Origin of the sequence: Prevotellamassilia timonensis (genome assembly GCF_021531665.1) — a bacterium.
Taxonomy (GTDB): Bacteria; Bacteroidota; Bacteroidia; order Bacteroidales; family Bacteroidaceae; genus Alloprevotella.
This window is the reverse complement of the sequence record NZ_JADYUH010000002.1, coordinates 1-168,486: the sequence shown is the minus strand read 5'-3', so window position 1 is coordinate 168,486 and position 168,486 is coordinate 1. Positions and strand designations below refer to the sequence as shown.

The window sequence follows — 168,486 nt, the reverse complement described above, 5'->3', positions numbered from 1 at the left end:
AAAGTGTTCCCGAAAGTTAAAAATGTTAATGTCGAATCGCTGAAAAATGGCTCAAAATTGTTGGATTTTTGGAGCGCGGAGCCTACCCCAACCCCTCCCTAAAGGGAAGGGCTTTTCTAACTTCAACATGAGGGTTTGTGCAACGTTCTATGAAGAGATCAATTTATAGTTCTGAGAAGAGTTCAATGTATAGTTCTGTGCAGGGTTTGTGTAGGGTTTAAAGCACAAACCCTACATTTCGCAACACGCTAAATATCAGCATCGTTACGAGCAAAATGTAGGGTTTTGTGTAGAGTTGTATAGTTTTTTTGTTTCCCTTTTATTTACGTATAGTGCAGGGCAAACATGAATATACATTTATTGCTGTCCGCCTACACTTTTTGAAATTTCAAAACAGTCTTGACGGACAGCAATAAAAATCAAAGTTGAATGACCATTCCTTCCGAAGCGAGTTCCGTGTGAGGGAAAACTTCTGACGCTTCGTTCAGCAAGAGCGTTTCGTCTTCATAGCGTGAGGAGTAATGTCCGATGACGAGTCTGCCCACTGCTGCGTTCTTGGCGAGGGTGGCAGCCTGCTCAGCAGTGCTGTGACAGGTCTGGGCGGCGCGCGGTCCATCCGCCTTGCTGAAAGTGGCTTCGTGATAGAGCACGTCCACGCCACTGAGGAGCGGCGCGTTCAAAGGGCAGAAGGACGTGTCGGAACAGTAGGCATAACTTCTACCCCTCTCCGCCGGATAGGTCAGTCTTTCGTGCGGATAGAACTCTCCCTCTTCCGTGGTCCATCCTTCGCCTTGTTTGATGCGATTGATTTCATAGACAGGAATGTGGAGGAAGTCTATCATGTCGCGTCGGATGTGAGGAAGCGGTGCTTTCTCTCGAAAGAGGAAGCCGCAAGAAGCCATGCGGTGTGAAAGCGGGATGGTGTGGACTTCCACCGAGCGATCTTCAAAAATCAGGTGCAAAGCGTTGTCTTTCGGTAGCGTGTGGAACTCGACGGAGAAGGGAACGGAATGACAGAAGAAGTCAATCCAGGGTTTCATCAGTTCCTCGAAAGGGGCGTGAGCGTAGATGTGCAGTGGTTGGGTTCTGCCCAGGAGCGAAAGCGTGGAAATCAGTGGCACCAATCCCAAAACGTGGTCGCCGTGCAGATGAGACAGAAAGATGTGAGAAAGTTTGCTGAACTTCAAATGATTCCTTCTCATCGAAAGTTGCGTGCCTTCTCCACAATCAATCATGAAAAGTTTCTCGCGCAGGTTAATCACCTGTGCGCTGGGATTGTGGCGCAGCGTTGGAAGCGCGCTTCCACAACCAAGAATGTGGACTTCAAACTTTTCCATAAGGCAAAAATAGGGGAAATATGGAAGAATTGACTAATTTTGCTTTACGTTTTTACAGAATCCTTGCAAAGAAGGCGGCAAAGGACGAAAAACGGGGCTTTGTTTCCCTTTCTTTCACCACAAAAATCCTTCCTGCTTCTTTTGCGAATTTGAAATATCTTAGACATATATGAACACTCGTGAAGAACAAATGAAGGCTTTCGGTCGTTTGCTGGACGTGCTGGACGAACTACGCGTCAAGTGTCCCTGGGACCGGAAGCAAACCAACGAAAGCCTGCGTCCCAACACCATTGAAGAAGTCTATGAACTCTGCGACGCTCTCATCCAACAGAACGACCACGAAATTTGCAAAGAACTGGGCGACGTTTTGCTGCACATTTGTTTCTATGCCAAAATCGGCTCCGAGAAGGAAGCGTTTGACATTGCGGACGTTTGTAATCGCCTCTGCGAGAAACTGATTTTCCGTCATCCCCATGTTTTCCCGCCTTCCAACGGCGAGAAATCAGAGGTGACCACTTCCGCACAAGTCAGTGACCAATGGGAGCAACTCAAACAAAAAGAAAAGGACGGAAACAAAACCGTGCTTTCCGGCGTGCCGGCTGCCCTGCCCTCACTCATCAAAGCCTATCGCATTCAGGACAAAGCGCGCCATGTGGGTTTTGACTGGGAAGAGCGCAGTCAGGTTTGGGAAAAGGTGAAAGAAGAAATCAGCGAGTTTGAAGCAGAGGTCGAACACATGGACGCAGACAAGGCGGAGGCAGAATTTGGAGACGTCATGTTCAGCCTCATCAACGCTGCCCGCCTCTATCACATCAATCCCGACAACGCCCTTGAAAGAACCAACCGAAAGTTCATCAACCGCTTCAACTACCTGGAAAGCAAAACTTTGAAGAAAGGCAGACAACTCACGGACATGACCCTGGCAGAGATGGATGCCATTTGGGAGGAAGCGAAAACCAAAGAGAAGTGACCATGGCGAGTTACGTTTTCTTTCGTCCACCCCACGCACGCTTCATCACTCGGCTGAAACAAAATCTGACGCCGCGCACCTTTGAAGTTCCCTCTCAGTTGCCCTTGACAGGAGGCTATGTCATTTGCCCTTTTCAACCCTCTCGCGAGACCCCGCTGGTTTGGTTGGAACCGGACGAAATCAACCGAATCGAAGTGAAAGAGGCGAACGCGCTCTCCTCGTTTTTCCTGCCCGAAGACAGTGAGGAGGAGAAACGAGCCTACGAGCACGCCTTTCACCTCGTCAGCCAAAGTCTGCAATCAGGCGAGACACGGAAAATCGTGCTGGCTCGTCGCCACGAATTCTGTTTTGCGCCGAAGAAGGCGCATTCCCCGCTGCATCTCTTTGTGAAAGCCTGCCAAGAAAATCCTTCCGTCTTTGTCGCACTGTGGGACACGCCGCAAACAGGCACGTGGCTCGTGGCTTCGCCGGAGCCTTTGCTGGAAAAGGTGAATGAACAGTGGCATTCCGTGGCGTTGGCTGGGACGCGAACCAACCAAGGGACAGACCTCACCTCTTGGGACCACAAGAACCTGGATGAACAAGCCGTGGTTTCTGACTTCATCCGCTCCTGCCTCTCACAAACGGCGGAGAAAATTGAAACATCTCCTGTGCACAGCCAAGGCTACCGCCACTTGCAACACCTCGCCACGGACTTCCGCTTTTCTCTTCCTTCTCCCGAATCTGTGACCCGGACGCTGTCGCTCCTTCACCCGACACCGGCGGTTTGCGGACTGCCGCGTGACAACGCCTTAGCCACCATCCGTCTTGCCGAGCCGGATGCAAGGAGTTTCTATGCCGGCTTCAGCGGTCCGCTTTTTCTTCACGGTGAAACGAGGCTTTATGTCTCACTGCGTTGCATGGAACTCATCGGCGACAGAGCGTCTCTCTATGCCGGCGGCGGCATCATGCCGGAAAGCACCGTTGAAACGGAATGGGAAGAGACCCGACGCAAGATGGCAACCATGCGAAGCCTTTTTTCAAAACCTTGACTCACACATAAGGGGTGTTCTAAGTAATATGAAAATAATAAGTTGCGTCAGATTTGAATGACATTTTCGAGGGCAGATTTTCACCCGAAGAAGGAGCATAGCCGTAGCTATGTGACTGATGAGGGAGGAAATATGGAACGAAAAGATTTTCAAAGATGATGCAGGTTATTTTTTAAGGATTACTAAAAATTAGGTTGAAAACGTAAGCACTTTCTTTTGAACGTTCCTTATCCCGTAATTTATAGAACACCCCATAATCCTGACTCCCTTGCCCTACTCAAACACTCCACAAGTCAATCAGTTGACCTCCTTGCTCCTCACCCGGGGTTCATGCGACGTGGTCGTTTGCCCCGGCTCGCGCAACGGCATCATTGTTCACAACCTCCACCTTTTGGCAGAGAACCATCCACAGCGTGTGCGACTCCATCCCGTGACCGATGAGCGCAGCGCGGGATTCGTGGCGTTGGGACTGGCACTTGCCAATGGCGACGCAGCCCTCACTGCGGTTTGCGTCACCTCGGGCTCTGCCGTGCTGGCTTGTCTGCCGGCTGTGGCGGAGGCTTATTTCCGCCACATTCCTCTGCTGGTCATTTCTGCAGACCGCCCGGTGTGGCAAATCGGACAAACCGACGGGCAAACGCTGGTGCAGAACGGAGCGTTCCACTCCTACTGTCCGACGCAGCAGCTGCTGTGTCTGCCCGCCGGAACGCCCTACGATGAAAAGACGCGCCTTCAGAACAACCGCGCCATCAACGAGGCGTTCTGTCAACTGAGCCAACACGGGGGAGGTCCGGCTCACCTCAACGTGCCCATTGACGAGCCGCTTTTTCAGTTCACCGTGGACGAATTGCCACGAGAAAGAACGTTCCGTCGTCTGAGAACCTATTCTTCCATTCCTCTTCCTCACGAACTGTTGGACGCCATTCGTCAAGCACGGCTTCCCGCATTGTGCATGGGGCAATATGAGCAGGGAGATTTGACGGCTGAGGTGGACACGCTGGAGCGCGAGCACCGCTTGCTCGTCCTTCCCGAGATTCTCTCCGGGGCTCGCCCGAGTTTCCGAATGAACGTCTTTGACGGTTTGGGAACTGACGAGAAGGAACTGATTCCCGATTTGGTCATTCAGGTGGGCGGGAACTTCGTGCACAAGCGTTTCAAGAGATTGCTGCGTGAGACGGATTGCCGTGTGATTCGCATCGGTTTGGAACCCGAAAACACCGACACGTTCTGCCACCTTGACACCTTCATTGAATCTCCTGCCCTTCCGGTGCTCTCACAGCTCAACCGCCTGTTGCCCGCTCAAAACCCGAAGGTGCTGAGCGCGTCACGGGAGCTGGACAAACGCCAAAGTGCACTTGCCCAATCAGACGCGGAAAGAACTCCCTTAGAGCGCGTGCTTCTTTCCCTGCGCGATGCCCTTTCTTCACGAACCGATTTCACGCTTCATCTGGCAAACAGTTCTGCCGTCCGTGCTGCCTCGCGAGTTTTTGAAGCCGGCAGTTTCCCCATCTTTTGCAACCGCGGCGTGAACGGAATTGAGGGCAGCCTTTCGACAGCCGTGGGCTGCGCCATGAAAGGCGACGGACTTCACGTGGTGGTCATCGGCGATTTGAGTTTCTTCTACGATGCCAACGCTCTTTGGAACACGCATCTCCCATCGAACCTTCGCATTCTCCTCTTCAACGATGCCGGCGGCAGCATCTTCAACGGACTCCCCGGACTGGCTGACTCCCCTGCCCGCGATGCCTTTGTGGCTGCTCGCAGCAAAGGTTTCTCCGCCCGTGGAATCGCCCAAAGTTTCGGCGTGAGCCACCAGGAGTTGTTGCCCCCGAACTGCAAGGAATCCGTGTTCAAACAGTGGCTGGCGGAAAGCCCCGTCGCCCGTCTGCTGGAAGTCAAGGCTTACGCCGAGACATAGGAAACCACACCTTATTATATATATACCAGCCGCTGACCTCTCCGAAACCATACCTCTTTATTTATAGACAATCATTCAAAAACCATCCTTATTTCTCATGAGAACTTGGACAAAAATAAAAGACTACGAAGAAATCTGCTTTGACCTTTACAACGGCATTGCACGCATCACCATCAATCGCCCGCGCTTTCGCAACGCCTTCACTCCGCTCACCGTCTCTGAAATGTCCGATGCCTTCCGCTACTGCGCGACTCACCGCGAGGTGGGCGTGGTTTTGCTGACCGGCGCCGGGGACAAGGCGTTTTGCGCCGGAGGCGACATGCACGTCAAAGGTCGCGGCGGCTACGTGGACGACGCCGGCGTGCCCAAACTGAACGTTTTGGAAGTGCAGAAACAAATACGAACGCTGCCGAAGCCGGTCATTGCCATGGTGAACGGCTACGCCATCGGTGGCGGTCACGTGCTTCACCTTGTCTGCGACCTGACCATCGCTTCCGAGAATGCCATCTTCGGTCAGACGGGACCGAAAGTGGGTTCCTTTGATGCTGGTTTCGGCGCGTCCTATCTGGCTCGCATCGTGGGGCAGAAAAAAGCGCGCGAGATTTGGTTCCTCTGTCGGCAGTATGATGCAGCGGAGGCGGAGCGCATGGGAATGGTGAACAAAGTCGTGCCCTTTGACCGTCTGGAAGACGAGGCGGTGGAATGGGCAGAAAGAATGATGGAACTCTCTCCCCTCGCCCTCCGAATGATTAAAGCGGGTCTCAACGCGGAACTGGACGGACAGGCTGGCATTCAGCAACTTGCAGGCGACGCAACGATGCTCTACTACATGTTGGACGAAGCCCAAGAAGGTGGCCGCGCTTTCTTGGAGAAACGTAAGCCGAAATTCTCACGCAATTTCTGATGACTCTTTTCCCACGCCATGGACGCTCCCTTCACCGTTCTCCCCACCCTGCCGCCGTTCCGCCTCCGCGTCGTGCCCACCACGCTGACTTTCAAAAAGCCGGCAGGCACCTCCCGAGGGGTCTATCTCACCCGACGGCTCTGGCGCGTGGTTCTTTCCTCCGCCTCCCCCACCCTCCACTTCACGGGGTTGGGCGAGTGTGCTCCGCTCCACGACCTCAGTGCGGACTATGATGAAACCTACGAACAGCGCCTTCGCTCCGTCTGCCAAGACCTGGAACGAAGCGGACAGTCCGCAGACTTGTCCGCACTTCGTGATTGCCCTTCCATGAAGATGGGATTGGAGACAGCGTTTTTCTCCGCGGCAGCCTCACTGCGCGGAGACCATCTGCACCTTTTCCCGTCCACTTTCACCTCCGGAGAGAACAGCATTCCCATCAACGGACTTGTTTGGATGGGGTCGCAGGAAGAGATGCTGCAAAGAATGGAAGAAAAGCTGGAACAAGGATTTCACTGTGTGAAGCTGAAAATCGGGGCATTGGATTTTGACAGTGAACTCTCACTCATTCGCACGCTGCGAGCACGCTTCAGCGCCTCGGACGTGGAATTGAGGCTGGACGCCAACGGGGGCTTCTCCGTGACGGAGGCTTTGCAGCGTTTGCACCAACTTGAACCGTTTCGGATTCACAGCATCGAACAGCCCATTCGTCAAGGGCAATGGAAAGCCTTGGCGGAACTCTGCCAAAAAACTCCGATTCCCATCGCGCTTGACGAAGAACTCATCGGAGTTCATCTGCCGGAAGAGAAAAAAGCCCTGCTTGACACCGTGCGCCCTCAGTTTCTCGTCCTCAAGCCGACGCTACACGGCGGCTTCACCGGCGCGGAAGAGTGGATTTCGCTGGCACGCGAGAGAGAGGTGGGCTATTGGGTGACCAGCGCCTTGGAGTCCAACATCGGGCTCAACGCGATTGCCCAGTGGACTGCAGCGCTTCACGAACATTTCCATCCTGACCACCCCGCCCTTTCCTTTCCCCAGGGACTGGGCACGGGCAGTCTTTTCGTCACCAACTTCAGCGGCGCACCGCTTTCTTTGGAGGGAGAGCGCATGTGGTGCGGAACTCCTGACCAAAGAGAATTCAACCGCGAAGCAGCCCACTTCCGCCACACGTTTTTGAATGCAGAACCCTCCTTGAGCGTGCAGACTTCGGGAAGCACCGGACAGCCGCAACGCCTCAGCGTCGAAAAAAAACGGATGGTTCGCAGCGCGGAGGCTACGCTTCGTTTCCTCCGAATTCCGAACGGTTCGACCGCCCTGCTCTGCCTGCCGCTGAAATTCATTGCGGGACAAATGATGGTGGTTCGTTCGCTCGTGGGTTCGCTTTCGCTTCGTGCGGTTTGCCCCTCGTCTCGTCCGCTTGCGACACTCCACGACGCTCCCTTCTTCGCAGCCATGACACCGATGCAAGTCTTTGAGAGTCTTCGCTCGCCCCATGACCGCCGCCTGCTTCGTCGCATTCGCCGTCTTCTCATCGGCGGCGGTTCCATTTCGCCCACTTTGGAGGAGGAACTGCGCGACTTCCCTAATGAGGTGTGGAGCAGCTACGGCATGACGGAGACTCTTTCGCACATCGCCCTCCGCCGTCTCAACGGTCCACAGGCTTTGGAGACCTATCGTCCTCTCCCCGGCGTTCGTCTCTCTCTTTCTTCGGAAGGAACGCTGATCATCGACGCCCCGGGCATCACCGACGGCGCGCTCACGACCAACGACTTGGCGGAAATATCGGGCGACGGAAGTTTTCGCATCCTCGGTCGCCGCGACAACGTCATTTGTTCGGGCGGGCTGAAACTTCGCATCGAGGAACTGGAAACCCGACTCGCTTCTCTGCCGGTTCGTTTTTTCATCACCTCCCTTCCCGACGAACGTCTCGGCGAAGCGGTGACATTGCTCTTTGAGCCGCGCGAGGGCATGGAAACAGCCACTTTGGACACGCTTTGTCGCCATCTGCTGCCCCCTCACGCCGTCCCGCGCCGCTTTGTCGCCGTCCCGCGTCTTCCTTTCACCGACACCGGAAAACCGGCGCGCGCCGAGGCAAAACGGCTGGCTCTGAAACTCAGTCCCAAAGCCGATTCTTGAACTTCACGCTTAGATATCCATGACTCCCATTGAACTTCTCTCTCCCGCACGCACTGCTGACATCGGCATCGAAGCCGTGCGCCACGGTGTCGACGCCGTCTATATCGGCGGACCGGGCTTCGGGGCACGCGCCGCAGCCGGCAACAGCGTGGCTGACATTGAACGTCTCTGTCGCTTCGCCCACCCCTTCGGCGCGAAGGTCTATGTCACCCTCAACACAATTCTCTTCGACGACGAGTTGAAGCGTGCCGAGGCGCTGGTCAAGGATATTTATGAAGCAGGCGCCGATGCGCTCATCGTGCAGGACTTCGCCTATCTGACCATGTCGCTTCCCCCAATTGCGCTTCATGCCTCCACGCAAACCGACATCACCACGCCGGAGAAGGCGGCTTTGTTGGAGGCTGCCGGTTTCACCCGTCTGGTGGTGGCGAGAGAACTTTCGTTGAAGGAGATTGGCGAGATTTCGAAAACGGTGAGCGTGCCGCTCGAAGCGTTTGTTCATGGCGCTTTGTGTGTCAGCTACAGCGGTCGCTGCTATGCCTCTCAGCATTGTTTCCAACGCTCGGCGAACCGCGGCTGTTGTGCCCAGTTTTGTCGGCTGGCTTTTGATTTGACCGATGGAAACGGGCGGTTGTTGGCGCAAAACAAACATCTGCTTTCGCTGCGCGACATGAATCGTTCCAACTCGCTGGAGGAGATGATGGATGCAGGCGTCACCTCTTTCAAGATTGAGGGACGCTTGAAGGACGTGAACTATGTGAAAAACGTGACGGCTTTCTATCGGCAACGCATCGACGAGATTCTCTCACGTCGTTCACAAGACTTCTGCCGCGCCTCGGCGGGCAGGGTGACCTGCGACTTCACACCGGACGTAGCGCGAAGTTTCAACCGTGGCTTCACAGACTATTTTCTCCACGGCAGCCCTCACCGCTCCATCGCGAGTTTCCACACGCCGAAAGCCATCGGTCCTGCGGTGGCAAAGGTCAAAAACGTGGCTGCACGCAGCCTCACAGTGTCGCCCCTGCCCAATACGCCGCCTTTGCAAGCGGGCGACGGGCTATGCTTCCTGGCTCCCGACGGCACTTTCCGAGGTTTTCGTCTGAACCGCGTGGAAAACGGAACGACGTTGTTTCCGGCGTCGATGCCTTCCCTGCAACCCGGGACGATGCTCCACAGAAGTCTTGACCACGCCATGGAACTGACGCTTGCCCGCCCGACGGCGGAGCGTCGTTTGGCACTGGACATGACGTTGCAAGCCACGAGCGACGGCTTCTCGCTCAGCCTCGCGGACGAATTGGGCAGAAGCGTGACGTGCTCCTTCACTCACTCGCACCAGGAAGCGCGCACCTCGCAGTCGGAAGCCGTGCGACGAACGCTCTCCCGTCTGGGCGACACGATTTACGAAGCTCGCACCATCCGTCTCCTTCCGGACGGCACGCATTTCATTCCCGCCTCTGTCCTGACCTCGTGGCGCCGCGAGGCGATTCGCAGCCTTGAGGAAGCAACGGCACGAAGTCATCGGGCAGAACCCGCAGGTTCACCCAACCACGAACTTCTGAAACAGCGAATGCCAGCCGCTCTCCCCTTCTCCGCCAACATTTCCAACGCCTTCTCCCGCGAGTTTCACCTCGCCCACGGTGCCTCATCGGTGGAACCGGCTTTGGAACTGCAACGACCGGAGAAGGACCCATTGGTGCTGATGACCTGCCGCCACTGCATTCGTCGCGAGTTGGGGCTCTGTCTGCTTCGCGACGGTGAAAAGGCACGCGAAGCGAAAGAACCGCTCAGCCTTTCTCTTCCCGATGGTCGCCGCTTTCCGCTTCGTTTCCTTTGCAAAAGTTGTGAAATGCAGGTGCTGGCGCCACAATGAGTCTCAAATTCAGACTCAAGATAAAGGCGAAACGGCGACAAATCCCTAATTTTGCCTCATCTTCTCACCTCCCCATCCGACTCCCTCGCCCATGAAGTTTCGCACGCCCCTCCTTAGTCTTTTTCTTCTCCTGCTTCCGATTTGGTGGCTGTCGAGTTGCTACTATTCCACGCCGCGCCCTTCGGACCGATGGTCACCCACGGCGGAGGGACAGGTGGATTCGTTGGACTTCTATGCCCGCCACCACTACTGGATTGGCTTCAATTTTGAACTGACGGATTCTTTGTCCATTTCACTCCTTCCGCCGCAGCAAGGGAGGGAAGACTATGTGATGCTCCCGACCGACTCCATCGTCTTGAAAGCCGGTCAAAAAGTGGTGGTCGCTCAGGTGATGTTTGACAACAGCCACGAGAACAGCGATTCGGTTTGGGTCAAGATTGCACGTGACCAACTTGCGCAAGGCTGGGTCAGCGAAGAAATGCTCGTGAGCCACGCCGTGCCCGACGACCCCATTTCCCAATTCATTCACAATTTTTCCGACAGCCGCACGCTTTTTGTGCTGACCGCCGCAGGGCTCTGTATCCTTTTCATATTGATTCAAACCGTTCGCCACGGACACATCCGTATTGTTCACTTCCGCGACATCCCGAGCTTCTATCCCACCCTGCTCTGCCTCTGCGTTTCGGGCGCAGCAACCATCTACGGCAGCATGCAACGCTTCGTTCCCGAGACTTGGGTGGAGTTTTACTATCATCCCACACTAAACCCATTCAACCCTGACATCCCGCTCATCCTTGCACTCTTCATCTGCTCCGTGTGGACGATGCTGATTGTCGGGATTGCCGTGATTGATGAAATCCGACGTCTCCCCGACCTCGGCGACAACCTCACCTACCTCGCGACACTCGGCGGAGTTTGCATGGTGCTCTATCTGGTTTTCACCATGACCGTCCCACTGATCTTCGGCTATGTCTTGCTGGTGGTTTACTGGTTCTTTGCTATTCGTCGCTACATACTCCACGGTCCGTCACACCTCTTCTGCGGTGTCTGCCACGAATCCATTCCCCACAAAGGACGCTGTCCGCACTGCGGCGCGTGGAACGAATGAGCGCGGCGTGAGAACAGGCTTCCACAAAAACCGAAATGGCCATCGCATTCATTCCCAACTGTTTCAAAGTTTCCATAAAAGTATTACTCAAATCGCTTCCCTCCCCATGACACTTCTTCATTCTCTGCTTCTATCCCTGCTACCCCTCCTCGCACCGGCTGTTTCAGACAGCATTCCTGCAGAGGTGGTCGAGGAGGAAATGGTGTTGAAAAACGGACAGATTGAACTGCCCGGAACGTTCACCCTGCCCGCCCGGTGCAAAGACAAAGTGCCGGCAGTGGTTCTCGTGGCGGGAAGCGGACCGAACGACCGCGACGAGACACTCGGACCGAACAAACCCTTCCGCGACCTGGCTTGGCTGTTGGCAAAAGAAGGCATCGCCTCACTACGCTACGACAAGCGCACGAAAGTCTATGGTGCACGCTCGCAAGAGGTGAGCGGCGGAACGATGGACTTTGACTCCGAAGTGACCGACGATGCACTCGCCGCCGTGAAGTGGCTTGCCACCCAGAAACACGTAAAAGCCGATGAGATTTACGTCATCGGACACAGCCTCGGCGGCATGCTGGCGCCGCGCATCACGAAAAAAGCACAAGGAGGCGTGAAAGGTTTTGTCGCGCTCGCCGCCCCGGCACGAAACCTCTGGGAAAGCGCACTAGAACAACTGGAATATGTCACACAAGTGCAAGGCGCTACACCGGAAATCGCCAAAAAGCAATCCGCCATCCTCCTGGCGCAGATGAAACGAAGCGTCCCTAGGGACTATGAGGTGCAAGCCGCCAACTACAATCAAATCGAGGAAGCACAAACGCTGAAGAACGCTCGCATGATGTTCCTCTTTGGCGGGAACGACTATCAAGTGACCTTCAAAGACTTCAGTCTCTGGCAAGCAGCGTTCTTCATGCGTCCCGAAGTGAAAGTCTGCCTTTTGCCGGAACTCGACCACCTCATGCGATCGCTACCACGAAAAGCCGTGCCGCAAGACTACCTCCGCAAAGGCGAAATCGACAAAAGAGTGATTGAACTCATCAAAAACTTCATCCTCGAAAAGAACTGAAACCACCAATCTCCAAAAAATCAAACACAAAAGCCATGGTCAAACACATCGTCATGTTCCAATTCAAAGCCGACGTGCCGGCTGAAACCAGAAACGAAGCGGCTCGCCAATTCAAAGCGGGCATCGAGGCGCTCCCCGCCATCATTCCCACCATCCGAGCCATCAAAGTCGGGCTGAACATCAATCCTTCGGAGAAATGGGACATCTGCCTCGAATCATCCTTCGACAGTCTGGAGGATGTCAAAACCTACGGCGCACACCCCGCCCACAAAGCCGTCGCCGTGGAACTCATGCAACACGTCGCAGCCCGTGCCTGCACCGACTTTGAAATCTGAGGCAACGAACACAGCGCGACTCAGGACTGAGCCCCCCCGCGCCAGCACGAATTGAAAATGAAAGGCGGTGTGTCATAATAGCCAATCTGCTGCGTTGCTATCGGATTCGGGCTTGGTCATGTACTTCAGTACACTCCCTGCGTCCTCATCCTCAGCGCCTTGCATCTTAGCCATTCTGACGCACCTTTGAGGGTGTATCCAAAATGCGCATTTTGACATACCGTCCCCGCAGAAAAGGCGTTTCAAACCGCCGCACAGAAGGAAGAAAAGAAGCAATTTCCACAAAAAAGGGTAATTTTACCCGTTTTTGTGGAAGTTTTTTTCTTTCGGCTCGGAGAAACAAAAAAATAAGAGCACCTTTGCATCCACAAAAAAGGGTAATTTTACCCGTTTTTGTGGAAGTTTGCACAAAAAAGCGAAGAACCATGGAAATCAAAAGAGACAATTATCTCAACAAACTCAGACGCTCGCGCCACAACGGCATGATAAAAATCGTCACAGGCTTGAGAAGAAGTGGAAAATCCTATCTGCTCTTCAAATTGTTTTATGATGCTCTTCTCCGAGACGGAGTTGCCCCACACTGCATACAGCGAATTGCGATGGACGATGTGAGAAATGAACATCTCCTAAACCCGGTTGAACTCGTTGAAACAGTGGAGAAGAACCTGATTCCCGATCGCATGAACTACATTCTGCTGGACGAAGTTCAAATGGTCAGAAATTTCACCGGAGCTTTGAATACACTGCTGAGAATGGAGAATGTGGACATCTACGTGACCGGAAGCAATTCCAAATTCCTATCCAGCGATGTCGCCACAGAGTTCCGAGGGAGAGGAGATGAAATCCATCTCTACTCGCTCTCTTTTGCAGAGTTTTCTTCTTTTTCCGGCAACGACCTCCACAAAAACTGGAAAGACTATGTTCTTTTTGGCGGTTTGCCACAGGTGGTGCTGCAGAACGAAGAGGAGGCGAAAGTCCGCTATCTGCAAAACCTCTATCGCTCCGTCTATATAAAAGATTTGAAGGAGAGGCACAAAATCAACAAAGAGTCGCAATTTGAGGACATCGTCAAAATCATGGCTTCAAACATCGGAAGCCCGTGTAATCCCACTAAGTTGTCTAACACATTCCAGTCAGTCACAAAAGAAAGCTTGCACTCTTCCACGATTCACACCTTCTTGAACTATCTGGAAGATGCTTTTCTCATTGAAAAGGTCACAAGATATGATGTCAAGGGGAAGAAACATGTGGGAGCGTTGTCAAAATACTATTTTTCGGACATAGGGCTACGCAATGCCATCTTGAACTTCCGCCAACAAGAGGAAAGCCACATCATGGAAAACATCATTTTCAATGAACTCAAATCCAGAGGCTTCAACGTGAACGTCGGCATAGTGGAAGTTCGAGAAAGGCAGGGAGATTCACTGCTCAAAAAACAGTTTGAGGTGGACTTTGTGGCGAACAAAGATTCAAGACGATTTTACATTCAATCCGCCTTGGAGATTCCCGACCAAAGGAAGATGCAACAAGAGAGCGCCTCACTCAGAAACATCCAAGACGCGTTCAAAAAAATCATCATTGTCAGAAACGATTTCCGACCTTGGTACAACGAAGACGGAATCCTCATCCTCAGTCTCTATGATTTTCTGCTGAACCCAGCAAGCCTCGACCTCTGAGAACGAGAAGCAATGCAGCAGCACGCAATGCTTCAACATAAACGCGGCGCTTTACGATGACTGCACGAGAAAAAGAATTTCCACAAAAAAGGGTAATTTTACCCGTTTTTGCGGAAGTTTTTTCTTTCAGCTCGGAGAAACCCCAAAATAAGACCACCTTTGCATCCACAAAAAAGGGTAATTTTACCCGTTTTTGTGGAAGTTTGCTTATTCTTACGATACTGCAGGTTTTCTCTTCGCCAACAACAGACTACACTGAAGAAAGGCCAAGTTCACGCAAGTGCCGAACCGAAACTTCCATGGGCTACACCGAGTTTACTTTGCGCGACACCGAACCTTCCATGCGCCGATTTACAAAAACTGGAACAAGCACGAACGAAAATGGAGTCTTCGCCATTGCTTCACTGTGACGTTTTCCCCCTATTTTGGGACATAAAAGTGCTCCGTGAAGGCTGGTGTTCGATTTTACACTTTTGGAAATGGCGACAGGGGATTATATATATGTGTAGAGAAAAGGAGAAGCCTCGGCTTCTCCTTTTTGGGGGTGTAAAATCTAAAGAATTAGGGTTTTCCAGTGGCTTGCACTAAGTTTTGAACAGTTTCCTGTTCAAACTACGCGTTTCAGAGGCGAAAAAGCCGGGCGGAAAGTGTTCCGAAAGTTTAAGATGTAAAATCCACTTCGGCGAAAAACGTGCACTTTTTTGTACGTTTTTCTCACAGCGCGGCGCAGACATTTCGCTCGATGCGACCCTCGACATCCTCGGAAGGAGCGGGGACAAAGGTCTCGCCCGTGATGTGTTCGTAGAGTTCAATGTAGCGGTCGGAGATGCTCTTCACGACTTCCGGAGTCATCTCGGGGATGGGCTGGTCGGCGGCACCGTGCACCTGGAAGCCGTTGGCGAGCAACCACTCGCGGACAAATTCCTTTGAGAGCTGCTTTTGGGGCTCGCCGTTCTTGAGTCGTTCTTCGTAGCCTTCTGCATAGAAATAGCGGGAGGAGTCGGGTGTGTGGATTTCGTCCATCAGATAAATCTCGCCGTTTCGTTTGCCGAACTCATATTTTGTATCGACCAGAATGAGTCCTCTTTTCGCTGCGATTTCTGTGCCGCGGCGGAAGAGCGCGAGAGCGTATTTTTCCAAAAGTGCGTATTCCTCGGGAGTCGCGAGCCCTCTTTGGAGGATTTCTTCTTTTGAGATGTCTTCGTCGTGTGCTCCGATTTCAGCCTTGGTGGTCGGCGTGATGATGGGTTCGGGGAACGCCTGATTCTCTTTCATTCCCTCGGGAAGCGTCACTCCGCAGATCTGACGAACGCCCTTTTGATAGGCTCTCCAAGCGCTGCCGCAGAGATAGCCGCGGACAATCATTTCCACGGGGAAACCTTCGCAGAGCAAACCGACAGTGACCATGGGGTCGGGCGAAGACTGCTTCCAGTTCGGACAGATGTCCGCGGTAGCATCAAGAAATTTTGAAGCAATTTGATTGAGCACCTGACCCTTGAAGGGGATGCCCTCGGGAAGAATCACGTCAAAGGCGGAGATGCGGTCGGTCGCCACCATGACGAGACGGTCGCCAAGATGATAGACGTCGCGAACCTTACCGTGATAGACACTCTGCTGACCGGGAAAATGGAAGTCGGTTTGTGTTAAAGCTGACATAGTCTTGAGTTGAATGATGGGTTTATGAAAATGATGGGATTGCTGATTCAGTGGTGCTTCTCGTTTCAGACCTCGGCTTCGGAAGCTTCGGGCTTTTGTTCGGAAATTTTCTCGGATTTTCCTCTGCGCTTCGGGGCGGCGTCGGTCGTCACATCGTGGGCATCGCGTTGGCGGGCAGTATCTTGTTCGTAAGCTTTGACGATGCGCGTGACAAGGCGGTGACGAATGATGTCTTTTTCGTTCATGAAGATGAACGCGATGTCGGGAACGTCCTTGAGGATGCGGCACGCCTCGACAAGACCACTTTTTTGCGAAAGGGGGAGGTCAATTTGCGTGCAATCTCCCGTGACAATCATTTTGGTGTTTCGTCCCATTCGGGTGAGAAACATTTTGATTTGAGCGGTGGTGGTGTTCTGCGCCTCGTCAAGGATGACAACCGCCTCGTTGAGCGTTCTTCCGCGCATGAAAGCCAGCGGTGCGATTTGAATGACGTCAGACTCCATGTAGTCTTGCAGTTTCGTCGCTGGAATCATTTCTTGGAGGGCGTCATAGAGCGGTTGAAGATAGGGGTCAATCTTGTCCTTCATGTCGCCTGGCAAAAATCCGAGTTTCTCACCGGCTTCAACGGCAGGGCGGCAGAGAATGATTCGTTTGATTTCCTTGTTTTTCAAGGCGCGGACGGCGAGCGCAATGGCTGTGTAGGTTTTTCCCGAACCGGCGGGACCGACGGCGAAAAGGAGGTCTGCGGATGAGTATGCCTCCACCAGTCGGCGTTGATTGGCGCTGCGGGGCGTGATGGGTTTACCGCCTGCGCTGTAGAGAATAATGTCTTCTGCGTTTTCTTGGCGTGTGGAAGTTTTGCGAACGATGTGAACGACGTCTTCTTCGTTCAGACGATTGAATTGGGCGCAGTGTCGGTCGAGCGCGGGGAACATCTCTTCGAACTCGCTCATCTCTTCCTCGCTGCCGATGACTTTGATGACTGTGTCGCGCGCCATGATTCGCAACTTAGGGAAGAGCGCACGCAGCAATTTGATGTTGGCGTTGTTCACGCCGTAGAAGAGGACGGGATCGGAGAGCTCGATGACAAAGTGCTTTTCTATCATTCTTCGTTTGACGGTCTGAGAAATGGATGCGGGCGGGGCATGCCGCTCAATTTTTTTGCAAAATTAGTGTAAGGGAAGAAAAGAGGAAAAAGAAAAGCGGGAAAAACCCGCTTTCCAAGGCTTGAGAGCCTCAACTTTTTGTCAGATGGCGCAAAATGTGCTTCAAAAACCGCCGAGTGACTGCAAAATGTCTTCCACAATCTGAGGAACGGTCAAATGGTTGGCAGCGAAGAAGTCGGCAGGAGCATAGCGGTCCACAAATTCTTTCCGGGCACCGAAGCAGAGGGTCTTGACCGAGGTCGGACCAAAATGGCGGGCGACTTTCTCGCCATAGCCGCCCTCCAAAGCGCCGTCCTCCAAAGTGACCACAAGACGGTGGTCGGAGACAAGGCTGTCAAGCAGGGACTCGTCAAGTCCGGAGATGAAACGCGGATTGATGAGCGTGGCTTCAATGCCTCTGTCTTTCAACGCACTGCTCACCTGCTCGCCCAAAGCAAAGAAATTGCCTAACCCCAAAATCGCCACGTCCTTGCCACGGCTGACAAGCTCTGATTTGTTCAACTCGGAGAAATCCGTTGGAACGGGACGAGTGGCGGAACGAGGCTCACCGACGGGGACACGAATGGCTACGGGGTGACGGTCGTAGGCGAGGCTCCAGTCAAGCATGGCGAGATATTCTTCCCGATTGGTCGGTGCAAGGAACACGAGATTCGGAATGCCGGAGAGCAAGGGGATGTCAAAATGGCAAAGATGCGTCACGTCGGTCATGGAAGTCAGCGACCCCCACAGCACAAGAAGGGTGGCGGGATTGTCGTTGATGCACAAATCCTGAGAAACCTGGTCGTAGGCACGCTGAAGGAAGGAACTGCACACGCCAAAGACGGGTTTTCCGCCTGCCTTCGCCATGCCCGACGCCAAAGCCACGGCGTGTTCCTCGGCTATGCCGACATCGACAAACTGCTTGCCTGCCTCCTGCCGACGAGAGGGCGTCCACCCCCAAATTCCGGGAGTGCCGGCGGTGATGGCGCAAACGGTTTTGTCGTCTTTCATGCGCTGCAAGAGGTGGGCGGCAGTGAGGGAATTATAGTCTTCCCCGATGTTTTTCTGCTTCAACGCGCCGGTGGAAATCTCAAAGGGCATGGTCCAGTGCCAAGTTTCTTTGTCCTCCTCAGCCGGCGCATATCCCTTGCCCTTCAAGGTGTTGATGTGAACGACCACGGGGTGGTTCGTGTCCTTCACTTTGCGAAAAGCTTCTATCAGGGAGGAGAGGTCGTTCCCTTTGTCCACATAGACATAGTCAAGCCCCATGGCGCGAAAAAGATTGTTCTCACAGCAGCCGTGGCTGCGGCGAAGTTCGGCGAGGTTTTCGTAGAGTCCGCCGTGGTTCTCGGCAATGGACATTTGATTGTCGTTCACAACGATGATGAAGTTGGAGTTCAACTCCGCCGCCCAGTCGAGACCTTCCAACGCCTCACCGCCACTCAGCGAGCCGTCACCAATCACGGCTATCACATTTCCGGTTTCACCGCGAAGGTCACGCCCCTTTGCCAAACCGCCGGCAAGACTGACGGACGTGGAGGTGTGACCGATGACAAAAAAGTCGTGTTCGCTCTCCGAGGGTTCGGAGTAGCCGGAGACGTCATCATAATGTGACTCCGAAAGGAACGCTGCCACGCGACCGGTGAGCATTTTGTGGGGATAACTCTGGTGGGAGACGTCGAAAACTATCTTGTCGCGGGGAGAGTCGAAGACATAGTGAAGCGCAATGGTCGCTTCAACCATTCCGAGGTTTGGTCCGCAGTGTCCGCCGTGGCGGCTGAGTTTCTCAATGAGCAGGGTGCGGATGTCTTCAGCGAGAGTGTTCATCTCGGCGAGCGAGAGTTTCTTGACATCGGCAGGAGATTGGATGTGTTCTAACAACATGTTTTCTTTGCTTTGGGTTTAAGGTTTTCTGACTTTGTTTCAGGTTCTTCTCAAAATGTGACTGCACGGAAAAAGAATACGAGGGACGCAACCAGGACATCATATTATAGCCCTATAAAAATGCGGGCGGCGGCTTGAGTGCAAGAGTCACGGCGATTTGATGATGCAAAAATAAACGTAAAAGTTCAGAGCACGGCAACCTGCTTTGTGGTTCTGCTTACCATTTCTTTGGAAAAACCAAAAAACGTCGAGAAAAAAGTCAAGAAAGGAGAGTGGGCGCAGAGGGGCAGATGGTTGAGAAGTTTTTTGTAATTTTGCAGAGGAATTGACCCCCAGAGTCCCATGAAGAAGAAAAAGAAGACAAACCCCATACATTTTCTCGGCGCATTTTCAGTCATCGTCGCTACGCTCGCCATCGTGAAATGCGCAAATCCAACTCTCTCTGTTCCCGAACTGCTCACGGTGGAAGAACCCGCACCCACGGTCAGCACACCCACCGACAGCATCACTTTGCAAAGTCAAACGGTGGACAGCCTTTTTCTCCGTCCCCGCACACCACTCCGACTCCTGAAAGCAGACGGCAATCCCGTGAAAAACCGCGTGACAAGCGTGCACCGTTTTGAAACGTCCTTCCCGGACCTCAACGATGTGCAACTGACCACCGCACAACGCATCGGAGTTCCGCAAATCGCAGACAGGAACGAAGCGAACCAAAGAAAAGACGCGCTGGTCTTCATCGCAGATAATCCTTACTACTCTGTACAAAAGCTGAGCCATTCCATCCCCTACCTCGTGCCGCGCGCCGCCCTCCTTCTCGAGGAAATCGGAAGAGCCTTCAACGACTCCCTGGTCACCAAGGGTTTCGAACCGCACAAACTGCTCGTCACCTCAGTTTTGAGAACAAAGGAAGACGTCAAGAAACTGAGAAACGTGAATAGAAACGCGTCAGAAAACAGCTGCCATCAATACGGAACGACTTTTGACATTTCATACAATCGCTTCCTGCAAATCAACGAAGACGGCAGCGATGAAATTCGGTGGGTCACTGCGTTCAAATCTATTCTCGCAGAAGTCTTGGAAGACCAAAGAATGATGGGGACATGCTATGTGAAATATGAAGTACACCAATCGTGCTTCCACATCACGGCTCGCTGAACGAAGCGGAGACCAAGAGCGGAGGCTGCAAACGTGGGAATCATCGTTTGCAGCCTCCGTTTTCTCAATTCCTCGCCCCGTTTTCCTTCACCCTCACATCGTCGCCACGAAAAAACACTTTCGCACGACTCAAACTTCCAGGTTTCCTGCACAGAATCCGCTCCCTGGCGAAAAGTAGCAATTTTACTCCGACAAACTTGGCGTAAAGTTGCAAAAAACAAGAAAGAAGTAACTTGCTATTTCTCCAGGAACTAACAACACCCTCACAATGACATCCGGTGCACACCGCAAGTTTCCACGAAGAAACGGTTGGCAGTGTGCACCGGATGCTTTATGTTCAGAAATACTCACTCGAACAGATTCTCGGATTTGACGGGAGACTCTTTGGCTGCAGGAACGGACTCGCCGCTCGCACCGCCCGCCTCAGAGCCTGCTTCATGACTGTCCATCAAGTCCTCTCCTTCCAAATCGACCTCGGTGGAGTCACCGGCGAGCGAGTCGGTCTCCTCAGCCGGCGGATTGTAGGTCTCAGTGTAGGAACTGATGTCGATGTCTTCGGGCGGCATGCCGTATTTGTGAAGATATTTCTTTCTCAAGTCTTGATTGTCCATGACGCTTCGCATGAAACGAGCGACGATGGGAAGCGCCGTACGACTTCCCTGTCCCAATGCGCCGGTGCGGAAGTGAATGCTGCGATACTCTCCGCCAACCCAGGCACCCCCCACCAGCGAGGGGGTGACACCGACGAACCAGGCATCGGAATGGTTGTTTGAGGTGCCGGTCTTGCCGCCCATGTCAAGAGCGCGGGCATAGGGACCGAGATACATTCCTGCCCCAAGCGTCTGAGACGTGCCGCCTGCGTCATACACTCCCGCTTCAAGCAGTTTCTGCATATAGAACGCGGCGGTTTGGGGAAGAGCACGCTTCTCAACTGGCTTGGCTTCATAGACCACATTGCCTTCCGCATCAAGAATCTTCGTGACCAAAACAGGCTCAACATGAACACCGCCATTCGCCACGCAGGCATAGGCGTTGACCAACTCAAGCAAATTGACATCGCTGGAGCCGAGCGGAAGCGAGGGAGTTTCTTCCAAAGGCGACTGAATGCCCATGTCGTGGGCGGTTTGAACCACGTTCTCAATGCCGACTTCTTGTCCGAGCTTCACGGCAATCGTGTTAATGCTTCGGGCAAAAGCGGAGCGAAGCGGAATCTCAGCGTTGCTGAAACGACCATCCGAGTTGTGCGGCTGCCAAATCGTCGTTTCGTTCTTCTTCTTGTCGAAGACTTCCATGCGAATATATTCGTCTTTCCGACGGTCTGACGGAGTGAGCCCCTGCTTCATCGCCGTGGCATAGACAAACAACTTGAACGTGGACCCCGGCTGACGCATGGCACGCACTTTGTCATATTTCCAAGACTTGAAGTCAATGTCGCCAACGTAGGCTTTCACTTCTCCGGTCTCGGGCTCCATGGCGACGAAGCCTGTGTGCATGAAGCGAACCATGTAGCGAATGCTGTCGTAAGTGGACATGAACTCTTTTCGCGGACCGTTATAGTCAAAGAGCGTGACGCTGTGTTTGCGATTCATGTAGAACTCAACAGAATCGGGATTGTTTGGGAAGCGTGCAGTCCACATTTTGTAGGCATCACTCTTTCGGGCGATTTCTTCAATGAAACCGGGGATGAGGTTGCCATGTTCGTCTCGCCAGGGATCCCCGACGCCTTTCCAGTGGCGGTCAAAGTTTCTCTGGATGATTTTCATCTGCTCACGAACCGCATTTTCAGCATAGTCCTGCATGCGGGAGTCAAGCGAGGTAATGATTTTCAAGCCATCGGAATAGACATCCAAGTCAGGACATTTCTCACGAATTTCATCGCGAACGGCATCGCGGAAGTAGAGAGCCTCGCCATCGTAGGCGCTTTCCACGTTGAAGTTCAGGCGGATGGGCTTGTCAAGGAGTTTTTCCAACGTCGCTTTGTCGCGGATGCAGACTTGAGAGAAATGTTCCGCCAACAGATTGCGATGCTCATACATGTTGTTCAAGACGACATTTCGCCGCTTGAGGGAGTTCTTGGGATTGATTTTGGGATTATAGGCGGACGTCGCCTTCAAGAGTCCGACAAGAACAGCTGCCTCCTCGGGTTTCAAATCGGACGGGGTCGTGTTGAAGTAGGTCTTCGCGGCAGTTTTGATGCCGAAAGCGTTAGACCCAAAATCGACGGTGTTGGCATACATCTCCAGAATTTCTTCCTTCTCACAAAGCATCTCAAGCTCGGTAGCAATAATCATCTCCTTGCTCTTCATGATGAGAATGCTGACACCGGGAATCTTTCCAAGAAGTCCGGTGGAGTACTGTGTGCGAACGCGGAACATGTTCTTCACCAACTGTTGCGTGATGGTGGAGGCACCGCGCGCCTTGCCGTGCGCCGCGTCCTTGACAGCGGCAAAGATGCCCTGCACGTCAATGCCGTGGTGCTGGTAGAAGCGTTCGTCTTCTGTAGAAATCAAGGCTTGGAAGAATACGGGCGAGATGGAGTCGTAGGGTACCGGCGAGCGATTCTCGTTGAAGAATTTGCCCAACACTTTCCCGTCAGCACTGTAGATCTCAGAAGCTGCCGCTGTTTTGGGATGAATGATGTCTTGAATGGAAGGAGACTTCCCGAAAAGCCAAAAAAGGTTGAAGATGACGGCGAAAGCGTAGAACACCCAAAAAGCGATGAATGACAAAAAACCGGCCATCAGCTTTCGCCACCAGGGACGGCCGACAAATTGATTTTTATACCAGTTCCAAGACCTGGAACAAGCGCCGCGTAAAAACCGGAAAACGCGCAATGGCACGGACTTTTTCGTTTTGTTTTCCATAAACAAAAGATTTTGATGCACTCCAAATGCGAAAGAAACGGAGTTGAAAATTGTCTTTCAAGCGCACCTTGAGGACAAGCAACGGCTCAAAAAGACGCCACAAAGATACGGTCTCGAAACGAGTCCGCAAAATCCTACTCGTTCCTTTCACAAGGATAGTGTTTGAAAAGGAAGTCGGCTACTTCTTCGGGGGAAAGATGGATGACCTCAGGGTCTTTTTTGAACCAGGTCATTTGCTTCTTGGCATAGACTCGGGTGTTGCGCTTTATCTTTTCAAGAGCGAAATCCAAGGTCCAGTCGCCATCGAGATGGCGGAAGAGTTCTTTGTAGCCAACGGTGTTAAGGGAATTGCAATCTCGGAAAGGCATGACGCGGCGCGCCTCCTCAAGCATGCCAGACTCAATCATGGCATCAACGCGCCTGCCAATACGCTCAAAAAGCTCGGCGCGCTCGCGTTGCAAACAAATTTTTACAACGCGGAAAGGGCGGTTGCGACGCTGCCCGGTTCGAAACGCTGAGAAGGGCTTCCCCGTCATGTAGCAGATTTCCAAAGCGTGAACCACGCGCTTACCGTTGCGCAGGTCGCACTCGGCATAGTATTGCGGGTCAAGCAACCTCAGTTCTTCCAACAAGGGGGCAAGGCCTTCGGTCTCAAAACGCCGGCGCAGCAAACTGCGTGTATCTTCATCCACCGTGGGAATGTCATCAATGCCGTGACAGACGGCGTCAATGTACATCATCGAACCGCCACTGAGCACGCAGAAGTCATGGTCGCGGAAGACGCGCTCAAGCAGCGCAATGGCTTCTTCTTCGTAGCGCGCAGCGCTGTAGTAGTCCTCCAAACCGAGAATGCCGACGAAGTGGTGTGGAACGAGTGCGCGTTCTTCTTCGGTGGGCGCCGCGGTGCCAATGGGAATGTCGCGATAGATCTGACGGGAGTCGGCGTTGAGAATGGGACAGGCGTAGTGACGCGCCACTTGCAGTGCGCAAGCGGTTTTACCGACCGCGGTGGGTCCGATGAGAACAAAAAGGGTTTTGGGGGAAGACACGAGAGGGAAATGAATTCGCGAAAAAAAATCTGGTGTTTGAAGGGATTTTCCACTAATTATGGAAGAATGAGCGTTCAAAAGAAAATGCTTTCGTTTTGGTCACAGAGTCTTTATGAGTAATCTGCTTCTCAGCGCGCCCTTTGGCAAGCCTCGTCAGTCACATAGCCCGCTATGCTCCTTCATCAAGGGTCAAAGTTCATCTTCCAAAACAAAAACACCCTAATTTATATGACACCTCTGAACGCTGAAAGTGACTCTCCAAGGAGAGCCGCAGCCTGCCCGTACGAGAAACCCGAAAGGTTGTAGCTCAGCAGAAAACATCGCGGGCGTACAGCCTTCCGGGCTTTTTCACAAGTGGCTCACGCCAAGGGCGTGTTCTCAGCCGCTCATTGTTCAGCCTTTTCAAGCCGACTCTTATATGGGGTGTTCTATAAATTACGGGATAAGGAATGTTCAAAAGAAAGTGCTTACGTTTTGGTCGGTTTCTTAGCGCGCCCTTTTGTAAGTTTCGTCAGTCGCATAGCCCGCTATGCTCCTTCCTCAACTGACAAAAGTTCATCTCTAAGAAATCAAAAATCAACTCAACCTAATTTTTAGAACACCCCATATATAAGTGCTGAGGGCTGTCTAATTTATCAATAGGGTTCTCCGTCACTGATTTCGAAACCTTCCAAATCGATTTCGTCATCGTTGAATCCGCCTTCAAAGCCAAGGTCGTCGTCATCGACACTTGCGCCAACTGCGCCTTTGGTCGCAGCGTTCAGTGCGCTCAAGTCCATGTCAAGGTCGTTGATTTGGCGGGGAGCTTCGCCCTTTGAGCGGGTCACCTCAGGCTTTGTCAGACTGACGCCGGGAATCACTTCCACCACGTCAAGATAGAAGCAACGGTCGGAGAACGGGTCAAAGACAAATTCCAACTTTTGGTCTTCATCTTCAATGAACTCCGAAAGTTTGGTCTGCGCCATGACAAAGATGTCTTCGTCAGAGTCTCCGGTGCCCATGTCCTCGCGGGTGATTTGCTCTCCCCTCTCCCACTCCTCGTTGCAAACATAGAAGGAGGTCATTTGGTCGTCGGGAAATTTGCAGGAAGCAAGGATGATGGCGTTGAGGTCAAGAAAGGTCGCGTCGCTGTCAATCTTGACTTCGCGAACGAAACCGTCCACTTCATCGGAAATAAACTTTATTCTTAAAATCATAAGTTCGGGTTTGTGTGAAGCAGTGTGCGTTTTTTATCTCGTGGGAATGATGCCTCGGGAAGAAGCGGTGACGAAGTCGAGCAAATACTGCACCTCCGGGATGGCGGGCACAGTGTTTCTGATTTCTTCGATGCGCTCCTGAAGAAGTTTTCCGTTCTGATAGAGGATTCGATAGGCGTTATGGATGGCTTCGACGACTTCGGGTTTGAAGCCACGACGACGCAGACCGATGTTGTTCAGTCCGCAGTAGGCAACGGGCTCGCGAGCAGCAATGCTGAAGGGCGGAATGTCCTGGCTTGTGCGGGTGCCGCCGCCAACCATGACGTAACTACCAATGTGGCAGAACTGATGAACCAAGACGTTGGCGCTGAGAATAGCAAAGTCATCGATGACCACCTCTCCGGCAATTTTCGTGGAGTTACCAATGATACATCCGTTTCCGAGGAGAACGTCGTGTGCGACGTGCATTCCCTCCATGAGAAGATTGTGGCTGCCGACAACGGTTTTGCCTTTTGCCGCAGTACCTCTATTGATGGTGACGTTTTCTCGAATGGTGTTGTGGTCGCCGATTTCGGCGGTGGTTTCCTCTCCCTTGAACTTCAGGTCTTGCGGTATGGCTCCGATGACTGCGCCCGGGAAAACGGTGTTGTGACTTCCCATGCGTGTGCCGGAAAGCAAGGTTACGCTGTTCATGAGCGTGTTGTGGTCGCCGATTTCTACGTTTTTATCGATGTAGCAGAAAGGACCGATCTCACATCCTTCACCGATGACGGCTTCGGGATGAACAAAAGCTAAGGGACTAATCATGATGAGTTTCTCACTTGTTTTTGACGATTTGTGCGGTAAATTCACATTCCATGACGACGGTCTCGCCGACGAAGACGAAGCCGTGCATCGTGGAGATGCCGTGACGAATGGGCGCCACGAGCTCGACGCGGAAAATCAAAGTGTCGCCGGGCACGACTTTTTGTCTGAACTTCACCTCGTTCAAACGGAGGAAGTAGGTGCTCCACTTCTCAGGCTCTTCCACGGAGTTCAAGACGAGGAGTCCGCCTGCCTGAGCTGCCGCTTCAACTTGCAAAACGCCGGGCATGACAGGTTCCTGCGGGAAGTGTCCTTGGAAGAAGGCTTCGTTGGAGGTGACGTTTTTGACTGCCACAATGTAGTTGGCACCCATTTCAACGACCTTATCGACGAGTTGCATGGGATAGCGGTGCGGAAGCAGTTCGCGAATGCGATTGACATCCATGAGGGGCGTCTGATTGGGGTCGTAGTTCGGCGCTTGAATTTCGTGTTTGCGAATTTCGCGACGCATTTGGCGTGCGAATTTGTTGTTGATGGTGTGTCCGGGGCGAGTGGCGATGATTCTTCCTTTGATGGGTCGTCCGATGAGCGCCATGTCTCCGATGATGTCGAGGAGTTTGTGGCGTGCCGGTTCGTTCTGCCAGACGAGAGGACGCACGTTGAGATAGCCGAGTTTCTTCGCGTCACGGTGTTCGACGTTCAAATGGTCCGCGAGTTTGTCTAAAGCGTCCTGCGAAATTTGCTTTTCGTAGATAACAATGGCATTGTCCAAGTCGCCGCCTTTGATCAAGCCTGCTTTCAGCAGCGGTTCGATTTCGCGAACAAAGACAAAGGTGCGTGCCGACGCAATTTCGGTCGGGAAGTTCTCCATGCTGTCAAGTGTTGCGAACTGACTGTTGATGAACTGCGAGTCAAAGGAAATCATCGCCGTGATGGAGAACTGGTCGTCCGGAAGAATGATGATGGAAGAACCGGTTTCTTCGTCGCGGAACTCAATTTTCTTCTTGATGACATAGAAGTCTTTGGGCGCGTTCTGCACCACCGTTCCGATGCGCTTGATGTTTTCGACATACTGAATGGAGCTTCCGTCAAGAATGGGGAACTCCGGTCCGTTGACTTGAATCAGGCAGTTGTCGATTCCGAGTGCATAGAGCGCAGCCATGGCATGCTCAATCGTGCTGCAACGTGCTTCGCCTTTAGCAACGACAGTGCCGCGGGAGGTGTCAACCACGTTCTCGGCAATCGCCTCAATGATGGGTTCGCCGGGCAGGTCAATGCGCTGAATTTTATAACCGTGATTTTCGGGGGCAGGATTGAAGGTGACGGTCAGACTGAGACCTGTGTGAAGTCCTTTTCCGTAGAGGGAAAAACTTCCTGCCAAAGTTTGCTGTTTGAACATATTCTCTTTTGCTGTGCGTTTCAACCACCCAGAACGGTGGTTTGAACAACTTTCTTTACTTCTCTTTTGGGGAGGCTTACGCCTATAGGGGGAGGCGGGGCGGGGCGAAGGCTCTCGCTACTTATACCTTATTATATGTGGTGTCAGCGCAGAGGCTCTCGCTACTTATATTTGTATGAGTGTCGGCGAGAAGACATCTTCCGCGACTTCCGTGCCGCATCAACCTTTTTTCAGTTCTTCGAGTTCTTTCTTCAGGCGACTCAGTTCAGAATACATCTCCGGAAGTTTTTTGAAGATGACGCTGGAGCGCATGAAATTCTTGGCATCAATGGCGGGTGAGCCTTGAATTGTGACGTTACCCTTGGGAATGCTGCCCGCGATGCCGGCTTGTGCGCCGCAGAGGACTTTGTCGCCAAGGACGGAGTGACCGACGATACCGACCTGACCGCCAAACATGCACCACTGCCCGATCTTCGCGGAACCTGCCACTCCGACCTGTGCGGACATGACGGTGTGGGAACCGATGTCGCAGTTGTGTGCGATTTGCACGAGGTTGTCCAGTTTCACACCGCGGCGAACATAGGTTGAGCCCATCGTCGAACGGTCCACGCAGGAGTTTGCGCCGATTTCAACGTCATCCTCAATGCAGACATTGCCAATCTGCGGAATCTTCTCATAGCCCTCGGCGGCAGGCGCGAAGCCAAAACCGTCGGAACCAATGACACAGCCGGAATGCAGGATGACGCGATTGCCGACCTTGCAGTCGTGATAGACCGACACATTGGGATAGAGCACGCAGTCCTCCCCGACACTGGCGTTCTGCTCAACGACGACGCCGGCGTAGAGTTGAGAACCTTTGCCCACAGAAGCGCCCTCGCCGACATAGACGTGAGGACCCAAATAGACATCCTCGCCGACGGTGGCGCTTTCGGCAACCACGGCAGTCGGATGAATGCCGGAACGTTTCGCCACGGTCGATTGATAGAGCGTCAGAAGTTTGGCGATGGCTTCATAGGCGTTCGGGACACGAATCAGAGTGGCTGAAACGGGTTGTTCAGCCACAAAGTCATTGTTCACAAGAACGATGCTTGAGCGCGTCTCGTAGAGATAGTGGGCATACTTAGGATTAGCAAGGAAAGAAATGGCGCCCTCAATGCCCTCCTCAATTTTTGCGAAGGTCATGACGGACGCGTTTTCGTCTCCCTCAATGGTTCCACCAAGATAGGTGGCTATTTGTTTTGCACTAAAGTTCATGAATTTGTCATTATTTTATTGGCAAATATCGTAAAAATAATTGAAACTCGCCCAAACTGCCCACTATTTTCCTCTTGAAAGCGGTCTGACAGCATCAAAACTGCATTTTTTTGTCTGAAGATGGCGCGACGTAATGGATAAAGGCGTGTTTTATCACCTTACAATATGGCAGCAAAGCCACTCATTCTTCGTCTTCGTTCGTAGAAGGCGAGGCTTCGTTCTTGCCCATCGATTTGTCATCCCCGCCCGTCGATTTGTCATCCCCGCCCGCCGATTCCTCACTTACGGCTCGACGAACAGTAAACTTACCACTCGGCGAACGGGAGTGACGAGGAGGCGAACGGGAGTGAAGAGGAGGCGAACTGGAATGACGGGTCGGTGAAGCCTCCGTGACACTGCACTATACGTAAATAAAAGGGGAAACAAAAAAACTCTGCAAACTATACACAAACCCTACATTTTGCACTTTATTCCTTTGGTTCTCCGCGCGTTACGAAGTGTATAGTTTGTGCTCCAAACTATACACAAACTATACATTAACTATACATTGAAGCGTTCAAAACCCTACACAAAACGGCACGCAAACCCTACACAAAACAGAGCGCAAACCCTACACGTACGGGAACACAAACCCTACACGAACGGCAACACAAACCCTACATTGCAACATCGCGCAGTTTTACTTAGGAGCGCACCTAAGTGAAATTTGAGGAAGGGAAAGAAAAACTAGGGGAAGGGAAAGAAAAACTAGGGGAAGGCTAAGAAAAACTAGGGGAAGGCTAAGAAAAACTAGGGGAAGGCAAAGAAAAATTTGAGGAAGGGAAAGGAAAATTTGAGGAAGGGAAAGGAAAATTTGGGGAAGGGAAAGAAAAAGTTGAGGAAGGGAAAGAAAAATTTGAGGAAGGGAAAGAAAAATTTGAGGAAGGCAAAGTTTAACCAGGTGCGCTCCTAGTTTTTCTTAGGTGCGCTCCTAGTTTTAACCGGGTGCGCTCCTAGTTTTAACCGGGTGCGCTCCTAATTTTTCTTAGGTGCGCTCCTAGTTTTAACTGGGTGCGCTCCTAGTTTTTCCTGGGAGCGCTCCTAAGTAAAACTGCGTGCCGTTGCAATGTAGGGTTGCAGTGTAGGGTTTTGTGAATAGTGTTTGTGTAGGGTTTGAAACGTCTCAATGTATAGTTCAATGTAGGGTTTGTGTAGGGTTTGCACCGCAAACTATACATTTCGTAACGCGCGGGAATTCAGAGGGATGCAGAGTTAAATGTAGGGTTTGTGTATAGTTTGCATAGTTTTTTCTTGCCCTTGTAATATGATATGTTTTGTACGGTCATTCGCAGCAACGGCGCCCAAAGTGAAAGGAGGGACACCATTCTTGGCGAACGGCGTCCCTCCTTACGATTTGGGTTCACAGTATCAATACTCCGGATTGCGGATGTACCAGTTTTCGGGATTAAGCAGTTTGTTGTAGAGCGCACCGTCCATCACGCGGGGTTCTGCGTAGGGAGCGAGCGGTTCGTTGCGACGTGCAATCTTCCAGGCGAGCCAGTTGGTTCCATAGTCAGCGGGGAGGAAGGAGTCGTTGTTCTTGTGGAGCGCGAGACGGATGAGGTCAAACATACGCGTTCCTTCAAATGCCATTTCCAATGCCAACTCGTCAGCAATCATGGTCTCCACGGCGTTGATTTCCATGGGATCAGGAAGAGTGGGTTCAGGAGTGATGTCGGTGTAGTCGGAAAGGTCAGGAATCACGGTTCCGGAACCGCCTTCGCCACCTTCGCCACCTTCGCTGCCTTCGCCGCCTTCACCTTCCTTGATGACAATCTGGCGAGCACGCTTCACGGCGGCACTTGCGGAGAGTCCCTCTGTTCTGACGAGTTCGTCAGCCACGCGGTTCACAACGGCTTCGTCGTAGGAGTAGAGGCTATCTTCTACGGTGGAGAGACCACAACCGGCTTCATGGATACCATTGTTAGTCCAGTAGTCACCGGTGGAGGCTGCATAACCGAAGTCAAGGTAAGTGGCATACATCGGGTCTTTCTCCATGCGGCGCAGTTCGTCAACGCCGATGTAGTTGATGGCATTGTTCTGTTCGCAAGAATCAAGGCTGTAGATATACTTGAAAGTTTTGTTCTCGGTGTCGATAGAGTTCACGTCCACCTCAGCGAGCAAGCCTTTGGGGAATTTCTTCTTTGCCAAACCATTGCGGAGCACGGCAAACGCGAGGCGAGGATAGCCGGCACGGTTGATGGCTTCAGCATAGCGAAGATAGACCTGACGAAGACGATAGACAGATTTGTAGAACTTGAACTTTCCTTTCGGCGCGTCCTTCATGATGAAGCGTTCGTTGCCGGTTCCATTGGTCACACGATAGGTGGGGGCGGTGGCATAGATGCGGGCATCGCCTGCTCCTTCGTAGTATTCCCACTCGAGGTCATTGCCGGTGTCAGAGTACTTATCTACGTGGGCGTAGTTCTGAGCAGCAGAGAGTTGGAGATAGGCTTCGGAGGGTTCCACCTGGCGAGAGCGCAGGTTTCCATAGAGACCGACACTGACTTGTCCGCCGCTGATGGTGGAGGTCATGTCGAAACCGTAGATCTGAGCAGCCTGGGAAAGAATCTTGTGACCGGACTGACCGTTGGCAGAAGAGGGAATCACCGTGATGTTCTCGTTTGCCTGAAGAGAAGAGGTGTTGGCAAAGAGGTTCATCCAACTGTCTGCATTGCCGGTGTAACTGTAGATGTCTGTGCCTTGTTCTTCATGCTTGGTGATGGAAGCACGGGTGGAGGTCACGACATGACCTTTGTCCTGAGCACGTTCCTTGAGGAAGTGGTAGTAGTAGGAGGCAGCTTTCACGTAGTCAGAAGAAGATTCACCCGCCACGCCACGACCGCGGAGGAGGTAGAGGTCACCGAGGATGAGGTCGCTGTAGAAGAGGAGATAGGAAGTATTGACGGTGAAACCGGTTTTGGTGTCAAGCTGACCGTAGGCAGGATAGCCGCCGTATTTCGTGTCATGCTCGATGCGGTTAGCCGCTTCGAGGTCCTTTTTCAGAAGATCTACGAGATTGTCAGCAGTTGCCCATGCTTCGGGATTGGTTTCCCAGCCGGTGTTACTGTCGTTGACAGGCTTGGAGATGAAGGGAACACGACCGTAAGTCTGAACGAGCTGCATATAGACCCAAGCACGGATGTTGACAACCTGCGCAAATTCCTTCTTCATGTATTGCATGTCGTTCTTCTGAGCGAGCGTATCGACACGGCTCAAGTAGAAGTTGCACTGGTTGATGACTTTGTAGTACGCCGCACGATTCAAGAGTCCGTTCTCTCCGTTAGGCTGACGGTTGTAGTTGATGATGTCGGAGATGGTGTCGCTACTATAGGTTGAAACGGTAGCCAAGTCGCTTCTCAAGTCGTTGAGGAGTTGGTTCTGCTCGACCATGTCCTGCACATTAGCGATGATGCCAAAGTAGAAATTGACAGTGTCTCGACCGCTAAACCCTTCGTTGTAGCGGTTCATATCAGGCGTCAACATATCTTCACAGGACGTTGTGGTCACACTCAGTCCCAAGAGGAAGATGAAGATACTTAAAATCGATTTGTGTTTCATTGTCTTAAGTTTAAGATTGTAAGAAGGATGGGGAGAAAAGATGGAGTTTCGTTTCTCCCCTCCTTTTTGTTACAAGTTGATGGTTACACCGAGATTGAAGTTGCGGCTTTGGGGAAGGAAGCCGGCGTCAATTCCCTGATAGAGCACACTGTTGCCTGCGGAGAACTCAGGATCGTTGCCTGTGTACTTTGACACGGTGAAGATGTTGTTGGCTTCACCCCAAACGGCGAGACCCTGCATCCAAGAGACGTTCATCGGAATGCGATAGGTCAAACGAACCTTCTTGAGTTTCAAATAGGAACCGTCCTCAATCCAACGATCGGAGAAGCGTTCGTTGTTCACCCACTGCTCGCTGTTCACGTCCATGACACGAGGCATATCGGTGATTTGACCCTCATAGCGCCAACGATTGACGGCAGCGGTGGTCTGGTTCCAATGGTTGTTGAGAGACTCGAGCTGAGAGCGCTGATAGTTATAGACGTCATTGCCCAAAGAATACTTGAAGACAACGTCCAACTTCAGGTGCTTCCACTGGAGGGAGGTGGAGATGTTACCGAAGATGTCGGGGTTGGGGTCGCCAATGACAACCATGTCGGCTTCATTAATCCAACCGTCACCGTTCTGGTCCACGAAGCAAACGTCACCGGCTTTGAAGTTGCGATAGGGTTCCTGAGAGATGCCGGTGGGATAGCGGAGGTAGCCATACTTGCCTGCTTGGCTGGCTTCAAGATCGGAGGCGAAGACGCCGGAGGTCTGGTAGCCGTAGAAGACGCCTGCGGCATGACCGACAGCGGTGAGGATGTTGGCTCCGTAGATGTTCGTCACATAACCACGGATGCTCTGTTCCTGGTCTTTGTTTCCGTTTGCATCGAGACTCCACGTCTTGAGGTTGTTGAGTTCGGTGGCAGGAAGTTCGGTGATTTCGTTCTTGTAGTGACCGATGGAGAATCCAACTTGCCAGCGCCAGTCTTTGTGCTGAACAATCATTCCATCGACATTGAAGTTCACTCCGTTGTTCTTCAGCGTACCGTCATTTGCCCACATGTAGGAAAGACCGGTGATGTCGCTGACGGACTTGCGGGTCAAGAGGTTGGAAGTCTTGGCGTTGAAATATTCAATTCCAACATTCAAGCGGTTCTTCAACATGCTGGTCTGCAAACCAACGTTGAAGCGGCGAGTGGTTTCCCACTGGAGTTTGGGGTTCTGGATGTTTGACAGGATGAGACCGGTTGCCTTGTCCATGAACTTGATGTTCTCGAAGTAGGTGCGGGTCGCATAATAGTCAATGTTGTCATTACCGGAGATGTCAAAGCCGGCACTGAGTTTCAAGTAGTCAATGCCATTCACCTTGAACCACTTCTCAGAGGACATCACCCAAGCAGCCTGTACAGAGGGGAAGAGACCCCAAGCCACACCGCACATCTTCAAACCGTCTTCGGCATCCTTACCGAAGCGAGAAGATGCTTCCATGCTGGCAGTGGCAGAGAGGAAGTACTTGTTGCGATAGTTGTACTCTGCGTTGGCATAGTAAGCGAGGTTAATCCAGTTGTCGTTGCGACCACCGTTGGTCAGATAGTCCAAAGTCATGGAGACGTTGGGCATCTTGTCCTGCTCGTTGTTGTAACCCTTCACATAGCTGTTGCTGTAGGAGTAGGAAGAGAAGCGGAAACCGCCGAGTACGTGAACGGAGTGAGCACCGAAGATGCGATTCCAATCCACGCTGAAGTCATTGAACAAGGTGGTTTCTTTGCAGAACTGGGTTCCGACAACGCTGGAAACATAGCCTAAACCTTCAACCTCCTTGGAGGGAGTACCGTTGTAAGGCAGATAGTAACGTTCGTTGCTGCGGTTGAGGATGTAGCTGAAGCGGTCTTTCAAGGTCAGATACTTATTTATCTGATACTTGGGAGCAATGTTCAAATTGAACTGTGTCTGCTCCTGGTAGTTCTTGTTGTCACCCTGACCGTTTCCAAGAATCCACATGGGATTGGCAAGGGCATCGTAGCCGTAACCACGAGCAAAGGAGAAGGGATTGTCGCCATCATCATACTTACCGGCGAAGACTTTGTTGGTCGGCTGATAGGTGATGTTACCGTTGTTGTTCACCTTCACGAATGCAAACTTGCTCAAGAACGGAGTCTGAATCAGACCCAACACGTTGGGAGAGGAAATGTTGCTGTTGTCGTAGTTCTCAGCCCATCCGTTGTCACGAAGGTTATAAGCGTTGCGAGCATAGGAAAGGTCAATGCCTGAGGTGAAGTTCTTGAAGAGGATGACGTCCGTGTTGAAGCGAATGTTCAAACGGTTGAAGTCATTCTGGTGGGCAGTTGCATCAGCCTGAGTGTAACCCAGAGAGAGGTTATACATGGCAACATCGTCACCACCCTCGACGCTCACCTTGTAGTTCTGAGTGAAGACATCGTGATACAAGTCTTTCTGCCAGTCAGTGTTGTTGTGATAGATGGCATACTTGTAGTAGTTGGGGTCGGAGTTCAAGAACTCAATCTGGGAACTTCCGAGGTAGCTGCGGTCAGGAATCGTACCAATCAGTTCAGAGATGTAGTTGCGATACTGCTCACCATCCATGACCTTCATGGTTTCGGGGGACTGTTCAAAGCCACCGTAGGCACGAATCTTGATTCGAGTCACCATGCTCTTGCCGCGACGGGTGTTGATGAGCATGACGCCGTTGGCACCTTTTGCACCGTAGAGAGCGGTACCGTTCTTGAGGACTTCAACGCTTTCAATGTCTTCGGGGTCGATGATGTTGAAGACATTGTTCAGGAAGCCTTGGTGAAGCGTGGTGCGGTCATACTGCATGTCCATGATGACACCATCGATGACGACCAGCGGCATGGCATTTGAGTTCAGGGAGTTCAAACCATTCATGAACATGGCAGCACCCTGTGCCGGCATTCCGCCACGGTTGAGCGTGCGGACTGCCCCACCCAATCCTTTCTCGATTTCTTCTTCGATGGTCAGACCGCTGGGGTCACGAACCACCATGGACTGACTGTTGGTCATGGAAGTTCCGTCATAGAAGAAGTCGGAATTCATGCCGGAAACGAGATAGACGTTTTGGTCGTCGTTGCTCTTGATAGCCAGCTGAGTGGGATTATAGTCTTGGAGTGCGACAAAGAGCACATCTACGAACTTCGGAACACGAATCGTATATTTACCATTGTCGTCAGTCAAAGCAGAGTACATTTTGTTGTTCAAAGCTTGGACTTTCACACCTGCCAAAGGTTTCTTGGTGGCACCGTCATAGACAAAGCCGGAAACCTCTTTCATTTCATATTTGGGAGCAGCAGCTTTCTTTGCCGGAGCTGTCTTGGCAGCCGGTTCCTCCGTCACAGCATCTTGAGCGTACAAGACACAAGATCCGGAAAGCATAAAGAGGCATACACCTGCACGAAGTGCTCCCTGCATCAAGCGAATTTTCTTATTGTTGTTCATTACTTCTCAATTTTAAGGTTACATGATGCGTTACTCGTGAACAGGCTCAATAATTACTTTAGCCACACTCAAACCGTAATCGACATTTTTGACGGGACGATAGGAAGTCAAGGAAGGAATGGCAAGCACCAAGTGGGGGAAGCTGTCCAAACCGTAGGGAAGGTTGGCATAGCACTTGGGAATCTCAATGGATTCGAAGAGCACAATGGTCTGCACCTCTTCGTCACTCACTTCAATCTTAGTGACCTTCTTTCCAATGGTTTTTCCTTCGTCGTCAATCAAACTTGCATCAAATTTGATGTTCTGCTCGACTTTTTCTGTCTGCTCACCGGTTTCTTTGTCGGTGGTGTACCACTTCTGGTCGTAGGAAACTCGGTTGGGAAGGATTTGAATGCTGATTTTATACTTGCCGCTCAACAAATTGCGAAGAGGGATGTAGGCATTCATGGCACCACTGGCTTTGGCTTGGAAGAAACGATAGCGTTTGTATTCCAAATCGGAGAGGTCGATGGACTCATCCCAGTTTGTTCCCTTGACGAGATAAACGACCGAACCCTTCGTGCCGTTCTGCAGAGAGGTGCTGGGAGAAACGTAGTAGTCGCTGGAGAGATCCAACTCTTGACGAGTCTGATAAGAGTAGGACGGATCCATATTGTACTCCGTAATCGGGAAGATAATACCGTTGGAAGCCTTCTGAGGTTCAACTGTTCCAAAGAGAGGGTGCGGAGAGAAAGCCTGAAGGTTGATGAACTGCGTGCCGTTCGTAGAAGTCAAGGTATCTGCAGCCATGGCTTTTGCCACCAATCCATCAAAATCGCTGCGGTTCAAACCGGGAGCAAAACGATAGGGGGCAAAATACATGTTCAGAAGGAGACGACGGGTCACCGTGTAGTCCACGATGGAGTCACGAACAGTCGGATAGTTCAAGGCGGGCTCATTCAACGAACGCTTCATGTTGAAGAACTTACCGTTGGAACCTGTGTAGTTGTAAGAGTAGGAAGAACCGTAGTTGTAATATTTGCTCAACTTCTCAAAGCCTTGGTTCCAGGCTGCATCGGTGGGGATGACAGCCACATACATGCTGTCTTCATTCTTGACCTGAGCGCCGGAATAGTCAATGAGTTCGTTGGTCGTATAGTAAACAGAATCCAAATAGACCATGTTACCGTCATTGTCGAGACCACCTTCCACACTCATACCGGGACTGAAGGTCTTCACCTCTGCTTCGTTCAGTTTCTTGTAGAGAGTACTGAAGAGCGTGGGGTTAGCCTGAATGTAGTCGTAGATGTTGTAGGCAAAGGGAGACTCGCCTTGCAGACAGTGGATGGTTCCGTTAGAGGAAGGCAGCGCTGCGAACTCAGAGGACAACTTCACGCCGTTGAATTCTCCGGCGGAAGCGTCGTAAGCACTGAGTTTGCTGTTCATCATGCGGATGTCCTGCTGATCTGCGGAGGATTCGAAGTTGAAACGAGCGATGTGGTTCTGGGGGAACTGCACGCCTAAGTTATATTCCAACTTGGCTGCCTCTTCGGGGTCCTGAGTCTCTTGAATCTCAGCGATTCTTCTCATGTAAGACTCCTTGTCAAAGGTTCCGTTCAGAGGAGCCCAAACTGTGAAACTCTGAGAAGAGTTCAGAAGTTCAGCGTAGGTGATGGAAGCAGACTTGTCTCCTTCCTTGCGATACACTTTGATGTTCTTCAGAATCTCGGCAAAATCGGAAAGTTCCGGCTCTGCTTCAATGCGCTGCCAGATAGTGCCTGTGGCAGCGGGGTCAGAAACCCGGATGTCGAAATGGTCGTCAGTACAGGATGCCATGCCGAAGAGCATGGAAATACCAAGACTGCCAACTACTCCTTTTAATATAGAAATACGTTTCATAAGAGGATAGTATCAGATTAAATTACCAGATGTCTTCAGGAGTAGTTCCATTGACAATACTAATAGGAACAATCTCAAAATAGTCAAGCATGAACTGCGTCTTGGCATTTTCAATTGCCAACTTGAAGCGCAGATAATAGGACTTGTCCTTTTTCATGTTTGCTGTGGTGATGATACGACGCAAAGCGGGAGTGCCGGGAGAAGCATTGCGGCACGTCTCCATGGTCTCGGTACCGTTCACCATCATGTATTGCGGAGCTTTCATGTAACCCACGTTCTTCAAGTTACGGTCGGCTTCACGCATCAACTCGGGGTCATTGTTCAAGTCTTCATCTGCCACCCAAGGCTGACCGGGAATCATGGAAACGCTTTCACGCTGGTCAATCGGAAGACCGACAGGCTGAGTGTTGGTAGGACTGTCACCAAAGTAGATTTGGAACATACCACGCAAAGTGTTCAAAGAAGCACCCATGCGGATTTCGTAGGTACCGTCCTGCGGAACGGGGGGCAGTTTGAGAACGAAGTCATAGCGTCCGGTCACAAGGATTTCATCACCCTTGTAGTCTTTCCAAGCACCGGAAGCAGAAGCATAACCATTCTGGAGATAGAGGATGGTCGTGCCGGTGGTTTCACCGCTGATGTTGCTGAAATAGCCCTTCGGGAAGTAGAAGAGACCGGCACCGCGCAAGTCGTTGGACTGAATTTCAGGCAACATGGTCACAATGTCCATGCGCATGCGTTCTGAAGCGAGTCCGGCGCGAGTGTCATCGGAATAGATGAGCATGTGGTCAATGGGGAAGTAGAAACCATTGGCTGCGTTGTTATCATTCACACCGTTGTCGATTTGAATCTGAATGTTCAAACCGTTCTGACCGGGTTTGTTGAGATACTTGGTGTTCACCGGTGTGCTGGGATCTTCCACATAGGTTCCTCCTACGATGGCGTTGTCATAGACGCTGATGCGATTGATGTAGTATTCTTCAGTAGGAAGCTGAGTAATCTTCATCAGACCGGCAGGACTGCCCATGGTGGTGTAGTAGTCCCAAACATTGACAGAGTAGCCGAATGTGTTCGGTTTCTTCATATCGTTACCGTAGAGATAACCATACTCGTCAAAGTGTCTCACGAGTTCATCAATGGCCAAACCAGAGTTGAGCAAGTGATAAGCCATAAACTGATAAACTGCATTTTTCGGATTCTTCAAGTCGTCAGCTGCCTGATTTCCGAAGATGGCGGTACACTTCTGAACGATGACAGCCTTGATGGCATCCCAGTTGGTGATGGTTCCATCTTCTGCCACATTAGGAAGTTCAACGCCCCAATCGTTATAGAACACTTCGTCTGGTTCAACGAAAGCAGTGAAGGCAACGTTACGAGTAGCCTGATAGTCGTAGTTATTGTTCGTCGTGCTTTCATAAACTTTAGAACCGGCATAAGAAGAATGCTCTTCTTCATAGGCGATTTCCTCCGTGCGATGGAGTGCGAGTTCATCGTAAAGACCGGTTTCACTGAGCAACTTGCCAAAAATATGCATGTTGTCAGCAATGGAAATAAGTTCAGAAACAGACTTTGTGGAAGGAAGAATCACCTTGCTCACTACGTGCAACATACCATTCGTGCACTCATAGTCAGTTTCAACCACACGAGAGCCGCTTGTGGCATCACCGTTGATGAAGTAATCATGAGTCTCTGCATCCTGCATACATTTCAGACGGCGATTGTTGAGATTGGAAAGAGCGAAAGTCTGATTGGAAGTCGGGAATTCGACACTTTCATAAGCACTGGCGTCACCATTGTCAATGATACAGTTCAAAACGATGAGCTGTTTCTGCTCGTAAGAAAGAGATTCTATGTTACCAGTTTCGTCACCGGTGAGTTCAATGACACATTGCTTCACTGCCTCATCGTTGGGTGCAAAGACAGTGTAGTTACCGCGAGCGGAGAGCACACTGGTCATAGAGGAGGAATTGGACTTGTTGCCAAGTTTAACCTCATCCAAGAGTTTTCTGATGGAAGAGAGTTCATCTGACTTCTCATCAATCTTGTCAATAAGAGTAGGCTCAGTCTTTGTGGCATAAGCCTCTGTGCTGATGTCCTCCTTACAACCGGAGAGGAGAAGGGATGACATCAGCATGAATGCCAAACCAAAGATGGAAACTCCTAAGTTAAATTTAAACTGATTCTTTTTCATAGTATGGCATTATTTTTTGCTGTAACGTTCCCAAACGGGGTTTTGTTTAAGACTGGTGTTGACCTTCAACTCTTCGCTGTAGATGGGAACATACATGGCGTAGATGTCATAAAGGCGATTCACCACCTCTGTCTTCAGCGTGATAAACGTAGTCAAGACGGTCTTCGGGTCGTTGGTGTATTCCACCTGACGCACGATGTCAAACCAGCGTTTGCCTTCGCCGATGAATTCACGCTGACGCTCGCGATAGAGCAGAGTCAAAAGTTCAGACTGAGTTTTTGTGAAAGCACCACCGGACACGCCGTAGTCATCATTCACACGGTCGCAACGCAACTCATCGTCAATGGACTCATCTGTGTTGGAGGTCGGAACCAAAGCGGGGTTGCAACGTTTGAAAATCTGGTTCACAAGTCTGAAACCTTCCTGCAGATCCTCAGAAGAAACCTGAGAAGTGCGAGCGATGGCTTCTGCTTTAATCAACATGACGTCAGACAGACGATATACAGGCCAGTGTGCATCGTTTGCATCGGAAGTGCGCTGAGAAGTGTAGTTGGTGCTGTTTTCCTCACCTGTCAAGTCGGTGATATCAGTGAAGGTGATGTTCTTAGCCACGAATTTGGTGAGCGGTTTGGAAACATCAGAGGACTTGTAGTTGCAGGTTTCCCACAGACGCATATCGGTCTTACCGAATCCAACCGTAGGATTGACCGTGGTGGCAGAAGCAATGATGGCATTGTTCATTGCCATGGTCTGCAGTTTCCAAGCACCATCGGCATAGCGACTGATGTAATTGTTTACCGTGCTGTTCAACGTGGTTGTACCATCGTAGTTCAATTCCAGGATGCTTTCACGAGACAGCTGGTCACCGAAGATATTGTTGTAAGGTTCATCCCTGAATGGAGCACGTTCGTCTGAAACGAAGTACAAAGGATAAGGTTGATTCTTTTCTTCTTCAGTAACATTGTTCTTCTCGCTGAGTTCTTTGCGATACTCGTCGTCAATCAATTTAATCACAGTACTTGCATGTTCTGAAGCCTTGGCGAAGCAATACTTTGCCAACTCATTGCAATAAGCCTGGTCAATGGGCACATTATCCTTCGTCACGTAAGAACCATTGGAAGCAGTTCCCTCGTCAGCGCGAGAAGATGCAGCACCGGATTCGCCATTACCGTTATCTTCGCCGCTACCTTCGCCACTGCCTTCGCCACTGCCTTCACCGCTGCCTTCGCCTTCACCGGTACCGGGATTCACAGATGGTGAACCGGCGAGCACATCGGTCATGTTGACCTTTCCGTGGTTGGGTTTGTTCATAAAGTTTGTCAAGAGACAACCGCGCCACAGATACATGTCAGCCAACAAAGCATAGACACCTTGTTTTGTGAAACGAGACTTGTTCAGATAGTCACTACCCAGGTTGCTGGCTGCATACTTCACATTGGCTTCGAGTGAGTCAATCAACTCGCCGAGAATAGCCACACCGGGTTGAGCCTCGGGCATGTCATGGCGTGCTTGAGCATCGGTACGCACAGAGGCTGTCACAAAAGGAACATCACGATAGGCGCGAACCAGATAGAAATAGTAGAGAGCACGCAAGGCGAGCACTTCAGCACGAGTGGTCTGCCAATCACGACGGGTGAAGCTCGGATCGACTTCATTGCCAGGAACCGTCATCTTGTCGCCTTGTTCAAGGACGAGATTACAATAGTTGATGCCGGTGTAGAATCCCGACCAGTCAAACATGTTGACACTGGGTTGCAGGACTCCGGTTTGGAGATACATGATGTTGGTGTTGGAAACGCTGTTCAGCGTGAGATTGTCAGAACGGAGTTCTCCCCAAAGGAGGATTCTTTCCGTTTGTCCGCCAGCAGCCAACTGTTGGTACGCACCGGCGCGCACATTCTCCAAGTCACCTTTCTCCTGCCAGAAGTTCTCTTCAGGCAACTGGTCTGTCGGAAGAATCGTCAAGAAATCCTCGCAAGAAGACAAACCGCCAGAAGTCAGAAGCATGCTTCCAACAAGAAGAAGTTTTGTATATAATTTCTTACTTTTCATGATGAGTATTGTTTTGGATGTACAAGAAAACATATTAGGAAAAGTTTCCTGAAGTATGTGTGCTTGTTAGAAACCTAAGTTGATACCAAACGTAAATGAACGAGAGCGGGGTGTCTGAGAATAGTCCACGCAGGGATTCATGCCTGACTGAGACTTTTCAGGATCTGTTCCGGAATACTTAGACCAGAAGATGAGGTTGTTGCCGGACGCATAGAAGCGAAGTGAGCGAAGACCAATCTTCTTCAGTTTCTCTGCTTTCACGCTGTAAGAAAGCTGGAAGTACTGGAAGCGGAGGAAGTCACCGGGTTCCACGTAGCGGTCACTAATCAAAGAGTTATAGGTTGCCGTCACGTTGGAGCTCATGGCTCTCGGAATCTGAGTGACCTGACCGTTCTTTCTCCAGCGGTGAGAAACGGCTGCACTCTGGTTCTTGTTGCTTACCATGCTTTCTGCGTTCAGACGAGCCATGTTGATAATCTTGTTACCAATGCGGAAGTTGAAACTGGTCTTCAACTGCCACTGACCGTAAACGAAGTCCACACCGAAACCACCATTAATCTTAGGATTGGAGGAACCGAGATAAACAATATCAAGTTCGTCGATGTTACCGTCATGGTTGATATCATCGTAGATGGCATCACCACCTTGGAACTGGTAGTTCTTACCGCCGTAGTTGAAGTACATAGGCAGCGGGTTACCGTTCTTGTCATACACTACATTACCCTGTGCGTCGAAGACGATAGGAGCAAGTTTTGCCTTGGCGGGGTCATAGTACTGTCCATAAAGAGGATCGTCAGGACGGTTATAAAGACCTGCGGCATTGGGATTACCTTCAGCATCCCAGTAAGTGTTCTTGTCTTCGTTAAGGAAGTAACCGTTGTGGTCGTAGTCAAAAGCGTAAACGCCCAAATAACGGAAACCGTAGATACCACCGAGGGCATTACCAATCTGCACGCGCTTCATGATGGCACCGTTGGCATAGGTGTAGTCTTCGTTGTTGGCTGCGAGCACGGAAGCATCCATATTAGTAATGGTGTTGATGTTCTGTGCGACGTTACCACGAAGAACCATGTGGAACTTACCGAACTTCAAGATAGGACGGGTGTTAGCATAGAGTTCCCAACCCTTGTTCTCCATGTCGCCGACGTTAGCCCAAGCCAACGTGGAGAAACCTGTGGTGGAAGGAATGCGGACGCCGGAGTTCAACAAGTCAGAAGTTTTACGGTTATAAACGTTCAAGTTGAACTGGAGCAAGTCTTCAAAGAGGTTCAAGTTCACACCGATGTTCCAGGACTTGAGTTTTTCCCAACGAATCTCTGTCAGTTTGAGGTTGGTCGGAATCATAACCTGCTGACCAGCGTACTTGGTTCCGTTCGTATTATATTTATTGTACATCAAACCTTCGCTGCCGGGAGCGTTACCGTTTATACCCCAACCGGGTGCGAACGACAACATGCTGACAACCTTCTTGAGGGGCTTGAAGAATTTTTCATCACTGATGTTCCAACGACCGGAGATACCGGGGAAGAAGCCCCATTTCTTACCGGAACCGAAGCGGGTGCTACCGTCGGCACGGAGTGTGAAGTCAAAGATGTACTTAGAACTAAATGCGTAGTGGATAGACATCGTTCCACTCATGGTGTGACCTTTTCCGGTGCCGGTCCAAGTGTTCTCGAGGTAACCGGGAACGGTGGGGTCAGTGATGCCACCGGTGATACCGGAGGAACCGAGATACTGGTTCGTGCTGCTGCTGGTACCCATATCAAAGCGGGCGAGCACTTGCACGTCATGGTTCTCATTGGCAATGTGCGGATGGAAGGTCAATTGATGACGAGTGTTGAACGAAAGGTTCTTGGTTTCATAGCTGGAAGTCTTGTAGGTTCCATTGTTCCACTGGAGAGAGGTCAGGGAACCGGGGAAGAAGGCTTCTTCGGTGTTGGTGTAGGCATTCATATAGACTTCACCACGATAGTTCAAAGAAGTCTCGTCGCTGTTCTTGCCCAAGAACTTATATTCCAACTGGAAACCGGGCTGAATCGTGTAGGAAGACTGATGGTTCCAAGATTCATTTGCAATGGCGACGGGGTTACCGTTGTTCACCATGTCGCTGAGGAAGTAGGAAGAAAGACCGCTGTTGGGATCAATCTTACCTCTGGAACCTGCTGCGGGAGGCATGATGTAGTATTCGCCGGTATCGTAGTACATTCCGTTCTGGTAGTCATACTCTTGACGGGTGACTGCCATGTTCGGCATGGCGTTGTAGGCACGACCGAGGATGTCTGAATAATAGTTCTTGTTGTTCTTCGTGTAAGTCAAAGCGAAGTCAGAGGAGAACTTGATGCGGTCAGACACGTAGTAGTCCAAAGCCAAGCGGGTGGTCAAACGGTCGAGAGACTGTTTGATGATGGTACCGGTTTCGTGGTCATACGTACCGGAGATGCGGAACTGCGCTTTTTCACCACCACCGGAAACGGAGAGACCGTAGTTGTGGGTTTGTCCGAACTGAGTGACTTCCTTTACCCAGTCAGTGTTTTTGTTGTAGTTTCCGAAGTAAGCTTTGTAGTCGTCAAGATACATGATTTCAACGATGCTTGATTCTTCTTCGGAAAGGATGCGCGGGTTGTGATAGGCTTCCTTGAGCATCATGGTGTAGCCGTCACCGTTGAGCATCTTCATGCCTTCGGGCTGCCAGGCGCCTGAGAAGCGGTAACTGAAGTTTACAGAAGTTTTACCGCGTGCACCACGACGAGTGGTGATTTCAATCACACCGTTAGAACCGCGGGAACCCCAGATGGCAGTAGCGGCGGCATCTTTCAGGACTTTGATGCTTTGGATGTCTTCGGGTGCAACCTGGAGGAGTGTGGCGAACTGTTCTTCGTTCTCCATGTTTTCCAAGTCGAGGTCATCGCTGCTGTAGTCTTCGAGGATGTTTCCGTTGACCACGATCAAAGGTTCTTGGCTACCGTTGATGGAAGCCACACCACGAAGGCGCATGCTGGAACCGGAACCGAGGTTACCGGAGTTGGCAACGATGTCCAGACCTGCGATTTGTCCTTGAAGTGCATCGGCTGCAGTTTCAAAGGAGAGACCTTCCATTTGGTCCATGTCAAGCGTCTGCTGAGCGGTGGAGATTTCTCTTTCAGGAATGACGAGACCGTTGGAGCGTGTCTTTCTCGTCACCGTCACCTCTGCGTCCTTAAAGGTATTCTTGTCAATCAACTCGACATTGAAGCGAGTTTGAGCGCCAATGGGGATAATCTTGGTTTGATAACCAATATAAGAAACTCGCAGTTTATTGGCAGGGTTCTTGATAACCATTGAGAAGTTACCGTTGGCGTCAGTCTGTGCAGCGGTAATGTTACGGTTATTTTTATCCTGCTCAACTACGTACGCCATCACAATCGGTCCGTCGACTTTACTCCACACGCGACCGGAGATGCGCTTTTGTGCATAAGAGAGCGAGCAGCAAAAGCACAGCGCAAGCGTTAAAAGGAACTTAAATTTATTCATAGCAATAGATTTATTTCTTGATTCGGAACTTGTTCACGAATGCACGTGCTTTGGCGGGGCTGCTATAGGCGCTGCGGAGACCGCTTCTCAAAGAAGAGTCAAAGAGCATGTAGTCGTTGCCCAAAGAATGAAGCACTACGTACGATTGTGAGTTATAGGAATAAGATTTGGTGGCGACATCAGGAAGTTCATAGTCGCGCGCAATCAAGTTATAAGGTTCTTCAACCTTGTGAAGTTGCTTCGTGTTGTCGCGAACATAAATCTGACCGGGACTTTGGAAGACGTTCACAGGAATATAACTTCCTGCTTCCTCGTCAATACAAGCGGAGAGGCAGTAGTTGCCGGTGCTGTTGAGGTCGTCTTTGTCACCTACGGTGCAGTTGTCAACGAAGAGAGACTGGTCACAGAAGTGATATTTCAAGAAGTTCATGTAGAGAGTGACTTGAGCCTGAGCGATTGCCTTCGCGTCACCAACCACTTCACCGTGTTCGTCGGTGTGTTGATCCACATATTCTTGAATTTCTGCCAAAGTCTTCAGACCGTTCTGTTTTGCGCGTTCAATAGCATCGTTGTTCGGAATATAAATGGAGTAACGATAGTTGTTGAAGAAACGAACGAGTCTTTGAGCGTTGTGCGTCGGACGATCCGTACGTGAAGAGAAGATAATGTATTTCTTTGCCTCGTTGGTCCAGTCGGCATCCTTCATGGAAGCGGGGCGGAAGAGTTTTTCGTAGAGGGTTTCATAGTTGGAAGCTTCCTGGCAGAGTTCGAAGAATGCTGTGAACTCGGGGTGTGCTTCCATCACACCGTAAGAGGTGTTCAGCGCGGGCTGGATGGGACGGTCGATGAAGTAAGTCTTACCGTTACCATAAGTTTCGGCGGTGGCTTTCATGTCGTTGTAAGACTTCACTTCAGCCACAAAGTCATTGTTGGGGGTTGCATCGGAGTTGAGTTCGATTTGCATACCGCCTTCCAACTTCATGCCGACGGGACCGGATGCGGGACGAGAGACGATGTGAACGGGGGCACCGCTTCGGGAAACGTAATAGTTTCTGGAGCCTTGCACACCGGCGAGGTCATCGTTGTCGTGCACGATGATGTGTTGGTCAATCAACTCGGTCAGCATGGTTGCCTTGGTGAGACCGTAGCTTGTGGAGACGTCTCCGTTGGCATCGCTTTGATAAGCGTTGCCTGCCTGATTGTCTTTAGAAGGAACCATGGGCTGGCTGGGAGTCCAGAAATAGCCTTTTGACTTCACGGCGAGACATTTGCCGTTCGTGTTGGTGATTTGGGCTGGTTCAAAAGTCCAGAAGCGATAGTTCAAGGAGTTCTGAGTCGCATAGGACATGGTTTCCACGTAACCGTAGTCTTTCAAACCTGCATCAAGAGGAACGAAGAAGGAGAAGCTGGATTGCATGGAGAGGAAGTAGGTGCTGTAGAACTTACGCAGCGGAGCGCTACCCGTATTGGTGGATGTGAACTTGTCGTCTGCGTGGAGCACGGTGTTGACCACTTGTGCGCCTTCATTGAAGAGCACCGGAGCCATCACGGAGGAGTAAGCTGCAGGGCCGATTACGTTTTTCATCACATAGACGATACCGTTGTTTGCCAAGAGCACTTTCTTGACGGCAGCTTTAAAGTCTTCGGGGCTGCTGATGCCGATGCTGGAGGAGAACATCGGGTCTTGCGCGTCGTTCATGATTGTGGCATACTTGCTCGGCACAGATTCGTTGAAAGATTCTTTCATCAAGTTGTTAATCAAAGGCTGGATGATGTTCAAAGGAATCTGATACAGGTTGTCAAGCAGGTGCGCCTCGTCGTTCGGGGAGTTAGGATTGTAGCGCTGAATGAGCATGGCGCCACCGCCGCGGAGGAAGTATTCCTTCATGGCGTCGTCACAGGGAACGAACATGGTAGCCATGTCTTGCTCCTTAGTGGAGTTGGAGACGGTGTAACTGTTCCATCCCGGGTCATAGTTCAAGGAAGGATAGTCACCGAGAGCTTCTCCATCGGGGTCGCTGCTCACTTGTCCTCTCTGAGAACGCTGAGAGATATAAATCTTCTGGAACACGGAGTCCACGGGGAGTCCTGTGTTCGGTTCGCGGAAGTTGAGGGAGAGGGAAGCATCATACATCGGCATACTGAAACGTTCGAGCATGGCGCTGAAAAGTTTTGTGTCGCCGTTGGTGCGAATGACTTCAGCCATGTTGGGAGGCGTGACGAGCACGGAATCAAGCACGTGATAGTAACCGTTCATACAGGTCACGTCGGGTTTGATTATCTCGCTGCCATAGACAAAGCTGCGGTCGATGTTGTCTGAAGTTTTCCACTCTTTGGAAGTTCCGTCAAAGCCGAGGATGAAGGAAACGTCTTCAGCGGTGATTTTCTTTTCGCGAAGTTGTCCGTCAAGGAAGTGAGTCATCATGGGCTGCGTGTTGTCGAGCGCCATGTAGATTCCCTGGCGGGTAGTAGAATTGCGGTAGCGATCCCAGAAGCGTTTGTCGGCATTAGTGATGGTACCGTCTTCTGCAAGCTGTCCTCGGTTCAAGTTTTCGGGAAGGGTTGCTTTCGGAAAATAGGGAACGGTGTCCACAGCCGTCAGTGAAGAGAGCTGACGAAGACAAAGGTTCTTGATAGGACCTTGAATCGTCGTCATCATTTCAAGCACGTAGGCATTGTTGAGCATGGAACCCTTCAAAAGGAGTTTCTTCTGACTTTGAGAAAGCTCCTTATAAGATGTGTACTTGCTGCCATCGGGCTTGAGCCACACACCGGATGCAAAAAAGCGAGCATAAGCATCGTCATCCGCTACGAACAAAGTGTTACTACCTGTTCTCGCCAAGACTTCCTTATACACGCCGTTTTCTACATCATCAATCAACCCAATTACAGTTGAAAATTTGGGGTCTTTCTTCAGTTCGTCATAAATACTCTGTCCCAAGAAAGACGGACTGGTCTCGTCCAAATCAAAATCATCGGAGCATGAGTACGTTACGCCGCATGTCGAAAGCAAGCACATTGCTCCAAGCAACGTCTTTCCCATTCTGCAAAAACGGTTTTTCATACGCATAAAAGTATTAGATATTTTATTCAATTTGTATTCAACGAATTGTGAAAAGAATTTTCGTTTAAGGGCACTACATGATAAGTACTGCTTGCAAATTTAATCGTTTTTTAATTGGACAGAATAGCAGAACAAGGAGTTCTTTCCAAAAATTAAGTATTATTAAGACTCGCTCCAAAGACGCCAGTCAAACGCAAGAAAGGTTTTACTTACGCTTTGTATCATTCAACGTACCGAACTTTAACTTATTGCCAAAAAAACAAACAAAAAAATAGGGAGAAGACAGATTTCAACTATGAACACGACAAAACTAAACCATAGGAGGTTCGCAAACACAAAAACACAAGGGGACGAAACAAGAATACAAGGGGATGTAACAAAAATACAAGAGGACGAAACGAAAACACAAGAGGGAACAACGCCCAAAGAAGAGACAACAATCAAAAAGGAAAACTGAATCAAACCTACGAATGATGCAGAAAACCATAGTCCTGCTCCGTCAAACTTAACGCTTGCCTCCGCAAAACTTGATGACTGCCTCCGCCTGACCTAACGCGTGCATCCGCAAAACTTGATGTCTGTCTCCGCATGACCTAACGCGTGCATCCGCAAAACTTGATGACTGCCACCGCCTGACCTAACGTCTGTCTCCACCAAACTTGATGACTGTCTCCGCCTGCCCGGAATCAAAGTTTAGAAAACATAAATCTCACTCGCCCCACCCCAACCCAACTGCGCTCTCCCCAAAGAGGGGTTATGGTTCAACCTAAGCTGTTTTCAGACTCTACACTATACATATATACAAGGGAACAAAAAAACATGTAAACTCTACACAAAACCCTACATTTAACCATACATTCCGCTGATTATCCGCGCATTACGGTGTGTAGGATTTACGTTTCAAACCCTACACAAAGCCTACATAAACAATACACAAATCCTACATGGCGGCGGGAAAAAATTCACCGCCCGCCCGGGAGTAAAAAGGGGAAAATGCAGGGTTTGAAATACGACCGGACCTATTCACTGCACAAACCCAACGATGAAATCTGAGTGATGATTGAACCTTCCCATCTATAGACTTTTCTCTCCCATCCAAAGACTTCCTCCTCTTCCCAAAAACCGGTCAGCGTGTAGAGTTTGTCGTGTGAACGCCACTCTGAAGACTGAGCCTCGGTTGCAAACGACCGGTCATTCCCATCCGAGGCATCCACAGAATCGTCGCCGCAAACACATTTTCTTCCAAGCCAGCCGCCACCACCGTCCCCTCCGCGCTCATGAAAAGGCAACAATTTTGAGCCATTTTTCAGCGATTGGACATTAACATTTTTAACTTCCGGGAACACTTTCCGCCTCCCAATTTTGCCTACTCGGCGCGCAGTTTTGCTTTGCCTTCCTCAAATTTTAATTAGGGGAAGGCAAAGAAAAATTAGAGGAAGGCAAATTTTAACCGGATGCGCTTCTAAATCCCCTATTTTAAAGGGAAAGTGACGAAAAAAGGGGGGAGCCGAGGCTCCTCCCATATCTCTGTACAAATATAATACTTTTCGTCGCCAAAAGCAAGAAGTGTTAAAACCGAAAAAGCGCCTTAGGTGTGGAAAAACTTCTCCCGAACGAACAGCCTAATCCGTGGGCTGACACCGCGTGAGAAGAGCGAGAAACGTCAAAACTCGGTTGATCTTTTCCAAAAGGATTCCGGACAGTCTGGCTTTCAGAACTCAGTCATGCGCCCGGAAAGCCATACATTCCACTTCAATCAGCCACTCGGGACGGCAGACGCGCGCTTCGGTGACAAGGAATGGAAGACCGGGGAAGCGAAGACGAAGATATTGCTGCACTTGAGGATAGTCAGCGACGTCGCGAAGATAGACAATCAAATACTTCACATCCTTCAGCGTGGCACCCGTGGAATCCAGAAGTTTCTCAATGTTGAGGAAAAGACGTCCGGTCTGGGTGACCACATCGCCGCGATGCACACACTGACCGACCTTGTCAATGCTCGCAGTGCCGGAAACAAGGAAAAGACTGCCGGAGGGAAGCTCAAGACACGTGCCGCGCTCGAATGCAACACCATACTCATGCGTGGGGTTCAGGAAGTCAAGCGCATGCATATATTTCACCTGCTCTCGCTTCAGCCCTTTCACCGAAAAGAAATCTGCGGCGACAAGGGTGCCGGAATTTTCAGTGGCACCGCCGATGCCGGTGGAAGCAATGAAGTGGGTGGCAGGGGTCAAGCCTTGCTGCGCGAAAACTTCGTTGCGAGCCGTCACAACGCCGGCATAGTTTCGGTCCACATCGCGCACATAAATCCAAGTGCGATGGCAGTGGTCTCTGAGATTCATGCCCGAAGCCTCGAGCGTGTCAATGGCTGCGCGAAACGCCTGCTTCATTTGCAGTTGCGCAGAGGCGTCCTCACTGGATGCAGCGGTCGGGCGCACGCTTTGAACAAGATAGGTCAAGCCCTCTGCTTCAATCTTCACACTTTGTCCCTCGGGCTGTGCGAGGACTTCGCGACTCTCGGCGGGTTCGGGCAACAACCAGAGCAGAAGAGCGATTTTGACACCGGGATGGAGAGGCGGCTGTTCCACCATGCTCGCCACTCCGCTCTGATTCAACAGTTCAAAGAGCCGATGGGAATCCAACGCCGCCTTTTGGTTGGAAGCGTCAGACAAATAGAACCGAGCCTGAAGCAGTCTTTTGAGCGTGCTGGCGTCCTCCTTCATCAAATTCTCAAACTGAAGAAGAAGGTCGTCGCACTGAGAGAGAAAACTGCCCTGCTTGCGGGGCAAGAATATGTGAAAGCAATGAGTCTTTTTCATTGATTCGACAAACGTTTTGCGAGTGCTAAATATTTAAGGGGATGTTCTATAAATTACGGGATAAGGAATGTTCAAAAGAAAGTGCTTACGTTTTCAACCTATTTTTTAGAACACCCCCCTTAGAGGTGTGGTCTGACCGGCAATTCCTTGTCGGGTCTTTCTGTCGTTCATCAGGGCGACAAGACGGTGGAGGAACTCATCGTTTTTGATACCCCAGACGGGAGCGAGGAGTTGTCCCGGCGGTGCCTGCGAAACGAAACGCTCAATGGCAATCTGGGGCGAGAGGTTTTCAAGGAAACGAACGACGCCTTCGGCGTAGGTCTCGGGAGTCAGCAACGGGAACTGCTCGGGAAATTCAGCGTAGTCTGAAGCAAAAACGGAGCCTTTGAGAATCTGAAGTTGATGAAGTTTGACCACATCCACTCCCCAATCATTCATGGTCCGAGCTGTGAAGGCATAGGCGTCAGCCGGCTCGCCGGGAAGTCCAAAAATGAGGTGAGCACAGACCGGAATGCCAAGCCTTTTCAAGCACTCGACGCTGTTTCTTGCAGACTCCACGTTGTGTCCACGCCCCGCTCTGCCCAGAACCTGGTCGTAAACTGATTCCACGCCAAGTTCGACAAGCAAGAAGGTTTCCTCCGCCAGCCGAGTCAGTGCGTCGAGCCACTCTTCACCAAGACAGTCGGGGCGCGTGGCTACGACCACGCCTTGCACACCGGGGACCTGAAGTGCTTCCCGAAAACGCGGGAGAATCTCGCCAACCGCTCCGTGGGTATTACTTCCGTTCTGAAAATAAGCCACATAGGTCACGCTCGCGCCCTTGTTTCGTCGGGCGAAGAAGCGTTTCCCTTCCTCCAGCCGTTCCGCCACAGAGGCATGGGCGGAAGAAAAACGGGGGACGAAACTGCTTCGGTTGCAATAGGCACAGCCACTTCTGCTGATGCTGCCGTCTCGCACCGGACAAGAAAGACCGAGATCCAGCGGAATCTTCTGAACCTTCCCGACAAAATGACGGGAAAGGAAGGAGGCATAGGAGGTGTACGGAAGCATCGTTCTGAACGTAAAAGCGCTGCAAAAGTAATCAAACTTTTTGGAACTTTCGTCCTCCGTGAGCCAACGCACACAAAATCAAGTTGAAACCTTGAAGAGATGAAAAAGAGAAAAAGAAGCCCGGCAAAGGAAAAACGGGGCATGAGTTGATGAGGTGTTTGGGAGGACACAACGAAAGAAAATGAGAAATATTTTTGCAAGTGAAATGTTTTTTCTACTTTTGCCTCGTCAAGGAGAAGTTTTCTCCAATTCTCATCTTGATGACAAAAGGCAAAAGCAACCCGAACGCAGCCGCCGACTGCTTCATTTTCTAACTTAAACCCTCAAAACCAGACGCCTATCGACAGACATTACTCCCTTCATTAACCACAAATCAAGAGTAATGGAAACATTGAATTTGCGCACCGATGAAGAATTGGTCGCTTTATTTATGTCTGGAAACAATGAAGCCTTTGACGAATTGCTTCAACGTTATCAAGAGAAACTCTACAACTACATCCTCTATATTGTTCGTAACAACGACGTGGCTGACGACATCTTTCAAGAGACTTTCGTCAAGGTCATCGTTTCCTTGAGACAGGGACGCTACAAAGAGACGGGACGTTTCTACGCCTGGCTCACACGCATCGCTCACAACATGCTGATTGACCAGTTCCGCTTTGAGAAAAACGAAAACCTCATCTACGAAGAAGACGCAGAACACGCCTGGCAAGAAACCTCCATCCTGCTCGACACGCACAGAGAGAGCGAAATCGTCAACGAGCAAGTGCTCAACGACGTGCGCCGAATCATGGACCATTTGCCGGACAATCAGAGAGAGGTGGTCTATATGAGATACTATCAGGAACTGAGTTTCAAAGAGATATCCGACATCACGGGCGTCAGCATCAACACCGCGCTCGGCAGAATGCGCTACGCCATTCTCAACATGCGCCGACTGGCAAAAGAACATCGGATTTCACTCGATTTCGAGTGAAGCGCACGCTCGTCACACAAAACAGCGGGACGAAAAGAAAATTTGGGACGCCAATACACTAAACCGCACATAGCGACGTTTATATAAGTGTAATCACTTCAACGTTGCCTATGAATCATTCTACTCCCAAGAACTTTCAACCCCGCAAAGAAAGTCTGAACTTCTTGAAAATCTTCGCGCGGCTCTACTCCCCCGCCGAAAACAATGAGTTTGAAGCGAGAAAACTGGCGAGAGCGTTGGCACTGGCTCCGGAAGCAAGATGCTGAACTCCTCTCCTCTAAAAATCTCCACTCGCCTTACAACGCTTCACACTGAACGCCCAAAACCACAAACGAGATTCCGCCCGCCACGTCCCGGCTTCGGAATCTCGTTTGTGGTTTTCTTTCTTCTGAACACTCCTTGTTCCGTAATTTATAGAACAAGCCCCTAAGTAATATGAAAATAGGGGTGTTCTAAAAATTAGGTTGAGTTGATTTTTGATTTCTTAGAGATGAACTTTTGTCAGTTAAGGAAGGAGCATAGCGGGCTATGTGACTGACGAAACTTACAAAAGGGCGCGCTAAGAAACAAAAAGCAACCAAAACGTAAGCACTTTCTTTTGAACGTTCCTTATCCCCTAATTTATAGAACACCCCAATAATAAGTTGCGTCAGATTTGAATGACATTTTCGAGGTCAGATTTTCACCCGAAGAAGGAGCATAGTCGTAGCTATGTGACTGACGAGGGAAGAAATATGGACCGAAAAGATTTTCAAAGATGATGCAGGTTATTTTTTGAGGATTACTAAAACAAGAAAAGAAACGGAAGAGGCAAAAAAATGCTTCAAAAAACCGTAACTTTGCACTGGGTTGTGCGATGCTCCGCATCGAAACTCCATTCGCACACCCCCTAAAACCTCCTCACAACCAAAGAATCATGAAAAAAATCTTGCTTCTCGGCTCCGGCGAACTTGGAAAAGAATTCACCATCGCCGCCCAACGCTTAGGCCAACAAGTCATTGCTTGCGACTCCTACAACAACGCGCCTGCCATGCAGGTCGCTGATGAACGCGAAGTCTTCTCCATGCTTGACGGAGAAGCCCTTGATGAAGCCGTGAAGAAACATCAGCCGGACATCATCGTGCCTGAAATCGAAGCCATCAGAACCGAACGACTCTATGACTACGAAAAACAGGGGATTCAGGTGACTCCTTCCGCAAGAGCCGTCAATTTCACGATGAACAGAAAAGCCATCAGAGACCTGGCTGCCAAAGACTTAGGACTGAAAACCGCAAAATATTTCTATGCCAAAAGTTTTGAAGAGTTGGAAGCACATTCTCGCGAAATTGGCTTCCCCTGCGTCGTGAAACCACTCATGTCTTCCTCGGGAAAAGGACAAAGTCTGGTGAAAAGTCCGGAAGACCTTCCGCACGCTTGGGAATATGCGATGGGAGGAAGCCGCGGCGACATCGCGGAAGTCATCATTGAGGAGTTCATTCGCTTTGACAGCGAAATCACCCTCCTGACCGTGACGCAGAAAAATGGACCCACGCTTTTCTGTTCGCCGATTGGTCACGTGCAAAAAGGCGGAGACTATCGCGAAAGTTTTCAGCCCGCACACATTTCCGAGGAGCATCTCGCTGAAGCTCAGCGCATGGCGGCTGCGGTGACCGAAGCACTGACCGGCGCGGGACTTTGGGGCGTTGAATTTTTCCTAAGCCACGAAAATGGTGTCTATTTCTCCGAACTTTCTCCCCGCCCCCACGACACAGGCATGGTCACGCTGGCGGGAACTCAAAACTTCAACGAGTTTGAACTCCACCTGCGCGCCGTACTCGGAATGCCGATTCCTTGCATCAAACAGTTGAGAATCGGTGCCAGCGCAGTCATTCTCTCGCCCATCGCCTCCAACGAAGTGCCTCGTTATAAAGGAATTGAACAAACCTGCGAGGAAGATGCCGACATCCGAATCTTCGGTAAACCGACCACACGTTTGAACCGAAGAATGGGCGTGGTCGTTTGCAACGCACCCCTCGGCGACGATTTGGAAGCCGTGCGCGAAAAAGCAAAACGCCTCGCCGACTGCGTGGAAGTCTATTGAGGCACGAAAAAATCACGCGCCGCAAGAACAAAACAGGCTTCCCGGGAAACAAAGGGAAACAAACCGATGACAAAGGGAAACAAGCCGACGACAAAGGTAAACAAGCCGACGACAAAGGGAAACAAGCCGACGACAAAGGCAAAGTGAGGCAGAATTTTCCAGAACAGAATCTTTTATTGTCAAGGTGTTTTACCAAACTGAGGGCCTTCGCCCCTAAATTTTAAAGACTTAAGCCTTGAGAATAAAAAATATTGTGCGCCATGACTGGCGCACAATATTTTTTCGGGGAATCGGGCGAGTATGAATCAGCCACAAAGAGGAAATCACGCCAGATTTTTAGCCAAGAACTCCTCCATGGCGCGATAGAAGTCAAAACGATTTTCCTGGTTGGCGAAACCGTGCCCTTCGTTTTCCTTGACCATATACTCCACCTCCACTCCTCGTTTTCTCAAAGCCTCCACCATTTGGTCACTTTCCGCTTTCGCCACGCGTGGGTCGTTCGCTCCTTGCGCGATGAAAAGCGGAACTTTGATTTGGTCGGCATGAAGTGCCGGTGAGGTGGCAGCAAGTTGCTCCTTGTCCTTCTCGGGATCGCCGATTTGTTCGTGCATCATCTCCAAAAGCGGACGCCAGTAAGGCGGAATGGTCTGAAGGAAAGTGAAGAGGTTGGACACACCCACGTAATCCACCCCGCAACAGTAAAGGTCCGGCGTCAGCGTCAGCCCGGCTAGTACGGCATAGCCACCATAACTTCCACCGTAGATGGCGATTCGTTTGGCGTCGGCAATTCCCTTTTCAATCAAGAAGTTCACTCCGTCTGTGATGTCGTCCTGCATGGCAAGCCCCCACTGCTTGTAGGAAGCCTCCAGGAAGCGGCGCCCATAGCCGGTCGAGCCACGGAAGTTCATTTGAAAGACAGCGTAGCCTCGGTTGCAGAGGAATTGAACCTCCGAAGAAAAGCCCCAAGTGTCTCGCGCCCAAGGTCCGCCGTGGGGATTCACAACGACCGGAAGAGCGCGGGCAGTCTCCGGCGTCAAGTGGTGGGGCAGGGAAAGATATGCCTCAATTTTCAGTCCGTCGCGAGTGGTGTAGGAAACGGGGAACATTTCGTTCATGTCCTCCTCGAGAATCCATGGCGCAAGGTCAGCAATGTGCGTCAATTCGTCAGTATCAGCGCGATAGTAGTAGTAGGCTCCGCGTGTTCTGTCACTGCCGGCATAAATGAGATAAGTTTTTTCCTCTTTGTCCGTGTCAGCGATGCCGTAGCGTCGGTCAGGGAAATGATTTTTGATTTTCTCGCGGAAGGCTCGCTCCTCTTCGTCAAAGAAGTGTCGGACAGGCTCTTTGTGTCCCGTGCAATAGACGCCGAGGAGTTTTTTCCTTTTTCGAGAATAGGAGATGCTTGCCACGTCATAGTTTTCATCTTCATAGAGCAACTCCAGTTCTTCGCAGTTTGCCGGATTCATTCGAACGAGTGCCATTTTGTCTCGATGGAGGTTCGTCGCGGCAAAGACTTCCTTGTCGTCGGGAGTGAATTCCATGAAACTGACGACCTCTTTGAAGTTCGTGGTCAAGACCTCGCGGAACGCTTCTTCCTCGCTGTCGCGATAGAGGATTTGCGTATTCACTCCATCAACGATGGCGGTGGCGACGCGCAAGCGTCCCTGATGGTCAGTCATCCAACCTTGAATGTTTCCCGGGTTTTCCGCCAGCATCGTCAATTCTCCGGTCTCCGTGTTCAAGCGATAGGGGTCAAAAACCTCCGGGTTGCGGCGATTCAGGCCGATGAGAACAAAACCGGGTTGCTCTTCGAGGTCATCAATCAAGACGGTGCGAACTCCCTCAAAATCAGTGTAGGAACGGAGGTCTGTTCCGTCGGGACGGATTCCGAAGAGACGAAAGTTTTCATCTCCTCCGACGTCTTTCATGAAAAGGATGCGGTCGTTTTCTGCCCACATGTAGCCACTGACGCTACGTTCCGTTTCGCTGGTGAGACGCACTGAGGCGTCGTCCTTTTCTCCGACTCGCCTGACGAAAACGTTCATTCGGTTTTCGTAGGGAGCCATGTAGGAAATCAAAGTGCCGTCGGGCGAAAGTTGGTAGGCGGTTCTTTCCGAGTTACGAAAGAAATCTTCTAATTCTATTTTCTTCATTTCTTGATAAGCGTTTATAAGAAGTTAGGCTTCAGCCTTCTGTGTATTTCTCTTTGTGCGTTTGTCTTTTTCCAGCCAATGTTTTCTCTCCGCTTCACTCATGCGTTCGATTGCATAGCGCAGCGAGGTGCGATTCATCCTTGCGGAATGTTTTTCCAAGAACTCTCGGAGCACGGGCAGAGATTTCTTTCCGACTTCCCGAAGCATCCAGCCGACGGCTTTGTGCATCAGGTCGTGCGGATGTTCCAGAAGAGTTTCTGCCAGTCTCAGCGTGTCGTTGAATTCGCCTTCACGAATGATTTTCCAAGTTGAGACGATGGCGATGCGTTGTTCCCAAAGATTTTCGCTCCCAGCCAGTTTGTCGAGCACGCTTCTCTCCGGACGCAGCCCGCCCGGCGCAGGTGTCAGAAGCCACTGTCCCAGGATTTTAGGGGCTGACAGGTCCACCAAATCCCAGTTGTTGGCGGCGCGAGTGTGTGCAAGATAGAAACGGACGATTTTTTCACGTCGTCGTGCTGTTTCTTCGGCGTCTCTTTTCGGCGAGGGCAGTGCGGCTTTCATTTCTTCGACCAAAAGGAGCAAGCCACAGAGTCGTGCTTCGTGCCAAGCCGAGTCAAGCAACTTCTCAATTTCCTCAAACGACACTTTGAGGCGTGCTTCGCGAACGACAAGACGCACCTGCGGCACGCGAAGTCCGAGAAACTCGTCGCCTTCGCCGTAGTCGCCGACGCCGGTCTTGAAGAAGCGCATCAAAACGCGTCGCTGCCGCTCGTCGCTCAGCGATTCCAAAGTCTCCAGAATGTCGCACGCAGTGAAAGAAAAATCGGATTTACTCATATATTATTAAGGAAAAACGCCTTAGAAGCAAAACAGTTTAATACTTACGAACTGCAAATATACTGCAAGTTAAGCGTATCGGAGAAAATTTCGTACTTTTGCGGAATCAAAATTAGGAAACTATGCTTTTAAAGATTTACAAGAGAGTCAAAAGGTTTTCCAGATTAGTGGACGAGTTCGCTAAGCGGGAGGCTGAATTAGAACAAGGAATAAAAAGGGAGGAGCCGCAGGCGCAGCCCCAAGAAGTGTATGAAGATGAAAAAGACTACATCAGAGTGGCGCTGAGAAAACTCAGTTGCACGTGGGAGGAGAAAGAAGAGGAAGACGGCTTCGTCATCTTCGTCATTCATTTCCAGAACCTTCTCTTCATGATTCACTATTGCAAAGAGCATCGCATCCTGCGCTTCACTCTCCCCCACTTCTATAAAGTGGAGGCGGAATATATTGACATTCTCCGCACAAGTTGCAACGAGAGCAACATTATGTACTCCACGCTGACCGTCACCTACTCTTTCTCGGAAGACGAGACGACTCTCCGAGTGTCGCTCGGCGCCAATCTGCTCTTCGATGTGCTCAACGAGAGTTTTGACATGACCCTCGACCAACTCTTCTGCATGGTCTTCGCACAGAAGCAGCGCTTCATCATTGAGTTTGAACGCTACAAACAATACATCCAAGGCAAGGAAGTTCTTGATTTGGAGTATCAATACCACACCGACAGACGCATCAGCGTGGTGTTGGCAGAGCAGGAACTTTTTCACTGCCAAAAAGAGTTGAAACTCAAGCGTGAGGAATACGGATGTACTCCCATCACGCTGAAAGAATGGATGCGCCAACTTGAACTCTTGCGAGGCGCGAAACTCCTGAGACTCACACGCATTGACGAGAACAACGAACTGAGCGTCGTGGCTGAGAAGGACAAGCCCATTCGAAACTACCCGTTCCTTGAAAACATGCGCGAAGCAGAAGAGGGAAAGCGAGTGAGCCTCATCTTGGAATATGTTCCTCCCTTCCTCAAAGACAAAGACCCCATCACCAAGCGCGAGATGTTCATCAATTTGCGCTGTGAGAAAAAAACGGTAGAGGCGAACTACGTGAGAGTGACCTATTCGCTCGAAGAGGACACGCCGGACCACACCGACAGCATTTCAGCACTTGAAGAAAAAGAAATGATTGTTGGTCAGAGCATGCTCATGTGTCTGGAAACCAGAAACAGCGCCTGTGCAAGGGCTGAGTTCAAGTATATGTACGGAGAAGCCTGTGACAAAGTCCAAGCCAACCGAATCAACGAATTGACGGACTCGGAAAAAGTTCTCATTGAGATTGAAAACCCCGACGAGGCATACCACATGTACTGGGGCTTGCGCTTCATCCGCGAAGAGAGATATTTTGACGCCATCCGCCAACTCGAGTTGCTCTGGAACCTCATCAACCAAGAATTGCAGCGCGACAGAGAAAACAACGCGTTCAGAACCTATGAAAAGACCGCCTACTACCTCGGACTCTGCTACCAGAAACTGAGAATCTACAAAAAGGCATACTACTATCTGTCAGTCAATGCCACCTCCTCAAACTACACCTATGTGCGCGCCTTCGTGGACTGTTTGGTGCAGGCAAAAGACTATCGAGCCAACAGGTTCGTGCAGCACTACATAAAACAAATGCAGGAAGCCATCCAAAAAGCCGAATGGAACGACATCGAAGTGCCGGAGAGTTCCACGGAATTTCTCAATCACCTGAGAAAACTGGACGTCAGACTTGAGATTGACTTTGGAGACATCCTCACCGCTGAAAGCACGCTCAAAGAGATGTTGCAGGAAGAAGACATGGCTGATTTTGCAAAACAAGAACTTGAATTCTTGAAAACGCTCCGCCTGGACACAAAAACCGAAAGCCCGAAAACGAACAAGAAGGGCTCAAAATCAAACTAATCGCCTCCGCGCGCTCTTTCCAAACAAACACACTTTTATCCTCAAACCTCATGCCACTCATCGCTCCCTCCCTTCTCTCCGCCGACTTCGGCAATCTGCAACGCGACCTCAACATGATGAACGAAAGCGACTGCGACTGGTTTCATCTGGACGTCATGGACGGCGTCTTCGTTCCCAACATCTCTTTCGGCTTTCCCGTCATGCAGGCAATGGCTCAGCACGCCCGCAAACCGCTGGACGTGCATCTGATGATTGTGCAGCCGGAGAAATTCATTGCAGAAGTCAAGGCGCTCGGCGCGAAAGTCATGAATGTCCACTATGAAGCCTGCACCCATCTCCACCGTGTCATCCAACAAATCAAGGCAGAAGGAATGATGGCGGGCGTGACGCTGAATCCCCACACACCGGTTTCCTCTCTGGAGGAAATCATTGGTGATTTGGACCTGGTGATGCTGATGTCCGTGAATCCGGGCTTCGGAGGACAGAAATTCATTGAAAGCAGCGTGGACAAGACTCGCCGACTTCGCGAACTGATTGACCGAAAAAACGCCACCGCTCTGATTGAAATCGATGGAGGCGTGAACCGCGAGACTGCCCCCCGACTCGTCGAAGCAGGGGCTGACGTGCTCGTCGCCGGCTCTGCCGTCTTCAAAGCCGCAGACCCGGTGGAAGAAGTGAGAATTTTGAAACAGGTCGGCGCAGTGAAGTGACAGTTTTTCAAAGTCTTAGTCCACTCCAACAAAACAACTCTTGACATCATCCCGCCGTCTCCGACGGCACACAGAAAAAAGCCCAAGCGGCAGCATCGCCCCACCCTCTCCCATGAAAGACCTACTCAACCATCGTGAACTTTTTCAACTCATGCAGATTCTGCGCGAGAGTCAACGCATCGTGGTCACCGCTCATCGCGGACCGGACGGTGATGCCGTCGGGTCATCGCTCGCGTGGGCTGCCTATTTGAAAGGACTTGGCAAAAAAGTGGATGTCATTCTGCCCACGCCCTTCCCCGATTTTCTGCGTTGGATGCCGGGGGCACACATCATTCGTTTCCATCTGAACCACGAAGCCGAAGCCGCAGCCACGCTGAAGGAGGCAAACCTCATCTGCTGTCTGGATTTCAACACCCTTTCCCGCCTTCAAGAAATGGAAGGTGCCATGAAGCAAACCAAGGCTCGGAGAATCATCATCGACCATCACCCCGACCCGGACCAAGACGGCGTGGAAATGGTTGTCTCATTTCCCAAAATGTCTTCAACCTGTGAGATTGTCTTCCGACTCATCCACCAACTCGGAGGATTCGAAGGAATGACCGCGGCAGCCGCCACCTGCCTCTACACAGGCATGATGACCGACACGGGCGGCTTCACCTACAATTCTGCCGACCCGGAAATCTATGAGATAATAGCCCTCCTCCTGACCAAGGGAATTGACAAAGACAAAATCTATCGCAACGTCTTCCACGTCTTCTCCACCGACCGAATCCGTCTGACCGGATACGTGCTCTATGAAAAATTGCAGTTCTTCGCCAAAAACAAAGCAGCCGTCTTCACACTGACGCGCGAAGAAATGAAACGCTTCCACTTCATCCGTGGTGACGCGGAAGGATTGGTGAACATGCCGCTGCAGGTGAAAGGCATGAAACTCAGCATTTCCCTGCGGGAAGACACGGAACGTGACGTGGTGAGGGTGTCGCTCCGCTCGGTCGATGATTTCCCCTGCAACCGCATGGCGGAAGAGTTCTTCAACGGCGGAGGTCACCTCAACGCTTCGGGCGGCGAACTGCCCTTCCCGCTCGAGGAAGCGGAAAAGACGGCACAACGCGCCATTGAAGCCTATCAGCACCTCCTCTGAGCGCAAACCTTTCGCTGCAAACGTCTGCCACCCTCCGCAGAACCCCAATGAAGACAGCGAAACCGCGGGGAGTGCTTCCCACAGCAAGGAAAAGAGGCAGCGAAACGGAACTTTTCCACACCCAACGCCCCTTTTTCGGTTTTAACAGTTCTTGCTTTTGGCGACGAAATGCATTATATTTGTATAGAGATATGGGAGAAGCCTCGGCTTCTCCCTTTTTTCGTCACTTTCCCTTTAAAAACGGGCTTCTGGGAGCGCTCCCAGTTAAAATTTGCCTTCTTCTAATTTTAATTTGCCTTCTTCTAATTTTAATTAGGTGCGCTCCTAAGTAAAACTATGCGCCGAGTAGGCAAAATTGGGAGCCGGAAAATGTTCCCGAAGGTTAAAGATGTTAATGTCTAATCGCCGAAAAATGGCTCAAAAGCGCTGTTTTTTCCATAGCGCGGAGGAGGCGGCGAAAACGGAGAACCGATTGGTGAACGCTTGCTCGGCACAGGTTTCATTCCGAGGGCTTCCTGAATTTGTGAAACAAGGAACGTTCACCATTCTCAAAACACGCTCTGAAATCTGACAGCCCCGCATGTCCGGCAATCCGCTAAGTAATATGAAAATAATAAGTTGCGTCAGATTTGAATTAGATTTTCGAGGTCAGATTTTCACCCGAAGAAGGAGCATAGCCGTAGCTATGTGACTGATGAGGGAGGAAATATGGACCGAAAAGGTTTTCAAAGATGATGCAGGTTATTTTTTGAGGATTACTTAAACTGCCCCCTCATCCCCGCCCACTGAGCGGTAGCGCTCGGAAACCTCCACGAGCACAGAGAAAGCCGCGTCCAAAGCCCCCAAAGACACAGAAAAAGGAGCATTTCTCAGAAAAGCACGACGAGGAATAAGCCACATGAACAGAAATTCTTAACTTTGCGGGAGAGATGCGGCAACGCCACACAACGTTTCCACATCCCTGTCGTCTCCGCGCTCCGCAGCGACGCCTCCGAGCCAAGAAGCGTGTTCTCCGCGCCACACAGCGACGCCTCCGAGCCCCGCAGCAACCTTTCCGCGCTCCGCAACAAATTTTCCGCGCACAATAATCTCTCGATCTCAAATCGCAATCGAAAATACCCCCTAAATCTCATCCGCCATGATTAACGAAAATGACAAAGCCTTGCTCGCCGCAAAGGGCATAACAGAAGAGAAACTTCACCAACAACTTGAATGTTTCCAAAAAGGCTTCCCCTTCCTCCGACTCCACGCAGCCGCAGGAATCGGAAAAGGCATCCTCCAACCCTCGGAAACTGACGCCGAAGCCTATCTCAAAGCCTGGGACGCCTACACCGACGACGCCTCCCACCGCATCGTGAAGTTCGTCCCCGCATCGGGCGCAGCAAGCCGCATGTTCAAAAACATGTTCGCCTTTGCCGATGCCGACTATGACGCGCCGCAAACGGACTTTGAAAAGACTTTCTTCGAGAAAATCCACAGCGCCGCGTTCTTCCAAGACCTCAACGATGCCTGCCTCCGACTTCACGGAAAAGACATCGACGCTCTGCTCGCAGAAGGAGCATACAAACCCATCGTGAAAGCCATGCTCGGCAGCGAGGGACTCAACTACGGCGCACTGCCGAAAGGACTCCTCAAATTCCACAACTATCCCGAAGGAGCGCGCACACCGGTGGAGGAACACCTCGTGGAAGGCGCGCTCTACGCACGACAAAAAGATGGCTCCGTGCACATCCACTTTACGGTCTCACCGGAACACCGCGCACTCTTCGAGAAACTCGTTGCGGAGGTGGCACCAGCCTATGAAAAACATTTCGGCGTGACCTACGACGTCTCCTTCTCCGAACAAAAACCGTCCACAGACACCGTGGCTGCCAACCCCGACAACACGCCCTTCCGAAAAGAAGATGGCTCGCTCCTCTTCCGACCCGGCGGACACGGCGCACTGATTGAAAACCTCAACGACATCAAAGCGGACGTCGTCTTTGTGAAGAACATCGACAATGTCGTGCCCGACAAACTCAAAGAGGACACGGTGAAAAACAAACGACTGCTCGCGGGAGTCTTGGTCAGCGTCCAAAAGAAAGTCTTTGCCTATCTCAAAAAACTGGACAGCGGACGCTACACGATGGACGAACTCCGCGAAATGTTGCAATTCGTTCAGAAAGAACTCTGCACAAAGAACCCGGAAACCAAAATGCTTGAGGACACGGAACTCGCCATCTATCTGGAACAGAAACTGAACCGACCCATCCGTGTCTGTGGCATGGTGCGCAACGTCGGAGAGCCCGGCGGAGGACCTTTCTTGGCATACAATCCCGACGGAACATACTCTCCGCAGATTCTCGAGAGTTCGCAAATTGACATGAACGACGCTGAGAAAAAAGCCATGTTTGAACAAGGAACTCACTTCAATCCCGTCGATTTGGTTTGCGCCATCAAGGACTTCCGCGGAAAAGATTTCGAACTTCCCGCCTTTGTGGACCCGCAAACAGGCTTCATCTCACACAAAAGCAAAGACGGAAAAGAACTCAAGGCACTTGAACTGCCCGGACTCTGGAACGGAGCGATGAGCAACTGGAACACCGTCTTCGTCGAAGTGCCCCTCTCCACTTTCAACCCGGTCAAGACGGTCAACGACCTCTACCGCCCACAACATCAGTGAAAACAGCCGGGGGTGTCCGCTCAAATAAAGAGACGGACACTCCCGCTTCACAAAAAGGAACGCTCACCCCAAAAAAGCACGAAAGAAACGCTCCGCAATCATACTTCACCACACAACCCCAAACCCGAACAGACTCACATGCCCGTCAATCTCTTCACACTTTTCATGGCGTTCTTGAAAGCAGGCGGCTTGACCATCGGCAATGGCTACGCCATCGTTGAACCGCTCCGCCACGCGCTGGTTTCGGAAAACAAGTGGCTGACAGAGGAGAACTTCTCAGCCGACCTCGCCATCGTGCAGGCAATGCCGGGCATCTTCTCCCTCAACCTCGCCATCTGTCTCGGAAAACGAATCTACGGACGACGCGGAATGGCAGCAGCACTGACCGGCACGCTCCTGCCCGCGTTTGTCATCCTCATCGTCCTCGCCACCTGCTTCGAATCCGTCCGCCACTTCCCCGCCGTGGAGACCTTTCTCAAAGGAGCACGTCCCGCCATCGTCGCAGCAGTACTTCTCCCTTGTCTGAAAATGTGGCGACACTCGGGCATCGTGCTGAGCACAGTCTGGATTCCCGTGGGAGCAGCACTCGCCATCGTGTTGCTGGGCGTCTCTCCAACCTACATCATCATCGCACTGACCGCACTCGGACTGCTCTACGGCTTTCTCGTGCGCGCTGACTCCTGACACTCTTTCACTCCGAACTCATGTTGATTTATCTTTTCCTTCTCCTCAGTTTCACGCAAGTGACCCTCTTCGGTCTGGGAGGCGACCCCGCCGCACAGGCTCTGCTGGAACACGAAACGCTGACCCTCCACAAATGGCTGACGCCCGACCAGTTGACCGACCTCATGACCATGTCGCGCTGCCTGCCCGGAGGCTCCATCTTCAACACTGCCGTCCTGACAGGCTACACTGCCACGGTCGGTGCCTTTGGAAACTGGGGCGGCGTCGCAGGCTCACTGGTCAGTTCTCTGGGACTGATCTGGCCCGCTGTGCTATGGGCAGAATGTGCCGAACGACTGAGAAAAAACGAAAAGATACAACTACACATCGACTGCATCCTCGTGCTGCTCCGTCCACTCGTCCCCGGACTCATCGCAGCGGCAGCCCTCTTGCTGATGAACACCGAAAACTTTGGCTCACCCACAGAATCGCCCTGGCAACTCGGCGTCAGCATCTTCCTCTTCCTTGCCGCACTCATCGGCATGGGCATCTACAAAATCCACGCCGGCGTCATGATTCTCCTCTGCGGCATCGCCGGATGGATTCTCTTCTGAAACCTTTCTCCCAAAGTTTCTTCCAAAAACATTCTTTTTTTTACAGAACACTCATAAAACCTCGCTCATGAGTTTCAACCTTCCAAAAACCGACAAAAAACGCGTCGTCATCGTGGGCGGCGGCTTCGGAGGACTCAAACTTGCCAATAAACTCAAGAACAGTCAGTTCCAAGTCGTGCTCATCGACCGAAACAACTATCACCAGTTCCCACCTCTCATCTATCAAATCGCCTCGGCAGGCATTGAACCGAGTTCAATCTCTTTCCCCTTCCGAAAGATTTTCCAACGCAGGAAAAACTTCTTCTATCGCATGGCAGAGGTGCGCTCCATCTTCCCGGAACACAAAATCATCCAAACGTCCATCGGTAAGGTGCGCTATGACTATCTCGTCCTCGCAGCAGGCGCCACAACCAACTTCTTCGGCAACGCAAACGTCGAAGAAGAAGCCATGCCAATGAAAAACGTCAGCGAAGCCATGGGACTCCGCAACGCACTGCTCGACAACTTTGAAAGAGCACTGACCTGTGCAACTGAAACGGAACGACAAGAACTTCTGAACATCGTCATCGTCGGCGGCGGTGCAACGGGAGTAGAGATTGCGGGAGCACTCTCGGAAATGAAAAACTTCGTCCTGCCTAAGGACTATCCCGACCTGCCCAACTCACTGATGCACATCTATCTCATCGAAGCCGGACCGCGCCTCCTGCCCGCCATGAGTCAAGAATCGTCAGAAAAAGTGGAGCAGTATCTCCGAACCATGGGCGTCAACGTCTTACTGAACAAAATGGTGACGGACTACAAAGACCACCGCGTCTTGCTCAAAGACGGAAGCAGCCTCGCCACACGAACCTTCATCTGGGTCAGCGGCGTGAAAGCACAACCGGTCGGAAACCTTGACCCCTCACACCTCGGACGCGGCGCGAGAATCGTGGTCGATGCCTTCAACCGAGTGCCCGGACTCGAAGGAGTCTTCAGCATCGGAGACCAATGCATCATGCCCGACGGAGACGACAACTGGAAAGGAGGACACCCGCAGTTGGCACAAGTCGCCATCCAACAAGGAAAACTCCTCGCCAAAAACCTCAAACGACTCGAGGAAGGAAAGGAAATGAAGCCCTTCCGCTACGTGAACCTCGGAACAATGGCTACCGTCGGACGCAACCGAGCCGTGGCGGAATTCAGCAAAATGAAATTCGGAGGCTTCATCGCCTGGCTGCTCTGGCTCGTCGTGCACCTCCGTTCCATTCTCGGCGTGAGAAACAAAATCATCGTTTTGTTCAACTGGCTCTGGAACTACATGTCCTACTCGCAATCTTTGCGCATGATTATCTACGCCAAAAAGGCGAAGGAGGTGAAAGAACGCGAGAAACGACTCGCCTCCACACACTGGGGAACTGACCTGCTGAGCGAAGGCTCCGAAGACCTCAGAGACAGAACCAAAGAAAACAAAACGGACGAAAAAAAGCCACAATGAACTGAGAAACGCTCCATTGGCTTCTGCACAAAGTGCGCCACCAACCTCTAAGTAATATGAAAATAATAAGTTGCGTCAGATTTGAATTAGATTTTCGAGGTCAGATTTTCACCCGAAGAAGGAGCATAGCCGTAGCTATGTGACTGATGAGGGAGGAAATATGAACCGAAAAGATTTTCAAAGATGATGCAGGTTATTTTTTGAGGATTACTAAAACTCAAAAGCAGGAACTGCAAGCCGACCCTTTCGACTTGCAGTTCCTGCTTTTGAATTTGCCATTTTCCGTCTGCGCCACGGACGAAGTTTTAGGAAGAACGTGCCGGGGCATCGGAGGGAAGGGCTGAGTTTTCGGAAGAAACCGTCTCGCCTTCCGCCAACTCACTACGAGCCTGCTGCTCCAACAGCGCGACTAAACTCTCTCCCTCATATCTTTCAAAACAAACAATTGCCGTTTTCGAGGTCTTGAAACCGACCTTATCCACTTCCTTCAAATCAGTCACCTCGCCACTCTCGACGAGACGCCGCAACTCCGCGACACGGTGGCGGGAAATGTACTCGTGTATGTCGTTGTAGCCCTGCGAACGGAGACTTTGCAAAACTACGTGGCGGTTGAAACCCACAAGACGACAGAGTCGTTCGCGATTGAACATCGTGTCAATGAATGGCTTTTCGTGAAGCATGATGTACTCCAACATATTGAAACGCTTAAGGTTCGCTTCGTTGAAGTCGTTGATTTCAGACTGCGTGATTTCTTCCGGAGTCGGCATTTTCTCCACTTCGCGAATGGCGGGATAAGCCATTCCCTCCACGGACGGGCGAAGAATGCGGAAGAAAAGAAAGAGATTCACAAGCGTGAAAAGAAGAACATAGACGTTGAGCAGAACGAGACTGAACCTCACGGCGATGAAAACAAAAAAGATGCTGACCGCGCCCAACGCAGAACCGTAAGCAATCAAATCAGACGGAAGTTGCATGCGACGAACCAGACGGTGAGGCAGGCGGAAGATGTTGAGAATGTAGTAGCCGGAAAGCAACAGCGCCACGATGCGCAAAAGGATGTCGCCGGAAAGAAAATACTGAATGAAATCATCAAACTCATAGACGCCGGCAAGGTTGCTGCCGACCGCCGCGCCCATGCCATAGATAAAAATAACGCACAAAGCGGGAATCGCATATCCCCACATTCTTCCCCATTGCAAATAACCCGGCATGCACAGACCAAGAGGATAAACGCTCAGAAGAAAAGAACAAATCATCAAATAAATCAGCATCACAGGGTGCAGAATCCCGAGAGGAGGCACCACGCCGCCGCAAGCAAAAAAGGAAAGCCCGCCACAGTAGAGCAAGCAAATGAGCAACATAATCCACGCTTGAGACAAAAACTGCACACTGCGACGAGAAAAGAAAAAGAGCACAAGACTCATCATCAGATGGGTCGCCGCTGCAAATTCTATATTGACCAAAGTGAGGGTGTTCATGGAAAATATCAACGAATGAAAGAAAAGCGCGCTACAAAAAAACGCGCAAAACGAAAGAAGTTTTGAAAACTCGCCACAAAAATACGATTTTATTTTCACGAGTCACACACAGGACGGCATGGACTTCTCTGGCCGACTTCCCAAATTTCACCAAAATTTAGCGCTTTTGGATGAAAAATCAATGAAAACGCGGCACAATGTGCAGAAGCCGTGTTGGTCATCTCTACTGATTTATTTATTTTTGCAGTCACTTACGTAAGACTATTTTCCTCTCATGTCAAAAGAACAGGTTTTTAGAATTGACATTGACAGCATTTTAAACACCAAGGCGGGAAAAAAGGCTCGCTACGTGCCCCGTTTTGTCAGAAACTGGCTGAAGCGCATCGCCCACCAGGATGAAATCAACGAGCATTTGGCTGCAACGAGCGACATTAAGGGCGTGCCTTGGTTGGATGCCACCGTGAAATATTTGGACATGCAAATTGAGGTGCACGGACTCGAGAACCTTCCCGACGACAGCGACGGCAGCCGATTCACCTTCGTCAGCAACCACCCACTCGGCGGTCCTGACGGCATCGCCCTCGGCCACATCTTGGGAAATCACTACGACGGTCGCATTCGCTATCTTGTCAACGACCTCCTGATGAATCTCCCCGGGCTCGCACCGCTCTGCATCCCTATCAACAAAACGGGAAAACAAAGTCGCGACCTCCCACGGCTGGTCGAAGCAGTCTTCCAAAGCGACAACCACGTCATCATGTTTCCCGCCGGACTCTGCTCACGAAAGATTCAAGGAGTGATTCAAGACTTGCCGTGGAACAAAACGTTCATCCAAAAGAGCATTGAAACACAAAGAACCGTCGTCCCCATCTTCTTCAGCGGACAAAACTCTGAACGCTTCTATCGCATCGCCTCCTGGTGCAAACGACTCGGACTGAAAGTCAATCTCGCCATGCTCTTCCTCTCCGACGAAATGTTCTTGAACAAACACAAAAAGTTTGACGTCTATATCGGACAGCCCATTCCTCACACCGTCTTCGACGCCACAAGACGCCCCGCAGACTGGGCAGACTTCGTCAGAAGCAAGGTCTATGAACTGCCTCCGAAAAACCAAAACTGAACAGGCTGAAGAAACGCTTTCGTCTCCCCCTTCCATTTCAACACCATGACACCAATCATACCTCCCGTAGAGAAAAATTTGCTCAAAGCAGAACTCACTCCGGAACGCCGACTCCGAGGAACCAACAAAGCCGGAAATGAAATCTACATCGTCACCTTCCAACAAGCACCGAACGTGATGAGAGAAATCGGGCGTCTCCGAGAAATTGCCTTCCGCGCCGCCGGAGGAGGAACGGGAAAAGAACTGGACTGGGACGAATTTGACACGTGCGAACATCCCTACTACCAACTCATCGTTTGGGACCCGGAAGAGGAGATGATTTTAGGAGGATACCGATTCCTCCCCGGTCACGAGATTCAATTTGATGACAACGGGCAGCCGAAATTGGCGACCTCACACATGTTCCACTTCTCCGAAAAATTCATCCAAGACTATCTCCCCCAAACCGTGGAACTGGGGCGCTCCTTCGTCACCTTGGAATATCAGAGCACGCGTTCCATGAGCAAAGGACTCTTTGCCCTCGACAATCTCTGGGACGGACTCGGTGCGCTCACGGTGCTCATGCCGGACTTGAAATATTTCTTCGGCAAAATGACCATGTATCCCTCTTTCAACCCAAAAGCCAGGGACATGATTCTCTTCTTCCTGAACAAACACTTCCCGGACAACGAAAAACTTGTCACGCCCGACACACCCATTCAAACAGGCACGGACAAAGCGGAACTGGAAGCGCTCTTCACCGAAGAAAACTTCAAAGCAGACTATCGAATCCTCAACACCGAGGTGCGAAAACTGGGCTTCAACATTCCGCCCTTGGTCAATGCCTACATGGGACTCAGCCCCACGATGCGAGTCTTCGGAACCGCCGTCAACCACGAGTTCGGTGAGGTCGAAGAAACAGGAATCCTCATCGCCACAGACGAAATCCTCGAAGAAAAAAGGATGAGACACATCGACACCTTCGCCCACGAACACCCCGAAAGCATGAACCTCTTCCAAGAAATCTTCAAGAAGGAATAAGAAATCCTCAAGAAGAAAACACAGAAGGCTCAAACAGCGAACAAAAACGAAAAACCAGAACAAAAAGCCCGCCCGACGAACGGCTGAAAATCCAAAAAAAACAAACAGATTTGGTTTATCGCCTATTTTACAGTAACTTCGCACCCTCTTACGTAAGACTATGAGACAACTCAAGATAAACAAAAGCATCACAAACCGCTCCAGTGCCGCCCTTGATAAATATCTCGTGGAAATCGGCAGGGAGGAACTCATCTCCACCGATGAGGAAGTGGAACTCGCTCAGCGCATTCACAAAGGCGACCAAGAAGCCCTCGACCGCCTCACCCGCGCCAACCTCCGCTTTGTCGTCAGCGTTGCCAAGCAGTATCAAAACCAAGGACTTGCCCTCAACGACCTCATTGACGAAGGCAACCTCGGCCTCATCAAAGCCGCACAAAAATTTGACGAAACACGCGGCTTCAAATTCATCTCCTACGCCGTTTGGTGGATACGCCAGAGCATCCTGCAGGCAATCTCCGAACAGAGTCGCATCGTGCGCATGCCGCTCAACCAAGTCGGATTCCAAAGCAAACTGACCAAAGCCATCGTCAACTTTGAGCAAGAGTATGAACGCCGACCCTCCGTTGGAGAACTCGCTGAGATTCTGGACACGGACATCGCCAAAGTGCAAGAAGCACTGGGCACCAACGGAAAGAAGGTGAGCGTCGATGCACCGTTCCAAGACGACGACTCCAACTGCCTCATTGACATCATGACGGACGACAACGCGCCGGGAACGGACAACCAAATGGAGAAAGAGTCGCTCGCCTCTGATCTGGATGCAGCGCTCAGCACACTCTCCGAACGTGAACGCCAGGTGCTCAAAATGCTCTTCGGAATCGGACGAAACGAAATGACCGCCGAAGAAGTCGCCGGAATGCTCAACCTCACCAGAGAGCGCGTCAGACAAATCAAAGAAAGAGCGCTCCGAAGACTCCGCGAAGCCGACAACATCAACATCCTGATGAAATATCTCGGCTGAAAACTCGCACCTTCACAAACAAAACGGGAAAGCAAACAAACTGCACGCTCCAAGTGACAGTCGCCGGCTTATCCCTCAGAACTGAAAGAAAAAACATTTGAAATGACGTGTGACCATAGATTTGAAAAAACATCTTGGTCACACGTCATCGCTTTATTTGAAACAACCACATAAACCTCTCAACTCATGGAAAAAATAATCGGTCTCATCGACGCACCTTTCACACCCTTTGACGAAAACGGAGAAATCAACCTCGCCCCGATTCCACGCTACGCGGACATGCTTCAACGCAACGGGCTCAAAGGCGTCTTCATCAACGGCTCTTCCGGCGAAGGCTACATGCTCACCGAAGAAGAAAGAATGAAACTTGCCGAAGCCTGGGTCGCCGCAGCACCCAAAGACTTCAAAGTCATCGTCCACGTCGGAAGCACCTGCATCAAAAGTAGCCGCCGACTCGCAGCCCACGCACAAGAAATCGGAGCCTGGGGAACAGGAGCCATGGCTACACCCTTCCCGCGCATCGGAAGAATCGAAGAACTCGTCGCCTACTGCGAAGAAATCGCAGGCGGAGCACCGAACCTTCCCTTCTATTTCTACCACATCCCTGCCTTCAACAACGCCTACCTCTCCATGCTCGACCTGCTCAAAGCGGTCGATGGCAGAATCCCGAACTTCGCCGGCATCAAATATACCTTTGAAAGCCTTTACGAATACAACCGCTGCCTGCGCTACAAAGACGGAAAGTATGACATGCTTCACGGACAAGACGAGACGATTCTGCCCTGTCTTGCCATGGGCGGAGCAAAAGGCGGCATCGGCGGAACAACCAACTACAACGGGAAAGTGCTCACCGGCATCATCGATGCCTGGAACGCCGGAGACCTTGACAAAGCGCGTGAACTGCAAAACTTTGCGCAGGATGTGATTGACGTCATCTGCCACTTCCGCGGCAACATCGTCGGCGGAAAACGCATCATGAAACTCATCGGGCTGGACCTCGGAAAGAACCGCGTGCCGTTCCAAAACATGACCGACGAAGAGGAAGCACAAATGAAGAAAGAACTGGAAGCCATCTCCTTCTTTGAACGTTGCAACGAAATCTGAACAGACTTCCGCCTCTCTTCACACACTCCTTCCGCGAAAGCATGAAAGAAGGAAACTCCTCCCGATCCTTATTCCGTGATTTATAGAACACCCTCTAATACCATGAACCACACTCCGAAGCGCCTCTCCGGCACACCGAAGTCGCTCCGACTCATCCTTTCTCTCTTCTTCCTGACCCTGCTCTCGGGAAAAGTCGCTTTCTCTCAGGAACTTGCGAGTGCACACCCGAACGCTTTCAACACGCTCAGACTGAGCAAACTGCCTGCCCTCCCGGTGGGCGGTGCACAAGGCGTCTCCGCGCCATTTGCGGGTGCAGTCGGCAGCGAAGCCTGGGTGGCAGGCGGTTGCAACTTCCCCGGCGTGCCCGCTGCTGAGGGAGGAGCGAAGGTGTTCTATCGCGACATCTTCTCGCTGAATCCCCATGACGCGAAAGCGGGATGGAAGAAAATTGGTGAACTACCTGCCGCCGTGGCTTACGGTGCCGGCGTCAGCGTGCCCGAAGGTCTCGTCTGCATCGGCGGCACCGACGGAACGCACGCGCTTCGCCACGTCTTTCTCCTCAAGAAAGGTGCCGACGGCACGGTGATTACAGAGACATTGCCCTCCCTCCCCGTGGGACTGGACAATCTCTGCGCTGCCTACGGCGACGGGAAAATCTATGTCGCAGGCGGCAAGGACGAAAACGGCAACCCTTCCTCCGCCGCCTTCTGTCTCCCCTACCCCGGCGGCAAGTCTTGGGAGCGGCTGCCTGACCTCCCCGGTCGCGGACGCCTGCAACCCGTGGCTGCCGTCCAGAGTGACGGACGCACCCACTGCTTCTACGTCTTCGGCGGCTTTGCTCCCGCCACAGAGAAAGAGAAAGGGATGGTTCACACCACAGGGCTGGCATATAACCCTTTGAAAAAGATCTGGGAACGCACCCTCTTGCAGCAAGCCCACGGCAGCCAAGAGCCCTTCGCGCTGGTCGGCGCGACGGCACTCACCTCCGGCTGCGCCCACATTGTCTGCCTCGGCGGGGTGAACCGCGAGATTTTCGAACGCGCCATCAACCGCCCCTTCCTGCTCGACTCCCTCCGCGCCATCTCAGCCCCCTCAGAAGAAACGCTTGCCCTCATCCGCACGCTGGAAAAAGAAGGGGAAGACTATCTGAAACAACCTTCCGAGGCTTACCGCTTCTCCCAAAATCTTCTTTTCTTCCACACCGTCACCTCCACCTGGCTTTCCGTCGGTCCCTTCCCCGCCTTGGCAAAAGCAGGTGCGGGCTTGGTGAACGTCGGCGGACTTTGGATGATGATTGACGGCGAGAGCAAACCGGGCGTGCGAAGTGCCGACGTCTCCGCCTTGAAGGTTGATTTCAAGCCCTCCTTCGGACTATGGAACTGGTTGGTTTTGGTGGGTTACCTCCTCTTAATGATAGCATTAGGCTATTACTTCATGAAGCGCGAATCGGGTGCCGACGACTTCTTCAAAGGCGGCGGGCGCATCCCCTGGTGGGCTGCAGGCATCAGCATCTATGCCACCATGCTGAGTGCCATCACCTACATGGCTTATCCCGCCAAGGCATACGCAACGGACTGGACCTACTATCCGATGCTCGTAACCATTCTCCTCGTGTCCTTCCCCGTCATTCGCTACTATCTTCCCTTTTTCCGTCGCCTCAATGTCACCAGTGCCTACGAATATCTGGAGCGACGCTTCAACGCCACCTCCCGACTGATGGCATCTGCGCTTTTCATCGTCTTCATGGTTGCCCGCATGGCACTCGTGCTCTATCTTCCCTCGCTCGCTCTCACGGCTGTGACGGGCATCGACCTTTACGTCTGCATCGTTCTGATGGCTCTCGTGACGATTGTCTATTGCACGATGGGCGGCGTTGAAGCGGTGGTTTGGGGCGACGTCATCCAAGGCTTCATCCTTGTCGGCGGTGCAATTTTCGCCGTGGCTTGGCTGGTGTTCGGCACGGAAGGTGGTGTCAGCGGCTTCTTGACCATCGGCAGCGAGGCAGACAAGTTCCGACTCTTTGACTGGAGCATGGACTTCCGCTCGGCGACCTGGTGGGTCATCATCCTGGGAGGACTGGCGAACAACCTCATCTCCTACACCTCCGATCAAACTGTGATTCAACGCTATCTGACGACAAAGGACGAACGCAGCGCACGCCAGAGCATTCTGATGAACGGTGTGATGAGCGTCGGCGTCTCCATCGTCTTCTTCGCCATCGGCGCAGGACTCTACACGTTCTTCAAAACGCACCCCGCAGAGTTGGATTTGACGATGTCGAAGGCGGACACGATTTTCCCCTTCTTCATGATGTCACAACTGCCGCAGGGACTCGCGGGACTCCTCATCGCCGCCATCTTTGCTGCCACGATGAGCACGATTTCTTCCAACATCAACTCTGTCGCCACGGCTTTCAGCGTGGATTTCTACCGTCGCTTCCGTCCACAGACCGACAGCCACGCGATGGTTCGGGTGGCTCGCACGGCGTGCATCGTCTCCGGCATCATCGGCATGGGCGTAGCGTTGCTCATGGCGACCTGGGACATTCTCTCGCTGCTCGACTTCTTCCAAGAAATCTTGGGACTGCTCTCCAGCGGCTTGGGCGGACTCTTCCTCATGGGCATCTTCTTCCCGCGCATCGGCGGACGTGCCGCACTCATCGGCTTCCTCACGGGCGTCGTCGCCGTCTTCCTCTTGAAAAACTTCACGCCGACGAGTTTCCTGCTCTACGGCTTCATCGGCATGACCGTCTCCGTCGCCACGGGCTGGTTGCTCTCTTTCATCTTCCGTGAACAAAAAGACCTCACGGGGCTGACGTGGAAGACACTTTCAAAATGAACAAAACACCACAACTAAGAACCTCTTTCCTATATTTTTCACTATGACAGATTTTTCAAAACTCGCTTTGCAGTATAAATCAGAACTGCTCGACAAAGTCGTGCCTTTCTGGCTCGAAAAGTCACAAGACAAAGAATTTGGCGGATATTTCACCTGCCTGAACCGCGACGGCTCGGTCTTCGACACCGACAAATTCATCTGGCTCCAAGGACGCGAAGTCTGGATGTTTGCCACATTATATAATAAGGTGGAAAAACGCCCCGAATGGCTGGAATGCGCCATCCAAGGAGCGGAATTCCTCAAAAAACACGGTCATGACGGCAACCTGAACTGGTACTTCTCACTCGACCGTGAGGGGAATCCGCTGGTGGAGCCCTACAACATTTTCTCCTACACCTTCGCCGTCATCGCCTTCGGTCAACTGAGCATCGCCACGGGCAATCAGGAGTATGCCGACATTGCCAAGAAGACCTTTGACATCGTGCTTTCCAAAGTGGACAACCCGAAGGGGAAATGGAACAAGGCGGCAGCGGGCGCACGCTCCTTGAAGTCTTTTGCCCTACCCATGATTCTCTGCAACGTGGCACTGGAAATCGAACCGCTGCTCTCTCCCGACTTCCTTGAAAAGACGATTGAGACTTGCATCCACGAGGTCATGGACGTGTTCTACCGCCCCGAACTCGGCCTCATCGTCGAACATCTCGGCACGGACGGCGAACTCGTGGACTGCTTCGAAGGAAGACAACTGAATCCGGGGCATGCCATCGAAGCCATGTGGTTCATCATGGACCTCGGCAAACGCCTGGGGCGTCAGGACCTCATCGAACGCGCCGTCGATATTGCACTGAAAGAAGTGAACTACGGGTGGGACAAGACCTACGGTGGCATTTTCTACTTCATGGACCGCCTCGGGCATCCCTGCCAGCAACTCGAATGGGACCAGAAACTCTGGTGGGTGCACATCGAAACACTCATCACGATGATCAAGGGCTATCAACTCACCGGCAACCGCGAATGCCTCGCATGGTTTGAGAAGGTGCACGACTACGTTTGGTCGCATTTCACCGACGCCGACTACCCCGAATGGTACGGCTACTTGAACCGTCAGGGCGAAGTATTGCTTCCGCTCAAGGGTGGTAAATGGAAGGGCTGCTTCCACGTGCCCCGCGGACTCTTCCAGTGCTGGAAGGTGCTGGAGGAATTGGCTGCAAAGTGATTCAAGCATCACACATAGCTACAATGCTTCAGATGGTTCACATCTTAAATGCCATAAAGGGGTGTTCTATAAATTACGGGATAAGGAACGTTCAAACCTAATTTTTAGAACACCCCTAAGGTATGGAAAACAATATAGTAATTGAAGTTTCGCAAGTGTTCACTTGAACGCGCTTGCGCTTATTCTCTGATTCAACTTGCGAAACTTGAATACTTGAACTCCGAATTTGTGCAGTCAATGCCTGCACAAATTGAGACGACATCAATTACATCAAGCACAGGGAAAAATATAAGAGGCTGTTTCAAATCATAAATTTTGACACACCTCCCTCATTGTATTGGGGTTTGTAGCAAAACTTGTGCCAAAATGCCCTCAAAAAGGAGCACAGGAAAAAATGTGAAATAGGCTTCGCGCGCGAGGCGCGCGTTTTCGCCTTTCAAACCTATACGTTTTTCAAGGGTACATGCATTTCCTTCAAATCCTACGCAGTTCGAGTTTAAAGTTTGATTATCAGAGTTGTTAAGTGTGTAGGGTTTGGTGTGCAAATCCTACACAAAACCCTTCACTGTGTAGGGTTTCGCGGTGGTGTGTGTAGGGTTGTGGTGAAGCAAAAAATATAAATGTAGAGTTGGGCGGAAATATGCAGAAACGCGGTTTTCATCCTACATTTTTGCTCTTCGAGAGACCCTGTGTCGCTGAGAAAAAATCTTGACTACTCGACACGCAGTTTTACTTAGGTGCGCTCCTAGTTTTTCCTGGGTGCGCTCCTAGTTTTACTTAGGTGCGCTCCTAGTTTTTCTTAGGTGCGCTCCCAGTTTTTCCTTAGGTGCGCTCCTAGTTTTTCTTAGGTGCGCTCCCAGAAAAAATGTTTCTCCATTAATGCCCATTAATTGTCTCATTAATTGTACCATTAATTCTGTTCAATTCGTGTTCAATTCGTGAACAATTCGTGTTCCAAAACAAATTAATGGCTTTTAATGAATCAATTCATGAACATTAATGTTTCAAAAGGATGCGTGGTCAATTCATGAACATTAATGTTTCAGGGTTTCAAAAAGGGGGCGCTCCTGATGCGTGTTCCGGAGAAGACGCACAGAAGGGTTCACCCTGCTCGAGATACAAAATTTCGTCAAAACCGAACATTTTGCTAACTTTGCGGAAATTTTACTAACACAAACAAGAAGAAACATGGACTTATTCATCAAAAAGACTGCCGCCGAACTGCTGCATGAAGCCGAAAACGAAGGCGGGAAAGGACTGAAACGCGTGCTCGGCGCCTGGGGTCTCATCGCACTGGGCGTGGGAGTCATCATCGGCGCCGGCTTGTTTTCCGTCACCGGAATCGTAGCGGGCGAGCACACCGGACCGGCGATTGTCATCAGCTTCGCCATCGCCGCCGTGGCATGCGCGCTGGCTGGTCTTTGCTACGCAGAATTTGCCTCCATGCTCCCCATCTCCGGCTCTGCCTATACCTATTCCTACTTCACCATGGGCGAACTCGTGGCTTGGATCATCGGGTGGGACTTAGTCTTGGAATATGCCGTGGCAGCCGTCGCGGTGAGTGTTTCCTGGAGCCGCTACTTCTGCGTCATGATGGAGGGACTGGGCTATCCGCTTCCCACGGAACTGACAGCCTGCGCGGCGGACGGCGGCATCATCAACCTGCCCGCCATGCTCTTGGTCATCGTCCTGTCGCTCATCCTGATGCGAGGCACACGCGGAAGCTCCTTCTTCAACGACGTCATGGTCTTGCTGAAGATTCTGGTGGTCGTCTCCTTTATTGTGATTGGCTTTCAATATATTAGAACCGAAAACCTCACGCCCTTCATTCCCGAAAACACCGGTACTTTTGGCGACTACGGCTGGTCGGGCATTCTTCGCGGCGCAGCCATCGTCTTCTTTGCCTACATCGGCTTCGATGCAGTGAGCACGGCGGCGCAAGAAACGAAGAACCCGAAACGAAACATGCCCATCGGCATTCTCGGCTCTCTCTTGATTTGCACCGTGCTCTACATGCTCTTCGCCTTCGTCATGACAGGCGTCACGGACTATCATGCCTACATCGGCGCCGACAGCATTGCACCTGCCGCCACCGCCGTGGCAAACATGGGACCGGTCGGAGCGGACGGCATGGTCACACCGGCTTACCCCTGGCTCAACCGAGGCATCATCATCGCCATCCTCCTGGGCTATGCAAGCGTCGTACTGGTCATGCTGCTCGGACAAAGCCGTGTCTTTTTCAGCATGAGCCGAGACGGGCTCCTTCCACCGCTCTTCTCACATCTACATAAGAAATACCATACGCCCGCTCGCAGCAACCTGCTCTTCATGGTCATCATCAGCGTCATGAGTGCCACCGTGCCTCCCGGAATCGCAGGCGAAATGACAAGCATCGGCACACTCTTCGCTTTCGCACTGGTTTGCCTCGGCGTCATTGTCGTGCGACGCACACAACCCAACGCGCCGCGCAGTTTCAAAACGCCGCTTGTGCCCTACATCCCGGCAGCCGGCGTGGTCTGCTGCGTGGGCATGATGCTCTTCCTTCCTGCCGACACCTGGATTCGACTCGTCATGTGGATGCTGATAGGCATTGACATCTACTCCTTCTACGGCATTCGCCACAGCGTGGTGGGCGGCGGCAGCGTGCGACGCCACGGGCAGACCGTTTTGAGTGCGATTGGCGTCTTCATCGCCTTCCTCTGCGTGCTGACAGGACTTTGGCACCAACAAACCGTGGGCTGGGACGCTGACCGTACCATGCTCTTCATTGCCGTCATCTTTGGCGTCGGACACATCTTCTTCTATCTTGTGAGAGGCTTCTCTTCTTTTGAGAACCACCACAAGGAATAAACATCTCACAAAAGAACGACAAAAACGAAGAATAAACACATGATTCTCACCACACTTGCCTACGCTTCACGCATCGAAGCGCTACATCCGCTTTTCCCACAGTTGTTTGACTATCTTCGCCACCACGACCTGCGCGAAGTTGCCGCCGGACGCATCACACTGGACGGCGAGAAACTGTTCATCAACATTGACGAACCGCAACTCCGAAGCCGAGAGGAGCAAAAGTTGGAGGTGCACCGCCGATACATTGACGTGCACATTCCGCTCAGCGCACCGGAGACCGTGGGCTGGACGCCGCTGGAAGAACTCAAAACGAAAAGCGAACAACCCTTTGACGAAGAACACGACTTCGCACTCTATGCGGAACCTGCAAAAACCTACTTCACCGCACTGCCCGGCGACATCTACCTCATGCTCCCGGAGGACGCCCACGCTCCCATCATCGGCACAGGAAAAATGAAGAAGGCGATTTGCAAACTTCGGATAGACTAACAAGCTTCTACCTCCCCTTAATGCTTCTGCCCCTATAGGGCGACTCTTTTTTTATTCCTACACGTGCCCCGGGGTGTCGTTCGCTGCGCTCACTTGCCCCGGGCTATGCGCTCGTTGGACTTTCAGCCCGTTCGCGGAAAAATGAAGCAGACGGCATGCACCTCTACCGAGAAAAGGGTTATGTCTTTCCCTCAAAGCACCCAAAACATTTTCCACACCCAAGGCGGTTTTTCGGTTTTAACACTTCTTGCTTTTGGCGATGAAAAGTATTATATTTGTATAGAGATATGGGAGGAGCCTCGGCTCCTCCCTTTTTTCGTCACTTCCCCTTTAAAATCGGGGATTTTAGGAGCGCATCCAGTAAAAATTTGCCTTCCCCTAATTTTTCTTTGCCTTCCGCAAATTTTAATTAGGGGAAGGCAAAGAAAAACTACGCGCCGAGTAGGCAGAATTGGAAGGCGGAAAGTGTTCTCGAAGGTTAAAAATGTTAATGTCGAATCGGCGAAAAAACGCTCAAAATTGTTGGATTTTCATGAGCGCGGAGCGCAGGAGTGACGAGTCGCGTCACCTCCTATTGCCATTTCCTGTTTTACGTTTCTTACGTTCGTAACGTATGTAACGTTCATTACGGACGTTACGTTCGTTACAAACGTTACGTACGATTCGCTCCATTCGTGTTCTAAATTCCATTCGCTCCATTCGTGTTCTAAATCCCGTTCGCGAGATTCGTGTTCAAAACAGAATGTAGGGTTTTGTGTAGAGTTGTATAGTTTTTTTGTTCCCCTTTTATTTACGTATAGTGCAGGGTTGAGACGAACCTTTCACAGTTGTTTCTTACACCCTCCGACACCGCTCGTCACCACCAACCCGAAGCGCAAAGGAAACAGTTCCTGAACAGATTCTTTTTGATTGGAACTTACCTTTACCACTTTGAATTTTTCACTTCTTCCGGTGCAACAAATAGTCTACGCATTCGCGGAAGACAGAGGCACCGGCGAGGCGCATGAGGAGGCAGTAGGTCAGGACTGCTATCAAGACCTTGCCACACAATATTACCCATACATTTTCCGACCAAGACATGCCCCACCACGCGGCTACCACCATGACCAGAGCGGCGGCAGCAAAGGGGAAGACGTCAAGCAGAGTCTGCTTCAGCGTCAAACCGACCAGATGATGCGCCAAGGCGTGCCAGACAAACAACCAGAGGATTTGCAGTGACGCCACGGCAGCAAGAAGCGTGGCAAGTCCTTCGCCGCGCAGACCAACCAAGAGTCCGAGTTGGCACACCATGAAGCCGGCAGAGGCACGGAGATAGAGGTCGGAACGCTCGCCGACGATGAGTAGATTCGAGAACATCTGTCCCACGGGAATGAATGCGCCCGCCACACACAACGTTTGCAGCAAGGGGACACACGGCATCCACTTCTCACCAATCGTCAGCGAAATGAACTCGGGCGCAATCACCGCCAGCCCCAACATGGCGGGGAAAGAGCAGAACGCGGTGAAACGCAGAAGTTTGCGAAACACCCTGACTCGCCGTTCTTCGCCGCCCTCGGTGCGCGCCAAAACGGGCTGTCCCACATTACCGACCATGCCGGACAGGGTGGAATAGCCCATCGTGTTCCACTTGTTGGCTTGGGAATAGAGCCCGACCTGTGTGGGCGGGAAGAAATGTCCCATGAGCACCTGAATCAGTTGGTTGTTGCAGGTGGTCAAGACATTGGTGGCAAGCAGACGACTGCTGAATCCGAACATTTTCCACGCCGGGCGCAGGTCAAAGTGGAGGGAAGGACGCCAACGGGCGTGAAGCGTGACTTGCAGCGTATAGGTCAACTTATAAGTCAAATCCATCGCCACCAAACTCCAGCATCCCCACCCCGCCACGGCAGCAGCAATGCCCGCCACGCCGGAGAGGATGGACGCCACGACCTGCGACGACGTCTTTTGACGAATCATGAGATTGCGAAGCAAATATGCCGTCGGCACGACATTAAAGGCGGCGATGAAGAAATTCAGGAACATCACCCGTGCCAGGAGCGTGAGTTGCGGAGCGTCGTTGAAGTCTGCAATCAGCGGAGCAGCGAAGAAAAGGATGAAATAGCAGCAGGCAGAGACACCGATGTTGAACCAGAAGACAGAATTATAGTCTTCCTCCGTGGCGGTCTCCTTCACACAGAGCGCGGAGGTGAAACCGCTCTCCTGCAGGTTCGTGGCGAGCAGCGAGAAGGCGGTGAGCATCGCCACCAAACCGTAATCCTCAACGGAGAGGATGCGTGCCAGGACGATGCCGATGAGCAACATCACCAGTTGTTGTGCGCCGTTGCTCATGGCAGCCCACCAAAGCCCGTTGGCTGTTTTTTCTTTCAGATTGTCCATGTGATTCCGGAACTATTAGATTACCTCCCCCAGGAATGCCATGCTCATTCCACCGCGTGCCCCCTTCGAAGCGTGATGAGTTCAATGGCGGGCCAGGCACCGAGTCGATACTTCACACTGCCGCCGACTCCGGTGGAGACGTAGAGCATTCCGTTTCGTGAAACATATTTCCCACCCCATTCGGGCATTATCCAAGCGGCAGGCGAGAAGTTCCCGAGGCGAACATGCAGCGCGTGGGTGTGGCCGGCAAGGGTGAACAACACACGGGGGTCGGAGGTCACCTCCCGGCGCCAGTGCCACGGGTCGTGGGTCAGGAGCAACACGTGGTGGGATTCGGGAACGCCTCGGAGTGCTTTTTTCAAAGAACCTGCGGGCGGGACATATTCTCCCTCACGCCGCGGGCGTGGTTTTGCCACATTGTCCGTGCCTGCCAAGACGAGGGTGTCACCGTCACGCACGAGCAGACGATGCTCATTGCGCAGCACCTCCCACCCCATGCTCTGCTCAAGACGAACCACCTTGTCTGTGGCACGACGCACCTCCTGTTCGGAGGGGAAGCCTTTATAGACACAGAAGTCGTGGTTGCCCAAAACAGAGTAAACGCCATCCGGGGCGTGCATACACGAAAGGGCATTCACGAACTCAGGGAGGACCTCATCGGGAGACTCATTCACCAAATCGCCCGTGAAGACGATGAGGTCGGGATGGAGACTGTTCACGCTGTCCACAACGGTGCGGACAAAAGAATCGTCGCTGAAGTAACTGCCGAGGTGCAGGTCAGAGATTTGCACGACACGATAGCCATCAAAACTTTTGGGCAAAAGAGGCGAAGCGAGGGTGACACGATTCACGTCCAACCGGTTAATTCCGACGGTGACGCAATAAAACTGCACAACTGCCACGATGCAGGCAAAGAAAAAGGCAACGCCTTGAATGTGTTTCCAGTCACGATGAAAAAGCCTGCCAAGACGATTGCCGCCCGCACTGATGATGGTAAAGACGAGTTTGGGAACGGTGAAGAGGAGAATAGTCCCACTCACAATCCGGAAGGAATACATGGAGCGTTCCCCGCAGAGCAACAAAATCAGGTGTAAGGCACATACCAGAGAAGGAAGAAAAATGAGCACGTAGCCAAAAAAGTTGATTCTTTTCTTCCTCATCTCATGAAAAGTCCACCAGTCTGAGAGAGCAATCAGTGCGAAAAGGGAAATGGCAATTTTAAAAAACACGGGATTCACATTTTGTGAGTCAAAGAAAACAATGCTATCCGCACTCCTACGATTCAAGGGGAGGTCATCTCAATGGGCGTCTGAATGGATGCAAGACGCCGAGGTCAGGATTCGGGGAGCGTTTCGGATTACGTGACCAAACCCGAATCCGATGGCAACGAACTGTGTGGCTGTCATGACGCACCGCCGCCTCAACCCTGCAGCGCCTCTTGCTGCTCCTGCCACTTTTCGCGGGCGAGTTCCTGCATGTCGGTGACGGTGTCTTTTTCGTCCACGATTTCGGTGCCGAGCATGGTTTCAATGACGTCTTCCATGGTGACGATTCCACGGAAGCAACCATACTCATCAATAATCACGGAGATGTGTTCTTTCTTCGCCAAGAGTTTCTCCCAAATTTTGGAGACGGGTTCATTCTCTTGGAAGGTGAGCACCGGGCGCACGATGTCCGTCAGACGAAGTTCGAACTTGTCTTCGGAGAGTTTTTCGAGGATGGTTTGACGGAGCACATATCCCTTGATGAAGTCATCGTTTTCTTCGTTATAGACAGGAATGCGGGAGTAGGTGCTGTAGGCGTCGTGGCGATAGAACTCTCTGAGCGTCATGCTTTCCTCAGCCATTTCCACGACGGAACTGGGAGTCATGATGTCTCGCGCCTTGATGTCGTCGAGTTTGAGGAGGTTCTGAATCATTCGGTTTTCCTTCGTGGCGAGCACGCCTTCTTCCGCGCCGACATTGACCATGGCACTCACTTCTTCGCGGCTGACCGTCATCGGCTGATGGTTGGAGGAGAAGAAGTGTGTGATGAATTCGGAAAGAAGAACGAAAGGATAGGTGACAACGACCAGGGTGTGAATGATGCGTGCGGCGGGGATGGCGAGTTGTCGCCAGTAGCAGGCACCGATGGTCTTTGGAATAATCTCAGAAAGTACGAGAATCAAGAAGGTCAGTACGGCAGAGGTGACGGCGAAGAACTCGTCGCCCCAGATTTCCTGGCTCTGCGCTCCGACTCCTGCGGCGCCCACCGTGTGTGCGATGGTGTTGAGGGTGAGGATGGCAGAAATCGGTTTGTCAATGTCCTGTTTGTATTTTTTCAGCAAAGAGGCGCCCGTTCTTCCTTCACTTTCCAGCATAGAAACGAAAGTCATGGGAGTGGAAAGCAAAACGGCTTCAAGAACTGAGCAAAGAAAAGAAAAACCTAAGGCAGCAAAAAGATAAAGGAGTAGAAGCCCCATGTAGAGGAGAAATTAATTAGACATACACTGCCGACAGGAAGGCTTCTCAGATGAACGCTTCAAGGAGCGTCTCTCACGTCAAAACAAAGCACTGCGGCAGTGACCAAAAGAACAAGACGGAAAGAGTCGTCTTTTTTTCTTTGACGGTGCAAAATTACTTCAACGCGGGCATCACACAAAGAAAACGAGCGCTTTTCTCATCCGAAAGTGCACGAAGTGAGGCAAAAGCCTCCCTAAATAGTCTCAAAACACCCGCGAAACGCAAAAAAAGTAGTACTTTTGCGCAGTTTTATGCCCCTGCCGCGCTTTTTCCAAAAACGGGGAGAACATCCTCCCCAATCGCCTCAAAGGGGTTCACCTCCTCGGACATGATAAAGAAACTTGACCTCTACGTTTTGAAAAAGTTCCTGCTCATTTTTGCGGGAGCATTCTTTATCTGTCTCTTTGTGTTCATGATGCAGTTCACCTGGCGCTATGTGGATGAACTCATCGGCAAGGGGCTCTCAGTGGACATTTTGGCTCAGTTCTTCTGGTACATGGGCATCACGCTCGTGCCCCAGTCTCTTCCGCTCGCCATTCTGCTGGCTGCGCTCATCACCTTCGGAAATCTCGGTGAAAGCCTTGAACTGCTCGCCATGAAAGCGGCGGGCATCCCGCTGCTGCGCATCATGCTCGGTCCCGCCCTCGTCGCACTGACAATGCTCGGCGTCTCCTTCTATTTCCAAAACTTCACCTCGCCGGCAGCACAAATCCAACTCCACACGCTCCTCTTCAGCATGAAACAACAGTCTCCCGCGGTGGAGATTCCGGAAGGCGTGTTCTACAGCGGCGTACCGAACGTCAACATCTACGTCGAAAAGAAAGACGCCGAGACGGGCATGCTCTATCAAGCCATCATCTACAAGACAGACCAAGGCTTCGACCGTGCGCAAATCGTGCTCGCCGACTCTGCCAGGATGGAAATGTCCGCCGACAAGATGCACCTCATCCTGGACCTCTGGAAAGGGGAGCAATTCGAGAACCTGCAATCCAACGGAGCCATGAGGCAGATGCAAAGCGAAGCCGATGACCCCTACGACAGAGAGACCTTTGACTACAAACGCTTCCTCATTGATTTCGACAGCAACTTCAATCTCATGGACAAAGAGATGCTGGCGGGAATGGCGCAAGCGAAAAACATGATGCAAATCGAACGCACCACGGACTCCCTCTCTCAAAGACTGGACTCCATCGGAGCGGCATACTATCAGGAACGCATGGCTCTCCCGGCGTTGCAGACACAAAAAGAGAAAAAGGACTCACAACTCGTGGTGCAACAAGCTGCCAAAGCGGCACAAAGCGGACGCGTGCCCCTCAGCCTCAACTTTGACTCTCTCAAAGCAAGCCTCAACGAAGGGGAATTCCTGCAGGCACAGTCTCTCGTGCAACAGAACCTGCAAAGCACCAAAACCGATCTGGAGTGGAAGGCACAGTATGCCAAAGATGCCATGCGCTACATCAGAGCACACTGGGTGGAATGGCACCAGAAAATGACGCTCGCGCTGGCGTGTCTCATTTTCTTCTTCGTCGGCGCACCGCTCGGTGCCATCATCCGCAAAGGTGGTCTCGGCATGCCGACCGTCATCTCGGTCATCATCTTCATCTTCTGGTATATCATCAACACCTCGGGCATGAAGATGGCACGCGACGGAAACATCAACATGGTTGCGGGCATGTGGGTCAGCACCACCATCATCACTCCTTTCGGACTCTGGATTTGCTACAAATCAAACAAGGATTCGGTGGTCTTCAACGTGGACACCTATCGACGCTTCTTCCAACGCTTGCTCGGCATCCCCGTGAAACGACACCTGACCCGCAAAGAAGTCATCATCCACGAACCGCAACTGGAAGGCATGACGGAGCGCATCACAAATCTCGCAGACCGCATGACCACCTACGCTCGGGAAAACAACCTCTGGAGACTGCCCAGCTACGTCCGTACCTTCTTCCGTTTCCAACCGGACCACACCGTGAAGGAAATCAGCAAGGAGATGGAGAGCATCATCGAAGAACTGTCCAACTCACGCGACGTCAAGGTGCTGGGTGTGCTGAACGAATTTCCCGTCTTCTTCACCACCGCCCACCTCTCTCCTTTCAAGACTCAGAAAACCAATCGGCTGGCGGGCATCTTCTTCCCCCTCGGGCTCATTCTTTGGCTGCGCATGGGACAGTTCCGCCTGCGCCTGCTGAAGGATTTGAGAATCGCGAAACGCAGTTGCGAACGTCTCGTGGCAGTGCTGGACCAAACCACCGACCTGAGCGGAGAAAGCGGTACAGACGAGGAGAACAAGAAACAAAACGTGCTCTGGAGAAAACGCAAACGCATCGTGAAAGTGGTGCTCCTCGTCTTCATCCTCGCCCTGCTGGGACAGGTTGTCTTCAGCAGCATCGAACGCTATCGCGAACGGAACAGAACGGAACAGAGCGAGCAACAGGAGCAAACAGAACAGACCGCACAGCCCAAATCTGTCAGAACAATGCCGGACGTCAAACCTGTCTCTGCAGAACCCGCGGCACCCACACTGCCCACGGCGGAAAGAGAATAGGACACGGGGCTACCGCCAAGCTGCACCACATCCTCTCCCACACATACACATTCAATCATCCCCGCAAGAAAACGACCATACACATTTAATATATATGAGTGACTTTAAACTGGCTTCCGTCGAAGAAGCACTTCAGGACTTCAAAGAAGGAAAGTTTGTCATCGTGGTCGATGACGAAGACCGAGAAAACGAAGGCGACCTCATCATGGCAGCTGAACTCGTCACCCCCGAGAAGGTGAACTTCATGCTGAAAAACGGACGCGGCGTGCTCTGCGCTCCCATCACCATTGAACGCTGCCACCAACTCCGATTGAACCACCAGGTGGAGGACAACACCAGCATGCTGGGCACTCCCTTCACCGTGACGATAGACCTGCTCGAAGGCTGCACAACCGGCGTGAGCTGTCACGACCGCGCCGCCACCATCCGTGCACTCGCCAATCCCGACATGCTTCCCGAACACTTCGGCAGACCGGGACACATCAACCCGCTCTACGCCCAAGACCGTGGTGTGTTGGCTCGCGCCGGCCACACAGAAGCAGCCGTTGACCTGGCTCGCATGGCGGGCATGCAACCTGCCGCCTGTCTCATCGAGATTCTCAACGAAGACGGCACCATGGCACGCATGCCGCAACTCCAAGAATTTGCCCAAAAAGAGGGACTCCGCATTCTGACCATCAAAGACCTCATCGCCTATCGTCTCAAGAACGAATGCCTCGTGGAACAGGGCGAAGAAGTAGATATGCCGACCAGCTACGGTCACTTCCGCCTCATCCCCTTCCGCCAGAAGAGCAACCGCCTGGAACACGTTGCCCTCATCAAAGGCACGTGGGAACCGGACGAACCGATTCTGGTGCGTGTCCACTCCTCCTGCGTCACAGGCGACATCTTCGGCTCTGCCCGCTGCGACTGCGGCGACCAACTCCACAAAGCGATGGAGATGATTGACAAAGAGGGAAAGGGCGTCGTGCTCTATCTCAACCAAGAGGGACGAGGCATCGGGCTGATGGCAAAGATTGCAGCCTATAAACTCCAAGAGGAGGGCTACGACACCGTCGATGCCAACATCCATCTCGGCTACGACCCGGACGAAAGAGACTATGGCGTGGGCGCACAAATCCTCGGACTGCTCGGCGTCCACAAAATGCGACTTCTGACGAACAACCCGGTGAAGCGCGTCGGACTGGAAGCATACGGACTGGAAATCACGGAGAACGTGCCCATCGAGGTGTCGCCAAATCCCTACAACGAAAAATATCTGAAAACCAAAAAGAACCGCATGGGACACACCCTGCACCTTTGAACTTATATAACGACCTTATCAAAAAACTAATCCGCGAGCAGACCTCGCACCAATGACATGAACAACATCTATCAGTACAGCGAAAGAGAGAGCCGCTCCATGACCTTCCCCGCACTCATGCAGAAAGTCTATCTTTGGATGACGCTGGCACTCGCCGTCACCGGTTTGACAGCCTTCTACGTGGCGGGCAACGAACAAATCCTCTATTCCATCGTGGGAAATCCCATTCTTTTCTGGGGTTTGATCATCGGTGAACTCGTGCTCGTCATGGTGCTCTCCGCCAACATCCACCGCTTTTCCTTTGCCACGGCGGGCATCATGTTTGCACTCTACTCGGTTCTGAACGGTGCCACACTGTCCATCATTCTCCTGGCATACACCATGGAGAGCATCGCCACCACCTTCTTCGTCACAGCCGGTACGTTCGGCGCCATGTCGCTGGTGGGACTCTTCATCAAACGCGACCTGTCAGCCATCGGACGCTTCCTCTTCATGGCACTCATCGGACTCATCATCGCCACGCTGGTGAACATGTTCCTCCAAAGCAGCGGGCTCAGTTGGGCTCTGACCTACGTCGGCGTACTCATCTTCTGCGGACTGACTGCCTACGACACTCAGAAGATGAAACTCATTCTCAGCCAAGGCGATGCTGACGACGAAGGCATGATGAAGATTGCCTTGATGTGCAGTCTCTCGCTCTATCTTGACTTCATCAACCTCTTCCTCTATCTCCTCCGCATCTTCGGGGACAGAAAATGAGGGAGGACTTACAAAAGGTGCACGAATAAAAGAATCACTCACACTCTGCAACCAAAACGCAAGCACTTCCTTTTGAACGCTCCTTATTCCATCATTTAAAGAACACCATTTTACTTCACACACAAAATAGGACTATGCTTTCAACCCTCGTGAACAGACTGGCGCCCTCCGCCACCCTCGCCATGTCTCAGAAAAGCGCTGAACTCAAAGCGCAAGGCGTCGATGTCATCAACCTCTCCGTCGGAGAACCGGACTTCAACACTCCCGACCACATCAAAGAGGCTGCCAAAAAAGCTGTTGATGACAACTTCTCTCGCTACTCTCCCGTCCCAGGCTATCCCGCACTCCGCAAAGCCATCGTCGAGAAACTCAAGAACGAAAACGGTTTGGACTATGCGCCCGTACAAATCGTCTGCTCCAACGGTGCAAAGCAGTGTGTCTGCAACGCCGTCATGGCACTCGTCTCTCCGGGCGAGGAGGTGATTATTCCCGCGCCCTACTGGGTTAGCTATCCGCAGATGGTGCTCATGGCAGACGGTAAGCCCGTCTTCGTTGAAGCACCCATCGAACAGGATTTCAAAATCACACCCGAACAACTCGAGGCTGCCATCACACCGAAGACCAAAGCCTTGATTCTCTGCTCTCCGAGCAACCCCACAGGCTCGGTATATAGCGCAGCCGAACTGGAAGCACTTGCCACCGTGCTCCGTCGCCACCCGCAGGTTTGGGTTATCAGCGACGAGATTTATGAACACATCAACTATGTCGGAGCACATGCCTCCATCGCAGCCTGCCCCGAGATGTATGACCGCACGATTGTCATCAACGGTGTGTCCAAAGCCTACGCCATGACTGGCTGGCGCATCGGTTTCCTCGCCGCGCCGCTCGCACTGAGCAAGGCATGCAGCAAATTGCAGGGACAATACACCAGCGGTCCTTGCTCCGTGAGTCAGGTGGCAGCCACCGAAGCTTTCGCCGGTCCGCAGGACTGCGTGGAGACCATGCGTCAGGCTTTCGCCCGCCGCAAAGACTTGATTGTGAAACTCGCCAAGGAGGTGCCCGGCTTTGAAGTGAACGACCCGCACGGTGCGTTCTACCTCTTTCCCAAATGCAGTTTCTACTTCGGCAAAAGCGACGGCGAACGTGTCATCAAGGATTCCATGGACTTCGCCCTCTTCCTGCTTGAAGTGGCTCACGTGGCAACCGTCGGCGGCGATGCCTTCGGTTCTCCCGAATGCTTCCGCATGAGCTACGCCACCAGCGACGAGAACATCGTCGAAGCGCTCCGCAGAATCAAAGAGGCGGTAGCACGACTGAAATAAGAATATCCCCCGAAAAGTTTTACGGTGCGGACTGCATGAGCGCAGCCCGCACCGTTTTTTTGTGGAAAAAGATGGCAGTCCCCGCCGCCTCGTCACTTACTGCCGCGTCGCGGTGAGTGACGACTCCTAAGGAAAAAGTCTTGCCAAGGCAGTCAAAAACGAGTGAGTCCCTCAGCAGTCGTTTTGTAAATAATGGGCTAAACCTATTCTTGTTCCTCTCTTGTTCCTCTCCTGTTCTCCCTTGTTCATCTCTTGTTCACTGCCTGTTCTTCGTCTGTTCCTCTACTGTTCCTCTACTGTTCCTCTACTGTTCCTCATGCCTCTTTTTCTCATTGTCAGGGCGGACTGAAAGCCCAACAAGTGCCCAGGCAAGATGCCCTTTGGGGATTAGATGCTGTACAAAGAATCTACCCACCCGCCAAGAAGGTGATGAGGAAGGGAATGGTGCAGTCAATGGTCATGCCATGGAGCAGGGCAACGGGAACGTAGGACGGACCGCTGGCACGCACGATGAAGGGGAGGGACACGTCCATTGACGTACTTCCCGCAGCGGCAATGGGGGCTAATGGACCAAAACGACGGGCTAACCAAGGGGCAGACACAATGGCAATGAGCTCGCGGAAGACATTACACAACAAGGCGGTCACACCCAGTGCGGCAGCCACTTCCGCCCCGCACACCGGAGTCTTCAGATGGGTGATGAGGACGGAGGAAAGGGTGTAGTAGCCCATCCCGCTCGACACGACGAGCCCATCCCACACACGCAAACCGGGCAGAAAGCACACCACCACGGCAGAAAACAACAGCGTGAACGTCAACGAACTCCACGGCAACAACAGCGCGGAAGGACGCAACGAGCGCCACAGGTCGGACAAACCCTTCCGACCTCCCATACCGACGCCCACAAGGAACATCAAACCATAGAGCAGCCACGTGGAGAGGTCTTCGGGAAGCGTCACTTCGCGGAATGCACCGCCACCCAAGCAACCGACAATGAAACAGAGAAGGAAAAACAGACCCGTGCTCATGCCGCGCCTCCTTTCTCCTCGCAAGAAGCATTCTCCTGTGCCGAAGGCTTCTTACGTCTCACGCTGAAGAAATGAAACAGAAACGCACCGAACACGCTGCCTGCCACACCTGCCACAGCGATCAATAGAGCGGTGATGCCATAGCCGGAAAGACCGGAAACGACGGACGGTCTGGCACCCACGTCCCACCCCATGACCAACAGCATGACGGCAATCACCACCGTCACCGCCTTGTCGGAAAAGGCAATGACGCGGGAGCGGCGCAGCAATCTGCCCACCGCAATGCCGAGAAACATCAAAAGAAAAATTGTCCACATGTGCATCTAAAATATGGTGCGAAATTACCCTCTACCGTGGTGTCTGCCCAAGAGAAGCCGCACAAAAACACTCTTTTTGCACGCTCAGAGCAAAAAAAGGCGGCAAAAACTTGCCCAAAAAAGAAATTAGTCCTACTTTTGCATCCGCAAACAAGGGATAACCCCAAAGTCTTGCCTCTGGCGCGATAGCTCAGCTGGTTAGAGCGCATGATTCATAATCATGAGGTCGACAGTTCAAGCCTGTCTCGCGCTACAGTTTGATGGCTGTGTCGAAACGAAAGTTTTGACACAGCTCTTTTTTTATAATGGTGTTCTAAAAATTAGGTTGCCCCGGTTTTTCTTTTGAACGTTCCTTATCCCGTAATTTTTAGAACACCCCTATATTCTAAAGCCGCTTCTCCCCTTCAATGAATACTGCTCAACTCAAAAAAATATTTCTGAAACCAACACTCGCACTCTGGCTGCTGGCAGCACTGGTTGTCATCGTCTCTTTGCTCGTGGCGTTTCTGCCCTCGTCCGACACCGAAATCCAGCGTCGCATTCCCCGACTGACTGCCCGCTCGTGCTATGCCCTGCCCGTCGGCGAGCATGACACTCTCTTCTTCTCCCTCCGCAACGACAGCCTGGCTTGTGCTTCCACACAATGTGCACCGGTGCTTTCCGACAGCATCCAAACCACCGGGGCGTGGGTATCCAACGAAGGACACGTGCTCACCTCCGACACGCTTGTCTTCGGGAACGCCCTACAACTCACCTCCGAAGAAACACGCCGTCGCTTAGAAGCACTGCTTCCACATCACCAAGAAAGGATTCAACGCACCAACCTCATTTGTGAGGAGTTGGACTATTATGCTCTGAAACACTCGGAAATTGACGAGGGCTTTGCACTCGTCATGGGCGTGAAGGACAGCATGGAACACCTTCGCGACGAACTCTTGCGAACGGATTCGCTGCTGCGCCTCGCACTGACGAAGTCCGAGTCTGCCACGCTGCGCTGTATCGCCCACGCCTCCGGCTTCACACCGGCTGAGGGGGACAGCGTGACGCACACCCTGACGACATTGCAACTGGTTGACGAAAGTCCGGAACACGTGCTGACGCTTCAAGCCGCGGATGCCCGGTTGCCGCACGGAGCCTCGCGCTTCTCGGTGTTCCGCTTCGGCGTCTATGCCTTCCGCGCCCGTATTTTTTCCTTTAATGACCCGGGTAATGATGCCACGCAAACCTTCCCTTCCGTCTTGGAAGACAGTCTCTGCGCAGAGAGCATTCATGAGGGAGCGCCCTACGTCAATCCGTCGGGGAATCTCTGCGGCTTACGAGTGAAAGGACGGCGCGTCACCTCCTACACGCTCGCTTCGGTCCTCGCCGACCGACATCTCTGGGTCATTTGGTGGCTGCGAAACCTCCGCGCTTTCGTGATGAATCTCTTTGATGCAGAAGAACCTGCCGTGCGAACGCTCCCTTCGCCAACAGCGGAGAGCAAGAGAAAGATATATGAAAACGGAGACGTCTTCTTCGGGCAAGTCTCTGCCGAAGGACTGCGTCAAGGCTACGGACGGCTCACGCGCGCCGACTCCACTGTCTATGTCGGACACTGGCAGGCAGACACCTTGGTTGAAGGGCGCGCCATGCTGGCTCAAGGAACCTACGTCGGCTCTTTCGCCAATACTTCTCTCGAGCCGGAGGGCGAGGGCGTGCTCCATCACACCACTGGTTTCTATGCCGGAGAATGGCAAGAGGGACGGAGACACGGCACAGGACTCGACTGCTCTCACGACCACGGCATCCGCGTCGGAACCTGGAACCGAGGCAGTTTCAAGGGCGAGCGGCTCATCTTCACCGAAGACCGCATCTACGGCATCGACATCTCGCGCCACCAGCATGAGTTCACGGAAGAGTATCGAGTGCGACGTCGCACATATAAACGCAAAGTCATCCGCCCCATCCACTGGGACGACCTCCGCATCGTCGGACTCGGCAAGGACAAGCGGGTGAAAGGAAACGTGAGCTATCCCGTCTCGTTTGTCTATATCAAAGCCACGGAGGGCACGAGCATCAAGAGTGACTATTATCTCGCAGACCTCGGAGAAGCACGCAAACGGAGCATCGCCGCCGGCGCCTATCATTTCTTCAGCATCAAAACGGGTGGACGCGAACAGGCGGGCTGGTTCCTCCGGCACGCGGCTCTCTCCCGCACCACTCTCCCACCCGTCCTGGACGTGGAACCCACGCCAACACAAATTGCAGCCATGGGAGGACGCGACAAACTCTTCCGCGAAATGCTCGCATGGATTGACACGGTGGAGAAAGCCTCCGGCAAGAAACCCATCCTCTACCTCAACCAGAGATTCATCAACGAACAACTACCCCACGCCCCGCAACGACTGAAGGACTGCGAAGTGTGGGTGGCACGCTACAGCGAGTTCAAACCCTACGTTCGACTCCTGCATTGGCAGCTCACGCCCTACGGTAAGGTGCGCGGCATCCACGGCGACGTTGATATCAACGTCTTCAACGGAAGCCGCTCACAATTTGAGGACTATGTGAGGAGGGAGAAATAAGAAATAAGAAAGGAGAAAGAAAGGAGAAAGGAGGAGGGAGAAAGGAGAAAGGAGGAAGCCTGACGAACGCAAAAGAAGAAAGGAAGGACGAAAGGAAGCAAAGAAGCACGCACGCCCACACTCTTCAAGGGTTTTAAGTAATATGAAAATAATAAGTTGCGTCAGATTTGAATGACATTTTCGAGGTCAGATTTTCACCCGAAGAAGGAGCATAGTCGTAGCTATGTGACTGATTAGGGAGGAAATATGGACCGAAAAGATTTTCAAAGATGATGCAGGTTATTTTTTGAGGATTACTAACTCCATCGGTGCGGCGCAGTTTCTACCCTTCTTGCAACTTACTACGTGTATGTAATCTGTTGCCCACGATTTCCAATTCTATCGCATCCTTCAACGCCTCTTTGAGTTTTTCCTCCTCCACAACATAGACTTTCATGGCGGTGGAGTTCGGATAGTCCCGGAAGAACTCGTGAAGGGCAAGATAGTATTGCGTGGAAGCCACGTCTGAGGCAGTCAAGACACGGCGGTTCCATTCCAACACGCGCTCCTCAATGCGCGGCAGTACCTTCACCCCCTTTTTCCCGTTGCGAAAAGTGACCACGCCCACAATGTGCCACGACAAACGACGGGACGAGAGTGAAGAAGAGCCATTGGACTTGTGAGAAATGGTGATGTGTCGGTTGAAGCGCGCGTTGATGGTGTCCATCATCGCTCGGAAATTAGGACCATGGGGCGTGGCATCACGGCGGTCACCGACTCGCAGCGAAAAATGAATCATTTCGTGCAGGATGGTGTCCTCCAATTCCTCTTGCGGAAGGTCAAAAGCGGTGGAGAAACGCAGCACATAGTTCCAATGCGTCCTGCCCATCCAGTCGCGTTTGCCCCTTGCCTCAAACTTTCCGACAAAGGTGCGAGCACGAGAAAGCATGAAACAAGGGGTGGGAAGTTTGCCTTCAAACACCAACTTGTTGAAGCGTTGAAAACTATCTCTGATGAATGGAAGCGTGAATTGCATGATTTACTACTATTGCCGGCTGAGATAGGGTCTATTTTGGAGGATTCCAAAAGTGCTCTCACGGTCTTTTGAAACTTACTTGACACCTATTGGCATATAGGCGTAGGCTGAAAGTATGTGCTTGTCCGCCGTGGCAACGTGTATTGCTGAGGCTTCGTCACTTTTTCCTTTGGACTCGTTACTTACCGCTCGGCGAACGGCAAACTTACCACTCGGCGAACGGTAAGTAACGAAGTGGCGGACAAGAGTAAAAAAGCGGCGGACAGGAGTAACAAAGCGGTGGACAAGAGTGAGCGTGCCACGATGTGTGTGCATGCCTTACCCCTGCGTGAGAGCAAAATCGTATTTCCCCGCTGTCACTTCACCAGGACCTTCTTCGTGGCAGAGCCGGAGGCGGCGGAGACATGGAGGAAATAGACACCGGCGGGCACACCTGCCACGCTGACTTCGCAGTCCTCGCCGCTGTGCAGGTTGGAGAACGCGATTTGTCTCACCACCTTTCCATCTGCGGAGAGCAGACGCACGGTGGCGTGTGACTCCTCGCCGTGGAAGAGGACGCGCCAAGCATCTTCTCCTTTGCTGAAGGTGAAGGGGATGGCATCGGAGACGACTTGCGAGACACCGCTCTGACGCTTCAGTTCGAGTGCCTTCTTCAGTCCGGCGTAGGCATCCACTTTTCCATAGCCCCAACGACTGTCCCAGCCTGTGTCGTCGCCCTCGCCGGTGAAGGTGTCACGGCGCGAGGTGGTGCGAATGATTTGCATGAGTTGTTCGTAGGTCATCTCGGGAAATGCCTCCAGCCAGAGGGCAATGACGCCCGTCACGACGGGGCATGACATGGAGGTTCCTGCCTCGGAGTCATAATAGAACAACCCGTTGGAGGTCTCCACCACGCCCGCCATCTTCGAAGAATCAAAACTGGTGGCAAGCTTGGACACGGAGGAAATGAGGAAAGAACCGGGCGCTGCCACCGCGGGCTTAGGCTCCGAACCGAGATAGGGACCGTAGTTGGAGAAATAGCAGATGTCGTTGAGGGGCAACAAAGTCGAATATCCTTTATAAGTATCGCCGCTGAGGTCTGTCCACGTGTTCCGGGTGGTGTAGGCAGCCACGGTCACGGCGCGGTCGATGCAGGCGCCGCCTTCGCAGACGAGATATTGGTTGTCTCCCTTGAGTTGCTTGCCGGTGAAGCCGCTGATGGCGGAGCTGAGGAACAAGGAATAGTAGTAGTCTGTGTCAATCCAGGCGTGGAACTCGTCGCCCACCTCACCCGAGATTTCGAGCAGATAGGTCACATTCCTACTGGTGGCGGAGGACGGGAGCGAGGCGCTCATCGCCGAGAAGACGTAGGGGAAATAGGATTCGTAGTAGAGCAACTGTCGGTTGTTGTAGCTCTGCACGGCGTCATAGAAGTCGAAGCGTCCCTTGCTCTCCATGGTGGCAATCTGCGCATCGGTGGCAACGTAGATTTTGCCGGAGTACCAAATCGCGGGGCGGATGCTCAGCGTGGAGGAGCCGTTGGTCTTGGCATTCCACACCTCGGTGGCTTGCCGTTTGTCGGAGCCGACATAATAGGCGACATAAACCTTCTCTCCCTTCGTGGTGAAGACGTGGTGTGCATGGGCAACGAATTCCGCCTCGTTGCCGGCAGCGGCGACCATGAAGCCTCCGTCTGTCACCATGGCATCCATGGCACGGTCAAAGACACTCATTCCGTCGTGCGCACCGAGGGCTGTGCCGAAGCTCATGTTGATGACCCAGGGCTGTCCCGCTGCCTCGGCGTAGGTCTTGATGGCTTTTGCCTGTCGGAGGATGGCTGCATCGGTGAGGTCGGAGGGAGCGATGATGACATCGGCGCCGGGCGCCATGCCTTTATAGGGGGAGGAACCGACCTGCTCTCCGGCGGCGATGCCGGTGACGTGGGTGGCGTGGGTCTCATTCTTGCGGTCACTGGCGCCGTAGGGTTTGGTCGCACTGACGGCGGTGGCAGTGGAGGTCACGTAGCCTTTCACACGGGAGGAGAAGGCGGGGTGAGCATACTCAAAGCCGGTGTCAATGACTCCCACCACGACGCCTTTTCCGGTGAACGCGGTTTCGAGGTCGGTGCCGGCGTGCACTTTGTCTGCTCCCACATCGGCACGGGCGTTGTCGTTCTTGAGTTTCATGCGGCGACCTGCCTCAGCATGGCGAACTTGGGGCAGTTCGGTCACCGCACCGATGGCTTTCCACTGCACGTTGGCGACGACGGTGCTTTCGTCAATGACGCAAGCATTACCGCCAAGTTCTTGGATTTGAGCGGCGAGTTGTCCCGCATCATCGGTTTGGAGAATCATCTCAACGGAGTCTGCGGTGACGGCGACGGACTTGCTCAGCGAGGAGTTAGCCTGGGCGGCGGAGGTTTGGAGCACACGGGTCAGACGCGGCCCAATCCTTCCGTCTTGTTTTTTCTGCACGGTCTGCGCGCTGAGCGAACAAACCAGCAGGAAGGAGAAAGAAACGAGAAGGTGTTTCATAAAGGGAAAAAATGAGAGGGTTAAAGACTTTGGTTTGCCCGCCGCTTATGCGACGGGAACGGGGGATTGGCGGGGGATTGCCCGAAGCCGATGGCAACGAAGCAGATTGGTTTTCATCACGCCCCGAAGAAGGAGCGTCAGAATGGTTGAGATGCAAGGCGCCGAGGGTGAGGGCGAAGGCAACGAAGCAGATTGACCATTATCACGCCCCTTCACCCCTTATGGGTCATTATATCCAACACACACCGGTCAGTCTCATTCATCGCATCAGCACCGATGCTGACGAGGTTGCGGATGCTGCGGTCCACGTCTTCGTCAATGATGCCTTCCACGCTGCTCACGCAGTTTCCCTGCATGGCGAGCATAGCGGAAAGTACTGCCGTGCTGACGCCGGAGGTGAGTTTCAACGCACAACTGGGCTTCGCACCGTCGCAAATCATGCCCGTGAGGTTGGCAATCATGTTCTTCACGGCGTAGGTCACCTGAAGATAATCCCCACCCATCAGGTAGGTGATGCCGCAACTGGAACCCGTGGAAGCCACGACACAACCGCAAAGGGCAGAGAGCGCACCGAGGTTTTGCTTGATGTAGATGGCGGTCAAGTGTGACAGCATCAAAGCGCGGGTCAGTTCTTCCTCTGTGTTGTGGTTCTCACGGGCAAAGACGCAGACGGGGTTCGTCGCACAGATGCCTTGGTTGCCGGAGCCGCTGTTGCTCATCACGGGAATCATCGCACCCGCCATTCTGGCGTCGCAGGCACAGGAGGTGGAGGAGAGGATATGGGAGAAGATGTTGTCGCCCATGATGCCGCGTCCGAGGGGGCGGGTGAGTGCCTTGCCAAGCGTGTGGCCATAGTTTCCACTCAGTGCCCGGCGGGAGGCTTCTTCGTTCATGCGCCCCGCTTCGAGAATGAAACTTATTTCCTCGAGGGGCATGGTCATGGCATAGTCCCACACTTTCTTCAGATTCAACGTCAGGGGCTCTTCGGCTGCATCGCCGGCAGCGTCTTCCGCACTGAACTCACCGCGGCGGTCAAGGAGTACCTTCCCGCGCTGCTCCATATATATATAATGTGTATGCTGGTGCGCAAGGACGGCGATGCCGCTGTACTCTCCGGCACTACACTCAGCCTCGACATAGAGTTTGTCGGGGGCATTTTCCTTTAGGGAGATGTGGATGCGCTGTGCCTCCACCAGTTTCTTGCCTGCCTCGACGTCTTGGGCAGTGCAGTCTGCCAGCACCTCAAGTTCTCGTTCGGACTTACCGATGAGTGCACCGAGGGCAATGGCGATGGGGAGACCCGTCATGCCCGTACCGGGAATGCCGACGCCCATGGCGTTTTTGAGGATATTGGCACTGAGACGTACGTCTATGCGCTCGGGCTCGCAGCCCAAGAGCTCACGGGCACGGGTGACAGCCAGTGCGACGCAAACGGGCTCGGTACAACCCACAGCGGGCACGACTTCACGATGCACCAGCGCCGTGATTTCTTTCTTTTCTTTTTCTGAAAGCATGGTATGGTCAACGGTCTATAGTCAACGGTCTATGGTCAACAGTCTATGGTCAACGGTCTATAGTCAATGGGCAACAGTCAATGGGCAACAGTCAACGGGCAACAGTCTATAGTCAACAGTCAACGGTCTATGGTCAACAGCCTATAGTCAACAGTCTATGGTCTATAGTCTATGGGCAACAGTCTATGGTCAACGGTCTATAGACAACTGTTTATGGTCAACAGTCTATAGTCAAGAAGGGACGGGGAGGGAACAAGAAGATGGGGGCTGTGGTTCTGAGAGGCAGGGACACGGGGGGCGCGATTCGTTCACTTGCTCTTTTTACCACCCAGCTTCTCAAGCCGATAAGCTCGCGGCGTGCAATGATGTAAACGGGAGAAGGCGAGGTAGAATGCTTGACGGGAGGCATAGCCGGCAAGTAAACCGATTTCCTCCAGCGACATTTCTTTGTACAATGCGGAGCTCAACATGTTGCAGGCATCGCGGACACGCAACTTGTTGATGAGCTGTGAATAGTTCCCGCCCGTGGCGAGTGCCACGGCACTGGAGATGTAGCGCGTGTTCGTGCCCAGTTCCTCTGCCATGAGTTTCGCAGTGCATTTCGGGTCACGATAGCGCCTCTCGCTCGTCAGCTTCTGCAACAGACGAACATAGATTTCATCCGCACGCTCCGTGCTGATGCGCTTCAAATAGGATGGTTGATTTTCTTTTTTTTGCATGGAAAAGATTGAGATTGGAACTTAGGCTCCAAAGTATCAAAATTGTTCTGAAAGAGGGGGAACATTACGTTGAACGCTCCTAATTCCGAATGTTTATTGCGCCCTTTAAGATGTATCAAAAAAGAACACAAACCCAACGGAGAAACCTTCCATCAGGTTCGTGTTCTCGGAGTTTTCAGGTTTTATTCGCCACGCTGAATGTAAGCCACGACGTCGCCTTTGCTGACTTGTGCGCCCTGCTTGGCGTTGATTTCCACGAGTTTGCCACCCATTGCTGCGGGCACTTCGAGGATTTGACCGTAGGTGTTTTCAATGTAGCAGAAGAAGTCTCCTTCTTTGTATTCTTTGCCGATGAACGGTTCGATGCTCTTGACGCATTCGCCGTCGCCGCCGATTTCCCAGAGGACGGTGCCGCTTTCGGGTGCCACGAGGGCATCAGCCTTGGCGTGTTTGAGTGCGGCAGCTTCTTCGAGGCTCATGCCGCTGGCTCCGGCTTTGTCTTTGGCAGCCTGGAGGTCTGCGAGGAAGCGCTTCTTGGCAGCGCCGCTCTTGTAGTCACGATACTGTGTTTCGTGCATGGCAAACTCAAAGAGTTCTTCGTCGTCTTCGCCACGTTCCCAACCGTTCTCTTCCATCTCCTTGATGAAGCGTTCGAGGTCGTCGGGATAGTAGCTCTGCGGATCTGCATCCGTGAACTCGAAACCTTTTTCCTTGGCAAGTTCTTTGATTTCGGGTGCTACCTCTCCGGGCAGACGTCCGCTCTTTCCGAGAATCATGCCCCAGATGGAGTTGTCCATCATCGTGTAGCGGGGCTTGTCCATGGACTCGGTGAGGAGGTTCATCAGCGCGATGTTCTTGACATACTGTGAGAACGGGGTGACGAGGGGAGGATAGCCCACGCGCGGCCAGACGTATGCAACTTCGTCGAAGAGTTTGACGAGCAGTTCGTCTTCGCTGAGTTCTGCCTCGCCCTTGGCAGTGCGGTTGTTGTTGATGGCGCCCATGACGCCGGTGAGGTCTGCCATCATGGAGCCCATCATGCCGCCGGGGAGTCCGCAGCCGAGGAGCAGGGAACTCATAAGTTTGTTGGCGGGGTTCATGAAATAGCCGAGGAAGTCGTCGATGAACTCTTGCGTCAGTTTGCGGGCTTCCATGTAGGCTTCCATGTTGATTTCGGGCACGTCGAAGCCGGCGTGTTTCAACATGGACTGCACGGAAATCACGTCGGGGTGAACCTTACCCCAGGAGAGGGGCTCGATGGCGGTGTCGATGACATCGGCGCCGTTGCGGCACACCTCGAGGATGCTTGCCATGGAGAGACCGGGACCGCTGTGACCGTGATATTCGATGATGACCTCGGGGTGTTTATCCTTGATCATCTTCGTCAACTTACCGAGCATCGCGGGCTGTCCGATGCCTGCCATGTCTTTGAGACAGATTTCGGGTGCACCGGCTTCGATGAGTTGGTCAGCGATGGCGGCATAGTATTCGGCAGTGTGAATCGGGGAGTTGGTGATGCAGAGCGTGGCTTGGGGCGTCATGCCTGCTTCGAGGGCGTACTTGATGGAAGGGATGATGTTTCTGACGTCGTTGAGTCCGCAGAAGATGCGGGTGATGTCAACGCCCTGTGCGTGCTTCACCTTGTACATCAACTTTCTGACGTCGGCGGGCACGGGGAACATGCGGAGCGCGTTGAGTCCGCGGTCGAGCATGTGGGTTTTGATGCCCACTTCGTTGAAGGGTTTTGTGAAGGCGCGCACTGCCTGGTTGGGGTTCTCGCCATATAGGAGGTTCACCTGTTCAAAAGCGCCACCGTTGGTTTCAACACGGGCGAAGCAGCCCATTTTGATGATGACGGGGGCGATGCGCTCCAACTGGTCTTTGCGCGGTTGGAATTTTCCGCTGCTCTGGAACATGTCGCGATAGAGCAGACTGAACTGGATTTTGCGTTTGGCTGTTGTCATATAATATAATAGGTAGGTTGTGAATGATTCTTCTCAGGAGTGTCCTGCAAAATCGATGGAGTTGATTCTTGATTGCTTAGAGATTTCCTTGCTCAACAAGCGGCAATCTGCGCAATGCGCTGCAAAAGTAATAATTTTTTACGTGCCGTGATGTTTTGAGCGCACAGAATCCGCAGAATGATTCAAAAGTCCCGTTTTTTCGTTCAAAAAGGGACTGAGCAGAGCGTCGGAAGGCGTGTGCTTTGGGGGGCTTATCATGTCAGCATCCACGGAAAAAAGAGGGGGCATTACCTTCTGTTTTTGTGCAACTTGCGACAAATAATGTCACATTTTGGCAAGAGTTCCTGTCAAAACCTGCAGTTTCGCAAAAATTTAACCGCTTTTTCGCAGAATATTTTGTGCCGTGACGAATGCGCTGCCTAATTTTGCACCAGATTTCGGGAGATTCATGCACAAAAATCTCCGATTCAACGATTTTTAGTAATATGAAAATAATCAGTTGCGTCAGATTTGAATGACATTTTCGAGGTCAGATTTTCACCCGAAGAAGGAGCATAGCCGTAGCTATGTGACTGATGAGGGAGGAAATATGAACCGAAAAGATTTTCAAAGATGATGCAGGTTATTTTTTGAGGATTACTTAATTCTTTTTCATTTGTCGCTGCCCCACGCTCGGCGCTCCTTGAGAAGCAAATATTCACTCTAAACTAATAGATATGAAAATCAACATTACAAAACGTTTTCTACTCTCGCTCTGCCTGATGACGCTGACACTCCTCTGCGGAGGAAACAAGGCGTGGGGACAAGCAGCAACAAGCACGCTTACATTCACCCAACAATGCCGCGGTTCCGGCACTGCGGACGATAGGGTTAAATGGACTGTAACATCTGATGCAGCGGAAAGCGATTATGACAAATCAAGAGGTATTCATTATGGTACAGGTAAAAAAGCTGTATCCTATCTTCGATTAAGCACTTCGGGGATTACCGGAGTAGTTCAAAAAATTGTTGTAAATGCATCAGGCGCATCTGGTACAAGTGCCAAATTGGATGTTACAGTAAATGGAAAGAGTTTTGGAAATCAAAAAACAATAACTAAAACTGCTACAGATTACACATTTGAAGGTACTGAATCGGGAGAGATTATTGTAAAGTTGTCACAAACTTCTGCAACAATTGCATTGTACGTAAAAAGCATCTCTGTAACTTATCAAAAAGCCACCACTCCCACTCTTGAGTACACTGTGAGTTGGAAGGTGAATGATGCAGACTACACAGAAGGAGCACCGACTACTAAAGTTGCAGACGGAAGTGCTGTAACGACTCTCCCCACCGCTCCTTTTGACATTGCCGGAAGGACCTTTGTGGGATGGACCGATGCAGAAATTGCAACTTCTTCTGCCACCGCTCCCTCCACCCTCTTCACCAAAGCTGCCAACGCACCTACCGTGACCGGCAACGTAACTTACTATGCAGTCTTTGCTTCTGCAAGCGGAACTGGTGAATCAAGTGAGGAACTCACCGAAGAGGATATTGTTAAGTTGGGAAAGTTGACTTATGGTACAGAAAAGACCTACTCCGGAACAAATTTAAAATATTCCATTAATGGAAATAAAGATCAAGCTGGACGTCCTTGGATTCAACTAAGAAATGATAAAGGTACTTACATTAAGATTACTGCACCGAGCAACATTACCAAAATGGACTTGAAGATTTCAGGCGCAAATAATGATGCAGGTGGTATAGAAGATATCAGCAAACACGATGCTTTCTCCAAAACAGACAAAGTAGGACTTGTTACGGAAGATTGTTATTTTACAACTTCTTCTAAAAACATCGGCTCCATCTTAGGTGACGAAATCGTTAACAACCTTGTTACGATTGAAACGACAAGTGCATCAAAAGTAGTTTACCTCAAGGTTTCCAAAGGCGCACGTATCTGGGGCATCACCACCTATTTCTCCGACCTTACTTACTCAAACTACGCCACCACAGTTCCTCTCAGCTTCTCCTTCTCCGACACCGATGACTTGACTGAATATCTCCCCGCCTCTAATCTTGCTGACCAGACCATCACTTTGGATCGCAAGGTTTATTCCGGTTGGAACACGTTCTGCGTACCCTTCGCACTGACTCAGACGCAGTTGGAAGAGGCTTACGGTAGCGGTGCCGTGGCTAAGTATCTCTCCAACGTGACCACCAACGCTGGAGATGCCACCCTCCACTTTACTCCCGAAGAAAAAGGTGGCATCGAAGCCAACAAGGCATACCTGCTCTATCTGACCGCTGACGTGACGAAGCCTAAAACCTTCAGCGGCGTGACGCTCGAACCTGCCGGAACTTGCACCACCACCGTCACCGCCGCAGACGGCGGCGACTACACCTTCCAAGGCATCCTCACTCCGACCGCACTAGAAACAAACGATAGGCAATATTTCCTCAACAGCACCGGCACCTACTTCGTGCTACCTCTCGACAACACCAGTCAGTTGAAAGCCACCCGCGCCTACATCATCGTCCCCACACCCGCAGGTTCCGCACAGGGTCGCCAGTACAGCTTCGACTTCAACGGCACCACCACCGCCATCGACAACGTGAACGTCAGCGGCATGGAAGACGGAACATGGTACACCATCAGCGGCATCCGCATCAATCGCCCCGCTGCCAAAGGCGTCTATATCCACAACGGACGCAAAGTCATCGTGAAATGAGCAAACAACAGAACTTAAACACCATAAAAACAATGAAAAGATATATCAAACCTGCATCAGAACTGATTGACCTCGAAATGGGCGTGATGATTGCCGCTTCCGACACCACCACTCCGGTATTGAACAACACGGAAGGTAATAAAGAAGACGCGAGTGTTGCTCGCTCTCCCATCTGGCGTCACATGGAGAACGGCGGAAACTAACCTTTGTTCTGATTGACACACCCTAACACACACATACCAAAAGTGTGGGCTGCGCAATCCGTAGTCCACACTTTCTTTTTCATTGCTGTCCGGTAAGTAATATGAAAATAATAAGTTGCGTCAGATTTGAATGACATTTTCGAGGTCAGATTTTCACCCGAAGAAGGAGCATAGCCGTAACTAGGTGACTGATGAGGGAGGAAATATGGACCGAAAAGATTTTCAAAGATGATGCAGGTTATTTTATGAGAATTACAAAATGTCTTTGGAAGTTATTGCGGTCCGCTAAGTAATATGAAAATAATAAGTTGCGTCAGATTTGAATGACATTTTCGAGGTCAGATTTTCACCCGAAGAAGGAGCATAGTCGTAGCTATGTGACTGATGAGGGAGGAAATATGGACCGAAAAGATTTTCAAAGATGATGCAGGTTATTTTTTGAGGATTACTAAAGCGCGGCATTCACTTCAATGCCTCGCTGTTCACAATGCCGTGGGTGACGGCATAGAGCGTCAGGGTGGCGACGCTGCGCGTGCCGAGTTTCATGGTGAGGTTCTTGCGGTGCGTGATAACGGTGGCAAGGCTGATGCCGAGGCGGTCGGCAATGACTTTGTTGATGTTCCCCATGACCACTTCACGCAAGACGTCCTTCTCACGCGGCGTCAAGCGCGGCATCTCCTTCCCCTCTCTCTCTGCACCTCGGGCAATCTTCACCGCCTCCGGCTCCTTTCCCGATGCCGAGTGGGAGGTGTGGGCGAGGCGTACAATACTTCTGACAAGTTCTTCCTGCCCCTGATGTACGTCAAGCTGATGGAAACCTTCCGGGAGATGGGACGTTTCCTCGCCGCGAACAAGCACAATCGTGCGATGACGATGGGAAAGGAAAAAGGCGGCGGCAGAAAGCAACAGGTCGGAGGAGACGAAGAAATGATAGAAACGCTCGGGATGACGCTCCGCCAACAATTCGCGGGTGGAAGAAAAGAGGCTGAGCTCCGCTGCGGGCATCATCTTCTCAATGATGCTTTTGAGACCGATGGCAGACAAGGTGTCGGACTGCACCAACGCGATGGCGGGACGAATGCGAGGTCTCGCCGCGGAAGCGTCGCTGTCGTTAGGATGCGTCATGGAGTCAGTTGATTACGAGTTGGGGGAAATAGGTTCGCAGAATCTGACCGGCACGCTCCAATTGCTCCGGCGTGTTCTCCTTCACGTCCTTGAGCTTATAGTCCCACCCGAGTGCTTCATATTTATGTACGCCGAGACGATGATAGGGCAGTAGTTCGACGCGCTCGATTTGCTTGTAGTCCTTGAAGTGCTGACCGAGGGCGTGGAGGTCTTCTTCAAAATCGCTGAGACCAGGCACGAGGACGTAGCGGAGGCGGAAGGGGCGTTCGTTCTCTTCCAACCACTGCGCCGTTTTCAGCGTCTGCGTGTTGGGGCGCTCCGTGATGAACTGATGGCGTTCGGGATTGATTTCCTTGACGTCGAGGAGCACAAGGTCGGTCAGGCGGAAGAGTTCTTCGACATGACGGTTCCATATTCCTCCGTTACTGTCCACACAGATGTGAATGCCGGCTTCCTTCAGGCGTTTGAACAGTGGCACGAGGGCTTCTGCCTGCACCGTCGGCTCGCCGCCGCTGAAGGTGATGCCGCCACGCTTTCCGAAGAACGGCTTCATGGAGACAGCCTGTTCCACGATGTAGTCGGGATTCGTGAGTTTGCTTTCGCCGACGGCATCGATGGTGTCGGGATTGGCGCAGTATTGGCAACGGAAGGGACAACCTTGGAGGAAGACGACATAACGAAGTCCGGGACCGTCAAAAGTACCCATGGACTCATAGGAGTGAACGCGAATTTCGGGATTCATGACCTGAGGATTTTTCGTGGGAGGAACGCAAAAATGCGCTCCCGGTGGTTTAGGAGAAGCAAATATAAGACTATTTTCACAGATGTAAGGTTCATTTCATCTTTTTGTTCTTTCGTTCCACGAGGCAGCTCACGGGCTGAAAGCAAAACGGCGGAGGTGGAAGTTGATTGGAAAGGCTCACAAAAACAGGAATCAACGACTTTTGGGGGAACATCAAGGTGCAGGAAAGGTTTCATGAAAGGGACATTAGTTCACGGATTGATTTAATTTTTGGGGCACGAATGCAACGAAAGATTGTTTGAACACGAATCACGCGAAATGAACGAATGGGGTAAATGGGACGAATGGGGTAAATGGGACAAACATCAGAAGCGGGATAGACAGAAAACAAACTTGCGTCTGAAGCGGTGCATGGTGTCTGAACCACATCAAGGTGGAGTGCGCCTTCAGCGCGGCGGCTCCCGCCGCCATCTTCGCGGGCATACAACCCTCTAGGCTGATACTAAGGGAGTTGCCACTATCCGGGGGCGTTGCCCCCGATTACTCGCAGTACAGCCTTCCAGGCTGGATAGTCTTGCTGGCCCCCGGGCTATGCGCTCGTTGTGCTTTCAGCCCGTTTGCGGCTCCCGACGCCATCTTCGCGGGCGTACAGCCCTCCAGGCTGACACTGAGGGGTGGCACGCTGTCCGGGGGCGTTGCCCCCGGTTACTCACAGTACAGCCTTCCAGGCTGGATAGTCTTGCTATGCCCCGGGCTATGCGCTCGTTGTGCTTTCAGCCCGTTTGCGACTCCCGCCGCCATCTTCGCGGGCGTACAGCCCTCCAGGCTGACACTGAGGGGTGGCACGCTGTCCGGGGGCGTTGCCCCCGGTTACTCACAGTACAGCCTTCCAGGCTATAATCCTCCCTCCGTCTCTTCCTCTCTTTGACTCTTCCTCTCTCTGTCTCTTTGACTCTTTGTCTCTTTGACTCTTTGTCTCTTTGTCTCTTCCTCTCTTTGACTCTTCCTCTCTTTGACTTTTAGTCTCTTAGTCTCTTCTCCCTTTATCACCTGTGCAGCAAAAGTATCTTAGCCTGGAAGGCTATACCGTGAGTAACCCCGGGCAACGCCCGGGGATAGCAGGTGGCGAGAGTGAAATAGCCTGGAGGGCTATACGCCCGCGAAGATGGCGGCGCGAGCCGCACTTGCTGCCATTGTCACCTGTGCAGCAAAAGTATCTAAGCCAAGAAGGCTATACTGTGAGTAAGTCGGCGTGTCGTAATGGCCAATCTGCTGCGTTGCTATCGGATTCGGGCTTGGTCATGTACTTCAGTACACTCCCTGCGCCCTCATCCTCAGTGCCTTGCATCTTGACCATTCTGACACTCCTTAACCCTCGGGCTGCAGCCCGGGGATAGTAGGAGGCAAGGAAAGATTAGCCTGGAAGGCTATACGCCCGCGAAGATGGCGGTGGAGCCGCAGCGTCACTCCCGTGCTCCGACCCGTCACTCTTTCCCGCCGACTCGTCACTCTTTCCCGCCGCTTCGTCACTCCTGCGCGCCGATTCGTTACTTACCGCCCGAGGGACGGCATGTTTACCGCCCGAGGGGCGGCATGTTTACCGCCCGTGGGACGGTAAGTTTACCGCCCGTGGGGCGGTAAGTAACGAGTTCTAAGGAAAGAGTGACGAAGACTAAGAAGAAAACGTGGCTGTCTGCTAAAATTTTTACGGCATCAAGTCACTTCTGCGCGCCGCCTCGTCACTCTTTCCCGCCGTCTCGTCACTCCTTCCCGCCGATTTGTTACTTACCGTTCGACGAGTGGTAAGTTTACCGCTCGCCGAGTGGTAAGTTTACCGTTCGACGAGTGGTAAGTTTACCGTTCGACGAGCGGTAAGTGACGCGCCCTAAGGAAAGCGTGACAAAGCCTAAGAAGAAAACGTGGCTGTCTGCTAAAATTTTTACGGCATCAAGTCACTTCTGCGCGCCGCCTCGTCACTCTTTCCCGCCGACCCGTCACTCTTTCCCGCCGACCCGTCACTTGCCGCCGTGCCGCGGCATGTTTACCACCGTGCCGCGGTAAGTGACGAAGTGCGCACGCAGGAGTGACGAAGTGCGCACACAGGAGTGACGAGATGCTCACACAGGAGTGACGAAGCCCAAGGGAAAAGTCACGCCATGCCTTCTGCGAACATACTGTTTTGAGGAAAATTGTATTTGGAAAAAAGAGAGGGAATTTCTGCCGCACTAAATTCTTGTGGTGCGCCAGGTGCCGCGACGAAGATAGAGGGCGCAAAGGGTGAAAGCCATGAAATGATAGATATGCTCACTCGCCCACCCCCACGACAAAGAGAGGCGGCATTGGAAAAGCGCAACGGCAATGTAGATGCAATAGATAAAAAGTGAGAGGAACTCAATCTGCAACGAGCGCTTGGTGTTGCCGGTACCGCTGACGGTGTGAAAAAGAATCTGCCCCGGGATGGTGAAAACGTAGGAGGAGAGCATGACATAGAGCGCCGGTCTTCCGACCTCCAAAAGCGTCACATTGTCTGTGAAGATGCCCATGAAAAGTTCGGGGAAGAGGGCTTCGACGAGCAGGAAGGGGACAAGAATGAGAAAAGTCAGACGAATGATTTTCCGAATCAGAGGAAAGACTTCATCCACTCTCCCCTGCCCCATCAGATTACTGACCAGCGTGCCGGAAGTGGTCGCAAAAGCGATGACGGTCATGAAGGAAATGGAAGAAAGGTTGCGAATGACGTTGGTGGCAGCAAGGTCCTGTTCGCCAAGATGCTCCACGGCAAGAAAGAAGAAGAACCAAGTGGCAAGCGAGAGGAAGTTCTGAAGCATCGTCCAGATGCTGATGTTCAAGAGTTTGCGCAACACAGAAAAACGAAAGTGGGGGAGACGGTTCAGACCGTAGCGTGCGCAATCCACTTTCGTGAAGGTGTGGACGATGAAGAAAAGCAAGGAGACGAGAGCCGCCAAGGTGCTACCGATGGCGGCGCCGGAGATGCCAAGAGCGGGGCAGCCGAGGTGGCCGAAGATAAGGCAATAGTTGAGAAAGATGTTGGAAACCACGAGAATGACGGAGTTGAGCGTCAGGACACGGGTTTTCGTGGTGGCGACATAGAACGCACGAAACATGGCACAGCCAAAAGCAAAGAAGATTCCGCAGATTCGCCAGTTCAGATAGTCGTTCGTGGCTTCAAAGACACGCGGCGAGTTGATGATTTGGTGCAGAAGCAGCGGTGCAAACTGCTGCGTGAGAATGAAAAGCACCAACGCAAGCACAAAAAGGAAGACCAGACTGTGGTAGAAAATGCTGCCGATGCGTAAATATTTTCCCTCGCCGTTGCGACGCGCCATCAAGATTTGCGCACCGATGCTGAAACCGAGACCGAGCATAAAGACGGTGACGTAGAAGATGCCCCCCAAGGCGGAGGCTCCGAGTTCAATCTCACCGACTCTTCCGAGGAAGGCGGTGTCGGTCATGCCGATGAGTTGCTCCATGAGGGTGCTCAGAAGAATCGGATAGGCGATGGTCCAGATTTGCGAGTATTTGTAGGTGGTCGTCATGATGCGGCAAGAGAAATGGAGGAACGAAAAAGGCAAGAAGCGAGCGGCGAGAGAAATGGGGGAACGAAAAAGGCAAGAAGCGAGCGGCGAGAGAAACGGGGGAACGAAGAAGGCAAAAAACGAGCGGCGAGAGAAATGGAAGAAAGAAAAAGGCAAAAAGCGAGCGGCGAGAGAAGAAAAGGTCTCTTCTTCATCGCCGCTCGTGAAGGTTTTGAGTGGGGCTGTGCCCCATTTTAGTAATTAACTAAAGAATGCTCATTTTTTCTTTCCGGGGCAGCAAGCCTTGCAAGAAGCAGCGCGCACGGCAGCGACGGCTTTGTCATAAGCTTTCTTGGCTTTAGCCTTTGCCTTGTCGTCAGCGGCATTCTTATAGGCATCGTAGAGGTCCCAAACTTTGTTTTTGGCAACAGCTTCTTTCTGAGCGGCAGTGTAGGCTTTTGCTTTGTCTTCCACAGCTTTTTCTTCTTCTGCGGGAGCATAAGCGTGCTTGAAGCCTTTCACATCCTGCCAGTGACCACGGGTGAAGTCGGGGAATTCAACGGCAGCGCAGTTGTGGTCCATGGAGAGAGAGCCGAGTTCAGCGAGGCAGCACCATTCAGCGAGGTCGTAAACGTCCATATCGAGGGGCAGACCGTTCTGGAGGCAGTAAACCATGCGGGCATCCATCATGTAGTCCATACCGCCGTGTCCCATTTCGCGACCGACTTCACCGTACTTCTTGATGATGGGGTGCTCATATTTCTTCATGAGAGCCTGGTATTCAGCATCGGGAAGGAAGCCGTGGCTGGAGAGGTTGTCCACCTGCGGTTCTACGCCGCTTGCAGTGAGCTGGCTCTTGTCGAGTGCAATGGCTTCGCTGGGATATTTGGTGGCATAACCCTTCGTACCGGTGAGCTTGAAGAGACGGTTATAGGGCTGGGGATTCATGACGTTGTGCTGGATTTCCACGACCTTACCGTCCGCAGTGCGCATGAGGGTGGTGGTGTGGTCACCGTTGCGGAAGTCGTTGCAGGGTTTGCCGGTTTTCTTTTCGACATATTCCTTTCCGTGAACAGACTTGGTGTCCATGGCAACGAGGGTGGTGAAGCGGTCACCGCGGTGAATGTTAAGGCACTGAGCGACGGGACCGAGACCGTGAGTGGCATAGACGTCACCACGATTCTCCTTGTTGTACTTCATGCGCCAGCCAAGTTTCTCGGGGTCGTTAGAGGGGTTCTTCCAGTACCAATCCCAGAAGTCGTCGAGGTTGTGGATGTAGGCACCTTCTGCACGGAGAACCTCACCGAAGACGCCTGCCTGTGTCATGGCGAGGGCGTTGAGTTCGTAGTAGTCGTAGCAGCAGTTTTCAAGAATCATGCAGTGCTTGCGAGTCTTCTCAGAGAGGTCGATGAGCTGCCAGCACTGGTCAAGGTTCATGGCGGAGGGCACTTCGATGGCAGTGTGCTTGCCATTCTCGAGGGCGCACTTAGCCACGGGGAAGTGGTGATCCCAGTCGGTAGCGACATAGACGAGGTCGATGTCGGGACGCTTGCAGAGTTCCACGTAACCGTTCTCGCCGGAGTAGATGTCTGCGGGTTTCAGCCCGGCGTTGCGGAGCATTTTCTGGCATCCTTCTGCACGTGCGGCTTCATAGTCGCAGAGAGCCACGATTTCCACACCGGGAATGTGGCAGAAACGATTGACAGCACCGGGACCACGCATGCCGAGACCCACGAATGCCACGCGAACGGTTTGAATCTTCGGAGCGGTCAGATTGAGGACATGAGTTTGACCGGGAGCACGCTCGGGGCTATCGACGACAATTGTACCCTCGTTCCAATGCCACTTCGTGTTAGGTGACAAAGACTGTGCACTAACTGACTGAAATCCTAAGCCCATGGCTAAGGACAGAGCAAGTGCAAAATGCTTAATCATTTTCATAATACTGATGTTGATGTTTATAGGTTAAAAGGTTGTTCATACGGGACAGGAACGTTCCGAAGCGAACAAAACTCAGCAAAAAAGAGCGCGCTTGGTTCGGAACTTCCTCGTTTGTCTGCAAAAGTAATCAAATTATCCTTTCCGAGCCTTTTTTTGCAACAAAAAATCCCGAACACGCAAAACACGTGGTTCGAGATTATTATAGAGGTGTTCTAAAACATGAAAAAAAGGAATGTTCTAAAAAAGTGGATGATTTTTTAGAACACTCCTATAAAAAGTTTCTGCGCGGAGATTTACTTCCGCATGTACTTCAGTTTACTGAGCCATTTGCTTGAGGTAAGTTTCTGCGTTCTTCACGAAGTCATCATCAGGACGGATGGACTTGGCGATTTCGCAAATCTTCTTGGCGTCTTCGATGTCGGCAGGCTCGATGGACACATCGTAGAAGAAGATGTAGCGGCATGCCTCAAAGCGATAGTTTTCAAACTTCTCTTTGTTGGGTTCGGAAACTTCCAGCACTTTCTTGTAGAGGTCGCGCACTTCAACGAGCGGTTTACTGCTGTCCACGTTGCTCAGACGAGCGAGGAAGATGTATGCCTGCACATAGTCGGGCTTCTTCTCAATGACTTCTCTGAAGATTTCTCCGGCTTTCTGGTAATATTCAGCCTTCTCTGCTTCAGGGGTGTCTTCTTGCTGATAAGCTGCCATATACTTCGTGGCGAGGAGGAAACGGTCGGAGAGGTCAGCCTTGTCGCCGAGTTTCTCGAGATAGGTGTTGAAAGTTTTGATGCCGAGCGCAGCTTGCTTGTTGCGAGCATAGAGCGCGGAGAGTTCTTTGTAGCCGGAAAGTTTGCTGCTGTCTTTTGCCAACGCTTTTTCGTAGAAACTGATGGCAGCGGGAATGTTACCTTTTTCTTTTTCCAGAACAGCCGCATATTCGTAGTCAAGATAGAGATAGAGGCTGTCGGCGAACTCATTGTTATAGATATAAGCGGCAGCATCGGTAGCAGCTTTGACTGCTCCGTCGTAGTCGAGCGCTTCGCCCATTTTGTTCACCTTGGCGAAGAAGTCCATGCGAAGGAGCACCATGTCTTTCGGAGCCAAAGGCAGGACTTCCTTGGACACTTCCAGCATTCTGTCAAAGTTTGCCTGAGAATAGAGGGACTGGAGGAAGTTTTCGCAGGAGCGAATGTCAAGGTTGATGGTGTCTTTGGGAACTGCCTTGTAGTAGTTCTCATAGTAGCCTACGGCATCCTTGTACTTGTCAAGTTTGTAGTGAATGTCACCGAGGTCTTTGTCAGCCTTGAAATAAGTGGGATCCAACTCCTTGATTTTCTGCAAAGCGTCGATGGCGACGTGGGGGTTCACGTTTTTATAAACGAAAGCGTTGCGCTTGAGTGCTTCCACGTTGTTGGGGTCGTAGGCGAGCACGGCGTCAAACATCTGACCGGCGTTACCCCAGTCTTGCATCTTCATGCGAACCTCACCGCAGTACATGAGCACATTGATGTCCTCGGGTGCTTTTTCATAAAGCATCTTGGAATACATCATGGCACCTTGAATGTAGTTCTGTTCCAAGAAGTAGGTACCAACGGAGAGCAAGTCGTCGGTGCTCTTTCCGACTTTTTTGGTCAGTTTAGTGTAAGCTTTTTCTGCAGCATCGGGGTCTTCCATGGCAAATTTCACCACGTTGTCAGCCATTGCCTGATACTCCGGATTAATCGGATTGCATTCGTAGGTTCTCTTTTGTGCGAAAGAATCATTCGCACTGAACAAGAGCAAGCCTGAAAAGGCGAGGATGTGGAAAAGTTTCATCTTTATTTATGATTATGATTGATTTCGAAATGAAACGAAGATTGGTCTTTTTGGAGCATTGGATTGAAAAACTCCTTGCAAAGACTTGGCAAAGATACGACATTTTGTATAATTGCGCCGTTTCCTTCTTATAATTTTGATATGAGCGGACGATGGATTTTCACAAAATGTAAAAACCTAATCATGAACGTCCTTCGAGGGTTTCAGAAAAACAGAAGGTCCTACTTGATGCTGACGTCTTTGACTTGAACGGGAGAGAGCGGGAGTAGTTGGGAGTTGTTGCAGATGATGGTCTGTCCCTTCTGACCTTTGACGAAGAAATAGAAACTTCTGACGAAGGACTTGCTGCGGGGGTCTGTTTCAATCAGATAGACCGAGCGAAGAAGCGGATAGTCGGCGGTGGCAATGTAATATTGATAAGGGCGGACGAACTTTTGGGCATATATTTCATCGCTCTTGCTGACTCGCATGACATTGACATCCAGCCCGCTGAAATCTGCCAAAGCACTTTCCTTTTTGGGTTTTAGCCAATCGACACCGACGATGCCGATGAGGTTGGGATTGGCTTTGACCATCTCAATGACGGAGGGATTGGTTCCTTTCTCAGAGGCAAAGACGTTTCCTTTCAACTCTTTGCCGTCGCAGAGGGAGTCTCTCATGAAACGAACCGTGCTGGAAGCTGAATGGTCAAACACAACTTTGAGTTCTCCGCTGCGCTGATGCCTCTTCAACTGTTCCCAACGAGTGATTTCGCCTCGCATGATGGCTTTGATTTCGGAAAGAGTGATGAGAGAATCTTTGTTTTCCTTGTTGACAATCAAAGCGATGGCGTCTGTGGCGACTTTGACCTGCTTGACGCCGAGGGTGTGTGACTGCACGACTTTTTTCTCGTTCTCGTCAAGCGGTCTGGTGGCGATGCAGCAACGCAGGCTGTCGTTTACCAAAAGTCTGATGACAGAATCTTCGCTGGCATAGAGCGGTTTCATGTTGGCTTCGGGATTTGCCATGCCAAAGGTCTGCACGATTTCCTCCATGATGGGTTGGAAGGTTTCGTCGATGCCGACTTTGACATCGTCCTCTGCCATCCAGTTGGATTTGCTTTTTTGCGGTTCTCCGCAGGCTGAAAGCAGGAGCGCGGCGAAAACGGCTGCGAAAAGTTCGCCTTTTCTGAAAATATTTTTCATGACGGTTTGGAAAGTCTGAGCGATTGGTGAAAATCGGCGCAAATATAGACAAAAAAGAGACGAGTAACAAAGCGTGTGCCTCATTACTCGTCTGCATTAAATTTTATTTTCGTTTATTCCGTTAAACTTAGAGGATTCTGAAGCGAACGGGAAGTCTGAACCAAACAGGCACAGGGTGACCTTGCTGCTTGGCAGGAATGAAGCGTTTCAGCTTGCGAACCACGTCAGCGGCTGCTTTGTCGCATTCCCTGGAAAGACTTCTTTCCACTTTCACAGTGCTCACAGAACCATCCACATCCACCTTGAAGCGGAGCACAACGGTTCCCTGAAGACCTTGTTCCTGAGCGATTTCAGGATAAACGACATTCTTGTTTACGAAAGCAATCAGAGCCTCTTCACCGCCGGGATAGGTTGCCGGCTGTTCCACGATGGCGTTGTCCACCACTTCAGGTTCCTTGGGAGGAACAGAAGTACCGCCAGCCTGCTGGTTATCCTTCAAGTCGTCGATGTTGATGCCGGTGCCCCCGGTTTCGTTTACGTAGTCCTGAGATGCGATGGCGAACTTACTCTTGGTGACCTCGTCCTGAGTTTTGAGTTCTTTGCTGTGGTCCACCTTGTCGTCCTCGACGATCTTCGGCACGTTGAATTGGATGGAGGATTTGACAGCCACCTTCTCCAACGGTTTTTCGTATTCGAGTTCGGGTTCCTTCTTTTTGGGCTGTTCCTTCTTGGGTTCGTCCTTCTTGAGTTGCTGGAGTTCGACCACGGAACTGTCATCGAGTCCCTTGTTCTTCTCGAGTGCAGCAACCACGGCAGACTTCACGAAGATAGCAGCCACGATGGCAATGATTGCAATGAGAACGATGATAATTGCACGGAGTTGGAATTTGCCTTTGTTTGCGCGGCTTCGATAAGCTCCGTACGCCTGGTTACGTCCTTCGAATACCATGTCGCACCATTCGCGCGACGCCAAATCTACTTTAGACATAATAGTTTACTTTGCTTATTAATTACTGCGCAGAGCCGTTTTTATAAGCTTCAATTTTCTGCTTATCTCCATCTGCAAATTTATCAATCACGTAGCGTCCAATGCTGCAGATTTGCATTTCGTCAAGCACCTGAATAAGATTATCGTAAGTAGCCTCGTCGGTTGCTTTGATAATCACGCTGGGCGTGTATTCAGCATTTTTGATTTGGCTGAGACGTTCCTTGTATTCAGCCTTGACTTTGACTTCGTCCTGAACGTTCGAAGTCTTTTTTGTTGCAAATTCAGCTTTGAGTTTCTCCACGGCTTTTACTGCTTCGGGGTTAGACTCGAGGAGCACCTTTCGTAGTCCGTTTTTGCCGTAGGTAGTTTCGAAGAGTTTACCTTCGTCAACCACGTCGGTACCGCCGTTGGGTTTACCTTTGAAGTAGTAAAGAGTGTTGTCTTTATCGATGAGGATGGTGATAGCTTTTGACGCAGCCACCTGTGTTTGATTCTCTTCTTTGACGTCTTCTTTGTCCGAAGGCATGGAGATTTCCATGGTTTGCGGTTTGAGAAGAGTGGTACAAAGCATGAAGAAAGTCACGAGGAGCATAATCATGTCCACCATCGGCGTGAAGTCCACGCGCGAGTTCATCTTCTTTTGTTTACTTCCACCTTTTTTTGCCATAATTTCAAATTTTAATCTTCAACGCCTTTGAGAGAAGTGATGAGGTTGTAGCGGTTCTCATCAATCTCGCGTAAAGAATCCATTACTCTTTTGATTACAGCGTAGGAAGTAGACTTATCAGCCTTGATAGCGATACGCATACCTTCGCCACACGCTTCACGTGCTGCAGTTACCCAAATTTTCAACTCGTTATTGACACTATCGCAAGGGATGCCTGCTTCTTTGCTTTTTGTGAGGATTTCATTTTTCACATCAGAAGCGAGCCAGCCGTGCATGGTGTTGAGTGGTGTGCCAAAAGTGGGAGCCTGTGCGAAGATTTCCACTTCGTTCGGTTCAAGGCTCAGTTTGTCGTCATCACTCATTTGCTTGGCCAATTTGCGAAGTCCATCGGGAGAGTCCATGGTCATAAATACTTTACCACTTTTTTCAACAAAGATGGTAAGCAAGTTGTTTGCGGGGATTTTGATTTCCGAAACGGACCCAGGAGTGTTCACCTTGATAGGTTCTTCCTTGACGAATGTGGCAGTCAGCATAAAGAAGGTAAGCAGCAGGACCATGACATCGCTCATTGGCGTCATGTCAATGAACGTATCTTGTTTTTTTACTTTAAAACGTCCCATGTCTTAAATACCTTTTATGCTAATTAGTGAGTTGCAGAGAAAGTTTCTACGATGGTGAAACCTACTTCGTCGAGAGAGAAAGTGAGGCGGTCGATTTTGTTAGTATAGTAGTTGTAAGCAATTACGGCGAGTGCACCGGTGGCGATACCGGAAGCAGTGTTTACAAGTGCTTCAGAGATACCGGTGGAGAGGGCTGAGGAGTCTGCGCCGCCGTCGCCACTTGCCATTGCGGAGAAGGACTTAATCATACCGAGCACCGTACCGAACAGACCGGTCAAAGTACCGAGGGTTACGATAGAACCGATGATGGGGAGGTTTTCCTGCATCATAGGCATTTCGAGAGCGGTAGCCTCTTCGAGTTCCTTCTGGATGGAGAGAATTTTCTGTTCCTTGGTGAGAACGGTGTTTTCTTCCATTTCCTTGTACTTCTTGAGGGTAGCGCCTACGACGTTAGCCACAGAACCGCGCTGCTTGTCGCAGAGAGCCTGAGCGGCAGCCATGTCGTTTTTCTTGAGGGCTTCCTTGATTTCAGCCACGAACTTCACGAGGCTGGTGCGGCCGTAAGCGTTGCGGATAGCGAAGAAGCGCTCGATGGCGAGAGCCACAACGGTGATGAGGAGAGTCCAGATGATGGGCACCACGAAACCACCTTTGTAAACTGTACCCATGAGGTTAGCCGGTTCGAGGCTGATTTCATCGGGAGTGAGGAAGGAGAAAGCATAACCGGTTTCAACACCACCCTTGAAGTTGGAGATGTTACCGAAGCCGAACAGATAGATTGCCACTGCGATTAAAGCACAAACAATAATCACAGAAAGTCCGGATTTGATGCCGGTGAAACCTTTTGATTGTTTCTTGGGCGCGCCCTTGGGGGCATTAGCATTTGTAGTTGCCATGTTTTTAAAGATTAAATGTTTAAGGTTTTAGTAATTTGGTTTTCAATAAATTGTCGGAATTAAGTTTGCGCTCTGAGCAACAAACACGGGCAAAGATATATAATTCCTCTTAATAGACTGCTCTTTGTCACCTTTTTTTAATAATATTTTTCCCGATGTGCCATTGTGCACGGACTCTGGTCTGTTTTTCCCTGCCTCCGTTCCGTTTTCCGCTCTGTACGCAACACGCGCGCTGCACTCGGGAAAACCGAAGCAGCGCGCATGTATACATTATTTAATAAGAAGCCTCAAGGGGCTCATCGGCTTGAGAGTCCTCTGGTTTCTTTTTCACTTTGCGATGTTGATGGAGGAGGAGCCAATCATCTGACCGTCGGCGAAGATGTGGACGGAGTAGTTTCCGGCGCTGAGGTACTCGCTCACGGGAACGAAGAGGGTCACGCGCTGCTCCTGTCCGGTGTATTCGATGCTCTTCACGGCGGAGTAGCCGAGTGTTCTGTTTTCATAGGTGAACGTGCCTGCCTGTCCTGCCACTTGCTGGTTGGGTTTGAGCAGACGCACATAGACGTTGCGGTGTCCGGCGGCGGCGGTCACATTCTTCGTGATGGTGAAAGAGATTCCGAACTTTGTGATGTCTTTGCTCTTCTTGGCTGTTTTTCCGTTCTTTTTGAGCGGAGAGATGGAGATGCCCGTAGCGTCAAGTTGAGCGGCGATGGCGACTTTCTCGTTCAGGGTTTGGTTCTGCTGGTTGATGCTGTTGTTTTCGGCGCGGGTGCGTTCAGCATCTGCTCTTGCCAGGTCTCTTTCTCCAATCAACACTTGGTTGAGTTGCTGTAGCGAATCGACTTGTCGGATGTAGTCTCTGAGGACTGCTCTGACGGTGGCGAGTTCTTTTTTCAGACGAAGGATTTCGGCGGAACTGGTGGCTTTCGTCTGTTTCAGTTCTTTGAGCAAAGCCTCGGCGCGGGCTTGTTCTTCGCTGAGTCGGTTGAGGAGGGAGTCATCCTTGATGCCTTTTTTGAGTTCGCCATATTGTGTGGCAAACTCGGCATACTGGTTCTCCATTTCTTTTTTGTCAAGTTCGGCGAGTTGTCTCAGTTCTTCGAGTTCTTTCTCTTTTTCAGCGAGTTTCTTGGCGTCGTCGTTGCAGGACGCAAACCCTCCGAGAAGGAGAAGAACGATGAAAAGGACGGGAAAGAATAAGTTTGTTTTCATAGGGTTTCAGGAGTTAGTCAATGATGGTGTTCCACCCGTGTTTGTCGGGTTCGATGCCATACTGAATGTTTCTCAGGAGATGATAGAGTTTCTCGGAAATGGGTCCGGGGGTTCCGTCTTTGGAGATGACGTAGCTTTTTCCGCTTTCCATGTCGTCGATTTTGCGGATAGGGCTGATGACCGCAGCCGTTCCGCAGGCGCCTGCTTCTTCAAAGGTGCTGAGTTCTTCTTCGGGAATGGGGCGCACTTCCACTTCGAGTCCCAGATCTTTTGCCAATTGCTGCAGACTGCGGTTCGTGATGGAAGGCAGGATGGAGGAAGATTTTGGGGTGACATATTTTCCGTCCTTGATGCCGAAGAAGTTGGCTGCTCCGCACTCGTCGATGTATTTCTTTTCGCGAGCGTCGAGATAGAACTCGGAAGCGTAGCCTGCTTCGTGGGCGATTTGATTGGCTTTCAGACTGGCGGCATAGTTTCCGCCGACCTTGTAGCGTCCTGTGCCGAGCGGTGCGGCGCGGTCGTAGTCTCTGATAATCACATAGTCATTGGTAGCAAATCCACCTTTAAAATAGGGTCCGACGGGAGTGACAAAGATGAGGAAGAGATATTCGTCGGTGGGGTGCACGCCGACCTGCGCTCCGGTTCCGATGAGCAGCGGGCGGATGTAGAGGGAAGCACCGCTTTCGTAGGGCGGAATGAACTTTTCGTTCAGTTTGACGACCTTTTTGACCATCTCTTCGAAGAGTTCGGTCGGCATCTCGGGCATCATGATGCCTCGGCAGGTGCTTTGCAGACGCTCGGCATTGTCTTTCACTCGGAAAGCACGGATTTTGCCATCGGGGCAGCGGAAGGCTTTCAGACCTTCAAAAGCCTCCTGACCGTAGTGCAGACAGGTGGCTGCCATGTGAATGTCTATGGTTTCAGAGGAAGAAACTTCAATTTCGCCCCAAGCGCCGTTGCGGAAGTAGCAACGCACGTTATAGTCTGTCTTCAGATAACCAAACTTCAAGTTTGCCCAATCAATGTTTTGCATGACTTCGTTATGTTTTGTTTTTGTGAGGTTGATTCACTTTAGGGGTATTCTATAAATAAGGAATAAGGAGCGTTCAAAAGAAAGTGCTTACGTTTTGGTTGCAGAGTCTTTATGAGTGATTCTTTTCTTAGCGCGTCCTTTTGTAAGTTTCATCAGTCACACAGCGCGCTATGCTTCTTTCTCCGCTGACAAAAGTTGAACTATAAAAAATCAAATCCAACTCAACCTGATTTTTTAGAACACCTCATTACCGCCACGCACGAACCCATCGCACCGGCGTAACGGTGGCAAAATTAGGTATTTTTTTTGAGTTATGCCCCGTTTGAACTAACTTCGCGCCCTTGAAGCGAGACTTTGCTGTTTATACCATATATTATAGGAGCATGACAACTTCAAAAAATGCCGCGCGCACATTCGACAAAATCACGTTTCAATATTCCTAAATCTCTCCAATCAAACCGCTCGCTGTGGTTCTTCCCGACTGACAAAAGTTCATCTCTTCTGATTCGAAAAGCGACACCATCTAATATTTAGAACTTCTTCAGAAACTTATGTACGCAATCATCATCAACGCCATTGCCGTCATTGTTGGCAGTGCCATCGGAGCCATGGCTCGCAAGGGCATCCGAGAAAAATACATCTCCGTCTTGAACACCGCCATGGGACTTGCCGCCCTCGTGCTCGGCGTGAACGTCGCGATGGAGAACATGCAGAAGACCCAATATCCCGTTCTCTTCATCTTCTGTCTCTCCCTTGGCGGTTTGCTCGGCACCGTTCTTCGCTTCGACCAACATCTTGAACGCGCCACCCGCCGCATCTCCACATCGAACTTGGCGGAAGGCATCACCACGGGCGTTCTCTTTTGCTGCGTCGGCACGCTGGCAATGATGGGACCGGTGATGAGCGCGCTCTACGATGACAACACCTACCTCATGACAGCCGCCACGCTCAATCTTGTCACCATGATTGTCTTGGCTTCTTCCTACGGTTTCGGCGTGGCGCTCACCGCCATCGCCGTGTTTGCCTGGATGGCAAGCATCTACGGCATCGCACTGCTTTCCAAAACTTTCATTTCCGAGGAACTCATCTCGGAGGTATCTCTCGTCGGCGGTGTCTTAATTGCTGCAGCCGGGCTTGGTGTGCTTCACATCAAAGACTGCAAAACCATCAACCTCCTACCCGCCCTCATCATGCCCATGATTTTCTTTGCACTCAAAGCCCTACTCGGATTTTGAGATTACACCGTTTCGCATGACTATTGGCTATTGACTGTTGCCCCTTGCCCGTTGCCCGTTGACTGTTGCCCGTTGACTGTTGACTATTGACTGTTGACTATTGACTGTTGACTATTGACTGTTGACCATTGACTGTTGCCCGTTGACTATTGACCGTTGACTGTTGACCGTTGCCCGTTGTCTCCGAAACGTGTATCTATACGTATAATAAGGGGGAAATAAAATTCTATGCAAACCCTACATAAAACCCTACACAAACCATACATTTCTCTGATTATCCAAACGTTACGCAATGTAGGATTTATGTTTCAAACCCTACACAAATCCTACACAAGAACCTACACAAACCCTACACAAAAGCATTCAAAAACTATACATAAACGTAACGCAAATCCTACACGGAAACCGACACAAACGCAACGCAAAACCCTACACAAAAGCGTTCAAAAACTATACACAAAACCTTTCACAGAGCACTCATCAACTATACACACCCCCAACATTTTGGTTTTGAACACGAAACGCGCGAAATGTTCAGAAATTAATGAGACATTTAATGAGACAATTAATGGGCATTAATGGAGAAACATTGCTTGCTAGGAGCGTACCTAAGAAAAATTAGGAGCGCACCTAAGAAAAATTAGGAGCGCACCTAAGAAAAACTAGGAGCGCACCTAAGAAAAACTAGGAGCGCACCTAAGTAAAACTAGGAGCGCACCTAAGAAAAACTGGGAGCGCACCCGGTTAAAATTTGCCTTCTTCAAATTTTTCTTTCCCTTCCTCAAATTTTTCTTTCCCTTCCTCAAATTTTTCTTTGCCTTCTTCAAATTTTTCTTTCCCTTCCTCAAATTTTTCTTTCCCTTCCTCAAATTTTTCTTAGCCTTCCCCTAATTTTTCTTAGCCTTCCCCTAAGTAAAACTGCGTGCCGGGTAGGCAAAACTTTTCTCAGCGAGGTTCCCTCGAAGAGCAAAAATGTACGATGAAAACGGCGTTTTTTGCGTTTTTACACCCGATGAGCCGAAAAGTACGATGAAAACGGCGATTTTTGCGTTTTGCGCCCAACCCTACATGTACAACTTTGTGCGCCGCGAACCCTACACTGTCCGGCGCGCAATCCTACACAATGTAGGGTTCCATGTAGGATTTTGCGACCAAACCCTACACACCTAACCCCTCTGATTTTCAAACTTTAAGTTTGTTTTGTGTAGGATTTGTAAGAAATGTATGTAGCCTTGAAAAACGTATAGGGGTGTTCTAAAAATTAGGTTGAGCTGATTTTTGATTTCTTAGAGATGAACTTTTGTCAGTGGAGGGGTGTTCTAAAAATTAGGTTGAGTTGATTTTTGATTTCTTAGAGATGAACTTTTGTCAGTTGAGGAAGGAGCATAGCGGGCTATGTGACTGACGAAACTTACAAAAGGGCGCACTAAGAAACGAAAAGCGACCAAAACGTAAGCACTTTCTTTTGAACGTTCCTTATCCCATAATTTATAGAACACCCCTATGGTGTTCTAAGTTGAAAACGCGCGGCGCGTCGCAGCCTCATTAAAGGTGAGCGGAGAAAATCGAAGTCCGGAAACCTGAGAGATTTCCGGACTTCTTGAAAAAGGATGCGGTGCTAAAAGTTAGACACCGTAGCTGAAGAGGTCAATGTAGTTGTAGAAGACGCCGCCGAGACCGAGGACAATCACGCCGAGGATGCAGAGCGCGAGTGCGAGTCGGGTGTAGTTGTCAGAACGGAAAGTCGGAATGGCTTCTCCTGCAGGTTGTTTGATGTACATTGCCTTGACGATGAGCAGATAGTAGTAGAGCGAGATGACGGTGTTTGCCAAGGCGATGAAGACGAGGAGCGGATAGCCCGCCTTGAATGCTGCCATGAAGACGAAGAACTTCGAGAAGAATCCTGCGAAGGGCGGGATGCCTGCGAGAGAGAAGAGGCAAAGCGTCATGAGGAAGGCGAGTTTCGGGTTGGTGGCGTAGAGTCCGTCGTAGTCGCTGATGAGAATCTTTCCGCTGTTTTCTTCCACGGAGGTCATAACGGCGAAAGCACCGAGGTTGCTGACCATATAGACCAAGAGATAGAAGACAAGAGCGGTCATGCCCTGTGCCGTGCCGTCCATGAGGGCAAGGACGAGATAGCCCGCCTGAGAGATGGCAGAGAACGCCATGAAGCGTTTCAAGTTGTTCTGGCGGATGGCGAAGAGGTTGGCAACGGTGATGGAGGCAACGATAATCCAATAGAGTCCGGTGTTCCAACTGTACATGAGGTCACTTGCACAGAACGCTTTGATGAAGACGGTGAGGAGCACGAAGGCTGCTGCGCCCTTTGAAATCACACTGAGGAAGGCGGTGACGGAGGTCGGTGCGCCTTCGTAGGTGTCTGCCGTCCAAAGGTGGAAGGGGACGAGGGAAATCTTGAAGCCCATGCCTGTGATGAAGAGCACGAGTCCGAAGATGGAGAAGGCAGAGCCGTCGAGGAGCACGCTAATCTCATCGAAGTAGAGCGAGCCTGTGGCACCGTAGATGAGGGAGATGCCATAGAGCAGGAGGGCACTGCTGAAGAGTGCGAGGAGAATGAACTTCGCTCCGGCTTCTGCGCTTTCGTGTTTCGTTTTGTCGAAGGCGATGAGGGCAGTCATGGGGACGGATGCCAGTTCCAGTCCGATGAAGAACATGAGGAAGTGACCGGACCCAATCATGAAATACATTCCGAGGAGTGTGAAAAGCGAAAGGAGGTAGAACTCGCCTTGCTTCACGAGGTTTTCCGGGCGTGAGAGCCATTTGTGCGCCATGAGGAAGACAATGAGAGTTCCGATGCTGAGGACGCTCTTCACGATAGTCATCATGGGCGTGTATTGATACATCCCGCCGAATGCTTCAGTGGCGTTGGCACAGGAGCAGGGCAGCAGGTTGAGCGCGGTGTGAATGCCGAGAAGGACGACGGGGAGGCAGGTGTTGTAGATGCCCTTTCCGCTTTTCTTGTCGGGACATAGAAAGAGGTCTGCCACAAACAGGATGAGGATGACTGCCAGCAGCGAGAGCTCTTCGTGCATGAGAAGAAATTGTGAGTAGTCCATATTATATTATAAAGCTGCGTGAATGTGGTTGACAATAGGCAGAACGCCGTCGTTAATCATGTCGCTCACCCAGAGCGGTGCCATGCCGAGTGCTGCCACGCAGAGAATGAGGCAGATGACGGCGAAGCGTTCGTCCCAAGTGGCGTCGGTCAGTTTGAGGTGATGCTCGTTGGTGCAAGTGCCATAGAGAATCTTGCCGACGACGCGAAGGATATAGACAGCGGTGATGACGATGGAGCAGCAGGCTGCGATGGTGAGCACACGGTGGAAGGTGTCTGCGTTTTGGAAGGAACCGACGAAGATGGTCATTTCAGCAATGAAACCGGAGAAGCCGGGGAGACCGAGGTTCGCAAGACCGGCGATGATGTAGCCCACGGAGAGGAAGGGCATGATGCGCATCAGACCGTTCAGTTCGCGGATGTCGCGAGTGTGGGTGCGACCGTAAATCATACCAATCAAAGCAAAGAAGAGGGCAGTCATCAAGCCGTGGCTCAACATCTGAAGCACCGCACCTGTGCAGGCGGTCTGATTAATCATCAAGATGGCGAAGAGCACGAGGCCGCAGTGGGACACGGAACTGTAGGCGTTGATGTATTTAAGGTCTGTCTGAACGCAGGCGGAGAAAGCACCATAGACCACGGAGATGCCGGTGAGGATGAGGAAAATCCACGACAGTTCGTTTGCGGCTTCGGGCATGAGGTACATGGCGATGCGGAAGCAGCCGTAGCCTCCGAGTTTCATGAGCACGCCGGCGTGGAGCATGGACACTGCAGTCGGGGCGGAAGCGTGACCGTCGGGGCTCCAAGTGTGGAAGGGGAAGAGTGCACCGAGGACACCGAAGCCGATGAAGGTCAGCGGGAACCAGATGTACTGCTGCGCCACGGGGATGGCGTGTGCTCCTCCGAGTTGGTTGGCGATTTCATAGAGGTTCATGGTCTGTCCTCCGGCTCCGTAGAAGATGCCGAAGATTCCGCACATGAGGAAGGCAGAACCGCCCATGAGCATGAGGGTCAGTTTCATGGCGGCATATTCTTTCTTTCCGCTTCCCCAAACGCCGATGAGGAGATACATCGGGATGAGGGCGATTTCATAGAACATGAACATAGCGAACATGTCCACGCTGATGAAGAAGCCGAAGACGCCGAGGCTCAGGAGGGTGAACCAGAGGAAATATTCTTTGGTGAGCGGTTTGAGTTGCCAGGAGGCGAAGGTGCCGGTGAAGACGATGACGGCAGAGAGCAGCAACATGGCGACGCTGATGCCATCGACTCCGACAGAGTATTTGATGTGGAGCGGTTCAAACCAGGAGAAGGAGGCTGTGTAGAGGAACTCTCCGGTTTGTCCTGCTGCGCGGTCGCCGAGGAAGGTGATGGTGAGATAGGCTGCCAAGACGAGCAGGGCACTGCTTCCGGTCACCATGACGGCGCGCACTCCCTTGATGTCACGTGCCAGCCAAAGACCGAGCAGCATGACAAGGGGGATGAGTACGAATAATGAAAGGAAATTCATGTTGGATGTATGTTTTGGGATTAACCAATCAATTTTATGCGAAAATCATGATGGCGAGCAGAGCGAGAGTGCCAAGCAGGAAGACGAAGGCGTACTTCTGCACGGAGCCGCTTTGGAATCCGCGGATGGCGGTGCTCAGACCGTTGGTGCCCCACGCCAGGAAGTTGAAGAAGCCATCCACGATGCGGCGGTCAAACTTCGCAATGGGCTTGCTGATGTGGGCAAAGATGATTCTGTGGGTGACAAACTGATAGACCTCGTCGAGATAGAAGCGCTTGTATGCCCAGCGGTGAAGTTTTTGGAACTTCTCCGCCAAAGCGTCGGCTTTGGGCTGACGTTCGCCGATGTACATGTAGGTCGCGAGGAAGATGGAGGCGACGGCGATGATGATGCTCGTGCCAGCCACGTTCCAGTCGAGGTGGATGTCATAGACCATGTTGTCGGCACTGACGAAGTGGCCGAAAGGAATGAAACCTGCGAAACAGGTCACGACGGCGAGGAACATGAGCGGGAAAGTCATGGTCAGCGGAGCCTCGTGGGGAGTGTGTTCGGCATGGAGTTCCTTGTTCTCCGTTCCCCAGAAGATGCCGAAGTAGAGGCGGAACATGTAGAACGCCGTCATGGCAGCAATGGCAGTCATAATCCAACCCATGGCGGGCATGTAGGCAAAGGCTGCGGTCAGGATTTCATCTTTCGAGAAGAAGCCGGAGAAAGGAGGAATGCCGCTGATGGCGAGGCAGGCGATGAGGAAGGTGATGTGCGTGATGGGCATATACTTTCTCAAACCGCCCATGGCTGACATTTCGTTGCTGTGAACAGCGTGGATGATGCAGCCGGCGCCGAGGAAGAGCAAGGCTTTGAACATGGCGTGGGTGAAGAGGTGGAACATGGAAGCCATGAAACCGAGAGAACCCACGTGTTCGTGACCGGTGGTGTACTCATAGCAAACGCCGAGAGAAACCATCATGAAGGCAATCTGAGAAATGGTCGAGAACGCCAGCACACGCTTGATGTCGCTTTGGCAGCAAGCCACGGCTGCAGCATAGAAGGCAGTGAAGGCGCCAATCCAAGCCACGATGTGGAGCGTGTCGGGAGCATATTCAATCCAAAGCGGGAAGAGACGCGCGATTTGGAACACACCGGCAACCACCATGGTGGCAGCATGGATGAGGGCGGACACGGGCGTCGGACCTTCCATGGCATCGGGCAACCAGATGTGCAACGGGAACATGGCACTCTTTCCGGCACCACCGATGAACATGAGGAAGAGGCTGAGGGGCAGCATGGCAGCACCTGCAGCAAAGCCTTCCTGGCTGAAGTCAAAGCCGAACGACTTGCAGTAGTAGCCGTAGATGAGGATACCGATGAGGAAGAAGAGGTCGGCGAAGCGGGTGACGATGAATGCCTTCTTGGAGGCTGCGATGGCAGCAGGCGACTGGTAGTAGAAACCAATCAAGAGATAAGAAGACACACCCACCAACTCCCAGAACATATACATTTGGAAGATGTTGGTCGCCACGACGAGTCCGAGCATGGACATGGTGAAGAGGCTGAGGAAGGCATAGTAGCGCTGGAAGCCTCTTTCGCCGTGCATGTAGCCGAAAGAGTAGATGTGAACCATCAGCGAGACGGTGGAGATGACGATGAGCATCATGACGGAGATGGGGTCAAGAAGGATGCCCATGTCAAAACTGAGTCCGTTCACGAAGAAGGGGAGCCAGGTGACGTTGTAGGGGATGAGCGTCGGGAGCGCGCCTTCTGCGGTGCGTTCGGTCAGGAAGAAATAATCGTAGGCAGTTTGGTAAGACAGCAGTGCCACTACCGCCAGCACAGCAGTGCCGACAAGACCTGCCGCTTTGTGGCTGAACCATTTTCCGAACACTCCGAGGAGGAGGAAGGAGAAGAATGGCAGCAAGAGGATGAGAATTGTTGATTCCATAGTCATTCGTAGTGTTTTACTGTTTTACCACTTCATTTTTTCAAGTTCATCGACCTGAATGTTCTTGAGCATTCTGTAGATGTTTATCATGATGGCGATGGCGATGGCGCTTTCTGCCGCGGAGATGGCGATGCTGAAGAGCGCGAAGAAGTAGCCTTCGTAGCCGTCAGGATAGAGCATTCGGTTGAACACTGCGAAGTTGAGGTCGGTTGCGTTCAGCATGAGCTCGACGGAGAGCAGGATGGCGAGGGTGCTTTTGCGGGTCAGGAAACCAAAAACCCCTGCGAACATCATGACTGCTGAAATGATGAGCATATATTCCAGATGAATCATAGTTTGTTTGTGGTTTTGAGGGGTTTAACGTTTGCGTGCGATGATCAAAGCACCGACGATGCAGGCGAGCAGGAGGATGCTGACTGCTTCGAAGGGCAGAAGATAGCCTCCTTCTCCGGTGGAGAGCATGTGGTCGCCGATAGAGCGAATGGAGGTCACGGCATTGGTGGATTCCACGGGAGCGGTGAGCACCTGGGCCTTGAACTTCTGGGTGAGAACGATGGTGATGAAGGCTCCGAAACCAACAAGGCTGAGCAGGAGACCCCACGAAGCGTCCTTCGCTTTGCGCTTGAACGTTTCGTCCTTGGCTCCTTCAGTCAGCAGGATGGAGAACACGTAGAGCACGATGATGCCGCCGGCATACACCATGACCTGCACTGCTCCCAAGAAGGTGAAGCCCATCAAGAAATACAGCCCCGCCGTGCCGAGAAGCACGAAGAGCAGATAGGTGGCAGCACGAACGATGCTCTTGGTCATGACCGTCGCCAACGACGACAAGACAATCAGCACTGCCAAAATGACGAACATGATGTTTTGTGAGTCCATTGAATGAATTTGTTGTGGGTTGTGCCCTTTCAAGGGCTTTTTCTGCGGAGGAGTTCCGGTTCTGCGGTGGAGGGAACGCCTCTCAAATCAAAGTGTCACTTTTTCTCTTCCACCTTGGAGCCTTCACGGTTGAGCACCTGAACCAACTTGGAACGGTCAAAGACTGCGTTCTCATAACTTTGGTTGAAGGCGATGGCACCGTGGGGACAGGCTTGGGTGCAGAGTTGGCAGAACATGCAAGAGCCGAGGTCATACTCATACTTGACGAGACGCTTCTTTTTCTTGCCGTCTTCGGTTTCATAAAATTCGCTTGTCACCTTGATGGAACCGTTGGGACATGCCATCTGGCAGAGGCCGCAACCGATGCACTTGTGCTCGTTGGCTTCGTTGTGGGGCATGCTGAGACTGCCTCTGAAGCGTTCGAACATGGTGTTGGTGGCACGGTTCTCAGGATATTGCTCGGTGATTTTCGGCGTGAAAAATTCGCGCATGGTGGTTTTGAGACCGGTGCCCAAACTTTTCAGTGCCGAGGCAATTCCGCCGATATAACTTTTTTCTTCCATGTGTTTTTGTTGGGTTTGTCGGACTTTTCCAAGTTTTTTCCCTGAAACTGTCCGGAGGGAGTGCGGAGTCTGCCGGTACGAATGTGCGTCAGCCGACGAGCCGTCTCCTACACATATAATATATTATAAGGTCCAGCCCATTGCCACGCAAACAGCCATGAGCACGAGGTTCACCATTGTGAAGGGCACGAGATATTTCCACTCCAGGCTCAGAATCTGGTCGATTCGCAAGCGGGGGAAGGTCCAGCGAAGCCACATCAGCAGGAAGACCACGAAGAAGGTCTTGCCCACGAACCAAACTGCACCGGGGATGAAGTCCATGACGTGGTTGAAACCGTCAAGACCCGTGATTTGCAACGGTGCCCACCCGCCGAGGAACATGGTCGAAGCCATGCCGGCGCAGATGAACAGGTTCAGATACTCGGCGAGGTAGTAGTAGCCGAAGTGCATACCGGAATACTCGGTGTGATAGCCTGCGGTCAATTCGCTTTCAGATTCCGGAAGGTCGAAGGGACCACGGTTACATTCCGCATTGCCTGCCACGAGATAGATGAGGAAGGCAATCACGGCGGGAATGTGTCCGCGCACGATGTTCCAACCGTTGACATACTGGTCGGTGCAGATTTCACTGAAGGACATGGTGCCCGTGAGGCAAATCATGGCGAGCATGGTCAGTCCGATGGAGAGTTCGTAGCTGATGATTTGTGCGCCGCTTCGCATGGCACCGATGAGAGAATACTTGTTGTTGCTACTCCAGCCGGCAAGCAGGATGCCCACCACGCCGATGGAGGAAACAGCCAGGAAGAAGAACACACCGATGTTGAAATCGATGATGTGGGCGCCCTGGTTCCAAGGCAGACAGGCGAAGGTCACCATGGAGGCGGTCACCACAAGGAACGGAGCCAAATTGTGGAGGAAAAGGTCCGTCTGACGCATCGTGATGATTTCCTTGGTGAGCATCTTGAACACGTCACTGAAGACTTGGAGCAAGCCCCACTTTCCAACACGCATCGGACCGAGGCGGCATTGGAAGAATGCACACACCTTGCGTTCCATGTAGATGAGTGCGATGGCAAACACGGCATAGAGTGTGATGATGACCAACGCCACGAGAATGCTTTCGGTGAGGATGGCGCCCCATTCCGCAAAGCCGCAGGTGTTGGTGAGGAAACCGTGCAACCAAGTTGATATGGTTGAGAAGTTAAACATGATGTTTTGCTTTATGTGTTAAAAGAGTGAGCGAGGACGACTTGTCGGCGGCGGAGCGCGTCAAAGCCACACCTCGTCGGAATGAGTTTAACGGTCCACGTCGGGCACCACATAGTCCACTGTTCCGCCGATGGTGATGAGGTCGGCAATCATGTGGTTGCGGCAAGCCGTGTCCATGACAGCCACCAGGGGAAGACCGGTGGAGCGATAGTGCAGACGGTAGGGGCTCTTGTCGCCCTTGCTTTCGATGTAAACTCCAAAGCGTCCGCGGCTGCCTTCCACTTCGCTGTAGAACTTTCCGGCGGGGAGCTTGATGATGGGTTTCATCTTCTCGCGGTAGTTGCCTTCGGGGATGTTGTCGATGAGTTGCTCGATGATGCTGAGACTCTCAAGAATCTCGTCGAGACGAATCATGTAGCGTGCAAAACTGTCGCCCTCGGTGCGAACCACCTCGTTGAACTTCACGCGGTCGTAGGCAGCATAGGGATGGAGTTTGCGCAAGTCGTTGTGCCAGCCAGAAGCACGTCCCGTGCCACCGGTGCAACCGAAGGAGATGGCTTGTTCTTTCGTCAAAACACCCACGCCCTTGGCACGATTCTGGAAGATGACGTTGCCGGTGAAGATGTCGTGATATTCCTGAATGTTCTTGCGCATATAAGGGATGAACTCCTTCACGCGCTTCACGAAGTTCGGGTGCAGGTCAGCCATGACGCCACCGATGGTATTGTAGTTCAGAATCAGACGTCCGCCGCAAGTCTCCTCGAAGATATCGAGAAGCTTCTCTCTGTCGCGGAAACCGTAGAGGAAGGCGGTGGTGGCGCCCATGTCCTGGCAGAGGCAGGAGAAGAAGAGGATGTGGGAGTCAATACGTTGCAGTTCGTCCATAATCGTACGAATCACCTGTACGCGGTCACTCACCTCAACGCCCATGGCTTGTTCGATGCACATGCAGAGCGCGTGGCGGTTTTGCATGGCGCCGAGATAGTCCAAGCGGTCGGTCAGCGCCAGAGTCTGCGGATAGGTCATGCTTTCGCTGATTTTCTCCACGCCGCGGTGAATGTAGCCCAGCACGGGGTCAATCTTGCGGATTCTCTCACCCTCGAGTGCCACGCGGAAGTGGAGCACGCCGTGGGTGGAGGGGTGCTGCGGACCGATGTTCACGACATAGTCATCCTTGTCGAAGATGGTGTGTTCCACGGGGGTCACGGTGCCGTCTTCGTTCAGGTGATATTCCGTTGTGACGTCTGCCAACGGTTCGTTGGTCATGCGAAGCGGGTTGTTCTCTTCCGTTTTGTCATCCTTGCGGAAGGGGAAGCCGACCCAATCTTCACGCATGAAGAGGCGGCGCATGTCGGGATGGTTGGTGAAGACGATGCCATAGAAGTCATAAGCCTCGCGTTCGTAGGTGTGGGCAATATCCCAGAGGTCTGTGACAGAGGGGATTTGCGGATTTTCGCGGTCGGTCACGACGCATTCCACGCAGTCGGACTTGCCGGTGGCGGTGTTTTCCACCTGATAGACCACAGCCAAACCGTCGTCTTCTCTGTCCACGCCAACGAGGTTCAGCAGGAAGTCCATGCCTTCGTCGTGAAGACGTTTCATTTCTTCATGCAACTTGTCTGCTTCCACGCGACGGGGTTTCAACTCGTTCACCGCAGGCTTCGCCGGAGCGGCAGGTGCTGCGGGACGAGCGGCAGGCTTGGCGGCTGCGGCAGGCGCTGCGGCAGGTTTTGCCGGAGCGGCTGTGGCGTCTGTGGCTTTCGGAGCGGTCTGTGCCGCTGTTTCGTTGTTCAGATTTTTGATTTCGTCGCTCATGCCTGTTCCTCCTCGTTAAAGATTTCTTCTTCTTTCAATTCAGCATCCACCACGTAGGGGTCTTTTTCTTTGCGGTTCGTCGTGCCGAAGAAGTTTTCGACTTTGACGATGCGTTGCAGTTGCATCATGCCGTAGAGGAAGGACTCCGGTCTTGGCGGACAGCCGGGGACATAGACGTCCACGGGGATGATTTTGTCCACGCCGTTGAGCACGTGATAGGACTTGTTGAACGGTCCTCCGGAGATGGAGCAGCCGCCGATGGCAACGACGTATTTCGGGTCAGCCATCTGATCGTAGAGACGACGCAAAACGGGAGCCATCTTGGTGGTGATGGTGCCGCAAACGAGAATGACGTCGGCTTGGCGGGGACTGTTTCGGGTCACCTCGAAGCCGAAGCGGGCGATGTCATAGCGTGCTGCACAGACTGCCATGAACTCGATGCCACAGCAACTGGTAGCAAAAGTCAATGGCCAAAGCGAGTTGGAACGTCCCCAGTCGATGAGGTCATCCAATTTGCGAACCACGACGTTTGCGCCGCCGGCATTGAGTTCGGCGACGAGCTTCTCGTAGGTCTCGTTGTCTTTGAAATCCTCGTAGGGGATAGACTTGATTTTTGCTCTTTTCATTGCCATTTCAATGCTCCTTTCCTCCAGGCATAGGCCAAGCCCAGAACTAAGATGAACAGGAAGAAGAGCACGGCGAGCAGTCCTGCTGCGCCCATGGAACGCATCACCACTGCCCAGGGGAAGAGAAACATGGTTTCCACATCGAACATCAGGAAGAGGATGGCGAAGAGGTAGTAGCCCACACGGAACTGCATCCAGCTGCGTCCACGTGTCGGCACACCGCATTCGTAAGCTTCTTCCTTCTGGGCGTTAAAGCTGCGCGGAGAAATCAGTTTGGCCAAAACTGTAACTACGCCCACGAACGCCAACCCTGTCAGCAATGCAGTGACAAATAAGGTAAAGTTCATAGCTCTTAAATGTTTATGTGATAATTAATATTATTATGTTTTTGAAGTTTGCTTGCTTCAAACGCTCAAAACGAAAGGGAAAACGGACGCAATTTTCCGCGAGAACAAAAGCAAAAAACGCTGTACTTGGGGAAGCTCATATTCCTCAAGTACAGCGTCATGCCGGAAAATGCAGACAGATTCTTTTATCTGCTGCCATGTTGCAAATGTCTCTAACGAACGATGTCTTTTCGACATCTGTCAGAACGCCCTTTTTCACGTTTGTTCTTCTTTAAGCGATGCAAAGTTAATGTTTGCAGACGGGTGGGGAAAACATTTTTTCATTTTTTTGTGTAGCGAAGGCATTTTAGGCACGACTCTTTCATTGAAGGGGTGCGTACTTCTTACAGCCGCCTTCATCCACATTACGACGTGCGGAAGGGTTGAAAATCTCCGCCAAGGCATGCCGAAGAAACGATGAATCCGTTGGATTTAGGTCGTAAACGCAAAAAACTCGCAAAAAAAGATGACAAAATGTTTGTCAGAAGAAAAGAATGCCTTACATTTGCTGCGAAAAATCAAAAGAAAACGGTCTTTATGGCATTTCAAGCATCTTTTTACTTTTACGGCTTTTATTTTTACTTTGCCAAAAAAGCAGAGCGGGATGCTGTGTGTCAGACCACAACGATTTGAATGAAACATCTGAGTCCCGCTTCTGAAAAAGAGGCGGGATTTTTAGTAATATCGAGAACCGAAACCTTTCTCCGAAAGCAAAAACGCTTCCAAACAAGCAAACACTCTCGCACACGTATATATAATAAGGTATATAGGAGCAGGTTCGTTCCACAAAAACCGACTATGAAAGAAATCGCCATACAGGGCATCAGAGGCTCGTTCCACGACATCGCTGCCCACCAATATTTCAACAGCGAGGAAGACATCCAGCTCGTTTGCTGCGACACCTTCGAGGAACTCTTCCGGCAGATGCGTGAGGACTATTCTCGCCTTGGACTGATGGCCATCGAAAACACCATCGCGGGGAGCCTGCTCCACAACTACGAACTCTTGCGCGACAGCGGCATGACCATCGTCGGCGAGCACAAACTCCACATCGAGCACAGCCTCATGTGTCTGCCCGAAGATGACTGGGACACCATCACCGAGGTGAACTCGCATCCCGTGGCACTGGCGCAATGTCGCGGTTTCTTGGAAAAACATCCGAAGATGAAGGTCGTCGAAGTTTCTGACACGGCGGGAGCTGCCGAGACCATCAGCCGCAAACAACTGAAAGGACACGCTGCCATCTGCCACGCCGATGCCGCCCCACTCTACGGCATGAAGATTCTCGAACGGGGCATCGAAGACAACAAGCACAACTTCACCCGCTTCCTCGTCCTTTCCGACCCCTGGGCAGCAGACAAACTCAGAGACGTGCACCGTTCCGACAAGAGCAGCATGGTCTTCGCCCTGCCACACGAGGAGGGCTCTCTCTCGCAGGTGCTGAGCATCTTCACTTTCTACAAAATCAACCTCACGAAAATCCAGTCGCTCCCCATCATCGGAAGAGAGTGGGAATATCTTTTCTACGTGGACGTGAAATATGATGACTACATGCGCTATCGACAAAGCATTGATGCCGTGAGACCCTTGCTGCGCGAACTAAAAATTCTTGGAGAATATGAAGGCAAATGACATACAGCCGGCAAAACGCTTGGCAACCGTAAACGAATACTATTTCTCCCGCAAGGGGAAAGAGGTGGCTCGATTGAACGCCGAGGGAAAGAACATCATCTCGCTCGCCATCGGCAGCCCGGACCTCCCACCCTCGCCCGAAACCATCGAAACGCTCTGCAACGAAGCACGCAAAGCGGACGCACACGGCTATCAGCCCACGGCGGGCATCCTTCCGCTCAAGCAGGCAATGGCGGATTTCTACCACCGCTGGTTCAACGTCTCACTGGACGCCCAAACTGAAATCCAACCGCTCATCGGTTCCAAAGAGGGCATCCTCCACACCACCCTCGCCTTCGTCAATCCCGGCGAAAAGGTGCTCGTACCGAATCCCGGCTATCCGACCTACACCTCTCTCTCCCGCCTCCTCGGCTGCGAGGTGGTGAACTATAATCTCCGACCCGAGAACAACTGGCAGCCGGACTTTGAGGAATTGGAGAACATGAACCTTGAAGGGGTGAAACTCCTCTGGAGCAACTATCCCAACATGCCGACCGGAGCCCCCGCGCGCCGAGAGACCTACGAAAAACTGGTGGATTTCGCCCGCCGCCACGGCATCGTGGTTGTGAACGACAACCCCTACAGTTTCATCCTCGGGAAAGAACATCTGAGCATCCTGCAAATCCCCGGTGCCAAAGACTGTTGCATCGAGTTCAACTCCATGAGCAAGAGCCACAACATGCCCGGCTGGCGCGTCGGTCTGCTTGCCACCAACGCCACTTTCGTCAGTTGGATTCTCAAAGTGAAGAGCAACATCGACTCCGGCACATTCCGTCCGCTTCAACTCGCCGCCGCCCGCGCCTATGCCAACTCTGATGAATGGCACGAAGAGTTCAACGTGCAAACCTATGCGCGCCGCCGCGACCTCGCGGGACAAATCATGGATGCCCTGCAGTGCAAGTGGAATCCCGATCAAGTCGGCATGTTCCTTTGGGGAAGAATCCCCGAACGCTACACCCACGCCGAGGAACTGACGGAGCGCGTGCTCCACGAAGCTCGCGTCTTCATCACCCCGGGTTTCATCTTCGGCTCAAACGGTGAACGCTATCTCCGCATCTCCCTCTGTGCCAACGAAGAGAAACTCGCCGAAGCACTGAACCGAATCAAGGAAAGCGGCATCTGACACAAATTACACCTCACGCATATATAAAGGAATTAACAGAAACAAATAACCACAAAAACGAATAATACTTTGGAACTCAATCTCACCCCTCTGAATCTGACCGGCGAACAGGAAGTGCGCCCCGTGGTCATCGCAGGTCCCTGCTCTGCGGAAACTGAAGAACAAGTGATGAACACCGCCAACGGCTTGGCAAAAAAAGGCGTGAAGCTTTTCCGCGCCGGCATTTGGAAACCGCGCACGAAACCCGGTGGTTTTGAAGGCATCGGAGAAGAAGGTATCGCCTGGATGCAGCGCGTGCAAAAGGAACTCCACATGAAGGTCTGCACCGAAGTCGCCACCCACGCTCATGTGGAAGCAGCACTCAAAGCAGGCATCGACGTGCTTTGGATTGGTGCGCGCACCGTGGCTAACCCCTTCGCCATGCAGGAAATCGCAGACTCGCTCAAGGGCGTCGACGTCCCCGTCCTTGTCAAGAACCCCGTGAACCCCGACCTTGAACTCTGGATTGGCGGACTGCAGCGCATCAACCAAGCCGGCATCACCCGCCTCGGCGTGATTCACCGCGGCTTCTCCACCTACGAAAAGAAAATCTACCGCAACCTGCCCATGTGGCACATCCCCATCGAACTCCGTCGCCGCTGTCCGAACCTCCCCATCATCTGCGACCCGAGCCACATCGGCGGAGCACGCGAACTGGTGGCTCCGCTCTGCCAGCAAGCCATGGACCTTGGCTTTGACGGCCTCATCATTGAAAGCCACTGCAACCCCGACGCTGCATGGAGCGATGCCAAACAGCAAGTGACGCCCGACGTGCTGGACTTCATCCTTGACAAACTCGTCATCCGCAACATCACGGAATCTACCGAGAGCCTCGACACCCTCCGCCAGCAGATTGACGAGATTGACAACTCGCTCATCGAACTGCTCGCCAAACGAATGAGAATCAGTCGCGAAATCGGACAGTACAAGAAGGAACACGACATGACTGTGGTTCAAACCATGCGCTACACCGAGATTCTCGACAAGCGCGGTGCACAGGGTGTGCTCTGCGGAATGGATGCCGACTTCATCAAAGCGGTCTTTGAGAACATCCACGAAGAGAGCGTACGTCAGCAGATGGACGTCATGAACAAAGACTGATTCCCCTAAAACCAACCACGCGATTCAACAGAAACCTGTTCCCCATGCACGCCGGAGCAGATTCCTCAAAAATCTTGCAAAGCCTCAAAACCATGCGCATCCTCATTCTCGGAGCCGGAAAAATGGGCTCGTTCTTCGTGGACCTCTTGAGTTTTGACCACGAGACGGCTGTCTATGACATTGACCCGAAACGACTTCGGTTCATGTATAACACCCAACGTTTCACCACCTTGGAGGAAATTGACGATTTCAAACCCGAACTCGTCATCAACGCCGTTTCGTTGAAATACACGCTCGACGTCTTCCGCGAAGTCATGCCTCATCTCCCCGCAGACTGCATCCTCAGCGACATCTCCTCCGTCAAAACCGGATTCAAAGAGTTCTACGAACAGTGCGGACGGCGTTACGTCTCCACACACCCGATGTTCGGTCCCACCTTCGCCAACCTCGGGGCACTGAGCAACGAAAACGCCATCATCATCAGCGAAGGAGACTACATGGGACGCATCTTCTTCCGTGACCTCTACAGTCGCCTTGACCTGCACATCTGTGAATATACTTTCGACGAGCATGACAGCACGGTGGCTTATTCGCTCAGCATTCCCTTCGTCAGCACCTTTGTGTTCGCCGCAGTGATGAAACATCAGGATGCGCCGGGCACAACCTTCAAACGCCACATGAAAATTGCACGCGGCGTCTTGGGTGAGGATGATTGCCTCCTGCGCGAAATCCTTTTCAATCCCCGCACGGGCGGACAGGTCGAAAAGATACGCGAAGAACTCGGCACACTGCTTGACATCATTGACCGCAAGGACGAACCTGCCCTCAACGACTATCTGCAGCGCATCCGCAAAAACATCCGCTGAGGCGAATGCACGAAATGTGACTTTGGGTGCTCTGAAATCCACTCTGCCTGATTCACAGATCACCGCTTCCCACACCAACCCTACACAGCAAAGCCCTCAAAACGGCGTTGTCTGTGTAGGGTTGGTCGCGAAAAAACGCCGGTTTCTTCCGCACAAACAAACGCCGACTTTTCCGCCTAAGAAAAGCCGACTTTTCCGTTTTTTAAAAGCCGAGATTGAGCATCAAAAAACCTTCCCCAATTTCCTCCGCTGAATCAAGGAAATCGAAAGTTAAAACACAAAAAAATAGTTTTTTCTTTATAAAAACGAAAGAAAAGGCTACTTTTGCTGCGGAAAACAACTACTGAATCATTATAACTCAACACAATACACATCCATGAAACACACATTCTCCCTGCTTGCCAAAGGACTTCTCTGCTTTTTGGCAAGTGTGACGGCTGCCTCCATGACGGCTGCCGGAACAGCGTCTGCCCCGGGGCTTAGTGCGACCACCGAGGAAACCGGTACCGCCACCAACCTCCCCGAGAACGGCAAAACCTACTACATCTATTGCGACAACGACACGCAACAGTTCTTCTACAACAACGGCGGTTCGCTCGCCGTCACCAACGGCATAACCAAAGACATTTCGCTCTACACTTTCACCTGCACGGTGACGGCTGGGGGAAAGTATCAACTCAAAAACGTCAGCAGCAAAAAGTACTTTGGATTTAAAGGCTTCAGCAACAGCGCCTACAACCTCACCATCACAGACGGAGTTCCTACCGGCGTTGCCACCCACATCTATTGTGATGCTGCAGCAAAATACCTCGTCATGAAAAATGATGGTAGTTTTGACCAAGCCGATAATGCGAACTACACCAAAGACGACAACAACGCATTCTCTGCCAACTATGTCTTCGTAGATGTTGAAAGCGGCAAACTCTTGACCATCTCCGGAAATGCCAACGCCGGTGCCACCATCACCTGGAACGGAGAGACCAAGCCCCTGCCCTGCACCTTCCTCACTCTGCCCACCACGGAAATCACCGACAACACGCTCACTCTGACAAAAGATGACGCCGCACTCAGTGCTGCCACCTTGAAATATGAGGGAGTTTTCAACACAAGTGGTAAAGAAGTAACGCTCCCCGACACCTATGACGGCACGGAGAACGCCACCTACGAAGTGCGCTTCATGCCAGATGTCTTCTCCTCCACGCTCGGAGAAAAATGGGTGCGCGTCGCCAATGTGCGCAAACAGGGCTACGGCTTCACACTGCCGGGCAACACCGCCGGACAAATAGCCACCAAAACGATTGACGTCTCAAGCCTTGACCACGTGTGGTGTTTCGTCGGAAACTACAAAAACTTCAAAATCTACAGTCACACCGAAGGCAACCCAGTCATCACCCACGACGGTTCACCCGCCGAAAATGAAGCGGTCAATCTTGCCAATGCCGATGAAGCCAGTAGGGCGCAGTCCTGGACACTGGCAGACTACACCTCTGCCGCCTCCAACCCCGGCTACTCCATTGAAGCGGTCGGAACACCAGGACAAGGTCTCAACCCGCACGGTGCCATCACCAACGACTTGAAGTTCTATCGCAGCAGTGACGAAGGCTGCCGCTGGGTCTTCCCCGTGGTTGACACGGAGCACCCCGTCACGCTGACCGTCAACGTCGTGGGCACTTCCTTTGAGAACAATCCCGTTGCAGACATCACCATCAGCACAAACGGAACAACCCTCTCCTATCCCATCCGACAAATCGCAGAGAACCCGACAGGCAGCGTGGAAACTCAACAAATCTATCTCTATAAAGACAAAACCTTCACAGCCTCTTCCTTCACCTACCGCGGCTTCAACAGCGAGACGCTCCTCAACGGAGAACCCTCCTCGCTCACCAACCTCACTCCTGACTCCAACCCCATACTCACCTTCAACTACAGCACCAACGAAGATCGCATCATCTTCACCTCACCCGACGTCAACGGCAAACCCTATCGCATTCCCGCCATCGCCACTGCACTCAACGGCGACGTGATGGCTGTTGCCGACAACCGCCCCTGCGGAGGTGACATCGGCTATGGAGAAGTAGATATCAAGGTGCGCGTCTCCAAAGACAACGGCGCAACCTGGGGCACAGAAGAATTCATTGCCAACGGTGACGGCGACGAAGCCCGCCTCACCGACGGTGACAAAACCAACGACTTTGCCTATGCCTTTGGTGACGCAGCCATCGTGGCAGACCGCGAACGCAACGAGGTGGTTGTCTTCTCCGTGGCAGGAAAAACGGTTTGCCACAATGGCAACTACACGTTAGACCCGAGCACCAGCAACCCGAACCGAGTGGCAAGGATGAAAGGAACCTACAACGAGGCATCTGGAACTTGGAGTTGGTCCACGCCCGAGGAAGTCACCGAGAAGTTCTATGCTCCCTTCGTGAAAGAGACCTCCACCACCAACGAAGAAACAGGTGAGATCACCACCACAAGAACCGTCACCGTGCAGTCGCTCTTCATCGGCTCAGGTCGCATCATGCAAAGTCGCGTGGTGAAAAAAGACCAATACTATCGCCTCTACGCCGCCCTCTGGACCAGGAACCAGGGTAACCGCGTGGTCTATTCCGACGACTTTGGAGAAAACTGGCACATCCTCGGCACCGTGGATGACCGTCCCGCCCGCAGCGGCGACGAGCCGAAATGCGAAGAACTGCCCAACGGCACCGTCGTGCTGAGCAGCCGCAAAGGAAGCGGTCGCTACTTCAACCTCTTCACCTTCGACTCCACCACCGGCGATGACGCCTACACCACCGGCACCTGGGGCACGGTGGTCAGCAGTAACGATGTGACCGGCGGTTTCAGAAACTCTGACAGCGGAACGAACGGTGAAATCTACATGCTGGACAACGTGATGGACAACACCACCGGCGTGAAGAAGACCATCATGCTTCATTCGGTTCCTCTCGGCAACGGACGCAACAACGTCGCCATCTGGTATAAGGAAATCGACCCCTCTGTAACCTATACTCCCGAGACCTTCGCCACCGGCTGGACACTCGGCAAACAGGTCAGCTTCCGAGGCTCTGCCTACTCCACCATGACGCTCCAGAAGGACAACCGCATCGGCTTCCTCTTTGAAGAAGCCCCCAACGGCTATTGCATCATCTACTGCCCGCTCACCATCGAAGAAATCACCGGCGGCGCCTACGATTTATACACCGATGCAAATCGCAAAAGAGTTGCCGTCAACCAAGCAGAAGAAGTTCTTGCAATAAGAGGAGTGGGCTATCCCACCACCGACAACGCCGCACGCGCCACTCTGCAAGAAGCCATCACCGCCGCTCAGAGCAGCAGCGCAGCCATTGACGAGGTGCTTTCCACGCTGAACACAGCAGTCACCACCTATAAAGCCACAAAGACCGACATTCAGCTGCCGGAAGACGGAAAGGCTTACACATTTACCCATGTCACTCTTGACGGTGTGAAACAACCCATGACATACGACGCAAACGGAATGACTTGCAACGCGAGCAACATACCGACGGTCTTCGTATGCCGCAAATTGGACAATGGCAAATACATCTTTGTTTGCAATGAAGGGAAATACCTAAGTTGGATAGGAAGCAGTGGTGGCATTAACAACAACAAGGGCTATGTAAACAGTTATGATGAAGCAAGTGGAAGTTACACTGACTGGAGTAACATCACGATTGAGAAAATGGTGAAAGGAGGAAACGTGACTTACGGCGAACAAGCCGACTACTTTGGATACATGACCATTGCCGCACGTCGAACCACTTCTTATGAAAAGGGTTATCTCATTCTCAATCATGCTGCCTACGACAACTCAAATGCTCCATTCTTTAAGACTTCCGGAAGCAATTCATATTCTTCTGCTTTTCTTATCGAAGAAGCCGCCTATCCCAACAACGTGGCGCTCTCTGAAATCACGGCAGACGACACCTATATTAAAGGTATAGAGACGGGACGCACCATCTGCACCTTCTCCGCTCCCTTCCCCACCGTCATCCCCGAGAACGTGAGCGCCTACTATGCCCTCAACACAGACAACGGAGCGAAGATGAAGCGCATCACCACCCCCGCCATCCCCGCCAACCAGGGTGTGATTCTCATCGGTCCCAATGGCTTCAACACCGGTCTCATGCTGCCCGCAGCAGGCGAGGAAGAGGCTGAACTCACCGACGTGAACCTCTTCGCCCACACCGCCGGCGCCGCCCACGAACTCGTGGAAGGTGACTACATCCTCGCAAAAGGAACGGCAGGTCTCGCCTTCTACAAAGGACGACCGGGAACCTCGCTCCGCATGAACCGAGCCTATCTCCCCGCTGCCCTCACACTCTCCGCTGAACGAGGCGTGGCACTCCGATTTGGAGACGACACCACCACGGACATCGACCAAATCGTGACGGACGAAAGCAACGAAATCAACGCACCCGTCTTTGACCTCACCGGACGACGCATCAACAAATTGCGCAAAGGCGGACTCTACATCAGCAACGGACAAAAATTCATCGCACGCTGAGAGACGCAAGAAAATTACGTACTTCAAATTGAACGACACATGAAAAAAACATATCAGAAACCGCTGTCCGCCTCCATTCTCCTCGATGCCGAACACGCCATGCTCGCCACCTACTCCGGCGAGGTGGGAACCTTCGAAGACCCGAACGAATACGTGGACGGAGATGCCGGACTCGCCGGAAAAAGAGAAAACGACAACAATTCTATCTGGGGAGACACCGCATGGGAATGAACATAACACGGTGAAAACGGCAGTGCTGTGAAAACAGCAGTGCAAATATAGAATCAAACCGCTCGGAAGCACATGCTCCTGAGCGGTTTGGCGTTTCAAGGGCGCGCTAAGAAATAAATAGCAACCAAAAAAATAAAGCACTTGATTTTGAACACACCTTACGCTTTGTGTTGGCGGCTTACAGCAAAAATTGTGCCAAGATGCCCTCAAAAAGGAACGCAGGGAAAAATGTGAAATAGGCTTCGCGCGCGAGACGCGCGTATTCACCTTTCAAGCCTATACGTTTTTCAAGGGTACATGCATTTCCTTCAAACCCTACACAGTTCGGGTTTAAAGTCTGATAATAAAAGGGTTAGGTGTGTAGGGTTTGATCTGCAGATTCTACACAAAACCCTACATTGTGTAGGGTTGCGCGGTGGAGTGTGTAGGGTCGTGGTGAAGCAAAAAATATAAATGTAGGATTAGGCGGAAATATGCAAAAACGCGTTTTTCATCCTACATTTTTGCTCTTTGAACCTGCATCGCTGAGCAAAGTTTTGCCTACTCGGCGCGCAGTTTTACTTAGGGGAAGGCTAAGAAAAACTAGGGGAAGGCTAAGAAAAATTTGAAGAAGGGAAAGAAAAATTTGAGGAAGGGAAAGCAAAATTTGAGGAAGGGAAAGCAAAATTTGAAGAAGGGAAAGAAAAATTTGAGGAAGGCAAATTAAAATTTGAAGAAGGCAAATTTTAACCGGGTGCGCTCCTAGTTTTTACTGGGTGCGCTCCTAGTTTTTCTTAGGTGCGCTCCTAGTTTTTACTGGGTGCGCTCCTAGTTTTTACTGGGTGCGCTCCTAGTTTTTACTGGGTGCGCTCCCAGCAAGAAATGTTTCTCCATTAATGCCCATTAATTGTCTCATTAAATGTCGCATTAATTTCTGAACATTTCGCGCGTTTCGTGTTCAAAAACCAGAATGCATAGTCGCTGTGCAGGGTTTTATGCGAGGTGCTGTGCAGAGTGGCTGTGTATAGTTTTGTGTAGGGTTTGTGTAGGGTTTGAAGTATAAACCCTACATTTCGTAAGACACAAAGAATCAACGGAATGCAGGGTTAAATGTAGGGTTTGTATATAGTTTGTATAGTTTTTTACTCGCCCTTTAATTTACGTATAGTGTAGAGTTGAAACGCAGTTAGTCGGTTCTAAAATTATGCATTAGCCGGTGGACGGATGGAAGCGTGGCGAAAACGAAAACGTGAACCCGCGCCGCCCGCTGCATTTCCGTCTCTATCTTCTTTCCACGATTTCTTCCAACGCCTTGCGCTTGCGTTCAGCGCGGGGACAGTCGGGGGCGATGTGCCCCAACGGAACGATGGCGACAACCTCCCAAGCCGGATCTTCGCAGAAGTTCTTCATTTTCTCCGGGTCGAAGTTGCAAATCCAGCAAGTCCCAAGTCCACGCTCGGCGGCAGCAAGACAGAGATGCTCCACGGCGATGGCTACGTCAATGTCACCGTGAGGTTTCCCGTCCGCAGCACGCGTCCAACACTCGCCCTTGTGTTGCAAGCAGACAATGGCAAGCGGAGCAGAACGAAACCACTCGCGATCGTAGGCTTCCCAAAGCGACTGCTTCGCTGCTTCGCTCTCCACGACCACAAAACGCCAAGGCTGGCGGTTCACGGCGGAGGGAGCGAGGCGAACGCACTCCAAAACATAGTTCAAATCTGCTTCCGACACCGGTTCGTCAGTGTATTTGCGTGCAGAAAAACGCTTTTCGGTCAATTCAAGAAAGGACATATTATATATAGGTATAAGGTATAGGAGGTGCGGTGACTCCCGCAGAAAGAAAAGAGGGTATTCAATATAAAGAAGGAGGTGCGGTGACTCCCGCACAAAGGAATGAGGGTATTCAATATAAATAAGGAGGTGCGGTGACTCACCGCACAAAAACGCAAAAGAGCGACGCCCCTACTTACGGCGAAGACTCTTCAAGTTCCTCAAAAGCCACGGCAAAACGGTGAAGAGATGGACGGCGGCAGAAACGGTCATGATGATGCCAAGCCAGTAGTGCACGAGACCAAGGTGAGGAATCCGCACAGGGGAGAAAAGTTTCAGCAGCCCCGTGGCGAAGACGAAGAAGAGCACCACTTCCAGCAGACAGGTGAAGAAACGGAAGATGCGACGCGACGCTGCCACAATGCGAAACACCTTGGAGGTGAACCAAACATGGCAGAGGGCGCACGCAATCATCAGGAAGCCGGCAGCAGCATGCGCAACTTTCAACACTTCGTGCGGCTCAATTTCAACACCGTGCTTTTTGAGATGAAGGAGCATCCCTGTGACAAAGACCAAGACAAATGCCACCGTCAGCAAGAGATTAATTCTGATTTTAGTAATGTGTTTCATGATGCAATATTATAAGATTAGATTTTGTGTTTGTCAGTTTCGGAGCCGGCAACGACGTCAGGGTTGGCATCGGCGTTGGCGTTGCCTCCTGCAACGTCCACGGCGCAAAATTACCAAGAAGTTCTTGAAAAAAACTGTCGATTTTGCAAAACGCCGAAATCTGCCCACAAAAGCACGAAATTGGACATCAAAGCGGGTTGCAGAGTCTTCGGATCGATTTCTTTTTTCATTGCAAACTTTTTGAAAATGTGAGAATAAAGAGACTTTCTGACACATTGACCCGTCAAAGGGGAGAGTTATTAGAAAAAACACTACGTTTTACGTTTTAAATTTTTGTACTAATTACAATTCCCTCTATCTTTGCATCGTCAAAAAGACAGAAAAACACCGAGTCGCGAACAGTTTTCATGGCTTCGCAACTTTCAAATTGAAATCAACGGGCAGGCAAATTGTCAGAAACAGCAAGACTGGAGAGAACGACAAGACTGCAAAGCCTTATTACAAATCTTTAACCCTACCCTCAACACCATGACATTTATCGAAGGACCCTGGCAGGAGAAAATCAACGTGACTGATTTCGTACGCCGCAACCTGACCTCCTACGAAGGAGACGCTTCCTTCCTCGTCGGACCCACTGACCGCACGAAGAAACTTTGGAACATCTGTCTTCAGGCCCTTGAAGAAGAACGCGCCAACGGAGGCGTCCGCTCTCTTGACCCCAATACGGTTTCCACCATCACCTCTCACGCCGCAGGCTATATCGACAAAGACAACGAACTCATCGTGGGTCTCCAAACCGACGAACTCCTCCGCCGCGCCATCAAACCCTTTGGCGGCATCAAGGTGGTTGAAAAAGCTTGCCAGCAGCAAGGAACCGAAGTGAGCCCCAAGGTGAAAGACATCTTCACTCACTATCGCAAAACTCACAACGACGGCGTCTTTGACGTTTACACCGAAGAAATCCGCAAATTCCGCTCACTCGGATTCCTCACCGGACTGCCCGACAACTACGCTCGCGGACGCATCATCGGTGACTACCGTCGTCTCGCCCTCTACGGTCTCGACCGCCTCATCGAAGCCAAGCAGGAAGACCTCAAAAACCTTCACGGACCGATGACCGACGCACAAATCCGCCTCCGCGAAGAAGTGGCTGAGCAAATCAAAGCACTCAAGGAAATCTCCAAACTCGGTGAAATCTACGGTCTTGACCTCAACCGACCCGCACAGAACGCTCGCGAAGCCGTTCAGTGGGTATATATGGCATATCTCGCCGCAGTCAAAGAACAGGACGGTGCCGCCATGTCACTCGGAAACGTGTCCTCCTTCCTCGACATCTACATCGAACACGACCTCAAGCACGGCCTCATCGACGAAACCTACGCTCAGGAACTCATCGACCAGTTCGTCATGAAACTCCGCATGGTTCGCCACCTCCGCATGGAAGCCTACAACGAAATCTTCGCCGGCGACCCGACTTGGGTGACCGAAAGCATCGGCGGACGATTCAACGACGGACGCACCAAGGTGACCAAGACATCCTTCCGCTTCCTCCAGACTCTCTACAACCTCGGCCCCTCTCCCGAGCCCAACCTCACCGTGCTCTGGTCCCCCGAACTGCCCGAAGGATTCAAAGAGTTCTGCTCCAAAGTTTCCGTGGACACTTCCTCCATCCAATATGAAAACGACACGCTGATGCGCGAAGTGCGTGGTTCTGATGACTACGGAATCGCATGCTGCGTCTCCTACCAGGACATCGGCCGTCAAATTCAGTTCTTCGGCGCACGATGCAACCTCGCCAAAGCGCTCCTCCTCGCCATCAACGGCGGACGCTGCGAGAAAACCGGAACCGTCATGGTCGAAGGAATCCCCGTCCTCACTTCCGACAAACTCAACTTCGAGGAGGTGATGAACAACTACAAACTCGTGCTGACGCAAATCGCACGCGTCTATAATGATGCCATGAACATCATTCACTACATGCACGACAAGTACTACTACGAAAAGGCTCAGATGGCATTCGTCGATACGAACCCGCGCATCAACATCGCCTACGGTGCTGCCGGTCTCTCCATCGCCATTGACTCTCTCTCCGCCATCAAGTATGCCAACGTCACTGCCAAACGCAACGACATCGGACTCACCGAAGCCTTCGACATCCAAGGCGAGTTCCCCTGCTTCGGCAACAACGACGACCGTGTGGACCACCTCGGCGTAGACCTCGTTTACTTCTTCACCGAAGAACTCAAGAAACTCCCCGTCTATAAGAACGCACGTCCGACTCTCTCTCTGCTGACCATCACTTCCAACGTGATGTATGGAAAGAAAACCGGCGCAACCCCCGACGGACGCGAAAGCGGCGTTGCCTTCGCTCCCGGCGCAAACCCGATGCACGGACGCGACAAGAGCGGTGCAGTCGCTTCTCTCGCCTCTGTGGCAAAACTCCGCTACCGCGACTCCCAAGACGGCATCTCCAACACCTTCAGCATCGTGCCGAAGAGCCTCGGACCCACCGACGAAGAACGCGTGGAGAACCTCATCACCATGATTGACGGCTACTTCACCAAGGGAGCACACCACCTCAACGTGAACGTCCTCAACCGCGAAATGCTGGAAGACGCCATGGTGCACCCCGAGAAATATCCGCAACTCACCATCCGCGTCAGCGGCTACGCCGTGAACTTCGTGAAACTTTCTCGCGAACACCAGTTGGAAGTTATCTCCCGCTCCTTCCACCAGAGCATGTAAGACGCAACCCTGCGCAGCGAGCAGCATAAGACATGATTCATGACGGCAAAGCCAAAGCAATAACGGCAAAGCCGCTCGCTGACAGCAGACAATCACTCAAAGTCCCTTCATTGCCCACGGCATTTGAAGGGACTTTTTCTTTCCCGAGGAAAACAATAAGTCACTGAGAAAATAACGAGAAGTTAGGGGAAAATCACTAACTTTGCGCGGAAAATCAAAATCAACACAGAAATTTATCATAACTTCCCAACCAATCCAACCCCACGAACCGAAGCAAACACATGGCAAAAGATAAAATCATTCTGACCGGCGACCGACCCACCGGACGCCTCCACATCGGACACTATGTAGGCTCACTCAAACGCCGCGTCGAACTCCAAAACGAAGGAGATTTCAAAAAAATGTTCGTCTTCATCGCTGACGCACAGGCACTCACCGACAACATTGACAATCCCGAGAAGGTGAGACAAAACGTGATTGAGGTGGCGCTCGACTATCTCGCCGCAGGACTTGACCCCGAAAAGATTACCATCTTCATCCAAAGCCAAATCCCCGAGCTCTGCGAGCTTTCCTTCTATTTCATGGACCTCGTCAGCGTCAGCCGCCTGCAGCGCAACCCGACCGTGAAAACAGAAATCGGCATGCGCGGCTTCGAATCCAGCATCCCCGTGGGCTTCTTCACCTACCCCATTTCGCAAGCTGCCGACATTTGCGCCTTCAAAGCCACCACGGTGCCCGCGGGAGAGGACCAAAAGCCCATGATTGAACAGGCAACGGAAATTGCACGCCGCTTCAACCACATCTATGGCGAAACGCTCGTCGAACCGCAGATTCTCCTGCCGCAAAACGCCGTCTGCTGCCGACTCCCGGGAACCGACGGAAAGGCAAAGATGTCCAAGAGCCTCGGAAACTGCATCTATCTCGCCGAAACCTCAAAAGAGGTGAAACAGAAGGTGATGTCCATGTACACCGACCCGCAGCACATCCACGTGGAAGATCCCGGACACCTTGAAGGCAACACGGTCTTCACCTATCTCGATGCCTTCTGCAAACCCGAACATTTCGCCGCCTACTGGCCCGACTATCAGAGCCTGGACGAGGTGAAGGAACACTACCAGCGCGGCGGACTGGGCGACATGAAGGTGAAAAAATTCCTGAACAACATTCTCCAAGAAGAACTGGAACCCATCCGCACACGACGCGCAGAGTTCGAGAAAGACATCCCGGCAGTCTATGAAATGCTGAAGAAAGGTTGCGATGAGGCACGCGCCGTGGCTGCAGAAACATTGGACGAGGTGCGCCGCGCCATGAAAATCAACTACTTTGACGATGCCGCACTGATTGCCGAACAAGTCCAACGCTTCGCCGCAAAGTGAGCCTGCCGCATCCGAAACAGCGAATCAAAAGCAAAAAAGCAAGAAATAAAGGCGAGAAAGAAATTAATCGCCCGTTGCATCTTGCGCATTCAAAAAGGATTATGTAACTTTGCACCCGCTTCGTGCGTCAGACCGCCGAAGCAGAAAGAACGAATAATCAAAAAAATCACATAAACACAATGAAAAGAACATTCCAACCTCACAACAGAAAGAGAAACAACAAACACGGTTTTCGTCAGCGCATGCAGACTGCAAACGGTCGTCGCGTGCTCGCTTCTCGTCGCGCCAAAGGTCGCAAGAAACTGACCGTCTCCGACGAAGTTCACGGCAAGAGATGAGAATTGTGTGTGTTCCCACACAAAAATCGGAAATGTGAGAATAGACTGGTTTTACCGTTTATTCTCACATTTTTCTTTCCTTCCACTGCTCCGAAAACGCCCGTAAAAAGATTCTCACCTCCCGCAAACACACTTAGTCCGGCTTTTTGATCGCACAAAAAAGTTTTGTGCTTAACTTTGTGGCGAAATCACACACACAAGCACCCTCTCATATGTCTGCTTTCATCAAAAAAATCTTCAGCCCGCTGGTCATGCTCAACTGCTTGGGCATGATTCTCGTGGTCGTCCTCTTCTTCTTTGGAGCACTTGCGTTCATTGACTTCTACACCCTCCACGGAGAAGAAGTGGAAGTGCCCAAAATCACCGGCGTCAGCGAACAAATCGCCTACAGTAAACTGAAGGCGCTGGGACTGAAGGCGGAGGTCAGAGACACGGGCTACGTCCACAAAGCCGCACCCTTTGAGGTGCTCGAACAATCCATCAAACCCGGAACAAAAATCAAAGCGGGAAGAACCATCTACCTCACCATCAATTCCAACGGCTCAAAACGAATCGAACTCCCGGACCTCGCGGACAACTGCTCAAGACGCGAGGCGGAAGACAAACTCAAAACGCTCGGATTCAAACTCGGAGCAACGGAGTTCATCATCGGTGACCCGGACTGGGTCTATGAGGTGAAAGTGAACGGAAAGACCGTGAAAGCCGGTACACGCATCTCAGTTGATTTGCCCATCACACTGGTGGTCGGAAAGGGAGGATTGGAAGACGAATACAACGGCAACGACAGCCTTGACTACATCTTCAACGCTCCCTTTGAAACAGACGAACCGCTGGAAGGCGAGGTGACCGACGCACCGCAAGACCATGCTCAACCGGAAGAAGACTATTTCGGAGAAGAATAAGTCTCAAACCGACTGACGAGTGTCCCCCAAGCCCCTGCCACTTCCACACACATCCTCACTCACTGTCCAAGAGGCAGTCAGCAGTGAGCACAAAGTCTGAAAAACCGGAAAGAAGTAGCAATATAAATACGTATATGAGTCATCTACGCTTAAAAACAGCGGCATTGTTCTGTTGCCTGCTTTGTGCCGTCCTCACGGCTTGCTCAGCCCATGAAGAAAAGGAGGCAAAAACTCCTGAGGAGGATGCCTCGCAGTTCGTCGTTCTCACGGATGTGGTGCCGGATGCCATACTTGAAATCCGCTACTACAGCACCTACAACTTCATCGGACGACGCATTCCCGGCTACGAAGAACCGATAGCCATGCTCACCCGTCAAGCAGCCGACTCACTCAAAAAAGTGAGCGACGACCTCATCAAGCAGGGGTATCGTCTGAAAATATTCGACGGCTATCGCCCACAGAAGGCTGTGGACTATTTCATGAAATGGGCAAAAGACGTCAACGACACACTGATGAAGCCGTATTTCTATCCCGAACTTGACAAGTCTGTCCTTGTGCCGCAAGAATACATTGCCGAGAAGTCGGGACACACCCGCGGCAGCACCATTGACCTCACTCTCTTCGACATGAAACTGGAAAAAGAAGTGGACATGGGTTGCACCTACGACTATTTCGGTCTTGCCTCACACCCCGACGCACAACCCGGACAGGAAATCGGTGCCTACACCCCCATCAACCGGCAGCAGTATGCCAACCGCATGACGCTGCAAAATGCCATGAAGGCTCACGGCTTCAAACCCTACGATTGTGAGTGGTGGCACTTCACCCTCGAAAACGAACCCTTCCCCAACACCTATTTCACATTCCCCATCGCAAGAAGTTCGCTAAAAAATTGAGTGAGGCGCTGTTCTTTCCTGCGAACCTGCCAAACAGAATGTGAGTCAATCCCACACGACTGAATCAATCCCACCCGACTGACATGCCAAACGAAACGACCACGCCCGCACAGGATTTCTCTGAAATCAGCGACTACACGGAACTCTCCGCCGACTCCCTCGAAAACGAGGAGGAGTTGGAAGAGGAGAGCAACGGACTCTATGAGCATTTCCGTCTCGTGGCAGACAAAGGGCAGCAACTGCTGAGAATCGACAAGTTCCTCATCGACCATCTCCGAGACACCTCCCGCAACCGCATTCAACAGGCGGCAAAGGCAGGTTTCATCCACGCCAACGGGAAACCGGTGAAGAGCAACTATCGGGTGAAACCGGGCGACGTCATCACCCTCCTCCTTGACCGACCACGCTATGAGAACACCATCCTTGCCGAGGACATCCCCCTCGACGTGGTCTTTGAAGACGACCAACTCATGGTCATCAATAAACCTGCCGGATTGGTCGTGCATCCGGGATGCGGCAACTACACGGGAACACTCGTCAATGCCATTGCCTTCCACGAGCGCAATAATCCGAACTACGACCCGAACGACCCCGCCGTGGGACTCGTCCACCGCATCGACAAGGACACCTCCGGCTTGCTCGTGGTGGCAAAAACACCGGAAGCAAAAACAAAACTCGGACTCCAGTTCTTCAACAAAACAACCCGACGTCGCTACAATGCACTCGTCTGGGGAAACTTTGAAGAAGACGAAGGACGCATTGAGGGCAACATCGCCCGCAATCCACGAGACAGAATGCAAATGGCGGTGTTTGACCCGCAGTCGGGCATCGGCAAACACGCCGTCACACACTACCGCGTCCTGCAACGCTTCGGCTATGTCACACTCGTGGAATGCATCCTCGAAACCGGAAGAACCCATCAAATCAGGGTGCACATGAAACACATCGGACATCCGCTCTTCAACGATGAACGCTACGGCGGCACACAGATTCTGCGCGGCACACAGAGCGGGAACTACCAAAGTTTCATCCGAAACTGCTTCGAAATCTGTCCGCGTCAGGCACTCCATGCCAAGACCTTGGGATTCAAACACCCCAAAACAGAGAAAGAGATGGACTTCACAACCGAACTGCCAGAGGACATGAAACAACTGATTGAAAAGTGGGACACCTTCATCAAAGGGTGTGCCGCAAAACCTATATAAATCTTTTCAAAAATATCTTTTCAAAAAAATAAATCTAACGATGAAAAGAACCATTGCCATTGTGGCAGGAGGTGACTCCTCCGAGCACGACGTGTCTCTCCGCTCTGCCGAGGGCATCATGTCGTTCATGGACAAAGACAAGTATGACTGCTTTGTCGTGGAAATCAAAGCCGGTCGCTGGACTGTGGCATACAAAGACGAAAACTGCCACATCGACCGAAACGACTTCTCCTTCACCGCCTCCGACGGGAAACACGAATTTGATTTTGCCTACATCACCATCCACGGAACACCGGGAGAGAACGGAATCCTACAAGGCTATTTTGACCTCATCGGAATCCCCTACTCCACCAGCGACGTACTCGTGGAGTCTCTGACCTTCAACAAATTCGCACTCAACAATTTCCTCAAAGCCTATCCCGAACTGCATCTCGCAGACTCCATCCTCGTCAGAAAAGGAGAAGAACTGCCGAACCCGGAAGCCGTCACGAAAAGACTCGGCATCCCCTGCTTTGTCAAACCCAACGCGGGCGGCAGCAGCTTCGGCGTCACCAAGGTGAAAGAAACCGAAAGCCTCATCAAAGCCATCAAAAAAGCAATGATGGAAAGCGACGAAGTCATGGTGGAGAAAATGATGAGCGGCACTGAAATCACCTGCGGCTGCTATCGCCGACCGAACGGAGAAATCGTCACCTTCCCCATCACCGAGGTGGTGACCACACAGGAGTTCTTTGACTATGATGCCAAATACAATGGCAAAGTGGATGAGATTACTCCCGCACGCATTGCTGACACCACGGCAAAGAGAGTGAGCGAAACGACAAAACGCATCTACCGTCTCCTCGGGTGCTACGGCATCATCCGCATTGACTACATCCTCACCGGCGAAAAAGGCAACGAGCAGATAAACGTGCTCGAAATCAACACCACGCCGGGCATGACCGTCACCAGTTTCATTCCACAGCAGGTAAGAGCCGCCGGTTTGGAAATGAAAGACGTGCTCAGCGACATCATTGAAGGACGCTTCGCCTGAAACTGCAAAAGCAAGAGATACTCCGACAAAGTTCCCCCTAACCCTCCACGCCATGAACATTCACGATTTTGACGCCATCCGTCCCTATCTTCCGGAAGAACTTCCCGAAGTCTTCGAACGACTCCTGGGGAATCCGCAGTTTGCAGCCATCCTGACTTCCTTCTTCCCCGGAATCCCTCTTGAAATGTTGAAGCAGAAACTCCTCGGCTGCCGCGACAACCTCGAGGTGCAAAAGGCGTTCTGCTATCCGTTGCTGAAGAATCTTCTCCAAAAATGCAGCACCTCCATTGAATTTGACACTGCATCCATTCCGGAAGAACGCCGTGCCACGGACAGCTTCACCTTCATCTCAAACCACAGAGACATCGTCCTGGACTCCGCACTGCTCAGCATCCTCTTGATTGAAAACGGCTATCGCACCACCGTGGAAATTGCCATTGGCGACAACCTGCTCATCTATCCTTGGATCAAAGACCTCGTGCGTGTCAACAAATCGTTCATCGTCCAACGCTCCGTCACGATGAGAGAGATGCTTGCCTCCAGCAAACGCATGAGCGACTACATGCACTTCGCTCTCCTGTCAAAACATGAGAACATCTGGATTGCACAGCGAGAGGGACGCGCCAAGGATTCCGACGACCGCACCCAGGAATCTGTCCTGAAGATGATGGCGATGGGCGGAGAAGGAACAGCGGTGGAGAGAATCAAAGCGATGAACCTCGTTCCGCTCGCCATCTCCTACGAACTTGACCCGTGCGATTTCCTTAAAGCCAAAGAATATCAGCAGAAACGTGACATCGAAGGATTCAAGAAGAGCCAAGCAGACGACTTGAACAACATGCACACCGGCATCTTTGGAAAGAAAGGACGCATCGTCTATCGCACCGCAGCACCCGTGAACTCTTGGATTGACGAAATTGCCGACCTCCCGAAAAGTGAGTTCTTCCGCGTACTGGCTGAACGCATTGACCGAGGCATCCACGCCGGCTATGAACTCTATCCTTGCAACTACATCGCCTGCGACCTGCTCGCAGGTTCCCGTCAGCACGCCGAGCACTACACAACCGAGGACGAAACCGCCTTCCGCGCCTATCTCGAAGAAAGGCTCGCGCTGATTGACCTGCCCAATAAGGACGTGGACTTCTTGAAAGAAAGAATCCTCACCATGTATGCCAACCCCGTCAAAAACCACGAGAAAGCAGTTGCCGAAGCTTGACGAAGGGACGTTAATGTAAATAAGGTGTGCGCCTATCCTATAAACTCTGTGTGCCCGATGAAAAACCGACGAATGAAGCAAGCACTGTTTCCCATCTGCTTTTTGTGGCTTGCAGCCGCTCTTTTGTTCGTTGCCTGCGAAGAAGATGAGCCGATGACTCCGCCCTATCGACAAGAAATTGCCGACCTCCCAACTGACGCTCGGGGCGAAGCGCAACAGGTGTGTTTGGACAACGGCACGAACCTGCAGTTGGAGACCACGCTCTCGGGACTGCGCCCCGACACACTCTACCGCGTCCGAGTGCTCTTCACCGAACGCGAAGACGGGCGCATTCACTTGACGGACTATGTTCCCATCCTCGCCCCCGAAGTGGGGAAATATGCCTCAGACAAGATTGTCTGTGACCCGCTGGATGTCGTGGCGTGCTACAAAAGCGGACCCTATGTCAATGTGCAACTCGCGCTGAAAGGCTCGGCGGGCGGCGTGCACGCTTTTGGCTTCCATCAGACGGACTATGTGCGCCACGATGACGGGGCACGCACACTCCACGCACTTCTTTTGCATCATCAGAACAACGACCCGCTCTACTACACTCGCGAGGTCTTCCTCTCCCTTCCCCTGCGTCCGCTCTCAGAACTGCTCCTTGCCGGACGCGACAGCATTGCCGTCCACTTCCACACTTTTGATGGCGAAATGGTCTATCGTTTTGCCTTGTAGATTTTCCTCCATGCCCATCCCTTTTCACCCGCTTGACCTGACGGACATGGCTTCCGTCAGACAACGCGTCAAGGACACCGAGTGTCGAAACTGTGACCTCAATTTCTTGAATCTGTTTTCCTGGCGTTTTCTCTATGACACAGAAATCGCCATCCACAATGACCACCTTCTCTTCCGTTTCAAAGCGGATGGGCATCGTGCCTATCTCGCTCCCGTCGGCGAGAGTGATTGGAAAGACGTGGTGCCGGATCTACTCGACGATGCGGCACGCGACGGACACCCTTTCCTCATGCTCGGCGTCTGCGAACACAGCCTGAAGAAACTGGAGGAAACCATGCCGGGCTATTTCTACGCCAACGCCGATCGACGCTACACCGACTACATCTATGACCGCCAAAGTTTGGCGACGCTCGCAGGAAAGAAACTGCAACCGAAACGCAACTTCGCCAACCGCTTCGCACGTCTCTATCCGAACCATACCTACGCGCCTCTCACGCCGGAGGACATTGAAGAGTGTTTGGAACTACACGCCACATGGACGGAGGCAAAAGGCAAAGAGGATGATGCCGGACGCTACACCTACGAGGCGGAACGAAAGTCCTTGCTGCGCGTCATGGAACACTGGAACGAACTGGACGCCTGCGGCGGAGTCTTGCGCGTCAACGGACAGATGGTGGCTTTCACCTACGGCGCACCCGTGAACCACGACACTTTTGACGTTTGCATGGAAAAAGCCGACACGAACTGTGAAGGCGCATTTGCCTTTATCAACCGAAGTTTCGTGCAGAGCCTGCCGGAAAAATTCATCTACATCAACCGAGAGGACGATTTGGGCATTCCGGGACTCCGACAATCCAAACTCTCCTACCACCCTTCCCTCCTTCTCCACAAATACACCGTCATGACGCGCCACCCGATGCAGGGATGAAACGAAAAAGTTCTTTCCAGATGTTCGATCTTCTTGACTTAATCAAATTCCAGACTCGAGACTTGTGGCGCAATTGCTTCCACGAATCCGAGGAATTCATGGACATCTATTTTGACAAAAAATATACCCACAATACCAACTTCACCCTGCGCCACAGAGGAGAAACGTTGGCAGCGGCGCAACTTTTCCCATACCGTCTCACAATCTATGGTTCCGTCACCCGCATGGGTTATGTCTCCGGACTCGCCACCAACCCCTTCTGCCAAGGCAAAGGCTACGCCGGTCGTGTGCTCCGGGCATGTCACCGTAAACTTTTGGAACAAAACACCCCACTGAGCATGCTCATTCCCGGAGACGAAAGCCTCAGAAAATTCTATGAGAGTCCTCAGCACGGTTCCTATTGGACAGCAAGTTATCGCAAGACCGAAGCGCTGGACATTTCAGGCGACGGAGATTTTGGAGCGATTTCGGTGAACCGCCTGGACGAATGGGACAACTCACTTTTCGTCTTCTTTCACCGCCTCACCCACGACCTTCCATTCATGGTCCACCCCTCCGCTTCCGACTTCTTTGCCGCCATTGAAGCCGCCCATTTGGGAGAGGCATATCTGCTGGTGGCACACTGCGGCAAACGCATGGTCGGACTCTGCCTGGCAGTGCGAGAGGACGACGGGCGTATCATGATTCGCAGCCTCGCCATCGCCGAGGCGGAAGCACGCGCCGCTTTCGTGGACTGGTTGTGTCGCCACTGCGAAGTGGAAAAAGTTTGGCGACGCTTTGCCGCTCGGGGCACCGACCCCGGGGCTGAACCCTACGCAATGGCTCGTGTCACCAATGCCTACCAATTCCTTTCGTGCATTGCCGCTGCGAATCCGGACTTTTCGATGCGCATTGGCGTTGGAGGAGACCAGGACTTGCCTGTGAACAACGGCTGGTATGAAGTGAAGAACGGCAGCGTCGACTACACCGACCAAATGCCTGAACGCATCGTCACTCCCGGCGGACTCGCCGCCATGTTCCTCGCCGCGCAACCTCTGATTCTTGACCTCATGATGGATGAATGATTTCAAGGATGTTCTATAAATCATGGTTGAGTTGGTTTTTATTTCTCAGAGAAAACGCCCAAACATAAACTCTTTCTTGTGAGCGTTCCTTGTTCCTATAAGAACACCTTGTCAAAACACCTTCACAGCACACCGCAAAATGAAAAAACTCACTCTCTTCCTCACATTGGCTTGCTCCCTCAGTCTGCAAGCACAAACCGCCAAAGAACTCAAACAAACCTCGCTCCGCAACTGGGGCATCGGCACCGCGCAATACAGTGGCATCACTCCGCTGGACTCTTCACGCTACGCCGTCGTCAGCGACAAAGAACCGGCTGACGGCTTCTTCCTCTTCCACATCACACAAGACCCTTCCGATGGCACTGTCACCGACGTGCGACTGGAAGGGTTCAAGGGCAACGCCCGCCCTCGCGTCAATGCAGAAGGAATCTGCACACGCGACTGTGAAGGCGTGGCTTACTTCCCATCCGCCAACACCGTTTTCATCAGCGGGGAGGGAGACCAAAAGATTTTGGAATATGGGTTGGACGGACAACCCACGGGCAGAGAGTTGGAAATTCCGAAACTGTTCCAAACGGAGAACATCGTGCCGAACTACGGTTTTGAAGCACTGACCTACGACACCGTGCGCCACACCTTCTGGACCATCACGGAAAGCACGCTCCGCAGCGATGGCGAGGCGGCATCTCCCGCCCACCCCGACGTGCAGAACCTGCTCCGCCTGCAAAGTTTCGGCGACGACCTGCAACCCGGCGCGCAATATGCCTATCGCATGGATCGCGGTGTCACGGAAAAGTTTGGAAAGATTTATGTTTTCGGTGTTCCCTGCCTCACTCCCCTTCCCGATGGTCGTCTGCTCGTTTTGGAACGTGAGGCAAACATCCCGAACGGCTATCTCGGCAGTGTTTGTCATTGCAAACTCTTCCTGGTGAACCCCATTGCGGCTCGTCCGATTGACCCTTCGATTCCTTTGAAGGAAATTGACCCCAACCGTTTCCTGGACAAACGGCTGCTTGCCGCGTGGACCACAAAGATGGATCTGACGAAATTGAATTTTGCAAACTACGAGGCACTCTGTCCGGGCATCCGCCTCCACGACGGACGTCAGTCGCTTCTGCTTCTCTGTGATTCACAAGGCGGTTTCGGCAAAGGTCCCATTCATTTGAAAGACTACATCAAAGTCATCCTGATTGGGGATTAACTTGTTGCAACACCCACTTGACATGGTGTGAAAGTTTCACCCTCGAAGGTGCGTCAGAATGGCTAAGATGCAAGGCGCTGAGGATGAGGGCGCAGGGAGTGTACTGAAGTACACGACCAAGCCCGAATCCGATAGCAACGAAGCAGATTGGCTATTATGACACACCGCCATCATTTTGAAATGCTCTTGGAACTACTCCTCCATCTCCTCGCCTCCGGGTTTGCGGAAGAAACTGAAGTTCACACTGCCGTAGGCACGATGCTCCAAGAACCAGGGATGACTTTCAAAACTGTGGCTGGCTCCGTGTTCCAAGACAAAGAGACCACCTTCCGCCCAGACCTCTGACTTTGCCAGCCGCTCGGGGAGTTCGGGGAGTTCGGCAAGTGCGTAGGGAGGGTCGGCGAAAATGAGGGGGAAACGCTGATGACCACGCGCCACATACTTCAGCGCATCGCCGCGAACGACGGTCCAGGCGGGGTCTCCCAGACTGCGGCAGCACTGACTGATGAAGGCGGCATGGTTTCGGTCCATCTCGACCGTGACAACGGCGGGACAGCCTCGCGAAAGGAACTCCATGCTCATGCTTCCCGTGCCGCCGAAGAGGTCAAGCACGGGCGTGTCTTCCCAATCGACGTAGGCTCTCAGCACGTTGAACAGATTTTCCTTGGCAAAGTCGGTGGTGGGACGGGCGGAAAAGGACTTTGGAATTTGAAAATGCCGCCCTTTGTATTTTCCAGTAATGATTCTCATGAACTTACGTTATAGGTGTCACTTCAGCACGGCGCAGAGGAGGTCGAAGGAAACGCCCTGCGCGGCGGTGAGGGGATGACGGTTGAACTCTGAGGCTGCGGACATGCCGACGGCGTGGGGCAGATGCCGGCTGAGTTCGGCGACGACGGAAGGACAGAGTGCCTCATCGCCGGAGACCTGCGTGGCAACGGCGGAGGGAGGAATGCCGAACTGACGCAGCGCGGAGAGGGCATAGTAGGCAACGTCCGTCGGTGCCGTGGCGGGCCAGGTGTTCAAAAGGAGCAAACGGGTCTCGTTGAGCAGAGCCAGGGTGAAAAGACCGTCGTGGACATAGACATAAAGACGATGTGCGACACTCACCGCAGTCTTCCGTGCAAGCCGAGAGAGCCAGGGCGTGAGCGAAGCATAGAAATGTGCCTGTGGCAACGCCTCCTCCACGCGGTGACAGAGCGCGGGGTCGGCGGAAAAGAGAAGCACGGCGTTGAGGGCAGGAACAGGGTCATAGAAAACACGACCGCGACGCCCTTCACTGAAGCACTGATGGTGCAACGCCTCTGCATCTTCCTCCTGAAAGTCAGCAAGCGGAACGGGCGTGACAGCGCCGCTGAACCCCACTTCCACGCGATTTTCTGTCAGCGAAAGGAGAAAATCGTCACGAAGTGCTTCACCCAGACGAACAAGAAGGGAACTGCCTGGAATCACAGACCAAGACTTGACAGCGAAACCGCCCGTGGCTTCCGCGGAAGGCACAAGGGCTGTGATTTCTGTGTCGGAAATGCGAAGATGGGGATGGATGGGCATGAGGGGAAGGGGAAGGAAATGAGACAAAGTCTGGTTTGGGGACTATTGGTTGCGCCAAAAGAGGAATTTTCCGAAAGCGGCGGCGAGCAGAACGCCGAGACTGTTGGCAAGGAAGTCAAAGAGGTCACCACCGCGCCATGTGGTACCATATTCTTGTACCAACTCTATCACGCCGCTCATCAGAATGGGGAGCACCACACCGAGCACAAGACCACGGCGAAGATTGAGAGTGGCGTGCCGACGGGCATGTTCCCACCACATGATACCGAACGTGCCGAGATACATCACCACGTGAACCACCTTGTCCAAATTGGGAATCTCCGACAGCGACGGGACGGAAGGCGGACGGAAAAGGCACAAATACCAAATCAGCACCACGCAGCCGCAAGTGAGGGGATAGTGGCGCAAAATCGCGAGAATGCGGCAGCGAGGTGGCTTAGAGGAACTTTCCAACTTCTTCATTGTAGGAAAAACCAACGTCCGACAAAACCTTCAACAGGTTCTCTTGGTCCACACCCTCCGCTGCGCAAAACTCATCAAGATTTTCATAGTCATCGCGCAACTTGGTGTTCACATAACTGAGAAGGATAAAGGGGTCACGGGGTAAACTCATTGTCTTGTAACGATAGATTGAAAGAAGTATATCCCACAGAATCATGCGGAATCGCGGCAAAGTTAGTCCTTTTGGCGCAAAACGGGGCGTCAGCCTGTCTGAAATGTGCGTCACGCTTCCGCCGCGTTTCACTTCTTGGGTACGCCGCCCACGAGATAGAAGCGCTCCGTCGTGCGAGTCAGGGCAGTGTAGAACCAGCGAAGAAAAGCACGGTCCATTTCGGGCACGAAACCGGCATCAACATAGACCCGCTCCCACTGTCCGCCCTGCGCCTTGTGACAGGTGACGGCGTAGGCATACTTCAGTTGAAGCGCGTTGTAGTAGGGGTCTTCGCGCAAGGCTCGGAAGCGTTTTCGGCGGTCGCGGATGTGGGCATAGTCTTCCAAGACGCGCTCATAGAGTTCATGACTCTCCGTGGCGGTCAGAGAGGGAGACTCACTGGTGAGCGTGGAGAGAAGCACGCGGGCGGTGAGTTCAAAGTCGTCATAGTCCGGAAAGCGGAGGACAGCCTCACCGAAAAGGAAACCGTGCTGGGTGTGGACGTTCCGCAAACGCTCGACCACGGCGACATCGCCGTTGGCAATGAACGAGAAAGGCAGCGTCTCGCCCTTTGGCAGGGTCGCGGCAAGTTGCTCCGCCCAGAAATAGTTGTTTTTGACGACCATCACTCTGTCGCCGCGGTTCAAAACGTCCTCAAAATCCAAAATGCGGGCGCGGATGCCTTGGTTGTAGATGCCGGCTTGTTTGTTGGAGCGCACGACGACGACGGTCTCGTCAATGCCCACGGTGTCATAGTCGGTCTGAAGCTGCTCAATGAGGTCGTTTTGCATGAGGGAGCGCACTTCGCCGGTCTCGGAGGTATGGATGGGCGGAAAAGCACTCGTCAGGTTCTGCTCTTGCCACTGCCGAACGAGGGTGGCTTCGCTGACCACGGAACTCCGACTTTGCTGTCGGACCACATCTGTGAGGTCTGCGCTTCCGGTGAGCAGACCGTAGCGTCGGAAGGTTTCGTCCTGCAACGCGGGGCTCTCCTCCTCCCCGACGGGCGGCAACTGTGCGGTGTCGCCAACCAGCAGCAAGCGACATCCGTCGCCGGAATAGACAAAAGAGACAAGGTCGTCCAAGAGTTCACCGCTGCCGAAAAGACTGTCGTTTTGGAAGCCCGTTCCCGAGGAAATCATGGAAGCCTCGTCCACGATGAAAAGCGCGCCGCGGAGGGAATTGTGTCCGAGTGCGAAGCGCGTGTCTTCGCCGCGGAAGGTCTCTTGGCGATAGATGGTACGGTGAATCGTGCTTGCCTTGGCGCCAGCCATGCGGGAGAACACCTTGGCGGCACGTCCGGTCGGTGCGAGCAAGACGGTGGGCATGCCGCACCGCGACATGGTTTTCACCAACGCCGCCACCAAAGACGTCTTGCCCGTTCCGGCATAGCCGCGAAGAATGCAAGCGGGGCGAGGCTTGGGAGTCACCACAAAATGGGACAGCAAAAGAGCGGCGCGAGCCTGGGACGCCGTGAAACGATGCCCCAACTCTTTTTCAAGTGCCGCAAGAAAAAATTCGCTGTCCATACCTTATTATATATAGACTCACACCTCACGTTATATATAGACTCACACCTCACGCAAAACGTCCCGTGAGGAAAGCACGACCGTAGGCAGCGATATAGACGAAGCAGCACAAAGGAACGAGGAAGCCCCAAGCCATGCACCAAGTGTCGGCAATCATGCCCATGAGGACGGGAGCGACGGCGCCGCCGACGATGCACATAATCAGATAGGAAGAGGCGGTCTTCGTGTGTCTGCCGAGACCACGCAGCGCAAAGGCGAAAATGGTGGGGAACATGATGCTCTCGCAGAGCGAACAAACCATGATGGCACCCATGCCAGGCACGCCACGAACAAAGATGACGAGCGACATGGCGAAGATGGCACCGAGCGCACAGCCAATCAATAACTTTTCAGGACGGATTCTCTTCATGAGCAGAAAACCGCTGATGCGACCACACAGAAAGAAGCCCATGCGACCGAAAGAGAGCATCAGCGCAGCCACAGCGTTGGTCACATCGCCTTCTTCAACTACATAGTTGATAAAGAAACTGTTGATGCCGGTCTGCGCGGCGACATAGAGGAACAACGCGCCAAGGCCGAAGACAAAATGACGATGACTCCAAAGCCCGCGGTCAGACTCATCGGCGGCTTCAACGGACGAAGCGGCTTTCACGTCAGGGAGTTTGACAAAGGAGAAAAGGACGGCGACGAGCAAGACGGCGATGCCGATGATGGTGTAGGGCGTGGCAATGTCAGCCTCACTGCTGCCACCGGAGAAGAGGAAAAGTCCGCCGACGAGAGGACCGACAATCCATCCGAGCCCGTTGAGCGACTGCGCGAGATTGATGCGACGCTCCGCATCTTGAGGACTGCCGAGCACGGTGACGTAGGGGTTTGCCGCCGTTTCCAAACAGGTCAGTCCGCAGCCGATGACAAAGAGCGAGAAAAGGAAAAACGGGAAGGAGAGGAGCATGCTGCCGGGAATGAAAAGCAAAGCACCGATGCCGTAGAGACAGAGGCCGCTGAGCACACCGGCACGATAGCCGAAACGACTGATGATGCGCCCTGCTGGGAGCGCCATGAGGAAGTAGCCGCCGTAGAGCACCATCTGAATGAAGGCTGACTGCGTCTTGTTGATGTGGAGCGTCTCCTGAAAATGTTTGTTCAACACGTCAAGGATGCTGTGCGCAAAGCCCCAAAGGAAGAAGAGGCTGGTGACCAGGACAAAGGGGGCAAGGAAATCCGTGCCGTCCAGTCCGCGCACGAGTTTCAACGTTTTGTGTTTCATTTCTTTCTACTCATTTTTATATTTGAAGCCTTCAGCGGCGGAGTGGCGACGAATGGACTTTCTCGTTCTCCGCACACGCCGACTTCACATGAAGTTTTGCAAAATTAAGGATTCGTCGGCAGATAGCAGGTTTTTCCACAAAGAAATATGAAGCGCTTCTTGTTGAAGCCGGCGCATGAAGACACACAGAATGAACTGGCACACAGACCGAAACGTCCCAAAAGAGCCTCGCCGGAACCCCGGGAATCCATTCCGCCGATGCCGCTTTTCTCTCCGCTTCTCGTGAAAAAAGGTTGCCGACCTCTTCGTCATTCGGGAAAAATACCCCAATTTTGTGCTCGCTTTCTCCATTTTTGAAAGAAGACACCTTCCACTTTGAAAGAAGATGGCTTCATTCTGAAGAAAGAGACTAACACCCTGAAAGAAGATTCTTCCACGCATGTCCAACACCCAAAATTGGCAAAGTTGTTTGGAGTTCATCAGTCAGCAGGTCTCTCAGCAAGACTTCCGAACCTGGTTTGAACCCATGCAGTTCGTCAGCTTCCAAGCCGACGAACTGACACTGGCTGTGCCCAGCAGATTCTTTGCTGAATACGTGGACGGACACTATCCCGAGATGCTGAAGAAAGCACTCGTTACTCACTTTGGCGAGAAGGTGAGACTGCGCTACAAACTCTCCGCAGAAAACGCGCCCCTCCCCGAAACAACTGCCGCCCCAATCCACACGGGACACCCGCAACAGAGCGTTGACCAACGAAGACTGCCGCCGCTGGACCCGCAGTTGAACGTGCGCTACACGTTTGAGAACTTCGTCGAGGGAGTCAGCAACCGACTCGCGAGAAGCGTGGGACTCAGCATCGCCAACAACCCCGGAAAATCTTCCTTCAACCCCTTCTTCCTCTACGGACCCAGCGGCGTGGGAAAAACGCACCTCGTCAACGCCATCGGAGTCAAAATCAGAGAACTCACACCCGAAAAAAGAGTGCTCTTCGTCTCTGCCCACGTCTTCAAAACCCAATACACGGACTCCGTCATACACAACACGTCAAACGATTTCATTCACTTCTATCAAACCGTGGACGTGCTCATCATTGACGACATTCAGGAAATCACAACTTCCAAAACGCAACTCGCGTTCTTCCATATCTTCAACCATCTCCAACAGAACAACAAGCAAATCATCATCACCTGCGACCGACCGCCCGTGCTCTTTGAGGGCATCGAAGAAAGAATGCTGACGCGCTTCAAATGGGGAATGGTGGCAGAACTGGAGAAACCGGACTCACAACTGCGCAAAGACATTCTCCTCTCAAAAATCAGACGCGACGGACTCCAATTCCCGGAGGAAGTGGTCAAGTATATTGCAGAGAATGTGGAAAGCAGCGTGCGGGAACTGGAAGGAATCATCAACTCCATCATGGCGAGCGCAGTCGTGGACAACTGCGAAATCGACCTCGAACTCACCCGCCGCGTCGTGGCAAGAGCGGTCAATCTTGAAAAAAAGAAACTATCTGCCGACGACATCATCGCTGCAGTCTGCGGACACTACGGCGTGAAAGCAAAAGACCTCAACTCGAAAAGCAGAAAAAGAAACGTGGTGGCGGCAAGACAACTTGCCATGTTCCTCTCGCACAAGTACACGGGCGCATCCTACAATCTCCTCGGACGGAAGTTCGGAGGAAAAGACCACACCACCGTGCTCTACGCCTGCAACCAGGTCTCACGTCGCATCAGCACTGACAAAAACTTCAGAAGAGAAGTTGAAGACCTCGAAAGTGTGCTGAAATGACAGGCGAGTGACTTCGCAGAAAACAAAAAGTGAGAGCAAACGGACAATACCAAATGAAAGAACCATCGCTCTCAAACAAAAAAACACAAGGATTGTTTGGAACATATCCGCATTTTTACTTACCTTTGCACCGCTTTCAAAACGAAAGCACCTCCGGAAAGGTGCTCGAGTGGTTGAAGAGGCACGCCTGGAAAGCGTGTAACCGGCAAAACTGGTTCGCAGGTTCGAATCCTGTCCTTTCCGCTCCGGATTTTCAAAAGGAAGACTCACACGGGTCTTCCTTTTTTTTGCGTATAGGACATGGCGGGCTGTGTGAATGAAGAGACTACTGTTCACCAAACTGCGTGTATATACATATAAAAAAGGTATGCAAAAACTATGCAAAACATACACAGAACCCTACACAATACACTACATCAATTTGATTATCTGAATGTTATGCAGTGTATGATTTATGATCTAAACCCTACACAAACCCTACACTGAAACCGGCAAAAACCTACACTGAAACCTACACTGACGCGGTCAAAACCCTACACTGAAACCGGCACTGAAACGTGCAAAACCCTACACTGAAACCGACAAAACCCGACACTGAAACCGACACTGAAACGTGCAAAACCCTACACTGAAACCTACACTGAAACGTGCAAAACCCTACACTGAAACTATACACGAAAGCCTACACCGCAACCCTACATTCTGTTTTTTGAACACGAATCAAACGAATGGAACGAATGAACGCGAATGAATCGTGTGGAACGAACGAACAAACGTGACGAACAAAACGAACATGGCGTCACTCCTTCAAGCCGACTCGTCACATCCACAAGCCGACTCGTCACTTTCTCTTTAACATCGGGTCTGGGAGCGCACCTAAGAAAAACTAGGAGCGCACCTAAGAAAAACTAGGAGCGCACCCGGTTAAAACTAGGAGCGCACCTAATTTCACTTTGCCTTCCCCAAATTTTTCTTTCCCTTCCTCAAATTTTTATTTGCCTTCCTCAAATTTTTATTTGCCTTCCTCAAATTTTTATTTGCCTTCC

124 protein-coding genes and 2 tRNA genes are annotated in these 168,486 nt (G+C 52.0%); 62 read left to right on the top strand and 64 right to left on the bottom strand.

Annotated features, from left to right (window positions below):
• Positions 1-419 precede the first annotated feature (419 nt).
• Entirely contained in the window at positions 420-1,337 is a 918-nt protein-coding gene (locus I6E40_RS01295; RefSeq protein ID WP_235385043.1) for a ribonuclease Z, read from the bottom strand.
• A 20-nt stretch (positions 1,338-1,357) separates the two neighbouring features.
• On the opposite strand from I6E40_RS01295, the gene I6E40_RS01290 reads away from it, so the two are divergent.
• The 12 genes from I6E40_RS01290 to I6E40_RS01235 all read left to right on the top strand — a co-directional run bounded on the left by I6E40_RS01290 (position 1,358) and on the right by I6E40_RS01235 (position 14,749).
• Positions 1,358-1,510, top strand: coding sequence for a hypothetical protein (locus I6E40_RS01290; RefSeq protein WP_235385042.1), 153 nt, complete (start codon positions 1,358-1,360; stop codon positions 1,508-1,510).
• Positions 1,507-2,307: a nucleoside triphosphate pyrophosphohydrolase gene (gene mazG / locus I6E40_RS01285; protein ID WP_235385041.1), complete on the top strand. Its 801-nt coding sequence runs from the start codon at positions 1,507-1,509 to the stop codon at positions 2,305-2,307. The genes I6E40_RS01290 and mazG overlap by 4 nt, the downstream gene beginning before the upstream one ends.
• Positions 2,308-2,309: 2 nt before the next feature.
• Positions 2,310-3,338 carry an isochorismate synthase gene (locus I6E40_RS01280; protein ID WP_235385040.1) on the top strand — a complete coding sequence of 343 codons (1,029 nt, stop codon included), beginning with the start codon at positions 2,310-2,312 and terminating at the stop codon, positions 3,336-3,338.
• A gap of 268 nt (positions 3,339-3,606) precedes the next feature.
• Positions 3,607-5,256: a 2-succinyl-5-enolpyruvyl-6-hydroxy-3-cyclohexene-1-carboxylic-acid synthase gene (gene menD / locus I6E40_RS01275; protein WP_235385039.1), complete on the top strand. Its 1,650-nt coding sequence runs from the start codon at positions 3,607-3,609 to the stop codon at positions 5,254-5,256.
• A 97-nt stretch (positions 5,257-5,353) separates the two neighbouring features.
• Complete coding sequence (gene menB / locus I6E40_RS01270; RefSeq protein WP_235385038.1) at positions 5,354-6,160, top strand: 1,4-dihydroxy-2-naphthoyl-CoA synthase; 807 nt, start codon at positions 5,354-5,356, stop codon at positions 6,158-6,160.
• 18 nt (positions 6,161-6,178) lie between these two features.
• Positions 6,179-8,293 (top strand): enolase C-terminal domain-like protein, encoded by a 2,115-nt coding sequence (locus I6E40_RS01265; RefSeq protein WP_235385037.1) that lies wholly within the window; start codon positions 6,179-6,181, stop codon positions 8,291-8,293.
• Between the two features lie 19 nt (positions 8,294-8,312).
• Positions 8,313-10,163: a peptidase U32 family protein gene (locus I6E40_RS01260; RefSeq protein ID WP_235385036.1), complete on the top strand. Its 1,851-nt coding sequence runs from the start codon at positions 8,313-8,315 to the stop codon at positions 10,161-10,163.
• Between the two features lie 91 nt (positions 10,164-10,254).
• Entirely contained in the window at positions 10,255-11,271 is a 1,017-nt protein-coding gene (locus I6E40_RS01255) for a zinc ribbon domain-containing protein (RefSeq protein ID WP_235385035.1), read from the top strand.
• Between the two features lie 106 nt (positions 11,272-11,377).
• Complete coding sequence (locus tag I6E40_RS01250; protein ID WP_235385034.1) at positions 11,378-12,328, top strand: alpha/beta hydrolase family protein; 951 nt, start codon at positions 11,378-11,380, stop codon at positions 12,326-12,328.
• A 35-nt stretch (positions 12,329-12,363) separates the two neighbouring features.
• Positions 12,364-12,663 (top strand): Dabb family protein, encoded by a 300-nt coding sequence (locus I6E40_RS01245; RefSeq protein ID WP_235385033.1) that lies wholly within the window; start codon positions 12,364-12,366, stop codon positions 12,661-12,663.
• A gap of 425 nt (positions 12,664-13,088) precedes the next feature.
• Positions 13,089-14,339: an ATP-binding protein gene (locus I6E40_RS01240; protein ID WP_235385032.1), complete on the top strand. Its 1,251-nt coding sequence runs from the start codon at positions 13,089-13,091 to the stop codon at positions 14,337-14,339.
• A gap of 56 nt (positions 14,340-14,395) precedes the next feature.
• Positions 14,396-14,749, top strand: a complete 354-nt coding sequence (locus tag I6E40_RS01235; protein ID WP_235385031.1) for a hypothetical protein — start codon at positions 14,396-14,398, stop codon at positions 14,747-14,749.
• A 304-nt stretch (positions 14,750-15,053) separates the two neighbouring features.
• Here I6E40_RS01235 and I6E40_RS01230 read toward each other — a convergent pair whose 3' ends face one another.
• The 3 genes from I6E40_RS01230 to I6E40_RS01220 all read right to left on the bottom strand — a co-directional run bounded on the left by I6E40_RS01230 (position 15,054) and on the right by I6E40_RS01220 (position 19,024).
• Positions 15,054-15,995 (bottom strand): phosphoribosylaminoimidazolesuccinocarboxamide synthase, encoded by a 942-nt coding sequence (locus I6E40_RS01230; protein ID WP_235385030.1) that lies wholly within the window; start codon positions 15,993-15,995, stop codon positions 15,054-15,056.
• A gap of 65 nt (positions 15,996-16,060) precedes the next feature.
• On the bottom strand, positions 16,061-17,101 hold the full coding sequence (locus I6E40_RS01225) for a PhoH family protein (RefSeq protein WP_235385029.1): 1,041 nt from the start codon (positions 17,099-17,101) through the stop codon (positions 16,061-16,063).
• Positions 17,102-17,263: 162 nt separating this feature from the next.
• Entirely contained in the window at positions 17,264-19,024 is a 1,761-nt protein-coding gene (locus I6E40_RS01220) for a 1-deoxy-D-xylulose-5-phosphate synthase (protein WP_235385028.1), read from the bottom strand.
• 342 nt (positions 19,025-19,366) lie between these two features.
• On the opposite strand from I6E40_RS01220, the gene I6E40_RS01215 reads away from it, so the two are divergent.
• Positions 19,367-20,179 (top strand): DUF5715 family protein, encoded by an 813-nt coding sequence (locus I6E40_RS01215; protein WP_235385027.1) that lies wholly within the window; start codon positions 19,367-19,369, stop codon positions 20,177-20,179.
• Between the two features lie 347 nt (positions 20,180-20,526).
• Here the strand turns inward: I6E40_RS01215 and I6E40_RS01210 are convergent, their stop codons facing one another.
• From I6E40_RS01210 to I6E40_RS01135, 16 genes are all read right to left on the bottom strand, one after another.
• A complete protein-coding gene (locus I6E40_RS01210; RefSeq protein WP_235385026.1) occupies positions 20,527-23,043 on the bottom strand; it encodes a transglycosylase domain-containing protein in 2,517 nt (838 codons plus the stop codon).
• A 134-nt stretch (positions 23,044-23,177) separates the two neighbouring features.
• On the bottom strand, positions 23,178-24,092 hold the full coding sequence (gene miaA, locus I6E40_RS01205) for a tRNA (adenosine(37)-N6)-dimethylallyltransferase MiaA (RefSeq protein WP_235385025.1): 915 nt from the start codon (positions 24,090-24,092) through the stop codon (positions 23,178-23,180).
• A 635-nt stretch (positions 24,093-24,727) separates the two neighbouring features.
• Positions 24,728-25,288 carry an IS1096 element passenger TnpR family protein gene (locus tag I6E40_RS01200; RefSeq protein ID WP_235385024.1) on the bottom strand — a complete coding sequence of 187 codons (561 nt, stop codon included), beginning with the start codon at positions 25,286-25,288 and terminating at the stop codon, positions 24,728-24,730.
• A gap of 33 nt (positions 25,289-25,321) precedes the next feature.
• On the bottom strand, positions 25,322-26,095 hold the full coding sequence (lpxA, locus tag I6E40_RS01195; protein ID WP_235385023.1) for an acyl-ACP--UDP-N-acetylglucosamine O-acyltransferase: 774 nt from the start codon (positions 26,093-26,095) through the stop codon (positions 25,322-25,324).
• A 10-nt stretch (positions 26,096-26,105) separates the two neighbouring features.
• A complete protein-coding gene (locus I6E40_RS01190; RefSeq protein ID WP_235385022.1) occupies positions 26,106-27,491 on the bottom strand; it encodes a bifunctional UDP-3-O-[3-hydroxymyristoyl] N-acetylglucosamine deacetylase/3-hydroxyacyl-ACP dehydratase in 1,386 nt (461 codons plus the stop codon).
• 219 nt (positions 27,492-27,710) lie between these two features.
• Positions 27,711-28,745, bottom strand: coding sequence for a UDP-3-O-(3-hydroxymyristoyl)glucosamine N-acyltransferase (gene lpxD / locus I6E40_RS01185; RefSeq protein ID WP_235385021.1), 1,035 nt, complete (start codon positions 28,743-28,745; stop codon positions 27,711-27,713).
• A 1,407-nt stretch (positions 28,746-30,152) separates the two neighbouring features.
• Positions 30,153-32,345, bottom strand: a complete 2,193-nt coding sequence (locus I6E40_RS01180; RefSeq protein WP_235385020.1) for a RagB/SusD family nutrient uptake outer membrane protein — start codon at positions 32,343-32,345, stop codon at positions 30,153-30,155.
• 69 nt (positions 32,346-32,414) lie between these two features.
• On the bottom strand, positions 32,415-35,801 hold the full coding sequence (locus tag I6E40_RS01175) for a SusC/RagA family TonB-linked outer membrane protein (protein ID WP_235385019.1): 3,387 nt from the start codon (positions 35,799-35,801) through the stop codon (positions 32,415-32,417).
• Between the two features lie 30 nt (positions 35,802-35,831).
• Positions 35,832-37,679: a hypothetical protein gene (locus I6E40_RS01170; RefSeq protein ID WP_235385018.1), complete on the bottom strand. Its 1,848-nt coding sequence runs from the start codon at positions 37,677-37,679 to the stop codon at positions 35,832-35,834.
• 22 nt (positions 37,680-37,701) lie between these two features.
• The gene (locus tag I6E40_RS01165) at positions 37,702-39,870 is read right to left on the bottom strand and encodes a fasciclin domain-containing protein (protein ID WP_235385017.1); all 2,169 of its coding nucleotides are present in this window, start codon (positions 39,868-39,870) and stop codon (positions 37,702-37,704) included.
• A gap of 9 nt (positions 39,871-39,879) precedes the next feature.
• Positions 39,880-41,922: a RagB/SusD family nutrient uptake outer membrane protein gene (locus I6E40_RS01160; RefSeq protein ID WP_235385016.1), complete on the bottom strand. Its 2,043-nt coding sequence runs from the start codon at positions 41,920-41,922 to the stop codon at positions 39,880-39,882.
• A gap of 66 nt (positions 41,923-41,988) precedes the next feature.
• On the bottom strand, positions 41,989-45,432 hold the full coding sequence (locus I6E40_RS01155; protein ID WP_262910816.1) for a SusC/RagA family TonB-linked outer membrane protein: 3,444 nt from the start codon (positions 45,430-45,432) through the stop codon (positions 41,989-41,991).
• 10 nt (positions 45,433-45,442) lie between these two features.
• On the bottom strand, positions 45,443-48,475 hold the full coding sequence (locus I6E40_RS01150; protein ID WP_235385014.1) for a hypothetical protein: 3,033 nt from the start codon (positions 48,473-48,475) through the stop codon (positions 45,443-45,445).
• 1,040 nt (positions 48,476-49,515) lie between these two features.
• A complete protein-coding gene (locus I6E40_RS01145; protein WP_235385013.1) occupies positions 49,516-49,842 on the bottom strand; it encodes a hypothetical protein in 327 nt (108 codons plus the stop codon).
• Positions 49,843-50,214: 372 nt separating this feature from the next.
• A complete protein-coding gene (locus I6E40_RS01140; protein WP_235385012.1) occupies positions 50,215-51,315 on the bottom strand; it encodes a Rid family hydrolase in 1,101 nt (366 codons plus the stop codon).
• Positions 51,316-51,420: 105 nt separating this feature from the next.
• The gene (locus I6E40_RS01135) at positions 51,421-52,365 is read right to left on the bottom strand and encodes a TIGR01212 family radical SAM protein (RefSeq protein ID WP_235385011.1); all 945 of its coding nucleotides are present in this window, start codon (positions 52,363-52,365) and stop codon (positions 51,421-51,423) included.
• Positions 52,366-52,747: 382 nt separating this feature from the next.
• Between I6E40_RS01135 and I6E40_RS01130 the strand changes: the two genes are divergently transcribed.
• From I6E40_RS01130 to purT, 3 genes are all read left to right on the top strand, one after another.
• A complete protein-coding gene (locus tag I6E40_RS01130) occupies positions 52,748-53,341 on the top strand; it encodes an RNA polymerase sigma factor (RefSeq protein WP_235385010.1) in 594 nt (197 codons plus the stop codon).
• A 110-nt stretch (positions 53,342-53,451) separates the two neighbouring features.
• Entirely contained in the window at positions 53,452-53,607 is a 156-nt protein-coding gene (locus I6E40_RS01125) for a hypothetical protein (protein ID WP_235385009.1), read from the top strand.
• A 650-nt stretch (positions 53,608-54,257) separates the two neighbouring features.
• Positions 54,258-55,421, top strand: a complete 1,164-nt coding sequence (gene purT, locus I6E40_RS01120) for a formate-dependent phosphoribosylglycinamide formyltransferase (RefSeq protein WP_235385008.1) — start codon at positions 54,258-54,260, stop codon at positions 55,419-55,421.
• A 323-nt stretch (positions 55,422-55,744) separates the two neighbouring features.
• On the opposite strand, the gene I6E40_RS01115 is transcribed toward purT, so the two are convergent.
• Both I6E40_RS01115 and I6E40_RS01110 read right to left on the bottom strand, forming a co-directional pair.
• A complete protein-coding gene (locus I6E40_RS01115; RefSeq protein ID WP_235385007.1) occupies positions 55,745-57,574 on the bottom strand; it encodes an alpha/beta hydrolase family protein in 1,830 nt (609 codons plus the stop codon).
• 24 nt (positions 57,575-57,598) lie between these two features.
• On the bottom strand, positions 57,599-58,411 hold the full coding sequence (locus I6E40_RS01110; RefSeq protein ID WP_235385006.1) for a DNA alkylation repair protein: 813 nt from the start codon (positions 58,409-58,411) through the stop codon (positions 57,599-57,601).
• Positions 58,412-58,533: 122 nt separating this feature from the next.
• Here I6E40_RS01110 and I6E40_RS01105 point away from each other — a divergent pair, with 122 nt between their 5' ends.
• The 7 genes from I6E40_RS01105 to I6E40_RS01075 all read left to right on the top strand — a co-directional run bounded on the left by I6E40_RS01105 (position 58,534) and on the right by I6E40_RS01075 (position 67,606).
• Positions 58,534-60,342, top strand: a complete 1,809-nt coding sequence (locus I6E40_RS01105) for a hypothetical protein (protein WP_235385005.1) — start codon at positions 58,534-58,536, stop codon at positions 60,340-60,342.
• Between the two features lie 50 nt (positions 60,343-60,392).
• The gene (rpe, locus tag I6E40_RS01100) at positions 60,393-61,052 is read left to right on the top strand and encodes a ribulose-phosphate 3-epimerase (RefSeq protein ID WP_235385004.1); all 660 of its coding nucleotides are present in this window, start codon (positions 60,393-60,395) and stop codon (positions 61,050-61,052) included.
• A gap of 112 nt (positions 61,053-61,164) precedes the next feature.
• Positions 61,165-62,193, top strand: a complete 1,029-nt coding sequence (locus I6E40_RS01095) for a DHH family phosphoesterase (protein ID WP_235385003.1) — start codon at positions 61,165-61,167, stop codon at positions 62,191-62,193.
• Between the two features lie 1,138 nt (positions 62,194-63,331).
• Positions 63,332-64,855, top strand: a complete 1,524-nt coding sequence (locus I6E40_RS01090) for a DUF4301 family protein (protein ID WP_235385002.1) — start codon at positions 63,332-63,334, stop codon at positions 64,853-64,855.
• A gap of 138 nt (positions 64,856-64,993) precedes the next feature.
• On the top strand, positions 64,994-65,539 hold the full coding sequence (locus I6E40_RS01085) for a chromate transporter (protein ID WP_235385001.1): 546 nt from the start codon (positions 64,994-64,996) through the stop codon (positions 65,537-65,539).
• Positions 65,540-65,559: 20 nt separating this feature from the next.
• Entirely contained in the window at positions 65,560-66,132 is a 573-nt protein-coding gene (locus tag I6E40_RS01080; RefSeq protein ID WP_235385000.1) for a chromate transporter, read from the top strand.
• Positions 66,133-66,199: 67 nt separating this feature from the next.
• Positions 66,200-67,606, top strand: a complete 1,407-nt coding sequence (locus tag I6E40_RS01075) for an NAD(P)/FAD-dependent oxidoreductase (protein WP_235384999.1) — start codon at positions 66,200-66,202, stop codon at positions 67,604-67,606.
• Positions 67,607-67,911: 305 nt separating this feature from the next.
• Here the strand turns inward: I6E40_RS01075 and I6E40_RS01070 are convergent, their stop codons facing one another.
• A complete protein-coding gene (locus I6E40_RS01070) occupies positions 67,912-69,084 on the bottom strand; it encodes a hypothetical protein (protein ID WP_235384998.1) in 1,173 nt (390 codons plus the stop codon).
• A 274-nt stretch (positions 69,085-69,358) separates the two neighbouring features.
• On the opposite strand from I6E40_RS01070, the gene I6E40_RS01065 reads away from it, so the two are divergent.
• The 8 genes from I6E40_RS01065 to I6E40_RS01030 all read left to right on the top strand — a co-directional run bounded on the left by I6E40_RS01065 (position 69,359) and on the right by I6E40_RS01030 (position 80,745).
• Complete coding sequence (locus I6E40_RS01065) at positions 69,359-70,204, top strand: 1-acyl-sn-glycerol-3-phosphate acyltransferase (RefSeq protein WP_235384997.1); 846 nt, start codon at positions 69,359-69,361, stop codon at positions 70,202-70,204.
• A gap of 45 nt (positions 70,205-70,249) precedes the next feature.
• Entirely contained in the window at positions 70,250-71,224 is a 975-nt protein-coding gene (locus tag I6E40_RS01060; protein ID WP_235384996.1) for a GNAT family N-acetyltransferase, read from the top strand.
• A gap of 160 nt (positions 71,225-71,384) precedes the next feature.
• A complete protein-coding gene (locus tag I6E40_RS01055) occupies positions 71,385-72,245 on the top strand; it encodes an RNA polymerase sigma factor RpoD/SigA (RefSeq protein WP_235384995.1) in 861 nt (286 codons plus the stop codon).
• A 186-nt stretch (positions 72,246-72,431) separates the two neighbouring features.
• Positions 72,432-73,349, top strand: a complete 918-nt coding sequence (locus I6E40_RS01050) for a dihydrodipicolinate synthase family protein (protein WP_235384994.1) — start codon at positions 72,432-72,434, stop codon at positions 73,347-73,349.
• A gap of 102 nt (positions 73,350-73,451) precedes the next feature.
• The gene (locus I6E40_RS01045) at positions 73,452-76,187 is read left to right on the top strand and encodes a cyclically-permuted mutarotase family protein (protein WP_235384993.1); all 2,736 of its coding nucleotides are present in this window, start codon (positions 73,452-73,454) and stop codon (positions 76,185-76,187) included.
• A gap of 43 nt (positions 76,188-76,230) precedes the next feature.
• Complete coding sequence (locus tag I6E40_RS01040) at positions 76,231-77,403, top strand: AGE family epimerase/isomerase (RefSeq protein ID WP_235384992.1); 1,173 nt, start codon at positions 76,231-76,233, stop codon at positions 77,401-77,403.
• 1,188 nt (positions 77,404-78,591) lie between these two features.
• Entirely contained in the window at positions 78,592-80,253 is a 1,662-nt protein-coding gene (locus I6E40_RS01035) for an amino acid permease (RefSeq protein ID WP_235384991.1), read from the top strand.
• A gap of 39 nt (positions 80,254-80,292) precedes the next feature.
• Entirely contained in the window at positions 80,293-80,745 is a 453-nt protein-coding gene (locus tag I6E40_RS01030; protein ID WP_235384990.1) for a YhcH/YjgK/YiaL family protein, read from the top strand.
• A 939-nt stretch (positions 80,746-81,684) separates the two neighbouring features.
• On the opposite strand, the gene I6E40_RS01025 is transcribed toward I6E40_RS01030, so the two are convergent.
• From I6E40_RS01025 to I6E40_RS01015, 3 genes are all read right to left on the bottom strand, one after another.
• Complete coding sequence (locus I6E40_RS01025; RefSeq protein ID WP_235384989.1) at positions 81,685-83,121, bottom strand: lipopolysaccharide biosynthesis protein; 1,437 nt, start codon at positions 83,119-83,121, stop codon at positions 81,685-81,687.
• Positions 83,122-83,165: 44 nt separating this feature from the next.
• Complete coding sequence (locus tag I6E40_RS01020; protein WP_235384988.1) at positions 83,166-84,350, bottom strand: metallophosphoesterase; 1,185 nt, start codon at positions 84,348-84,350, stop codon at positions 83,166-83,168.
• Positions 84,351-84,541: 191 nt separating this feature from the next.
• The gene (locus tag I6E40_RS01015; protein WP_235384987.1) at positions 84,542-85,582 is read right to left on the bottom strand and encodes a CNNM domain-containing protein; all 1,041 of its coding nucleotides are present in this window, start codon (positions 85,580-85,582) and stop codon (positions 84,542-84,544) included.
• A 368-nt stretch (positions 85,583-85,950) separates the two neighbouring features.
• On the opposite strand from I6E40_RS01015, the gene I6E40_RS01010 reads away from it, so the two are divergent.
• From I6E40_RS01010 to I6E40_RS00995, 4 genes are all read left to right on the top strand, one after another.
• Positions 85,951-88,170, top strand: a complete 2,220-nt coding sequence (locus I6E40_RS01010) for an LptF/LptG family permease (RefSeq protein ID WP_235384986.1) — start codon at positions 85,951-85,953, stop codon at positions 88,168-88,170.
• Between the two features lie 94 nt (positions 88,171-88,264).
• Entirely contained in the window at positions 88,265-89,473 is a 1,209-nt protein-coding gene (locus tag I6E40_RS01005; RefSeq protein WP_235384985.1) for a bifunctional 3,4-dihydroxy-2-butanone-4-phosphate synthase/GTP cyclohydrolase II, read from the top strand.
• A 57-nt stretch (positions 89,474-89,530) separates the two neighbouring features.
• The gene (locus I6E40_RS01000; RefSeq protein ID WP_235384984.1) at positions 89,531-90,232 is read left to right on the top strand and encodes a Bax inhibitor-1 family protein; all 702 of its coding nucleotides are present in this window, start codon (positions 89,531-89,533) and stop codon (positions 90,230-90,232) included.
• Between the two features lie 134 nt (positions 90,233-90,366).
• Positions 90,367-91,554, top strand: a complete 1,188-nt coding sequence (locus tag I6E40_RS00995) for a pyridoxal phosphate-dependent aminotransferase (RefSeq protein WP_235384983.1) — start codon at positions 90,367-90,369, stop codon at positions 91,552-91,554.
• Positions 91,555-91,961: 407 nt separating this feature from the next.
• Here I6E40_RS00995 and I6E40_RS00990 read toward each other — a convergent pair whose 3' ends face one another.
• Positions 91,962-92,582, bottom strand: a complete 621-nt coding sequence (locus I6E40_RS00990) for a lysine exporter LysO family protein (protein ID WP_235384982.1) — start codon at positions 92,580-92,582, stop codon at positions 91,962-91,964.
• Entirely contained in the window at positions 92,579-92,899 is a 321-nt protein-coding gene (locus tag I6E40_RS00985) for a LysO family transporter (RefSeq protein ID WP_235384981.1), read from the bottom strand. Before I6E40_RS00985 ends, I6E40_RS00990 begins: the two co-directional genes overlap by 4 nt.
• Positions 92,900-93,078: 179 nt before the next feature.
• On the opposite strand from I6E40_RS00985, the gene I6E40_RS00980 reads away from it, so the two are divergent.
• Together I6E40_RS00980 and I6E40_RS00975 are read left to right on the top strand one after the other, a co-directional pair.
• Positions 93,079-93,152, top strand: a tRNA-Met gene (locus I6E40_RS00980).
• Positions 93,153-93,306: 154 nt separating this feature from the next.
• Positions 93,307-95,460: a GH25 family lysozyme gene (locus I6E40_RS00975; RefSeq protein WP_235384980.1), complete on the top strand. Its 2,154-nt coding sequence runs from the start codon at positions 93,307-93,309 to the stop codon at positions 95,458-95,460.
• Positions 95,461-95,782: 322 nt separating this feature from the next.
• Here I6E40_RS00975 and I6E40_RS00970 read toward each other — a convergent pair whose 3' ends face one another.
• From I6E40_RS00970 to I6E40_RS00945, 6 genes are all read right to left on the bottom strand, one after another.
• Positions 95,783-96,475: a SprT-like domain-containing protein gene (locus I6E40_RS00970; protein ID WP_235384979.1), complete on the bottom strand. Its 693-nt coding sequence runs from the start codon at positions 96,473-96,475 to the stop codon at positions 95,783-95,785.
• 75 nt (positions 96,476-96,550) lie between these two features.
• Entirely contained in the window at positions 96,551-96,790 is a 240-nt protein-coding gene (locus I6E40_RS00965; RefSeq protein WP_235384978.1) for a hypothetical protein, read from the bottom strand.
• A gap of 41 nt (positions 96,791-96,831) precedes the next feature.
• The gene (locus I6E40_RS00960; protein ID WP_235384977.1) at positions 96,832-98,988 is read right to left on the bottom strand and encodes a S8 family peptidase; all 2,157 of its coding nucleotides are present in this window, start codon (positions 98,986-98,988) and stop codon (positions 96,832-96,834) included.
• Positions 98,989-99,200: 212 nt separating this feature from the next.
• Positions 99,201-100,502 carry a serine dehydratase subunit alpha family protein gene (locus I6E40_RS00955; RefSeq protein ID WP_235384976.1) on the bottom strand — a complete coding sequence of 434 codons (1,302 nt, stop codon included), beginning with the start codon at positions 100,500-100,502 and terminating at the stop codon, positions 99,201-99,203.
• Positions 100,503-100,810: 308 nt separating this feature from the next.
• Entirely contained in the window at positions 100,811-101,221 is a 411-nt protein-coding gene (locus I6E40_RS00950; RefSeq protein ID WP_235384975.1) for a helix-turn-helix domain-containing protein, read from the bottom strand.
• Between the two features lie 182 nt (positions 101,222-101,403).
• Positions 101,404-103,185, bottom strand: a complete 1,782-nt coding sequence (locus I6E40_RS00945; protein WP_235384974.1) for an oxaloacetate decarboxylase — start codon at positions 103,183-103,185, stop codon at positions 101,404-101,406.
• Positions 103,186-104,366: 1,181 nt separating this feature from the next.
• Between I6E40_RS00945 and I6E40_RS00940 the strand changes: the two genes are divergently transcribed.
• Together I6E40_RS00940 and I6E40_RS00935 are read left to right on the top strand one after the other, a co-directional pair.
• On the top strand, positions 104,367-105,896 hold the full coding sequence (locus tag I6E40_RS00940; protein ID WP_235384973.1) for a hypothetical protein: 1,530 nt from the start codon (positions 104,367-104,369) through the stop codon (positions 105,894-105,896).
• 32 nt (positions 105,897-105,928) lie between these two features.
• Positions 105,929-106,099, top strand: coding sequence for a hypothetical protein (locus I6E40_RS00935; RefSeq protein ID WP_235384972.1), 171 nt, complete (start codon positions 105,929-105,931; stop codon positions 106,097-106,099).
• Between the two features lie 462 nt (positions 106,100-106,561).
• Here the strand turns inward: I6E40_RS00935 and I6E40_RS00930 are convergent, their stop codons facing one another.
• The 3 genes from I6E40_RS00930 to I6E40_RS00920 all read right to left on the bottom strand — a co-directional run bounded on the left by I6E40_RS00930 (position 106,562) and on the right by I6E40_RS00920 (position 111,523).
• Entirely contained in the window at positions 106,562-107,224 is a 663-nt protein-coding gene (locus tag I6E40_RS00930; protein ID WP_235384971.1) for a helix-turn-helix transcriptional regulator, read from the bottom strand.
• Positions 107,225-107,228: 4 nt separating this feature from the next.
• Complete coding sequence (gene pflA, locus I6E40_RS00925) at positions 107,229-107,966, bottom strand: pyruvate formate-lyase-activating protein (protein ID WP_235384970.1); 738 nt, start codon at positions 107,964-107,966, stop codon at positions 107,229-107,231.
• A 2,225-nt stretch (positions 107,967-110,191) separates the two neighbouring features.
• Entirely contained in the window at positions 110,192-111,523 is a 1,332-nt protein-coding gene (locus tag I6E40_RS00920; protein ID WP_235384969.1) for an MATE family efflux transporter, read from the bottom strand.
• 15 nt (positions 111,524-111,538) lie between these two features.
• On the opposite strand from I6E40_RS00920, the gene I6E40_RS00915 reads away from it, so the two are divergent.
• Positions 111,539-111,760 carry a hypothetical protein gene (locus tag I6E40_RS00915; RefSeq protein WP_235384968.1) on the top strand — a complete coding sequence of 74 codons (222 nt, stop codon included), beginning with the start codon at positions 111,539-111,541 and terminating at the stop codon, positions 111,758-111,760.
• Between the two features lie 18 nt (positions 111,761-111,778).
• On the opposite strand, the gene I6E40_RS00910 is transcribed toward I6E40_RS00915, so the two are convergent.
• From I6E40_RS00910 to I6E40_RS00870, 9 genes are all read right to left on the bottom strand, one after another.
• A complete protein-coding gene (locus I6E40_RS00910) occupies positions 111,779-113,443 on the bottom strand; it encodes a Gfo/Idh/MocA family protein (protein ID WP_235384967.1) in 1,665 nt (554 codons plus the stop codon).
• Positions 113,444-113,758: 315 nt separating this feature from the next.
• A complete protein-coding gene (locus tag I6E40_RS00905; protein ID WP_235384966.1) occupies positions 113,759-115,258 on the bottom strand; it encodes a tetratricopeptide repeat protein in 1,500 nt (499 codons plus the stop codon).
• A 221-nt stretch (positions 115,259-115,479) separates the two neighbouring features.
• Complete coding sequence (locus tag I6E40_RS00900) at positions 115,480-116,442, bottom strand: PstS family phosphate ABC transporter substrate-binding protein (protein WP_235384965.1); 963 nt, start codon at positions 116,440-116,442, stop codon at positions 115,480-115,482.
• 127 nt (positions 116,443-116,569) lie between these two features.
• Positions 116,570-117,430, bottom strand: a complete 861-nt coding sequence (locus tag I6E40_RS00895) for an energy transducer TonB (RefSeq protein WP_235384964.1) — start codon at positions 117,428-117,430, stop codon at positions 116,570-116,572.
• Positions 117,431-117,452: 22 nt separating this feature from the next.
• Positions 117,453-118,097 carry an ExbD/TolR family protein gene (locus tag I6E40_RS00890; protein ID WP_235384963.1) on the bottom strand — a complete coding sequence of 215 codons (645 nt, stop codon included), beginning with the start codon at positions 118,095-118,097 and terminating at the stop codon, positions 117,453-117,455.
• Positions 118,098-118,108: 11 nt separating this feature from the next.
• Complete coding sequence (locus I6E40_RS00885) at positions 118,109-118,717, bottom strand: ExbD/TolR family protein (RefSeq protein WP_235384962.1); 609 nt, start codon at positions 118,715-118,717, stop codon at positions 118,109-118,111.
• A 23-nt stretch (positions 118,718-118,740) separates the two neighbouring features.
• Entirely contained in the window at positions 118,741-119,613 is an 873-nt protein-coding gene (locus tag I6E40_RS00880) for a MotA/TolQ/ExbB proton channel family protein (RefSeq protein ID WP_235384961.1), read from the bottom strand.
• A gap of 327 nt (positions 119,614-119,940) precedes the next feature.
• Positions 119,941-120,825 (bottom strand): hypothetical protein, encoded by an 885-nt coding sequence (locus I6E40_RS00875; RefSeq protein WP_235384960.1) that lies wholly within the window; start codon positions 120,823-120,825, stop codon positions 119,941-119,943.
• Between the two features lie 13 nt (positions 120,826-120,838).
• Positions 120,839-121,891, bottom strand: a complete 1,053-nt coding sequence (locus I6E40_RS00870) for a branched-chain amino acid aminotransferase (protein ID WP_317207388.1) — start codon at positions 121,889-121,891, stop codon at positions 120,839-120,841.
• A 518-nt stretch (positions 121,892-122,409) separates the two neighbouring features.
• Here I6E40_RS00870 and I6E40_RS00865 point away from each other — a divergent pair.
• Positions 122,410-123,093: a DUF554 domain-containing protein gene (locus tag I6E40_RS00865; RefSeq protein ID WP_235384958.1), complete on the top strand. Its 684-nt coding sequence runs from the start codon at positions 122,410-122,412 to the stop codon at positions 123,091-123,093.
• Between the two features lie 1,625 nt (positions 123,094-124,718).
• Here the strand turns inward: I6E40_RS00865 and I6E40_RS00860 are convergent.
• From I6E40_RS00860 to I6E40_RS00815, 10 genes are all read right to left on the bottom strand, one after another.
• Positions 124,719-126,170 carry an NADH-quinone oxidoreductase subunit N gene (locus I6E40_RS00860; RefSeq protein WP_235384957.1) on the bottom strand — a complete coding sequence of 484 codons (1,452 nt, stop codon included), beginning with the start codon at positions 126,168-126,170 and terminating at the stop codon, positions 124,719-124,721.
• A 6-nt stretch (positions 126,171-126,176) separates the two neighbouring features.
• Complete coding sequence (locus I6E40_RS00855; protein ID WP_235384956.1) at positions 126,177-127,679, bottom strand: NuoM family protein; 1,503 nt, start codon at positions 127,677-127,679, stop codon at positions 126,177-126,179.
• Positions 127,680-127,713: 34 nt separating this feature from the next.
• Positions 127,714-129,618 (bottom strand): NADH-quinone oxidoreductase subunit L, encoded by a 1,905-nt coding sequence (gene nuoL, locus I6E40_RS00850; protein ID WP_235384955.1) that lies wholly within the window; start codon positions 129,616-129,618, stop codon positions 127,714-127,716.
• A 24-nt stretch (positions 129,619-129,642) separates the two neighbouring features.
• Positions 129,643-129,951: an NADH-quinone oxidoreductase subunit NuoK gene (nuoK, locus tag I6E40_RS00845; RefSeq protein WP_235384954.1), complete on the bottom strand. Its 309-nt coding sequence runs from the start codon at positions 129,949-129,951 to the stop codon at positions 129,643-129,645.
• 24 nt (positions 129,952-129,975) lie between these two features.
• Entirely contained in the window at positions 129,976-130,497 is a 522-nt protein-coding gene (locus I6E40_RS00840) for an NADH-quinone oxidoreductase subunit J (protein WP_235384953.1), read from the bottom strand.
• 95 nt (positions 130,498-130,592) lie between these two features.
• Positions 130,593-131,060, bottom strand: a complete 468-nt coding sequence (locus I6E40_RS00835) for a 4Fe-4S binding protein (RefSeq protein ID WP_235384952.1) — start codon at positions 131,058-131,060, stop codon at positions 130,593-130,595.
• Between the two features lie 123 nt (positions 131,061-131,183).
• Positions 131,184-132,269, bottom strand: coding sequence for an NADH-quinone oxidoreductase subunit NuoH (gene nuoH / locus I6E40_RS00830; protein ID WP_235384951.1), 1,086 nt, complete (start codon positions 132,267-132,269; stop codon positions 131,184-131,186).
• 87 nt (positions 132,270-132,356) lie between these two features.
• Entirely contained in the window at positions 132,357-134,084 is a 1,728-nt protein-coding gene (locus I6E40_RS00825; RefSeq protein ID WP_262910814.1) for an NADH-quinone oxidoreductase subunit D, read from the bottom strand.
• Positions 134,081-134,710 carry an NADH-quinone oxidoreductase subunit B gene (locus I6E40_RS00820; protein WP_262910813.1) on the bottom strand — a complete coding sequence of 210 codons (630 nt, stop codon included), beginning with the start codon at positions 134,708-134,710 and terminating at the stop codon, positions 134,081-134,083. Before I6E40_RS00820 ends, I6E40_RS00825 begins: the two co-directional genes overlap by 4 nt.
• Positions 134,707-135,057 carry an NADH-quinone oxidoreductase subunit A gene (locus I6E40_RS00815; RefSeq protein WP_235384950.1) on the bottom strand — a complete coding sequence of 117 codons (351 nt, stop codon included), beginning with the start codon at positions 135,055-135,057 and terminating at the stop codon, positions 134,707-134,709. Before I6E40_RS00815 ends, I6E40_RS00820 begins: the two co-directional genes overlap by 4 nt.
• Before the next feature lie 456 nt (positions 135,058-135,513).
• Between I6E40_RS00815 and I6E40_RS00810 the strand changes: the two genes are divergently transcribed.
• From I6E40_RS00810 to I6E40_RS00780, 7 genes are all read left to right on the top strand, one after another.
• Entirely contained in the window at positions 135,514-135,729 is a 216-nt protein-coding gene (locus tag I6E40_RS00810) for a hypothetical protein (RefSeq protein WP_235384949.1), read from the top strand.
• Between the two features lie 165 nt (positions 135,730-135,894).
• A complete protein-coding gene (locus tag I6E40_RS00805; protein ID WP_235384948.1) occupies positions 135,895-136,728 on the top strand; it encodes a prephenate dehydratase in 834 nt (277 codons plus the stop codon).
• Entirely contained in the window at positions 136,715-137,890 is a 1,176-nt protein-coding gene (locus I6E40_RS00800) for a pyridoxal phosphate-dependent aminotransferase (RefSeq protein WP_235384947.1), read from the top strand. Before I6E40_RS00805 ends, I6E40_RS00800 begins: the two co-directional genes overlap by 14 nt.
• A gap of 69 nt (positions 137,891-137,959) precedes the next feature.
• Positions 137,960-139,030 carry a bifunctional 3-deoxy-7-phosphoheptulonate synthase/chorismate mutase type II gene (locus tag I6E40_RS00795; RefSeq protein WP_235384946.1) on the top strand — a complete coding sequence of 357 codons (1,071 nt, stop codon included), beginning with the start codon at positions 137,960-137,962 and terminating at the stop codon, positions 139,028-139,030.
• A gap of 92 nt (positions 139,031-139,122) precedes the next feature.
• Positions 139,123-139,896, top strand: coding sequence for a prephenate dehydrogenase/arogenate dehydrogenase family protein (locus I6E40_RS00790; protein WP_235385045.1), 774 nt, complete (start codon positions 139,123-139,125; stop codon positions 139,894-139,896).
• 376 nt (positions 139,897-140,272) lie between these two features.
• Positions 140,273-144,421 carry a sialidase family protein gene (locus I6E40_RS00785; protein ID WP_235384945.1) on the top strand — a complete coding sequence of 1,383 codons (4,149 nt, stop codon included), beginning with the start codon at positions 140,273-140,275 and terminating at the stop codon, positions 144,419-144,421.
• 39 nt (positions 144,422-144,460) lie between these two features.
• Positions 144,461-144,652 (top strand): hypothetical protein, encoded by a 192-nt coding sequence (locus I6E40_RS00780; RefSeq protein ID WP_235384944.1) that lies wholly within the window; start codon positions 144,461-144,463, stop codon positions 144,650-144,652.
• A gap of 1,260 nt (positions 144,653-145,912) precedes the next feature.
• Here I6E40_RS00780 and I6E40_RS00775 read toward each other — a convergent pair.
• Complete coding sequence (locus I6E40_RS00775) at positions 145,913-146,422, bottom strand: nitroreductase family protein (RefSeq protein WP_235384943.1); 510 nt, start codon at positions 146,420-146,422, stop codon at positions 145,913-145,915.
• A gap of 171 nt (positions 146,423-146,593) precedes the next feature.
• Positions 146,594-147,031: a DUF4405 domain-containing protein gene (locus tag I6E40_RS00770; protein WP_235384942.1), complete on the bottom strand. Its 438-nt coding sequence runs from the start codon at positions 147,029-147,031 to the stop codon at positions 146,594-146,596.
• A gap of 528 nt (positions 147,032-147,559) precedes the next feature.
• Between I6E40_RS00770 and pflB the strand changes: the two genes are divergently transcribed.
• The 12 genes from pflB (at position 147,560) to I6E40_RS00710 (ending at position 160,652) form a co-directional block, all read left to right on the top strand.
• Positions 147,560-149,776, top strand: a complete 2,217-nt coding sequence (gene pflB / locus I6E40_RS00765; protein WP_235384941.1) for a formate C-acetyltransferase — start codon at positions 147,560-147,562, stop codon at positions 149,774-149,776.
• A 281-nt stretch (positions 149,777-150,057) separates the two neighbouring features.
• Complete coding sequence (gene trpS / locus I6E40_RS00760; RefSeq protein WP_235384940.1) at positions 150,058-151,152, top strand: tryptophan--tRNA ligase; 1,095 nt, start codon at positions 150,058-150,060, stop codon at positions 151,150-151,152.
• A 179-nt stretch (positions 151,153-151,331) separates the two neighbouring features.
• Positions 151,332-151,490: a 50S ribosomal protein L34 gene (gene rpmH, locus I6E40_RS00755; protein ID WP_235384939.1), complete on the top strand. Its 159-nt coding sequence runs from the start codon at positions 151,332-151,334 to the stop codon at positions 151,488-151,490.
• A gap of 212 nt (positions 151,491-151,702) precedes the next feature.
• Complete coding sequence (locus tag I6E40_RS00750; protein WP_235384938.1) at positions 151,703-152,392, top strand: PASTA domain-containing protein; 690 nt, start codon at positions 151,703-151,705, stop codon at positions 152,390-152,392.
• A 134-nt stretch (positions 152,393-152,526) separates the two neighbouring features.
• A complete protein-coding gene (locus I6E40_RS00745; RefSeq protein ID WP_235384937.1) occupies positions 152,527-153,288 on the top strand; it encodes a M15 family metallopeptidase in 762 nt (253 codons plus the stop codon).
• An 83-nt stretch (positions 153,289-153,371) separates the two neighbouring features.
• The gene (locus I6E40_RS00740; protein WP_235384936.1) at positions 153,372-154,493 is read left to right on the top strand and encodes an RluA family pseudouridine synthase; all 1,122 of its coding nucleotides are present in this window, start codon (positions 153,372-153,374) and stop codon (positions 154,491-154,493) included.
• A 40-nt stretch (positions 154,494-154,533) separates the two neighbouring features.
• Positions 154,534-155,526: a D-alanine--D-alanine ligase gene (locus I6E40_RS00735; protein WP_235384935.1), complete on the top strand. Its 993-nt coding sequence runs from the start codon at positions 154,534-154,536 to the stop codon at positions 155,524-155,526.
• A gap of 52 nt (positions 155,527-155,578) precedes the next feature.
• Positions 155,579-156,742: a 1-acyl-sn-glycerol-3-phosphate acyltransferase gene (locus I6E40_RS00730; RefSeq protein WP_235384934.1), complete on the top strand. Its 1,164-nt coding sequence runs from the start codon at positions 155,579-155,581 to the stop codon at positions 156,740-156,742.
• 72 nt (positions 156,743-156,814) lie between these two features.
• Positions 156,815-157,459 (top strand): hypothetical protein, encoded by a 645-nt coding sequence (locus I6E40_RS00725; protein WP_235384933.1) that lies wholly within the window; start codon positions 156,815-156,817, stop codon positions 157,457-157,459.
• A 10-nt stretch (positions 157,460-157,469) separates the two neighbouring features.
• On the top strand, positions 157,470-158,387 hold the full coding sequence (locus I6E40_RS00720) for a DUF2156 domain-containing protein (RefSeq protein ID WP_410897019.1): 918 nt from the start codon (positions 157,470-157,472) through the stop codon (positions 158,385-158,387).
• Positions 158,388-158,407: 20 nt separating this feature from the next.
• On the top strand, positions 158,408-159,451 hold the full coding sequence (locus I6E40_RS00715; protein ID WP_235384932.1) for a GNAT family N-acetyltransferase: 1,044 nt from the start codon (positions 158,408-158,410) through the stop codon (positions 159,449-159,451).
• A 139-nt stretch (positions 159,452-159,590) separates the two neighbouring features.
• Complete coding sequence (locus I6E40_RS00710) at positions 159,591-160,652, top strand: esterase-like activity of phytase family protein (protein WP_235384931.1); 1,062 nt, start codon at positions 159,591-159,593, stop codon at positions 160,650-160,652.
• Between the two features lie 192 nt (positions 160,653-160,844).
• On the opposite strand, the gene I6E40_RS00705 is transcribed toward I6E40_RS00710, so the two are convergent.
• The 6 genes from I6E40_RS00705 to I6E40_RS00680 form a co-directional block, all read right to left on the bottom strand.
• Entirely contained in the window at positions 160,845-161,402 is a 558-nt protein-coding gene (locus I6E40_RS00705) for an RsmD family RNA methyltransferase (RefSeq protein ID WP_235384930.1), read from the bottom strand.
• Between the two features lie 18 nt (positions 161,403-161,420).
• The gene (locus I6E40_RS00700; protein WP_235384929.1) at positions 161,421-162,203 is read right to left on the bottom strand and encodes a DUF3822 family protein; all 783 of its coding nucleotides are present in this window, start codon (positions 162,201-162,203) and stop codon (positions 161,421-161,423) included.
• Positions 162,204-162,245: 42 nt separating this feature from the next.
• Positions 162,246-162,665 carry a VanZ family protein gene (locus tag I6E40_RS00695; protein ID WP_235384928.1) on the bottom strand — a complete coding sequence of 140 codons (420 nt, stop codon included), beginning with the start codon at positions 162,663-162,665 and terminating at the stop codon, positions 162,246-162,248.
• On the bottom strand, positions 162,640-162,816 hold the full coding sequence (locus tag I6E40_RS00690) for a DUF4250 domain-containing protein (RefSeq protein ID WP_235384927.1): 177 nt from the start codon (positions 162,814-162,816) through the stop codon (positions 162,640-162,642). The genes I6E40_RS00695 and I6E40_RS00690 overlap by 26 nt, the downstream gene beginning before the upstream one ends.
• 128 nt (positions 162,817-162,944) lie before the next feature.
• A complete protein-coding gene (locus I6E40_RS00685; RefSeq protein ID WP_235384926.1) occupies positions 162,945-164,384 on the bottom strand; it encodes an ATP-dependent RecD-like DNA helicase in 1,440 nt (479 codons plus the stop codon).
• A 49-nt stretch (positions 164,385-164,433) separates the two neighbouring features.
• A complete protein-coding gene (locus I6E40_RS00680) occupies positions 164,434-165,651 on the bottom strand; it encodes a sugar MFS transporter (RefSeq protein ID WP_235384925.1) in 1,218 nt (405 codons plus the stop codon).
• A gap of 439 nt (positions 165,652-166,090) precedes the next feature.
• Here I6E40_RS00680 and dnaA point away from each other — a divergent pair, with 439 nt between their 5' ends.
• Together dnaA and I6E40_RS00670 are read left to right on the top strand one after the other, a co-directional pair.
• Positions 166,091-167,440, top strand: coding sequence for a chromosomal replication initiator protein DnaA (dnaA, locus tag I6E40_RS00675; RefSeq protein ID WP_235384924.1), 1,350 nt, complete (start codon positions 166,091-166,093; stop codon positions 167,438-167,440).
• A 155-nt stretch (positions 167,441-167,595) separates the two neighbouring features.
• Positions 167,596-167,683: transfer RNA gene (locus I6E40_RS00670), tRNA-Ser, on the top strand.
• The last annotated feature ends 803 nt before the right edge of the window (positions 167,684-168,486 follow it).

Bases quoted from the DNA above. Each gene is read 5' to 3' on its own strand.
- I6E40_RS01295 (WP_235385043.1), bottom strand. From the start codon at position 1,337: ATGGAAAAGTTTGAAGTCCACATTCTTGGTTGTGGAAGCGCGCTTCCA.
- I6E40_RS01290 (WP_235385042.1), top strand. From the start codon at position 1,358: ATGGAAGAATTGACTAATTTTGCTTTACGTTTTTACAGAATCCTTGCA.
- mazG (WP_235385041.1), top strand. From the start codon at position 1,507: ATGAACACTCGTGAAGAACAAATGAAGGCTTTCGGTCGTTTGCTGGAC.
- I6E40_RS01280 (WP_235385040.1), top strand. From the start codon at position 2,310: ATGGCGAGTTACGTTTTCTTTCGTCCACCCCACGCACGCTTCATCACT.
- menB (WP_235385038.1), top strand. From the start codon at position 5,354: ATGAGAACTTGGACAAAAATAAAAGACTACGAAGAAATCTGCTTTGAC.
- I6E40_RS01265 (WP_235385037.1), top strand. From the start codon at position 6,179: ATGGACGCTCCCTTCACCGTTCTCCCCACCCTGCCGCCGTTCCGCCTC.
- I6E40_RS01260 (WP_235385036.1), top strand. From the start codon at position 8,313: ATGACTCCCATTGAACTTCTCTCTCCCGCACGCACTGCTGACATCGGC.
- I6E40_RS01255 (WP_235385035.1), top strand. From the start codon at position 10,255: ATGAAGTTTCGCACGCCCCTCCTTAGTCTTTTTCTTCTCCTGCTTCCG.
- I6E40_RS01250 (WP_235385034.1), top strand. From the start codon at position 11,378: ATGACACTTCTTCATTCTCTGCTTCTATCCCTGCTACCCCTCCTCGCA.
- I6E40_RS01245 (WP_235385033.1), top strand. From the start codon at position 12,364: ATGGTCAAACACATCGTCATGTTCCAATTCAAAGCCGACGTGCCGGCT.
- I6E40_RS01240 (WP_235385032.1), top strand. From the start codon at position 13,089: ATGGAAATCAAAAGAGACAATTATCTCAACAAACTCAGACGCTCGCGC.
- I6E40_RS01235 (WP_235385031.1), top strand. From the start codon at position 14,396: ATGACTGCACGAGAAAAAGAATTTCCACAAAAAAGGGTAATTTTACCC.
- I6E40_RS01230 (WP_235385030.1), bottom strand. From the start codon at position 15,995: ATGTCAGCTTTAACACAAACCGACTTCCATTTTCCCGGTCAGCAGAGT.
- I6E40_RS01225 (WP_235385029.1), bottom strand. From the start codon at position 17,101: ATGATAGAAAAGCACTTTGTCATCGAGCTCTCCGATCCCGTCCTCTTC.
- I6E40_RS01220 (WP_235385028.1), bottom strand. From the start codon at position 19,024: ATGTTGTTAGAACACATCCAATCTCCTGCCGATGTCAAGAAACTCTCG.
- I6E40_RS01215 (WP_235385027.1), top strand. From the start codon at position 19,367: ATGAAGAAGAAAAAGAAGACAAACCCCATACATTTTCTCGGCGCATTT.
- I6E40_RS01210 (WP_235385026.1), bottom strand. From the start codon at position 23,043: ATGGAAAACAAAACGAAAAAGTCCGTGCCATTGCGCGTTTTCCGGTTT.
- I6E40_RS01200 (WP_235385024.1), bottom strand. From the start codon at position 25,288: ATGATTTTAAGAATAAAGTTTATTTCCGATGAAGTGGACGGTTTCGTT.
- lpxA (WP_235385023.1), bottom strand. From the start codon at position 26,095: ATGATTAGTCCCTTAGCTTTTGTTCATCCCGAAGCCGTCATCGGTGAA.
- I6E40_RS01190 (WP_235385022.1), bottom strand. From the start codon at position 27,491: ATGTTCAAACAGCAAACTTTGGCAGGAAGTTTTTCCCTCTACGGAAAA.
- lpxD (WP_235385021.1), bottom strand. From the start codon at position 28,745: ATGAACTTTAGTGCAAAACAAATAGCCACCTATCTTGGTGGAACCATT.
- I6E40_RS01180 (WP_235385020.1), bottom strand. From the start codon at position 32,345: ATGAAACACAAATCGATTTTAAGTATCTTCATCTTCCTCTTGGGACTG.
- I6E40_RS01175 (WP_235385019.1), bottom strand. From the start codon at position 35,801: ATGAACAACAATAAGAAAATTCGCTTGATGCAGGGAGCACTTCGTGCA.
- I6E40_RS01170 (WP_235385018.1), bottom strand. From the start codon at position 37,679: ATGAAACGTATTTCTATATTAAAAGGAGTAGTTGGCAGTCTTGGTATT.
- I6E40_RS01165 (WP_235385017.1), bottom strand. From the start codon at position 39,870: ATGAAAAAGAATCAGTTTAAATTTAACTTAGGAGTTTCCATCTTTGGT.
- I6E40_RS01160 (WP_235385016.1), bottom strand. From the start codon at position 41,922: ATGAAAAGTAAGAAATTATATACAAAACTTCTTCTTGTTGGAAGCATG.
- I6E40_RS01155 (WP_262910816.1), bottom strand. From the start codon at position 45,432: ATGAATAAATTTAAGTTCCTTTTAACGCTTGCGCTGTGCTTTTGCTGC.
- I6E40_RS01150 (WP_235385014.1), bottom strand. From the start codon at position 48,475: ATGGGAAAGACGTTGCTTGGAGCAATGTGCTTGCTTTCGACATGCGGC.
- I6E40_RS01140 (WP_235385012.1), bottom strand. From the start codon at position 51,315: ATGAAAAAGACTCATTGCTTTCACATATTCTTGCCCCGCAAGCAGGGC.
- I6E40_RS01135 (WP_235385011.1), bottom strand. From the start codon at position 52,365: ATGCTTCCGTACACCTCCTATGCCTCCTTCCTTTCCCGTCATTTTGTC.
- I6E40_RS01130 (WP_235385010.1), top strand. From the start codon at position 52,748: ATGGAAACATTGAATTTGCGCACCGATGAAGAATTGGTCGCTTTATTT.
- I6E40_RS01125 (WP_235385009.1), top strand. From the start codon at position 53,452: ATGAATCATTCTACTCCCAAGAACTTTCAACCCCGCAAAGAAAGTCTG.
- purT (WP_235385008.1), top strand. From the start codon at position 54,258: ATGAAAAAAATCTTGCTTCTCGGCTCCGGCGAACTTGGAAAAGAATTC.
- I6E40_RS01115 (WP_235385007.1), bottom strand. From the start codon at position 57,574: ATGAAGAAAATAGAATTAGAAGATTTCTTTCGTAACTCGGAAAGAACC.
- I6E40_RS01110 (WP_235385006.1), bottom strand. From the start codon at position 58,411: ATGAGTAAATCCGATTTTTCTTTCACTGCGTGCGACATTCTGGAGACT.
- I6E40_RS01105 (WP_235385005.1), top strand. From the start codon at position 58,534: ATGCTTTTAAAGATTTACAAGAGAGTCAAAAGGTTTTCCAGATTAGTG.
- rpe (WP_235385004.1), top strand. From the start codon at position 60,393: ATGCCACTCATCGCTCCCTCCCTTCTCTCCGCCGACTTCGGCAATCTG.
- I6E40_RS01095 (WP_235385003.1), top strand. From the start codon at position 61,165: ATGAAAGACCTACTCAACCATCGTGAACTTTTTCAACTCATGCAGATT.
- I6E40_RS01090 (WP_235385002.1), top strand. From the start codon at position 63,332: ATGATTAACGAAAATGACAAAGCCTTGCTCGCCGCAAAGGGCATAACA.
- I6E40_RS01085 (WP_235385001.1), top strand. From the start codon at position 64,994: ATGCCCGTCAATCTCTTCACACTTTTCATGGCGTTCTTGAAAGCAGGC.
- I6E40_RS01080 (WP_235385000.1), top strand. From the start codon at position 65,560: ATGTTGATTTATCTTTTCCTTCTCCTCAGTTTCACGCAAGTGACCCTC.
- I6E40_RS01075 (WP_235384999.1), top strand. From the start codon at position 66,200: ATGAGTTTCAACCTTCCAAAAACCGACAAAAAACGCGTCGTCATCGTG.
- I6E40_RS01070 (WP_235384998.1), bottom strand. From the start codon at position 69,084: ATGAACACCCTCACTTTGGTCAATATAGAATTTGCAGCGGCGACCCAT.
- I6E40_RS01065 (WP_235384997.1), top strand. From the start codon at position 69,359: ATGTCAAAAGAACAGGTTTTTAGAATTGACATTGACAGCATTTTAAAC.
- I6E40_RS01060 (WP_235384996.1), top strand. From the start codon at position 70,250: ATGACACCAATCATACCTCCCGTAGAGAAAAATTTGCTCAAAGCAGAA.
- I6E40_RS01055 (WP_235384995.1), top strand. From the start codon at position 71,385: ATGAGACAACTCAAGATAAACAAAAGCATCACAAACCGCTCCAGTGCC.
- I6E40_RS01050 (WP_235384994.1), top strand. From the start codon at position 72,432: ATGGAAAAAATAATCGGTCTCATCGACGCACCTTTCACACCCTTTGAC.
- I6E40_RS01045 (WP_235384993.1), top strand. From the start codon at position 73,452: ATGAACCACACTCCGAAGCGCCTCTCCGGCACACCGAAGTCGCTCCGA.
- I6E40_RS01040 (WP_235384992.1), top strand. From the start codon at position 76,231: ATGACAGATTTTTCAAAACTCGCTTTGCAGTATAAATCAGAACTGCTC.
- I6E40_RS01035 (WP_235384991.1), top strand. From the start codon at position 78,592: ATGGACTTATTCATCAAAAAGACTGCCGCCGAACTGCTGCATGAAGCC.
- I6E40_RS01030 (WP_235384990.1), top strand. From the start codon at position 80,293: ATGATTCTCACCACACTTGCCTACGCTTCACGCATCGAAGCGCTACAT.
- I6E40_RS01025 (WP_235384989.1), bottom strand. From the start codon at position 83,121: ATGGACAATCTGAAAGAAAAAACAGCCAACGGGCTTTGGTGGGCTGCC.
- I6E40_RS01015 (WP_235384987.1), bottom strand. From the start codon at position 85,582: ATGGGGCTTCTACTCCTTTATCTTTTTGCTGCCTTAGGTTTTTCTTTT.
- I6E40_RS01010 (WP_235384986.1), top strand. From the start codon at position 85,951: ATGATAAAGAAACTTGACCTCTACGTTTTGAAAAAGTTCCTGCTCATT.
- I6E40_RS01005 (WP_235384985.1), top strand. From the start codon at position 88,265: ATGAGTGACTTTAAACTGGCTTCCGTCGAAGAAGCACTTCAGGACTTC.
- I6E40_RS01000 (WP_235384984.1), top strand. From the start codon at position 89,531: ATGAACAACATCTATCAGTACAGCGAAAGAGAGAGCCGCTCCATGACC.
- I6E40_RS00995 (WP_235384983.1), top strand. From the start codon at position 90,367: ATGCTTTCAACCCTCGTGAACAGACTGGCGCCCTCCGCCACCCTCGCC.
- I6E40_RS00990 (WP_235384982.1), bottom strand. From the start codon at position 92,582: ATGAGCACGGGTCTGTTTTTCCTTCTCTGTTTCATTGTCGGTTGCTTG.
- I6E40_RS00985 (WP_235384981.1), bottom strand. From the start codon at position 92,899: ATGTGGACAATTTTTCTTTTGATGTTTCTCGGCATTGCGGTGGGCAGA.
- I6E40_RS00975 (WP_235384980.1), top strand. From the start codon at position 93,307: ATGAATACTGCTCAACTCAAAAAAATATTTCTGAAACCAACACTCGCA.
- I6E40_RS00970 (WP_235384979.1), bottom strand. From the start codon at position 96,475: ATGCAATTCACGCTTCCATTCATCAGAGATAGTTTTCAACGCTTCAAC.
- I6E40_RS00965 (WP_235384978.1), bottom strand. From the start codon at position 96,790: ATGCACACACATCGTGGCACGCTCACTCTTGTCCACCGCTTTGTTACT.
- I6E40_RS00960 (WP_235384977.1), bottom strand. From the start codon at position 98,988: ATGAAACACCTTCTCGTTTCTTTCTCCTTCCTGCTGGTTTGTTCGCTC.
- I6E40_RS00955 (WP_235384976.1), bottom strand. From the start codon at position 100,502: ATGCTTTCAGAAAAAGAAAAGAAAGAAATCACGGCGCTGGTGCATCGT.
- I6E40_RS00950 (WP_235384975.1), bottom strand. From the start codon at position 101,221: ATGCAAAAAAAAGAAAATCAACCATCCTATTTGAAGCGCATCAGCACG.
- I6E40_RS00945 (WP_235384974.1), bottom strand. From the start codon at position 103,185: ATGACAACAGCCAAACGCAAAATCCAGTTCAGTCTGCTCTATCGCGAC.
- I6E40_RS00935 (WP_235384972.1), top strand. From the start codon at position 105,929: ATGAAAAGATATATCAAACCTGCATCAGAACTGATTGACCTCGAAATG.
- I6E40_RS00930 (WP_235384971.1), bottom strand. From the start codon at position 107,224: ATGACGCATCCTAACGACAGCGACGCTTCCGCGGCGAGACCTCGCATT.
- pflA (WP_235384970.1), bottom strand. From the start codon at position 107,966: ATGAATCCCGAAATTCGCGTTCACTCCTATGAGTCCATGGGTACTTTT.
- I6E40_RS00920 (WP_235384969.1), bottom strand. From the start codon at position 111,523: ATGACGACCACCTACAAATACTCGCAAATCTGGACCATCGCCTATCCG.
- I6E40_RS00915 (WP_235384968.1), top strand. From the start codon at position 111,539: ATGGAGGAACGAAAAAGGCAAGAAGCGAGCGGCGAGAGAAATGGGGGA.
- I6E40_RS00910 (WP_235384967.1), bottom strand. From the start codon at position 113,443: ATGAAAATGATTAAGCATTTTGCACTTGCTCTGTCCTTAGCCATGGGC.
- I6E40_RS00905 (WP_235384966.1), bottom strand. From the start codon at position 115,258: ATGAAACTTTTCCACATCCTCGCCTTTTCAGGCTTGCTCTTGTTCAGT.
- I6E40_RS00900 (WP_235384965.1), bottom strand. From the start codon at position 116,442: ATGAAAAATATTTTCAGAAAAGGCGAACTTTTCGCAGCCGTTTTCGCC.
- I6E40_RS00895 (WP_235384964.1), bottom strand. From the start codon at position 117,430: ATGTCTAAAGTAGATTTGGCGTCGCGCGAATGGTGCGACATGGTATTC.
- I6E40_RS00890 (WP_235384963.1), bottom strand. From the start codon at position 118,097: ATGGCAAAAAAAGGTGGAAGTAAACAAAAGAAGATGAACTCGCGCGTG.
- I6E40_RS00885 (WP_235384962.1), bottom strand. From the start codon at position 118,717: ATGGGACGTTTTAAAGTAAAAAAACAAGATACGTTCATTGACATGACG.
- I6E40_RS00880 (WP_235384961.1), bottom strand. From the start codon at position 119,613: ATGGCAACTACAAATGCTAATGCCCCCAAGGGCGCGCCCAAGAAACAA.
- I6E40_RS00875 (WP_235384960.1), bottom strand. From the start codon at position 120,825: ATGAAAACAAACTTATTCTTTCCCGTCCTTTTCATCGTTCTTCTCCTT.
- I6E40_RS00865 (WP_235384958.1), top strand. From the start codon at position 122,410: ATGTACGCAATCATCATCAACGCCATTGCCGTCATTGTTGGCAGTGCC.
- I6E40_RS00860 (WP_235384957.1), bottom strand. From the start codon at position 126,170: ATGGACTACTCACAATTTCTTCTCATGCACGAAGAGCTCTCGCTGCTG.
- I6E40_RS00855 (WP_235384956.1), bottom strand. From the start codon at position 127,679: ATGAATTTCCTTTCATTATTCGTACTCATCCCCCTTGTCATGCTGCTC.
- nuoL (WP_235384955.1), bottom strand. From the start codon at position 129,618: ATGGAATCAACAATTCTCATCCTCTTGCTGCCATTCTTCTCCTTCCTC.
- nuoK (WP_235384954.1), bottom strand. From the start codon at position 129,951: ATGATTCATCTGGAATATATGCTCATCATTTCAGCAGTCATGATGTTC.
- I6E40_RS00840 (WP_235384953.1), bottom strand. From the start codon at position 130,497: ATGGACTCACAAAACATCATGTTCGTCATTTTGGCAGTGCTGATTGTC.
- I6E40_RS00835 (WP_235384952.1), bottom strand. From the start codon at position 131,060: ATGGAAGAAAAAAGTTATATCGGCGGAATTGCCTCGGCACTGAAAAGT.
- nuoH (WP_235384951.1), bottom strand. From the start codon at position 132,269: ATGTTTAACTTCTCAACCATATCAACTTGGTTGCACGGTTTCCTCACC.
- I6E40_RS00825 (WP_262910814.1), bottom strand. From the start codon at position 134,084: ATGAGCGACGAAATCAAAAATCTGAACAACGAAACAGCGGCACAGACC.
- I6E40_RS00820 (WP_262910813.1), bottom strand. From the start codon at position 134,710: ATGAAAAGAGCAAAAATCAAGTCTATCCCCTACGAGGATTTCAAAGAC.
- I6E40_RS00815 (WP_235384950.1), bottom strand. From the start codon at position 135,057: ATGAACTTTACCTTATTTGTCACTGCATTGCTGACAGGGTTGGCGTTC.
- I6E40_RS00810 (WP_235384949.1), top strand. From the start codon at position 135,514: ATGAATCCGTTGGATTTAGGTCGTAAACGCAAAAAACTCGCAAAAAAA.
- I6E40_RS00805 (WP_235384948.1), top strand. From the start codon at position 135,895: ATGAAAGAAATCGCCATACAGGGCATCAGAGGCTCGTTCCACGACATC.
- I6E40_RS00800 (WP_235384947.1), top strand. From the start codon at position 136,715: ATGAAGGCAAATGACATACAGCCGGCAAAACGCTTGGCAACCGTAAAC.
- I6E40_RS00790 (WP_235385045.1), top strand. From the start codon at position 139,123: ATGCGCATCCTCATTCTCGGAGCCGGAAAAATGGGCTCGTTCTTCGTG.
- I6E40_RS00785 (WP_235384945.1), top strand. From the start codon at position 140,273: ATGAAACACACATTCTCCCTGCTTGCCAAAGGACTTCTCTGCTTTTTG.
- I6E40_RS00780 (WP_235384944.1), top strand. From the start codon at position 144,461: ATGAAAAAAACATATCAGAAACCGCTGTCCGCCTCCATTCTCCTCGAT.
- I6E40_RS00775 (WP_235384943.1), bottom strand. From the start codon at position 146,422: ATGTCCTTTCTTGAATTGACCGAAAAGCGTTTTTCTGCACGCAAATAC.
- I6E40_RS00770 (WP_235384942.1), bottom strand. From the start codon at position 147,031: ATGAAACACATTACTAAAATCAGAATTAATCTCTTGCTGACGGTGGCA.
- pflB (WP_235384941.1), top strand. From the start codon at position 147,560: ATGACATTTATCGAAGGACCCTGGCAGGAGAAAATCAACGTGACTGAT.
- trpS (WP_235384940.1), top strand. From the start codon at position 150,058: ATGGCAAAAGATAAAATCATTCTGACCGGCGACCGACCCACCGGACGC.
- rpmH (WP_235384939.1), top strand. From the start codon at position 151,332: ATGAAAAGAACATTCCAACCTCACAACAGAAAGAGAAACAACAAACAC.
- I6E40_RS00750 (WP_235384938.1), top strand. From the start codon at position 151,703: ATGTCTGCTTTCATCAAAAAAATCTTCAGCCCGCTGGTCATGCTCAAC.
- I6E40_RS00745 (WP_235384937.1), top strand. From the start codon at position 152,527: ATGAGTCATCTACGCTTAAAAACAGCGGCATTGTTCTGTTGCCTGCTT.
- I6E40_RS00740 (WP_235384936.1), top strand. From the start codon at position 153,372: ATGCCAAACGAAACGACCACGCCCGCACAGGATTTCTCTGAAATCAGC.
- I6E40_RS00735 (WP_235384935.1), top strand. From the start codon at position 154,534: ATGAAAAGAACCATTGCCATTGTGGCAGGAGGTGACTCCTCCGAGCAC.
- I6E40_RS00730 (WP_235384934.1), top strand. From the start codon at position 155,579: ATGAACATTCACGATTTTGACGCCATCCGTCCCTATCTTCCGGAAGAA.
- I6E40_RS00725 (WP_235384933.1), top strand. From the start codon at position 156,815: ATGAAGCAAGCACTGTTTCCCATCTGCTTTTTGTGGCTTGCAGCCGCT.
- I6E40_RS00720 (WP_410897019.1), top strand. From the start codon at position 157,470: ATGCCCATCCCTTTTCACCCGCTTGACCTGACGGACATGGCTTCCGTC.
- I6E40_RS00715 (WP_235384932.1), top strand. From the start codon at position 158,408: ATGTTCGATCTTCTTGACTTAATCAAATTCCAGACTCGAGACTTGTGG.
- I6E40_RS00710 (WP_235384931.1), top strand. From the start codon at position 159,591: ATGAAAAAACTCACTCTCTTCCTCACATTGGCTTGCTCCCTCAGTCTG.
- I6E40_RS00705 (WP_235384930.1), bottom strand. From the start codon at position 161,402: ATGAGAATCATTACTGGAAAATACAAAGGGCGGCATTTTCAAATTCCA.
- I6E40_RS00700 (WP_235384929.1), bottom strand. From the start codon at position 162,203: ATGCCCATCCATCCCCATCTTCGCATTTCCGACACAGAAATCACAGCC.
- I6E40_RS00695 (WP_235384928.1), bottom strand. From the start codon at position 162,665: ATGAAGAAGTTGGAAAGTTCCTCTAAGCCACCTCGCTGCCGCATTCTC.
- I6E40_RS00690 (WP_235384927.1), bottom strand. From the start codon at position 162,816: ATGAGTTTACCCCGTGACCCCTTTATCCTTCTCAGTTATGTGAACACC.
- I6E40_RS00685 (WP_235384926.1), bottom strand. From the start codon at position 164,384: ATGGACAGCGAATTTTTTCTTGCGGCACTTGAAAAAGAGTTGGGGCAT.
- I6E40_RS00680 (WP_235384925.1), bottom strand. From the start codon at position 165,651: ATGAAACACAAAACGTTGAAACTCGTGCGCGGACTGGACGGCACGGAT.
- dnaA (WP_235384924.1), top strand. From the start codon at position 166,091: ATGTCCAACACCCAAAATTGGCAAAGTTGTTTGGAGTTCATCAGTCAG.